The following is a 230,686-nucleotide window of genomic DNA, read 5'->3' as shown; positions in this document are numbered from 1 at the left end:
TAACGTTAGCGCGTGCAGAAAACCGGAATTGCTGGCGGAATGAGCAAACGGACGGCGACGTAGTGAATCTCACGGCCTGTTTGCGCTATACTGCGCGCCGCTGTCCTCTTAGTTAAATGGATATAACGAGCCCCTCCTAAGGGCTAGTTGCAGGTTCGATTCCTGCAGGGGACACCATATGTTAGCCCACCTAAGTATTTCAAAGTCTAGTCAACTCTTTAACTTCAAACACTTACCTCTCGTTAATAGCCCATTGACGTTTACCGCTGTATCTCAAAATCCACTCTGTTTAGTTGGTACATATGTTGGTATGTTAAGTTCGATATTGCAGATACCATCATCTGAGGGTTTTTAGTATGGCGCTCACCGAGTTAAAAGTAAGAAATACAAAGCCTTCTGATAAGCCTGTCAAGATGACCGACGGTAATGGTATGCACCTGTTGATCACCACAAGTGGTTCCAAATACTGGCGTTTTCAGTATCGCTTCGCTGGTAAACAGAAAATTCTCGCGCTGGGTGTTTATCCAGAGGTTTCATTGTCAAAAGCCAGACGAAGAAGAGATGAAGCCCGTCAGCTCGTTGCAAACCATGTAGACCCAAGTGAAAAGCGAAAAGCACAAAAGATTGAGAGCAAAGGCTTGCTAACATTTGAGCAAGTTGCCAGAGAATGGCATACCAGTAACAGAACCTGGTCAGACAGTCATAGAACTACCGTATTGAACAGCCTTGTTTCCCATGTGTTCCCTGTCATCGGCAAACGTAATATCAGCGAGCTAAAAACTCGTGATTTGTTGGTTCCTTTGAAAAAAGCAGAAGCTTCAGGACACCATGAACTGGCTTCCCGCTTACAACAGCGCATTACGGCGGTAATGAGATATGCCGTTCACAATGCTTTGATTGAACAGAATCCTGCAAACGACCTCGCTGGTGCTGTTGTTTCCGCTAAAAGTGTTCATCGCCCTGCCCTTTCTCTGGAACGATTGCCAGAGCTTATGAATCGTTTGGAAGCATATAAAGGAAGAGGCATTACCCAAATTGCAGTGCAGTTAACACTCCTGACTTTTGTCCGTTCGAGTGAACTGCGATTTGCTCGCTGGTCAGAAGTCGATCTCAAAAATTCACTGTGGACTATCCCCGGAAAGCGACAACCTATGGAAGGGGTAAAATATTCTGCAAGAGGGGCAAAGATGAAAATGCCTCATTTGGTTCCATTAAGCTCACAAGCCAAAGCACTTATGGAAGAGCTTCATACGATCAGTGGTAACAATGAACTTATGTTCATTGGTTTTACCGGGGATGACAAACCTATCAGTGAAAATACTGTCAACAAAGCACTTAGGGCGATGGGTTACGATACGAAAGTAGAAGTCTGCGGGCATGGTTTCAGGACTATGGCATGTAGTGCCTTAATCGAATCGGGATTATGGTCGAGAGATGCTGTGGAAAGACAAATGAGCCACCAGGAACGCAACAGTGTCCGGGCTGCTTACATACACAAAGCGGAGCATTTGGAAGAACGGAGACTTATGTTGCAATGGTGGGCTGACTATCTGGAAGCTTGTAAAGAAGAAGCACAGACACCTTTTTCCTACTCTGTTCAACAATCAGAAAAATGAGTAGCAAACTATACGTATTTAATATTTATAATTGATAACTCAATGGGGATGCGAATATCTTTCAAGAATTCAAATCTCCCCTTTGTAAAATAAATAATTACCTTAATACATACATCCATTAAGCATAATCGTGGCAAAAACGATGATGGTTATTAATGACATATTTCAAAATCGATGTTTATAAATCATCCAAATAACCCTGCAAATCAATAAGTTAAACCATCCTTATGTTACAAGATTTTCATTTCATTCTTATCACTCAACCATCCTCTCCCCCTGGTTCATAACAATGAATCTTCAAAAGCGGTTTTGTTTTGTAGCTAAAAAACAAACCTAATAAATTAATGCCAAAAAAGGTTGCAACCAGAACGAAATTGATCAATTTTTATACAGATTGATTTTCCACAGTTGCACTAAGGCACTGCAATGGATAATAAAAATGAGAAAAAACAGAAGGTTAAAGTAGCCCAATATCTACGGATGTCTACAAATCTTCAGGAATTTTCGTTAGATAACCAAGCTCAGTTCATAAAAAAGTATGCTGACGACAACAATATGGAAATCTTGCATACTTATGATGATGCAGGAAAAAGCGGTGTATCCACGTCAGGAAGGCATGATTTTAATAAGTTAATCAACGACATACTCACTAAGGAAATCAATATTGATGCTGTGCTTGTATATGATGTAAGTCGTTTTGGTCGCTTTAAAGATCCACAAGAAGGCATTTACTATAAATATTTATTAAAAATGAATAAGGTAGATGTCATCTACTGTGCTGAAAATCTTCCTGCGAATAGTGATACTGAGACGTTCATACTTTCATCACTTATGTATGCTGCGGGAGCCTTTAGTAAAAACCTTTCAATCAAAGTATTTGCCGGACATGTAAATCTTGTTAAGCGAGGATACTATCAAGGTGGAGTGCCTGGATACGGACTTAAAAGAAAGTTACTTGATAATAATAACAAAGCGAAAATGATACTCAACAATGGTGAGAGAAAGAGTCTGCAAACAGATAGGATAGTCTTAGTGCCAGGAAGTAAAAAAGAAACGGACTTAGTAAAGAAAATATTTAACATGTTTATTTTTGAAGGATTGAATGAGTATCTCATTGCTTCAAAACTAAACCAAGAAGGATATAAATACAGCGACAAATCGGATTGGACACGAAGCCGGATACATTCTGTGCTTATAAATAATCGCTATACTGGTAAGTATACATATAATCGAACATCTCAGAAACTGAAAACTAAAAGAGTTCAAAATCCTGAAGAAGATTGGATTGAGTATAATACCTTTTTTAAACCCATAATTTCAGAAGAAAAATTCAGGTTAGCGAAAGAGATTATTAATAACCGCTCAATAAAAATGAGCAATGAAGAGATTCTTGAATTTTTAAAAAAGATCCTTTCGACTCATGGAAAAATATCAGGTTTTATCATAGATGAAGAGGATAATGGTCCATCAAGCAGTGTAGTAGCAAGCCGCTTTGGAGGACTTCTACCTGCATATAAGCTGATAAATTACACACCCGAACGAGATTACCGTTATTTAGAAATAAACTCATCCCTACGTATTAAACATGACCATATCATAAATAAAATACACCAAGAAATTAATAACAGCGAAATATCTATATTAAATAATAAACTAATCACCATAAACAAAAGCTTAACCTTTACCATAATACTTTCTCGATGTAGAAAAATGGGAACTGGAAAATATAGATGGATTGTTAGATTAGACAGGGGGCTAAATCCTGAAGTTAGTGTGATTGCAAGAATGAACAGTCTTAATACCGAACCTGTAGATTATTACATCCTGCCTTCGCTTGAAAGTTTTGAAAATGAACTGAGTCTAAAAGAGAATAATAACCTTCTATTTGAGATGTATAGATTTGATAACATCAGGACCTTCTTTGATATGCTTTCAACTACGGAAATGGAGGTAGCCTAAATGAACGACGACCAAATTCACATGCTTGAAATATCAAAAATAAAAGTTGTAATTCCTCGTTCCCGGAACAAGTTCAAACATGCTGAGATAACAGATAGTATTGATACAAGTGGATTAAGAAAACCAATAACAGTAAGAAGAATTGCGGATAGAAAATACGAATTTGCCTTAATTTGTGGTCAGGGTAGACTTGAATCACTCTCAGCTTTGGGAGAAGAGCTAATACCTGCTTTCATACTGGACATTGATGAAAACAAAGCATACATAATGAGTTTGGTTGAAAATATGGCTCGTGTAATACCAAGAGCGGGCGAGCAGTTCCAACGAATAAAAGAAATGAATGATCAAGGTTTATCTAACAAAGAAATATCCTATTCTACTGGCCTATCATTGCACTGGATTACCAGCCTGACTATGCTAATTAGCAAAGGAGAAAACAAACTATTATCTGCTGTAGAATCAGGAAGCATTCCAATCTCACTTGCAGTTGAAATTGCCAGAGTAGACTTCGAAGGTGGGCAAGAATTACTAATTAAAGCTTTTGATGAAGGTTTAATAAAGCATAAAGATGTTGGTAAAATAAGAGATATATTGGATTCCCGAGATGAAGGTTTAAAAGGCTTTCTGAACAATAGTTTCGGAGTTGCAAAGAAAAAGAAAAAACTCACTACTGATGAACTTAAACAGTTATACCAAGATAACATTTCACAGCACAGAAAAATAAAAAACAAAGCTGAATATGTCGAGAGAAACTTACTCATAGCCAGTCAAATATTTAAAGAGTTATCTGAAAGCGAAGAGTTTAGTAAAATTTTAAACGAAGAAAATTTAAATGAAGTAGTTAAAGTTATAATGAAGAATACTTCTTGCTGAGGTTAAAATGATTAAATACTGCTTTAATGAAAAAACAGTCAGCTTTAAATTATCTGATCTTATTTATACAAAAAAACCTCCTACCAACTACAAAAGTAGCCAAAAATACATTCAAATAAAGAGCACGATATCTGCACTTGGATTAGTCGAACCTATACTGATTTACATTGATGGGACTGATGGCACTGCAAAAGTCCTTGATGGTCATCTGAGGGTTGAGGCATTAAAAGATATTGGAGAAGAAAGAGTTGCTTGTCTCGTTTCAACTGTTTACGACACTTATACGCCCAACAAAAAAGTTAATAGAATAACAATTATTCAAATTCAAAGAATGTTAAAAGAAGCTGTTCGAGTAGGGGTTCCTGAAGACATGCTCTGTTCAGCCTTGAATATAAGCTCCGATTCATTAAAAAGTAATTTATCAGTTCTTAAAGGCATATGCCCTGAGGTTATAGAATTATTTAATGATAGAGATATACCTAAGAACACATTTATGATCTTAAAAAGAATGATTCCTTTTAGGCAAATTGAATGTGCAAACCTAATGATAAAATTTGATAATTATTCAAAGATTTTTGCTCAATCGCTTTATCACAGTTCATCACCTGAGCTTTTAAACGACAAAGGTAAACCTAACATTGATGAGAGATCCGGTAATAGAAAAGCAATTGAAAGGCTTGAAAAAGAGATGGCTCAGGTCCATTTCGATACGCAAAAGATAAAAGAAAATTACGGTTCCAACAGTCTGAAGCTAACGATTGTTATCTCTCACATAAAAAAAATACTCGAAAACCCTAAGGTTTTCCATTGGCTTCTTAGGAATAAACAAGATTACCTTAGTGAACTTACCAAGATATCTGACATTGAAAAATTAACTTAAAGCTTTTTTTCATAAACAGATTTTAGGATTAGAACTATTCAAGGATGATATCAAACTCGCTTAAGTTAAGAAAACCCAGGCTATTGATTTAAATGACAGCGATGCCGGAGGAGTTAAAAAAAAGCAGAGAAAGAGCATTGAGCTTAGAAGGGATTGCTTATGTTTTTAAAGCGTTCAGAGAGCACTCTGATAGCTTCTCTCGTGATAATTATCTGGCATGTGCACGTCTATTGCTTCTTGCTGTTCGAAAGAGTGAGCTGACGGAAGCTCAGTGGTCGAAATTCAATGTAGAAGATAAAAAATGTTTTTACTCAAGGAAAGGAGCAAGTCTGGTGTTGGCATAGTCATTCCACTTCCTCCACTCGCCATTGAGATTTTGGAAGAACTAAAGGTCAGAGCGTTGGATTCACCCTATGTTTTCCCTAATCGCCGAGTGAGCAGGTCTCAGCACATGGGAAAAAACACTATCAACAGAGCAATAGCGAAGCTATTCGGTATCGAGCCGGGCAGGAAGAAGCAACCACCAAATGTTATGGATGATATGGAATATTTTACCGTTCATGATCTGAGAAGAACGAGCCGAAGCTTACTCGCTTCTCTGTAAGTTCCTCCTCATGTGGTGGAAAGGTCTCTGAATCACAAGCTGAAACGTGTTGAAGGGATCTATGGCAGGTATAACTATTTGACGAAGGGAAAAATGCATTGGAAAGACTATCAATAGCACTGACAACTTCGATAAAATAAAAAACATTATAATACATCAACTTAAATCATAACTAACAGAGTGACTGGTAAAATTTTCTTTACTAAATCAGTAAATTTTATAAACTCAACAGGAGTTACTTCATTTTACCATTTTTGAGCAATTAGTAATTAACTAACAATTGCATATCTGTTTGAATAAACTTTAAAAGGCATAAAAATGGCTGCTAATTCAGGATATATTATCACTAAGATTTATGAAAATATTAACACCGAAGAAGAAAATGTTATTTATTTTATCATTGACATCGCCTCTAATAATGTTCACTCCCGGCATTTAGATGTAAACGTTGCTTACCAATTTTGCTATGAGTTAAATTTCCCTCCAATTACCGAATATAAAATTTCACAAAAAATAAAGGACGGGATAGAGAACCTTGAATTGGAAGAATTGCCCCAAACATATAATTATTCAATTGACCATGCTGAGATACTTAGCAAAGATGATAAGAATAAAATTGAAATTTCTATGCTTGAAAATCTCCAGATCAAAGGAAGAAAATTAAAAGTATGAGCAAAAGCACTCTCATAGCCTAATGAGAGTGTTAAATTTAAAAATTACACACTGAAAACACTGGATAAAAAACATTCAACTTGAATTATTGGCTTTTCACCATTGAACAGAGGTTTTTTTCTGTATTGAAAATCTATATTTGTCGAGCCGACACAATTAAGCTCCTCATCTTTACCAATAAAACCAAAGCTCACGGGGATCTGTTTAGACATTGTAGAAATAAAACTATATAATGCTCTGCAATTCTCTTCAGGAAGTTCTATATAAATAGCCTTTCTATTTTTTATATCTGAAATCTCTATCCACCACATATTATCTCCTTAAAATCTTAAATAATAAAATAGAGGGAGCTATTGCTTCTTGAAGTAGCAATAATATATTTATCCAATAATATTAAGAGGCTCCACCTAAATACCACAACCAAATATTGGCTGTTAATTAAAATCTAAAAGATTGATAAAATAAGTCAAGCGCAAGGAGAATAAAAACCTAAAGCATTTTGATAGATTTAATCTATATGAAATCAATCCTTATTAATTAGAAAATCTTTTCTTTGATAAGCTGAAAATAAGACCATAATTAATTCCGCCATGATATTTATTGAGCAATCATAGTAAGCTTTGTATTCTTCATATTCTACTTTTGCTTTATCAACACCATGTGAAATATCATTTCTTTTATTCTTTAATCTCGTTAAAGGTCCAATTACTTGATCTAAAGAAGTGTGAGATAATCCAACTTGATACAATAGTTTCTGAAGTATTTCTTTACCAACATTACTTTCAGTATTTACGTATCCATCCGCGATGAAGATCTTGCCATCCATAACATCAGATAATTTCTCGAAAAACTCTTCATAACGGAAGATACGATGTAAGTGTGAGTCATCAGGTAATGTCTTTCTGAATATCCTATTCTTAATATCAGGATTATTCATTTTTAAAAAATCTTTATAATACACAGCCGCTGCTAGAATAGGTTTTACCTCATTACACTTAAGCTCCATCTTGTTGATTCCATCAATGTATAGATTGAAAGAAAACTTAACAAAACCTTCTATATGAGCATATAGTAAACATATAACTGCCCTCCGCATCATATAAATGCTCATATCATCAGACTTCTCCATAATATTGTTGAGAGACCTTATTTCTTCCTCTCTCCAAGTTCGCTCTAACTCAACTTGAGTTAAAAATTCTTCTGGGTTCATTTCAGAGCACCCTCAAGATATTTGGTAGCAATTTCAATTCTACTTCTTAGCGGACCAGGAGAGTTTTTACCACCTCCAGTTGTTTGTGCTTTAAAAACACTATCTTTTTTAAGCTGAATTATACTATTTCTGATCTTATCAATAATTGAGTCGTCATTTTCATCAATCTTGTCGATAACAGACTGAATGCCGATGGTAATAGACTCGAAATGATAAATGTTAAAGTTAGACTGTAATCCATCGTCTGAATTTATTCGACCAAACACTTTTTCGCCATGTGCTTTAGAAAGAACTTCAAATACCTTTTTAAAATTACTCTCATTATCTATATAATCAAAACCCGTTGTTCCAGATGAAACATCTTCCATATATTCAGTTAGAAAATCGGCTATGTCATGTTTAAAAGCGGCTCTGTTATTTTTGAAAGTAAAATATCGCAAAACTAATTCTTGATCAAATGCACCAAATTTCTGAGATTCAGATAAAAGGGAAGTACAGGCTTTATAATGATAATCTTGTGATAACCTTATAATAAAATCATTAAATTTCGGGTCCAGCATTCTAATGGTGCAATTTCTAACTTGTTGTTGAGTTAATGCTTCACCACCAGTATTTAGACGTTTAAACATATGATATTTAAACTTATTATCACTTCCCTTCCTAACCACCTCAACGCGAACAAAAGATCTCTTTAATTTAATTTTCAAAGATAAAGGTAATTCATCGTATGTTAAATCATTAAGACTTTTTACTATATCGCAATCAGAGAGAACGAGTTTATCACCTTCCGCTATTTCCATATGCTCAGCCGTAAGTTTTCCCCTTAAATGCAAATAAGAGGAAAATCGCTGAAGTCCATCTATTAATTGATAAACACCATTTTCAGTTTCAACTACATATATAGGTGGAACTGGCATTTCAAGTAATAAGGATTCAATGAATCTTGATCTTGCACCTTCAGTCCATCTGAAAAGTCTTTGATAATCTGGGCTTATATCAAGTTCTTTGTTTTCATACATATCCATTAATTCATTGAAAGATAAATCAAGGCTTTGTGTATGGACTTTAGCCATTTCGGATTCAATTTCGAAAAGAATATCTTCAGTGCTCATTCAATGCTCCTAATTTGCTTGAAAAACCAGAACTGTTTCATTAGCAGTAATCTTATCCCGGTATTTTTTTACTTTACTGTTTATGTTAGCCATTACGAATTTAGACATAAAATCTTGGCGATGAATGAGGCTCAAACCGTTTTCTTCAGCCATTTCTGTAAAGATCAAGGCAAGATCACAATAAATTTCTTTGTAATGAGAATCCTGCACAACACAAGCAAAATACCCATTTCTCTTAAGAACTTTTTTTATTTGCTTAAGAGACTCATTTATGTCTATAAAATACTGAGCGAAATTCTTATAATAATAAGACACAGAAGCATGAGATTGATGGTTAAAAATTTCAATTAGCATTTTTTTTGCAGTCAAGCCTAATGACTCTATTTGAAGAAACCTTTTGTCGATAGTGGTTCTACCGGTCAGAGTTCGTCTAATATTATCAATTTCTGCTGGATGGTTACCAAGCAAAACAGCTAACTCTGGTGATGTAGCAATACCATAATCAATACGGGTGCAATACGGCGGTGAAGTAATAACCGCATCAACACTACGCTCTTTCAACGGCAACTTAGTTGAAGATGCACAATAAAACTCTTCTTTACCAATACTATTTACATTGTCAACAAATGTTGCACTCAGTTTTTCATGGATAATATTTCTAAGGTCTATTTTAATTTTTGTGGCTTCAATGGATATCTTTTCATTACTATCCTTGGCTTTTTTAACCCATGTTGGGTTTGAAGGAATAAACTTCCCAATATATTTCCTAACCAATTTAAATAGGGCTAAGAATATTAAGGAAAAAACCTTTGAGTTTGAGATAACATTGCATTTTTTTTGAAGAAACAAAGAAACATAACGAATGTATGATGCAGTTTTAAAATCAAACCAATTTAGAAGGAAATCAGACTCATCATTGAGTTTGTTAGGGTAGTTATTTACCCTTAAATATTTGACTATATCTAAAGCCATGAGAACATCATCGGTATTAGAAAATTTCGATTTTGCTACTATGTTCATAACTGGATTTAAATCTATACCGATAACATTATATCCAGCGAGTGCACAATTTAAAGTAGTCGTTCCTCCACCGTTCCAAGGATCAAGAATGACGGAATCTTTCGGCAGTTCGAAAGAGTTTAAAATTTCAGAAACAAAGTCATCTGAAAAACCAGCATAATAGTTATACCACTCTTCACCTGTAGTTTTTTTAAAAACCCGTTTCGGATTAATTATTGTTGGTGTGATTGATATACTTTCCATACCATACCTAAACAAGTATTATTTTGGCTATTTTAGCATAGCTACAATAAAATAGCATCTGTATTCAATTAGATAAGAAGCAAGGGCTAACTCAGCGAAGCTGAGTTCCCCTTGTTTTTCTTCCTTGTAGTCAGAAAAAGCAAAATCAAACCAAAATCAATGTCTAAACAATTGACACACTTGTATATTATGATACTTACTATGCATAGCATACGGACTTGCTATTAACTAAATATCAAAGGAGCTGATATGGGAAAATTTAATAATATATTCGATGACGAATTTCCTTCGTCTTTCACCAACAATGCTGAATCAAAGAAACTTCCACCGAATCGCATTCGCAGGCATACAGTTACTGTTCGTCTAAATGACATAGAACTCGCCAAAATAAATGGTTCACGAAATCAGCTCAGCAAAAGCTGTTGGCTGAGATCTTCAGCTCTTCAGCAACTCCCTCCATCAGTTCCTGAACTCAACCAAGAAGCCTGGCACCAACTAACGGCTTCATTGCAGAAGCTCAACGACCTTACTTCTTTCCTCAATCGCAGAGGAACAGAGGCTCAGCCACTCTCACAGGAAGTAACAGCTCTGAAGGTAAAGCTGTCGCATGTAAGAGATGCTCTGCTGACATTCGACAAGTGACCAATGTAGATGAAGGGCATGAACAAAATAAAAAGAGGTAAGAATTTCCGTGGAGTTATCTCGTATGCTCTTGCCCCTGCTCCCCACCATAAAACTGCACCGTTGGTGATTGGTGGCAATCTTGTGGGCATCACAATAGACGAGCTGACGGCAGAGCTATCACAGACTCAAAAGCTAAGAGAAGATGTTGAGAAAGCTGTATGGCATAACTCGCTACGATTACCAAAGAGCGATTCATTGACCAATGAGCAATGGAAGCTCATTGCTGACGACTACATGACTCGCTTGGGTTTCTCAGACACTCACCTTCGCTGTTACGTTCTTCATGACGACGAGGCAGGACAGCACATACACATCATTGCTTCTCGTATAAACGTTTTAGTAGATGGCCAGCTTTACCTGGGTAGGAACGAGAACCTCATTAGCACTCGTATCATTCAGGAGCTTGAAAAAGATCATCAACTCACTCGAACTAAAGGTCCTTTTCCTCAAAAAGCCTCTCAGAAGCAAAGAAAGCTCACTCTTAACGAAAAGATGATGCAAGACAGGACCGGAAAGAAAGCTCCCAAGATAGTGATACAGGAGGCTATAGATGCTGTTCTCGCCTTCTTTGATGAAATCACTGTTGAAGACTTCATCGATGAACTGCAAAAGCAAAATATTTTAGCGATAGCCAATGTTGCATCAACAGGCAAGATGAACGGTTTCTCGTTCGAATATGGTGGTGTCGCATTCAAGGCATCACAGCTTGGAAAAGCATATGGTTGGTCAAACCTGAGTAAGCGAATCATCGTGGCTAAACCAATAGATACCGTTGCTCATGTATCGATTGCCGTCAATGAAAACGTTTCGACTCACATTGCAGTTCATGCCACAGCTACAGCTATACCTCTTACGGCAAGTTTGGAAGCACATAGTCGATTCCGCTGGTTACAGTGGATACCTTACCTTGAGGAGCTTGTTGCCAGTTTAAAAGCTGTTGGCTCAACGATTATCAATCCCCTCAAAAGAAATGTCATCTATACAGCAATACGAACCGGCAACTCTGAAGCACCAGAGATTTCTGAGGTAAATTTTGAAAATTTAGCGTTAAAAAACGTTTTCAAACGACCTTAAAGAGCTAGTTTTCAGTGAGTTAAAACCACTCACTAAGTCAAAATCCATAAATATTTTCATTCTTTTTCAAATCGATAGGCAAAAACGATCGATCGTTATTACTGATCAATGATCATATTATGATAGTCAATAGCTATCAAAAGGAAGCGATCGATCGGTATAAATGATTTGCTAGACCCTGTTTCGAAGCCTTAATGTAACTTCAAATGAAACCACCTAGCACACTGATTTATCAGCAGAATAAGCTGATGCATACGTGCGCCTTCGATTCAGTGAACCTAACCTTGGAAGAACCTATGACAGCAACAACTGAAAGAAAACAGCCAAACTTCCTTATGATGAAACGGGTGTGGATAGCTATTGCACTTCCGATTGTCATTTTATATTTCTCAGGTGTTCAGGGTTTGGTCCAGCTTGCAATCGTATGGGTTTTCGCAAGCATCATGCTCTTGATGTTTGCTTATAAAAAATTCCGCATCAAAAAGTGGAATGCCAGCACCAGGGATGTTTTCGGAGAGTCGGACGGCATGTGGAGCCATGAGTTCGGTCCTACTGCAATGAGGCTTGATGAGAATCGAAAATTGGTCCATCTCAAAGAAGGCGATAAGCAAAAGACCTATCCCTTCTCAGCTATCAAAGAATGGCGATACAACTTGTCTACTACGAGACAAAGAACAGGTCTCGATAAGGAAATGGATCGCACCCACGATTTCAATGAGTCAGGCTTTTATATTGCTGTGGATGATGTTCAGTATCCAGAATGGCGAGTAATGTTCTTTCCCCAAAAGGGTGACTTCAACACACAAGAAGGCATCAGGGACACCGAGCTTCAACTTAAGCGGTGGATGCATATCTTTGACAACTTAATTAACAGATGAATTTTAAGATCTTATTTATCAGCAACTTAATAAAACCAATCGGCTGATTGGTTTTTTTTTACTTCTTAACTGTAAAGATAAACTTAACCATTCCGATAAGTTCTATGTTTTCATAAAATTTCAATAGGGACTTAGAATGGCTGAAGCGTTAAATGAAGGTAAAATCATGCAGGCTCTGAACTGGGCCTACGATAAGGCTCTGGATGGAAGCATACCAGGAACAGACTCTGCTTATGAAATGGCCGAAAGCTATCTAAAAGGCGATGACACTTTAGTTGAAAAAGTAAACTCTCTCATTCGCTGGCAAAATACCAAATCCGCCACAACAGGATTTGTCTCTGGCCTTGGAGGAATCATAACCCTCCCTGTAGCAATCCCCGCAAGCATAGCTACAGTCATTTACGTTCAAATCCGCATGATTACAGCCATCGCTCTGATGGGCGGATATGATGTAAGAGATGATCGCGTAAAAACCATTGTCTATAGCTGCCTTGCAGGGAATGCCGCAAAAGACATACTCAAAAGCACGGGCATCATCATTGGTTCCAAAATGTCCACTCAGTTGATCAAAAGTATTTCAAAAGAAACCATTTTTGCCATTAACAAGCAGGTCGGTTTTAGGCTGCTGACAAAGTTTGGTGAAAAAGGGGCGATAAATTTGGGCAAGATGATACCGGTTGTTGGTGGGATCATCGGTGGAACTTTTGATGGTGTTTCAACCAATATCGTTGGAAATGTTGCCCGTAAAACATTCATTGAAAGTAGCGCATTAATTAAAAACTGAATTAGATATATATTTTTATATCACCCAAATGATTAATTAAAAATCGCAACAATGAGATATTATAATGTTAAAAATTGAAGATGTTTTTGGTGTTAGCGGGAAGCAAGTTGAAAGTTACATAGAAAGAAATCATGTGGATGAAAAATTTAAAGATGCGCTAAGCACTGATAAGCAAATTATTGTTTATGGTGCATCAAAACAGGGAAAAACTGCATTAGTAAAAAAACATGTGAATTATGATGATAACATTTTAATCAGTTTATCGCCAAAAAGCTCTCTTAAAGACATTTATCAAGCAATACTGCGCAAATCTGATGTTTTACTCAAAACATCATATTCAGAAGGTTCAGGTGACAAAACTAAAGTCAGTGGAAAAGCATTTATCCAAAGTGCTGTGGCATTAGTTCTAAAAACCGGTGCTTCCTTAAGTTTGGAGCATGAGCAAAATACTAATATCACTCAGCAGTTCGATGAAATTGAATTCAATTTAGAACTTCCTGACGACGTATCGGATTTAATACATAGAGTCGGGAATAAAAAAATAATAATACTCGAAAACTTTCATTACCTTCCAGAGGATGTCCAGAGATCTTTTGCTTTTGATTTGAGAACATTCCATGACTTAAAGGTAAGATTTATAATCCTTGGCATTTGGAAAGAAGCAAATAGATTGACTCAGTTTAATGGGGAACTACAAGATAGAATTGCAGAAATCCCCGTTGAACCATGGTTAGAAAATGACTTTGAACAAATAGCAAAAAAAGGAGAGAATCTATTAAACATCAAATTTTCATCCGTAATAATTCATGAATGCATAGCGAATTCATTCGGGAGTGTCGGTGTTTTCCAAGAACTACTGAAAGGCACTTGCATTGAAAGCAACATACATGGAGCACAAGAGGGAAATGAATTTGTATCAGACCCTGAAAAACTCAAAAAAGCAATTCTGATAAAAACTCATGAATATTCTGGCCGTCATTTAAGAAACCTAGAAACTATGGCTATCGGCAATAATCCATCGATTGTAAAAGATGGTCCGTTACCTAACTTTCTTCCCTATTATATCGTAATGCATATTTTAAAGTTAGGTTATCCTGGTATAAATGGTGGTGTAAGCAAAGAAAATCTACTTCATGCTATTAAACAAATACATCATAGAAAAGATGCTCTTAAAGGGCATCAGTTAGTATCCGTATTAAATAGCATGACAGAGTTTCAGGCAACAAAAGGTATTAGTCCACCTGTAATTGCTTATGATTCCAACTCTCGACAACTTAAAATTGTGGATTCAACTTTTTATTTTTTCTTAAAGAATGCTGATTTAAATGAAGTTATGAATGAAATCCCATGTCCTATGGACGGCTTAGAGGTGTAGTTTCTATATGCTCACTCATGATTCGTTTTTAATAAAACCCTCATGAGTGAGCAATAAAAATGGAATTTATAATTTTAATATCGCATTTTGTCTTTGTAAGTTCGATATTTATGGCACTGTTATTGATTCAGTGCCATTTATATTTTTCTCAATTGTCATTAATCTTTATTTATTAATATATTTTTTTATCTTCATTGAAAGAGTTAAAGCATAAAAGATCTGATTTTTCAGAGGCATGTTGGTAATTTTTACTCTTATTTGACAATCAGGTGTGCTTTCCAGGCAAGATTCATTAGTATGACAAAGTAAACGATTATGGCACCGATGATAAGGAAGATAGCATAAGAAATCAGGCTTTCTTTATGCCCTTTCGCTATACCATAAATGAAAACGAATAAAATATTGAGCATGGGAATTATACCAGCCCAAAAGCGCTTGCTAATCTCCTGAATGGGATGCTGAAGTGTATATGATTTTTTTCTCATCTCTGGTAAGAATCTCATTAAGCTTGCGGATATGCTTCGCCGAAAACCCATTCTGAAAGAGTTTTTGCTCAAAATCGTTCATTTCATCATCCTGAAAAGCCATAAGATAAAAGAAAATATATCATACATTAAAGCTGAGATGCCATATGATCCATTTGCAAAACACTCGCCCTAAGTTAAGTGTAAAGATCATATGGCATAGTTATTGTATCGCCATACTGAATAAAAAGTATATCCTAAACCCTTTTCTTCATTTTGAAACCATCGGCTTTAGGCTCTGGTGAAGGCGTAAAGCTCTGTTTTTGAGTAGAAAATATTCTTTCAACTTCATACTCATTCCAGATAATGTATTCGATAATAAACTTGTAGAAATACAGCACACGTTCAAGGCTAACAGTTGAAGGTATTGTATAGAAGTTTGGACTGAGCAAAGCCGAACTCAAAATTGCAATAATGTTGCTTGGTCCCTTCAGATAAGGATTCTGATAGTCTTGCTGATACTTCAAAAAGTATCCTACACAGAACAGGTAGGCATCTTTTACGATTTTTTCTTTGTTGCAGTCTGATTCATCGTATCTAAGAATGAAGCGATTGAGGAGTATCAAAAATTTCTGATCTGGCAAATATCTGTTTAATTTATTCATAGTAGCATCCTTGCTGTTGTGAATGTCATCCTGACATTTAAAGAAATATCATAATATTTATTCATGTCAATAGTTAAAACCTATCAATTTCCATTTGAATATCTTTTTTAGGTAACGGACGATTAAGCTCTTCGGCTGTCATTTGTTTTAAATGAGAATTATATAGCCATATCTTAAACTGCTCTAAATATTTGTTGTTCAGTGCTATCAAGGCTTCGTTTTCAGTTTCGAGCCTTTTTATTCTCTGACAAGCAGTTTTTAAATTAGCAGGTCTAACCGCACATGTTTCTTTCACACCAGACTTGAAAAGCTTCTTTTTTGAATTAAAACAATCCGCAATTTTAACATGACTACTCAAAGATTGCCTTGAAGGTCTCTTACCAATAATCTTTATCAACTCGTCACATAAAGCCTCCCAGGTCAGCTTCTCATCGTCATTCCAGGTATTAATAACTTTCATTATCAATTTTTCATCATAACCAGTAATATGTTTAGCCATTTATTCTCCTTTTATTATTTTAGCTTGAAATTCATACCATTTATCAGCATTAACATTCCCATCATTTTTATCATAATTGGTTTTTTTAAGAATTTTAGTGTGTATCATCATTAGTTGGCCATCATCCGTTCCAGAGTCTTGTAAGGGATAATAACTACAAGGCTCAAAAACATATGAGTGCTTGCAGTAACCATGCTTAGTGACGAGCACAGCTCCATCATTCAATAAATCGAAATCAGTTATGTCCATTACAGCTATTTCTTTTTTCCTATGACTGTTACCGGTTCCGATTGAAGTTTTATCTTTCATGAGATTGATCATTTGTAAGTGTGATCGGTGATCATAGGAAACATTTTGTGAGACCAACTTCCTTCCAGACCATCTGGCGATGCTAAACTCGTCCATGCCATTGATTTGAGAAAACGTATTGAGTAGATGTCTTAACTGATGGGTTCTTAGCGAATATGGGCTACCATCTTCGTTAATATAACCGTGTCTTTTAAACAGGTTGGTAGTGCCTTTGATACTTGCAAAAGCATCAATATCCAATCTAAAAAACTGGGAAGTGGGTCTGAACAAAGGTGCCAAATGCTTGTTTGTTTTCTGACATAATTGCCCTTCAAATAACAGACATAAAGCATTCGAATATTTGATTTTCTTTTCTTCATCATACCAGGGAAAATTTTGAGGCTTTTTAGTAAAGAGTTCATGTCTGTATGACTCAGGGACCTTCCCTTCCATCGTTTTTGCAACAAACCTTGGATGGGTGGACAACTTTCTCAACCGGGCTATAGCCTTTTTAGCTACAGGGACCATTACTGAAGGAATCCATTTGATGTCTCCAGCATACCCCTTCGCTGAAAAAAACCTTAAACCATATCGTTCAATGCGGTTCTCATCATGCTCTGTAATCTCACAATCCGCAGGAAGGCTTAATATTTCCGAAATTCGTCCTGGTGCACACATCAGGAGTGCAAGAACAGACGTTGTGAAAATGTCTCTCACAGACAGTTGGCTTTCATCTTTTGAGAAAATCTCCGCAATGGCTATGACAGACTTTATATCTGGTAATTTTGAGTGCCCTTCCAGCGAAGGTTCATAACCTTGCCAACTTTGAGTAATTTTATGCCTTAACGGATTTACCCAAAAAAAGTATGATGAACTTGTCATTCTGTTTTCACTCAAAAATAAACATAGTTTCTCAAGTTCATTACCAATTGCAACTGCTGTTAATTTCGTATATTTAGCCGTTGCTACTCTTATACACTCATCAAAAATGTTGTTATCACACCTGATTAGATTAGCTTCGCTGTGTGATTTTAATAAAATAAACTCCACGATTTTCAACATTGCCAAAGTATTATGATTCAAGTTTGATTTGTTAAACGAGTGAATATGAAACATATAAGCCTTAGCAAAATCAATAAACATGTCATCTAATCTATCTTTGCTATTTCGATTATTGTTGTTATCAAATTTATTGAATCTGTAACATCCCTTCCATACATGGCTTTCCCATGTAATCGCTAACTTTGAGTTGAATATGTTACTCTTACAAAACTCAATAAAACCTTCAACATTTAATGATGGATTATTAGTATTTATTGGCTCGAATAAAATCACATTGGTCATTCAGAACTCCAGGCTCTAAAGTTTTTGCAGGTAAAACACTCTACGTGTTCGTGTTTACAATCAGTGAATCCAAAAGAATTTAAAACATATTCTGTAAAGAGCTTCTTGTTCTGTGTGCTATCGCTATCCTGAAATATCTTCGATAGAGGTTCAAAAAATGAATGAAGTTTCATATCAATATAGTGAACATTATCTGGGCTATTTTTTACGTATATCCCTGATGAGTTAATAGATTTATGGTCTAATGCTTTAGCGATCACTTCAACTGAGGCTCCTTCCTTTGCTAAACGAGAACCAAGGGTATACCTGAATCGTCTGGCATTCAGCCTTATAGGATTATGGGTTCTTGATGACTGGATATTAAATTTAGTGGTGATTTTATCTAATTCTCTAGAGATAAATGAATTCTTCATATGTAAAAAATCAGTTGCCATAATGGTGTCCAAACTTTGACCAGACTGAATTGATATGGATTTTTTGGAGTCCATGAATATAGGTAATTCATTTTTTATATTACCAATGCCCTGATTAATACTATCTTCGATATGTTTTTGATTCACATCAACCAAGGTTGTTAGTTTTTCATAAAGGCAGTCATCGATACTTACCAAGCTAAACTCACTTCTAAAGTCCTTCCTTTGTTTTACTTTCGGTATGTTTAGAAACCAACCTTCTCCCGTTCTGATAAGGTCCTTCGCTTTTAAGGACGTTAACTGTAATGGCCTCCTTCCCGTGGTTGCTAAAAGAATGACATAGCAATAAAGATACATTGGCATTTTGTTTTCTTTCAAAAATTTGCTGATACTTTCAAGTATGATTTTCAGCTCTTCTTCCGTTAGCGGTCCACTATTTGGATCTCTTCGTTTGACGGCTTCTCCTGTCAAATTAGTTTTAATCTTTATTTTTTCCAGCATTGTTAAAGCTGAAGTTTCAACTCCTACATAACCGAGTTTTTTCCACTTCGTTAGAAACTGTTTTATAGAATTTAGCTTGTAGTTTTTCTCAGGGCCTAAACTGACATTAAATTGATAAACAGCATTAGCATCTATAGTCTTAATGTCTATCATCCCTAACCATTGACTAAAAACTTGGTTTATGTTTTTTGTGTAACCTGCACTGTATTCAGCCGAAAAATAAGCCAAGGTCGTAAGGTAACCAATACGCATCGGTTCTGGCATTTTATCGGCAATCTTATATGGGAAAATACAAGTCTCTTTATCTAATTGCCATGTGGTATCAGAAAGCTTGAAGCTATACCCCTGCATCGTTGCAAAAAATAGATTCTCTTTTCTTAGATTACATTTTTCCATTATATTGACCCTCAGTTATCTTTTTCAAAGATTCATAAACTCTTCCAATAAGTTCCTTTTCTTTCTCTGATATATGTTTGAAATTATAGTTTTCAGACATTTTAGAATCTTTTGACCATCCCATGAGATAGCATCTCAATCCTGATTTTCGATTGATATTCAAATTTGAACTATCAATTTCATTTGAATAGAAATAGTTCCATGAATGCCTCAATCTATGCCCCGATAAACTCTTTAATTCCGGGCTTACTTTTTTAATAGTTGAAATTATTTTCTCATATGCTGAAACAGATAATGGTTCTCCTACCGTTTTACCTGCGCTGTGAGTTACAAACAGGAAGTCATGTTTTTTCTTTTTAGTGATTTTACTTCTACAAGTTTGTATGTAGTCGAAGATCTCCATCACTAACTCGTCTGATAATGGGATTATCCTTTCGCCAGTTTTGACTAATGGCTGATTTAGCCTCCGGTCTTCAATGCAGTCATGTCTTCTGAAGATACTTAGTGTGTTATTTCTAAGATTTAGATCATTTACTTTAAGATTTAGTAACTCACCTGCTCTCAACCCGCAATTTAGTAGCAAGGTAAAAATGAGCCTGTTCCTTCCTTGAACCTCCTTCTGAAAGGGGTTTTGGCTCCCTTCGACTTCCAACAGCTTAAACAGAGTTTTTATTTGTTCTTCACTCAATGATTTGTCTTTTCTGTCGTTCATGCTGTGTGATTTATTTCGTGGGAGATGTGCTCTCAAATTTTCTATGAAAGTATCGATTTCATATCTGGCATGGATTCCCTTCATAGAATGAATCAATCCGCACAACCATTTTAGGTAATTTGAAAAAACGTGTATCCTGTAACTAAAAGTTCGTGTAGCAATCTGCTTTCCTTTGAGTAATCTTACATTCGTAATTTTTTGTTGATCGAATCTTTGCTTTGCATACCGTATCAGGTCATCCACTTCGGCTACACTTAGGAACCGCTTGCTTTCAATCCTATCAATGATTTTAATGTTCCTGCTTTTCATAAAATTGCTAAGGATAAGTAGATTCGTTGCGACTATCTCCATCGTTGATGCAGTCGCACTTCTGTTCCTGACATTAGTTGTGAGATAAAGGTTCTGATAGTAAACTGGTAGCAGTGTTTCTTTGTTGAGAATCAAGCAGCCTCGCTCTCCATTACTCATGACAAATTTTTTTATTTTGAATGACATTATAATAACCCTCCGAAAACTTTACATTTAGTAATCACTACGACTTATCATTATTTTATTGATTTAAATTTTGCAATTTTATTTTGTTATTTTTGTGTTTATTTATAATCCATTTAGATACTTAAAAAAATTTCTTTCACGTGAAAGAAACCAGTACGGCTAGTATCTTGTAGTCATACCCGATTCAAGAAGAAAAACTAATAAAGCCTTATTACATAAGTAATACAGCGGCGCCAAAAAATAATTTGGAAAGTATTCTGTTAAGTTTTGATGTTTTTTGATCTTAATACTTTACAAATTTTAAATCATGAGATTCAAAATAAATATTCATCTTACCGTTTTCCCATAGTAAATATCTCCTACCTCATTCCAGTATTCCTCTTGAATAAATTTAGCTTTACTGCGGAGTTCATCTCCCATATGAACTACCAATGCTCCTCTTTCCAACATGTCACCCAGCAAAATTTTTGCTATATCTTCAGTGGTTAGCTTAAGATGGTCAATGTCATCTGTCATGAAGGAATCTTCATCTGGGAAAAGATCCGGCATTGTTTTCACATAATGGTCTAGCATTCCTCTTGACACACTCAAGCTACAGAGCAACACATGGCCTTCGCCCTTTTCAGTCTCTTTTACAGCAATATTAATTTCATTCTTGGTGATTTTCTTCGATAACTTTCTGAGTAGCTCATTACATTTAATCACTGATAGTATGGTTTCATAAATATAGTTTCGGCTCTCTTCATTTAACTCAGGTAAAAACTGAAATGGATTGTATTCGCTATCTTCGAGGTAATAGCTTAAACAGGCCACGGATTTCTTACTCAATGTATTCACAGGTAATAACCTGATAGCTTCAGCATCAAAAATCTTATCAAAATTTTTTTGACTCACAAGCCGTGAAAGGCTCCCAACATTCATGAATTCTTTGATTTCCACATTGTCCTCACTTTGCAGTTGTTGTTGGTCTGGATTCTTACTATCGAGCCATTCTCGAATTGCTAATGGCGTCAGAAATCCACTGATCGATCTCCGCCTCAATAAAGGCCACAGCTCTCGAACCTAACTTGATAGGTTTAGGGAATCTATTTTCAGAAATCAATCGATAAATCCATGCTTTCTTGTAACCTGTTTTATGTAGCACTTCAGGTAAGCGAATGAGTCGAGTGGTTTGTGTAGTAGATGTGTTCATGATTGTATCTCCTCGTCTTGTCGATGAGTTGATACTAAGTAGCCGGGAACAGGCTTTGAAGGGATGTAGTGGACATTGTTTCATAAGAGATGAACTACTTGCGATATGCTTGATGAGACAATTTATTTTGCTTTGTGCATTGACTTTTTACTGTGAAAATGGTGGTTGAGATTTTGCATACATGAATGCCGGTTTTTCCTAAGAGAAATGATATGCACATTCTTCCCAAGCTATTACACAAACTATGGCATTTTTAATATAAACCTGCGGCCAAAAATATAAGAAACCGCTGGCACCTTCTAAAAACTTCATTTATAAATACCTATGAATTAATTTTTCTTTGAATTTTTAGATTTGGAATGATGTATATGGATGTCAACATTAAAAGTATGCCAGCAACAGGCCCCGCAGGTGGAGGTGACTATAATTTGCCATATGACAGATTACCCGTCCCTGAAGTTTTCGAATCTTTTTGTCGCTCCTTAATTCAACTTAAGGAACAAAATCATCATAACGTATTGTCTGTAAGTGTTAAATCTACTGGTGGTAGAGGCTGTGTTCAATTAGGTGGCGATATTATAGTTAAAATCACTGACAATAATAATGAGTCAGTTAATGACTTATATGATTGCAAAGGAGGGGCGACATTATCTGTATCAAAATACATAAAAGCGGTTGATAAATTCATTGGTAACATATCAGAATGGGATTTTAAATTAAGATCTTTTAATATAATTTCAGCAAGTTTCATTTCAGCCAGAGTCTTCAATACTATATCCGAACAACAAGAGCGGTTGCGTAAATTCGGTATCCGCCATGAAGTTTATGGCCGCGAAGATATTGAATCTTGGATGAAGTCAGTTCATTCTGATAATTTGATAGTTGAGTTTTTTAGTAAGGAATATATTGAAAGACTTCGTGGTGAAGAAGGACTTTGGCAAATCAAGAATCAGGGTATCTGGGGGAAACTAAAGCAAAACTCTTGGAGTAATTACCGTGGGGAGAAAGAAAACAAAGAGTCAGAACCCTATAGTTACATTAATGAGTATGTAAACATTGTTTCCTGTTTACCCACACCAGACAGGCAATCAATTTCATGCTTTATTGAACTTAGACATCATGATTACAATCATTTGTTAGTTACTTTAAGCCAAGATTTTCTTTTAAGTTATGCTTTCGAAGGTTCGGTAACACCACCTGAGTCTGAGTGCCGTCCGTGGCTTTTCAAATCCAACGACAATGAATTTATATGTGATCTTGGAAATCTTCGGATCTCTTTACCATACAATAGCGTTAAAGGTATTTGTAAAGCTTTTGATAAACTCTGGTTTGCTTATAAAGAAAAAATTCAACAAATTGGAAGTTTGTTTTGCAGTTATAACTTTGATGATGATGGTTATTGCAAAAATAGTGTTCCCATCATGAAGATTCCTCTATGGATGTGGTATAGGCTGCATAACTTCTGTGCGGATTTCGATTATGTAGAAAACGAAGGCGAATGGGCCATATTTAACGCTTTGCATAATAGAATCATGGTATTTAACCATTTTAATCATAGTACTTTTCCCTGTCGCTATGTTTCTTTTAGAATAGTGCCCCCACAAAGCATCGATAAATTCGATATTCGCGAAGCTGTTGTTCTTTGGGAACCACCTCAATCATTTAGTCTCCTTACTCAAAAACCATCTGATTTAGCTATCAGGGAAAACCTATATGCTGATGCTTTGACCACTCATGATTGGTTAATCGAATTTTTACTACCGACAGCACATGATTGGTATTTAAAGACCAAAGAACTTCCCCTTCTAACTAAGATTAAACCTTCATATTTATTTAGAGATAGGAATCAAGAAAGGTTTCACGTTAAACATATTGTTTCGCTTTACAATAAACCCTCTCCAACTCTTCTTTCATCCGATTATGAGATGAGTGCTTTCTCAAAATTAATAGCTGACTTGCAAAGTTTTTACCACTGCGGTTCTGATAGCGTTGCATTTCCAAGAGACGAAATGCTCTCTCTATTCAATGCACTTTTAATATTAATAAATAATACTGAATTCCGATATTTAGGATATATCTGTGGATGCTTAAACGCATATCCATCAACTTATGAAAATTTACTATCATCGATAGATGATTTGAAAAAAAGAATCAACAATTATGATAAAAGAACAATGTTAATTGATATGGTTTTTCGCTGCTTTATTGCTTGTGAAAGAGATGGAAAGCTCGCTCTTAATAAGCATATAATCTCACAAATTAATAACCTTCTCTCTCCATTTATTGATAAAATGCACGACAGAAATTTATTAATGAAACAAAAATTGAAAAATGGTTCCTACTGAAGATTCAACCTTTTAGTTGAATAATCATTTGCCAACTATAATTTCTTTAACATTGCGAGAGTGACATCCATAAGATGACGATTCTTATTTATGAAACTCTCAACGTTCTTACAGGTCTCACCTGACATAGCTCTCTCAGCTATTGGTCGATCTGTGTCCTTGAGTTGCTCATCTCCTCGAACCTCATCTGTGAGCTTAGGATAAAGAACTCTGGAAAGGATGGTGTTCGAAAGAGAGACATCATTTAACTTAGCCCACATGAGCAGATCAATCATTGGAAGGATACGGTAGTCAACCAACTTCAGAATCTTTCCCAGACCGAAAGCCTCTTGCTTCCTGCCCTTGATTCCATACTCTTTCCTCCACACAGGAAGTAGTGCACGAAGCGAGCCTATGATTTCTTCATCTGATGAGCTTTCGAGGTCTAAGTAGGTGTATACGCGGCTTTCATTGGTTCCCAGAAAAACGGCTCTCATACTTTGAGTGAGTGGCTGCTCTTTGATCTCTTTCTTAAGTTGATCAGTTCCTTTGACAAACGATTCCTGAGAGAACATCCCAAGAGATCTTTTGAGTGCTTCAACATGATTGAAGGTGACTTGTCGTATGTGCGTTTGGCTTTCCGTCAGATGAGTGTTGCTATCAAACGTTTTACTGATTAAGGGCTTACCTGCAAGGATCTGGTTAAAATAAACATCCCCTTCTCCAAAAAACTCAATTGAATCGAGGATGTTCTTTCTGACCTGTAACTCCTTATGTAAGCCTTTCAAAGTGCAAGACTCAACATCAACATAGTTGTCGTAGTCAAACCAAGCCTGTAGCTCTTTGTAGATCTGAACCGTATCCATACCGAGGCCTTACATTTGTGTTTTTATAGCTCAATGTAGAAGTCAGCTCATCATCACCTTGAACCAGCTCTTCAATCAACAAGCTGTGAAACAGTAACAACGGCTGATAAAATTGAGTATAATTAAGACGTTTTTTTCAGTGTCTTACAACGGTTTTTAAGGTTATTTTTGAGTGTTGGTATCTATGATGGTATAAAAACCTTAACTCCAATAAAAACCTTTCAAATCAGCATTTTAATCACAAGTTCGATTTCTGCAGGGACACCAGACCTGCCCTGTACTTAAACCCGCCCTATCAATTAAAACTCTTAATAATCAATATCAAGCCATTACTGACGGCTATCCCCCTTTGCCCTTTTTCTTCTCAGAATCAATAATCATTTGCCGGCCCTGGCTATGTTCTTTAGGCAAATCCATCAACACTAGTGAATGAGTTGTGATTATGACCTGCCAGGTCTGGGTTATCAGCTGGATACCTGTGCTTTAAATATCTTTTTTATTTTAATGCATCCTGTTTTATTTCTGCATAACGGGCTATCAGTTGCTTCAGATGCATCTCCAGCTGAGTTCTGACAGCCGCAGGCAAAGGTTCGCCTGCTGGATTTTGTGATAATACCCTTAGCTGCTCTTCAGCCGGTATGGATTGATTAAAGGACTGCATAGCGGAAAAAACGACTGACTTCAGCTCACTGACCGTCAGGTATTTTCCTTTCTGCCCATCCAGTTCGTTCAGCCTGTCACTCAGTTTTTGTAGTGTCGCCATTCCCTGAGACCAGCCATTCAGCTGTTCTGTTGGCAATGCGGCAGCATTAAGCTGTTGCTGCCACTGCTGGATTAGTGGCTTAGCCTGCTCCGGCCAAAGTACCCGGACCTGTTCCAGCAACTGTCGACTGTATTCAATATTCCAGTCAGGAGGCAATTTACCCAGCCGGGCAAGCTGCTGCTGTGTTTGTGTTATTAAAACCTGTGGTAACGCCCCTGCCCCATAATGGTTGTTCCGTTTTCATTGGCTTCCTGCCTTAGCTTATGACTTGGCTTTCGGCATCTGGGAAACCAGCGACAGATTGACGTCCATCCCTTCCACCTGGAAGTGCGGCACGGCATAGAGCTTCACGCGGAAGAAACCCGGGTTATCCTCAATATCCTCCACCGTCACTTTCGCGTCGCGCAGCGGGTGAGAAGCCTGCAGCTCGTCGCCCGGATCGGTCATTTCAGTCACCAGACTACGAACCCAGGTGTTCAGCTCAAGCTCCAGCAGACGACGGTCCTTAGTGGTACCGATGTTTTCACGCTGAATAAGCTTCAGGTAGTGGGCAATACGCGACAGCAGGAAGATGTACGGCAGACGCGCATTGATGCGGCTGTTGGCTGTCGCATCCGCGGTGTCATACAGGGCTGGTTTCTGGGTCGAGTTCGCCGAGAAGAAGCACGCGTAGTCGCGGTTATTGTAGAAGGAGAGCGGAATAAAGCCGAGATTGGCGAACTCAAATTCGCGGGTTTCCGGGATCATCACTTCAGAGGGGATTTTCACCTGATTGCCGGTGCCGAGGTCATACAGGTGGATAGGCAGATCCTGAACGGCACCACCGGCCTGCGGGCCACGGATTTGCACACACCAGCCGTTATTGATAAAGCTGCGCACCATGTTGGATGCAAAGGCGAAGGATGCGTTGGCCCAGAGGTATTTGTCGTGATCCGGGCCTTTCACTTCTTCAACATAGTTGAAGCTGCGCACGGGTACGGTATCCGGGCCATACGGCAGGCGGCCCAGCACACGCGGCATCACCAGACCGATATAGCGGGAATCATCCGTCTCACGAAACGATTTCCACTTGATGTACTCGGCACGGTCAAAGTAGTTACCGATATCTTTTATAGCCGCCACTTCCTCCATCGAATCCTTGAGGAAAAATTTAGGGCCAGCGGAGCCGATAAACGGCATATGCGCAGCAGCAGAGACTTTAGAGATGTTGCGCAGAAGCGTTACATCCTGAGCGGAAGCATCAAACTCGTAGGCGGAAATCAGCGCGGCAATCGGCTCTCCACCCGGGGTGTCATACTCATCAATATAGGTATGCTTATACAGTCCGCTCTGGATAATTTCCGGGCAGTCTTCGAAGTCCTGTCGCAGGTCTTCTTTGGACATATCCAGCAGTTCAACCTTCACGTTCTGACGGAAATCGGTTTTGTCGACAAGCGATTTCACGCCGCGCCACAGACTTTCTACCGCCTGGAAGTCCTCATGGTGCATGACAGCATCAAGCTGACGACTAATCTGGTAGTCCAGCTCAGCGATATGATGGTCAATCAGGTTTTTGTCGAGTTTTTCAACTTTTGAGCCCGCTTTTGTCAGGCACTCCAGGAACACCTGCATCCCGGCCGTTAAACGTTCATCCGCAGTCGCATCCGACATCGCCTGCGCATCCTGCCAGATATCCAGTGCACTGAGTTCGGAGACCGGGTTCAGATTGATTTTTTTAAACAGAGACGCATAAACCCCACCAGCGGCCGGACGTTCCAGCACCACACTCTCGCCACCCGCGGCATTCTCATTTTTTACAGACATCAACATCTTCCTTATTAATCCGTTAAAACATCCTGACCGTTATGGCTGTTTAGGGGCCAGAGCAGACAATTCAGATCTGAGTTCTGCGCTTAATGCCGGGTCGAGCAGAATTTTTTCAAGCTCTTTCCGGAAAGCCTGATTGTCCAGCAGGTTAGCTTTTAAATCGCGAAGCAGATTACGCATGGAAAGCATCGCCTTCAGCTGAGGGATCTGCCGGGAAACCTGCTCAGGGGTGAAATCCTTCATACTCTGGAATGTCAGATTGATATTGTCTTCGCTACCGTCACCGGCAAGCGTGTTTTTAACGGTGAGATTTACTTTTGGGGAATATTCGGAAAGTACTGAGTCAAAGTTATTTTTGTTCAGATTAACTTTTTTGCGTTCAGAGAGTGGCGCGGACTCCTGACCATTACTGAAGTCGCCCGCCACCAGTAATTTCAGGGGGAGTTCGGTTTTCTTGCTCGCCCCGCCCGTATGCAAATCAAGTTTTAAATTGATACGTGCCTTGGGTATTTCGGACTGAAAGGAAGAGTTAGACATGGCTGTCCCTGTTCTATGGAGTGATAGAAACCGCCACAGCCAGTGTCAAATATTAAGAATGGCTTACCCTGCCATAAAACATTCCTGCTATTAAACATTCAATGAAAAGCAGGACCTGCGGTCAGAAGCGAGTACATTCCATTTACTGGCGATATGACGCGATGAAAGAGCGTAAATCCTGAATTTATTTTTCAGATAAACACCCATGGCGCGAGTTTAGAAATAGTGGGTCAGCTAAAGGAAATGATAATATGTAACCATATGTAACAAAGCAATCTTGCCAGAAAATATCTTATACTGATCTGATATATAAGATTTTTCTTAAGATTTCGGCTGTGAGGCGCATGATAGCTGGGACTAAAAAATGTTTCAGTGAATAGTTCATTGCGGGATTGAGCAGAGAAATTACCCAATGCTAAAAAGTGCGGTTCATGCTTTTTTTACAGGATAGCGGCAGAAAGTGAAAACGAGAACCAGCCCAAACGGGTTAGTTTTTATAATAAGTTATGTTAATGATTTGTGGCACTGTTATACGCTGCTAATGTGCCTGTTGCCGCTAAGAAGTTCATCGACTTTCCCGACGACACGCCGAGGGCGTCATACCATAAACCTGCCGGAAACGATGGCTGAAGTGGGCTGAAGAGTGGTAACCACACTGAAGGGCAATATCGGTCAGCGTAAGATCGGGCCGCTCAAGCAACATCCTTGCACGATCCATACGACGGCGCATCACGAACTGGTGTGGTGCCTCGCCAGTGGTGTGACGGAACATGCGGGCAAAGTGAAACTCACTTAATGCCGCTTCCTGCGCCAGCACAGACAGGGTTAAAGGCTGATCGAGATGGGTTTCAATAAATTCCAGAACCCGCCGTAATACCGCGGGAGCCAGTCCACCCCGCACCTGGGGCAGTTGCCACTTTACTTCACTGTAGTGCTGCAGCAGATGGGTCAGCAAGAGTGTTGATGCGCTGCTCAGCGTCAGCTGGCTGGCGGGCTGTTGCCAGTCGCTGCTCAGCAGAAAGTGTCGATAGAGCTGGGTAATGCGGTCATCAGCAGAAAAGACTTTCTCATGCAGGTTTAACTGCGCCGGACTGCGGTCCCAGACCCGTTCGGCCAGTTGCCGTAGCTGGTTCTCGCTGCAATAGAGATGAACAAAGGCGAGATCCGCACGCAGATCCCAGGTCGATTCCGTGCCAGCCGGCATCAGACAGAAGCGATCGGGTGCGCCACCGTTACGCCAGCCATGCGGGGTTTTATGCCAGGTATCGTAGCCGCCCGCCACGTAAAGGCTCAGCGTGTGATGGTCGCTGAGATTTGTCACGCGATCGCCACTATTAAACCAGGCTGCCAGCTGAATGCCGCTGTGAAGCTGCACCTGATCGCGCAGTTGTGCTTTGTGGCGTTGCAGCATGTCAAAGGTCTGGAAGCGACTCATCGGGGTATCAGTTCAGATAAACAGAGTGCCAGTTTACGGATTGCGCGGGACAGAAAACAGAGCACATCGGGACAGAGAGTAAAAATGCGCAAGATTTTGCAAACCCTGCGCAATCCGCTGCAAGACCAGGGAGCGTTGCGGGTGCAGACTCGGCGTTTTGCGGTGGAGAATCTGGTAATGAACCTGTTTTTGTATCTCTCAGTCGTGCTGATCTGGGGCACGACCTGGATTGCGATTTATGCGCAACAGTCTGCAGGCATCAGCGCCGTAACTGTCGCTGTCTTCTGGCGTTTTTTGCTGGCCTCGCTGGTCATGTTATTGCTGCTTAAGCTGATAAAGCGTCTGCACAGGCTGACGCTGCAGGATCACCTCTTCTGTGTGCTGCAGGGCTGTTGCGTTTTTGGCTTTAACTTTGTCTGCTTTTATTACGCCTCTGGCTATATCAGCAGCGGACTGGAGTCGGTCATTTTCTCTATGGCGGTGATGTATAACGCCATTAATAGCTGGATATTTTTCCGTCAGCGCCCTTCCGCACGTCTGATTCCGGCGATAGTGCTCGGCATGGCGGGCATTATTGCGTTGTTCTGGCACGATCTGCGCAGCACTCAGGCCTCGACCGGCTTGATGTGGGGCATTGGGATAAGTGCGCTGGGCACCCTGGGATTTTCATTCGGCAATATGATCAGTCAGCGGCATCAGCGTCTGCAACGTGACGTGCTGACAACCAACAGTTACGGCATGTTATACGGTGCGCTGATCATGGCACTGGTCTCGCTGCTGCAGGGTGTTTCGCTGCAGCCGACATGGAATACACAGTGGTTTGGGGCATTGATCTATCTGGCTATCGTGGGATCGGTGATGGGATTCGGGGCCTATTTTACGCTGGTGGGACGTATCGGAGCCAGTCGGGCTGCCTATACAACGGTGCTGTTTCCGCTGGTGGCGCTGGCACTCTCTACCCGTTATGAAGGATATGAGTGGCATGCCAGCGCCATCCCTGGCCTTGTCATGATTTTACTGGGCAATGTCGTGATGTTTGCCCGTTGGCCGGCAAGTCGTCGCCGGATAATCATCTGACGCGGAGGCGGGCTGAGGCCCGCGTCCGGATGGGCGTTATGCCCACTGCTGCTGAAGGAGTTTCTGTGGTTTATTGATCGCTTTACGCGCAATCCAGTAGAGCAAAACACGCTCATCGTCACTATCACGATCGGCCATCGACAGCAGTTTTAATGCCAGCGTCGATTTGGTCACAGGCTGTTGTTCTGTACTGAGTTCAATCACCGCCTGACCGATGATGCAGCAAACTTCATCCTCACTGGTGCTGGATTCATATGTCCGGTCTTTCATATTTCCTCCTGATAAGTGAACTCTTAGCCTGGCAAATAATCTGTAAACCTGCTCACAGAATCATCTTAATGAAACATTATCTTACGGCTAATTACGCTTAATCATTAAGCTGCCGTTTTGCTTACTTTTGACGCGACGTCGCTAACCTCTCCCGATGCCATTCATACCGCCTGAATGGCATTTCATTCCCCGATCCGTTCCGTTCATGCCTTTACTGCTCACGCGCGCGAATCACTGCTTTATTCTGACCGCAGTTTCCAGATTCCCGGACGGGAGAGATAAATTATGAACCAGACTCAACAGGCTTCTTACCAGCGTGCTCGCTGGCTTACATTGTTCGGAACGGTAATCACTCAGTTCGCGCTGGGGTCAGTCTACACATGGAGTTTGTTTAACGGCCAGCTGTCACAGAAGCTGGATGCGACGGTCAGTCAGGTCGCTTTTTCGTTTGGTCTGCTGAGCCTGGGGCTGGCTATTGCCTCCTCGCTGGCCGGTAAATTACAGGAACGTTTTGGCGTACGCCGCGTCACTATCGGGGCGGGTGTGCTGATGGCGCTGGGTTTCTGGCTTACCGCGCATGCTAATAACCTGATGATGCTCTATTTCAGCGCCGGACTGCTGGTGGGTCTGGCGGATGGCGCAGGTTACCTGATGACGCTCTCAAACTGCGTGAAGTGGTTTCCGGAGCGCAAAGGGATGATCTCTGCCTGTGCGATTGGCGCTTACGGTCTTGGCAGTCTGGGATTCAAATTTATCTGCGGGGCGCTGCTGGCAACAGTGGGTCTGGAGCAGACCTTTATGATCTGGGGCGTGCTCGCGATGTCGATGATTATCCTCGGTGCACTTCTGATGCGTGATGCCCCCCTTCAGGATACCGGGAGCAGCACGAATGGTCAGCAACATGCGCGGGATTACACGCTGGCACAGTCGGTGCGTCTGCCTCAGTACTGGATGCTGGCGCTGATGTTCCTGACAGCCTGCATGAGCGGTCTCTATGTGATAGGCGTTGCCAAAGATATCGGCGAAGGGCTGGTGCATCTGACTACGCAGACCGCTGCCAGTGCGGTAACGGTGATTGCGATTGCCAACCTGAGTGGCCGTCTGGTGCTGGGCATACTGTCTGACAAAATGATGCGCATTCGGGTTATTTCACTGGCGCAAATCGTGTCGCTGATCGGGATGAGCGTGCTGCTGTTTACCCGAATGAATGAGATCACCTTCTTCCTGTCACTCGCCTGTGTAGCCTTCAGCTTTGGCGGTACCATCACGGTATTCCCGTCGCTGGTCAGTGACTTTTTCGGCCTTAACAACCTGACAAAAAACTATGGTCTGCTCTATCTCGGATTTGGTATCGGAAGCGTGCTGGGCTCACTGGTCGCCTCGCTGTTTGGCGGGTTCACCGTCACCTTCAGCCTGATTATGACGTTGCTGGTCATCTCCCTGTTCCTGTCACTCACCATCCGCTTACCACAGAGTTCTGTTACAGCAACACCTGTATTGCAACGTCATTAACCATCACGACGGGCCGCGCCAGAGCGGCCCGTTCACGTTTAGCCGCGGAATCGCGGCTCTGCCATGCCCGCCACAGAGACGTCCACCGCAAAGATATCGCCTGACTGCGGATAGCGCGCCAGCTCCTCTTCGGTGCGATCTTCCCGTGAACTGGTAATAAACAGCGTTTTAAGATCGGCGCCACCAAAGGCCACCATGGTTGGCCACTTCACCGGCAGCAGGATCTCATCGACGATTTCGCTGCTCTGGGGATCGATGCGTACTACGCGACCGCCATCAAACTGTGCGGACCAGTAAAATCCTTCGCTATCCACTGCGGCACCATCCGGCAATCCACCTTTCGCGTCGAAACGGCGGAACAGGGTGCGTTCGCCCGGTTCGCCCTGCGCGTTTAATGGATAGCGATAGAGCGCTTCATTCGGCGTGTCACTGTGATACATCCAGCGCCGGTCGGGAGAGAAGGCCAGTCCGTTGGAAATTTTAATGTCACGCGCCTTGACCTCCAGCTTCATGTCAGGCGTCACGCGGCACAGCAGCCCGCCATTTTTGTCCTGCGGTTCCCACAGGCTGCCGCACCAGAAATTCCCCCAGGGATCAACGCGGCCATCATTAAAGCGACTTTGCGCAGCCACACCGGGATTCTCTGCGATCTTTCTCTCTGGCTTACCCTGCGCATCCAGCAGCCAGACACCGCCACGCAATGCTGCTATCAGACCGCCCTGCTCACGCAGACCGATGCATCCCACCTCTTCCGCCTGCGGGAAGGTTTGCAGTTCACCGCTGACCGGATCAAAACGGTGAATGGCGGGTGCCAGAATATCGACACAGTACAGCACCTGTTCTTCCACTGACCAGAGCGGGCATTCGCCCAGTTCAGCCTGTAAAGCCAGAATATTTTTAACGTCATGCACCATGTTTCTCTCCCGTTGAACTGACATGCTAATAATGTAGTTGTAAAAACTTTCAAATGAGAATTATTTTCGCTTGATTTTGAGACTATTCTCTTTGATAGTATTTACTATTCAGTTCATTCTTATTTCTTTATTATTCTCCGCTGCAAGACGCAGCACTCTGAAATATTCCGTCATACCTTCTTAAATAACTCTACAAAGCCTGCATCTTCACTCCACTTTTCCAGCGTAGTGTCATAGTCATTGGAAAAGAGGAGAAGCTTCCGATGAAGAGATTAATTAAAGTCGCTTCGGTGGTTGCGCTGATGACCTTATTAAGTGGTTGTATCATCAGCCCCAGACACGACAATGGCTGGCACCGCGGGGGTGGCGGCGGATATCATGGAGGCTACTATGGAGGTTATCACGGTGGGTATCATGGCGGTCACCATCGCCGCTAACGGGCAAAGATGTCACACAGCATAAAATAAAAGCATTAAACTTTAAGGGCGGGATAATTATCCCGCCCGTTTTATTTAGCTTTTCACAGCATAATTACACTGGAACCACGCTTTCTGCAGTCCCGGAATATGACTCTCCTGCGCAGGTAACGCCTCGACTTTATCAAAGCCTTTATTACTGCAGTAATTCGCCAGATCAATATTCATTGCATCACGATTGACCTTTACCGGGTCAAAACGGTACTGCACGGTATTTGAGCCTGGATCTTCATCTACACGTTCAAATGCCCCGGGTTTGCTGGCAGTACATCCACTCAGCAAAATCAGCGCCAGTGCGCCGGTTATTAGTTTTTTCATTAAGTTATCCTCACGTTGCCGCGCAGTTTATGACGCAGCATGCCGCGCATCCATAGGATTAATGCGCGAAAGTTCAAAACTTGAGAAGCTTTTACCGATTAATGTAATACGATTAAACGGCTATCACTATCATGCACGGCGTGACAAGATGCATTCAGACAAAACGAAGACTGCACCACACCAGGAAATGCCAAAAATAAAAATCTGTTCCTCTCTTCCCTGCCCGCGCTTAGCGGGCTTTTTTTCGCCCGCCATTCCGCTGCTCCGCTGCCGCTTACTGGCCAGTCAGTGCAATCATTCTACGTAACAGGTTAGCGGCGCGCTTGTCAGGTAATGCCAGAATCGCGCTGTAGAGATCAATCGACATGGCACACAGCGATGAGCGATCAACCGCCGTGTCGGCAGGCATATTCAGCTGCTGCAGCTTATCCCCCCACTGCTGATAGAGCCGGGCGACAATTTTTTGCAGATCATCCTGCGCCTGCGTCTTATCCAGCGGTTGCTCGGGAAGTGGACTGTTCAGCAGCAGCTGCTCCATGGCATCCGCCTCTTTGCGATTCAGCGACGGCGGCAGCGTGGTCAGCAGATTGATGCCACCACTCACCTGCGGATAGAGATAACGGAAGCAGAGGCCCGGATCGATTTGGTTCAGCGCCCGCATCTCTTCAACCGAGACGCTGATATAGTTGACCACCGCCGCATCAGTTCCGCGCATCAGCCGCTGATTAATCACCTCAATCAGCCAGCCACGTAGCTCGCCCGTCGCCTTCTCAGCTGGTTCCCCCGCCCGGATGCGCCGGGTCAACTCCTGGGTCAGCAACAGCCATAACGCCGGTTCCTGAGTCTGCAGCACCCGATAACCCGGCATCTTTGCCAGTTGATTTACCGCCTGCTCACGCTGACTGGCCTGCAACTGATGCGGCGCAACCCAGCTGAACCAGAGCAGATTCGCCAGTATCAGGGGCAGCAGAAAGATGATCAGCCCCTGCCACAAACGCAGCCGGGTGGTTTTGATCAGTACAATTACAATCAGCGCCAGCAGCGCAAACGCGGCCAGCGTAATAAAAAGCAGAGCATTCATGCGGCGGGATTAATCCTTACGCACATCGATCAGCACAGGACAGTGAGCACGCTCAATAACCGATGCGCTGACCGAGCCTTTTAACAGCCGATTCAAAGAGGAGAGATGGCGACGTCCCATGATAATCATGCTGGCCTTAAGCTGTTGCGACTGGGCAACAATAGTATCTGCCGCGTCACCCGCCAGAATCATGCCCCGCGCATTAATGCCCGCGCGCAGTAACGGAGCCAGTGCATGGCGCACCACCATTTCTGCCGTATTCTGCTCATCCTGCGCAGCCACAAAATCGGCCGGATCTTCACCCGCATCGATTTCCATTGGCTGATTACAGGAGGAGTAAGCGGGATCGACGCAGCACAGCACGACCACCTCGGCGCGATGCGCCAGCGCTTCTTCAATGGTTAAGGCGACCACTTTTTCCGCTACCGGAGAGTGATCAATGGCCATCAGCAGGGTTTTCATCGAATGCTTATCCTTCTATCGCGGCGACTTTGCCGATTTCACGCACCAGTGCCTCTTTACACTTCAGCATCTCGTCACGAAAACGGGCTTCGTGTCGCAGAAAACGTGCAGAAGGCACCAGCAAAGAGACAGAAAAACGACCAAACAGCGTATCCAGCGCAAACGCCATGGTAGAGATACCTTCCAGCGTTTCACCGCGATCCACGGCGATACCGGTTTCGCGCACTTCCCTGATAAGTTGCAGCAACTGAGGCAGCGTTTTCACCGTCATATCGGTTAACTCCTGCCAGGCGTCGCCAACGATCGTCCGTACATCTTTTTCACACTCCAGCGCCAGCAACGCCCGTCCACCGGAGGTGCTGTAGAGCGGCAGATTGAGTCCCATATGCGGAACCACCCGAAGCTCACGCGACGCCACCACGTGGTGAATAATCGCCAGCTGACTGCCGCTGGCGCGCGCCAGCGAGACGGTTTCATTGGTGTCGGAAGAGAGTTTTTCCAGCAGCGGACTGACCAGATCAACCACATCGGTATGTACGCTGGAGATCAGTTTTAACAGCGCCGGCCCCAGACGCAATCCGCCCGCCCCGCTGCTGCGCACCAGCTCTGCGCTGTCGAGCGCGGCAACAATACGCTGCACCGTTGAGCGCGGCAGTTCGACCGCCTGAGCAATCTCACCGAGGCTCATGCCGCCGGGCTGTTCGCCAAGCGCATTAAGAATTTTTGCCGCACGGGCAATGACCTGTATACCGCCCGTTTTTTCATCCTCGCGGCTGGAGGGTTGATGTGCCATAGCGTCGTCCTGTTTGAGCTGCCTTACTGTAGCGCGAATGCCGCACTTTTTACAGCCTGTACCACATTGCAATACAGTATACCGGGATGTAATATTACGACCTGTATCACATCGCAGTACACTGCATCATAATAACGAGATCGCCTGCAATGAACGCTAAGCCTGCCGCCGCGCCGGCCCCTCATCCTTTTACACTGCGACTGGCACTGGGATTAGTCGGCGTGCTCATCGCCGCCCTGACCTCCGGGCTGAACGATCGCGTCAGTGATATCGCGCTGGCCGATATCCGTGCCGCGATTGGCATCAGTTACGATCAGGGTAGCTGGATTATCTCTGGCTATCAGGCGGCAGAAGTAGCCGCCATGATGATTGCGCCCTGGTTTGCCGTCACCCTGTCGCTGCGGCGTTTTACGTTAGGCGTGTCGGCGGGATTTATGCTGACTGGCATTCTGCTGCCGCTGGTGCGGGATCCGACGCTGTTTATCAGCCTGCGCGTATTGCAGGGCCTGTTTGGCGGCGCCTTACCGCCAATGCTGATGACAGTCGCCCTGCGCTTTCTGCCGCCGCCCTTTAAACTTTTTGGCCTGGCGGGCTATGCCCTCACCGCGACGTTTGGCCCCAATATGGCGGCCTCGCTGGCCTCGTTGTGGACCGATCACGTCAGCTGGATGATGGTGTTCTGGCAGGTCGTGCCGTTGATGCTGATCGCTATGCTGCTGACAGGATGGGGATTGCCCCGGGATCCGCTGCGACCGGAACGCTTTCAGCAGATCGATCTGTTCGGCATGGTGACCGGCTGCAGTGGTGTTGCGCTGCTGATTCTGGTGCTGACCCAGGGTGAGCGCCTCGACTGGCTGAACTCGCCACTGATTACCGGTATGTTGCTCACCGCGCTGCCGCTGCTGCTGGTTTTCCTGATTAATGAGTGGTTTCACCCGCTGCCGCTGTTTAAATTGCAGATGCTCCGACGGCCAAATCTGGCGCATGGCTTGCTGGGCCTGGCCTGCGTGCTCATCCTTGGGCTTTCAGGCTCCGCGCTGCCTTCGGCCTATTTTGCTCAGGTCAGCGGCTTTCGCACACTTGAGTTTGCCCCGCTGGCGCTGGCGGTAGGCCTGCCGCAACTGCTGATCGCACCACTGATTGCAGCCCTGCTGAATATCCGCTGGATCGACTGCCGCTGGATGCTGACGGCGGGCGTCGGCTTGCTGGTGACCTCCTGTCTGCTGGGCACACAGATCACCAGTGACTGGGCGAGACAGAATTTCTGGCTGCTGCAGATCCTGCAGGCGTTCGGACAACCGATGATCATTTTGCCGATACTGATGAGCGCCACCAGCGTTGTGGCCCCGCCAGAAGGCCCGTTTGCCTCGGCGATGTTTAATACGGTGCGCGGCTTTTCCAGCATCGCTGCCTCTACGCTGGTTGAGGTTTTCCTTTCGCATCGTGAGCAGTTTCACTCCAGTGTGCTGATTAATCAGGCGGCCAGTCGCAGCTGGCTGATGACAGCGCCGACGGCCAGTCAGGCCAGCAGCAGCTTGCCGCTGTTGCCGGATGGCAGCATCAGCGCCGCCGATAATCTCAGCGGATTCGCTACCCTGGTCAGGCATCAGGCCACGATCCTTGGTCTGAGCGACAGCTGGCTGATGCTGACCGGCTTTGCCGCCTGCCTGTTATTGCTTACCGCCATCCTGCCAAAACGGGTGTGGCCGCCTCAAACTTTGATTCAAAACCCTTCCCGGAATAACTGAATATGCGTGCTTTCGAAATGAAAAGAACCCTGCTGCTGAGTCTGTTGCTGCTGGTGTTACTGGCCATCGCTTTTGTGGTCTGGTCACTGATGACCGGCAATGATCACCGCACCAACGACGCTTACGTCAATGCGGACTACACCCTGGTGGCACCGAAAGTCTCGGGCTACATCAGCCATGTGCAGGTGCAGGATAATCAGCAGGTCAAAGCGGGTCAGCTGCTGGCGACGCTGGACGATCGTGACTATCGTGTGGCGCTTGAGAGTGCGGAGGCTGACCTGCAGGTGAGCCAGGCGAAACTGCTGAGCAGTCAGGCACAGCTGGAGCAGCAGCAGTCGGTGATTGATCAACAGAAAGCCAGCGTCGCGGCCAGCGAAGCCTCTGCGCAGTATGCCGGTCAGAGCGCCGATCGTTATAACCGCCTCTATAAAAGCGGTACCGTGGCAGCCGACGATCAGCAGAAAGCCAGCTCAAACCAGCGCTCGGCGCTGGCAGCCGTGCATCAGAGTCAGGCCGCGCTGGCGTCGGCAGTAAAACAGGTGGGGGTGTTACAGGCGGCGGTGCGTTCTGCGGAAGCGGATGTTGCAGCGGCGAAGGCCAGCGTCGATCAGGCCAGGCTGAATCTCTCCTACACCCGCATTACTGCGCCCGTTGACGGCATGGTAGGTCAGCGCTCGGTGCGGACCGGCGCGTACGTATCAGCCGGCACCCGTCTGCTGGCGGTGGTGCCACTGCAGCAAACCTACATAACCGCTAACTATCTTGAGACGCAGTTAAGCGATGTGCGTCCCGGCCAGCGGGTGCGGATCCGGGTGGACGCCCTGCCGGGCGAGACCTTTACTGGTCATGTGGACAGCATCGCACCGGCCACCGGCGCAACTTTTTCGGCGATCTCTCCCGATAACGCCACCGGCAACTACACTAAAGTCGTTCAGCGTCTGCCGGTGAAAATTGTGCTGGATGGCGACCAACAGCATCTGGCTCAGTTACGTGTAGGCATGTCGGCGATCCCTGAAATCGAAGTGCCGTAAAATTGTGAGCAATATCTCAGAACGGACCTATTTCATTTGGGGAGGATTCCGCGTAAATTAGCGCTCGATCCTGTTCTGAGTTATTCAGATCAACCCGGAAAAGAGCAGACCATGACTGTAAATGGCGATCTCTTTTCCACATCTGTTCGCGTTGCACTGGTTTGGGATCGCCATCATCGTAACCGCTCAGAGGAGTTGCTTTGTGAAATATGCCTTGATGGGAATATCTTTTTTCGCGTTACTTTGGTTCGGAACCTTTGTTCTGCTGCTGAAGTAATGGCGTGACAGTGCCGCCACGGGGCGACCCCTGAGTCGCCCCTGCTGGCTGTCAGCGTTCTTCTTCCATTTTTATGCTGCCTGGCAATATGCCATCGGCACGAAACATCGCTTTAATTCCCCGTACCGCCTGACGAATACGATCGCTGTTCTCTATCAGCGCAAAACGCACGTGCGTGTCACCATAGTCGCCAAACCCGATACCGGGCGAGACACAGACTTTCGCCTCCTGCAGCAGTTTCTTGGCAAACTCCAGCGACCCCAGATGTGCGTAATGGTCCGGTATTTTTGCCCAGACGTACATTGAGGCTTTCGGGTTATCCACCATCCAGCCCGCTTCATGCAATCCTTTGACCAGCACATCACGGCGGCGTTTGTACTGCTCTGCGATGTCGCGCACGCACTGTTGATCCCCTTCCAGCGCCGCAATCGCCGCCACCTGCAGTGGCGTAAAGGTGCCGTAGTCATGATAACTTTTGATTCGCGCCAGCGCGGCGACCAGCTCTTTGTTGCCCACCATGAAACCGATGCGCCAGCCCGCCATGTTGTAGCTTTTTGACAGGGTAAAGAATTCGACGGCGACATCACGCGCGCCCGGCACCTGCATAATCGATGGCGCTTTCCAGCCATCGTAGACGATGTCGGCATAGGCCAGATCGTGGATCACCAGCACGTTGTACTGCTTCGCCAGCGCAATCACCCGTTCGAAAAAGTCGAGCTCCACACACTGTGCGGTAGGGTTGGACGGGAAGCCAAGGATCATCATTTTTGGCTTGGGATAGCTCTCGCGAATGGCGCGTTCCAGCTCATTGAAGAAGTCGACACCCGCCACCAGCGGCACCGAGCGTACCTGCGCCCCGGCAATCACCGCACCGTAGATATGGATCGGATAGCTGGGATTGGGCACCAGCACGGTATCACCGTGATCCAGCGTCGCCAGCATCAGGTGCGCCAGGCCTTCTTTGGAACCGATGGTGACAATCGCCTCTGATTCAGGATCGATCTCAACCTGATAGCGATCGGCGTACCAGCGCGAGATTGCCCGGCGCAGGCGCGGAATACCGCGAGAAGTGGAATAACCGTGGGTATCGTCACGCTGCGCCACCTGGCATAACTTTTCGACGATGTGTGGCGGAGTCGGACCATCCGGGTTGCCCATTGAAAAGTCGATGATATCTTCGCCGCGCCGACGCGCAGCCATCTTCAGTTCAGCGGTGATGTTGAAAACGTAAGGGGGTAAACGTTCGATACGCGAGAAACGACGGGGTGTGCTGTTATCAGCCATGATGTCCTCTGGATTACGTAAGCGCCCGGACCGTCCGAGCGACGCGGGTCACTGTGGTGACCCGTTACGAACATAACGTGGCGAGGATCATTTTGTCGAGGGTGGCGGAAAATATTTTAATTTTTGCGGATTCAGCCGCCCCAGCAGCCAATCGTTCACCCAGCAGCCGTTCAGCAGATAATTATCCCGTAGCGTGCCCTCAAGCTGAAAGCCGTTTTTCTCCAGAATACGGCGTGACGCCCAGTTCCCTTCAATCACCATCGCTTTGAGTTTGTGGAAATCGGCTTCAAGCAAAAACTGACATAGCGCAGCCAGGGCTTCGCTGCCATATCCCTGACCACAGTGGCGATGCAGCAGCATATAGCCCACCTCCGCCTGACGATATGGCTCCCATTCGGGGCTGCAGCCAAACAGGCCAATCGGCTCACCGTTGTCACGACGTCGCGCAACCAGGCAGAGCATATGAAAACTGCTCGCCTGCCAGGGGGCCAGACGCTCGGTGAAGCGCTGGCGGATATCCGCTTCATCGGGGACTTCGCTCACCCAGGTCATGGTGTCGCGATCTTCATGGACGGCACGAAACAGTTGCCAGTCTTCTGGCTGTAATTTACTCAGGGTTAATCTGGCGGTGACAAGTTGCATCTGCTGCTCCCGATGGGCGCGGTTTTCCAGCGGTCACTGGCGCACCTCATCGCGCAACATAGCAAAACGGCACCTTAGCGACCAGCCTCTGCAGGGCGAAAAAACTGTTCCCCTTTAATGCACTCAACCTTTCCTCTTTTTGCCCATATGCCGTAAAAATTGATCTGAAACACTAACTCCCGCCGTGATTGATCGGGACGCTAGCGGTTCGCGATCACATTTTTTATCATAGAGGCACTTTCCATTGCCGACGAGTCGCCTGTGTCCTCCCACTTCACGATGTTACTGGCAGTATTTGACCGCGCCGCCCTGATGCTGATCTGCCTGTTCTTTCTGACACGCACCCGCCCGTTTCGTCAGCTGCTGCAAAAAGATGAACACACCCGTGCGGAGAAAGTGGCGGTTACTGCCATCTTTTCCCTGTTTGCGCTGTTCAGTACCTGGTCGGGTGTCGATGTCGATGGTTCACTGCTGAATGTGCGGGTCATCGCCGTGATGGCGGGTGGCATTCTGTTTGGTCCCTGGGTCGGGATCGCCACCGGGGTTATCGCCGGTCTGCACCGTTTTCTGATCGATATTCACGGCGTGACCTCCGTGCCCTGCCTGATTACCAGCATCATTGCCGGTATCGTCGCGGGCGGTATTAATCGCCGGGTACTGAAAGAGCACCGCTGGCGTGCCGGTATCGTCGGCGGCATGCTCTGTGAAGCCCTGACGATGTTGTTGATTGTTGTGTGGGCGCGCCCCACCTCACTCGGGCTGGCGATTGTGTCGGAAATTGCCCTGCCGATGATCCTCGGTGCCTCCAGTATCGGCATCATTGTACTGCTGGTGCAGAGCGTCGAGGGGGAAAAAGAGGCGATTGCCGCCCGCCAGGCCAAGCTGGCGCTGGAGATCGCCAATAAAACCCTGCCGCTGTTCCGTCAGGTGAACAGCGACTCGCTGCGCAACATCTGTGACATTATCCGACGGGAGATCAAAGCCGATGCGGTGGCGATGACCGATAAAAAACAGATTCTGGCCTACGTCGGCTATGGCGAACATAATTATAAACATGGGGATGATGGCATCAGCCCCACCACGGCGCAGTCGATCGCCAGCGGTAAAATTATCATTAAGAACAACGATGAAGCGCATCGCACCAAAGATATTCACTCCATGATTGTGATCCCGCTGTGGGAGAAAGGCAAAGTCACCGGCACGCTGAAAATCTACTATCGCCGCGCACACCGTATTACCGGCTCGCTGAAGGAGATGGCGATCGGCCTGTCACAAATCATCTCAACCCAGCTTGAAGTATCGCGTGCCGAGCAGTTGCGCGAGATGGCTAATAAAGCGGAACTGCGTGCGCTGCAAAGTAAAATAAATCCTCATTTCCTGTTCAACGCCCTGAATGCTATCTCCTCTTCTATCCGGCTCAATCCCGATACCGCCCGTCAGCTGGTGATAAATCTGTCACGCTATCTGCGCTACAACCTGGAACTGAACGACGATGAGCTAATCGACATCCGTAAAGAGCTGTGGCAGGTGAAAGATTACATCGCCATCGAGCAGGCCCGGTTTGGCGATAAGCTGACGATGATCTATGACGTCGATGAGGATCTCCATTTTCTGCTGCCGAGTCTGCTGATCCAGCCTCTGGTGGAGAATGCCATTGTCCATGGCATCCAGCCCTGTAAAGGCAAAGGCGTGGTGACGCTGAGCGTCCGGGATCTGGGCGATCAGGTGCGGATCTCGGTGCGGGATACCGGCCAGGGCATCAGTGACGAAGTGATAGCACGGGTGGCGCGCAACGAGATGCCCGGTAATAAAATCGGCCTGCTCAATGTGCATCATCGGGTAAAACTTTTGTCGGGTCAGGGATTGAATATCGTGCGGCATCAGCCGGGCACCGAGATTTCCTTTACGCTGAGTAAGAATGGCCAGCGCCTGGCGGAGAATCTGTTATGAAAGCCATTATTGTGGAAGATGAATTCCTGGCGCAGCAGGAGCTGAGCTGGATGATTCAGCATCACAGCAAAATCGAGATTGAAGCCTGTTTTGACGATGGTCTGGACGTGCTGAAGTACCTGCAACAGCATCGGGTTGATGTGATTTTCCTCGATATCAACATCCCCTCACTGGATGGCATGCTGCTGGCACAGAATATCCATCAGTTTGCCCACAAGCCACTGATTGTCTTTATTACCGCGTGGAAAGAACATGCGGTGGAAGCGTTTGAGCTGGAGGCGTTTGACTACATTCTCAAGCCCTATCAGGAGTCGCGGATTGTTACCATGCTGAACAAGCTCGAAGCCACAGCGCAGGCGCAGCAGGCGGTCAGCCATCTCAGCGCCACGCCCGCGCCGCAGACGGTCAACCTGATCAAAGATGAGCGCATTATCGTCACTGACGTGAATGATATTTACTACGTTGAGGCGCATGAGAAGCTGACCTTTGTTTATACCCGGCGCGAATCCTACGTGATGTCGATGAATATTACCGAGTTCTGTTCACGCCTGCCGGAACAGCAATTTTTCCGCTGCCACCGCTCTTTCTGCGTCAGCCTCAGCAAGATTCGTGAAATCGAGCCGTGGTTTAACAACACCTATCTGCTGAAGCTGCGCGATCTGGAGTTTCAGGTGCCGGTCAGCCGCAGTAAGGTGAAGCAGTTTCGACAGCTGATGCGCCTGTAGCGCAGGAGGGTTAAAGGCCTGTTCAGAAAGGGGGGTGGCGAAGCAGGAGAGCAGCAGCAAAAAATCCGGGGGTTTTCCCGATCCTGCCCCGCTGAAGCAGGCGATCGGGAAAATCGCTCGCGCGCAGAATGGCAGTGCGCGCGAGGTAAAGCAGAATCAGATTTCGCGACCCAGCGTCTGGCGCAGATGCGCGCCCGCGCCCAGCAGGCCAGGCTGGTCGTGCGTAATCATATAAACCGGGATGCTGGCAACATAGTCGCGGAAGCGGCCTTTATCTTCAAACGCCGCACGGAAACCCGACGACTTAAAGAACTCCAGGAAGCGTGGCACGATGCCACCGGCAATATAGACACCACCAAAGGTGCCAAGATTCAGCGCCAGGTTGCCGCCGAAACGGCCCATGATGACGCAGAACATTGACAGCGCGCGACGGCAGTCGGTGCAGCTGTCATCCAGCGCACGCTGGCTGACATCTTTCGGCTTCAGGTTTTCCGGCACGCGATTATCCACTTTAACAATCGCACGATAGAGGTTAACCAGACCGGCACCTGACAGCACACGTTCCGCTGAAACATGGCCCAGCTCTTCGCGCAGCACTTCCAGGATCTGATCTTCTTCTTCGCTGTTGGCAGCGAAGTCGACATGACCGCCCTCACCTGGCAGGCTGACCCAGCGCTTGTCCACATGCACCAGATGGCTGACGCCTAATCCGGTGCCGGCACCATAAATCGCGATAGGTTTATCTTTGACTGGCTCTGTACCGCCAAACTGAATCACGTTTTCGGCGGTCAGCATCGGGATCGCCATAGATACCGCAGTGAAGTCGTTAATGATTTCCAGGTGTTCAAAACCGATGTTCTCTTTGAGCTTGCGCGTGGAAAACGCCCAGTCATGGTTGGTCATTTCAACCCAGTCATCGGTAATCGGGCAGGCAATGGCAATACAGCCATCTTTAACGTCCTGCTGTTGTTCATCAAGATAGTGGCGGATGACGGCTTCGAGGCTGTCGTATTCTGATGTTGAGAATGTTTTGGCCTGGGTGATGCTGCCGCTTTCCACCTCACACAGGGCGAGGCGTGCGTTAGTACCGCCGACATCGCCGACCAAGGCATAGGTTGTCATTCTTCTGTTGCTCCGCTTGGGGTCTTAAGAGTTGGAGGACACTATAAAATTCTGCCCATAAAACAACAACGCTCACCGGTGCGATTGGTGAGCGTCTTACTCAGGTGTGCTACAGCCTAACCGCGATAGTCCACCCTGCACAGCGGCAACTATCTGAATCTTAGCCGCCGTTGCGTTGATTCAGGCAGGCGGTGACTTTTCGTAGCAGTGGCGGCAAATCCTCTTTCTGCATGACGACTTCAACCAGAGAGAGCCACTTCGGCTCTGAGAGTCGCGCCATCACTTCCTCTAACTGCACCGTTTCACTAATACGCCAGCTCTGCGCCTGGCCCTGCAGGCTAAGGGCGTGCGGTAAGGCCGTCCAGTTCCACTGGGCAATATCATTGTAACGTTGTGTTGCGCCATGAATCGCCCGTTCGACGGTATAGCCTTCATTATTTAGCAAAAAGAGTATCAGTCGCTGCTGGTCACGCAGCATCGAACCCAGTTCCTGAATTGTCAGCTGCGCCGAACCGTCCCCGATGATCAGGATAACCCGGCGATCAGGATCGGCAGTCTGCGCGCCAAATGCTGCCGGAAGAGTATAGCCGATTGATCCCCATAATGGCTGAACCACCAGCTGCGCCTGCGAGGGCAATCTTAACGCGGCGGCCCCAAAGGCGGCTGTCCCCTGCTCGGCCAGAATAAGGTCGCCGGGTTGCAGGAATGCCTGCATCGCCTGCCAGAACGCCTGCTGGCTGATCACCGCCGCCGGTTCTGCAGGCTGCGCGGCGGGCGGCGTGGCACCGGGTTGCCACTGCTGGCCATAGCGTTCAAACAGCGGCAGCAGTTCGCTCAGCGCATCCGCCATCGACAGTGGCGCAAAATTTTCACCGCCCACGCTGGCGCTGAGGGGCTGCAGATCAATCAGCCGCTCAGGGTTAAACTGCTGCGTGAAGCCTGCAGTAATGGTGTCGGTAAATCGCACCCCGACGCAGATCGCCACATCCACCTGCTCGATCTGTTCGCACACCTGACCTGCGCTGGCCTCACCGGCATAGGTACCGACGTAACCCGGCTGCTGTTCATCCAGAACCCCCTTGCCCATCAGCAGGCTGGCACAGGGAATCGCACACTGTTCACGCAGCGCGGCCAGTGCGGACTGCTGCTGCCAGCGCAGCGCAAGAAAATCGGCCAGGAGTGAAACCCGCTGCGCCGGTGCCAGCAAACGTTCCGCCGCGTCGCTGAAAGCGCGACGCGCAGCGGGCGAAGAGGATTGATGACTGTTCAGGGGCTGCGCGGGTGGCTGCACCTCCATGGCCGCCACGTCGACGGCCATCGACAAATAGCCGGGACGACGGGCCTGCAGCGCACTGACGATCACCCGATCAATCTCAGCCGTGGCGTTGTCGGCGGTAAGCTGTGCCGTTGCCGCACTGACTTCTGTGGCCATGCGAATAAAATGCTGGAAATCGCCATCGCCCAGCGAATGATGAACACAATCCCCCTGCAACTGGGCCTGCGTCGCAGGCGCGCCAACGATATGGATCACCGGCAGATACTCGGCATAACTGCCCGCAATGCCATTAATCGCGCTGAGCTCGCCCACACCAAACGTGGTCAATAGCGCTCCCGCGCCGTTGCAGCGTGCATAACCGTCTGCCGCATAGGCTGCGTTAAGCTCATTAGCGCAGCCTACCCAGCTGATGGCCGGATGGGCGATGACGTGGTCAAGAAATTGCAGGTTATAGTCGCCCGGCACGCCAAACAGATGCTTTACACCAATCTCCTGCAGACGGGTCAGCAGGTAATCTCCAACAGTAAAAGTGGACATTGCGCATTCCTTTCAGGGAAGAGTCGGGTTAAGTATCTGACACAGGATGAAATTAGCGAGGCGTGCCGCTATTTTAGCCAGCCGCAATGGCTGGAAAGGCGACGTTACGCTGGCGGAATATTCTGTAAAAATGCGAATTGCAGCGCGCTGTCACTGAGTGTAACCGTATACACTGATAGACTTTTGGCACATATCCCCGTTTTTACCCAGGAGCGCTGAATGTCCCTTTTCCCTCATCCCGATCGCTATCAACAGATGGAATATCGCCGCAGCGGCCGCAGCGGAATCAAACTGCCCGCCATTTCGCTGGGACTGTGGCATAACTTTGGTGACAGTACCCGGGTCGATAACAGCCGTGAGCTGCTGCGTCATGCGTTTGACCTTGGCATCACGCACTTCGACTTAGCCAACAATTACGGTCCACCCCCTGGCTCAGCCGAAGAGAACTTCGGGCGTATTCTGCGGGAAGATTTTCGTGCCCATCGTGATGAGCTGATCATCTCCACTAAAGCGGGCTATACCATGTGGCAGGGGCCTTATGGGGATTGGGGTTCGCGTAAATATCTGGTCGCCAGTCTGGATCAGAGCCTGAAGCGAATGGGGCTGGAGTATGTGGATATTTTCTATCATCACCGTCCCGATCCGGAAACCCCGCTGGAAGAGACGATGCGCGCGCTGGATCATGTGGTGCGCCAGGGCAAAGCGCTTTACGCTGCCCTTTCTAACTATCCGGCCGATCTCGCCGCCGAAGCGATAGCTATCCTGCGCGATCTCGGCACCCCTTGTCTGATTCACCAGCCGCGCTATTCGATGTTTGAACGCACACCTGAGCAGGGATTGATTCAGACGCTGGGCGATGCGGGCGTCGGCTGTATCGCCTTCTCTCCGCTGGCAGGCGGCGTGCTCACCGATCGCTATCTGCAGGGCATTCCGGAAGATTCGCGCGCGGCCAGCGGCAGCAAGTTCCTGAATGAGAACCAGCTGACGGATGAGAAGATGGAGAAAGTCCGCAAGCTTAATGCTATTGCGCAGCAGCGCGAACAGAAGCTGGCGCAGATGGCGCTGGCGTGGGTGCTGCGCGATGAGCGTGTGACTTCAGTACTGATCGGAGCCAGCAAAACAGCCCAGATCGATGACGCGGTGGCGATGCTCGCTCGCCGTCAGTTTAGCGACAGCGAGTTAGCGGCGATTGACGCGGCGCTGATGTAACGGTTTTAGCGCCCGGCTGAGGCCGGGCGTTTTCTGCGCCAGAATAGTCTCAAACCCCTTTCTCTCCCCAATTTCCTCACAATCTTCCGACACAATGATGCGGTAACAAAAGCAATACGCAGGCATAATCGCTGCGCCGCAACAGCGTCAGACTGTTGATGAGGAGAAGAAAATGAAAAGAGCCCTTATTTTTGCTGCCCTGCTGGCCCTGTTGTCGCCGCTGGCACACCACACAGCCCAGGCCTCTAGTGCCTCTATTACTCTGGCCCCCGGCGTCACCCTGAATCTTGGCGATCGCGATCGCCGAGGCTATTACTGGGATGGTGGTCGCTGGCGTGAACCGCGCTGGTGGAACGACCGCTATTCTTACAACGAACGCCGCTGGTGGCGACACGAAGAGTGGCGTCGTCAGCAGCAGTGGGAGCGCGAACGCCGCTGGCATGAGCGCGACCGTGAGCGTCGCTGGGAACATCAGTATCGCCGCGATCGTGATCGTGGCTGGGATCATCATGACCGTCGTGGTCCTGACCATCGCGGACACGATCGCCATTAATAAAAACGCCCGGCAGAACCGGGCGTTTCAGACAACACAAAGACTTCAATCAGTGTGATTCTGGCCGCAACGCATAAACTCAACGCGCAGGGAACACGGTCAGAAGAGGAAAGCGTCCCGCGCCATGGACAAAAACGCCGGGAGCGTTTTTGAACAACGCAACGCGTTGGCCCGGCTACGGGCGCACCTCAAGGATGAGGTGCGTAATCGCGCGGGCCGAGCATGTCATGGATGACGGATTTTGCGTCTTTCCGATCTGACCGTGTTTCCTGCGCTGGCGCGGTATCACTGCGAACCTGGCCAGACGTTGCCAACAAGAAAATGCCCGGCATAGCCGGGCGTTTTCTTGTTTACCATAACCGCTACAGCCCCAGCGCTTCACCCACCAGCAGGTAAAGATTCAGCGCAATCACCAGCAGCACGATCAGTCGCCCGGTATTCTGCATCAGACGCGAGTTAACCATATCATCGCCCATCAGCTCGCGGTTGCCGGTAAAGGAGAGCAGCGGAATCAACGCCAGCGCAATACCAAAACTCAGCAGCACCTGACTCATCACCAGCACCCTTGTCGGGTCCCAGCCGGCCCAGATGACAATAAAAGAGGGCAGCATGGTGACGGTTCGGCGCACCCACAGGGGAATATGGAAGTGGATAAAGCCCTGCATCACCACCTGCCCCGCCAGCGTACCGACCACCGTTGAAGATAATCCGGCGGCCACCAGGCTCAGACCAAACACCGTCGCCGCTGCCTGACCTAACAGCGGTTGCAACGTCAGATAGGCCTGATCGAGTTCAGCGATTTTACTGTGCCCGCTGAAGTGAAACGCCGCTGCGGCAGTCGCCATCATTGCCAGGTTAACAAATCCGGCGATGGTCATGGCAATCGCCACATCCAGTTTAGTTGAGGAGTACCGCTGACCTTTGCTGTCCTCACTTTTGCCCTGCGTCAGCGCGGAGTGCAGGTAAATCACGTGCGGCATAATGGTCGCACCCAGCACACCCGCCGCCAGGAATACGGCATCCGACGTTGGTAACGCGGGCAGCGCCATACCGATCACCAGCTCTTTGACACTGGGCTGAGAGAAGAAGAGTTCGACGATATAGGCCGCCGCCACAAACAGCAGCAGTCCGCCAATCACCAGCTCCAGCGGCTTTTGCCCCCGGCTCTGTAACATTAATATCAGGAACGTGGCGATGCCGGTCAGCACCGCGCCCTGCATCAAAGAAATGCCGAGCAGCAGTTTGAACCCCAGCGCGGCACCGATAAATTCCGCCAGGTCAGTGGCCATGGCGATAATTTCCGCCTGCACCCAGTAAAACCAGACGGCAGGCCGGGGAAAACGATCGCGGATGTGTTCAGCGAGGTTTTTGCCGGTAGCGATACCCAGCTTGGCTGACATCAGCTGAATAAGCATGGCCATGATGTTGGCCCATACCACCACCCACAGCAATTTGTAGCCGTAAGCAGCGCCCGCCTGAATGTTGGTCGCAAAGTTGCCCGGATCGATATAGCCGATAGCGGCGATAAAAGCGGGCCCCAGTAGTGCGAGTTTGACTTTTCTGACTCCGCGAGCGGCGCGCTCGGCGGTACGACTTTCAAACATATCCGGTACCCTGTCTGAACATTTGCCTGCCCCGGCAGCTTAGGGGTTAGCAGGTGCAAGTGAAATTCGTTTGTTGTTATCGGTGTAATAGATGCTGCTATAAAGTATAGCCATTGCTATACATTACAGTAAAGGATGTGATTGCTAAAAATGTGAGCAATAGTGTCACTTTACGCCCGGTGTAAAATTCAGACAATAATTATGTGGTTATCTGAAGTGAAGTATTTGTAAACAGGACGTGATCTCTGGAACTTTTCTGGAAAATATAACGATAGCGAATACTTATATTGTGGTTCAGATCTCGTTTTTAAGTAACGCGTTACATAGAATACGCAACAAAATACAACTCTCCTCAAATTTGGAGCAACCATGTCCCATATTTTGCAATTTCTTTTAGCACTGGTGGTGGTCGGGATACTCGCCTTGCTGGTTAGTCACGATCGTAAAAGCATTCGCATTCGCTACATTATACAGCTACTGGTGATTGAAATTGTGCTCGCCTGGTTCTTCCTGAACTCAGAAGCGGGACTCGGTTTCGTCAAAGGATTCGCGGGCTTCTTTGACCATCTGCTGAAGTATGCCGCTGAGGGTACCAACTTCGTCTTTGGCAACATGAGCGACAAAGGCCTGGCCTTCTTCTTCCTTAACGTATTGTGCCCTATCGTCTTTATCTCTGCGCTGATCGGTATTCTGCAGCATTTCCGTATCCTGCCATGGGTGATTCGCGGTATTGGTACCGTACTGTCGAAAGTGAATGGCATGGGAAAACTGGAATCTTTCAACGCCGTAAGTTCTCTGATACTGGGACAATCAGAAAACTTCATCGCCTATAAAGATATCCTGGGCCAAATGTCACAGCGCCGCATGTACACCATGGCCGCGACCGCGATGTCGACCGTATCGATGTCGATCGTCGGCGCCTACATGACCATGCTGCAGCCGAAGTATGTGGTCGCCGCGCTGGTGCTCAATATGTTCAGCACCTTTATCGTGCTGTCGCTGATCAACCCTTATCGCGTTGAGAACGAAGAAGATCTGCAGTTGCAGGATCTGCACAAAGGCCAGAGCTTCTTTGAGATGCTGGGCGAGTATATCCTGGCCGGTTTCCGCGTCGCGATTATCGTTGCCGCCATGCTGATTGGTTTTATCGCGCTGATTTCAGGTCTGAATGCGCTGTTTGATCTGATCTTCGGCATCTCCTTCCAGGGCGTTCTCGGCTTTGTCTTCTATCCGTTTGCCTGGGTGATGGGCGTGCCTGCTGGCGAAGCGTTGCAGGTCGGCAGTATTATGGCGACCAAGCTGGTGTCGAATGAGTTTGTTGCCATGATGGATCTGCAGAAAATCGCGGGTCAGCTGTCACCACATTCAGAAGGTATTCTTTCTGTGTTCCTGGTCTCGTTCGCCAACTTCTCTTCTATCGGCATCGTGGCCGGTGCGATTAAAGGTCTGAACGAAGAACAGGGCAACGTGGTTTCCCGCTTTGGTCTGAAGCTGCTGTACGGCTCTACGCTGGTCAGCGTGCTTTCCGCTGCTATCGCCGGTCTGGTTCTGGCGTTCTAAGCACGGTTCTGCGCACTACTCTAAGCATCAAAGGGCGAGCAGGTCTCGCCCTTCTCTTTCTGCTCTATCCTTGCTCTGCTTCCCGCTGATTCCCCTTTCCTGCGTTAACTCTTTCATTGCACATGTCACATCTGCATTCAGATCGTGCACGAGAGGCGGCACAACGTACCGCAAACAGCATCGGATGTTATGGCGGGTCATGCCGGTAATAACGTATTTAAGCGTGCGCAGCAGCGTGAATGGCAAAGCAATAGCGTTGGGATCCGCAGCAACTGGCGAATAAGAGATTAATCAGAAAGGATTTTGACAACGGCGTGTCAGAAAATGGTGGAGATAAGCGGGATCGAACCGCTGACCTCTTGCATGCCATGCAAGCGCTCTCCCAGCTGAGCTATACCCCCACATCTGGAATCGTTTTTCAGTGCCAAACTTTTGGGAAGAAGTTTGGTGGAGCTAAGCGGGATCGAACCGCTGACCTCCTGCATGCCATGCAGGCGCTCTCCCAGCTGAGCTATAGCCCCGAACCGAAAAACTGTCGCGTTAAGCGACGGACGGCATAATATGAAACCCCCTCCGGGGTGTCAACGGCAAAATGACATTCTCTGTTTGATCGCTGAAAAAGGCGGCAACCTGCGAAGTTTCAGCAGCATGCTGCAGGGGAAAATCGTGTCTGTTCACACAGGACCGTTTTTTAACTGTTATTCAGTCTGCCGTCAGGTTAATTCACGGTTAAATATGTTATGGGAATTTTCTTGTCTTCGGCTTTTTCGCATGCAAAACTTAGCCCGCTAATTTAGTGGTACCCGGGACCCTCTCCCGCGCACCACGCGTCCACCAGGCGTTATCGTCCCATTAATCATAAAAAAACTACTGAGATACTATGTCGCTGCATACACCTAAAGAAATCGCACAACTGGCGATCCAGTCAGGCGTGGCTAAAAGCCGTGCACCTGTCAGCATCCTTCTGATTCTCGGCTTTATGGCGGGCGCATTTATTGCGACCGGCTTCCTGCTGGATCTTCACGTGATCAACACCCTTCCCGCTGAATGGGGCTCTTTTGGTGGCCTGTTAGGTGCCGCGGTCTTCCCGGTGGGGATCATCATGACCGTGCTGGCGGGTGGTGAACTGCTGACCGGTAATATGATGACCTTACCGGTGGCCTGGTTCGCCCGTCGCATCAGCTTTATGAGCGTGGCGCGCAACTGGTTCTGGGTTACCCTGGCTAACTTTCTCGGCAGCGTGGCTGTCGCCTGGTTCTTTGGTCACATGCTGGGTATGACCGAGGGCGATTACCTGAAGAAGACCGTTGCTATCGCTTCTGCAAAAGTCCACGCTGATTTCCTGCACGCCTTTATTTCCGGTATCGGCTGTAACTGGCTGGTTTGCCTGGCGGTATGGCTGGCCTTTGCCAGTAAAGATGTGGTCGGCAAGATCTTCGGCATGTGGTTCCCGGTGATGGCATTTGTGGCCATTGGCTTCCAGCACGTTGTCGCTAACATGTTTATTATTCCGGCCGCCATTTTTGCCGGTCAGATGAGCTGGGCAGAGTACTTCCCTAATTTTATTGCCGTCTTCTCAGGCAATGCCGTGGGTGGTGCCGTGTTCGTTGGTCTGGCCTATTTCCTTGCATTCCGCCCTGCCGCTGAACCCGCCAGTAATCCTCAGTAATGATGTTTTGCCTTTTGTCGAGAGACAAAAGGCAATTTCAGCTTCAGTTACTTTCACCCGTTACGTTTTGCTGTAATATGTCCTGCTAATGTATTAATCAGGGACTGCATCGTGAAAAAGGAATGGCTTACCCCCGAAGAGCTGGCTGCAGAGACGGGTTACAGTCGGCAAACGGTGAATAAATGGATCAAGCGGGAAAACTGGACGACCACGCCGAAGCCCGGTGTGCAAGGCGGTAAAGCCCGATTGATTCACATTGATGAGCGCGTGAAAAGTTTTATTCAGTCGACCCGTAACCTTAACGAGCCGACGGCAACTTATGGCACTCCGTCTAATTCATTACCTGCGTTATTAATAAGTTCCGTCCAGCAAATGACTCAGGACGAGCAGGATCAATTCACTGCACTAATCTTACGCGAAGGTATCAAGGGCGTTTTGCAGCGACTGGGAATCAGCGAAGAGTAAGGTGTATTTATCAGGGAAGGTATGATGAAAAAGGAATGGTTAACACCCGAAGAACTCGCCTCAGAGACGGGCCTGAGCCGACAGACAGTGAACAAATGGATTAAGCGCGAAAACTGGACCACCCTGCCCAGACCCGGCATTCAGGGCGGCAAGGCGCGATTGATTCATGTCGATGATCGCGTAGAAAAATTTATCCATTCGACGCGTAGCCTGCACGAACCCGCCGCAATGTATAGGGTTCCGGCAGATTCACTGACGGCACTGTTAGTAAATGCGGTTCCACAAATGAGTCAGGCTGAACAGGAGCAGCTGTCAGCGCTGATATTACGGATAGGTATTAAAGGCATGTTGCAGCGTCTGGATATTACTGAAGAGTAAAAACCGGAAGCGCGAAGCTTCCGGTTCTGTTTATTAAGCCTGCGCTTCCCGCTCACTGATAAAGGCCAGCGCCTGCTCAATACGTGCAACGCTGCGGCTGCGGCCTATCGCTTCCACGGTGACATCCAGTCCGGGTGACTGACCGGCACCGGTTACGGCCACGCGCAGCGGCATGCCCACTTTCCCCATCCCGACTTCCAGCTCATCTGCGGTACTCTGAATAGCCTGATGTACGTTTTCAGCCGTCCACTCTTCGATCGCGGCCAGCTTATCGCGTACCACTTCCAGCGGCTGACGTGCTACCGGACGAAGATGTTTCTTCGCGGCATCGGCATCAAATTCTGCAAAGTCTTCATAGAAGTAGCGGCAGGATGCAGCCATCTCTTTTAACGTTTTGCAGCGCTCGCCTAACAGACCAACCAGCTTCGCCAGTTCCGGACCCGTACGGGTATCAATTTTCTGCTCTTCAATATGCCACTGCAGGTGTGTCGCCACATATTCTGGCGGCAGCGTATTGATGTAGTGATGGTTCAGCCACTGCAGTTTCTCAGTGTTGAACGCACTGGCAGACTTACTGACTGCATCCAGGGTAAAGAGCTCAGCCATTTCGGCCACGCTGAAGATTTCCTGATCGCCATGTGACCAGCCCAGACGAACCAGGTAGTTGAGCAGCGCTTCCGGCAGGTAGCCATCATCACGATACTGCATCACCCCTACCGCGCCATGACGCTTGGAGAGCTTTTTGCCGTCATCGCCCAGGATCATTGAGACGTGGGCATACACCGGAACCTGCGCGCCAATTGCTTTGAGGATGTTGATCTGACGTGGCGTGTTGTTAATGTGGTCTTCACCGCGAATCACATGGGTGATGCCCATATCCCAGTCATCCACGACGACGCAGAAGTTGTAGGTTGGCGAACCATCGGTGCGGCGGATGATCAGATCATCCAGCTCCTGGTTGCTGAACTCAATCGGGCCACGGATCTGGTCGTCAAAGATGACCGACCCTTCCTGCGGATTGCGGAAACGCACAACGCACGGCTCATCATCTGCATGATGTTCATGGCTGTCACGGCAGCGGCCGTCGTAACGCGGCTTTTCGTTGTTGGCCATCTGCTCTTCACGCAGCGCTTCCAGACGTTCTTTAGAGCAGTAGCATTTATAGGCTGTGCCCGCTTCCAGCATTTCATCAATGACCGCGTTGTAACGATCAAAACGTTTTGTCTGGTAGTAAGGGCCTTCATTCCAGTCGAGGCTCAGCCAGTTCATGCCATCCATGATGGCTTCGATAGCTTCCGGCGTGGAGCGCTCCAGATCGGTATCTTCAATGCGCAGCACGAACTCGCCCTGGTTGTGACGGGCAAAGAGCCAGGAGTAAAGTGCGGTACGGGCGCCACCTACATGCAGATAGCCAGTCGGGCTGGGCGCGAAGCGTGTTTTGATTTTCATTGAGTATTGCCTTAGATGCGCGGGTTCTCTGTCTGGATGACAAAAAACAGGTTAGACGCGAAAAAACAGTGGGCACATTCTAGCATCTGACGGTGAATCCTCAATGCATGCCCGCCAGTTGCGGCCCGGGAAAAGGGGCTTTTCTGCCAGTAAAACCAGCACATTGGCTAAAAGCGCGACAGGGTGTTTAAAAATAAACCGAACGCACATTTATGTTTTAAAAAGCGTTGACTCAAAATCAACTATCCCTATAATGCGACTCCACACAGCGGGGGTGATTAGCTCAGTTGGTAGAGCATCTCCCTTACAAGGAGGGGGTCGGCGGTTCGAACCCGTCATCACCCACCACTCTTAACAGCGTGGCCCGCAGTGAACAGGTATGAAGATATGGGTGATTAGCTCAGTTGGTAGAGCATCTCCCTTACAAGGAGGGGGTCGGCGGTTCGAACCCGTCATCACCCACCATATCTTGCCTGTTAGTAGTACTGAAGTACGAAGTGGGTGATTAGCTCAGTTGGTAGAGCATCTCCCTTACAAGGAGGGGGTCGGCGGTTCGAACCCGTCATCACCCACCACTTCGGGTCGTTAGCTCAGTTGGTAGAGCAGTTGACTTTTAATCAATTGGTCGCAGGTTCGAATCCTGCACGACCCACCAATTCAGAAAAAAGCGCCTTTAAGGCGCTTTTTTCGTTTCCGGGGCACGGACTTTACCGTGCAGGATGAGAACCTGCTGCAGGTTCGACTGAATCGCCGGGAGCGATTCAGGCTGATGCGACAGCATCACCCGCAGGGCGAGGCCCACGACGGGCCGAGGCTATCCTGCACGACCCACCAATTCAGAATAAAGCGCCTTTAAGGCGCTTTTTTCGTTTCTGCTATTGAGAGATTTCCTGCGCTTCAGGGTAAAACTGCTTTTTCCAGCTATTTCAGACTTTAAACAAAGTGCTGGCTCAGGGAGCACAGGCCTTTCGCAAAGACGCAAAATCGCCATCCATGGCAGGCTCAGCGCGGGCGATTACGCACCTCATCCCTGAGGTGCGCCCGCAGAAGGGCCAACGCTTTGCGTTGTTCAAAAACGCTCCCGGCGTTTTTGTCCCTGTCCCGCGATGCTTTGCTACAGGCCTGTGCTCCCCTCGCTTTAAGCTTATCTGCTGTCTTTTAGCCCTTTTTGGTGCCTGTTTTTTTTCTGCTGCACTGACATTGGCTTAACAGATAAGCTCTCGCCTTTTCGCAACCTTAACAATTTCAGCTCTCAAGTCGTTTCACAGCGTGCCGATAACGTATCTGACAACTTACAGGGAGAAAAATGATGTCTTCAATTTCCGGAATTCTAAGCAGTGCAGTCAGTGGCGGTGACAGCGGTGGCGGCAGTGTTGCCTCGCAGGTCGCGGCGCTGAATAAACAGATTCAGAACGTCTTAACGCAAGTCAAAGAGCTGGCCGACAACAAAGAACTGACTGACGAACAGAAGTCTGAAATGCAGCAGATGTATCAGTCACAAATCACCATGTTGCAGGCACAGATTGCTCAGCTGGAACAGAAGCAGGCCGAGCAGGATCAGCCAAAGAGTGACAGCTCGTCCGTCAGTGAGAGCAAAGCAGACGGGATTAACCGCCCTACCGACACCAACAAAATTGATGTCTACATCTAAAATGCGGGCCTGGCCTCGCGTTGTTGCGCCAGCAGCGTCGCCTGCTGGCGCACCTCCTGCCAGATCGCTTCGGCAGCAGGCGTAAGCGAGCGGTTTTTACGCTTGATCAGCGTGAGGCTGCGATTGATTTCAGGATATAGACGCCGCACCGTTAATGCGCGATCCGCCGGTAACGGTAACGCCAGCGCGGGCAGAATACTGATGCCGATCCCCACCTGTACCATCGGAAACAGCGTAGCGGGATGACCAATCTCCTGAACGACTTCAGCCCTGATATTCTGCTGCTGCATCGCCGCATCAATGAGGACCCGACTGCCCGAAGCATAGTCCTGAAGCACCATGGTGCGGCCATCCAGCATTGACCATTCTGCCCTTTCCACCTGCGCCAGCGGATCATCATCACGGCATAGCAGCAGGAAAGGCTCATCAAGAATCGCGATGCTGTCAAAATCGCTGTCGCTGAGTGGCCCAATCACAATCCCGAAATCGACTTCGGCGTTACGCACACTTTGCAGCACCCACTGCTGGGCGCGATCGTGCAGTATCACTTTGATGTCAGGAAAGTGTTGCTGGCTGGCAGCCAGACATTGCGGCATCAGATGAGCGGAAATGGTCTGGCTGGCTGCCACCCTGACGGTACCACTGCGCTGTTCGCCAAAACTGCGGATATCCAGCAGCGTGGTATGAATCTCCTCCAGCAGGCGCTCCATGCGTGACGCCAGCTGTTTTCCCGCTTCAGTCAGCATCACCTCCCGGGTGGTTCGATCCAGCAATCGCACGCCGGTTTCCGCTTCCAGCTCTTTAATACTGTGGCTGACCGCCGACTGACTCAGACCTATCGCCTGCCCCGCCTGGCTGAATCCGCCATAGTGAGCCACCGCAATAAAGGTTCGTAGCTGACGCAGGGTGTAATTCATCGATTCCGCTCATAGATTAATTCAATAAATCAATTTTATTTCTAAACAGCTTTCACGCACAATCGCGCTATTGAAAAATTTACCGGAATTTAACAATGGGATTTTTAAAACTTGATCCGATGATGGTTAAACTCATCATCACCGTGCTGCTGGCCTCTTTTCTGCCAGCCAGAGGGATCTACGTCGATATATTCAGTTATCTCGCGACAGCAGCGATAGCACTGCTGTTCTTTATGCATGGTGCCAAGCTGTCGCGTGAAAAGATCATCTCAGGCAGCAGTCACTGGCGGTTGCATCTGTGGATTATGTTCAGCACCTTTGTGCTGTTTCCGGTGCTGGGTCTGTTGCTGGTCTGGTGGCATCCGGTTAATGTCGGCCCGGAAATTTATACCGGCTTTATCTACCTCTGTATCCTGCCTGCGACCGTGCAATCCGCTATCGCGTTTACCTCCATGGCGGGCGGTAACGTTGCGGCAGCGGTATGCAGCGCCTCTGCATCAAGCCTGCTGGGTGTGTTTATTTCGCCGTTGCTGGTGAACCTGGTGATGGATATTCACAGCAGCGCGCCCAGCGATGGACTGGAGCAGATCGGGAAGATTATGCTGCAACTGATGGTGCCTTTCGTACTGGGACACCTCTCACGGCGCTGGATCGGTGGCTGGGTTGAGAAGCACCGCAGCCTGATTGGCAAAACCGACCAGACCTCGATTCTGCTGGTGGTCTACTCCGCCTTCAGTGAAGCGGTGGTTAATGGCATCTGGCATCGCGTTGGGTTGATTACGCTGCTGTGGATTGTGGCAGGCTCAATCATTCTGCTGACCGCCGTGCTGATTATCAACCTGCTGGCCTCGCGTCTGTTCCGCTTTAAACGCGCCGATGAGATTGTGGTGCTGTTTTGTGGTTCGAAGAAGAGTCTGGCGAATGGCGTGCCGATGGCGAATATCCTGTTCCCGGCCAGTACCGTGGGGATTATTGTGCTGCCGCTGATGATTTTCCATCAGGTACAGCTGATGGTCTGCTCATTTATTGCCGGACGTTATAAGAAGACCAATGAGAAGCAGCAGCAGGCTGTGCAGGTCAAGGATTCGGTAATGGAGTCTCAGAAATAGATCGGCTGCCCGCCAGTGCGGGCAGCGTTACTTACGGGTCTGAAGCGGTTTAACTAACCCTTCCAGACCCTCAATTTTTATTGTCAGGGTGAGTTGCATGAGATCACCCAGCAGACCAGACGGAAAGTCCCCACTGCGGGCAAACCACAGCAGATAAGGCTCAGGCAGATCGATCAGCATCCGCCCCTTATATTTGCCAAACGGCATAGGCGTATTGGCTATCGCCACCAGCTGATGTTCATCCATCTGAGGCTCCCAGCAGGCGGATCATTTCCGCTTCATCAATCACTTCAATGCCAAGCTCCGCTGCTTTCGCCAGCTTTGAACCAGCCGCTTCACCGGCAATCAGCAAATCAGTTTTCTTTGAGACACTGCCGCTGACTTTTGCGCCCAGCGCGATCAGCTGCGCTTTGGCATCATCGCGGTTCATCTGCGACAGTGAGCCAGTCAGCACCACCGTTTTACCCGCGAACGGACTGTCGATCTCTTCGGCTCTCACCACCACCACCTGCGGCCAGTGAATACCGATATCCTCGACCAGCTGGCGGATAACCTCACGGTTGCTTTCCTCTTCCATGAAGTTGCGCACGTGTGCCGCAACGACTTTGCCGACATCCGGCACCGCAATCAGCGCCTCAAGATCGGCATCCATGACCTTCTGCAACTCACCAAAATGGTTAGCCAGATTGGCAGCGGTGGCTTCACCCACTTCACGAATGCCCAGTGCATAGAGGAAACGCGCCAGCGTAGTCGATTTCGCTTTCTCCAGCGCGTCGACAACGTTTTGCGCCGATTTCGGCCCCATGCGATCCAGTCCGGTCAGTTTGCCCGCCGTGAGACGGAACAGATCCGCTGGCGTGTTGACGTACTCTTTCTCCACCAGCTGGTCGATAATCTTATCGCCCATGCCATCAACATCCAGTGCCCGGCGCGAGACAAAATGCTTCAGCGCCTCTTTGCGCTGAGCACCGCAGATTAAACCGCCCGTGCAGCGCGTGACCGATTCCCCTTCGACCCGTTCAACCTCGGAACCACAAACCGGACAGTGTGCCGGGAACAGGACTTCACGCGTCTGTTCAGGGCGCTCGGCCATCACCACGTTGACCACCTGCGGGATCACATCACCGGCGCGGCGAATGACCACCCGATCGCCGATGCGTAATCCCAGCCGCTCGATTTCATCCGCGTTATGCAGCGTGGCATTGCTGACGATAACGCCCGCGACCTGCACCGGCTCAAGGCGAGCCACCGGTGTGATAGCCCCGGTGCGGCCAACCTGAAATTCGACGTCCCGCACCCAGGTCAGTTGTTCCTGTGCCGGGAATTTAAAGGCAATCGCCCAGCGCGGCGCGCGCGCCACAAAGCCCAGTTTTTCCTGCAGTTCCTGTGAATCGACTTTGATCACCACGCCATCAATATCAAAACCCAGATTCGGACGCTGTTGCTCAATATCACGATAGAAGGCCAGGGCTTCTTCTGCGTTGTGCACCAGCTTAATGCGGTCGCTGACCGGCAGGCCCCAGGCTTTAAACTGTTGCAGACGCCCCATGTGACTGTGCGGCATCTCACCGCCTTCCAGCAGGCCAAAACCGTAGCAGAAGAAGGTCAGCGGACGTTTGGCGGTAATGCGCGGATCCAGCTGACGCAGAGAACCGGCTGCTGCATTGCGCGGATTAGCAAAGACTTTGCCATCAGTCCGGCGTGCTTCCTCATTCAGCTTTTCAAAGCCGCGCTGCGTCATAAATATTTCGCCACGCACTTCCAGCCGTGCCGGAATGTTGTCGCCTTTAAGCCGCAGCGGGATAGCGCGAATGGTGCGGACATTGGCGGTAATGTTCTCGCCGGTTGTGCCGTCACCGCGCGTTGCGGCCTGGACCAGCAGACCATTTTCATACATCAGGCTGACCGCAGCGCCATCGAGCTTGAGTTCACAGCAGTAGGTTATGTCGTCACTGCTTTTCAGGCGATCCTGCACCCGCTTGTTGAAAGCCATAAACGTGGCTTCATCAAAGGCGTTATCCAGCGACAGCATCGGGACTTCATGGCGCACCTGCTCGAAGACCGTCAGCGGCGCGGCACCCACGCGTTGTGTCGGCGAGTCTGGCGTAATGAGATCCGGGTGCTCCTCCTCCATCTGACGCAGTTCACGCATCAGACGATCGTATTCAGCATCCGGCACTTCCGGAGCATCCATAACGTGATAGAGATATTCATGATGGCGCAACGTGGTGCGCAGTTCGGTGATGTGATCCTGGACGGATTTCATAAAGCCCCATCAGATAAAAAACCCCCGACAGGCGGGGGTTTGTTTTTAACAATTCAGATAGCGTTTAGCGCAGGTCTCAGACGCCAACCACATCGCGGATACGCGCTTTGTAAGTTTCCAGCTTCTGTGGCGTCATCATGCGACGCTCATCATCCAGCACCACGCCACCTACATCATCAGCGATACGCTGAGCCGACTGCAGCATCAGCTTGAAGTTCTGATTCGCATCGCCATAAGAAGGCACCATCATAAAGATAGAGATGCCAGGCGTGCTGAAATCGGTCATCAGGTCAGGATTGAATGAGCCCGGCTTAACCATATTGGCCAGACTGAACAATACAGGGCCGCTGCCAGCCGGACTGAGATGACGATGGAAAATGTTCATTTCACCAAACTGGAAGCCCGCCTGGAGAATACCCTGCAGTAGGGCCTCACCGTTCAGTTCACCGCCCGAGTGTGCGGCAACATGCAGCACCAGTACCGCTTCTTTCGGTTTTTCCGCTGGCGCTTTAGCAGCAGGCTGTGCTGGCGCGGGCGCCGGTGTCACTTCAGGCTGCGGCTCAGGTTCTGCCTGGTACTGCGGTGCTGGCTGTACAGATTCCAGCGGGTCGAGATCCAGCAGTGGGTCGGCCTGAACGGGTGGCGCGACAAAAGTGGGTGCGGGCTGCTGACGAACCGGTTCAGGGCGCGACTGCGGAGCAGGCTGCGGTGCCGTGTTAAAAAGCGGGTCGCTTTCAGGTTCGGGTTGCGGTGCGGGTCGTGGCGCAGGCTGACGCACAGGCTCAGCGGGCGCAGGCTTACGCGGCGCTTCTGGCTGTGGCTCGCGAATCTCATCGAAACGCGGTTCCTGATGTACGTTGCGATCAGAACGAACGCGAACCTCGCCGACGCCATCATCCTCGTCGTCAATCAGGTCCTGCTCATCATTTTCATCACGTTGTTTTAGACGTTTGTGCGGGCGATCGCGGAACACTGACGAACGCTCTTTACGGCTGGTCCACAGCCCGTGAAGAAGGAGCGCTATAATGGCGATCGCGCCAACAACGATTAATATCAGACGCAAATCCTGCATCATTGTATTCTCTGTTGTTCCAATACCTTGCCACCGCGGCAAACTTTATCCTCTAACTGTATTTGCCCTGCTACACAAGTGCAAGTCTGTGCACTATTTTCTGACAAATAAGATAGGCAACCCACGCTTTTTCGCTGTTTTTTTACCCAAACGGCACCTGGCCTGGAGAAAAAGCCAGGTTATAGTGGGCGCGCCTTAACATCTTCAGGAGAACTGGCTTTATGGCCCTTGAGAATTCCGTCTCAAATTTTAACGGCATGCACTACTTTAGCCAGGGCTGGAAACTGGTACGTCTGCCTGGCATTCGCCGCTTTGTGGTGATGCCGTTGCTGATCAATATCGTGATGCTGGGTGGCGCTTTCATCTGGCTTTTCTATCGTCTCGGTGACTGGATCCCGCGGCTGATGGCCCATATTCCGGACTGGCTGCAGTGGCTGAGCTATCTGTTATGGCCGCTGTCAGTGATTGCGATTGTGCTGGTGTTTAGCTACTTCTTTTCGACCCTGGCAAACTTAATTGCCGCTCCGTTTTGCGGCCTGCTGGCCGAGCAGCTGGAAGGCCGCCTGACAGGCAAGCCCCTGCCGGACAGCGGCTGGGCTGGGATGATTAAGGATGTGCCGCGCATCATGAAGCGCGAGCTGCAAAAACTGGGTTATTACCTGCCCCGCGCGCTGGGACTGCTGCTGCTCTACTTTATTCCTGGCTTTGGCCAGACCGTTGCGCCGGTGCTGTGGTTCCTGTTCAGCGCCTGGATGTTGTCCATCCAGTATTGCGACTATCCGTTTGATAACCATAAAGTGCCGTTTCAGCAGATGCGCAACGCCCTGCGTCAGCACAAAACGGCCAATATGCAGTTTGGCGCGCTAATCAGTCTGTTCACCATGATCCCGGTTCTGAACCTGGTAATCATGCCGGTTGCCGTCTGCGGTGCCACCGCCATGTGGGTCGATCGCTACCGGTCAACGCTGGCACGTGATGAGTTGCGTTAAATTCATCAGCGCGCCTTATGCTCTTTTTAGCAGGGCTTATTGCCGGGCGACATATAGATATACGATTTCTTTCCTTCCGCCACCAGGCAGAAAAGGTATGCTCATAGGGTTCCCAATAATTCATACAGTTAAGGACAGGCTATGAGTAAGATCTATGAAGACAACTCTTTGACAATTGGTCATACGCCATTGGTTCGACTGAACCGCATCGGTAACGGCCGCATCCTTGCGAAAGTTGAATCCCGTAACCCGAGCTTCAGCGTAAAATGCCGTATCGGTGCCAATATGATTTGGGACGCAGAAAAACGCGGTATTCTGAAACCGGGTGTTGAACTGGTTGAACCGACCAGCGGCAACACCGGTATTGCTCTGGCCTATGTCGCCGCAGCGCGCGGTTATAAATTAACGCTGACGATGCCAGAAACCATGTCAGTGGAGCGCCGTAAGTTGCTGAAGGCGCTGGGCGCGACGCTGATACTGACCGAAGGCACCAAAGGCATGAAAGGTGCCATCAGCAAAGCTGAAGAGGTTGTTGCCAGCAATCCGGATAAATATGTGCTGCTGCAGCAGTTCAGCAACCCGGCCAACCCGGAAATCCATGAAAAGACCACCGGCCCGGAAATCTGGGAAGACACGGACGGCGAAGTGGATGTCTTTATTGCCGGTGTCGGCACTGGCGGTACGCTGACCGGCGTCAGCCGCTACATCAAAAACACCAAAGGCAAAAAAGATCTGATTACCGTCGCGGTTGAGCCGACCGATTCCCCGGTGATTGCTCAGGCGCTGGCGGGCGATGAGATCAAGCCCGGCCCACACAAAATTCAGGGTATCGGCGCAGGCTTTATCCCGGGCAACCTTGAGCTGAATCTGGTGGACCGCGTCGTGGCCATCACCAATGAAGAGGCGATCAGTACGGCGCGTCGGCTGATGGAAGAGGAAGGTATTCTGGCAGGTATCTCATCCGGTGCTGCCGTTGCCGCGGCGCTGAAGCTGCAGGAAGATGAAGCCTTCGCCAACAAAAATATTGTGGTGATCCTCCCCTCCTCCGGTGAACGCTATCTGAGTACCGCCTTGTTTGCCGATCTCTTCACTGAAAAAGAGCTTCAGTAGCAGAGGCCGATAGTCCGAAAATGGAGAAAAAAGCACCCAATCGGGTGCTTTTTTGTGGTGCAGATCTCACTTTCATCACCCGGCAGATTGATTTCAGTGACGCCGCTCTGGTATTTAGACTGCCAATTATTTCGATGCCTGAAATTAATCCGCGTTTGAAGTGGATCAAGCTGAATCGATTTACGGATTCAGTGAAACGGCGAATCACGGCATAATTAACCGGTGACGTGTAGAATCGGTTTTGAGACGCAACGGACTGTAGATTTGACGCATGCGCGTCTTTGGTCAGCATGAAGCTATACCCGCGCACCTACACAGGCTAAAGTAAAGGCTCCAGGCTAGACTTTAGATCCATAACACTCATCCTGATAACGTTGGGGAAATAGAATGTTCCAGCAAGAAGTTACCATTACTGCACCAAACGGTCTGCACACTCGCCCAGCTGCGCAATTCGTTAAAGAAGCCAAAGCTTTCCAGTCAGAAATTACCGTGACCTCTAACGGTAAATCAGCGAGCGCGAAGAGCCTGTTCAAGCTGCAGACACTGGGTTTAACCCAGGGAACGGTTGTGACCCTTTCCGCGGAAGGTGAAGACGAGCAGAAAGCAGTTGAGCATCTGGTCAAACTGATGGCTGAACTGGAGTAATCTCCGCTCAGCTCTCCAGCAAATCGACTCCTCTGCGCCATTGAGTGCAAACATCTTGATCGCGGACAACCTGTCCGCGTTATTGCTTTCGTAGAGTACGTGTCCCGCGACAATGGCACCGCACAGAGTCCCATCAGCCATCGTGATTAAAAGGTAGCGTTATGATTTCAGGCATTTTAGCATCACCAGGTATCGCTTTCGGCAAAGCACTGCTGCTGAAAGAAGACGAGATCGTCATCAACCGCAAGAAAATTTCTGATGACCAGGTTGAGCAGGAAGTTCAGCGCTTCCTCGATGGCCGCAGCAAAGCGGCATTACAACTGGAAGCGATTCGCGTCAAAGCGGGTGAAACCCTCGGTGAAGAGAAAGCAGCAATCTTCGAAGGCCACATTATGTTGCTGGAAGATGAAGAGCTGGAGCAGGAAATCATCGACCTGATCAAAAAAGATCACGCTTCTGCCGATGCTGCTGCTTACTCGGTCATCGATGGCCAGGCGAAAGCACTGGAGGAGTTAGATGACGAATATCTGAAAGAGCGTGCGGCTGACGTACGTGACATCGGTAAGCGTCTGCTGCAAAACATCCTCGGTCTGCATATCGTTGACCTGAGCGCTATTCCGGACGAATCCATTCTGGTGGCAAAAGATTTAACGCCGTCAGAAACCGCACAGCTGAACCTGAAGAAGGTGCTGGGCTTTATCACCGATCTGGGTGGCCGTACCTCACATACCTCAATCATGGCGCGCTCGCTGGAGATCCCAGCCATTGTCGGTACCGGCAATGTGACCGTCACGGTTAAAAATGGCGATTTCCTGATTCTGGATGGCGTTAACAATGCGATTCACGTCAATCCTTCAGAAGCGATTCAGGAAGAGCTGAAAGCCGTACAGAACCAGTATCTGTCGGAAAAACATGAATTAGCTAAGCTGAAAGATCTGCCAGCCGTTACGCTGGATGGTCATCAGGTTGAAGTCTGCGCCAACATCGGTACTGTGCGCGATATCGCCGGTGCTGAACGTAACGGCGCTGAAGGCGTGGGTCTCTACCGCACCGAATTCCTGTTTATGGATCGTGACTCACTGCCAAGCGAAGAAGAGCAGTTCCAGGCGTACAAAGCCGTCGCTGAAGCCATGGGTTCACAGGCCGTTATCGTGCGTACCATGGACATCGGCGGCGACAAAGATCTGCCTTACATGAACCTGCCAAAAGAAGAGAACCCGTTCCTCGGCTGGCGCGCTATCCGTATCGCCATGGACCGCAAAGAGATTCTGCATGCGCAGCTGCGTGCCATTCTGCGCGCCTCCTCTTTCGGTAAACTGCGCATCATGTTCCCGATGATTATTTCGGTTGAAGAAGTACGCAGCCTGAAAGCGGAGCTGGAACTGCTGAAAGCGCAGTTGCGTGAAGAAGGTAAAGCCTTTGATGAGAGCATCGAAGTCGGCATCATGGTGGAAACCCCGGCTTCAGCCGTGATTGCTCATCATCTGGCGAAGGAAGTCGACTTCTTCAGTATTGGGACAAACGATCTGACGCAGTATACTCTGGCGGTCGATCGTGGTAATGATTTGATCTCGCACCTGTACAACCCAATGGCGCCGTCTGTGCTTAACTTAATCAAGCAAGTCATTGATGCATCTCACGCTGAAGGTAAATGGACCGGCATGTGTGGTGAGCTGGCAGGTGATGAACGTGCTACACTACTGTTACTGGGAATGGGGCTGGACGAGTTCAGCATGAGTGCCATTTCTATCCCTGGCATCAAGAAAATCATTCGTAATACTAATTTTGAAGATGCGAAGGCATTGGCGGAGCAGGCACTGGCTCAACCGACAGCGGAAGATTTAATGAACCTGGTAAACAAGTTCATTAAGGAAAAAACGCTCTGCTAATCCGCATGATGCTGGCCCCAAATTACTGCTTAGGAGAAGATCATGGGTTTGTTTTCTAAACTTTTTGGCGAAAAAACGGATAGCGCTGGGACAATTGACATCGTAGCGCCTCTGTCAGGCGAAATCGTGAACATTGAAGACGTACCAGATGTGGTGTTTGCAGAAAAAATCGTGGGCGACGGTATTGCGATCAAGCCCAGCGGCAACAAAATGGTTGCTCCTGTTGATGGCACTATCGGTAAGATTTTTGAAACCAATCACGCTTTTTCGATCGAATCAGACAATGGCATTGAGCTGTTCGTCCACTTCGGTATCGATACGGTTGAACTGAAAGGTGAAGGCTTCAAACGCATCGCTGAAGAAGGCCAGAAGGTCAAAAAAGGCGACGTGGTTATCGAGTTTGACCTGCCGTTGCTGGAAGAGAAAGCGAAATCAACCCTGACACCGGTTGTCATCTCCAACATGGATGAAATCAAGGAATTGATTAAGCTGACTGGCCAGGTCACCGTCGGCGAAACGCCGGTGATTCGCATCAGAAAGTAAGCATTCGTTCATAACATAACGGCACCCGCGGGTGCCGTTATCGTTTCTGCTGTATGCCTGTTCAGGGCTGCCAGTGCGGCAGACGCAGCGTCAGTTCCAGTCCGCCTTCTGGCCGGTTTCTTGCCTCAACCTCACCATGATGCGCCAGCACCACCTTGCGCACGATAGCCAGTCCCAGACCATAACCTTTGCCCATCAGCGGCGAATTCACCCGCACAAACGGGTCAAAGATGCTGGAGAGTTTATCCTCATCGACACCCGGCCCCTGATCGCGCACCTGAATCACCAGCCACTGCTGTTCTGCGCGCAGATGAACATCAATCCGCTGCCCTGGCAGAGAGAAGCGCAGCGCATTGCGTAATACATTCTCTGCTCCGCGCCGTATCAGCTCTGCATTACCTCGCACGGTGTAATCAGCGCGATCGTCGACCTGCAACTCTACCTGCACGCCTGGGATCTGCGCTTCATAACGGACATCGGTAATAACCGCCTGCAGCAAGCCGGTCAGATCAAAATATTGCTCATCCGGGATGCTTTCATGCTCAGCCCGCGACAGTGTCAGCAGTTCACCGATCATCTTGTCCAGCCGACGCGCCTCTTCATCAATGCGATCAAGCGAACTGTTCACACTTTCTGGCGTCTGTCTGGCCAGCCCGGTCGCCAGCTGCAGTCGGGCCAGCGGTGAACGGAGCTCATGTGAGATATCATGCAACAGTTCTTCACGGGCGCGCACCAGGGTATCGAGCCGCTCGACCATGGCGTCAAAGGCTTCAGCGACGTTTGAGATCTCGTCGTGGCGCTTACGCATGATCGGAAACAGCCGCACGCTTAAATCGCCCTCAGCCACGCGGGAAAATCCTTCCCGCAGCTGACGCATAGGTCGCGTCAGATTCCAGGCCAGAAGCAGACTGAACAGCAATCCCACCGAACCGGCGAAGACAAACATCGGCTCAGGAATATTCAGAAATTTTCGCGGCATCATGTTCAGCGTGCTGTCTTTACGCATGCCATCCAGGTCGTAGCGCAGCTGATAGGCTTTGCCATCCGCGCCGCGAACCCAGCGCACCACCTCTTCAGGAAAACGCCCTCTGATATCCAGGTTGCCGCTGTTTTCTGATTGTGACGGTTTTGTCTGTTGGGTAACGTGGAAGAACTGCCGGTCGCTGTTATCCCAGTCCGAGAGCATCGCATTCAGCGCATCAGGCCCGCCCCGCTCCAGCACTGACGCTGCGGAGGTCATCTGCAGATCCACAATACGGCGGATAGCCACGAGTTCAGGCGGTTCATGCCGTTTACCGGAGAGCGTAAAGCCGAGCCAGATAAGCTGGCTCATAATGACGAAAACGATCCAGAAGCCGATAAAGATCTTCCAGAACATGCGTCCACGGTAACTCTGTTTCATCGAATACGGTAACCGATGCTGCGAACGGTTTCGATGTTGATGCTGTCAGCGGTTAATGCACTGAGCTTCTGACGAATGTTACTGATATGTACATCGACGCTGCGGTCATAGGCTTCACGCGGACGACCGAGTCCCTTTTCAGAGAGCTCATCTTTTGACACCACTCTGTCCGGCGCACGCAGCAGCAGATCCAGCAGATTAAATTCCGACGCTGTGAGATCAAAGGTTTTACCCTGCCATTCGCTTATGCGGGTGGCGGGATTAAGCATCAGTTCCCCCCAGCGCAGCGGCTCTCTGGCGTCTGGCTGTGGCGCCTGCTCTTCGAAACGGCGCAATACGGCGCGCAGTCGTGCCACCAGCTCTCGGGGATAGCAGGGCTTGGGCATATAGTCATCCGCGCCCATCTCCAGACCGATCACGCGATCAATATTATCGCCTTTGGCGGTCAGCATAATCACCGGTATCCGGCTGTTCTGGCGCACCTGACGCAACACATCAATGCCGCTCATGTCGGGCAGCATAATGTCCAGGATCATGGCGGTGAACTCTCCCGATAACGCGCCCTGCACGCCGGCGCTGCCGGTCAGAACCAGCTGAGCATCAAACCCTTCCCCGATCAGGTACTGGCTTAACATCGTGCCTAATTCAACATCATCATCAACAAGCAAAATTTTCATGGTTATCTCTCTGGAGAATTGCCGCTATTTTGTCCTGTGCTGAACATTCGCGCAGCCTGATTTACGCGATCCTTACAGATTCAGTCTGTCTGGCACCGAAAATTGTGGTTAAAAAAAGGCCTGTGGGCAGTAAATGCACGCACAGGCCTGATTCCGCATCAGCAGAGGTTACTGATGGTAGAGTCCGGTAGAGAGATAACGGTCACCACGATCGCAGGCGATCGCCACCACCACGCTGCCAGGATTGGCCTGCGCGATGCGCAGCGCACCCGCCACCGCGCCGCCTGAACTGACGCCACAGAAAATGCCTTCACGGCGTGCCAGCGCGCGCATCGTCTCTTCCGCTTCCTTTTGCGTCATATCCATCACATCATCCACCAGATCGGGACGGTAGATCCCCGGCAGATAGGCCAGCGGCCAGCGACGAATACCCGGAATACTGCTGCCTTCGCTGGGCTGCAAACCGATCACCTGCACGCCCGTGTTGAGCTCTTTCAGATATCGTCCTACGCCGGTAATGGTGCCGGTGGTGCCCATGCTGGAGACAAAATGAGTCATGCGCTGGTTCGACTGCTGCCACAATTCCGGGCCGGTGGTCTGATAGTGACCCAGCGGATTATCGGGATTATTAAACTGGTCCAGCACCCGGCCTTCACCGCGCGCCGCCATCGCCTGGGCCAGATCGCGTGCGCCCTCCATGCCCTGTTCACGTGGCACCAGGATTAACTCTGCGCCATAGGCGCGCATCGCGTCCTGCCGCTCCTGACTCATGTTGTCGGGCATCAGCAGGCGAAGTCGGTAGCCTTTCATCGCCGCGATCATCGCCAGCGCAATCCCGGTGTTGCCGCTGGTAGCTTCAATCAGCTGATCGCCAGGTGCAATATCACCACGCAGCTCTGCCTGATTGATCATCGACCAGGCCGCGCGATCTTTTACCGAACCTGCCGGATTATTGCCTTCCAGCTTGAGCCAGACCTCGCTGCCGTTGGCGGGCGTCAGGCGCTGCAACTTAATCAGCGGGGTATTGCCGATGGTATTTTCGAGAGTCGTCACGGTGCGGTTCCTGGCATCTTACAAACCAGATGCGAAAAAAAGGCGGGAGTGTCACTCCCGCCCGGTGTTGAAGAGAAAATATCAGGCGCTTTGTGCAAAGGCAACTGCGCGCAGTGGCGTATCGCCCTTATAGAGACGCGCCTGCTGCAAGCCAACAAACAGACGCTCGCCGCGAATCGGCGCTGTCTGCTCACCTTCAAACACCACCGAAACCGGCTCGCTTTGCCAGCCGGCAGGCTGGACGACCAGCTGCCAGAAGTGTCCACGCGGGCTCACTTCCAGTACCTGTACCGGCAGCGGGGTTTCCAGACTGCTGCGGCGTGATACGTCGATTTCCCACGGACGCAGGAACAGCTCAACCGCACCCTGATGTGCCGAGGTATAGCCCAGCGGCCAATGGTGCGCGCCGACGTGGAACTGTGATCCCTGAATCTCGCCATCAAAGCGGTTCACTTCACCCAGGAATTCCAGCACAAAACGGGTCGCCGGATCGCGCCACACATCATCTGGCGTGCCGACCTGTTCAATGTTGCCCTGGCTCATCACCACCACGCGATCCGCCACTTCCATCGCCTCTTCCTGGTCGTGGGTGACAAACACGCTGGTGAATTTCAGCTCTTCATGCAGCTGACGCAGCCAGCGGCGCAGCTCTTTACGCACCTGAGCATCCAGCGCGCCAAAGGGTTCATCCAGCAGCAGAATCTGCGGTTCAACCGCTAACGCACGCGCCAGCGCCACACGCTGTTTCTGGCCGCCCGACAGCTGTGCCGGGAAGCGATTCGCCAGATGAGCCAGCTGCACCATCTCCAGCAGACGGGTAACACGCTGTTTGATCTCCGCCGTTGAAGGACGCTCACGACGTGGCAGCACGGTCAGGCCAAAGGCGATGTTGTCGAATACCGTCATATGACGGAACAGTGCGTAGTGCTGGAAGACAAAACCGACCTGACGATCGCGCGCATGCAGGCGGCTGACATCGTTGCCATGAAAACGGATGTGACCGCTGTTCTGATGCTCCAGCCCGGCAATGATGCGCAGCAGCGTGGTTTTACCCGAGCCTGATGGGCCAAGCAGCGCCACCATTTCACCCGAGGCAATATCCAGAGAGATATCGTTCAGCACCGATGTGCGACCAAAGGATTTGTTGATCTTGTTAATCTCAATGCTCATGATTTCCCTCCTGTTGCAGGCGTTTGTGCTGTTGCTCTAAACGCCACTGCACAATGCTTTTCAGAAACAGCGTCACAATTGCCATCAGGGTTAACAGGGCAGCCGCGGTAAACGCGCCAACGGTGTTGTAGTCCTGATGCAATAATTCAACCTGAAGCGGTAACGTGTAGGTCTCACCGCGAATCGATCCCGATACCACCGAGACCGCACCAAATTCACCAATCGCACGGGCGTTGGTCAGCACGATGCCATACAGCAGCGCCCAGCGAATGTTCGGCAGCGTTACGCGGCGGAACATCTGCCAGCCAGAGGCGCCCAGCAGCACCGCCGCTTCATCTTCGTGACTGCCCTGACTCAGCATCACCGGCACCAGTTCGCGCACCACAAACGGACAGGTCACAAACACCGTCGCCAGCACCATGCCAGGCCAGGCAAACATAATCTGGATGTTATGCGCATCCAGCCAGCCGCCTGCCGGGCCATTAACGCCCCAGAACAGCAGATACATCAGACCGGCCACGACCGGCGACACGGCAAAAGGAATATCGAACAGGGTCAGCAGCAACTGACGCCCCGGAAAGGTAAAGCGCGTCACCAGCCAGGCGAGCAGCGTGCCGAACACCAGGTTAACCGGTACGGTGATCAGCGCCACCATTACGGTCAGCCAGATGGCGTGCAGCATGTCCGGATCCGCCAGATTGCTGAGAGCGACAATGAGCCCCTGATTCAGCGCTTCCCAGAAGATGGAGGCCATCGGCACCACCAGCAGCAGAATCGAGATCAGCGCGCCGATACTAATCAGCAGCCACTTGCCCCAGTTCACTGGCTGACGTGCAGCGTGATTAATCTGTGAAACCTCAGCCATTAGTGACCTCCCAGACGACGGCCAAAGCGGCTCTGTAATGTGTTAATCGCAAATAACAGAATCAGCGATGCCGCCAGGATCACCGAGGCGATGGCGCTGGCCGCCGGATAGTCGAACTCCTGCAGCCGGACAAAAATCATCAGCGAGGTGACTTCCGTTTTCCAGGCGATGTTACCGGCAATAAAGATCACCGCACCAAATTCACCCAGGCTGCGGGTAAAGGAGAGCGCCGTTCCGGCCAACAGCGCCGGTGCCACTTCCGGCAACACGACGCGGCGGAAGCTCTGCCACGGCGTGGCACCCAGCGTTTCGGCCGCCTCTTCATACTCCGGGCCTAACTCTTCCAGCACCGGCTGTACGGTACGCACCACAAACGGAATGCTGGTAAAGGCCATGGCGATGGCGATACCAATCCAGGTATAGGAAATTTTGATGTCGAACTGAGCGAACCACTGTCCATACCAGCCGTTGACCGAAAAGAGTCCGGCCAGGGTCAGACCCGCCACCGCCGTAGGCAGTGCAAACGGCAGATCCATCAGGCCATCCAGCAGCGTCCGGCCCGGAAAACGGTAACGGGTCAGGATCCATGCCATCAGCATGCCGAACACCGCATTAAACAGTGAGGCGACGCCTGCAGAGAGCAGCGTTACTTTATAGGCGGCAATCAGCTGCGGATTGGTCACCACATCCCAGTACTGTTGCAGCGTCATCTGCGACAGCTGCATGATCACCGCGCTGATAGGCAGCAGCAGAATCAGACAGGTAAAGAGCAGACTGGTGCCGAGGCTGAGACCAAAGCCGGGCAACACGCGTTTCTGGCTGGCTGCAAACATTATCCGCGCCCCGCCGCTAACAACTTATCAAGCTCACCGCCGCTGACGAAGTGCGTCTTCATTACCTTATCCCAGCCGCCAAACGCCTCTTCCACCCGGAACAGGCTGGTCTGCGGGAAGCGATCTTTCTGCTCCGCCATCAGCTGTGCATTGTTCACGCGATAGTAGTAGTGAGTAATAATATTCTGCGCTTCAGGTGTATAGAGATAGTTCAGATAAGCGCTGGCCGCATCAGCGGTTTTATTGGTGGCGACGTTTTTATCCACCCATGCCACCGGAAACTCCGCCAGAATGTTGGTTTTCGGCACCACCACTTCATACTCATCTTTGCCGTACTGGTTGCGGATGTTATTCACTTCGGACTCAAAGCTAATTAATACGTCGCCCAGACCACGCTCAGCAAAGGTCGTGGTCGCACCGCGACCGCCAGTGTCGAATACTTCAACGTTTTTCAGAAATTGCGTCATAAAGGCACGGGTTTTGGCCTGATCGCCCCCGTCCGCTTTCTCCGCTGCGCCCCAGGCGGCCAGATAGGTATAGCGGCCATTCCCGGAGGTTTTCGGATTCGGGAAAATCAGCTTCACATCACTGCGGGTCAAATCTGACCAGTCGTGAATCTGTTTTGGATTCCCTTTGCGCACCAGAAACGCCATGGTGGAGTAGAAAGGCGAGCTGTTATTCGGCAGACGGCTTTTCCAGTCTGCGGCAATCAGGTTGCCTTTATCGTGCAGCACCTGCACATCCGTAACCTGATTGTACGTGACGACATCCGCGCGCAGTCCCTGCAGGATAGCCAGCGCCTGCTTCGATGAACCGGCGTGCGACATCTTAATGGTCAGTGGATCGCCGGGATGGCTGGCATCCCACTGTTTAACGAAGGGAGCATTCAGGGCGAGAAACAGCTCCCGCGACACATCGTAAGAGCTATTAAGAAGTTCAGTGGCATTGGCTGCGCCGGCCAGGCTTAGCGACAACGCGATACCGCTCACGATTTTTTTCATCGCTTGTAATGTCATTTGGCACCCTGAAAAAGATTGATGCGGATCTCACCCGCTGAGGCACCAGTTTATTTATAACTCAGTGAAAACCAGTAACGGTTTTATATATCGTTTGATGATTTCAAAGTCGAAAAAAGCATAAGACGACGGCACTGTTTATGCAGAAATCAGCAAAAGCCGATGGGGAGGAGGAATCCCGTGCCGTGCGCGCCGGCAAAGGTTTTGAGAGGCTCAGCGGCCGCCTGACGGGCGGCGCGCTGAAGACGAGGGATTAACGCTGCCAGACAATCTTGCTGATTTTCCAGCTTTTCAGCGTATCGTCCGAGGGCATTAATCCCTCTGGTCCATGCCAGTCACCCTGATAAACATAGGTCAGATGCTGACTGCCAGGCGCACGGCACGCCACGTCACGCGCATCGGTGCCGCTGGCTAAGGTGCAGTTGTCGAAGGCTTTGCTGAACTTATTACTGAAGAGATCACCCACTTTGCTGCCATCGCTGCTGGCGATTGCGCTGTCCATGACCTCAATACGTTCGACCTGCGACTGCCCGTAAATCACCAGCTTAACGTTGCCATCATCCAGCGCCTGCCAGAAAGAGACCACCTGACCATTCTGGCTGCGCATGCCCTGACGCAGGCTATAGTCACCGTTCAGTCCGGCATTAATCGCGTCCTCTTTCATGGCGGTCGAGGCAGTTAACCCACCCACACCCTGTTCAGTCGCGGTCAGCGAGGAACCGAACCAGTTCCACGGCAGCGCCGAAGACCAGTGATACGTCAGCGGATTCCACCAGCTTGCCTGCTGGCTGCTGTCAGCGCCGGAACCCGAACTGGCACAGCCGCTCAGTACAACCGCGGCGATCAGTAGCGTGGAACGAACAGCTTTCATGAGAACTCCTGTAAATGCGATGCCGGAAAGGCGGAACTGATTGGAGTCGCAAAGCGACAAAAAGTTTAGTGAAGATGATGTTCGGGCAGAAAGCAGTCGCGACAGCGGCGGCTGGATTGCAGCCAGATCAGCGCCAGCAGGTCAAAGAGCGTCAGCAGCAATGGCAGCGGTGAGGTGAGCAGATCGCCCTGCACAAACTGCATTCCCTGCCAGAGCAGATTCACCAGCAGCGACAGCGCCAGCACGCTGCGCCAGTGCTGCCAGAGTCGCGGCAGGCGGGTGCGATACCCGGTCAGCAGCAGGCCCGCCAGCGCCGGTAAACCCAGCGCAAGACCGATCCAGAACGCCTGACGATCCGGATAAAACAGCGCCAGCAGATCGTTGCCCTGCTGCCGTGACGCCCCGGCCATCACCAGCAGCAGCCAGGTCCGTGCCTGGAGTAACAGGATCAGCCAAAAAAGAAACGGCAGCCGCAGCTGCCCTCTGGCGTCATACTCGTCCGGCAGATAGCCCGGTGACGGCTTAGTATTCACGATCTTCGATCAGACGTTTACCAAACAGCAGCGCATCAACCGGCTCATAATCGAGCTTCTCATAGAACGCCACCACCTGATCATTCTCTTCGCGGATCATCAGATGCAGTTTCGGACAGCCGCGCGCGATAAGCTTCTTCTCCAGACGATTCATCAGCGCATTCGCAAAGCCGCGTCCCTGATAGTCGGGATGCACGGCCAGATAGTAAGCCGCGCCGCGATGGCCATCATAGCCGCCCATCAGTGTGCCCACGACCACGCCGCCCACTTCAGCGACCAGAAAGAGATCGGGGTCGTGATTCATTTTGCGTTCGATATCCAGCTCAGGATCGTTCCATGGCCGTAACAAATCGCAACGTTCCCATAAGGTGATCACTTCTTCAAAATCTTCCTGGCGGAAGGCGCGGATTTCCATCTTCTTTACCTGCAAATAAGCACAATTTGCTGATTATCACGCATTCTCTGCCGCACGCAACCCTCCATGACGGGCGACAAATAAAAAAGCGCAAATTTACTGTTCGCGACCTGCAATACAAAGTAATGCCCTGAAATGGTTCTGTGATCGCAGGCAGCAGTCCCTTAGGCTATAACACCGGCAAGATTCCTGTTACCGGACCCGCACATGCACCTGCTTAAACGTTTGATTCATCGCCGTCAGTTACTGCTTTCCGGGCTGGCTCTGGCCATTTTATCGCCGCGCGCGGTTCAGGCTAAAGAGCAGTCTGCGCTTACTGGTGCAAATCGTCACTCGCGCCCTGCCCCGCCCACTAAGAACGGGAAACGTATCGTGATGATCGACCCCGGTCACGGCGGCATCGACTCTGGTGCCGTTGGCGAAGAGGGTTCCGAAGAGAAACACATCGTGCTGGAGATTGCCGGTAACGTGCAGCGTCAGCTACAGAGCCATCCGCGCATAGAAGTGCGTCTGACCCGCGACAGCGACCACTTTATTCCGCTCTATCAGCGGGTGGAGATCGCCCACCAGCACGGCGCCGATCTCTTTATGTCGATTCATGCCGACGGTTTTACCAGTCCCGATGCCAGCGGTGCCTCGGTGTTTGCGCTCTCTAATCGCGGTGCCAGCAGCTCGATGGCGCGTTATCTGTCACAGCGGGAGAACGATGCGGATAAGCTGGGTGGCGTGAAAGCGCAGCAGCAGGATCACTATCTGCAGCAGATCCTGTTCGATCTGGTGCAGACAGACACCATCAAAAACAGCCTGACGCTGGGCAAGCATGTACTGGATCAGATCCGCCCGGTTCATCATCTTCACAGCCAGCACACCGAGCAGGCTGCCTTTGCGGTACTCAAGTCACCGTCGATCCCCTCGGTGCTGGTCGAGACCTCCTTTATTACTAATCCGCGTGAAGAGCAGCTGCTCGGCACCACCGCGTTTCGCCAGAAAATCGCCTCGGCTATTGCCAGCGGCATCGTCAATTACTTTGATGAGTTTGATCGGCGCAACGCCTGATGCGCGTCGCCGGTTCAGGCCGTGCGACTCGCCGCACTCATGCAAGCGGCGCGGTTTTGCGTATAATCGCGTCAGACTTTGACAAACCATAAGCGAAAAAATGGCTGATATTTCCCGCGTAAAAGCGTTCCTGCTCGCATTGCAGGATGAGATTTGTAACCAGCTGGCGGCTGAAGATGGCGGCGCAGCGTTTGCCGAAGATAGCTGGCAGCGTCCTGGCGGCGGCGGCGGTCAGAGCCGCGTTCTGCGCAACGGCGCGGTGTTTGAGCAGGCGGGCGTCAACTTTTCGCACGTGCATGGCGATCAGATGCCGGCATCCGCCACTGCACACCGGCCGGAGCTGGCGGGTCGCAGTTTTGAAGCGATGGGCGTGTCGCTGGTGATCCACCCGAACAATCCCTATGTGCCCACCAGCCACGCCAACGTGCGCTTTTTTATCGCGGAGAAACCGGGTGCCGATCCGGTCTGGTGGTTTGGTGGCGGATTTGACCTGACCCCTTTTTATGGCTTCGAAGAAGATGCGCTGCACTGGCACCAGACCGCCGCTGACCTCTGCCAGCCTTTTGGCGAGGATGTCTATCCGCGCTATAAAAAGTGGTGTGATGACTATTTCTATCTGAAGCATCGTGATGAGCAGCGCGGCATTGGCGGCCTGTTTTTTGACGATCTCAACACGCCCGACTTTGAGCAGAGCTTCAGCTTTATGCAGGCGGTAGGCCGCGGCTTTATGGATGCCTATCGACCGATTGTGGCGCGCCGTAAAGATCACCCGTGGGGCGATCGTGAGCGTCAGTTCCAGCTCTACCGCCGTGGTCGCTATGTGGAGTTTAATCTGGTGTGGGACCGCGGCACGCTGTTTGGTCTGCAGACCGGCGGTCGCACTGAATCGATCCTGATGTCGATGCCCCCGCTGGTGCGCTGGGAATATGATTATCAACCCGATGCCGACTCACCTGAAGCCGCCCTCTATCGCGATTTCCTGCCGGTGAAGAACTGGCTGAATCTGCCAGTCTGATCACGTCTGCTGCGGCAGTGCGGGCCTCAACCCGCGCTGCGCTTCCCTCCTCCTTCCCGACACGTCCCCTTTCACAGGGCACGGATTGCTACAGTGTGGCCTGCGTCATTCCTCCTGACTGCTATGCTTATGGGTGGAATATGGCGCACCCCACGGTTAACACCGCATGACGGCTCCTTCGCACCGCCTCGCAGCGCAACAATCAGAGAAACCGCATGTTCATCAGAAACTCTCTGTTGCAATGTTATGGGTTCGCGTTCCCGGTAGCAGAACATGCCACAGACCGGCTGCGAGGCCTGAGGTGCCCCCTGTTCGCTTTCATTTTTCTTTTCAAGGAGTTTAGAGATGAACCAGCTAGAAGCCCTAAAACAGTTCACCACCGTGGTGGCGGACAGTGGTGATATCGAATCGATTCGTAATTACCATCCGGAAGACGCCACCACTAATCCCTCACTCATTCTGAAAGCGTCCGGTCTCGAAGGGTATAAGCACCTGATGGATGACGCGATTGAGTACGCCAAAAAACAGGGCGGCAGCAAAGAGACGCAGATTATCAACGCCAGCGACAAAGTGGCGATCAACCTTGGTATGGAAATCCTGAAAAGCATACCGGGCCGTGTTTCGACCGAAGTGGATGCGCGCCTCTCCTTCGATCGTGGCATGTGTGTGACCAAAGCAGAAAAACTGATTCGGATGTATGAAGAGCACGGTATCGATCGCTCACGCGTACTGATTAAGCTGGCCTCAACCTGGGAAGGCATCCGCGCAGCGGAAGAGCTGGAGAAAAACGGCATCCAGTGCAACCTGACACTGCTCTTCTCCTTTGCTCAGGCGCGTGCCTGTGCCGAAGCGGGCGTGTTCCTGATCTCCCCGTTCGTTGGCCGCATCTACGACTGGTATAACTCGCGCAAACCCATGGACCCCTACGTGGCGGATGAAGATCCGGGCGTAAAATCCGTGCGTCGCATCTACGATTACTACAAAAAGCACCGTTACAGCACCATCATCATGGGCGCCAGCTTCCGTAAAGTGGAGCAGATTATCGCACTGGCAGGCTGTGACCGCCTGACCCTGTCACCTAACCTGCTGGAAGAGTTGCAGAACAGTGATGCGCCGCTTGAGCGCAAACTGGAGCCTTCAACTGAAGGTTTCCACCAGCCGTCGCCGCTCTCCGAGGCGGAGTTCCGTTGGGAACATAACCAGGATCCAATGGCAGTTGAAAAACTCTCTGACGGCATCCGCCAGTTCGCGGTTGACCAGCAGAAGCTGGAAGATGTGCTCGCCGCACGCCTGTAGTCTTTATTTTAGTCGGGCGGGACTTTCCCGCCCTGATGCATAACAAGGGAGAACTTTATGTCCTCACGCAGAGAGTTGGCAAACGCGATTCGTGCACTGAGCATGGATGCGGTACAGAAGGCAAATTCAGGCCACCCCGGTGCGCCAATGGGAATGGCCGATATCGCCGAAGTGTTGTGGCGCGACTTCCTCCAGCATAATCCGACCAATCCCGCCTGGCTTGATCGCGACCGCTTTATCCTCTCCAACGGCCACGGCTCGATGCTGCTCTATAGCCTGCTGCACCTGAGCGGTTATGACCTGCCGATTGAAGAATTGAAAAATTTCCGTCAGCTGCACTCTAAAACGCCAGGCCACCCGGAAATCGGCTACACCCCAGGCGTTGAAACTACCACCGGCCCGCTGGGTCAGGGACTGGCTAACGCCGTGGGCTTAGCCATTGCAGAACGCACGCTGGCCGCGCAGTTTAACCGTCCGGATCATGAGATTGTCGATCACCACACCTATGTGTTTATGGGCGATGGCTGTCTGATGGAAGGCATCTCGCATGAAGTCTGTTCACTGGCGGGGACCCTGGGTCTCGGCAAACTGATCGGCTTCTATGACCATAACGGTATCTCGATCGATGGCGAGACCGAAGGCTGGTTTACTGACGACACCCATAAACGTTTTGAGTCCTACAACTGGCATGTGATTGGCGATATCGACGGCCATGACGCTGATGCCATTCGTGAGGCGATCAAAGAAGCGCAGAGCGTCACCGATAAGCCTTCACTGATTATCTGCCGCACCATTATCGGTTTCGGTTCGCCGAACAAAGCCGGTAAAGAGGAGTCGCACGGCGCGGCGCTGGGTGAGGCAGAAGTTGCCCTGACCCGCAAACAGCTCGGCTGGAACTATCCGGCGTTTGAGATCCCGGCTGAAATCTACCAGCAGTGGGATGCCAAAGCGGCGGGTGCTGAACGTGAAAAAGCCTGGGATGCAAAATTTGCGGCTTACAAAGAAGCCCATCCAGAGCTAGCGAAAGAGTATGAGCGCCGGATGAATGGCGAAATGCCCGCCAACTGGGAAACCGAAGCGACCCGGTTCATTCAGGAGTTGCAGGCTAACCCGCAGAAAATCGCCAGCCGTAAAGCGTCACAAAACTCGCTGGAAGCCTACGGCAAAATGCTGCCGGAGTTCCTCGGCGGTTCTGCTGACCTGGCACCGAGTAACCTCACCATCTGGTCTGGTTCTAAATCGATCAAAGAGGATCCGGCCGGTAACTATATTCACTACGGCGTGCGTGAATTTGGTATGACGGCGATTGGTAACGGTGTCGCGCACCATGGCGGTTTCGTTCCCTACACCGCAACCTTCCTGATGTTTGTCGAATATGCGCGTAACGCCGCGCGTATGGCTGCGCTGATGAAGGCACGACAGATTCTGGTCTACACCCATGACTCCATCGGTCTGGGCGAAGATGGCCCGACGCACCAGCCGGTAGAGCAGATCGCCAGCCTGCGTCTGACGCCAAATATGAGCGTATGGCGTCCGTGCGATCAGGTCGAAACGGCCGTAGCGTGGAAAGCCGCCGTCGAACGTCATCACGGCCCGACTGCGCTGATCCTTTCGCGTCAGAATCTGCTGCAGCCGGAACGTACCCCGGAGCAGATCGAAAACATCAAACGCGGCGGCTACGTGCTGAAGGATTGCGACGGCACACCAGAAGTGATTCTGATCGCGACCGGTTCAGAGATTGAGATCACCCTGGGTGCAGCGGATAAGCTCACTTCAGGCGGTCACAAGGTGCGGGTGGTTTCACTGCCTTCTACTGACCTGTTTGATGCGCAGGATGCCGCTTACCGCGAATCCGTACTGCCAAGCGGCGTGAAAGCGCGTGTGGCGGTAGAAGCGGGTATTGCTGACTACTGGTTCAAGTATGTCGGTCTGGACGGTGCGATTGTCGGTATGACCACCTTTGGTGAATCCGCCCCGGCCAGTCAGCTGTTCCCGGAGTTTGGCTTCACGGTTGAGAATATCGTCAGCCACGCTGAAGCATTACTCAAGCCAGTTTAATGCTTATGCCCTTCCCGGCTCACCGGGAAGGGCCATTTCCACTTATAGCCTGATACATAAAAAAAACTCTATTCCCCTCTTCCCGCCCTGCGCAAACTCATTACTATAGAGCCGTCATACTTAATGCTGCCTGTGCGCTGGCTGTCCGTCTGTTCCCGCTGTCGTTCTGCCGGGATAACGCGGTTCTGTCCTGATGCATCCCGATGAGTGAAGGCAGATTTCCTCCGATTTTATAGCGAAGCCACTTCCGTTGAACATGCGCACACCCTATTTACTGGCCCTGATGGTTTCACTGCTTCCATTAAAAAGCATGGCGCAGGTCGCGCCCGATCCGCTGCTGGCCTCTCAGATTGTTGATCGCTATGCGGAACATATCTTTTACGGCAGCGGTGCAACCGGCATGGCACTGGTGGCGATTGATGGCAATCAGCGGGTGTTCGCCAGCTTTGGTGAAACCCGTCCCGGCAACAATGTCCGTCCGCAGAAAGATTCGCTGATTCGCATCGCCTCGCTGAGTAAGCTGATGACCAGTGAAGTGATGGTGAAGCTGGCTGAGCGCGGACAGATCCGCCTTGACGATCCCCTGAGTAAATATGCGCCGCCGGGTTCACGCGTGCCCACCTACAATGGTCAGCCCATTCGCCTGATCAATCTCTCGACCCACACCAGCGGACTGCCGCGCGAACAGCCAGGCGGCAAAGCGCAGCGTCCGGTATTTGTCTGGCCGACCCGTGGTGAACGCTGGGCGTGGCTGTCGCGCGCTAACCTCAAAGCGGCGCCAGGCAGCAGTGCCGCCTACTCTAACCTGGGCTACGATCTGCTGGGTGATGCACTGTCGCGCGCCACCGGCAAACCCTATCCGGCGCTGTTTCAGCAGCTGATTACCCGCCCGCTCGGCATGAAGGACACGACGTTTACGCCTTCGCCAGAGCAGTGCGGACGCCTGATGGTGGCGGAAAAAGGGGCCAGTCCGTGCAATAACACCCTGGCGGCGATTGGCAGCGGCGGCGTTTACTCCACGCCGGATGATATGGGCCGCTGGATGCAGCAGTTCCTTAACTCTTCGGTTAACCACCGCACGCCGCAGATCGATCGACTGCAGACGCTGATCTATCGTCGCGATCAGCTGAGCAAAGTAGAAGGCATGGATGTGCCGGGTAAAGCGGATGCGCTGGGGATGGGCTGGGTCTTTATGGGGCCGAAAAATGGTCGCCCTGGCATTATTCAGAAAACCGGCGGCGGCGGCGGTTTCATCACCTATATGGCGATGGTGCCGCAGCATAACGTGGGGGTATTTGTGGTGGTGACCCGCTCGCCGCTGACCCGCTTTACGCCAATGAGCGACGGCGTGAATAATATGCTGGCCGAACTGGTCGGCAATCAGCTTGGCTCACCGATGATGGTGCAGGCGATTCGTTAACGCTGCTGTACGCCACCGTCAGACTGGCTGACCCACAGGGTTGGCCAGTCATCACTGCTGTGCCAGGCGTCACAGGTCGACTCCTCCGCATACTCCGCTAACACAAAACGCGTGCCATCAAACTGCCAGCGAGTGGCACTGCCGCAGTCACCCAACCCACGTCCTTTACCAAAGGTGTAGAGCTGGCCGCTGGCCGCATCATATTCGGCGTTAATCAGCTCAAGCTGTCGGTCACTGGCACCTGGTGGGGTAAACGGCAGAGTTAAGGTGATGCCGCGCGCGACATACGGCTGGCTGCGCGTCACTTCAAACGCCAGATCGATCACGTTATAAGCCCCCATTTCACAACTCACCAGCAGCAGCGCGCGCTGATCGGTGAGTGGCGCCACGCTGACTTCACGGCGCAGTGGATCGAGTGAGCAGGAGTCGGTATTGACCCGCCAGGTGCCGTAATCAATTAATCCGCTGGTCTCATCGCGCGTCAATGCCGCGGGTGGCTCGACAGCAGGCGGCAATGGCGGCAGCGCAGGCGGTGGTGGAACATCCCAGCTGGCGCGATCGCCACGTTTGACCCATGCGCTCATGCTGTTGACCCGCCCCTGGGTGTCATCCATCAGCAACAGTGCGGCCTTCATACCGCGCAGGGAGATCAGCGCATTGGGATCGAAAGTGAGCTGAAGGGTTTTCGCCTCCATCACCAGATCAAGAAACTCATCAATTGCGATGGCATTGCTGGTGGCAAGATGGTGCGGTTCAACCGTCCAGTGTTTGAGGTCGGGTTTCAGACGGCGCTGATCCAGTAGCAGGTTATCCTGAAGCGAACCGCCAGGCAGCGCGCCACTGTAGGCACTGCCGTAGTCGATTCGCAGCAAGGGGCGATCGTTGACGCCCGCATGCCGCGAAATCGTCATCACTAACCCTTTGTCGCCCGGAATATTGCGCGCCACGCAAAAGGCTTCATTGTTGCAGGTGATTTGCCAGTCGTTGAATGACTTTTGCAACGGTTCCGCCTGAACACAGGCAACCCACAGAGACGGCAACAGCCACAGCGATTTCATCCAATACGACATTAAGAAAATCGATCCCCGAATACCCAGAGTGGAGAGGATAGCGCATCAACGGGCCTGCCAGGGTTCCCATTCTGTGAACCTGTGCAAAAAGCGCAGTTAACTGCTTAAAAAGCGTGCATAAAAAGTGGATTATGCTTCACTTTCCACGCTCAACGCCGTCACGCTGCAACAGGCTAACTGCATGATTTTTTATGGTATCAGCCAGCCAGCAATCTGCGCATGCTGCAACAGCATGACGGTTTTGCCGTCGCGAATGCGGCCATCGGCGACCATTGCCAGTGCATCAGGGAAAGGCACTTCCAGCACGTCGATCGACTCATCTTCAACGCCGCCGCCCGCATTGTCGCGCAGCGATTCATTATATTCCGCTGCGAAAAAGTGGATCAATTCAGTGACGCCGCCCGGCGACATATAGCAGGCATAAAGTTTCTCCACCTCGCCCACCGCATAACCGGTCTCTTCAATCGCCTCTTTGCGAATGCAATCTTCCGGAGAGTCGTCGTCCAGCAAGCCGGCACAGGCTTCAATTAACATGCCGCCCTCGTTACCGTTGACGTAAGTGGCGATACGGAACTGGCGCGTCAGGACCACGCTGTTCTTTTCACGGTTATAGAGCAGGATGGTCGCCCCGTTTCCGCGATCGTAGACTTCACGTTTATGGCGGATAACCTCGCCACGACGATCGGTGATCTCATAGGTGTAGTTACGCAGCACAAACCAGTTTTCGGACAGGAGCTTATCTTTGATGATGTTGATCTTAAACGACATGAGGACTCCGCTACCGCATAAAGGGAGCCTTTCATCATAGGGGCAAGCTTGCGGGAAAACTATCCTAATTCTCGCGGTGAATGAGGCGGTTTACGCCAAAAAAAAGCCAGCCCGAAGGCTGGCCTGATTGCTGCAGCGCTTATCAGCGCGAGGTGTCGTCAGCCAGTCGGGTCGGCTGAGGCTCCTCTTCGTGATGATCCTGTTCGGTCTCAGCTATGGCGTGAACACGCTTACGCACGCCAAACCATCCCAGCACCAGCAATACCGCGATCAGCGGAATGGAGGCGATGGTGTAAGTCCCGTTCGGGTAGTCAAACGCCATCAGCACCAGCACGCTGAACAGGAACAGCAGCGTCAGCCATGAGGTAAACGGCGCGCCTGGCAGCTTGAAGCTGACATCATCCGCCTTGCCCTCTTTAATCGCTTTGCGCAGACGCAGCTGACAAACCACGATAAAGGCCCAGGAGGAGATAATCCCCAGCGAGGCGATGTTCAGGACGATCTCAAACACCTGAGAAGGCACATAGTAGTTAAGCACCACACCAATCACATAGACGGCGATGGTCACCAGAATACCGGCATAAGGCACCTGCTGACCGTTCATCTTAGACATGAATTTCGGTGCAGAGCCACCCATCGACATGGAGCGCAGAATACGCCCGGTTGAGTAGAGGCCCGAGTTCAGGCTGGAGAGCGCCGCACTCAGCACCACGATATTCATGATGCTGCCAACGTAAGGCACGCCCAGCTTCGAGAAGAAGGTAACAAACGGACTCTGACCCGCCTGATAGGCGTTCCACGGCAGCAGCAGCACCAGCAGGACCACAGAGCCGACGTAGAACAGGCCGATACGCCAGATCACGCTGTTGATCGCTTTCGGCAGCATGGTTTTCGGGTCTTTACATTCCCCCGCCGCCGTACCTACCAGTTCGATAGAGGCAAAGGCGAACACCACACCCTGAATCAGCACCAGCGCAGGCAGTAAGCCGTGTGGGAACATGCCACCGTTATCGGTGATCAGATGGAAGCCGGTGCTGTTGCCATCCAGCGGTTTGCCGGTGCCAAGGAACACCACGCCCACCACCAGGAAGATCACAATCGCCAGCACTTTCACCAGCGCAAACCAGAACTCCATCTCGGCAAACCACTTTACGCCGATCATGTTCATGGTGCCGACAATCGCCAGCGCGCCCAGGGCGAACACCCACTGTGGCACATCACCAAACGCGCCCCAGTAGTGCATGTAGAGCGCGACGGCGGTGATATCGACGATGCCGGTCATTGCCCAGTTGACGAAGTACATCCAGCCCGCCACGTAGGAGGCTTTCTCACCCAGAAATTCACGGGCGTAGGAGACGAAGCTGCCGCTGCTGGGACGGTGTAACACCAGTTCGCCCAGCGCACGCAGAATAAAGAAGGAGAAGATGCCACACACCAGATAGATGATGGCTAAGGCGGGGCCAGCAGCCTGCAAACGGCCACCTGCGCCCAGGAACAAACCGGTACCGATGGCACCGCCGATCGCAATCATCTGTACGTGACGGTTACCCATCGCCTTCTGGTAGCCGGCGTCATGAGAGTTGAGCCAGCGTCGTTTCGCAGCGCGCATCTCGCCTGGGGTTTTGTTTTTAGATTTCATAGCATTCCTGTTTGTCCTGACTATCAGTCGTCGCCCCCATTTCAGGCGTAATGCCCTGTGAAATGGGGTATTTTCCTCTGTGCGTTTGCCTGTGAGTGAGTGCCAGACAGCGCGGGAATTTACGGCGATGAATCCTACCCGTTCTGCAAGAACGAAGCAAAATATACCGGGCAGATGCACAGGCTGATTTGTAAGAATCCATCCTGATGCACAAAAACAAAAAAACCGGCCATTTTCAGGCCGGTAAAAGCTACAGGGATGGAAACAGGAGGGTTGGGTTAGCGATAAATCTCTGCGGTGCCGCTCCACAGGCTGGAATCGCCTGGGTTATCGACACCGATAACGCGGTAATGGCTGGCGCCCATCTCTTCCGCTTTTTGCGACAGCTGGCGATTCGCATCGTCCAGCGAGCCGCGAACGCCGGAGACCGAAACGCTACCGATGCTCTGCATACTCTGCGCCTGCGACTGATCGACCGGCGCGGCGGCGAAAGTGGCAAATGAGGCGGTAGCCAGTAATGCGCCCGCCAGGACAGCATTCAGCTTTTTCATTGGATGCTCCTTAATCTGTGATCGGGGTTGAGTTGATGACTGGATGAATTATTAGCGCTGCAATGAAAAGCAACATCGGGACGATGTAAACCTGTTCCTTTTTTAAGCGTTGAACAGCAGCACGTCCTGGGAACTGTCAGTTGCGGTCATTTTATGTGCGATGTGTAACGTCCTGTGCGATAAACAGGGAATGGATCATTTGCGTTACGTTAATGCGCTCTTATAATTCCCGCACTTTCAACAGGGCCATTCATGTGATTGTTAAACGTTCCGTAACTCAAAGCATCGCTCAGGCGCTCAGCGCCATTGTCCTGCTGTCGCTGCTCACCACCGGTCTGGCATTAGTCACGCTCCTGAGCAGCCAGCGCGACGCGGAGGCGATCAATCTGGCGGGTTCACTGCGCATGCAGAGCTATCGCATGGCCTGGGATGCCAGCCGGCAGCCGCAAAATCTGGCTCATCATCTGGCGCGCTATCAGCAAACGCTGGATGCCCCGGTGCTGCAGAAACTTGATCGGCCCTGGGTACCCCGTGAAGTAAGTGTTCGCTATCAACGGCTACGTGCCGCCTGGCCCTCGCTGCAGCAACAGTTGCAACAGGGCGATACCGTGGCTTATCAGCAGCAGGTGCCGATCTACGTCGGTGAAATCGATCGCTTTGTACTGGGTCTGCAACGCTATACCGAGTTGAAAATGCATCTGGTGGCCGCCAGCAGCCTGGTGGGGGTCATTGCGATTGTGGCGCTGGCACTGATGACGATTCGCTTTACCCGACTGCAGGTGGTGCGCCCGCTTAATGCGCTGGTCACCGCCAGTCGCTACGTAGAGAGCGGCAACTTTGCTTTTCCGCCGCTGCACGTTGAGCAGCAGAATGAACTGCGGGTGCTGTCGCATGCCTTCAGCGGCATGGCGGCACGGCTGCATTCGCACTACCAGCTGCTGGAAAGCACGGTGCGCGCCAAAACAGAAGATTTAACCCAGGCGAATCGCACGCTGTCGCTACTCTATGACAGCTCACAAATGCTGACCGCCAGCCCGCTGCATCCGGCACTGTTTGAAGCCGTGTTAACCAATGTACTGACGCGCGAGAAACTGACGGCGATCCGGCTCGACAGCGACCAGTTTCAGTTTCGTGCCGGTGATGATCAGGCAGCCGGTCAGTGGCAACGTCTGCCGTTACAGCAGGACGAGCAGCAGATTGGCGAGCTGCGCTGGCAGACAGCTGGTGCCTCACCTCCGGATGAACTGATGCGCAGCCTGGCGGCGATGCTGGGACGGGCTATCTGGATCTGGCAGGCACAGCAGCAGTATCAGCAGATGCTGCTGATTGAAGAGCGCACGACCATTGCCCGGGAATTACATGACTCGCTGGCGCAGTCGCTCTCGTTTTTACGCATTCAGCTGACCCTGCTGCGCCGCGCCGTTGATAAAGACGATAGCGCCGCCCATACCATTATCGCGGACTTCGATCAGGCGCTGGCCGAGGCCTATCGTCAGCTGCGTGAGCTGCTGACCACTTTCCGTCTGACCATTGAGCAGGCGGATCTGGTGGCGGCCATGCAGGCGATGATCGCCTCGCTGCAGGAGAAGAGCAGTGCAGAGATACACTTTAACTATCAGACCGGCCTGCAGAGTCTGGAAGCACAACAGCAGGTGCATGTGTTGCAGATCGTCCGTGAGGCGCTGCTGAATGCGATTCGTCACGCCAGTGCGCAGGTTATTCGGGTGGATTATCAGCACAGTGAAAAAGGTGAGCACTTACTGACAATTACGGATGATGGCGTGGGGATGAACAGCACTGACGAACCGCCGGGCCATTACGGCCTGACTATTATGGCGGAGCGCGCTCAGCGCCTGAGCGGCCATCTGACCCTCCACGCACAGCCACGGGGTACCAGGGTGGAGTTGCGCTTTCCACCGCAACCGGCGCGCCCGCTGGAATAGCAGGCCAGACCTAATCTTAATTCATTAAAATAATCTATCGGTTTGCGACCGCGGGCTATTCGATACAGAACAGGGTGTTGTCCCTGAACAATACCGTCTGATCTGCCGCAGTCTGAAACCAATGCAACGGAGAAAATATGCAACAGCCCGCATTAACATTGATGATTGTGGATGACCACCCGCTGATGCGCCGCGGTGTCCGTCAGCTGCTGGCGCTGGATCCCCGGCTGGAGGTGATCGCCGAAGCCAGCAACGGCACTGAAGCGCTGGCGGAAGCCCGCCATCAGGAACCGGACATCATTCTGCTCGACCTGAATATGAAAGGCATGTCCGGACTGGATACGCTGAAGGCGCTACGCCATGAAGGGATCAGTTCGCGCATTCTGGTGCTGACCGTCTCTGACGCCCGCAGCGATATTTTTGCCATGGTGGATGCCGGTGCTGACGGCTATCTGCTCAAGGACAGCGAGCCGGAGGTCCTGCTGGGGCATATCCTGCAGGCATCACGGGGCGAAAAGGTCTTCAGCGAGGGCGTCACCCGCTATCTGGCTAATCGCCAGCACAGTGCCGATCCTCTGCGTCAGCTCACCGAGCGCGAACGGGATGTGCTGCAGGAGGTGGCGCGTGGCCTGTCGAATAAAGAGGTTGCCGCTATTCTGCATATCTCTGAAGAGACGGTAAAAGTGCATATTCGTAACCTGCTGCGGAAACTGGATGTCCGCTCACGCGTCGCCGCCACGGTGATGTGGCTTGAAAGCCGCAAATAGCCAACGAATTTACATTTTCTCCTCAATTTCTCCACGATTTCCCCCGCTGCCGCACGTAGAGTAAACGGCGGCGGAGAATCATGGCAAAGACCCGCCGAGTTTCCTGCCAGAGCGCCCGTTGCTGGTGGGCCTGACCAACGATAAAAGTAGTGAGGAGTGTCGATTTAATGTCGAATTTCTTTATCGACCGCCCTATCTTTGCCTGGGTTCTGGCGATTCTGCTGTGCCTGTGTGGCACGCTTTCGATTATTTCGCTGCCTATTGAACAGTACCCCGATCTGGCACCGCCCAACGTGCGCATCACCGCTAACTATCCGGGCGCATCCGCCCAGACGCTGGAAAACACCGTTACCCAGGTGATCGAGCAGAACATGACCGGCATCGATAATCTGATGTACATGTCCTCTAACAGCAGCAACACCGGCCAGGCACAGATCACCCTCACCTTTACCGCCGGGACCAATCCCGATGAAGCCCGTCAGCAGGTACAGAATCAGCTGCAATCCGCACTGCGCAAATTGCCACAGGCGGTGCAGTCGCAGGGTGTGACCGTCAATAAAACCGGTGACAGTAATATTCTGATGGTGGCATTCGTTTCAACCGACGGCAGCATGGATAAGCAGGATATTTCAGACTATGTCGCCAGTAATATTCAGGATCCGCTAAGCCGTATTGATGGCGTCGGCCAGGTTGACGCTTACGGCTCGCAATATGCGATGCGTATCTGGCTCGATCCCAATAAACTGATCGCCTATTCGCTGACCACGGAAGATGTGGTCAGTGCGATCCAGTCGCAGAACACCCAGGTTGCCGTGGGTCAGGTGGGTGGCCTGCCGTCGGTAGAGAAACAGGCGCTTAACGCCACGGTCAACGCCCAGTCGATGCTGCAGACCCCTGAGCAGTTCCGGGCGATTACCCTGAAGAACAATCCCGATGGTTCGGTGGTGACGCTGGGCGATGTCGCCAGCGTGGCGCTGGGCGCTGAGAAGTATGATTATCTGAGTCGTTACAACGGCCAGCCCGCGTCAGGCCTGGGGGTGAAGCTGGCATCCGGTGCCAACGAGATGAACACCGATAAGCTGGTGCGGGCGCGCATTGAGGAGCTATCCCACTACTTCCCGCACGGTCTGGAAGCAAAAATCGCCTATGAAACCTCCCCTTTCGTTAAAGCGTCAATCACCGATGTGGTGAAGACGTTGCTGGAGGCGATTGTGCTGGTATTTGGCGTGATGTACCTGTTTATGCAGAACTTCCGCGCCACCTTAATTCCTACTATTGCAGTGCCGGTGGTGCTGTTCGGCACCTTCAGCGTGCTCTATGCCTGCGGGTTCAGCATCAATACCCTGACCATGTTTGCCATGGTGCTGGCAATCGGGCTGCTGGTGGATGATGCCATCGTGGTGGTGGAAAACGTTGAACGTATCATGCATGAAGAGGGACTCTCGCCGCGTGCCGCCACCCGAAAATCGATGGGCCAGATTCAGGGCGCGCTGGTGGGCATCGCGCTGGTGCTCTCTGCGGTGTTTGTGCCGATGGCGTTTTTCGGCGGCACCGTCGGCGCCATCTACCGTCAGTTCTCAATTACCATTGTGTCGGCGATGGTGCTGTCGGTGCTGGTGGCGATGATCCTGACACCGGCGCTCTGTGCCACGCTGCTCAAACCCGTGGCGCAGGGCGAGCAGCCTGAGCGTCGCGGCTTCTTCGGCTGGTTCAATCGTCACTTTAATCGCAATGCTGACCGCTACGAGCGCGGGGTCGCGGGTATCCTGCGTAAGGGCGGTCGCTGGTTGCTGCTCTATCTCGGCATCATCGGCCTGATGGCCTTTCTGTTTCTGCGTCTGCCGACGTCGTTTCTGCCGCTGGAAGATCGCGGCGTATTCCTGACGCAGGTTCAGCTTCCGGCAGGCGCGACGCTTGAGCAAACTGCCAGCGTCGTCGCCAAAGTTGAAAACTATTATCTCACCGAGGAGAAAGCCAATGTGCTGTCGGTCTTCTCCACCATCGGCGCAGGTCCGGGCGGCAATGGACAAAACGTGGCGCGTCTGTTTGTGCGGCTCAAAGACTGGGAAGCGCGGCCCGGTGCCGATCGCACCTCGTTCGCGATTATCGAGCGCGCGACGAAGGCATTCCAGAAGATCAAAGAGGGTCGGGTGATTGCCAGCAGCCCGCCAGCCATCACCGGCATGGGCAGCAGCTCCGGCTTTGACCTGCAACTGCAGGATCACGCGGGCGTCGGTCATACCCAACTGATGGCGATGCGTGACAAACTGCTGGAGATGGCGGGCAATGACAACGCGCTGTCGCGGGTACGACACAATGGACTGGATGACAGCCCGCAGCTGCAGATCGATGTTGATGCACGTAAAGCGCAGGCGCTGGGCGTGTCGCTGGATACCATCAACGACACCCTGACCACCGCGTGGGGCTCCAGCTACGTGAATGACTTCCTGGATCGTGGCCGGGTGAAGAAGGTCTATGTGCAGGCTGCCGCTGAATTCCGCATGCTGCCAGACGACATCAATAAATGGTACGTGCGCAACAGCAGCGGCAAAATGGTGCCCTTCTCCGCGTTTGCCACCAGCCGCTGGGAGACCGGTTCCCCACGTCTTGAACGCTACAACGGCTATTCGTCGCTGGAGATTGTCGGCGAAGCGGCCAGTGGCGTCAGCAGCGGCACGGCGATGGATGAGATGGAAAAACTGGTTAATGCCCTGCCCCTGGGCGTCGGGTTCCAGTGGACCGGTGCCTCTTATCAGGAGCGGCTCTCCGGTTCGCAGGCGCCGGCACTTTATGCGATTTCGCTGCTGGTGGTCTTTCTCTGCCTGGCCGCGCTGTATGAAAGCTGGTCGATCCCGTTCTCGGTGATGCTGGTGGTGCCGCTGGGCGTGGTCGGCGCGCTAATCGCCACCTGGATGCGTGGGCTGGAAAATGACGTCTATTTCCAGGTTGGCCTGCTGACAGTAGTGGGGCTATCCGCCAAAAACGCCATCCTGATTGTAGAATTTGCTAATGAGATCAACAGCCGTGGACGCGAGCTGGTGGAATCTACGCTGGAGGCATCGCGTCAGCGCCTGCGGCCGATTCTGATGACCTCACTGGCCTTTATCTTTGGTGTACTGCCCATGGCGATCAGCAGCGGAGCGGGCTCCGGCAGCCAGCATGCCGTGGGAACCGGTGTGATGGGCGGAATGATCTCTGCCACACTGCTGGCGATCTTTTTTGTGCCGCTGTTCTTTGTGCTGGTACGCCGCCGCTTCCCGCTCAAAGAGAAGCCGCTCGACTAAGTAGAGGCGCAAATAAAAAGCGGTCACTGATATCAGTGGCCGCCTTATTTCTGTGTGTGGTAAGAATTCCAGCAAGCGGGATTAACCTGCTTTTTTCTTCGCGCGTTACTTGTTGCGTAACATCGCTTCGATAAATTCTTTCCAGGTTCCCATTTCGGTGTCAATCATAATGCCCTCTCTTATTGTGCTGGCAATGTTACGCTCTTTTTTTATACAGGTGAATACGTTTACACCTGTTATATCTATCGGCATACGCCATAAAAACATGAATGTTGCTGGTTTTGCAAGCTGACGCACACTTCAGCAACTCCTTAACCCCGTTGAAAATAATTTATTTTAAACCCAGCGGTAGACTATTTTATCAACATGGCGAAATTCCTAAGCTCTTATTGATAAGCAGGGTAATGGTTAGCTGCGAAATTGATAGCGTTTACCCGATGCCGGACGATGACCTTGCTGCCGTGCTCTGTGGCCCGATTCCCGCGCCTGTGCAGATGCCGCAACGGATCACACTATGGTAAACTCGCACTTTGGCTGCTTTTTTCAGCTTTCACTTCTCACAGGACAATAAGGATCGGGCAATGAGCACGCAGTGGGTGATGTTCGGGATTAAAAATTGCGACACCATAAAAAAAGCCCGGCGCTTTTTAACAGACGCAGGCGTTGACTATCACTTCCACGACTACCGTGCGGATGGCCTGAACGATGCCCTGCTGCAGGAGTTTATCGATGCACTGGGTTATCAGGCTCTGCTTAACACCCGGGGCACCACCTGGCGTAAATTGCCTGAGAGTGATCGCGACGCGGTTACCGATGCCAGCAGCGCCAAAGCGCTGATGCTGGCGCATCCCGCCATGATTAAGCGTCCGCTGTTGCGCGCCCCGGATGGCGCCCTGCTCGCCGGTTTCAGCGAAGCCACCTATCAGAATGCTATCCAGGAGAAGTCATAATATGTTTTGCCCGGTCATTGAGCTGACGCAGCAGCTTATTCGTCGCCCCTCTCTCAGCCCCGATGATGCCGGATGTCAGGCTCTGCTGATCGCCCGTCTTGAAGCCATTGGCTTTAAGATTGAAACGATGAACATCGACGACACCCTGAATTTCTGGGCCACCCGTGGCGAAGGTGAAACGCTGGCGTTTGCCGGTCACACCGATGTGGTGCCGCCTGGCGATGCCAGCCGATGGATTAATCCGCCATTTGAACCCACCATCCGCGACGGCATGCTGTTTGGCCGCGGCGCGGCCGACATGAAAGGATCGCTGGCGGCAATGGTGGTGGCTGCCGAACGTTTTGTTGCGGTGCGTCCCAATCACCGAGGGCGACTCGCCTTTATGATTACCTCTGATGAAGAGGCCAGCGGGGCCAACGGCACGGTTAAAGTGGTTGAGCGGCTGATGGCGCGCCGCGAACGGCTCGACTATTGCCTGGTCGGCGAGCCCTCCAGCACGGAAGTGGTGGGTGATGTGGTGAAAAATGGCCGTCGCGGCTCAATCACCGCTAACCTGATGGTGCATGGCGTGCAGGGCCACGTCGCCTATCCGCATCTGGCGGATAACCCGGTTCACCGGGCGATGCCCGCGCTGAACGAGCTGGTCGCGACCGAGTGGGATCAGGGGAATGAGTTCTTTCCGGCGACCAGCATGCAGATTGCCAACGTCCAGGCGGGCACCGGCAGTAACAATGTGATCCCGGGCGAGCTGTTTGTGCAGTTTAACTTCCGCTTCAGCACCGAACTCACCGATGAGATGATTCGTCAGCGGGTCGCAGAGCTGCTGGATCGTCACCAGTTGCGTTACACCATTGAGTGGAAACTCTCTGGCCAGCCCTTCCTGACCACGCGCGGTAAGCTGGTTGATGCCGTCGTGAAAGCTGTAGCGCACTATAATGAAATTAAGCCGCAGCTGCTGACCACGGGCGGAACCTCCGATGGCCGCTTTATTGCCCGGATGGGTGCACAGGTGGTGGAACTGGGGCCAGTGAATGCCACCATTCATAAAATCAATGAGTGTGTGAAAGCCTCCGACCTGCAGATGCTGAGCCGGATGTACCAACGCATCATGGAACAACTGATCGCCTGACGGCGGTTTTAAGGAGCAGCAAATGGAATTTATTAAAGATTACTGGTGGATCCTGGTGATCCTGCTGATGGTTGGCGTGCTGATGAACGTTTATAAAGATCTGAAACGCATCGATCATAAAAAATTTATGGATAACAAACCTGACCTGCCGCCGCATCGTGATTTCAACGATAAATGGGATGACGACGACAACTGGCCGAAGAAGAAGTAAACGAAAAAGCCCCTGCTATGCAGGGGCTTTTTTATGGTTCTTCACAAAGTCAGCTCTCATCAGCGTTAAGATCGAGCTTGCGCAGGGGCTTTTTTACATCATCACGATAACATCATCGTCACCCGGTTTTGCGCCGCTTAACGCCTCATCAAAGTAGCGTTTTGGCACCGTATAACGCAGATGATTCAGCGCCAGCTCCATGCTGCGGTGATCGATGGCGTGCTCCAGATCGTCAACGATATCCAGGGTAACGTCGCCACCGCAGGCGGTCAGCCGATGCTCCGCCTGCTGCGCATGGTGCAGCGGGACCTGCTCATCATAATCACCGTGGATCAGGTGGATGGTGGTGCGGGTGCTGGCCTTCTCCGGCAGGGTAATAAACCGGCCATTAAACACCACCGCGCGGCCCGCCAGATCCGGATGCGCCTTAACCCCTTCCAGCACCATACTGCCGCCCTGCGAAAAGCCGATTAACGCTGTCGCTTCCGGCCGCACACCGCTCTTTTTTTGCCAGTGACGCACAGACCCAACAAACTGCGGCATGGCCGCATCAACCCGCTGCTGGACGGTCTGATCGTGCAGGTCGGTTTCGCCGAACCACTGACGACTCGCACCAGGCGAGCCGACGGACACCACCAGCGCGTCGGGAAACGTTCGGGCAAACCAGTTGCCAATCTCGCCCATTGAATCCGGGTTATCGCCAACGCCATGGTAGAGCAGAAACAGCTGTGCTGTGGTGGCAGGCTGTTGAACGATTACATATTTCAGTGTCATGTTGACCTCCTGTGTTCACTCTACGCCGCCTGGCATAAAATCATATGAGGATAATTTGAACCAGCTGGTCGAATTATTTCAACGGCAGGTGCAGCAAGGCTGCATCAACGCCCAGTGTCTGGAGGGCCGCTGCCGCCTGCTGACGCAGCGCTGCGACTAGCGCTTTGCGCCCGCTCACTCCCGCCTGCTGGGCCAGTTCGCCCAGGGCTGTGGGTGTGGCCACCGCCGCGGCCAGCAGCGGTAAAGAGGCTGAACTGGCCTGCACCAGACGCTGCAACACCGGCAGGCTCGCTTCCAGTGGCCGCTGCGCCCAGGCAAAACCCGCCGCCAGACGAATATCCTGCGCGGTCAATCCGTCGTCAGTAACCTGATCAAACTGCAGTTCCAGTGCGATATGCTGGCGCAACAGCGGCCAGTCTCGCGCCAGCTGTTCTGCCGCGCGGTGTTGCAATGCCTCACCCGCAGCAGAACAGGGCAACATGGCCATCGCCGCGTAGCAGCCGCTGCTGGCTTCGCGCTGACTGCCAATCCGCACCAGGCTAAAGCCACAGGCGCGCCAGAACGCCCAGAGAGATTCAGTGTAGCCGAAGCTGACGGAGAGGTAGTCATATCCGACGGCCGCACTGGCCGCTGCCGCAACCAGCTGCTGTCCGGTTCCCAGACGACGCCGCTCCGCCGCCACGGCAATACGGCTGATGCGCAGCGAGCGCAATGTCGCCGCCTCAGCCAGACCGGCGTGGGCTGCCAGCGACTGTGCCACCAGATTCCCGCGAGGTCGCCGGGTGCCCGCCCAGACCGCCTGTGCCAGTGCAGGTTCAAGACCGCCCTCTTCCACCAGCCAGAGCGCGCCCTGTAACGCCGACGCGTCGCCGGCCCGCCACAGCTGCATGCCCGGGGCATCCAGCAGGCGGCGCAGATCAAGTGGTGAGGTACGATAGTGTGCACTGGTCAGCAGACGATACGCGGCCTCCAGCGCGCTGAAATCGTGGCGCTCAACACGATGAGGCGTTACAGGAGAATCGGGTGCGGTTGCGGCGGTATCTTCAAACAGCAGCGCCCGGTTCAGCCACTGCTCCAGCGGATCGAAACGCGACCAGCGCAGCGGCTCATCGAGCGTAAAATAGTGTGCATCAGGAAGCCCGGCGCAGAATTTAAGGATAAACCCGCGCCCGCTTCCTTCGTAGCCCTGTACGGTGGTGGTGAGCAATACGCGGGGATATCGACTGACCAGCGCCTGCAGCAGCGGTGCCGGGATCGCCGCCGCTTCATCCACAATCAGCCATTCCGCCTGCGGCGGCGTCTCCAGCGCCAGCAGCGCATCGGGTGCCATAAAGTGAAAAGCGTCAGCGGCGAAGATGCTCAGCACCTCCGTTGAGGCTTTGGCCGGAGCCGTCACCAGACAATGTCCGTTCAATCGTGCCAGTATACCCGCCAGCGCCGATTTACCGCGTCCGCGGGGCGCGGTCAGCACGGCAACCCCCGATGGCAGCCTCATCAGCTGATCGAGTATCGCCTGCTGCTGCTGCGGTGCCTGACAGTGCCACTGCGGCCAGTCCGGCTGCGCCGGAAACCGGCATGGCTGATGCTGCCGCTCCAGCAGCACCTGGTCATCCGCTAATATCAGCTGTTGCAGGTGGTGAACAAAATAAGGGGTGGCGATGGGTTCAGCGACATCGGCCCAGCGCAGGCTGTCGCTGTCAGGCTGCTGCGCCCACTGTTCCCAGGGCGGCACCAGCAGTAACAGCCAGCTACCGGCGGTGAGCGTGCCAGCCAGCGCAGCGAAAGCGTCGGCATGAAAGCCCTGACGAGCGTCAAACAGAGCATGACGAAATTCACGGCCAAGCAGCGTGCGCACCGCAGCAGGCTGTTTGTGCAGGACCGGCGTTTTATACTGACCCGGCCCTTTATCCGAAGCAGAGAACAGCGGTTCCGGGCTCAACGCCAGCCAGTCGCCGGTCAGCGTTTCACGCCACGCCGCAGCCCGTAGTAAACACCAGGCCGGGTCGCCGCTGATCACCGCCAGACGACGCACACCGGCCTGCTGCATAAGCTGCGTAAGAGGCTGCAGACTCATCAGTTGCTGGCGAAGGTGTTGCACTGTCCTGGATTGCCACCATCAAACCCGCGCTTGAACCAGGTGTAGCGCTGCTCAGACGTGCCGTGGGTGAAGCTGTCCGGCACTACGCGGCCCTGACCTTTCTGCTGCAGGCGGTCATCGCCAATTGCCTCGGCGGCATTCAGCGCTTCCTGCAGATCGCCCGCTTCAAGGATATTTTCCTGCTGCATATAGTGTCCCCAGACACCGGCAAAACAGTCCGCCTGCAGTTCCATTTTGACGGAGAGCTGATTAACCTGCGTCTGGCTGGCACCCTGCTGCATTTCACGCACTTTCGGTTCAATACCCAGTAGTTTCTGGACATGGTGGCCAACTTCATGCGCGACGACGTAGCCCTGGGCGAAGTCACCGTCCGCGCCAAGTTTGGTTTTCATCTCGTCATAAAAAGAGAGGTCGATGTAGACGGTCTGATCGGCAGGACAGTAGAACGGCCCCATGACTGACTGTCCGGTACCACAGCCAGTGCGGGTTGCGCCGCGATACATCACCAGCTTCGGTGCCACATACTGTTTGTTCATCTGCTGGAACAGTTTGCCCCAGGTGTCTTCCGTGGTGGCCAGGATCACCTTCGTAAATTTCGCAGCCTCATCATCATTGGCGCTGACGCTGCGCTGTTGCTGCTGGCTGGTCGGTGCAACTTCGCCGCCTGTCAGCAGTGCGGTCAGGTCGTAACCGTAATAACCCGCGATGGCCACGACAATCAGCAGCACAATACCGCCTTTACCGCGCGGCAGACGAATCTGGCGGCCTCCGCCGCCTAAACCGGACGATTGATCGCGACGGTCTTCTACATTGTCGCTTTCGCGACGCCCTTGCCAGCGCATGCTGTATTCCCTCAGTCATTTTTTCAGATGGCATGATTTTAGTTGTGTGAGGCAGCAATCACCAGCTTTACCCTGAAATGAAAAAAGGAGAGCCGGGGCTCTCCTTTTTCTTTCTGCGCGGCAGGCAAACTCAGTCGAGCTTCACGCCCAGCCGCTGTGCAACCGCTTCATAGGCTTCCACCACGCCGCCGAGGCTCTGGCGGAAACGGTCTTTATCCATTTTATCCAGCGTCTCTTTGTCCCACAGGCGCGCACCGTCTGGCGAAAACTCATCGCCCAGCGTCACTTCGCCGTTAAACAGACCAAACTCCAGTTTGAAGTCGACCAGAATCAGACCCGCATCGTCGAACAGTTTGCTCAGCACCTCGTTGGCTTTAAAGGTCAGCTCCTGCATCCGCGCCAGGTTCTGTTTGCTGACCCAGCCAAAGGTTTCGCAGTAGGATTCATTGACCATCGGGTCATGCTTTGCATCATCTTTCAGGAAAAGATCAAACAGCGGCGGATTGAGCACAATGCCCTCTTCCACGCCCAGACGTTTTACCAGCGAGCCTGCGGCGCGGTTACGTACCACGCACTCTACCGGCACCATCTCCAGCTTCTTCACCAGCGCTTCAGTATCTGACAGCAGCGCTTCCATCTGGGTCGGGATACCCGCTTCCTGCAATTTAGTCATGATAAAATGGTTAAACTTGTTGTTAACCATTCCCTTGCGATCAAATTGCTCGATTCGGGCGCCATCACCTGCTGACGTATCGTTGCGGAATTCGAGTATCAGCAGATCCGGATTATCGGTGCTGTATACGGTTTTCGCTTTACCGCGATACAACTCAGCTCGCTTTTGCATCTTGTTCACTCCAGACTTGAAATAACGGGTGTTCAGCGGCCAGTGCCGCTGCGGCGATTGCCTTGACGCAATCGTTTACTTCGCCGCGCGCTATTATGCCAAAAACAAAATAAAAAGGCCGGAGAATCTCCGGCCTGGGGCAACTTTATTTGTTCAGCGCCGCCTGGAACACGGCCACCAGCGCATCGTTCTGCGACTGGGTCAGCACATGCCCTTTCGGGTCGATGAATTGCAGACTGGTGCGGTTGTCGAGATCGCCGACCTGCACTTTGTAATCACCGTTTGGTAATTCCGGATCTTTCGCACCGACTGAATCCCAGTCGCTGCTGCTCAGTGACTTGTAGGTCACCTTCATGCTGCCGGTTGAGCGGGTCGTGTCGGTCACTTCCATCCCGACGCGTTTCATTGCATCAGGCAGACGCTGCCATGCCACGTTGTATGGCGTACGCAGGATCAGCAGTGGCAGGCCGGTATCATCTGCACCGCTCTGCACATCAATGGCCCCATTCACCCGACCAGAGGCCGCGTTTTCACTCGCCGTATCAATCTTGTCCATACCGGTGCTGATGTCATTCAGCATCTGCGCGGTGTAACGCTGGATCTGCACAGGTGAGGTAATGGTTTTACCATCCTGCTGCAGCTCCAGCAGACGAACGGTTAACTGCTGCTGATAGCTCTGCGACTGCACGCTGATCTGGTAGCGACCACGATACTGCTGATCTTCATCAGCACGGTTCCACTGCACCCAGTCCGTCGTCAGCTGCTGGCCTGCGTCATTACGTGAGGCAATCGGGAATTTGTATGACTGCACCACGTTGACGACCTGCGACCAGACTGAGCCGCGGCTGTTATCAATCATCAGCGCGCCGGTATTGTTGCTGAACTGTGCGCGGGTGCCGTTCATCAGCGCCAGCGGCTGGGCTGGCGGACGGATGTCGAGCTGCTTGCCGGTGGGTGCCTGACTGGTCGTGCGCGGCACGTCGAAATCACCACGCTGCACCGGCAGGATCATTCCGGCAGGCGCTTTCAGTTCATTTAACTGACTGGCTTCAAGATAAGATTCGTCACCGCTGACCTGGCGCTTATAACGCTGATCGCTTGAACAGGCCGACAACAGCATCAGGGTAGAAAGCCCCACCACTGTGGCTACTGTTGACCGCTTTACTGAGTAATTCATTCAAACTCCCTAAATTATCGCAAACCCGCTTTCACCAGCGCCTGCTCCACTTTCGGCTGGCCGGCTGCAGTCAGTGGCGTCATTGGCAGACGCAGCGTGTCGTTAGCGATTAATCCTAGCTGTTTCGCAGCCCATTTCACCGGGATAGGATTGGGTTCACAGAAAAGCGTCTGGTGCAGATGCATCAGACGCTGATTCAGGCGGCGTGCCTCGACGAAATTGCCCTGCTGTGCGAGTTGACACAGTTCGACCATTTCGCGCGCAGCCACGTTGGCCGTCACCGAAATAACGCCTTTGCCGCCCAGTTGCATAAAGTCCAGCGCAGTCGCGTCATCGCCACTCACCAGAATGAAATCTTCATTAACCAGCTCTTGGATCTGACTAACCCGCGATAAGTTCCCGGTTGCCTCTTTGATTCCGATAATATTTTTGATTTCGGCCAGGCGGGCAACGGTTTCCGGCAGCATGTCACAACCGGTACGCGAAGGAACGTTATACAGCATCTGTGGCAGGCTGGTGCTATTCGCAATCGCTTTAAAGTGCTGGAACAGCCCTTCCTGCGTCGGACGGTTGTAATATGGGGTCACGGTCAGGCAACCCACAACGCCGGAATTTTCAAAACGCTTAGTCAGAGAGATGCCTTCAGCGGTGGCGTTTGCCCCGGTTCCGGCAATCACCGGAATACGGCCATCGGCCAGCTCCAGGGTCAGCATCACCACATCACCATGTTCTTCATGGCTCAGGGTAGCAGATTCGCCTGTGGTGCCGACGGAAACGATCGCCGCGGTGCCGCTGGCGACGTGATAATCAATCAGTTTTTTCAGACTCGACCGGCAGACATTACCGCTGTCATCCATTGGCGTAACGAGTGCAACAATACTTCCCGTAAACATTGGCGATCCCCTCGACAAACAAGTGCTTCATGGTACGTTTTACACTTAGGGAAAAGCAAGCCAGCCACGCCATTCCCGCGCTTGTCAGCAGTTTTTTTTATGTTTACCTTATGGTTATTAGCGAAAGCAGAGGAAAAGCCATTTTGCCGCAATCTCAGCCCCATCATCTGGTGATCACCGCGCTCGGTGTTGACCGTCCGGGTATCGTCAACACCATTACCCGACACGTCAGCAGCTGCGGTTGCAATATTGAAGATAGCCGTCTTGCCATGCTTGGGGATGAGTTCACCTTTATCATGCTGCTGTCGGGCAGCTGGAACGCGATCACACTGATTGAATCGACCCTGCCACTGAAAGGGGCAGAGCTGGAACTGCTGATCGTCATGAAGCGCACCAATGCCCGGCTCCGTCCGCCGATGCCCGACACCGCGTTCATTCAGGTTGAGGTGGCTGATTCGCCGCATATTATTGAACGCTTTACCGATCTTATCGATAAGCATCAGATGAATGTGGCCGAACTGGTGTCGCGCATTACACCAGCGCAACACAATTTGCCCCCTACGCTCTATATTCAAATGACCGCTCACAGTCCGACGCGAACCAGTGGCACCCCGTTTGAGCAGGCGTTTAATACCCTGTGTCAGGAGCTGAATGCTCAGGGAACGCTGCGCCTTTACAGTGTGTCAGATGCCGACAGCAGCGAATCTGTCAGCGCGGTACGCTAAGCTTTGGTCAATTAACCGGAGTTATTTCTCCACATTACTGCCACTGAAAGGTGACCGGCTATGTGGTGAAATACCCCCTGATGGTAATTTTCCCTCTGGCCGTTTCTGACCGGATGGTGTATTACCCACAGCCTGAATAAGAAAATGGAGAGATGTAATGAATCCACTGAAAGCCGGAGATACTGCACCCGCATTTAGCCTGCCCGATCAGGACGGCGAACACGTGAATCTGACCGACTTCCAGGGACAGCGCGTTCTGGTGTACTTTTACCCGAAAGCGATGACACCAGGCTGCACCGTGCAGGCGTGCGGTCTGCGTGACAACATGGATGAGTTGAAAAAAGCGGGCGTGGAAGTGCTGGGCATCAGCACCGACAAACCGGAAAAACTGTCAAAGTTTGTCGAAAAAGAGCTGCTGAACTTTACCCTGCTCTCCGATGAAAACCATGAAGTCTGCCAGGCGTTTGGCGTCTGGGGTGAAAAAACGTTTATGGGGAAAACCTATGACGGCATTCATCGCATCAGCTTCCTGATAGATGCTGAGGGCAGGATCGAAAAAGTGTTTGATAACTTCAAGACCTCGAATCACCACGACATGGTGCTGGATTACGTCAAGTCAGCCTGATGTTGAGGGGCGCGGTAGCCTTAACGCCGCGCCCTGCTTAACTTCCCCTTCCCCACCCATTTTTATCCTGCCGTTGCGAAACACTGTGAGTTAACGCGATTACGCGGCGGCCACGATAACGCAGTTGCGCCCGGCATTTTTCGCCTCATAGAGTGCCGCATCCGCCTGTTTTAAACTGCCTTCCAGCCCGACATCCTGCGAACCATTCCAGGCCGCGACGCCGATAGACAAGGTAATGCGTCCCACGTCGGTGAGCCAGGCTTCTGCAATACCCAGTCGCACGCGCTCGGCGATAATCTGCGCCTCATCCAGCGCCGTTCCCGGCAGCAGCATCAGAAACTCCTCTCCGCCGTTGCGGCACACCACATCAGACTGACGGGCGCTGGCACGCAGCGTGCTCGCCACCTGCTGAATCACCCGGTCGCCCACATCGTGGCCCCAGCTATCGTTGACGTTTTTAAAGTGATCGATATCCAGCGCCAGCACCGAGAAAGGCTGGCGTAGCGTGCGGTAGTACTCCAGTACCGCATTAAGACCACGGCGATTCAGCAACTGAGTCAGGGGGTCGGTCTGGGCTTCCGAACTCAGACGACCGATTTTGTCCTGCACCAGTCCGATGCCGGTGAGTAGCGCGCGCTTGACCTGCGCCGCCTCAAAATACCAGGCACTGATGCCGCCAATCTCTTTTGATACGCCCTGCGCATCCATACGGCTGGCTTTGCGGGCCAGCTGGAACAGTGGTCGGGCAATCAGCCGTGCCAGCCCTAACGCAACCAGCAGGGTCAGCAGTGCGAACGGCACCGAGTTTTTCAGGACTTTCATTAACAGGCCTGAAAGCGGGTTCAGCGTGACGTTAATCGGCTTCAGCGCTACCACCGTCCAGCCGGTAGTCGGGACGACGGCATAGCCCGCCAGCTGCGTCGACTCACCTGCACCCGCAAGCATCAGCGAGCCATTGGTCTGCTCGTCACGCGGACTGACGATGGCGGGCAGAACTTTACCAATCAGCTGACGATTCTGGTGATACAACACCTCATTATTACTGTCGAGCACATAGACCGTGGTGCCATCACGGTAGAATTGTTCACCCAGTAGCGCATTCAGAATGCTTTTTTTCTTCAGATAGATCGTGCCGCCGATGTAGCCCAGATAGTCGCCATCGGGACTCCAGATTGGCCAGGAGACAAACACCAGCAGATTATTGGCTGCAGAAAGGGTCGGTTTACTGATGATCGGCTGCCGCAGCGTCAGCGCTTCGCGGGAGGCGTCGCTGGTGACACGCATCCCTTTCAGCGTCAGGGATTCGGGCGAGATCGCTTTGATCGCGCCCTGCTCATCCACCACGGCCACCGAGTTGAAACTGGTGGTCTGCTCACGCAGACGATTGACTTCGCTATTCAGCAGTCCTTCATTATTAAAGTCACGGCTTAGCTGATTGGCGCTGTAGTGCAACTGTGACTGCGCCAGCTGAAAAAAGATTTCACTGGTTGAGGCCAGCTTGGCGGCATAGGCCCGGTTAGCCTCAAGCGTGGTGTCAATCAGCACCTGGCGCTGCACCCGCCAGGTGGCGTAGAGCGTATTCGCGAGCGTGATAACAATGCTGACAATCACCAGCAGGGCGATCAGATTGCGCAAGTCGGCCTTGGGCCGAAAGAGCTTTAACATGGCGTCGCCGCCCCGGAGAAGAGTGTCATGTCGTGAATGCCTGATTATTTTTTTAATGTGTGCCAGAAGCCCTGATAGCCGGGCTTAAGTCTACACTGTGTCGGCATTTTTGAGCAGCATTAAGACAAATATCACCCCGCTTAATACAGATTTAGCTGGCACTAATCGATTAACCCCTGACTATCGTAAAATGGCCAGGGTCCCGAAAAGTGGCCAATCGCGCACTGATGCGTGACCATTCCCTGCATTGGCTGCCAGCAATGGAGCAAAAAGCCGGGCGGCTCCAGAATAAAGTGAGCCGGCCCCTCCGGGTGCAGATCCAGAGCCACCTGATGCGACACGCCGGGTGCGACACAGGCCAGGGTTCCGGCAAAGCGGGTCTGCAGGCTGCGATGCAGATGGCCACAGAGCACCCGCTCAACCTGCGGATGGCGGGCAATGATCGCCTCAAGTGCCTCTGGATGGCGTAACCGTTGCCGATCCATATGCGCAATGCCACAGGCAAAAGGGGGATGATGCAGCATCACCAGCGTGGGCTGATCCGCGGCCTCGCGCAGTGCCTGATCCAGCCATTGCAACTGCTGCTCATCCACCTCCCCCCACGGCTGTTGCGGTACGCTGGAGTCCAGGGCCAGCAGCCTGACGCCGCCCACGCTAAGCTGCCAGTTCAGGGTCGGCCCCGCCTGCAGGTAGGTGTGATCCGGGAAGGCAGCACGCAGTGCCTTGCGATCGTCGTGATTGCCCGCCATCAGATAAAAGGGCAACTGGAGGCGCTGCAGGGCTTCGCGCAGCGTCTGATACTCTTCCGGCCTGCCAAAATCCACCAGGTCGCCGGTAATCACCACCACATCGGGGCGCGGCTGCAGCGCGTTAAGGGTATCGATAACCTGCAGTAAAGCGGCATGGGTATCGACCTGTTTATAAGAGAGACGACCAAAGGCCTTGATATGCAGATCGCTGATTTGCGCGATGACTGTGGGTTGAACAGACACAACAGACTCCTTAGCAACTAAATTCCAGCGCGGCCTGGCGGGTCAGCGACCAGCTGATGCGCTGTCCCGCCTGCCAGATTTCGCGGGCATGACGCTCGACCTGAATGGGGTTATCCAGCCCGATATCGATCAGTAAGCGCTGCGAGGCGCCAAGAAACGTACTGCCCACCACCACACCGCGCTGGGCATAGCGGGTGTCGTCGGCCAGCAACACATCTTCCGGGCGGCAAAAACGCAGGGGATGACCGTCGGGATCGTGCGCAATGCAGTTTATGGCGCCCACAAAATCCGCCACAAAGCGGGAGGCCGGGCGCTGATAAATTCCCTGCGGAGTATCCAACTGCACCAGACGGCCCTGCTCCATCACCGCGATGCGATCGCCCAGCGCCATCGCCTCCTGCTGATCGTGGGTGACGTAAACCGCAGTGATCGCCAGCCGCTTGAGCAGCGCGCCGATCTCCAGCCGCAGCCGATCGCGCAGCCTGGCGTCAAGCGCCGCCAGCGGCTCATCGAACAACAGGACTTTAGGCCGGGCGGCCAGCGCACGTGCCAGCGCCACCCGCTGCTTCTGCCCGCCGGACAATTTATCAATCGCCCGGTGGGACAGATGTGTCAGGTCAACCAGTGCCAGCATCTCCGCGACCCGCGCATCACGCTCGGCACGTGGCACGCCCTGCACCTTCAGACCATAGGCGACGTTCTGCGCCACGTTGAGCGTCGGGAACAGCGCGTAGTTCTGAAACACCATGCCAACGTTGCGTTTCTCAATTGGCAGCGCGGTGACGTTACGCTTGTCAAACCAGATCTCTCCCGGGGGATCGCTGCTATCCAGGCCGCTGATAATACGCAGCAGCGTGGTTTTGCCACAGCCTGACGGCCCCAGCAATACCAGTGTTTCACCGGCGTGAACCTGCAGGTCGAGCGGATGCAGCGCGACCTGCTGATTAAAGCGACGCGAGCAGTGGCGCAGCGTCACGTTGACGGCCTCATTCATACGGTTTCCTCTCTCTGCTGCCGCGAAGATTGCCGTTCCAGCCAGTGATTACAGGCGTTGAGCAACAGCAGCAGCGGTAAAATCATCATAATAAAGATCAGGGTATAGGCGGACCCGACTTCCAGCCGCATCGAGGTGTAGCTGTCGGCCAGACCGACCGGCAGGGTTTTGGTCAGTGGCGTGTGCAGCATCCAGGTAATGTTGAACTCCCCCACCGACAGGGTGATCACCATAAATGCGCCCGCCAGAATGCCGTTGCGGCAGTTCGGGACGACCACGGTAAAGAAGCGGCGCCAGAAGCCCGCCCCCAGGCTGGCGGCGGCTTCTTCAAGGCGCGGCAGATCAATGGCCTGCATCACCGACAGCACCGGTCGGATCATAAAGGGCAAGGTAAAGAGCACATGGCCGATCAGGATGAAGAGCCAGCTGTCGCGCAACGCGCTGAACTGACCATAGAGCAGAATGATGCCCAGAGCGGTGGCGAGGCCCGGCAATGCGACTGGCAGCATCAGGCACTCCTCAATGCGGCTGGCCCAGCGTGACGGTGATTTCAGTAAGCCCCAGGCGGCCGGCACGCCAGCGATAACCGTCACCGCCAGACAACTCAGAGCGATCAGCAGCGACAGCCAGAAGGTGTCGGCATACATCTGCCACACCTGTTCCACCCACTTCAGTGTCAGGCCGCTGCGCAGGCCATTGAAATAGTTCTGCGTGACGCCCGCCAGCATCGAGAGCACAACCGGCACAATCATAAACAGCGCGGTGAGGCTGGTGATCACCACCTGCAGCCAGAACAGCCCCCGGCGTTTCATGCCTTCTCCTTACGGCGGGCAGCCAGTCCGTTCGCCAGCATCAGCGCCAGCCAGGCCACCGCCCCCATCACCACCGAAAGCGCCGCCGCAGTTGCAAAGTTGGCGTAATTAGTGAACTCACCATAAATGGTCAGCGGCAGCACCGCGAGCTCTGTGCCAAGGGTAAATGCGGTGCCAAAGGCGCCCATGCTGGTGGCGAAACAGAGCGCACCGCAGGAGAGCAGCGCCGGTTTCAGCCCAGGAATGATGACGTCAATGATGATGCGCCACTGGCTGGCACCCAGCGAACGGGCGGCCTCTTCCAGCGAACGGTCCAGCTTTTCACTGGCCGCCACCAGCGTCACGATGGCGCGCGGCAGCGAAAAATAGAGATAGCCAATAAATAAGCCGCTGAGCGAATAGGCAAGGACCCAGCGCTCATGAAACAGGCTGAGACTGAGTTGCGCCAGAACACCCTGACGCCCCGCCAGCATGACCATCAGAAATCCCACCACCACGCCCGGAAAGGCCAGCGGAAAGGTCAGCAGCGCCAGCAGCGTGCCTCGCCCGGTAAAGCGCTGCCGTGCCAGAAAGCAGCCCACCACCGCAGCAATCAGCAGCGTCACCAGTGTGACCGCTGCCGAGAGCAGCACGGTATTCAGCAGGCTTTGCAGATATTGCGGCTGGCTGATTACCGTCCAGTAGCCGCTGTGGTGAGTCGTGCGATCTTCCGTCATACCGATCTGCAACAGACGAGCAAACGGCAACAGCCAGAAGGCAGCAAAGAACAGCAGCGCAGGCAGCAGCATCCACGGCCAGTTTGCCCCCAGCGGCCGAAGGCGGTGGCGAACTGAGTCGCCAGCAGCAAACGGATTGATCTCTGAGAGTGACATCAGCGGATCTCGCTCAGGTAACGGGCGGAGAAGCTCTTCTGCGCATCGGCCATCTGCTGATAATCAACCGTGTGAGCGCGCGCATAGTCGCTGTCAGGCAGAAAATATTTCTTCGCTTCGGGTGACATCGCGCCCGCCCGGACCGGACGCAGCCAGGCATTAGCCCAGATCGCCTGACCGGCATCTGACAGCACGAAATCGATCACTTTCTTACCGTTGGCCGGATGCGGCGCATTTTTCACCAGGCTGATGACGTAAGGCACCGTGACCGTCCCCTCGCTGGGGATCACAAATTCCACATTGGCGTGATCTTTGTAGCGGGCGCGATAGGCGTTGAAGTCGTAGTCGATCAGAATCGGGATTTCGCCTGAAATCAGCCGGGCATAGGCGGTCTGCTTAGGCACAATCGGCTGGTTGCGTTGCAGCGCTTTGAACCAGTTGATAGCCGGGGTGAAGTCATGCAGGCTGCCGCCTTTCGCCTGATTCACCGCGACGGCTGCAACGTAGCCGACAAAGGCGCTGGCCGGATCAAGATAACCCACCATGCCTTTATATTCCGGCTTCAGCAGATCATCCCAGGAACGCGGCACCGGCGCGCCACCCAGCGCATCAACGTTGACCATAAAACCCATGGTACCGGAGTGCAGCGCCACCCACTTGCCAGCAGGATCTTTCATGCCTGCCGGGATCTGATCCCAGTTTGCCGGTTTGTAAGCGCTGACCACGTCTGCACTGACTGCCTGAATGCCGAAGCTGACGCCGTAATAGACCACGTCGGCGACCGGATTGCTTTTCTCGGCAACCAGCTGCGCCAGCGCCTGACCCGAATTTTTATTGTCCTGCGGCACATGAATGCCCGTCGTTTTTTCGATCGCCTGGAGCTGTGTCGCCCAGTCGGCCCACTCTGGCGGGCAGTTGTAGCAGATAGCATTTTCAGCCGCCTGCGCCCACGATGAGGCAAGCGTGCATCCAGCCAGCAGCGCAGCGCTGGCGATAGGTTTGAAGTTAACGGTGAGTGACATGATGTTCCCCTGAAAAAGAGCCATGAAATGCCGGGGCGACACTCTCCCCGAGACGTAAATGATGTGCCAGCAGATGGGTTTTACCGCCGACGGGATTCAGAAGCAGGTCAATGGCGCGCGCGCCCATTAGCGCAATCGGCTGCACCACACTGGCCAGTGAAGGTGAAAGCTGTTCGCCCAGCTCAATGCCATCGAAGCCGATCACGGAGAGCTGATTCGGAACGCTGACGCCGGCACGCGCAGCGGCGCCCAGCAGGCTGATAGCCAGCAGATCGTTACTGCAAATCACCGCCGTCAGCGGCGAAGGTGAATTAATCAGCGGCAGCAACGGATGGAAATCGGACTGGATATGGCTGGGCATCTCAATCATCGCCTGCGGCGTCAGACCGGCCTGCTGCATGGCATCGCAGTAGCCGAGATAGCGCAGACGGGCGCGGTCAGATTGCTGCATAGGGCCCGCAGCCATCACGATGTGGCGGTGGCCCAGTGACACCAGATGGGCGGTCGCTTCGGCAATGGCTTTGCGGTTATCTACGCACAGCGCGGGCCATTCGTGCTGTTGCGGTACGTTGTGGGTCAGCACGAAGGGCATCTTCGCCGCCGCCAGTGTCGGCAGCAGCGCACTGCTGTCGGCATCTGCCACCGTCAGTACCAGACCGGCGACACGCTGGTGCAGCATATGTTCGACAATGGCCGCTTCCCGCTCAGCCTGATAATCACTGGTTGCTACCAGCAGCCCATATCCCGCCAGACGAGCCTGCTGCTCCATCGCCTGTAACTGCATGGCAAAAACCGGATTGAGCAGCGAAGGCAACAGGACGCCAAGCGTGGTGGAGTGCTGGGTGCGGAGCTGACGGGCAATATGATTCGGGCGGAAACCAATCTGTTCCGAGGCGGCAAGCACCTTTTGCAGCGTGCCCGGTTTTAGCAGATGAGGGTCAGAAAAGGCGCGCGCAGCGGTTGCGCGGGAGACCCCTGCCAGTCTGGCTACGCTGATTAAATCGGTCATGACTGCCTCGTGTATTGTCGATGAGATCGATCTCATTGCGACAACACTAGCGGCGTTCTATGACAGGGGCATCACAGGAATTTGACGGGCAGGTGACAGCGGCAGTGACGCCGCTGTGAGGGAATTAAAGCATCAGGAAGGCGTAACCGCTGTTTTCCAGGGTCGCAACGGTGGTGCCGCTGGAGATAGTGTGAGTGACCATCGGGTCGATCCAGTTGCGCTCAAGCTGATGAAACGCCACTGACTGATCGCAGATAGTGACCTGAACGCCCGCTTTTTTCAGCTCGCTGATCAGCTTCAGGTTCGGGTTATCGACGCCGTAGGCTTTGCTGAACTGGTCATTATTCAGCGCTGATGAAACCGCGTCGCCGTTAATTGACACCACAAATTTCAGCTGGTCGAGTGGCACACCTGCCGCATAATAGAGGTTGGTGACGCGCGCTACGCGCTCCAGACCGAGATTCGGCTTACGAATATCCCCTTCACTGCGGTTGATCTGGAATACTATTTTATTACTCAGGCCCGCTGTCGTGCCGGGTTTAAATGCAGGCGTATCGACATAATGTATTTTTCCGTAGCCTTCAATCGCTGGCGTACTCCAGAAATCAGCAGGTTCGGATTTATTATCCGCCATTTTTCCGCTGACCTTATCGAATAATTCCGGCAACTGTAAAACATTGCCTCCGATAAATCCCGCTACGGCTGCCATCACCACTAAAGCTGCTGGACGCATTAACTCTTCTCCCGATCGTTTAAAACATTAATTACATTGCCAGCCACGCGTATCCCTGGTTTTGCAGGGTTGATACGGTGGTCGGACTGGAAAGCGCATGGACTACAGATTTATCAATCCAGTTATTGGGATAGTGATGGAATGCCACGGACTGATCGCAGACCGAGACTTTCACGCCCGCCTGATTCAGCTCATTAATCAGCTTCAGGTTTGGATTTTCGATGCCATAAAACTTTTTAAAATGGGCATTATCCAGCATGGCGGGCGTCGCATCGCCGGTGACCGAAACGACAAACTTCAGCTGATCGGCCGGAATGCCGGAGGCGATATATAAATTCACCACGCGCGCCACACGCTCCAGTCCCAGATTAGGCGCGGTCATCGCGCCATCGCTTCGGGTAATCTGGAAAACAATTTTATTGCTCAGGCCCGCCACCGGTTTAAACGCGGCGTCGGGCTCATAATGAATTTTGCCGTAACCTTCAATCGCTGGTGTGCTCCAGAATCCCGGGGCTTCCTGTGGCTCGGTTGCAAAATGGCGTGTCACTTTGTCATAAATCTCGCCACTCTGTGTGACAGCCGCGCCAACGACTCCGCCAATAATGGCGATTAACGCGTATGAAACAACTGAACGCATAACACTTCTCTCCGGCAAATAATGGCTGGCAGATTCAGGACTGAATCAGGTCGGCTATCTATATCACAGCGCAGGCATAATTCTCGCCTGCGTAAATTCAGGTCAGCGCGCGGCTGATAACTGCTGAAATTATTCACCTTCCGTATTAATCGAAAAGTTTCATTATGAGGAAAAAAAGGTCTTAATCAGAATGGACCTGACTCTTTGTGCTCTTTTCACTTCCTGTGACATTAACAGCAATAAATAACAGCCAGGCGTAGCTGGAATAAGCAGGATAAAGGCGGGAGCTACGATTTAATTTATCAATGGCGAAGAGGAGATTCACGGCTCAGAGAGGGCTATTTTTTCAGAGTAGACCTGGAAAAACTCATGCCATAGTCAGTTTTTTTGAGTGAATTTACATAACTTTAAAAAAATCCGCTCACAGGCTAAATCTGCGCGGCAGCAGATTCTGCTTTATTCTGCCGAAGCGCATTGGGAATAAATGAATAAGGCATTACTTAACCGCTCACAAACCCGGCGATACTCCGCCGGTTTTTATTCGTTTAACCGCGGTTTAAGTTGGCAGGACGTTCAATTTTTTTCGTCAAAATGGGCGATCTTGCACAAATTACGTTGGTCGTTTGCCAGAAAACGACATTTCATTCTTTTGATGCTCTGGTTAAGATAGTCACGAACCGTCGTTATCTGCGAAAAATGGAACATTCCCGCTGCGCACCTGTCCATTTTCAGGGCCTCTCTACAGGATTAAGGCATGTTGAACCGGTTAAAGAAAACGCTGATCGCCGCGCTCCTTCCGACGCTCATTTTCACTACTCTGTCACCTGCTTACGCCGATGTCAGTGATTCACTTCCCGATATTGGCACTACGGCCGGTTCGACGCTGTCGATTAATCAGGAACTGCAGATGGGCGACTTTTATGTGCGCCAGCTGCGTGCCAGTGCGCCGCTGATCAACGATCCGCTGCTTAATCAGTATATTAATCAGCTGGGTCAGCGACTGGTGTCGCACGCCGACTCAGTGAAAACCCCGTTCCACTTCTTTCTGATTCAGAACGATGAGCTCAACGCCTTTGCCTTTTTTGGTGGCAACGTGGTGCTGCACTCAGCGCTGTTCCGCTATACCGAAAATGAAAGCCAGCTGGCGTCAGTAATGGCGCATGAGATCTCACACGTTACCCAGCGCCATCTGGCGCGCGCAATGGAAGATCAGAAGCGCAATGCGCCACTAACATGGGTCGGTGCGCTGGGCTCTATTCTGCTGGCAATGGCCAATCCGCAGGCGGGCATGGCAGCACTGACCGGCACCCTGGCGGGAACTCAGCAGGGAATTATCAGTTTTACCCAGGGTAATGAGCAGGAAGCCGACCGCATCGGAATTCAGGTACTGCAGCGCGCCGGGTTTGATCCTCAGGCGATGCCGAACTTTTTACAGAAGCTGGCCGATCAGAGCCGCTTCTCTTCGAAGCCTCCTGAAATTCTGCTGACGCATCCCCTGCCTGATAGCCGTCTGGCGGATGCCCGCAACCGCGCTAACCAGATGCGGCCGGTGGTGGTGCAATCTACAGAAGATTTCTATCTGGCAAAGGTGCGTTCACTGGGCATGTACTCCACCGGGCGTAATCAGCTCACCGACGAACTGCTGAGCCAGTATGCCAGCGGCAATTCTCGTGAGCAGCTGGCGTCACAATATGGCAAAGCCATACAGTTTTTGCAGGCGAAAAGCTTTGCCGATGCGAAGCGGATTATGACGCCGCTGCTGGCGAAACAGCCGAATAACGTCTGGTTCCTGGATCTTATGTCGGACATCGATATCGGCCTGAATCAGCCACAACAGGCGATCGCCCTGCTCAGCGCCGCCACCAGTGCAAAAAACAGCCCTGTGGTGCAGCTCAACCTGGCCAATGCCTACGTTGAAGCGAAACAGTATGCCAATGCCAGCCGCATTCTGAATCGCTACACCTGGGCTAATAAAGATGATCCCAACGGCTGGGATTTGCTGGCCCAGGCGTCTGCACAGCAGGGACTGAATGATGAAGAGTTATCGGCGCGGGCAGAGAGTCTGGCGCTGAATGGCCAGCTCGATCAGGCGATCACCGCGCTTGGCAGCGCCAGCGCACAGGTGCCGCTCGGCAGCCTGAAACAGGCGCGCTACGATGCCCGTATCGATCAGCTGCGCCAGTTACAACAGCGCTTTAAGCAATATCAGAAAGGCTGAGCATTCACGCTGCGAATAAAGGAGAGTCTGAGATGGTGACGATTTACCACAACCCGCGCTGCAGCAAGAGCCGCGAGACGCTGGCGCTGCTGAACGCCCACGGGATAGAGCCGGAAGTGGTGCTCTATCTGCAAACGCCGCCCGATCGCGAGACGCTACAAATCCTGTTACAGAAACTGGGAATGCAGAGCGCACAGCAGTTGATGCGGACTAAAGAGGCGATCTATAGCGAACTGGCACTCAGCGACAAAAGCGAAAGTGCGCTGCTGGATGCGCTGGTGGAACATCCGGTGCTGATTGAAAGGCCGATAGTGATCAATGGCGACAAGGCGCGGATCGGGCGTCCGCCCGAAGCGGTGCTCGACCTGTTTTAAAGGCCGAGTGTCTCTTTCACAAACGGAATGGTGAGTTTACGCTGGGCGCTGATCGAGGCGCGATCAAGCCGATCCAGCGTATCAAACAGGGTGCGCATTTCACGATCCAGTCGCTTCAGCAGGAAGCGTCCCACATCTTCCGGCAGCTCAAATCCGCGTAACCCGGCGCGCAGTTGCAGCGCCTGTAATTTATCTTCGTCGGAGAGAGGCTGCAGGCGATAGATCTGTCCCCAGTCAAGCCGCGAGGCGAGATCGGGCAGTTGCAGATTAAGCTGGCGTGGTGGACGATCGCCGGTAATAAACAGCCGCGTATTGCCGGTTTCCAGAATACGGTTATAGAGATCGAAGATCGCCATTTCCCATTCAGGCTCGCCTGCAATGCACTCGATGTTATCGATGCAGACCAGTGACAGCTGCTCCATCCCTTCCAGTACTTCCGGTACAAACCAGGTGCGTTTATCCAGCGGAACGTAACCGACCGCTTCGCTGCGCGCTGACATCTCGGCGCACGCGGCGTGCAGCAAATGGCTCCGCCCTCCGCCTTCGCGTGACCAGAAGTAGAGATAGCTGCCATGTTGTTGGTTGAGAGCGCCTTTCAGCGCGGCAATCAGCGACGGGTTTTCCCCCGGCCAGAAGCTGGAGAAGGTTTCATCGTCAGGTAAATAGAGTGGCAATGACAATTGTGCCGGCGTGTTCAGAAGCACCTCAGCAAGAGAACAAGCAAAAAATCGGGGGAAGTCTAACACAGTTTTCAGAAAGAGATGAATGGGGCGTCCCTGCCCCGATCCTGTCAGGCTTGCTGCGATCACGGCTCGCGCGATTCTTCAGCCTCCAGCACCACTTCTTCCGGACGCAGCAGCGAGATCACACGGAAGATCAGCGCTAATCCAACCCCTACGATTGTCGCCAGCGCCATGCCTTTCAGCTCTGCAGCACCGATATGCACCTTCGCACCGCTGACGCCGATGATCAGGATCACCGAGGTCAGGATCAGATTTTGCGCTTTGTTGTAATCGACCTTGGATTCGATCAACACCCGGATACCGGATGCGCCGATCACGCCATACAGCAGCAGCGACACGCCGCCCATCACCGGTACCGGGATCGCCTGGATCACCGCCGCCAGTTTGCCGACACAGGAGAGCAGGATCGCCAGAATCGCCGCGCCGCCAATGACCCAGGTACTGTAGACGCGGGTAATCGCCATCACACCGATGTTTTCGCCGTAGGTGGTGTTAGGCGTTGAACCAAAGAAGCCGGAGATGACCGTTGATAAGCCGTTGGCGAACATCGAACGATGCAGGCCAGGGTCGCGAATCAGATCTTTCTTTACGATGTTGGCGGTGACCACCAGATGACCGATATGCTCGGCAATCACCACCAGCGCCGCAGGCAGGATCGTCAGCATCGCCACCCACTCAAAGCGCGGGGTATAGAAGGTTGGCAGCGCAAACCAGGGGGCTTTGATCACGCCGCTCCAGTCAACAATGCCCATAAATGCAGAGAGCAGATAACCCGCTACCACCCCGACCAGAATCGGGATGATCGCCAGGAAGCCACGAAACAGCACGGAACCGAATACCGTCACTGCCAGCGTGACCAGCGAAATCAGCACGGTTGTACTGTCGGGCGCACTGCCTTCCGCAGGCAGCAAACCCGCCATATTAGCGGCTACCCCTGCCAGCTCCAGACCGATGACGGCGACAATCGCGCCCATCGCCGCCGGGGGAAACATCACATCGAGCCAGCCGGTGCCCGCGCGTTTGACAATCAGCGCCACCAGACAGAACAGCACGCCGCACAGGATAAATCCGCCCAGCGCGACCTCATAACCCAGCGGCAGCAATAGCAGTACCGGCGAGATAAAGGCAAAACTGGAACCCAGGTAAGCGGGAATTTTGCCTTTACAGATAAAGAGGTAGATCAGCGTGCCTACGCCGTTAAATAACAGCACCGTCGCCGGGTTGATGTGGAACAGAATCGGTACCAGTACCGTGGCACCAAACATGGCGAACAGGTGTTGCAGGCTGAGTGGAATGGTTTGCAGTAACGGCGGTCGTTCACTGACGCCAATGGCGCGACGAGTCATCATTTATCCCCTTGTGTTATTTATCCCCCAGGGCGCGCGCCTCTGGCACAGCAGCAGGCACGCCGGTGAGCCTCGCAGCCACACCGAACCCGTTCGGGGATCTTTTTTTTGCCAAAAAAAAGCCGACTCTCTGGTCGGCTATGCGATTTATTTGGTTCCGAAAATCTTGTCCCCGGCATCGCCGAGCCCGGGAATGATGTAACCCTTCTCATTCAGTCCCTGATCCACTGACGCGGTGTAAAGCTCAACGTCAGGATGCGCTTTCTCCAGCGCGGCAATCCCTTCTGGTGCGGCAACCAGTACCAGCACTTTAATGCTGGTGCAGCCCGCTTTCTTCAGCAGGTCGATGGTGGCGATCATGGAACCGCCAGTCGCCAGCATAGGATCGACAACCAGCGCCAGGCGCTCTTCGATGTTAGAGACCAGCTTCTGGAAATAGGGAACCGGCTCCAGTGTCTCTTCATCACGGTAAACACCCACCACGCTGATACGGGCGCTGGGAACGTGCTCCAGCACCCCTTCCATCATGCCCAGGCCGGCACGCAGAATCGGCACCACCGTGATTTTTTTGCCTTTGATCTGATCGATCTCTACCGGGCCATTCCAGCCCTCAATGGTTACGCGCTCTGTTTCCAGATCGGCGGTCGCTTCGTAGGTCAGCAGGCTGCCCACTTCAGACGCCAGCTCGCGAAAACGCTTTGTACTGATATCATGCTCACGCATCAAGCCCAGTTTATGTTTGACCAGCGGGTGTCTGACTTCCACGATCTTCATTGGTGTTCTCCCGGAATGAGTTGAGCTAAAAAAAAATCGCGGGATTATACCGCCTTTTACGCTCCGCGCCACCTGCTCTTGCGCAAAGCCGCGGGTTTTACCGGGACAAATAGAGGATTAATGAAAATCGCCCGATGCGCAATCCCGGACTCGCAAACGTTTGCCTGCACTGATAGAATTGCCGCGCTTTATTTTAAACCACCAACCGCAACTCGCGTGGGGACCTCGCAGTGACCGACAAAACCTCTCTCAGTTACAAAGACGCCGGTGTTGATATTGATGCTGGTAACGCTCTGGTTGACCGTATTAAAGGCGTAGTGAAAAAGACGCGTCGCCCGGAAGTGATGGGTGGACTGGGCGGTTTTGGTGCGCTTTGCGCGCTGCCGCAAAAATACCGTGAACCGGTGCTGGTCTCCGGCACCGATGGCGTTGGCACCAAGCTGCGTCTGGCGATGGATCTCAAACGTCACGATGCCATTGGTGTTGACCTGGTGGCGATGTGCGTCAACGACCTGGTAGTACAGGGCGCCGAGCCCCTCTTCTTCCTCGACTACTACGCTACCGGCAAACTGGATGTGGATACCGCCTCTGCGGTGATCACCGGCATCGCCGAAGGTTGTCTGCAGTCGGGTTGTGCGCTGGTGGGCGGTGAAACCGCTGAGATGCCAGGCATGTATCACGGTGAAGATTACGATGTGGCCGGTTTCTGTGTTGGCGTGGTGGAAAAGTCAGAGATCATTGATGGCAGCAAGGTGCAGGATGGCGACGTACTTATCGCCCTCGGCTCCAGCGGCCCGCACTCCAACGGCTATTCGCTGGTGCGTAAGATTCTGGAAGTCAGCAACACCGATCCGCTGGCTGAACAGCTGGAAGGCAAACCGCTGGCCGATCATCTGCTGGAACCGACCCGCATCTACGTGAAAAATATCCTGAGCCTGATTGAGCAGGTCGATGTGCACGCTATCGCACACCTGACCGGCGGCGGCTTCTGGGAGAATATTCCGCGCGTGCTGCCCGACAACACTCAGGCCGTCATCGACGAGAAGAGCTGGCAATGGCCGGCCGTCTTCAGCTGGTTACAGCAGGCAGGCAACGTCAGCCGTTTCGAGATGTACCGCACCTTTAACTGCGGCGTCGGCATGATCATCGCCCTGAGTCCGGCAGACGCGGACAACGCGATTGCGCTGATGCAGGCTGCGGGCGAGAAAGCCTGGAAGCTCGGCGTAATTAAAGCGTCTGATGCCGAAGAGCGTGTGGTCATCAACGGATGAAAAAGCTGGTTGTACTGATTTCCGGCAACGGAAGTAACCTTCAGTCCATCCTTGACGCCTGTGCAAGCGGGCGGATTCACGGCAGCGTGGCTGCCGTGTTCAGCAACCGCGCCGCCGCTTATGGCCTTACGCGGGCGCAGGAGGCAGGTATTCCTGCCCACTCGCTTGCCGCCAGCGACTTCACTGACCGCGAAGCCTTCGATCGCCAGCTCATCGCTGAAATCGAAGCCTACAGTCCAGACCTGATCGTGCTGGCCGGTTATATGCGCATTCTCAGCAGCGCGTTCGTGGCCCATTTTCACGATCGCCTGCTGAATATCCACCCTTCCCTGTTGCCGAAATATCCGGGTCTGCATACGCATCGTCAGGCGCTGGAAAATGGCGATAGCGAACATGGCACCTCCGTGCATTTCGTCACTGATGAGCTGGATGGGGGTCCGGTGATCCTGCAGGCAAAAGTCCCGGTTTTTCCCGGCGACAGCGAAGCGGAGATTACGGAGCGGGTGCAGCATCAGGAGCATGCCATCTATCCGATGGTAATCGGCTGGTTTGTTGAGGGTCGTCTGGCGATGCGTGACGGCCAAGCCTGGCTGGATGGCGAACCGCTGCCGCCGCAGGGTTATGCTAACGACTGACGCGACAGGGGAAGCCGGGGCTTCCCCTGAAGTGCTGGCGGTCGGGGTAAAGGCTCAGGGAACCTTTGAGCCGTCTGACATAACAACCTGCTCTGCTCCCGTTACTGACTTAACCGTAGCGCCCCGTAATATAATCTTCGGTCCGTCGCTGTTTTGGCGCGGTAAAGATACGGTCAGTCTCATCAAACTCCACTAACGCGCCCTGATGCATAAACGCGGTGTAATCTGACACGCGAGAAGCCTGCTGCATGTTGTGCGTCACCAGCACCAGCGTGAAATGCTGCTTGAGCGTGGTCATCAGCTCTTCAATCACCAGCGTGGAGATGGGATCCAGCGCGGAGGTCGGCTCATCCAGCAACAGAACTTCCGGTTCAATCGCAATGGCGCGGGCAATCACCAGCCGCTGCTGCTGTCCGGTAGAGAGCGTCAGCGCATTCTGTGACAGCTGATCTTTGACCTCACTCCACAGCGCCGCCGCGCGCAGCGCACGTTCACAGGCTTCGTTCAGCACCCGCCGATCGCGTACACCCTGTAAACGCAGCCCGTAGACCACATTTTCATAGATCGATTTTGGAAAAGGATTGGGGCGCTGAAACACCATGCCGACCCGACGACGCAGCGCCGAGAGATCCTGCTCAGGGCGCAGGATCGGCTGCGATCCCAGCAACACCTCACCCTCGACCCGGCAATGATCAATCACATCATTCATGCGATTAAAGCAACGCAGCAGCGTCGATTTGCCACAGCCGGATGGGCCAATCAGCGCGGTAATCTTGTTTTTCGGCACCTGCAGCGAAATAGCCTGCAGCGCCTGGCGCTCGCCATACCACAGCGACAGCTGGTTAACGGTCAGCGCGATATCCGTGTCGGACGTCATAGTCATAGCCTGTTATTGAGTCATAAGGCGATAGCGTTCACGCAGACGGTGACGCAGGCCCATCGCCAGCAGATTAAGCGACAGAATAATCAGCACCAGCAGCAGCGCGGTGGCGAACACCAGCGGCCGGTCAGCTTCAATATTCGGACTCTGAAACGCCAGATCGTAAATCTGGAAGCCCAGATGCATAAATTTGCGATCCAGATGCAGATAAGGAAACACCGCGTCGACGGGCAGTTCCGGCACCATTTTTACCACGCCAACCAGCATCAGCGGCGCGGTTTCACCAGCGGCACGCGCCACCGCCAGAATCAGGCCGGTCAGCATGGCAGGCACCGCCATCGGCAGCACCACGTTCCACAGGGTTTCCGCCTGAGTCGCGCCCAGCGCCAGCGAACCCTGCCGCAGGCTGTTGGGAATGCGGGATAGTCCCTCTTCGGTCGCCACAATCACCACCGGCAGCGTCAGTAGCGCCAGAGTCAGCGACGCCCACAGCAAACCAGGTGTCCCGAAGGTGGGATTGGGCAGCGCGCTGGCGAAGAAGAGCTGGTCTATCGTGCCGCCCACCAGCCAGACAAAGAAGCCCAGACCAAATACGCCATAGACGATTGAAGGAACGCCTGCCAGATTGACCACCGCGATGCGCACCACTCTGGTCAGCGCATTGCGTCCGGCATATTCATGCAGCCAGATGGCGGCGATGACACCCAGCGGCATCACGACCACCGACATCAGCAGCACCATCAGCACGGTGCCAAAGATCGCCGGGAACGCCCCGGATTCACTCTCGCCTTCAGCGGGTGAATCACTGACGAAACGCCACAGCTGATGCAGAAAATGCAGCGTTTTGCCGGTCAGCGTCATCGCGTTCGGCTTCCAGCTGTCAACGATTTCGGTCAGCGGGATCGCATGTTCGGTGCCATGCACATCCCGCAGGATTAACAGATCGCGCTGACTCTGCTGTTGCAGCGAAGCCAGTGTCTCGCTCAGCTGATTAAAACGGCGCTGCAAAGCGGCCTGATTGGCCTGATATTCTGACTCGGCCTGCAGATCAAAGCGCCCGGCAGCACGGTTTGTGGCCGCCTGCTCATCAAGCTGCTCACGCTGGCTGTTGAGGCGCGCCATATCGACCCGGCGAATCTGATTAGCCTGCCGCACCAGCATCTGCACCTGTCCGAGCCGCTGATGCAGCAGTGCATCGGGATCCTGCGCAGTCAGCTCTTCATTATCCTCACGCAGGCCGACAAACCAGCCGTATGCCTGACCGTGGCTGCGGCGCTGCAGCACCATGATGTCCGCAGGCTGGCTGACCTGCGCTGCCGTGCGACTGTAAACCACCCGGAAATCGGGTGCGTCCCAGTCACGGTTACCGGTTTTAATCAGATAACGATTAACCTGTCCGCCGCTGTTGCCCTGCTCATCTGCCGGGGCCGGAAAGCGCCGCTGATGTTCCAGGGTTTCACCCAGCAGGCGCGTCTCGGCCCCTTCAGGCTGGCTAAAAGTGTAGAGATCGACGCGCTGCGGCCAGAAAGCGCGCACGCCCTGCCAGGCCAGTAACCCAATCAGCAGCGTAAAGGCCAGCAGGCAGACGGCTACGGCACCGGCGGTTAGCCAGCGCCAGCGATCGTTCTGTTGCATCGCTTTCATGCCTGCTCCTCGTGCTGGCTGTAGCGCTGGCGCAGCCGCTGACGGATCAGCTCGGCAACCGTGTTGATCACCAGCGTAAACAGCAGCAGCATCAGGGCGCTAAGAAACAGCACGCGATAATGAGCACTCCCCGCCGCCGCTTCCGGCATCTCAATGGCGATATTGGCGGACAGCGCGCGCAGGCCGCTGAACAGGCCACCTTCACTTTGCGGCGTGTTGCCGGTCGCCATCAGCAAAATCATGGTTTCTCCTACGGCACGCCCCAGACCAATCATCAGAGCGGCAAAAATACCGGCGGAAGCACCCGGCAGCACGACGCGGGTCAGGGTTTGCCACGGCGTCGCGCCCAGTGCCAGCGAGCCCTGCCCCAGTGCAGCCGGCACGCTGAACAGCGCATCCTCAGAGAGGGTAAAGATCAGCGGTACCAGCGCAAAGCCCATCGCCAGTGCGGCTACCAGCAGATTGCGCTGTTCGTAATGCGGCAGCCAGTCGCCCGCATCCGGTATCAACAGCGTGGGCAGCCACAGCGTCAGCAGCGTGACCAGCAGTAACAGCGGCAGCAGAATCAGCACTTCATGACCCGGCTGACGCCAGCGCGGCGGTAAACGCGCGCTGAATACGCCGCACAGCAGCAGCGTGCCCGCCAGCGTCAGCGGCAGCAGCAGCACACCCACCAGCGCCTGACCAATATGCGGCGCGAGCCAGATCCCGGCAATCAGCCCCACCACTACGCTTGGCAGCGCACCCATCATCTCAATGGCCGGTTTGACCCAGCGTCGCAGGCCTGGCGCCATAAACCAGGCGGTGTACATCGCCGCCGCCAGCGCCAGCGGTGTGGCAAACAGCAGCGCTAAACTCGCCGCTTTCAGCGTACCCATCACCATCGGCATCAGGCTGAACTTGGCCTGATAACTGTCACCCGCCGCGGTCGATTGCCAGATCCAGTCCGGTCCGGGGTAATTTTCATACCAGATTTTTTGCCAGAAATTGCGCCAGGTGACGTCCGGCCACGGATTATCAAGCCGCAGGGTCTGCCAGCTTCCCGCCCGTTCAATCAGCAGGCTGTCGCCACGTGGCGAAAACTGCGCCTGCACAATGCCAGGTTCCAGCTGACGCTGCAGTATCGGGCCATCCTGCTTGCTGGCAAACAGCCGCAGCATCCCCTGTTTACTGAGCGTCGCAAACACGCGGCGTTGTGATTCCGTCACCAGAATGGTCTCACCGTCGCTGTTGGCAAAAGTACGAATGCGCTGCAGGCGCGGCCCCTGTTCGCTGGCGATAGCAAACCACTGCGTGACGCCGCTGCCATCCTGGATCAGCAGGCTTGTGCCGCCCACCAGCAGATGCAGACTTTTTGGCCGCTGCGGCAGGGCGTGCGTTTCGCGCAATAGTGCACGGTCATCGTCAAGTTGCCAGACCCGCAGCAGATTGCCTTCGGTGGTGTAGAGCAGATCGCCGGACGGCGAGAGCGCCAGCAGATCCAGCTGGCGTTGCGGCAGCGGGATAACCGAGGCCTGGCGATCGGTGCCGAGCGTCAGCACCCGGAGTCCGGCCTCAGTGAGTGCGGCTATACGCCACTGACCCGCATGGCGCGTCGCCAGCGCCATCTTCGTCACTGCGCCATCGGGCAGATGAAACGGTTTGTCTCCCAGCGGAAAACGCCACTGCTGGTCGGCGGTTGGCTGAATCAGAGTCAGCGCACCCTGCATATTCAGCAGTAACGTCTGCTCATCGGCACTCCGCACTATCTCCCCGGGCGGCGGGGTCAGGGCCAGTGCCGGTTCCGCAGGCTGACCATCCAGCGGAATAAAACGCGCCGCACCGCGCTCGCTGATGCGCCAGCCGACCTTCCCCTGATTGCCAATCGCTAAGGCTGGCGCACGATCCCAGAGTTGCTGGCTGGCCGCAATCTGCAGGCCCGGCGCATTAAACAGCGGTAATACCACGCCAATCAGCCAGCAGAAGAGCAGCAGCATCAATAGCAGGATCGCCACGCCACAGCAGGTGACCAGTCGCCGTGTCAGACGGTCAACGGCACGACGCTTACGATCGCTGAATTGGACAGGAATGTGGTTTGCGCTCATGCGGTTCCGCTAGCAGGCCAAAATAAGCCGCTATGTTGCCCGTAGCCGATTGATAAGACAACTCCTGGCGTTGGACAACGCTGCCATACTCTCGCCATAATGTTGGTGGATACTGGATCTTCAGTCCTGCAACCGCTAAATGGAGTGAGAATGGGTCAGGTAAAGCTTTATATTGAAAAAGAATTAAGCTGGTTATCCTTTAATGAACGGGTTTTGCAGGAAGCAGCAGACAAAAGCAATCCACTGATTGAGCGGATGCGCTTTCTGGGTATCTACTCCAACAATCTCGACGAATTCTATAAAGTGCGTTTCGCCGACCTCAAACGCCGCATTCTGATTGGTGAAGAGCAGGGTTCCGCCAGTACACCACGCCATCTGTTTAAGAAAATTCAGCAGCGGGTAATGAAGTCCGATCAGGAGTTTGATGCGTTATATAACGATCTGCTGCTGGAGATGGCACGTAACCAGATCTTCCTGATCAACGAACGTCAGCTCTCATCCAATCAGCAGGCGTGGCTGCGCCACTACTTCAAGCACGAGCTGCGTCAGCATATCTCGCCGATTCTGATCACCCATGAAACGGATCTGACCGAATTCCTTAAAGATGACTACACCTACCTGGCGGTAGAGATCATTCGCGGTGACAATATTCAGTATGCGCTGCTGGAAATTCCGTCCGACAAAGTCCCGCGTTTCATCAATTTACCGGCAGAGCCACCGCGCCGCCGTAAGCCAATGATCCTGCTGGATAACATTCTGCGCTACTGCCTGGATGACATTTTTAAAGGTTTCTACGACTACGACGCGCTCAACGCCTATTCAATGAAAATGACGCGTGACGCCGAGTACGACCTGGTCACGGAGATGGAGTCGAGCCTGCTGGAGCTGATGTCCTCCAGTCTGAAGCAGCGACTGACGGCGGAACCGGTGCGTTTCGTCTACCAGCGCGATATGCCAGACACGATGGTGTCGCTGCTGTGCCACAAGCTTTCCATCTCAAACCTGGACTCCATCCTGCCAGGCGGCCGCTACCACAACTTCAAAGACTTTATCGGCTTCCCTAACGTCGGCAAAAATAACCTGGTGAACCGCCCGCTGCCGCAGATTCGCCACATCGGCTTTGATGGCTTCCGCAACGGCTTTGATGCGATTCGCAATCGCGACGTGCTGCTCTACTACCCGTACCACACCTTTGAGCATGTGCTGGAGCTGCTGCGTCAGGCGTCGTTCGACCCCAGCGTGCTGGCGATAAAAATCAACATCTACCGCGTTGCTAAACACTCCCGCATCATGGATGCGATGATCCATGCCGCCTACAACGGTAAAAAAGTCACGGTGGTGGTGGAGCTGCAGGCGCGCTTTGATGAAGAAGCCAATATTTACTGGGCGAAACGCCTGACTGAAGCGGGCGTGCATGTCATTTTCTCCGCACCAGGCCTGAAGATCCACGCCAAGCTGTTCCTGATCTCACGCCGCGAAGGCGAAGAGATTGTGCGCTACGCGCATATCGGTACCGGCAACTTTAACGAGAAAACCGCGCGTCTCTATACGGATTACTCGTTGCTGACCGCGGATGCGCGCATCACCAATGAAGTGCGTCGGGTATTCAACTTTATTGAGAATCCCTACCGGCCCGTGACGTTCGATCATCTGATGGTCTCGCCGCAGAACTCGCGCCGGATGCTGTATGAGCTAATCGACACCGAAATTGCTAATGCGCAGCAGAATAAGCCCTGCGGCATTACTCTGAAAATCAACAATCTGGTGGACAAAGGTCTGGTTGATCGGCTTTATACAGCCTCCAGCGTAGGGGTGAAGGTTAATCTTCTGGTGCGCGGAATGTGCTCATTAATCCCTGACTTGCCCGGGATCAGTGAAAATATTCGTGTCATCAGTATTGTTGACCGTTATCTGGAACACGATCGCGTCTATATTTTTGAGAATGGCGGCGATAAGAAGGTGTTCCTCTCCTCCGCTGACTGGATGACACGTAACATTGATTACCGTATCGAAGTGGCAGTGGCGATTCTCGATCCCCACATCCGGCAGCGCATACTCGACATTATTGCTATTCAGTTGAGTGATACGGTGAAAGCCCGCATCGTCGATAAAGAGTTGAGTAACCATTACGTCCAGCGCGGCAATCGTCGTAAAGTGCGATCGCAGCTGGCCATTTATGATTACATCAAGAAACTGGAACAACCTGAATAAATCCTATGCCAATTTCTCATAAAAGTACGCCAAAACCCCAGGAGTTTGCGGCGATTGACCTGGGCTCGAACAGTTTCCATATGGTGATTGCGCGGGTTGTCGATGGTGCGATGCAGGTACTGGGCCGCCTTAAGCAGCGCGTCCATCTGGCTGACGGGCTGGATGCCCGGCACAACCTCAGCGAGGAAGCGATGGAGCGGGGGTTAGCCTGCCTGGCCCTGTTCGCCGAGCGCCTGCAGGGGTTCAGTCCAAGCAACGTGACGATTGTCGGTACCCACACGCTGCGCGAGGCGGTCAACGCCGAAACCTTCCTGCAACGCGCGGCCGAGGTGATCCCCTATCCGATCGAGGTGATTTCGGGCCATGAAGAGGCTCGCCTGATCTTTATGGGCGTTGAACACACCCAGCCGGAGAAAGGCCGCAAGCTGGTGATCGATATCGGCGGCGGCTCCACCGAACTGGTCATTGGTGAGGATTTTGAACCGCAACTGGTTGAGAGCCGACGTATGGGTTGCGTCAGTTTCGCCCAGCTCTATTTCCCGAAAGGTGAAATCAGCCGTGAAAACTTCCGTCGCGCCCGTTTAGCGGCCGCACAGAAGCTGGAAACGCTGGCGTGGCAATATCGTCTGCATGGCTGGCAATATGCGCTGGGCGCGTCCGGCACCATCAAAGCCGCCTGCGAAGTGCTGCTGGCGATGGATGAAAAAGAGAAGCTGATTACGCCTGAGCGCCTCGAAAAGCTTTATGACGAGGTGATGAAACACAAATCCTTTGCTGCACTCAGCCTGCCGGGTCTGTCGGAAGAGCGTAAAGGCGTGTTTGTACCCGGGCTGGCGATTCTGTGCGGCGTATTTGATGCGCTGGCCATTCGCGAATTGCGCCTCTCCGACGGTGCGCTGCGTGAAGGTGTGCTCTATGAGATGGAGGGCCGTTTCCGCCATCAGGATATTCGTAGCCGTACTGCACAGAGTCTGGCGAACCATTACGCTATCGACAGCGATCAGGCACGACGCGTGCTCGACACCACCGAGCAGCTTTATCTGCAGTGGCGCGAGCAGAATCAGAAACTGGCGAATCCACAACTGGCCGCACTGCTGAAATGGGCGGCGATGCTGCACGAAGTGGGCCTGACCATCAATCACAGCGGCCTGCAACGCCATTCAGCCTATATTCTGCAAAACACCAACCTGCCGGGCTTCAATCAGGATCAGCAGATGCTGCTGGCGGCGCTGGTCAGATTCCATCGTAAAGCGATAAAGCTTGATGAGCTGCCGCGCGTGACGCTGTTCAAGAAAAAGCAGTTTGTACCGCTGATCTTCCTGCTTCGCCTGGGTACCCTGTTGAATAATCAGCGACAGGCCACCACGCGTCCGGAGGCGTTAACCCTGAAATGCGATGATGGCCACTGGACGCTGACCTTCCCGGCGGGCTATTTCACGCAGAACAACCTGGTTCAGCTCGATCTTGAACGGGAGCAGGTTTACTGGAATGACGTCACGGGATGGAAACTGATCCTCGAAGAAGAAGTCTGACAACACGGGCGCCTGGCGCCCGTTTAACTGAAATGATGAATATGACACAACCAACCGCACCCCTTTCAGGCGAAAACTATTTTGCCGAAACCTATGGTTTAACGCCGCCCCACTCCGAAGTGGTTGCGGCGCTGCCCCAGCTCAACGTCGGCAAGGCGCTTGACCTTGGCTGTGGCGTGGGACGCAATACGCTGTTTCTGAATCAGCACGGTTTTGACGTCACGGCGTGGGATCATAATCCGCAAAGCCTGGCGCGCCTGCAGGAGATTATTGCGCAGGAAAATCTCAGCGGCATTCATACCGAGCAGCGCGACCTGAACAACACGCGCTTTAATGGCGGCTTCAACTTTGTGCTATCGACTGTGGTGATGATGTTCCTGCAGCCGCAGACTATTCCGCAGCTGATTGCCGACATGCAGGCCTGTACGGTCAGAGACGGTTTTAACCTGATCGTGGCGGCGATGAACACGGACGATATGCCCTGCCCGGCTGATTTCTCCTTTGCGTTTAAATCAGGCGAGCTCAGCCACTACTACCGCAACTGGCACATCGTGAAGTACAACGAGCACCCCGGTCAGTTGCATCGCACAGATGAAAATGGCAACCGCATCACCTGTCGTTTTGCGACGCTGCTGGCGCAAAAAGCGAGTTACTGATTTTTATCTGCTGTTTTTTTCAACAGCGATTGATTTCATCAGGCGACTGTGACTAAATATTGCAGTCGCCCCAGATGGGGTCATTACAGGAACCACCCCGCGTGAACAGCGCTATTTCTCCCCGAAGACGTCAAAAAACCGGCACCATGACCCGCATTGTGCTGCTGATTAGTTTTATCATTCTTTTTAGTCGCCTGATTTTTATCCTGCCTGCTGCCTTCGAGCATCATCAGCAACAGAAAGCTATTCCTGAACCGGTTGCCATAACATCAGGCGATACGCGATAGCGAATAACCAATAACGACATTTCGCCTGAAACGCACCTGAAACTTAAACGTTATCCAGATAACTGGACTCTTTTTTGCATCCCTTTTTCAGGCGAAACGCTACACTTCGTGCTGGTGCTTTCAGACTTAAGGGATCCAATGTGTCTGCCTCTCACTCTCAACGTTTAAGTGAAATACGTCATCGCATTCTGACGCTGCTGCTCAGCGAGCACGATCTGGTTGATGCCCTGCTGGAGAAATCGGGCGATCTCAATCCTGAACAGCAACGTGAAAATGCGGCCCAGCGTGACGCGCTGGAACAGGACATTCTGCAACTGCATGCCGCTGACCTCGCGGATATTCTCGAAGCCCTGCCCGAAGAAGAACGTCAGGCGCTGTGGCGGCTGGTGCCGAACGAGCGGCGCGGCCATGTGCTGGTTGAAGCGTCTGAAACGGTCTGGGCCAGCCTCACCGAAGAGATGAGCGACCGCGATATCCTGCGCGCTATCCAGCCGCTGGATATCGACGATCAGGTCTGGCTGGCGCGTTATCTGCCACGTGACCTGACCGGACGCCTGCTGGCAACGGTGGAGCCCGCCCTGCGCGCCCGCATGCTCGATATGGTGCAGCTTGACCGTGACCGCGTGGGCCGGGTGATGGATTTCAATATCCTGACGGTGCGTGAAGATGTCACGCTTGCAACAGTGCAACGCTTTCTGCGCAAGCGCAAAAGCATGCCGGGCGGTACCGATAAACTCTTTATCACCAATAAAGATAATCAGCTGCTGGGCGAACTGCTGCTGACGGACATCCTGCTTAACAAACCCAAAACCCTGGTGAGCGACGTGATGAACGCGCGCCCTACCACCTTCCAGCTCAATGATAAGGCCGAAGACGCAGCCAGCGCCTTTGAACGTTATAACCTCATTTCTGCCGCCGTCACCGACGCCAAAGGCAAGCTGATTGGCCGCGTGACCATTGAAGACATCATCGACCTGGTGAATGCCGAAAACGAAAGCAACATTCGTAAAATGGGGGGGATCAGTCAGGAAGAGGATGTGTTTGCGCCGGTGCGTAAATCGGTACGTAAACGCTGGGCCTGGCTGGCGATTAACCTCTGTACCGCCTTTGTCGCCTCACGGGTTATCGGGCTGTTTGAAGGGACGATTTCGCAAATCGTGGCGCTGGCCACGCTGATGCCGATCGTCGCGGGTATCGGCGGCAATACCGGTAATCAGACCATCACCATGATTGTGCGGGCGCTGGCCTTACATCAGGTTGAACCGGGCAACTTTTCGTTTTTGATCGTCCGCGAGCTTGGCGTGGCGCTGATCAACGGCCTGTTCTGGGGCGGCATCATGGGCGGTATCACCTGGCTGATGTATGACAATATGGCGCTGGGCGGCGTTATGATGCTGGCCATGGCGCTGAATCTGCTGCTGGCCGCGCTGATGGGCGTGCTGGTGCCGCTGGTCATGACTAAAATGAATCGCGATCCCGCCGTCGGCTCCAGCGTATTGATCACCGCCCTTACTGACACCGGCGGCTTCTTTATTTTCCTGGGACTGGCGACGATCTTCCTGCTGCCGCACTGATCGTCAGGCTTGCAGGCCGTAACGTTGCAGCGACCCGTTAAGATTGCGCTGCCGCGTTACCTGTGCCAGCTCTCGGGTCGCCGCAGGCAGCGTATAGTTACCACGCTGAATCAGCCACTCCAGCACATCCGCTAAGTGCCAGATGGCGGTTTTACCGTCATGCACCGGCAGCGGAAACGGCGGGCGGTGGCTGAGCATCAGCTTACGCATATTCTGACGCGTCATGCCGATGATCTCCGCAACATCCGTCAATCCCACAAAATCGGGTGCGGCTTCCACCAGCGTGGCCCCCGGTATCGCACGCAACACATCCTCTTCTGCCTGCTTCAATACATCCGTTGCAGAGTCGGACTCCCGGGTGAACTCCAGTGCAATTCTGCCCGGCATGCCCAGGCCGATTAGCGCATCATCACAGCCTGCTGCTGCCAGCGTTTCCAGCAGTTCATCCACCGGCGCATGCCCTTCCGGCAGGCTGAACCGTAATGTGAAACAATATTCCATATGCTTCTCCTTGTGCTGCATCAGGACTTCAGATAGTGACAGTTGTCGACCACGCGTCGCAGCGCGCGGGCATGCTGATGTGCGTTTTTTGGTGTGCTCCAGATACAGGTCAGACAAAACTCCCCGCATCGGCACATCAACAGATTTTTCGGACAGTACATTTTTCCCCAGGCGTGATGGCCTCCCGTGACGACCAGCCAGCCCTGGGATTCGGCGTAATGTAACGCCGTTTCGATCTCTTTGTTGGGATGCCGCTTCCTTGCCATGTTTTTCCCTATCCTGACGCCGAATTGATAAGTTGTCAACTGACAACCTGATGAAATTATCTTAGTGCGGCTCAGCATGCGCAGACTTTTTCTCGCAGTAAAACAGTCAGGGTATAAACTGGAAAACGTCACACAAAAAACGATCAGCGCCAGAAGTCATCTGGCAGCAGAAACGATTAACAACGGAGGCAATATGTTTAAAGCAGAGGATTTTGTTCAGTCGAAAACCGGCGGCCCGAAAATGCAGGTGCTGCGCGTCGAAGGTGACACCTTATGGTGTGCACGCGTTGATGATGCAGCGAGAAAAGAGATCGAAGTGAAAGCAGAGAGCGTCAATCACTATCACGAAGAGGGTGACTTTGGCGTGTGCTGAGGTGAAACGGCCCCTGACGGGGCCAGACTGTCAGGGCTTATCCTGCTGAAGGTTGTCATTTCCCAGGCCGCCAATAAACGGCAGACGCAGCCGGAACGGTGTGAAATCGACTCCCATGTTCAGACCCAGCAGATTCACTTCAAATCCCTCTTCTGCACCCAGCGTCACTCCCGCCACACCCAGAATCGACACCTGCACACCGCGCCCGGATGGCGGCAGCCCGACCGGACGCCACAGTGGCCGGTAATCTTTACCCAGCGCGTTAGCGGGCAGATCAAGCCTTAAAGCGGGTACTTCGCGGCCAATATGCGCCAGGAAGGTGTTGCTGTTCGGTCCTGGCCAGGCGCGGTAGGTTGTCGGCCACGGATAGGATTTAATGGCGGCTTCAATCTGCGGGATCATCGCTTCTGCTTCCGGTCCGCGATGTTCCACCAGCAGCCGCGGTTTTGCGCCATACCAGTAGCCATCAGGCAGGTTGGTGTTGCGCCGAACTTTATCGCCGCTGCCCCAGCTAATCACTTCGTAGCGGGTGAAGCGCGTTTCACCTGCGCGCTTGAAGATGATCCACGGATGCACCGCCACCGCCCCTTTCCAGCCGTAAGTCGGCGCGGCATAAACCTGCACAATAGCCAGGCTATATAAAGCGCGCGGGTCGGGCGCTATCCCGGACGAATCACGTCGGGCGGTCGCCCAGCCGCCCGGCTCTGCGGTTTCGCTGTGACGCGTCGCCTGCGCAATGCTGGCTCCCAGCGATAGCAGCAGTACGGCAACAAAAAACAGGCTGAACACTTTAAGTGAGAGCATGACAACATTCCTGGTGACGTAAGAATCGCGAAACGCCTGTTCAGCAGGCGGTTTCAGTAAGCGGCGGCTTTGGGATACGGACGATCGATGAAAGCGGCGGATAAAAGCGGGACACAAATGACGTCAGTTGCGGGCTTTTACTGCATGGAGGATAGCGTAATTTCCGGCAAAGTGAATAATAAAACGCCAGCGGCGAGGTGGGATGCGCTGAAAAGTTAAAACAGCGAGTCTGCGCACGGTCAGAGCAATAAAAAAGCCCGCTGGTTAGCGGGCTTCAGAATTATCAGGGCTTAACTGGCTAAGGCCAGGTTATTCCCACTCAATGACAAATAAACATAAATAACACTTACACAACAACAGGTTAAAAACAATCTACTATCAAATACCATTAAAAATACCATAAAAAGAAAAAGCACATCAGAGCATGAGCAGCATCGTAGCGGACTGTCAAAGAACCCCGAGCCTTAAGGGCTGCGTTGTACTGTTTCCAGTTGGTAGCTCGATAGCGGGACTTGCGGGGCTGACTCATGCTGCAAGCCTACCGCTTAAAGGGCAACGATTTATGCAATAATGCCTTTTTAAGAAAGATCTAATTGCCAAGGCCCTATGCTACATTTGATTCAAATTGTAAAATAATGGAATAGGTGCAGCATGAGTTTCTTCGATAAATTCAGCGCGGACAAGTTGAAAGATGCGGCTGCAGTTGCCAAAAAGAAGCTTGGTGACGCAGCGGGCAAAGGCGCAGAGGCGGCAACCGCCGCGTCACAAATGGTCAAAGACTTCGATTATCAAGAAGCGCAAGCAACTGCTAAGCGTACTGCGTCAAACATAGCGGACCAGGCGGGCAAAGCTACAACGAAGGCTATCGATACAGTCATGGAACATGACTATGCGGGCACCCGTGACTATCTTGCAGATCAGGCCGTCAAGGCGAGCGATGGCGTTGTGAACATGAAAGACAGTGCCGTCGATGCCGTACAGAGTTTCGACCTGAACGAAACAACAGAAGCCGCTATAAAATTTTCCAAGCAATCAGCAAGCAAGCTCAACCGCATGTTCCGCGATACGCTAGAACTGGATAAGACCACGTTCGACATGGTCAACGACGTTAAAAAGCGTCTACCTACCCCAGCAAGCTCCGTGGACGACATCTACGAGCAATGCCGCAAAGAATCAATTCGACGCGCGATTGCTGCTTTTATGCCAGGAGGCATCCTAGATGAAAAAAGTGCTGCTAAATATGGCAAGCTGACTGACGACTACGATACTTATCGACACGATAAACATGGCACGTTTGGTGACTACTCCCATGCAAAGCCCTCTGATAAAACGCCGAACGGCACAGTTTTCCGGAATGACTACAACCCGGATGAACCTTTGGTCTATGAACGAGATAAGGCTACTATTGTCTCGGTCGATCACATCACCTCAAGAAAAGAAATCTTCTCTTCTCAGCTGTTGAAAATGGGCCTGACCGATGAACAGTTGGGTAAGGTCGTGAACGACCCCGGCAATCTGAAGTACATTCACCGAAGCATCAACAGCCAAAAGGGTGAGGCTGACCTGTATGACTGGCTGTCCACGAATTCCAAGCCACATCCTACCGATGACGGTAAGTTGATCGTGACGATCAAGGGATCAGGTAAAGAGCATGTCATCGACAAAAAGGCGGTCGATAAAATTTATGCAGAGAGTAAGCAGGTTATCCGCTCTGCAAAAATCCAAGCAGTTAAAGAGATCGGTACCACTGTTGCCCTCACTGGCGCGACCATGGCCGCACAACAGGTCGTGGGCCTGATTGTGGTGGAGACCATTGACGTGTTCCTGGACGAACTGAAACGCATGAAGTTTGTCTCCGAAGAAGGAATTGTTGAGGAGATGAAGCTCAGCAAGAATCGCCTGAGCGCTGAACTCGCCAAGCGTTTTGAAGAACGTCAAATTTGGTCGCGTGCGAAATCGCTGGGTATCGAGGCTGGCGTAGCAGGCGCCTTGAGCGTGATACCTCAGATTCTCATTTCTTTGGTATTGAAGATGCCTTCATTTGTCTATGCGCTGATTCGTGAGAGCACCCTCAGCGTCGTGCGTGCAATCCGTATCGTTACCAGCAATGAGCCAGAAAAACTGGTGGCCTTGCAAGTCGTGATTATGGGTGCGGCATCGGCTGTTGTCGGCATTTACGCCCAACGGGTTATTAGCCAAGGCATTGCCGCAGTGCCATTACTGAATAAATTCAACTCACAAGTCTCCTCGGTCCTGTCAGGGGTGATTGTCACCGCTGTCCCCTTGGCCGCGATTTACACGTTCGAGCAAAACAAATCAAAGTTGGTGCTAAAATTGGTCGGTCCCAAATAGCAGAGAGCCACTATGCAAAACAAAAAGGCCCGCCAAAACAACTGGCGGGCCTTTTTGTAATCTGAGAGCTCTATGCTGCGGGCATGATGAGTTTGAATATGCCAGCCTCAAGCTGCGCAGCTTCGGATTGGACCATTCGCAGACATTCGTCTGCGAATGGTCCAATCCGATAGAGTTAGAGAGATGTATTCCTGTGTCGTCCAGGAAAACCGACCGTACTAACTGACGATTGTGTCTAATACTAGAGACAGATCAATCAGTCTCACAACGATCCCCTAAAGGATTTTTACCATTCTAATCTTTTGAACAATTCCCTTGATGCAGAAATGTTCAACAAAGTATAATTACTGGACGTGTAAAAATAATTGATATGCTATGGATAAAAATGAATATTGGATTAACTGAAATATTATCATTTGGTGCATTAATTGTATCGGCATTCAGTATGCTGTATGCAAAAAAGCAAAGTGATTTTGCAAAGAGAAATCATTTTAATGACTATCGTTCTCATTTATCTCAATCTCATTTGACATATAGAAAAGCACTACTTAAAACACAAAACAAACATAAAAATGATCTTCTTGAATTGAGTAGAGTAGCTGGGGAAACATTAGTAAAAATAGTTAACCATTTCGACCGATATGACACCAATCAACATGCAGAGAGATATCTAAGGCATTTACTGCATGAAAGTTCAGAAATGGTTTTCCGTACATTCCAAGGGCAACTTGCCTGGCAAACTTCAGAAAACATATCACATAGATTTTACCAAATATCTTTTATTGAGGATCATCTCAATCCAGTTAAAAATATATTTGGAGATTGTTCTTTCAGAGAAAAAATAAATTTAAAGTATCATTTAGAACCAAATACATACCTAGAGGCGGATTTAGTGAATGATACTTATTTTTGCAATCTGGTTTTAGAGATGAAAGCAAGACTTGATCAATCTAAACTACAAGAGTTGATGAGCAACGTTCAAAAAGAAATGATTAACTTCAATACGTTGTACAACAATCTAAAAGCCAACCTTACCATAAGCGCTAATTACCTTGACGATTTAATCTTTCAGGGAAATAAAGAGCACTTCCAACTGAGAGAATCCCCAAAACTTTACTCTGAAATGAAAAGAACAAAAACACAATTGAGAACATTAGGTTATGTAGACATGCCTGAGGTGTTAGATAAGTCTTTTAGTGGGAAGCTTAATTTCTCAATATCCAAAAGTATCCATTTATGTGCTCTCCTTCATGCAATACAATGTTTATATTCATGGGGCTGGGACTATGAATAATAAAGTACTCCTAATTTGATACGGGAATTTAAATCTTTCATATTATTAAAAAGAACACCAATAGATAAAATTTATTGGTATTCTTTTATCAAGTCAGGCAATTAAAAAATCACCCCCTTATTCCCACTCGATGATCAATGCCACCTTAAAACACTATAAAATCAATAGGTTCGAATTTTCTTTGCATGTCGATACCACACAAAATACCATGGTAAGAAAACCTGGGAGCTGTACTGTTCGCGTCGCCCGACGCAAAACGCTTTTAGACTGACTACTTGCACTCCACAAGGGGTATTCGTCCAAAAGCGGTTATTCAAAGAAGTCAACGCCCCGGGTAGGATCTTCCGCTTGCTTCCACCAGACTTACATCATCACGAAGCAATGTCACCATCTCTTCATGATGTGCTGTTATCTGCTGATCGTCCCAGCTTGTATTTCGAGTGATTTCCGCCATTCTTTTGAGCTTGGGACTTTGAAGTTCAATCGTATCCATGAAGTTTTCGGCCTTCGCTCTGGGAAGGCTATTGCTGAATTTTGAATTCGCGCTGACGCTTACGAGCGCGAGGTTGCCAAGCAGGTTAAGGCTAGAACCTGAAACAACCGCGCCCGACTGTTCTCTATCCGGATGCTGTGGATAAAAGTGCTCAATGGAATTTCTGAACTGAAATTTGAAATCTCGTTTTGAGGAATCGCTCAACAGAAGATAGTCGAGATACGAAAAGACGATACGGCTGATACCTAACCCTTGTGGTTGCTGATCTTCCTCAAAGGGGAATGTCTCTTTGACCTTGCTGCGGGCATACCCCTTCAACAAATCGGCAAGATCCGCATGTTTCGCGTCTTGAGGGGCTTTAACGGATAGCCAGCGAAGAACTTTGGTAATCCAGTGCATCGTTCGCGGAGAAGTGTAGGTAATCCGAAGCATGGACTGAAGCAGCAACACATCTCGTGTATGTGGGTCAGCACCGCCGTCCTCCTCTAAGTTTCCATTGCTGGCCGAGAAAACATGGATGTACGTCGGGGTTGGCTTCTTGTCCGCGCCGCCTTTCTTCAATCGCTGGAGAGACCAATCGCCATCGTCACCGATGTTCGCCGTGAATTGACGCTTCAAGATGAAGCCATCGAAAAGGTTGCGGCACTTGAGAAGCATGAATGCAAAGCTACGCACCCAATCGGCTTTAGCATCGGGTATATTATTTACGGCGTCGTCAAATGACTTGATGAGGCGCTTGTCGTCAAGCTGGCCTTCGTCTTCGACCTCATCGCCTTTCATGATTCTTAGCACGTGTAGCAGAAAGGCCGGAAACTCAATAGTCGAACGAAACCGCTCGTTGCCTTCGTCTTCAGTGGAATTTGACTCGATCTCTTTAGCGTATTTTGACAACGCCTCATCCAAGGACAACGATACCCCTTCGGAGGATTGCCTTGATGTATTGATGCCGGATTGCGGACGACTTTCCATTAGCGACGCGAAGCTGGTCACCTCCAACCAGGACCATTCATCGCCAAATACTTTGTTTCGCAAACTGGTGTCACCACGGGTCAGAGACATCTGGACATAAGAATCCATGTCAGCACAGGCATTCCAAACCCACGCGAAGCATTCGCGTTCATATTGATTGGGCAGCTTGCTCATCAGGCGAGCCTTAACAATATCAACCTGCTTGAGTTGCTGCCCACGAGTGTTCATGATCTCGAAGTAGCGATTGAGGTCGGTATTGGGTGGCAGCGAGGCACGGACGACAGTCACCTTCGTTAGCAAGAAATCGGAGAATTTTTCGCGTGAGCGATTAAGAGCTTCATTTTGTTTGAAGAACTGATTGATGATGCTGTAGCCTTCATGGATGCCAGCATCTGCATTACTCGTGGAGCCCTGCGGTCGGACGTGCTCCTTAGCCGCCTCCTGTGCTACTCGCCGCAGGGCTTCCGTTGCCCGTGCTCGCGACTCATATTGCAAGTGGCCTGCATGGCCAACCGACGGCTTCTCACCCTCACCATCTTGCTCCAGGAATGTCAGAAGCAGATAGAGAGTTGTCAGTCGTTGTTGTCCATCTATGACCTCGAACTCGTCCTCTCTACCCCGCTTGATTACAACAAGGTTCCCAAGAAAATAGTCGTCCTGACCCCCAACCACCGAGTCTTGAATATCGCTGATAAGTTGCTCAATCTGTTCGGCCCGCCAAGCATAGTTCCGTTGATAAACAGGAATCAGATAATTGTCCGTGAATAGCGTGCCTACTGTTAGCAGTTCGGGTTTCAACTCCTTCTTGCTCATTGCAGCCCCTTGATAAAAGCAACGAGTTCCTTTTCGTGGTTATCGTTGTATGGCTGACTTGCTATTGGAAGTTTGCGGACAACACTTCCAGTCATCGCGTTGCGTAGCAAAACAAAAGGCGATTTATTTGCATCGTTTTTACCTCGCGCTCGGTTGTCAGCAGATACAAATTGCACACGAAGTAACTCGACCCGTAAGGCATATGCCCATGCGAATAACCTATTTCGCACTTCATCTAAATCTTCATCGCCAAACTTGTTTGTATAGCAAAGCAGCGCGGCAATGAACAATTCGTACACGTAGCGGTAGCGACTTTGAGATGGGCCAAAGTTTTTGAAACCTCTGTCGATAACCTCTTTCTCCAGTATCTTCAATTCGTCAAGCATGAATGTCACCATCTCGAAAAATGAGCGCCCAGCGATTATCGGGGCATCAAGCTGAAAGCGGCTGCGCCCGGCATTTCGTGCATCATGTGTAGAGGACACCGCCCATGCACTTAGAAGTGGCATAGCGGCTTGTGCTGCAAGGTGATATCGCAGATTTGGCGAAAATGATCTGTTGGATCGTGATGAAATTCCCTTGAACATGCCGATGTCCCGAATAGCAAATTCGAGCGAGTTTTCGCCTCGTGACCACTTGGATATCCGGTATAAAAAAGTAGAAAAAAGCCTGTCCAGATCCTCATCTTTTACGGCTTCCCAAGCCTCAACGACAGCCATTTTCATAGCAGCGGACTCATCGTGCATTTCGCGCAGGTGGTGTGCTTTGAGCAAGTCGTGAGGGGCAAGCGGTTTGCCGCGATAGTTCTGGGAATCAAAGACACGAAATGCCTCATCAATATCGTCCGTCACAATACGCACCAACTGACATTTGTGACAGATAAAATCCAAAAATTCTTTTTTATCTTCCAACTGCGACAGGCGCCTTTGAAGCTCCATCCAAACCAGGGAGACAGGGGTTTCGCTGTTACCAGACACCGAAATCTGATGATTTATCGGATCTAAGGCCGCAAGAATCATTCGCAAAGTCAGCAGACGTTGCTGTCCGTCGACTACATTGAGATACTCACCATCATCGTGAAGAATGATTGCACCCAAAACATAGGGAATATCTTTTCGTTCGGTATCTTGAAGAGCTTCGCTGAGATCATCCACCAGTTGTAGAGCGGTCGATACTTCCCAACTGTATGGGCGTTGATAGTTCGGTATCCGAAGGCCTTGCTTGAGTAGTTCATCCACAGTGACTGCACTAACACCGTCCTCTCCGTTAATCGCCATTGCTATGTCCCGTCATTGAACATTTTCTATTTTCTCAGCGTGTTTTCCGCAAACTTTATTCACTCATATGGAGACTTCGATTCCGAGCGGCGGCTGTCTTGTTCACAATTTCGATCACGAGGTGCTCCTCTGGCGCATATTTAACGATCTGGAGGCTTGGGTCGAGAGAGCGGTTCTGAGACCAAAAGCGGGCATCGATGACATCAGCACAGCGCTGCAATGCACCCGGTTGTCGATACCATGGCATTTGCTGATACGGTAACATGGTATTTGCTATATCTTTGATTCAGCGTCGGCCTTATACCTTGAAAAATGCCATTGATAATGCAGTCAATATCATCAATGGCACTCACTAAATCAAATAAAAAAATAGGTTAAATAATAGCCTCACTCCCACTCAATCGTCGCTGGTGGCTTACCGCTGATGTCATACACCACGCGGGAGATGCCGTCGACTTCATTGATGATGCGGTTAGAGACACGGCCCAGGAAATCATACGGCAGGTGTGCCCAGTGTGCGGTCATAAAGTCGATGGTTTCCACCGCACGCAGCGAGACAACCCAGTCATATTTACGGCCATCGCCCATCACGCCGACTGAACGTACCGGCAGGAAGACGGTGAAAGCCTGGCTGACTTTGTTATAGAGATCCGCTTTATGCAGCTCTTCAATGAAGATGGCATCGGCACGGCGCAGCAGGTCGCAATACTCTTTCTTCACTTCGCCCAGCACGCGCACGCCCAGACCTGGACCCGGGAACGGATGGCGATAGAGCATGTCGTAAGGCAGGCCCAGCTCCAGACCAATCTTACGCACTTCATCTTTGAACAGCTCACGCAGCGGCTCAACCAAGCCCATCTTCATCTCTTTCGGCAGGCCGCCGACGTTGTGATGCGATTTGATGACGTGCGCCTTACCGGTTGCAGAGGCCGCAGACTCAATAACATCCGGATAGATGGTGCCCTGTGCCAGCCACTTAACGTCCTGCAGCTTCAGCGCTTCTTCGTCGAAGACTTCCACAAAGACGCGACCGATAATTTTACGTTTCGCTTCCGGCTCATTCTCACCTGCCAGCGCGTCGAGGAAGCGCGCTTCGCCTTCAACGTGAATAATGTTGAGGCCGAAGTGGTCGCCAAACATATCCATAACCTGTTGTGCTTCGTTCAGGCGCAGCAGGCCGTTATCTACGAACACACAGGTCAGACGGTCGCCAATGGCGCGATGCAGCAGCATTGCCGTCACGGAGGAGTCAACACCACCAGACAGGCCGAGGATCACTTTGTCGTTGCCGACCTGCACACGCAGGCGTTCAACCGCATCTTCAATGATTTTGGCTGGCGTCCACAGGGCTTCACATTCACAGATGTCGATAACGAAGCGCTCAAGCATCCGCAGGCCCTGGCGGGTATGGGTCACTTCCGGGTGGAACTGCACGCCGTAGAAACGCTTCTCTTCGTTAGCCATGATGGCGAACGGACAGGTTTCTGTGCTGGCAACGGTCACGAAGTCAGCCGGGATCGCCGTGACTTTGTCGCCGTGGCTCATCCAGACATCCAGCAGCGGTTTGCCAGCGGCGCTGATCGCATCTTCAATATCGCGAACCAGGGCGCTTGGCGTCGTCACTTCGACCTGCGCATAACCAAACTCGCGCTCGGTTGAGCCAGCAACGGTGCCGCCCAGCTGCATCGCCATCGTCTGCATACCGTAGCAGACACCCAGCACCGGCACGCCAGCGCTGAAGACATATTCAGGCGCACGCGGGCTGTTCAGTTCGGTGGTGCTCTCCGGGCCACCGGAAAGGATGATGCCGCTTGGATTGAACTGCCGAATCTGCTCTTCGGTGACATCCCATGCCCAGAGTTCACAGTAAACGCCCAGCTCGCGCACGCGACGTGCAACCAGCTGAGTATATTGTGAGCCGAAATCGAGAATCAGAATGCGATGCTTATGGATATTTTCCGTCGTCATTGAGGGTTTTCCAGAACGGTGACTTAATCAATAAAAGCGCCCGGCTTAAGCCGGGCGGGAAATCGGGATTATGAACCCATGCGATAGTTCGGTGACTCTTTGGTGATGGTCACATCATGCACGTGGCTCTCATTGATGCCGGCGCCGCTGATGCGTACAAACTCCGCCTTGGTGCGCAGGTCATCAATGGTCGGGCAACCTGTCAGGCCCATGCACGAGCGCAGGCCGCCCATCTGCTGATGCACGATCTCTTTCAGACGGCCTTTATAGGCCACGCGACCTTCGATACCTTCCGGCACCAGTTTGTCAGCGGCGTTATCGGTCTGGAAGTAGCGGTCAGAAGAGCCTTTAGACATCGCGCCCAGTGAACCCATACCGCGATAGGATTTGAACGAACGGCCCTGATAAAGTTCGATCTCGCCCGGTGACTCTTCGGTCCCCGCCAGCATCGAACCGACCATGACACAGGACGCACCGGCGGCGATCGCTTTCGCGATGTCACCGGAGAAACGGATACCGCCATCGGCAATCACCGGAATACCGGTGCCTTCCAGCGCGGTGACTGCGTCAGAGACGGCAGTGATCTGCGGAACGCCCACGCCGGTCACGATACGGGTAGTACAGATAGAGCCCGGGCCGATACCCACTTTAACGGCGCTGACGCCTGCCGCAACCAGCGCCAGTGCGCCGGCACCGGTGGCTACGTTGCCGCCGACGATTTCAAGGTCCGGGTATTTGGCACGGGTTTCACGGATACGTGACAGCACGCCTTCAGAATGGCCGTGTGAAGAGTCAATCAGCAGCACGTCAACGCCCGCTGCAACCAGCGCATCGATACGCTCTTCGTTACCTGCACCTGCGCCAACTGCCGCACCGACACGCAGACGGCCCTGCTCATCTTTACAGGCGTTAGGTTTACGTTCAGCTTTCTGGAAATCTTTAACGGTGATCATGCCCAGCAGATGGAAGCTGTCATCCACCACCAGCGCTTTCTCAACGCGCTTTTCATGCATCCTGTGCAGCACCACATCGCGCGCTTCGCCCTCTTTCACCGTCACCAGACGATCTTTCGGGGTCATGACTGCAGAGACAGGCTGTGAAAGGTCAGTGACAAAGCGCACGTCACGACCGGTGATGATACCCACCAGTTCGTTGTCGCGGTTAACCACCGGATAGCCCGCAAAGCCGTTGCGCTCGGTCAGCGCTTTAACGTCAGCCAGTGGAGTGGTTGGCAGGACGGTCTGTGGTTCAGTCACCACGCCGCTTTCATGTTTCTTCACCTTGCGCACTTCGTCCGCCTGGCGTTCGATTGACATATTTTTATGGATGAAGCCAAGGCCGCCTTCCTGTGCCAGCGCAATCGCCAGACCCGACTCGGTCACGGTGTCCATGGCAGCGGAGAGCATAGGAATATTTAAACGGATATTTTTGGTCAGCTGAGTGCTGAGATCGGCCGTATTCGGCAGGACGGTGGAGTGTGCAGGGACGAGCAGAACGTCGTCAAAAGTGAGTGCTTCTTTAGCGATTCTTAACATGGCAATACTCCACCTCGGGTGATTGAGAATAGATAAAATATTGCCGCGGCATTATACAGGCCGTAATCGATTGCCTCCAGCATTATTTACGAAAAACTCTTGATCCGCACTGGCAGCCCTGTAGTATCGATGAATTAACCTGCTGATTTGGAATTTGATCTTCGTCACATGTCGCTGCCACCCATCGCCAATATTTTTACCGTCAGCCGTCTCAATACGACAGTGCGTCAGCTGCTGGAGAAAGAGATGGGCCTGGTCTGGATCAGCGCCGAGATCTCCAACTTCACGCAACCGGCATCCGGTCACTGGTACTTCACGCTGAAAGATGATGGCGCTCAGGTTCGCTGTGCTATGTTCCGCAACAGTAACCGACGCGTCACCTTCCGTCCGCAGCATGGTCAGCAGGTGCTGGTGCGCGCCAACATCACTCTCTATGAGCCACGCGGTGACTATCAGCTGATTGCCGAAAGTATGCATCCGGCGGGTGAAGGCTTGCTGCAGCAGCAGTTTGAACTGCTGAAAGCAAAACTGGCCACCGAAGGACTGTTTGATCCGCAGCATAAGCAACCGCTGCCGGAACCAGCGCGTCAGGTCGGGGTAATCACCTCTTCCACCGGCGCGGCGCTGCACGATGTGTTACGCGTGCTGCATCGCCGTGATCCCTCCCTGCCCGTAGTCATCTACCCGACCGTGGTTCAGGGCGTCGATGCGCCAGCGGCTATCGTCCGCGCAATTGAAATCGCCAACCTGCGCAACGAGTGCGACGTCTTAATTGTCGGACGCGGCGGCGGTTCGCTGGAAGATTTGTGGGGCTTTAACGATGAACGCGTGGCGCGCGCCATTTTTGCCAGCCGCATTCCCATCGTCAGCGCGGTGGGTCATGAAACCGATGTCACCATTGCCGACTTCGTTGCCGATTTACGTGCACCCACCCCTTCCGCCGCGGCTGAAATTGTCAGCCGTAACCAGCTGGAGTTACTGCGTCAGTTGCAGTCACAGCAACAGCGGCTGGAGATGGCGATGGATTACTACCTGGCACGTCAGCAGCGGCTTTACTCCCGCCTTGAACATCGTCTGCAACAGCAGCATCCGCAGCTGCGTCTGGCACGTCAGCAGACCGCCCTGTTCCGCCTGCAGCAGCGACTGGGAGAAGCGATGGAAACCCGCCTGCGTCAGGCCACGCGTCAGCAGGATCGCCTGTCGCATCGGCTCAATGCCCAGCAGCCTCAGCAGCGGCTGTTCGATGCGCAAAAACAGCTGCAAAGCTGGCACTACCGCCTGCAGCAGAGCATGACAAAACAGCTGAGCACCAGCAAACAGCACTTTGGTCAGTTGGTGGCGCAGCTGGAAGGCGTCAGCCCGCTGGCGACGCTGGCGCGCGGTTTTAGCGTGACCACCGACACTGCCGGACAGGTGGTGAAGAAAACCGCACAGCTCCAGAGCGGCGACCTGCTCCGTACCCGTCTTGATGATGGCTGGGTTGAAAGCCAGGTGACGCAGTTACTGCCTGAGAAAAAGCGCCGCCGCAAAACCGCCTCCTGACTCTGCCCGTCAGCTCACATTTTTACACTTAACGCTGGCCTCACTAATGAGGTCTAACCCGCCTGACGGGTCTATACTTTCTGGCACATTCCCTGTCGCCAGGGCGTTTCAGATGGCTTGCCAACGTTGTTGCCTCAGAAAAGCGCCGCCGCAAAACCGCCTCCTGACTCTGCCCGTCAGCTCACACTTTTACACTTAACGCTGGCCTCACTAATGAGGGCTAACCAGCCTGACGGGTCTATACTTTCTGGCACATTCCCTGTCGCCAGGGCGTTTCAGATGGCTGGCCAACGTTGTTGCCTCAGAAAAGCGCCGCCGCAAAACCGTCTCCTGACTCTGCCCGTCAGCTCACACTTTTACACTTAACGCTGGCCTCACTAATGAGGTCTAACCCGCCTGACGGGTCTATACTTTCTGGCACATTCCCTGTCGCCAAGGAGTTTCAGATGGCTTATTGCGTTATTCCTCCCTATATCCTTCGCAAAATCATCGCGCACGGTTCCGGCCACCAGCAGGAGCAGGCGCGTCGCACCCTGACACACGTCCAGCACCTGATGGCGGAACACTGGCAAAAGCAGCCGGTGGCAAAAACCGCGGCAGGCGGCAACGTGGATCGTGAAATTTATGATGCGCAAAGTCAGCAGACCCTGCCAGGTAAGCTGATTCGTCAGGAGGGCCAGCCCGGCAATGACGACGTGGCGGCTGAGGAAGCCTGGAACTATCTTGGCGTAACCTATGACTTCTTCTGGCAGGCTTATCAGCGTAATTCGCTGGATAATCAGGGGCTGAAATTGCTCGGTACCGTGCACTACGGTGACAAATACCAGAACGCCTTCTGGAACGGTCAGCAAATGGTATTTGGTGATGGTGACGGCGAAATCTTTAATCGCTTCACCATTGCGATTGACGTTGTGGCGCATGAACTGGCGCATGGCGTGACGGAAAATGAAGCCGGCTTGATCTACTTCGAGCAGGCTGGTGCACTGAACGAGTCACTGTCAGATGTGTTTGGCTCGCTGGTGAAACAGTTCAGTAAAAAACAGCGCGCCGATGAGGCGGACTGGATTATCGGCGAAGGCCTGCTGGCAAGCGGCATCAATGGGCGTGGTCTGCGATCGATGTCTGAACCTGGCTCGGCCTATGATGACCCGATGCTGGGCAAAGATCCGCAACCGGCACACATGGATCACTACGTGAAGACACGTGAAGATAATGGCGGGGTTCATATCAACTCCGGCATCCCTAACCGGGCTTTTTATCTGGCAGCAACAGCGCTGGGTGGTTATGCGTGGGAACAGGCGGGATATGCCTGGTACGATACGGTGTGTGACGACGAACTGCCACAGGATGCTGACTTTAAGACCTTTGCCCGCTTCACCGTTCAGCATGGTAAAAAACGGTTCAACGAATCGGTCGGCAGTGCCATTGAACAGGCGTGGAAGGAGGTTGGCGTGCTATGAGTGACCTGCCCGAACTCACTGATGACGCCACCATCATCGTCGCGCGTGAAGGCGGCATGGCCTTTATTCCGGGGCTACGCGCCGAACGACGCTTTATGCTGGGCGATCTGCCGCCGCCAGAAAGAGAGCGCGTCTGCCATGCGCTGCAGCAGGCGATGCCGCTGGGCGAACCTGAGGAGAAAGCCGCGCAGGTGGGCAGTGGCGACCAGCGCTATTTTCGCATCCAGATTCAGTATGCAACCCACCGCGAGGTCGGGACGATAGTGCTGTTGATTCCGGAACAGGTGGCGCCACCTGAGTTGCAGGCGCTGTGGCGCGACGGTAAATAAGCAAAAAAAAGGCCGACAATGTCGGCCCTCAGACTGCTGATAATCCGATGTACATCTGTTAGCGACAAATGAGCTTAAAGCGAAGGTAACACGTTCAGAAGAGGAAAGCGTCCCGCGCCATGGACGGCGCGGGCCGAGCAGTCATGGATGACGATTTTGCGACTTTCCGATCTGACCGTGTTCCCTGAGCATGCTCGGTCTTACAGCGAACCAGGCAAGACTTTTCCGTAAAAAAGGGCCGACAATGTCGGCCCTTTTCATTAAGTGTTGTTACTTGCTGTCTGGCAGCGCGTAAGCAATCACATAATCACCACGGTCCGGTGACTGACGTGCGCCACCTGCCGAGATCAGGATGTACTGCTTTCCATCTTTCGGTGAGACGTAGCTCATCGGGCCACCCTGACTGCCCACCGGCAGACGTGCTTTCCACACCTCTTTACCGGTTGAAGAATCAAAGGCGCGCAGATAGTAATCCTGCGTACCCGCGATGAACACCAGGCCGCCCTGCGTGGCCAGCGTACCGCCCAGCGTTGGCATGCCAACCGGCATTTTCACGCGCATCTTGATACCGAATGGTCCGGTATCCTGCACCGTGCCGACCGGCACCTGCCAGACGATTTTCTGCGTTTTCATGTCAATCGCCGACAGCGTACCAAATGGCGGTTTCTGACATGGGATGCCCAGCGGTGACATAAAGCGATTTTTATTCACAGCATATGGCGTGCCTTTCAGCGGAACGGCACCCATACCGGTGTTGATCGCTTCGCCGCCGTTGCTGCCACGCGCAATATTGCTGGTATCAGCCGGGATCATCTGAACCCACAAACCCAGACGCATATCATTGACGAACAACAGGTGGTTGTTCGGATCGACCGACATGCTGCCCCAGTTCATACCGCCCAGCGAACCCGGGAAGCTCAGAGACTTGTCGGTGTCCGGCACGGTGAACAGGCCATCATAGCGCATGGATTTGAAGCCAATGCGGCAAGCCAGCTGATCAAACGGCGTGGCACCCCACATGTCAGACTCTTTCAGCGTCTGATTGCCAATCTGCGGCATCCCGGTCGAGTGTGGCTGCGTTTTGGTGTACTGCTCGTTCGGGATATGACCCTGCGGCATCGGCAGTTCTTCGACTTTGGTCAGCGGCTTGCCGGTCATACGGTCAAGCACGAAGATCATGCCGGTTTTGCCGCCAATCACTACCGCAGGTGTGGTAGTGCCATCTTTTTGCGGGAAGTCGATCAGGCTTGGCTGCATCGGCAGGTCAAAGTCCCACAGATCGTTATGCACGGTCTGATAAACCCACTTCTCTTTACCGGTCGTAGCATCCAGCGCCAGAACCGATGCGCCATATTTGTGATCCAGTTCAGTACGGTTCGCACCCCAGAGGTCAACCGACGAACTGCCCATTGGAATGAACACGGTGTTCATTGCCGGGTCGTAAGACATCGGTGCCCATGAGTTCGGCGTACTGCGGGTATAATCTTTACCCGGCATCAATATCGCATTCGGGTCAACATTGCCTGGGTCAAACGCCCAGCGCATCTGGCCGGTGATAACGTCAAAGCCACGCAACACGCCACCCGGCATATCCGTCTGCACGTTATCCGCTACGCGACCGCCGACCACCACAGTGGTGCCAGCCAGGGTTGGCGCTGAGGTCAGCTGATATTGCGGATCCGGTGCCTTGCCCATGCCCGCTTTGAGATCAACGATGCCGTGATCGCCAAAGTTTTCACAGAACTCACCGTTGTCAGCATTGATCGCAATCAGACGCGCGTCGATGGTGTTCATCAGAATACGACGCTGACAGCTGTCACCGGCTGGCAACACTGCGGCAGTCACAGGTGAAGACCCCGGCTTATCTGGCTGCTGCAGCGGTTTCGTGGCGTCAAAGTAAGCCAGACCACGGCAGCGCGGCCAGACTTCCGCTTTGGCATTGATTTCACGTTTCCAGATCTGCTTACCGCTGTTGGCTTCAACGGCGATGACGTTGTTGTGCGGTGTGCAGAGATAAAGGGTATTGCCAATCTGCAACGGTGTCTGCTGATCTTCTGCGCCGTTGCCGGTCGGGCTGACAGGGGTATCACCGGTGCGGAAGGTCCAGGCCACCTGCAGATCTTTCACGTTGTCGCGGGTGATTTGATCCAGCGCCACAAAGCGGCTGCCCTGCGGAGTATTACCGTAGTTATCCCAGTCTTTCTGCTGTTTCGCTTTATCTACCGGGATCAGCGGCAGCTCTTCGCCCGTGCCTGCAACGGTAGGATGTGGCTGGAACATCTGCACCAGCGTAACAACCATGCCTGCCGCCAGCAGCGCAGAGAACGCATAAGAGGGTTTTGCCAGTGAGGGCTTACCTTCATGCTTACGCAGTGAAGGCCAGATCAGGAAGGCAAGCAGCATCAGTCCGGCAGGCACCATCAGGCGTGATACCAGCGGCCAGAACTCCAGGCCCGCGTCGAACAGCGACCAGATCAGGGTGCCGACAAAGACCAGCAGGAACAGAACCACTGCCGAGGATTTGCGACGGAAGAACTGAATTGCGGAGAGTACAGTGACGATACCCGCAATTAAAAAGTACCCGCTGCCACCAAGTGCAACCAGTTTGCCGCCGCCAATTGCAAAAAACAGACCGGTGGCAAGCAGCACCAGTCCGAGCAGCACGGATGCTATTCCCAGCCCCTTTCCGGAGCGGGAGGATGTTTCAGCCATAATACTTACTCTCCTGAATAAACAGAGCGCCCGGACAGATGCCATCCGGACTCCGGCGCGTTAAGTCAGTCCGCGCCAGGCACCGCTCGGTTTCAAATCGAATATAAACAGACCCGCGTCCGTGAGATCGAGGGGCCGGAAGAACACGGATGTGGCTGGCCCCTCCCACGACGCGGCAGGATTGTACCACCTGGTACATTACAGAGTGAACATCCACAACTCATTTGTTACGGCGCAATAGCATTTTTGCTACAAAATGAGCCAGTCGTCGCTCTGAATTCTCAGACGTTTTAAGCGTAGCTGAAAGCGGCGTCAGTGACCTGGCGGCTGGAAAAGGACGCGCTTGCGGGAGATAAGGCCATGTCCGTTCCGGCAAAAATAGTCCACCGCGCCGCAGGCTTTGAGCACCTCAAGCGGCTGATGACACGCCGGACAGCAGGGTTGTGCGGGGTAATGCGTACCGCAGGTATTACAGATAAATTCACCGTCACTGAGCGACAGCGGTTGCTGACATTTTTCGCAAATAATAGTCACTATTTTCTCCCTGCTCCGGTTTATTCAGGGTAAAAAAAAGAGGGCCAGATGGCCCTCTATTCTTAACGCTTGTTCTTTTTCATATGCGCCAGCAGACGCTTACGTTTACGCTGCTGCGTTGGCGTCAGCAGGTTACGTTTGCCTTCATAAGGGTTATCACCCTCTTTGAACTGAATACGAATTGGCGTTCCCATCACGTTGAGTGATTTACGGAAATAGTTCATCAGGTAGCGTTTGTAAGAATCTGGCAGATCCTTAACCTGATTACCGTGGATTACCACGATAGGCGGGTTATATCCCCCCGCGTGCGCGTATTTGAGCTTAACGCGACGACTGCGTACCAGCGGTGGCTGGTGATCGTCTGCCGCCATGTTCATGATACGGGTCAGCAGCGAGGTGTTTACACGCTTCGTCGAACAGTCATAGGCTTCAGTGATCGACTCAAACAGATTGCCGACGCCGCTGCCGTGCAGCGCAGAGATAAAGTGGATGCGGGCGAAATCGATAAAGCCCAGACGGTAGTCCAGTGTCTCTTTCACTTCATCACGCACTTCCTGCGACAGGCCATCCCATTTGTTGACCACAATCACCAGCGAACGACCACTGTTGAGAATGAAGCCAAGCAGCGACAGATCCTGATCGGAAATACCGGCATGGGCATCAATCACCAGCATCACCACGTTGGCATCTTCAATCGCCTGCAGCGTCTTGATCACCGAAAATTTCTCTACGGTGTCAGAGATTTTGGCACGCTTACGCACACCCGCCGTGTCGATCAGAACGTATTCACGTCCATCACGCTCCATCGGAATATAGATGCTGTCGCGGGTGGTGCCCGGCATATCGTAGACCACCACGCGGTCTTCACCGAGAATGCGGTTGGTAAGCGTTGACTTACCTACGTTAGGACGGCCAACAATCGCCAGTTTGATCGGCAGGCCCGTCGGGTCGAAGTTTTCTTCTTCCTCGGCGGCTTCCTGCTCAGCAATCTCGTCAGCTTCAAGCGCAGCCCAGTACGCCTGGTTCTCTTCTTCTTCCGTGAGCTCGACCGTCTCAACTTTGTCCATCCATGGCAGCAGTGCCTCTTCTATCAGGCTGCTCACACCACGACCATGCGATGCCGCAATGGCGTGTATCTCGCCCAGGCCCAGTGAATAGAAGTCCACAACCGCCTGATCAGGATCCATCCCGTCAGTTTTGTTAGCCACCAGAAAAGTCGCTTTCTGGCGGGAACGGAGATGCTTAGCGATTTGCTGATCGGCGGCCATCATGCCCGCACGCGCATCGACCATAAACAGCACGACATCCGCTTCTTCAATCGCCAGCAGTGACTGCTCGGCCATCCGCGTTTCAACACCCTCTTCGGTGCCGTCGATACCACCGGTATCAATAACAATAAATTCGCGCCCTTCCACTTCGGCGCGACCATATTTGCGATCGCGAGTCAGTCCAGGAAAATCCGCTACCAGCGCATCACGTGTGCGGGTTAAGCGGTTAAATAGCGTAGATTTTCCCACATTGGGACGCCCAACCAGCGCGACCACAGGTACCATAACAAAATGCCTCAATAAATAATTAATCGCCCGAATGGCGTGATTATAACGGCTCTGGCCGTCAAGTTCAGGCTTAAGGCGCAAAGAATACCATGCCTGACTAAAAACGAAACGGCCCCTGATTAAATCAGGAGCCGTCGGAACGGAGGATTTCACCTGCCAGACGTGTACCCGTTAACGGGTAATCGCATAAACCTCACCATCTTTCGACTGGATCAGCAGCTTATCGCTGGCGACCACCGGCTCGGTCTGGAAGCCTGAGCTATCCAGTTTCTGCTGCGCAACAAAACGACCATCCGTGGTGTTCAGCCAGTGCAGATAACCTTCACTGTCGCCGACAACCAGATAGCCGTTGTAGAGCACCGGCGAAGTCAGGTTGCGATGCAGCAGATCGCTTTGACGCCAGATGGCGACGCCGCCGTCAGCGTTAAGCGCAATCACACGATCGTCCTGATCGACCAGATAGATGCGGCCGGCATCAACAATCAGATCTTTCACACCGCCAATTTCGCGTTTCCACAAAATCTGGCCGGAACGCAGATCCAGTGCTGTCAGATTGCCGTTATACGCCAGCGCGTAAACCACGCCGTTGACGATAACCGGTGTGGTATCGACATCGTTAAGACGATCGATCTCAGTGGCACCGCTGACCTGGGAAATACGCTGCTGCCAGACCAGTTGTCCCTGGTTCAGCACCACGGCACTGACACGACCATTGTCGCCACCGACAATCGCGCCACCAAAAGCGACAGCCGGAGCAGATTCACCGCGCAGAGACAACGCTGGCATATCCAGGTTGACGCTCCACTTCACGGCACCGCTGCTCTGATCCAGGCCCTGCAACATGCCGTTGCTGGTATGAACCAGCACCAGACCATCGCTGACTACCGGACGTGACAGTGCTTCGCCGGCGACTTTCGTCTGCCACGCCAGGCTACCATCACTGCTGTTGAGGGCATAAACCTGGCCGCGCTCGCTGCCAACATAGACCCGATCGCCATCAGCCGTCAGGCCACCTGATAACATGGCTGAGCGATTTTTAGAGAAGAAGCCGGTTTTCTCAGAGAGATCGACTTTCCATTTTTCTTTACCGTCTGCGGCATCGAGCGCTTTGACGATACCAAAGCGGTCGGCAGCATAAACCGTATTATCCTGCCAGGCAGGATGCAGATTTGAGTAGAAATCACCGACACCATCGCCTACCGAGGTGCTCCACACTTTCTGTGGCGTGAACTGATTTTCCACCTTCGGTAACGGGGCCATTTTTACTACATCTTCTTCGCCGCTAAACAGCGAACAACCGCTGAGCAAAGTGACTGAAATCAGTCCCGGCAGCAGGTATTTACGTAATTCCATGCGCTCTCTCTTGACTGGCTTAGCTTAAGTTATTCATCTTCATCTGCATCATTTGCTTCAATGCCGGAGAGGCGTCAGATTCAACCCCTTTACTCCAGGCATCGCGCGCGCCCTGCTTGTCGCCTTTGGTCAGCAGCGCTTCGCCGCGAATATCGGCCACAATGGCTGTCCAGCCATCACCCTTCACACCGTCAAGGGTTTTAAGCGCCGCATCCGCTTGATTCTGTTGCAGTTGAATGCGTGCCAGGCGCAGGTTAATCACCGCCTGCAGATTGGCATCTTTGGTATCTTTCAGTCCGTTTTGCAGCAGCGTCGCGGCTTTATCAAGCTGACCGGCGTCAACATACTGCTTCGCCAGATCCATCGCAGCCAGCGCACCGTAGGTGTTGCTGTTTTCACTGGCAAAACGGTTTACCGCTTCCAGCGTCTCCGGTTTGCCCGCCTGCATGGCGCTGGTGAGCTGCTGATACTGCGCTGATACTGTCTTCGCCGTATCGTCCTGATGACTGCTCCAGTAACGCCAGCCGCCCAGCGCAGCAATGCCGATCACCACGCCAATAGCTAACGCTTTGCCATTGTTGGCAAAAAAGTTGCGCAGCGCGTCGGTCTGCTCGTTCTCATTGCTATACACTTCCACGCAATCCCTCTCCTTTCTATGGTTGGTGCTGTGTCACGCTTACTGTAACAGCGAGCGCAAGACAGCAGCAGCCTCTGCCTGATCCAGCGTTTGCTGCTCGCCACGGCGCAGATCTTTAATCACGACCTGACCGGCTTTGACCTCGTCCTCGCCTAACACCAGTGCGACGCGAGCGCCCCACTTGTCAGCACGGGCAAACTGTTTCTTGAAGTTGCCGCCGCCAAAGTTGGTCATCAGCCTCAGTTCTGGCGCTTCATCACGCAATTTCTCAGCCAGCTGCATTGCTGCAGACTGCACGCCCTGACCTGAAGCGATAACATAGACATCCACATTGCTCGTCGGTTCAAATTCAGGATTAACCGCCTGAACCAGCAGCACCAGACGCTCCATGCCCATGGCAAAGCCAACGGCAGGTGTTGCGCGCCCACCGAGCTGCTCAACCAGGCCATCATAGCGACCGCCACCACATACCGTGCCCTGTGAACCCAGGCTATCGGTGACCCACTCAATCACGGTGCGATTGTAATAATCAAGACCGCGTACCAGACGCTGATTGACGGTGTAGCTGATCCCGGCGTCATCCAGCAGGGCACACAGGCCGCTGAAATGTTCACGTGATTCGTCGTCAAGATAGTCGCCAAGCTGTGGCGCATCATTCAGTAACTGCTGGATATCAGGATTTTTAGTGTCGAGAACGCGCATCGGATTGGTGTACATGCGGCGTTTACAATCCTCATCCAGCACCTCTTTATGCTGTTCAAGGAAGGCGACCAGCGCGTCGCGGTAATGCGCGCGTGCTTCCAGCGAACCGATAGAGTTGAGTTCCAGACGAACGTGCTCAGAGATACCCAGGGCTTTCCACCAGCGGGCATTCAGCATGATCAGTTCAGCATCGATGTCCGGACCCTGCAGACCAAACACTTCCACGCCAATCTGGTAGAACTGACGATAGCGGCCTTTCTGCGGACGCTCATAGCGGAACATCGGGCCCATATACCACAGGCGCTGCTCCTGGTTGTAGAGTAAACCGTGTTCAATACCGGCTCGCACGCAACCTGCAGTGCCTTCCGGACGCAGCGTCAGGCTTTCACCGTTGCGGTCTTCGAAGGTATACATCTCTTTTTCAACCACGTCGGTGACTTCACCGATGGCGCGTTTAAACAGTGGGGTTTGCTCCACCAGCGGTAAGCGAATTTCGCTGTAACCGTAGCTCGCCAGCGTCTGCTTGAGAACGCCTTCAATCCGTTGCCAGAGGGCGGTATCCGCAGGCAGGTAGTCGTTCATCCCGCGAATCGCCTGAATATTCTTCGCCACGTTAGAATCTCTTAATGCAAAAAAACCTGTCCGGCATCATACCTTATGAGGATGAAACCGCACAGGTTCAGTCAAAAAAGTCACGCACGCAAACCGCGTACGCCATTATTTTTCCAGATGCTGCACATCAATACGGCGACTGGCATCCAGCATCGACGCTTTAGCACGAATGCGCGCTTCCAGCTGATCGATCATGTCATTGTTGTCGAGACGATCGCGCTGACGCACACCATCTTCGTAGAAACCACTCTTCTTGCTGCCGCCGGTCACGCCCAGCGTAGAGAGAGTCGCCTCGCCGGGTCCGTTGACCACGCAGCCGATAATGGAGACATCCATCGGGGTGATGAGGTCTTCCAGACGCTGCTCCAGCGCGTTGACCGTGCCGATAACGTCGAACTCCTGACGTGAGCAGGTCGGACAGGCGATGAAGTTGATGCCACGAGAACGGATGCGCAGTGACTTGAGGATATCGAAACCGACTTTGACTTCTTCTACCGGATCGGCGGCCAGCGAGATACGCAGCGTATCGCCGATCCCTTCTGACAGCAGCAGACCCAGTCCAATCGCCGATTTCACTGCGCCAGCCCGCGCGCCGCCCGCTTCGGTGATACCGAGATGCAGTGGCTGTTCAATCTGTTTCGCCAGCAGACGATAAGATTCAACCGCGAGGAAGACGTCAGAGGCTTTGACGCTGACTTTGAATTGATCGAAGTTAAGACGGTCGAGATGATCGACATGGCGCATGGCAGATTCCAGCAGCGCCTGCGGCGTCGGCTCGCCATACTTTTCCTGCAGATCTTTCTCCAGCGAACCGGCGTTCACGCCGATTCGAATCGGAATATTGTTGTCGCGCGCGCAGTCGACCACCATACGGATGCGCTCATTGTTCCCGATATTACCGGGATTGATGCGCAGGCAGTCGACGCCATACTCGGCGACTTTCAGGGCGATGCGGTAGTCAAAATGAATATCTGCAACCAGCGGGACGTTTACCTGCTGTTTGATCAGCCTGAATGCTTCTGCGGCATCCATGGTAGGCACCGAGATACGAACGATGTCGACACCGACTCGCTCAAGGGCTTTGATCTGATTTACCGTCGCCTCCACGTCAGTGGTGCGGGTGTTGGTCATCGACTGGACAGCGATGGGTGCGCCGTCACCGACCGGCACCTTGCCGACGTAAATGCGTTTGGATTTACGACGGATAATGGGTGCTTCGTTATGCATATTTCTTCTCCACAATTGCCCGGTACGCGATACGCTGTTATTGCGCACCCAACGTCAGGCGAGCAACCTGGTTATTACGGATAAAACGACTTAAATCAACGGGCTGATTCTGATATTGCACCTGAACAGCGGAAGGCGCGCCAATTTTCAGACGATACGGAGGCGTTCCTGCGAGGCTGAGTTTACCACCACTGCGCTGAATGCCGCTGAACAGTTTTTTGCCGGTGGCATCGCTCACTTCCAGCCAGCAGTCGGCGTTAAAGGTCATCACCACCGCATTAGGGTCAGCAGCCGGTTCACTGACCGCCGCTGCACCTACTGGCATCTGAGGTGCCGTGCTGTTATTGGTATTCGTGTTAGCGGCCGCAGGTGCAGCCGCTGAGTTGTCCACGGGCGCCTGGCTCGGTGAAACCACGGCATTGCTGGTGGTATCCGGCTGTGCGGTGGTCGCGCTATTGCTGCCAGTGGCGGCCGGAGCCGCACTCGCTGGCGCACTGGCTGCGCTGTTGTCACTTGTGGTATTGCTTTCGTCAGGTGCGGCAGGTGCCGCGCTGTCACCGCTGGATTCACCCAGCGGAATGGACTGGCCGCTATCACCGCTGCTGCTGTTCTGATCGGTCATCGGCACCAGATCATCCTGCGACTCTTTATGATTCTGCCACCACCATGCACCGGTCAGACCCACCACCACAAACACCACCAGCCAGGTGAAAATCATCAACCAGCCGTCACGTTTCTTGCGGCGTTTGCCCAGTGAGAAACTTTGCATCGGCTCGATCTTTGAAGCCCGAATCGGTGTCTGTTTCGCCATCATCGGCAGCAGTTCCTCTTCAGGAATGTGCACCAGACGCGCGTAGGAGCGAATGTATCCGCGCAGGAACGTGGAGGCCAGATCGGCAGGCGATTTGTCTTCCTCGATATCACGCACGGTAGAAAGTTTCAGGCACAGGCGTTCAGCGACGTTCTGCTGCGTCAGCCCCATCTGCTCACGGGCCAGACGCAGGCGTTCACCTGTTGAATGTAATGCAGAGTTTTCTTGAGTGGCTTCAGTATTCATTAGCTAAATAACGCTGGTACTGTATCGATTGCGGAAAACGTCGCGCTAACTGGTCGCCATAACGTGAAACGTCAGCGGCATCTCCCTGTAGCGCGGCGAAACGTAAGTGTAACGCCAGACTTCGTGCCGTTGCGGGCAGCTGTTGCTGGTAAATATCAAGCAAAACCTGCACCTTCGCCAGATGGTTATCTGCCAACTGCTTTTCAGCTTCCGACAGCAGCGAATCAGCTTTGCGTCTGTCAGCCTCAATGGCCTGGCGTAGTGTCCTGCGGGCAGCGGCAATATCGCCAGCCTGCAGATAACAAAACCCTGCCAGTTCAAGCGCGTCATTGCGTGCATCAAACTGCGGTGCTGCGCTTGCCCGACTAAACTGTTGATGCGCTTCGCCATACTGCCTTAAAGCGCAGAGAAACGCACCGTAATTGTTAGCAACAAAACCATTATCCGGGGCCTGCTGCTGTGCCAGTATAAACCGTGCCTGCGCCGCTGTCTGATTACCCTGCTTCTGCGCCAGTCGAGCCAGCGCAAGCGAGACCCGGTAATCCTCTGGCGCGGCGGCCTGTGCCCGCAGAAAGTTTCGCTCAGCTGCGGCATAGTCGCCACCCGCCAGATAGTGCATCCCTAACTGCAGACGCACCTCTTCTGCTCCGGGTTCGTGATGCTGGCTGACACACCCGCTTACAACAAACAGCGCCAGTAAAACTGCCGGTAATCCGTTACGCATAATCGTTTCCATCCGCTTGACGTTGACAGGCTGCAGCCTGCCACGCGTCATCACTTCAGGAAACGCTCTGAGTCACTCTTCTAGAGAGCCTTCACAGAGATGGCTTCACCCGCCATTTTTTTACGCATCGTACGCTTGGTACGGTCGATCACCTCACCGGCTAACTGACCACAGGCGGCATCGATATCGTCGCCACGGGTTTTACGCACGATGGTCGTAAAACCATAGTCCATCAGGACTTTGGAGAAACGATCGATGCGGCTATTGGAGCTACGGCCATAAGGCGCGCCCGGGAAGGGGTTCCAGGGGATCAGGTTGATTTTACACGGTGTTTCTTTCAGTAATGCGGCGAGTTCATGCGCATCATCTGTGCTGTCATTGACGTGATCCAGCAACACGTACTCGATGGTCACGCGTCCCTGATTGGCGTTAGATTTGCCAATGTAGCGTTTCACCGCCGCCAGGAAGGTTTCGATATTGTACTTTTTGTTGATCGGGACAATATCATCACGCAGCTTATCGTTAGGCGCGTGCAGGGAAATCGCCAGCGCGACGTCGATCATATCGCCCAGTTTATCCAGCGCGGGCACCACACCCGAAGTGGAGAGGGTCACGCGACGCTTCGACAGACCAAAACCGAAGTCATCCAGCATGATCTCCATCGCCGGGACCACGTTATTGAGGTTGAGCAGCGGCTCGCCCATGCCCATCATCACCACGTTGGTGATAGGACGCTGGCCGGTGATTTTCGCTGCGCCGACAATTTTTGCCGCGCGCCACACCTGACCAATAATTTCTGACACCCGCAGGTTACGGTTAAAGCCCTGCTGTGCGGTCGAACAGAATTTACACTCCAGCGCACAACCCACCTGTGAAGAGACACAGAGCGTGGCGCGGTCCCCTTCCGGGATATAGACCGTTTCCACCAGCTGGTCGCCCACGCGAATGGCCCATTTGATGGTGCCGTCGGTAGAGCGCATCTCTTCTGCCACTTCTGGCGCACGGATCTCCGTCAGCTCCATCAGCCGGTTACGCAGCTTTTTGTTGATGTCGGTCATCTGCTCGAAGTCATCGCAGCAGTAGTGATAAATCCACTTCATGACCTGATCGGCGCGGAAAGGCTTTTCGCCCAGCGACAGGAAGAATTCGCGCATCTGCTGACGGTTGAGATCCAGCAGGTTTATTTTCTGGCTTTTGGGGGAGACGACAATAGGGGATGCTGACGCGGACGTCACAATCTGTTCGGACATAATATTCTCTGGCCTCGTTGTTACACGTTATGGCGCTGTTCAGTGATAGGTGAAAAAAATTGCGCCTTCATTAAGCTGAGTCAATGAAGGCGCAATATTGTACAACATCTGCAGCCTGATAACAGGCGGGAGTGACCTCCCCTACGCAGATTTTTGTAAAGCCGACGTAACGTTTATCGCCAGGCGATTAACGGGTACGTGGGCAGATTTCGTTTTCGCCAAAGAAATAAGCGATTTCGCGGGCAGCGGATTCAGCAGAATCTGAACCGTGCGTGGCGTTTTCGGTGAAGCTGTCAGCGTAGTCAGCACGCAGTGTGCCAGCCAGTGCGTTTGCCGGGTTAGTCGCACCCATCAGGTCACGGTGACGCTGAACGGCATTTTCACCTTCCAGCACGGAAACAACAACCGGGCCAGAGGTCATGAATTCAACCAGACCATCGAAGAATGGCTTGCCCTGGTGCTCAGCGTAAAAACCTTCAGCCTGCTCTTTGCTCAGCTGCAGCATTTTTGCGCCAACGATTTTGAAGCCAGCGCTTTCAAAACGGTTGTAGATAGCACCAATCACATTTTTAGCGACGGCGTTTGGCTTGATGATAGAAAAAGTACGTTCGATTGCCATGATGACCTCTGTCTTAACGTTCTGAAGAAACCGGTGGCGTCCGCCCCGGTTAAGAAACGGCGCCGATTATAGGGGCTGAGTCCGGCATTGCCTATCAGAGATCCCTAATTTGATGAAAATTCTTGATCTGAGTCGAAGCAGACGCGCCATAGTTATGATTTAGCGCAAAAAATCGTCAGCCCCGGCTGAAGGTGACGGAGACAAGTTGCCCCTCTTCATCCATCACCACCAGCTGATACTCGCCCGGATGATCGAGCTGCAGCGACAGGCTGTCTGCGGCGTTCTGCGTCATCAGAGGCTCACCATTCAGGAACCACCAGCGCTGTGTGCCCTGCCCTCCCTGCACCGCGACCGGCATTGTCAGCGCGCTCCTGCCCGGCAGCGGTCTGACAATTTGCCCCTCAATCACGCCGGTAACGATCAGCGGTGCGCTGCTGCCCTGCTGTAACGGCGGACACCGGGCATCGACAGGGGGCAGACGTTGCGCCCGCCGCTCCTGAGGCGGCAGCCAGGCCTCCAGCGGCAGCGGCCAGACCAGCCGTTCATGGCGGGTGGCGCCGGGGCAGTCTGCTGCGACGCGCAGTCCCTGCGCATTCTGCCAGTAGGCCAGGCGTAATCCGCTGAGGCTCTCCTGGCCGGGAGCCAGCAGTGTAGGCGGCAGCGTGTCGGCGGCGACCCAGCTTTGCCGCCGCTGGCGACAGTTTTCGTCTCCGGCGGGCAACGGCTGACCGCCAGGCCAGCAAATGCTCGCCACCGTCACCGAGGCCGGGCGCGGATCGCCCGGAACGTCACGTCTGCCGAGGCGACTCATCAGCAGGCTGTTGATCTGATTCATGACGGGCACGGCAGAGGCAAAACCAAACTGCCCGGCAACCGGCGTCGCATCCGGTCTTCCGACCCAGACGCCAATCAGATAACGGGGATTGATCCCCACCGACCAGGCATCGCGGTAGCCATAACTGGTGCCGGTTTTCCAGGCCAGTGGCACCACATCGGGTACGCTGCCATTGCCCGCGGGCTGCGCTTCCCCGGCCAGGATACGCCGGATGATCCACGCCGACTCAGGCGAAAGCAGCGGCCGCTGCTGTAAGGGTTGATCGGGCATCCAGCGCAGCTGGCCGGCGTTGCCGTGGCGAGCAAAGGCGCTGTAGGCAGCCACGATCTCATCCATGCGCGCTCCGGTGCCGCCGAGAATCAGGGAAAGATTAGGTTCAGCGCCGGGGGGAAAACGCAAGTTCAGACCGACATTGCGCAGGCGCGCTGCAACGTTTTTCGGCCCCAGCGCCTCCAGAAGCTGCACCGCAGGCAGATTCAGCGACCGCACCAGTGCGTCACTGGCGCTGACCGGCCCGTGAAATCCGGTATCGAAGTTGCCTGGCCGGTAATCACCAAAGCGACGCGGCACATCCTGCAGCAGTGATTCAGCATGAATCAGCCCCTCATCCAGCGCCATGCCGTAAATAAAGGGTTTTAACACCGAGCCTGGTGAACGCACGCTGGCGATCATATCCACATGGCCAAAACGGCTGTCATCGGTAAAGTCAGCCGAGCCGACATAGCCGCGAACCGCCATGGTGGTGTGATCCACCACCAGCATCGCCAGCGAGGTGCGTGGAGGAAGCTGATTTTTAACATTCAGCGCCAGGCTTTCCAGTTCGCGCTGCAGTGAGGGGTCAAGCGTAGAGACAATCTTATCGCTGTGGCTGATCGACAGCAGTCGCCGGGCCAGCAGCGGCGCCATCTGTGGCATCTGGCGCGGCGGCAGCCACACCGGCTCCTGACGGATTTCCGCCACCTGTTCAGCGGACCAGATGCGGTATTCCGCCAGCCGATCCAGCACTTTGTTGCGTGCGGCTTCTGCCCGCTCCGGCCAGCGATCGGGCCGCAGACGGCTGGGTGCCTGCGGCAAAACGGCCAGCAGCGCCGCCTCGCCCGGCGTCAGCTGTGACGGGGCTTTTCCCAGCCAGCTCCAGCTGGCCGCGCCCACCCCTTCCAGCGTGCCGCCAAAGGGCGCACGGTTAAGGTAGAGCGTCAGGATGTCTCGTTTGGAAAGATGCCACTCCAGCTGCAGCGCCCGCCACGCCTGAATCAGCTTGCCGCGCAGCGTTCGGGGTTGCGGGTCGATAAGGCGTGCCACCTGCATGGTCAGCGTGCTGCCTCCGGAAATCACGCTCTGATGGCGCAGATCCTGCCAGGCGGCGCGCAGCAGAGCCAGGGGATTGATGCCGGGGTGATACCAGAACCAGCGATCTTCATAGGTCAGCAGCGCCTGCAGATAGGCCGGAGCCACCTCCTCTGGCGTGACCGGATAGCGCCAGATCCCCTTGCTGTCTGCAAAGCGCCACAATGGTGTACCGTCGCTGGCAACAATCACCCGCGCAGGTTGCACCTGTTTAAGCGGCAATGGGAAAAGCCGATCCAGCCCCCATGTCGCCAGCCACAGCGCCAGAAAAAAAAGCGGCAGCGCGAGCCACCACTTTTTGATGCTGCTGACGTTTACCACGCGTCGCGTCACTTACTGAATATGCAGCTGCGACGGCGTGCTGCCGGTGGCGCGCCACTCCGGCACATACATCGACTCGACCTGCGGTGGTGGCATCAGATAGCGCCCCGGTGTGACCGCCCGCGCCAGGTAGACCAGCGTCGCGGGACGATAAGTATCCACCGACAGTGCCGCCACAAAGCGATCGTCACGGAACTCAATGTGTCTGATGTCAGCCTGCTGCATGTCACCCATGCTCTCCTTCAGCGCATCCGCACTGTCGCCGAGGCTGGCGCTGCTGTCTGCCAGGTTCTGGTTTTCCAGCTCCAGACCGGCAGGCAGCAGATCCACCACCAGCGCATCGGTGATGCTGCGCTTCGACGAAACGGTCAGACGCACCACCAGCAACTCGCCGCTGCGCAGATTACTGAGATCGGCGGCTTTGCCATCCAGCGTAAAGTATTCACGTTTTATCCCGAGCACATTGCTCTCCGGCTGTGGCGCGGCCAGCGGATAACCGGTGACATCCAGACGACCATACAGCGGCGCACTGCCCGGATTACTGATGGCTAAGCCCTGCAACAGTCGTTCAGCCCCCAGCCCTTTATTCAGTGGCGCATCGCCCTGCAGAGGCTGTGCATTGCCCGACAGTTGCGCCTGCCAGCTTCCGCCCTGCGCACGCTGCAGAGTATGCGCTGCTAAATAGAGCGCGTTATTCTCCTGAGTCGAGAACCAGCGCTTGCCGTTGACCTCTTTTGACAGCGACAGCAGCAGACTATTCTGCAAATCAGGCTGCAGCTTATTCTCTGCTAACAGGGCTATCATCATCCCCTCATCGCGCACCGTGCTGCCATAGTCGCCATACCACTCTTTATCTGAGCGCGTCAGACTGGCACCCTGCATGATCGCAAGCGATGCGCGCTGCCCGTCACCCATCAGCTTCAGCGCCATGCCAAGCTGCATCAGCGCCAGGCCGGAGCGGGCCTTCTCACGCTTTTCATACAAGGCGCGCAGCGCACCCAGCGGCGCACGCTGCTGACGCGCCAGCACCAGTCCGGCGTAAGCCTGCACGCTGAACTGCAGCGCGGCGTTGTTATCACTGCCGCCGCCGCTGATCTGCGCGGGATCCTGCAGATAGCGCAGCAGCCGTGCGTTAGCGCGGTCAACTACATTATCCGGCAGCGCATAGCCCGCCTCGCTGGCGCGAAGCAGGAAATCGGTCACGTAAGGCGTCAGCCAGAACTCCTCCTCACTCTGTTTGTCCCACAGCCCGAAGCTACCGTTGGCCCGCTGCATGCCTGCCAGACGGGCAACGCCGGTGTCGACGGCGGCCCGGCGCGCCTCATCACTGCTGGTTTTTATCCCCATCGCGGTCAGCTCGGCATGGCTGGTGTAGAGCGACGGCCAGAGGCCGCTGGTGGTCTGTTCCAGACAGCCGTAGGGATAGGCGTAAAGCGCACTGATATAACTGGCGATATTGAGCGGCGGACGATTGCTCAGCGTCAGCTGTCCACTCAGGGTCTGAGCATCAAGGCCGGTAAACGCGGTTGCCGCGACCTGCCAGGGCTGATCGGGATTGATGACGGCATCGAAATTCAGCGTCCGGGCCGGATAAGGTGGTCTGACGCCGATTTTCCACTGCTGTTTGCTGGGCTTCACCTGCTCGCCCGGCAGGTTCAGACCTGAAATCTGCACGGCAACCTCGCCATCACCAAAGCCGGTTTTCGCCATGACCGGAATCTGAAGTGTGGTACGCGCGCCTTTGGCCAGCGTCACACTCTGGCTGGCAGCCCCGGCCAGATCCACTAAGCCACTGCTGCTCAGATCCACCTTCAGAGTTTGCGGCAGATCGGTCAGGTTAGTGAGATCCAGCGCCAGTGAGGCTGTATCGCCGCTGGCAAGGAAGCGCGGGGTGGCCAGTTCGCTGATCAGCGGCGCCGCGACCACCAGTTTACGTTCGGCCGCGCCGAAGCTGTCGTCGCTCCATGCCTGGGTCATCAGCCGCAGTTCACCGTTAAAGGCCGGGATCGGCAGCGTAATCGATCCGTTGCCCTCTTTATCCAGCGTCACCGCCTGTAACTGCTGCGCCACGATATTGACGTGCGTCACTGGCTTTTTGCCGCCGCGCGTCATCGATTCATCTTCGCCATCACCACCAAAACGCAGCGCCGCGAGCCGGCCACCGCCTTCGATCAGCTGGCCAAAGACGTCATACTGATCGACGTTGTAGCGTTTACGGCCAAAGAAAGCCTGCCACGGATCGGGCGTTTTAAAATCCGTCACGCTCAGAACGCCGCTGTCCACCGCTGACAGCAGTACATTCACTTTTTCAGGCAGCGGGCCGCCATCACGACTGGCGTGGACTTTTACCGTCAGGCGTTGCTCAGGACGGATTTTATCGGGCGCATCCAGCGTCAGATTTAAGCGGCGCGCCTCCGTCGCCATCGGCAGATGCAACAGCCCCACCGCGCGTTTTGGCGTTGCGCCACTGACCTTATCGCCGTCACGCACCACGATGGCGCTGAAGTAGAGATCGTGACGCTGCCAGCTCTCAGCAACAGGGACATCCACCGTTGTGCCGCCCTTTGGTACGGTCAGTGGCTGCCACCAGAGCGTGCCGCTGCTCGACTCCACCATCAGGTAACCTTTACCGGCCGCCGGTGACTCAACCTGCAGATGCACGGTATCGCCCGGCTGGTAAGCCGCTTTATCCAGCTTCAGTCTGACCTGATCCGGGCGCAATGCACCCGTGCCGTTGGTGTTATCCTGCCAGTCATAACCCGCCTGGAACCGGACGCTGCTGACGATCTTCTCGCCCGCCTGCACTTCCAGCCGGTAGTGGCCCCACTCGACCGGGAAGCTGACTTTGGTGCTGCCATCAGCCGGGACAGAGATGGCGCGTTCATCTTCCTGCAGATCCTTGTCGCTATACTGCGACTGCCAGCCTTCGCTGTCAGAGAAGCTCCAGTAGTAATCATGGCGTTCACGGATCAGGCGAACATCCAGCTTCTCTGCCGCCAGTTTTTTGCCCTGACTGTTGGCATAGACAATGTCGAATTCGGCCAGGCTCTGTTCCGGCACGGTCGGCTCATCGTGATAGCTGTCACTGCGGTAGTCATAAACCGCCTTGTTACCAAACAGCGGCCGGATACCCGGCAGCGCTTCAGCGGGCCAGATGGCCTGGGTGGCACGACGGGTGACCGGACGTCCGCCGGTTTCCAGCAGGCTGGCCTGCAGGATCAGATTGAGCGGGGAGTGGAGCTGATGCCACTGATTTTCTACCGTGAGTTGTGCTTTACCGCTGGCGTCGAGCTTGAGATCCACCTCATCCAGCGTCCGCTTTAACCCCTCTTCGGTGATGTCACCAAACTGATAGCCTGGCAGTGCAGTCACCGCCTCGCGTGCCGGTCGCAGATAGAGTTGCCCCTGTAGCGTGTTACCTGCTGCTGGGGCGCCATAGAGATAGCGCCCCTCAATACCGAACTCAACACTGGCATCAGCGGCCTGTGGCTGAGGGTCATTTTTCAGGGTTAACGCCATACGCTCTGGCAGAAAATCTTCGACGTGAAACTTCCACTCTCGCTTGAGGTTATCGCCGGTATTCAGTCGCAACATCCAGTCGCCGGTCATGGCCGACGCGGACAGCGCCAGTCGCTGCTGGTAGAATCCCGCTTCAGGCTGCCAGACAAAAGTCCGCATCACCTGGCCATCGGGCTGCACCAGCTCCGCTTTGATCGGCTGCGCGGGCAAGGGGTGTCCGTCGGCATCGCGAAGCAGCGCATTCACGATGACCGTTTCGCCAGGACGATAGATATCGCGCGGACCAAAAACAAACAGCTGTTTGTCATAGCCCTGCGGCCCCGCGACCGGGAATTCAGCGAGATCCAGCGCCGGACGCGCCAGGTCGATCATTGAGGTCTGTTCTCCCTGAATTGCCAGCAGGAGCTTGCCTTTTTCATCCGCCTTGAGGCTCAGATGACCGGTGCTGTCACTGGTACCGCTTTGCAGCACCTGCCCCTTCTCATCCAGTAACCTGACGCTGACCCCGGAAAGCGGCTGACCGTCTGCCAGACTCTGGGCGAACAGTTCGAACCGGGTCGGGAAGCGATGCAGTGACAGGCCAATATCGCTGAGGGTGAAAAGCGTGGCGGGCTGGCTGTAGCGATAAGTACCGGCCTGCTTCATCACCGCCAGATAGACGCCCGGCTGCTGAAGTGCGGTAATGTCACGCATCGGCAGCTGCAATTTTTCACGCGTGTTACGCGCCGGGTTGAGCTCAAAGCGTCCGCTATAAACCAGCTGGCTGCTTTTCAGCAGCTCCTGCGACTGCCAGCTTGAGAGGTTGTTGCCGTAATTCCACTGCGAGAGAAATTCCGCCAGGCCGGCATTCTTTATCCGGAAGAAATCGACATCGACCTGGTCAACATTCAGCGCCAGCACCGGCAGTCCCTGGGTGATACGCAGCGGCAGCAGTGAACCGCGACTGGCAAAGCCCACCATCGGCTGGATATCACGGGTGGCGATTTTCTGACTGTAATCGGCGGGAAGCGTCTCTCCGCTGGCCGCGCGCAGTCCCGCATCCACCGTGACGGTGAAGTGACGCGACGGCTCGGGATGGCGGAAGCGCAACGTTTTGCGGTTAGCAGAAAGTTCCCAGCCGCCATCCACCCGGCCCTGTTTATCGTCGGTCAGCCTGACTTTTTGCGCGATATCCTGTTTATCATCAAGCGGCTGACTGAAGGTTAAGACCAGCGCAGCGGCATTATCAATCTGCAGTTCCGAGAGATCGATAATCGTCAGCGGTTTGCTGACCTGGGAGGTTGCGGGTGCTTCTGCCGCCTGGAGAGGCAAAACAGGTAACAGGGTCGCTGACAGCAGCGAGCCACCGATCAGCATGCTGAGCAGCAGCCGGGTATTGCGTTTCTTCATGGTAGTTCCTTCACCGGGACGCAGGGAGTGTCGTTTGATTACGCAGCGCAATTTCATATCAATGCTCGCATTTAATCAACGCTTCTCTTGAGATGGTGCGCACATTCCCTGACACTGGTATGACAGATTGCTGAGATGAGGTTGTTATGACGACGCCACTGTTTGTGTCCGCCGACTGGTTACAAGAGCACTACAACGATGAGCGGCTTCAGGTGCTGGATGCACGGTTGTTGCCACCCGGTATGGAAGCGGTTCGCGATATCCAGGCCGAATATCTGGCGGGTCATTTACCCGACGCCCCTTACTTCGATATTGAAGCGCTTTCCGATCACACCAGCCCTTACCCCCATATGCTGCCCCGCGCCGAAAGTTTTGCCGTCGCGATGCGTGAACTGGGTGTCAGCAGTGATAAGCACCTGGTGGTGTATGACGAGGGTAATCTCTTTTCTGCGCCACGCGCCTGGTGGATGCTGAAAACCTTTGGTGTGGCTCAGGTGTCGATTCTGGCCGGGGGCTTGCAGGGCTGGAAAGAAGCTGGTTTTGCGCTGGCAACCGGCGAAGTGAATCTGCCGGAAGGTGAGTTTGAGGCCCACGCAGATGAAAGCCGGGTGAAACGCCTGACGGACGTACTGCTGATCAGCCATGAAGGCGGCGCACAGATTATTGATGCGCGTCCTGCCAATCGCTTTAACGCCGAAGTGGATGAGCCGCGTCCCGGATTGCATCGCGGACACATTCCCAACAGCCTGAACGTGCCGTGGAACAGCCTGGTTGAACAGGGAAAACTCAAGCCGGAGGCGGAACTTCAGACGCTGTTTGCCGATGCGGGCGTCGATATTACCCAACCGGTGGTCGCCAGCTGTGGCTCAGGCGTGACGGCGGTGGTGGTGATTCTGGCGCTGACGGCGCTGGGCGCACGGGATGTCACACTGTATGACGGATCCTGGGGCGAATGGGGCAGTCGCGACGACTTACCTATCGCGAAATAAAAAACAGGCGGCCCATGAGCCGCCTGTTTACTTTGTTGTCTCAGATAATCCGCTCACTGCCCCTGAAGTCGCGCAGGAAACTGCCCCAGCGACGCTCATAGAATGGCGTGATGTGGGCGGTAAAGAAGTGGCTGATGCCGCGATCGTTCAGCGTCACCTCACAGATATCAACCGGCGCATCGTCCGGCAGCGTATCGGTTGCCACGCTGCCCGCCGCCTGAATGATCGTCTCAATATTGCTGTCCGCTTCAATGCCAATCAGCAGATTGGGCGCTTCGTCAGCCCGCTCACGGATACTGGCGATAAACGCGCGACGCACCTGCTTATGCTTGCTGAAGAGCTGAGTCAGTGAGTCGATCATCTGCGCAGGGGGTTCAGCCACCTCAGACAGCAATAATGACTGTCCGCCTTCCAGCACGGTTTGCTGGCTTAGTGCACTGCCCTCTTCAGCCAGCAGATGGGTGATCTCGGCCGCAGTAAACTCTTTACCGGAAGGCAGTTTGGGATTGAGAAACAGCGTCTCGCCACGTGTAATCTCAAACAGCGTCCGTACCGGCAGACGCAGCCAGGACTGCTCACCGCTCACCGCTTCACTCATCGCCTCTTCTGACGTGAAAAAAGGAATGATGCTGCTGCCATCCTCTTTTTCCCAGTGCTGCAGATCAACGGGCGTGCTGGCATCAAGCTGTTGCGTGGTGCTTTCACCTGGCACCCACGCATCAGATTCCAGCAGCAGCTGAAAAAATTCGGGCCGATGGGCAGGCTCAGTGGCCGCCAGCTTCAGCACCTCTTCAAGACGATTCATAGTTTCCCTCTGAACAGCGGCGGCATCAGCCACCGCTGAGATCGGCTTATTTCAGTAACAGATTGGCGAGGGTACGCACGCCAAGACCTGTTGCACCCGCCGCCCACTGGTCAACTGCGCCTTTGCGATAGGTCGCGGAGCAGTCGATGTGCAGCCAGCCCTGCTGATAGTTACTGACGAAGTGTGACAGGAACGCTGCCGCGCTACTGGCACCCGCCGCATGTGACGGGCTGGCGATGTTATTGAGATCGGCGAAGTTAGACGGCAGATGGCTGCGATGGAATTCGGCCAGCGGCAGACGCCAGAAAGGTTCGTTCTCACTCACCGCGCTGCCCATCAGCGACTGTGCCATCACATCATCAAAGGTAAACAGCGCATGGTAATCGTTGCCCAGCGCCGTCTTGGCCGCACCGGTCAGCGTCGCAGCATCGATGATCATCGTCGGGTTCTGCTCGCTGGCGTCGATTAAACCGTCGGCCAGGACCAGACGCCCTTCCGCATCGGTGTTCATCACTTCCACCGATTTACCGTTGCGATAGCGAATGATATCGCCCAGTTTAAAGGCGTTGCTGCTGACCATGTTATCGGCACAGCAGAGGTAGAGTTTGACGCGCTTGTTAAGACCGCGCGAAATCGCCATGGCCAGCGCGCCGGTGACGGTCGCCGCGCCGCCCATGTCAGATTTCATTGAGTCCATGAAGCTGCTCTGCTTCAGGCTGTAGCCACCGGTATCAAAGGTAATGCCTTTACCGACCAGACAGGCGTAGACCGGGGCATTGTCGTCGCCGGTCGGGTTGTAATCGAGCGCCAGAAATACCGGCGGACGATTTGAACCGCGTCCAACGGTGTGCAGGCCCATATACCCCTGTACCCGCAGATCGTCGCCTTTGGTGATGCGATAGCTGACGGCGCTACCGCCCACTTCACTAATCAGATCGACTGCATTGTGTGCCAGCTGTTCCGGCCCCAGATCTTCCGCAGGCAGGTTAATAACGTTGCGAACCCAGTCGATAATTTTCAGACGGCGATCAAACTCCGCCTGCTCATGTTCGCCCAGCGCCGGCCACTCAACCTGGCGCTGGCCTTTCGGACCACGGAAGCCCTGCCAGAATGCCCAGCACTGCTCAAGGTGCCAGCCTTCGCCGGTCAGCGCTACATGGCGGATCCCCTGGCTGTCGATTTTGTGAGCCGCACGCTGAATGATATTCAGCGCATCCGCGCCGGTCAGATGCAGTGTCATGCCGCTGTCGTTGCTGCTGAGAATCGCTTTTTCGCCCCAGCGCGCATCGGCGGGCTGGCTGCTAAGCGTAATATTCATGGGTTGTGTGGTCATCGAAAAGCTCCATAATCGTTATCTGTTTCATCCAGCCTGATTGTTATAACGGCTTTAATAAGATGTTAAATATAATTCGCAGAGAGACCTGATAACAGATTCCGTCAGGTGTTGCCAGCGAAGTGCAAATATAGGCGCAATTTCCGGACTATGACCGGATATCAGGATTTCATTAAGGCCCGCAGACGGGTCACTGATTTCTGCACCAGGGCAATGGCGTAGTCGATCTCTTCCTCGGTAGTGAAGCGTCCCAGCGAGAAGCGCAGCGAACTGTGCGCCAGCTCTTCACTCAGGCCCAGCGCCCGCAATACATAGGAAGGCTCCAGGCTGGCGGAGGTGCAGGCCGAGCCGGAAGAGAGCGCCAGATCTTTCAGCGCCATGATCAGTGATTCACCCTCAACGTCAGCAAAACTGAGGTTAAGAATGTTCGGTGCGCTCTGCTGCAGATCGCCATTGAGGGTGACGTCGGGCAGTGTGCTGATGCCCTGCCACAGACGATCGCGCAGAGTCTGCAGGCGCGCCATCTCGGTTTCGCGCTCTTCTGCTGCGATACGATACGCCTCGCCCATGCCAACAATCTGATGCACCGGCAATGTCCCGGATCGCATACCGCGTTCATGTCCGCCGCCGTGGATCTGCGCAGCAATCTGCACACGCGGTTTACGCCGTACATAGAGTGCGCCGATGCCTTTCGGGCCATAGAGTTTGTGGGCAGAAAAGGACATCAAATCAACCGGTAACTGGCTGAGATCGATAGGCAGCTTGCCGACGCTCTGGGTCGCATCCACATGAAACAGAATCTCACGTTCGCGGCAGAGTTCGCCAAAGGCGGCGATATCCTGAATCACTCCGGTTTCATTATTAACGTGCATCAGGGTGACTAAAATCGTGTCGTCGCGCAGCGCCGCACGCAACTGGTCAGGCGAGATAATGCCGTTAGCCGCCGGGGTGAGATAAGTGACAGCAAAGCCTTCACGCTCAAGCTGCTGGCAGCTATCAAGCACCGCTTTATGTTCTGTCTGGCTGGTGATGATATGTTTGCCGCGCGCCTGATGGGCGTGAGCTGCACCTTTAATCGCGAGGTTATCGGATTCGGTGGCGCCAGAGGTAAAGATGATTTCACGCGGATCGGCATTGACCAGTTCGGCGATCTGATTACGCGCAACATCAACCGCTTCTTCAGACTGCCAGCCAAAACGGTGCGATCGCGAGGCCGGATTACCGAACGTGCCATCCAGCGTCAGAAACTGCATCATTTTGCTGGCCACACGCGGATCGGCCGGCGTGGTGGCGGCGTAATCCAGGTAAATCGGTAATTTCATTGCGCTACAGCTCCGTATAAAAAATCATACGTCTTTATAGCAGATTCGGCCCTGACCGCGTTAGCAGTAAGGGCCGCAACAGCGGGGATTACGAGGCGCGTTGGTTGACGTTAATTTCCTGCGTGCGCGGGCTCTGGAAGCGACGATTATCAATCGCATTCTGACGATCGGCTACATCCAGGATCTCCTGATTATTCACCAGCTCAGCCAGTGTAATATTGTTCAGGAAGTCACTGATACGCACGCTCAGATCGCGCCACAGCACGTGAGTCAGGCAACGCTCGCCGCCCTGGCAGCCTTCTTTACCCTGACATTTGGTGGCATCAACAGACTCATCAACGGCGGTGATCACTTCACCGACAGAGATGGTATTAGACGCTTTACCCAACAGATAACCGCCGCCCGGACCACGTACGCTGGACACCAGCTCATTTTTACGCAATCGGGAGAATAACTGCTCCAGATAGGAGAGCGAAATGCCCTGACGCTCTGAAATATCAGCCAGCGGGACCGGACCTTCATGGGAGTGAAGGGCAACGTCCAGCATTGCAGTAACGGCATAACGTCCTTTGGATGTCAGTCTCATAGCGTACGACCTCAATAGCGTCCGGTTATCGGAGGATTAGCAACAGATGCTCTGAAGTCTGCCATTCCCGAGTAAATTGGTCAACTATTTAACCTGGTAAATTAGTCAGGTATTTAACCTGGTAATTCACTCAACTATTATCTGCTTCTTTTTTATCGTTTTTTCGCTTTTCAAACGACGAAAGCATGCCGCGCAGGATGTTCAGTTCATCGCGTTCCGGGCGGGCGCGGGTGTAAAGGCGACGCAGTTTGCTCATCACCTGGCCAGGATTGGCTTCACGGATAAAGCCGCTATTCAGCATCATCTGTTCCATATGCTGATAGAAACGCTCCAGGTCATCCACCAGTGGATAAGGTGACTCTTCATACTGCGGCGGCGGGCTGGCCTGCTCCTGCGCCTGTAACCATGCCATGCGCACTTCATAGGCGATAATCTGTACGGCCATCGCCAGGTTCAGCGAGCTGTATTCCGGGTTTGCCTGAATCGCGACGTGATAGTGGCACTTCTGCAACTCGTCATTGGTCAGGCCGACACGTTCACGACCAAATACCAGCGCAACCGGTGCCTGCTGGCCCTCTTCCACGCTTTTCACGCCACATTCGCGCGCATCCAGCATCGGCCAGGGCAGCGAGCGGGAACGTGCGCTGGTGCCGACCACCAGACTGCATCCGGCAATGGCCTCATCCAGCGAGTCGACAATTTTTGCGTCGCCGATAACGTCGCTGGCACCGGCCGCGAGTGAGATAGCCTGTGAGTCAGGCTTGACCAGTGGGTTAACCAGATAGAGGTTGGTTAAGCCCATGGTTTTCATGGCGCGCGCAACGGAGCCCATGTTACCGGTGTGAGAAGTCTCGACCAGCACGATACGAATATTTTGCAACATGATTAGGGATACTCAGAAACGGGTCAGTAAAATCAGTAGAGAGAATATTAACATAAAGCAGGACATTTACCGAACACGCTGCTATACTCCGCGCCGTTTTCCCCGTTCTTTAACATCCAGCGAGAGATACCGATGCATCCAATGCTCAACATTGCCGTGCGCGCAGCGCGCAAGGCCGGAAATTTAATTGCCAAATATTATGAAACCCCGGACGCCGTCGAAGCCAGCCAGAAAGGCAGCAACGACTTCGTAACGAATGTTGACCGCGAAGCAGAACGCCTGATTATCGAAATTATTCGTAAATCTTACCCGAAACATACCATCATCACCGAAGAAAGCGGTGAACTGGCGGGCGAAGATCAGGATGTTCAATGGGTTATCGATCCGCTGGATGGCACCTCAAACTTCATCAAACGTTTACCCCACTTTGCTGTTTCTATCGCTGTGCGCATTAAAGGCCGCACTGAAGTCGCCGTCGTTTACGATCCAATGCGCAATGAACTCTTCACCTCTTCACGCGGTCAGGGCGCTCAGCTGAATGGCTATCGTCTGCGTGGCAGCACGGCCCGCGATCTGGATGGCACCGTTCTGGCGACCGGCTTCCCGTTCAAAATGAAGCAGCACGCGCCTGCTTACATGAATATCATGACCAAACTCTTTACCCAGTGTGCTGACTTCCGCCGCACCGGTTCTGCTGCGCTGGATCTGGCCTATGTGGCTGCCGGTCGCGTAGATGGCTATTTTGAGATTGGCCTGAAGCCGTGGGATTTTGCGGCGGGTGAACTGCTGGTCCGTGAAGCGGGCGGTCTGGTGACTGATTTCACCGGCAACCACGGCTATCTGCTGTCAGGTAACCTGGTCGCGGGTAACCCACGTGTGGTGAAATCGATGCTGTCGAACATGCGTGATGAACTGAGCGAAGCGTTAAAACGCTAAGTTTCAGTACAGAAAAAGGCGGCTTCTCAGCCGCCTTTTTTATTGCCTGTTACTCAGTGATGATTAACGACGTTCGTGTGACAGCACCTGACGAGGCTGAGTACGACGACCTACCATACCCATCACGCCTGCCAGCACCGCTTCGATGATCAGCAGAATCAGGGCATACCAGCTCGCTTTCGCAGTCGCGGCAGCGGCTTTTTCACCAGCTTCACGCGCTTTCTGTTCAGCCTGCTGTTTCAGTTCCTGATACTTCTGAACGGCCTGCTGATAGCTCTGTTCAGTTTTGGCCACGATCTGATCCACTTCCTGATCGCTTTTGCCGGTGCGCGCTTTGATAATATTTTTCAGCGCATCACGATCTGCTGCCTGCAGGGTATCGGAATGACGATCCATCACCCCTTTTAACCAGTTAGCCAGATCAGTATCCGCTGTCTGTGGATGGTTTGCGGTGTTGTTAGCCTGGTTTTCAGCATTCTGCGCTTCTTTATTTGCATCCTGCTTTAAGTTCTCTGGCTGTAATTCCGGTTTCCCGGTCTGGCGTAAAGTCGTTTCCAGTTCGTTCTGCAGGTTATCTAAATTAATATTACTCTCCTGCAGTTTGTCTTTTGCCATTTGGGTAACGGATGGCGCAGCGGCGGAAATACCACTCCCCAGCGCCTGGAAGCCTGAGCCCACAATATTCATCGCGCCGCCTAATACACTGGTCGCCAGCGCAATAGCCAGGTAAATAGTGAAAATTGTGCTAAGGCCAAACATCAGTAAACCGTGCAGTGCGCCTTCGCGCTGAGCCAGTCGGCCTGCAACATAACTACCTGCAGCCATCGCGACCAGCATTTCAATGGCAGTCCAGACCAGCGCGCCTGTGCCCAGGCCGTCGAGTGGATTCTGTTCTTTCATCGGATCAATGGTTGTTGCACCAATGGCGGTTCCCAGCAGCGTCAGAATAATGTGAACGATCAACGCACAAATGACACCGGCAAACACGGCGCTCCAGGAAATACGTTTTAACGGCAATCCAGCCGGCCCGGTCGCCAGCGTTTCGGTGTAGCCATTATTAATACGGGTATCAGCCATGAAATATACTCCTCGCAATAAACAGAAAGCGGTCTTGATCTTTTATCATCCCGACGGCGGAATGCCGTTTTGGTATTATCAGCGTAGACAGGGAATAGTCATTTCACCACTAAACCAGCCAGAGAAAAAAATAAAGAGATGAATTCAGAGATAATTAACGAAGAGAAGAGCGCAGCGGCAATTTTATTTCCGCTGCGCTTTTATTCAGAAAGGTCGAATTCCGCCACCCAGCGTCATCTGCGCTGACTGCCATAGCGCGATACCCGCTACGATTAAAATCAGGCTGCCGGTTAAGGCCAGCGCGGGGATCAGCAGTCGCGTCATGCCTGCGGCAACGCCAGGTTGAGCCAGCCGTTGCGCCACCGTGCGCGCCTGCTGAACCAGCAGGCCAATCGCCGAAATGGTCAGTGCCGTGCCCAGCGCCATCACCGCAGCAGAGATAACCCCCCAGCCATAGACACCAATCACTTTGGCAAACAGCAGCATCATAATCGCGCCGGAACAGGGACGTAATCCCATCGACACCACCACCAGCAGCTGGGTTTTCACGCTGAGATTGCCGCTCATCTGCTGCGGTGTCGGAAGATGCGCGTGTCCACATCCGCACTGATCGTCATGCTGATGGTGAGGTTTGAAGGCGCGAAATACCGGGGCCGGACGCGGACGCAATGTCCGCCACAGCGAACGCAGCGCCCGATAACCGATCATCACGCCCAGCCCGATCACCAACAGATAACTGCCCTTCTCCAGCAAGAAACTGCTGAGATGCAGCTGTCGCGATGACGTTTTCAGCAGCAACAGCATCACCGTCACCAGGACAATCGCCACCGAACCCTGCAGCAGTGAGGCGAGCAGCGTCAGCCTGATACTGGTTTTCACTCTGGTGGGATGGGTCGCCAGAAAAGTCGCGATCACCACTTTGCCATGGCCCGGCCCCAGCGCGTGCAGTACGCCATACAGCAGGCTGAATATCACCAGCGAAATGCCTGCCTGGTGGGGCTGCTCCGCAACCTGCTGTAGCAGCTGAGTCATCTGCCGATGCAGATCTTTTTGCCACAGTACGCTCTGCATCAGAATCTGCGGCCAGTAGAGCCAGACCAGCAATGCGCTGCTCAGCAGCACGCCCGCCATCAGCCACAGCGGCCAGAGGCGGGAAGCCCGTAACGGAGTGGAGATTACTGACATGTCAGTATCACCGTCTGGGCAAACTGGCGGCCTAAATCCATCTCCTCTGCAGGCGCGTCGGCTTTATCCAGCGACAGCGCATACTGCTTCAGTGAATCATTGGGCTTTGGCGTGTTCAGCGCGAACTTGCAGCGCGCCTGCAGCGCCGTCGGCAGCGTTAACGCACCGGGATTGTCATAGAACATATCGACGAAATAGGTGGGATCAAAAGTCAGGATCTCGAAGCGCTGCCCGGTCAGCTTCGGGGGTTCCGCCAGCGGCAGAATAAATTCCAGCACCGCTTTATGGCCGTTACGTGACAGGTTGTATTCGGTTGGCAGATTCAAAAACTTTACCCGCTGTTGGTTGTGCCAGATTTCAGAAAAGTAGTGCTGGCCCAGCACGTTCGCCATCACGCCTGCCGCCAGCTTCTTCCACACCACGCTGCCTGGTTTCGCCTCGCCCGCGTCATAAAGCAGATCGGCGGAGGTAATCTCATCCATGGTCCAGGTCATCTTTAATCCCGTAAAGGTGTCATCCTGCGCCACCAGTTCGGTTTTCATATCGATGAAGCTGTGAGGATGTGCCATTACAGCCGGACTTAATACCATCAAGAGGGCAAAGAGTGTGCGTTTCATAATGTTATAAAGTAACGTTCCCGATGAAAAGAATCTATAAGTAACAAAATTTTGTGACCCGCCTTAAACCTCCGGCAAATAAACCGCGTAAACCGCGCAGGCGCTGACGGGGTTGACTATTCTTAGCTCAAAATAGCCTGCTGGAAACCTGATTGATGAGTTCTGCTACCCCTTTGGCACCACTCTTCACCCGCTCACAGCGTCAGTGCCATCTTTTATTGCTGCTGTTTCTGCCGACACCCGTGCTTACGCTTGAAAAAGTCTGCCAGCTGAATGGCGTCGATCCTGCTGTTGCCCGACAGGATATCGCGGATGTGGGCCTTGAGATACAGCGATATCACCAGCTGGAATTGCATCAGATGGTGGATGGCAGCTTTCGTCTTCATGGCACAGAGTTGGATCGGCGCCTCTGTCTGCTGCACAACCTGCGACGCAGTTTGCGTTTATCGCAGGATTTCGTCTGCGATCATTTTGCAGCCCCCCTGCGTCAGCGCCTGAAGGTGATGAAGATTGAGAAGGCGCTGTGGGATGAGACCAATTTACAGGCGCTGATCCAGCACTGTAGCCTGCGTCTGAAGCGCGATTTCAGCGAACGCGACCGGCTTTTTCTGCAGATTTTCATGAAGTATGGATTGTGCCAGCGCCAGCCGGTGCTGTTCAGTGAAGCGCAGTGTCACTGGCTGCAGCAGAAGGCTGAGCGGCAGGCCGCCGAGGATGTGATTCACCACTGGCGCAAACGCTGCCACCTTGCGCCGCCCGTCAGTGAAACCGACTTCTGGACACTGCTGTTCAGCCAGATACATACGCCTGTCGTGGATGCGATTGCACATCCTGCTGAGCAGCAGTTAATGGCTGCGACCCAACAGTTGATTAATGACTTTGAACGGTGTGCCGACATTACTTTTGCTGATCGCGACGAGCTGCTTAACCAGCTCTATCCTCATCTGGCGCAGGCGCTGGATCGCACCCACTTCACTATCGGCATCGACAACAGCGTGGCGCTGGATGTCAGCCGCCTCTATCCCCGCTTGTTGCGCACCACTCAGCAGGCGCTGCAGGCGTTTGAGCAGCAATACGGGATTGCGTTCAGCCCGGAAGAGGTGAGCTTAATTACCGTTATTTTTGGTGCATGGCTGATGCAGGAGAATGCGTTGCAGGAGAAGCAGGTGCTGATTCTGACGGGTGACGATACCGATCTGGAGCAGGATGTGGAGCAGCAGATCCGGGAGATCACGCTGCTGCCGATCAATATTACCTATCAGGACGTGAAACAGTTTCAGCGGGATGGCGCACCGCGGGATGTGGACATCATCATTTCGCCCTACCCCACCTCGCTGCCACTCTTCTCCCCGCCGCTGGTGCATGCGGAACTGCCGCTGACGTTACACCATCAGCAGCGGATTCGTTATTTACTGGAGTCGTAGCCGGGACGCAGAAATAGCGCGGGCAGCGCCACCAGTGCCATCACCCAGAACAGATGCCCCTGCAGATGAGCGAACAGCACGCCGCAGATCATGGTCATTATCGCAATGCCCCCCCCCATCGCCAACGCGGAATAGAGCGACTGCAGACGGATCACTTCCGCTCCCTGACGCGCCGCAATAAAACGCATCGCCGCCAGATGACAGACGGTGAAGCTGCCACAGTGGAGGATTTGCGCCACAATCAGCAGCGGCAGCGCGGTAGTAGCACCCATCAGACTCCAGCGGATCAACGCACAAATGCCCGAAAGCAGCAGCAGATCGCGCGCGCTCCAGCGGCGGAACAACCGGTTGCTCAGGGCAAACACGACGATTTCGGCCACCACGCCCAGCGACCAGAGATAACCCACCGTGGAGGCGGAGTAGCCACTCTCCTGCCACCAGATAGCACTGAAGCCGTAATAGGCGGCGTGCGCACCCTGCAGCAGCGTTACGCAGAGCATAAATCGCCATACCGCATTCTCACGCAGCAATTCACGCCACACCTGCCAGCCACCGCCCGCCGCGCCCTGCCGTTCATTACCCTGTGGCTGGGTGGCGGGTGACAGCATCATGCCTGCCAGCATAGAGATGACGCCGACGGAAAGCAGCAGCAGAATGGCGTTTGAAGAGTAAGCACTGACCAGCACGCCGGTTAATGCCGAGCTGATCACAAAGGCTAGCGAACCCCACAGCCTGACCGGCCCATACGCCAGCCCTATCTGCTGTGTCCAGGTGGCGGCCAGCGCATCGCTAAGCGGGACCAGCGGCGAGAAAAAGAGGTTAAAGCCGATCATGACCGTCAGCAGCCACATCCACTGCTCACCCCCCCAGAAACCGGCAGCGAACAGGCAGGTCATCAGCGCCAGCAGACGCAGCGCCGTAATCAACCGTGAAGGATTTTTGACCTGAGAAGCGATAAGCAGACTGCCGACAAAGCGTGCCACCATGCCACAGCCGAGCAGCAGGCCAATCTTTTCAGCATCAAGACCGGTGCCTTTCAGCCACACGCCCCAGAATGGCAGATAGATGCCGTAACAGAAGAAGTAAGTGAAGTAGCCCAATCCGAGCCATCTGGCGGAGCCGATTGCCATATTCCCTCCAGCAAGAGTGCTGCCTGGCAGCATGAGTGGGCGCTACTCTGGCAGAGCGCCGCAGGACAGGCAATAAAAAAGGATGGCTGATGCCATCCTTTGTATGCTGTCTCACAACAGGTTAACGATTAAGCGTAGACCGGCAGACGGCTGCAGATTTCCAGCACTTTCTTTTTGGTGCGCTCAATGGTCGCTTCGTCATTGACGTTATCCAGCACATCCGCGATCCAGCCAGCCAGCTCACGCACGTCCGCTTCGTTGAAGCCACGACGGGTAACAGCTGGCGTACCGATACGGATACCGGAAGTGACAAACGGGCTTTTCGGATCGTTAGGCACGCTGTTTTTATTAACCGTGATGTTGGCACGGCCCAGCGCCGCATCCGCTTCTTTACCAGTCAGGTTTTTGCTCACCAGATCGATCAGGAACAGATGGTTATACGTGCCGCCAGAAACGATGTCATAGCCACGCTCAATCAGCACCTCAACCATCGCTTTGGCGTTTTTTGCCACCTGCTGCTGGTAGGTTTTGAATTCCGGCTCCATCGCCTCTTTGAACGCAACCGCTTTACCAGCGATAACGTGCATCAGAGGACCGCCCTGACCGCCAGGGAAGACAGCAGAGTTCAGTTTCTTATAGAAATCTTCGTCGCCGTTTTTCGCCAGAATGATACCACCGCGCGGACCCGCCAGCGTTTTGTGAGTGGTAGAGGTCACGATGTGCGCATGCGGGATCGGACTCGGGTAAACGTCTGCAGCAATCAGGCCGGCAACGTGTGCCATGTCCACAAACAGCCATGCACCTACGCTATCCGCGATTTCGCGCATTTTCGCCCAGTCGCAAACGCCGGAGTAAGCTGAGAATCCGCCAACGATCATTTTTGGCTTGTGGGTTTTCGCCAGTTCAGCCAGTTCGTCGTAGTCAATTTTACCGGTCTCATCGATACCGTAAGCCACAACATTATAGAGTTTGCCCGACAGGTTAACCGGTGAGCCGTGAGTCAGGTGTCCACCGTGCGCCAGGTTCATCCCCAGAATAGTATCGCCCGGCTGCAGCAGCGCGGTGTAAACCGCAAAGTTAGCCTGTGAACCTGAGTGTGGCTGCACGTTAGCGTAATCGGCACCAAACAGTTCTTTTGCGCGATCGATCGCCAGTTGCTCAACGATATCAACGTACTCACAGCCGCCGTAGTAGCGTTTGCCCGGATAGCCTTCAGCGTATTTATTGGTGAGCTGAGAACCTTGTGCCTGCATAACACGCGGGCTGGTGTAGTTTTCAGAAGCAATCAGTTCAATGTGCTCTTCCTGACGCACTGTCTCCTGCTCCATCGCCTGCCACAACTCGGCATCGTAATCGGCAATGTTCATATCACGCTTTAACATCCGGATCTCCTGACTCAGCTAACTTTCTGACGGTATTTACCCCCCTTCAGGGGCGAAGGCCCACAGTGTAAACCGTTTTAACAGGTGAAGGTAGGGTGAACCTCCTCTTTTTACGCAAACGATTGGCTGGCTACTGGCAGGGCTTTTTTACACCTTTTCACCCTGTTCAGACGCCACAATTTTTCTTCAGGATGTGACGGCGGTTTCTCAGGATGCACCAAAAAGTTGCCACTTTGACAACCGGGAAATTTATCGGGTTATTTACACCACAGGCGAGACGGCTATAAGATGCATTTAAAATACATCTTTAAATGAGAGGCCGCTTTTATGCTTGATGCACACACTATCGCCACGGTTAAATCGACCCTGCCTGCCATCGCCGCCTGTGGTCCTGCGCTTACCGCACACTTCTATGACCGTATGCTGTCGCACCATCCTGAACTCAAAAATGTTTTCAATATGAACAACCAGCGCAATGGCGATCAGCGTGAAGCGCTGTTCAACGCCATTTGCGCCTATGGCGCGAATCTGGAGAACCTGGCCGTGCTGCTGCCTGCGGTGGAAAAGATTGCACAGAAACATACCAGCCTGAATATTCAGCCTGCGCAATACGCCATCGTCGGTGAAAATCTGCTGGCAACCATTAAAGAGCTGCTGAATCCGGGTGAAGAGGCGCTGGCAGCCTGGGGCCGGGCCTATGGCGTACTGGCAGATGTGTTCATTAATCGCGAAGAGGAGATTTATCAGGCGACGGAGCAGCAAACCGGTGGCTGGCGCGGCACTCGTGCGTTTCGCATCAGTGCTGTTGAGCAGCAGAGCGAGGTGATTAAAAGCTTTACCTTCAGTCCGGTAGATGGCGGCCCGGTAGCGGCCTTTAAACCGGGTCAGTATCTGACGGTGCATTTGCAGCCCGCCAGTTTCGAACATCACCAGATTCGCCAGTACTCGCTTACTCACCTCAGTAATGGCAAAGATTACCGGATTGCGGTGAAACGTGAAGCGCAGGGCACCGTCTCCGGCTGGCTGCATCAGAATGGCAAAGTGGGTGATGAGCTGATGCTGGCCGCACCGCATGGCGACTTCTTCCTTGAGGTCGATGCTGCAACCCCGGTGGCGCTGATATCCGCGGGCGTGGGTCAGACGCCGATGCTGGCCATGCTGCATGCCCTGGCGGCCCGCCAGCACCGCGCGCCGGTCAGCTGGCTGCACGCAGCAGAGAACGGCAAACAGCACGCATTTGGCCCGGAAGTGATAGCTACGGGCGCACAGCTCACCGATTTCGTCAGTCAGGTCTGGTATCGCGATCCCGCCGCTGAAGATGCCGGTCGCTATGACGCGCAGGGTCTGATGGATATCACCGCGATCTCCGCACGTCTCGCCTCACCCGACACCCACTTCTACCTCTGCGGTCCGCTGCCCTTTATGCAGCATGTGGTGACGCAACTGCGTGATGCCAGCGTGGCAGATACACGCATTCATTACGAACTTTTTGGACCGCACAAAGGGATGTAATTGAGCAATAAAAAAAGCCCGCAGCGCGGGCTTCTTTATGCTGATAAAGAGCTGATAAAGATATAATCAGATCGCCTCTTCATCCTCTTCGCCAGTACGGATGCGCACCACGCGCGCCACGTCGAAGACAAAGATTTTACCATCACCGATTTTGCCGGTCTGCGCAGTAAGCATAATGGTCTCGACGCAGGTATCAACGATATCGTCGCCCACCACCATCTCGATTTTCACTTTAGGCAAAAAGTCGACCATATACTCTGCGCCGCGGTAAAGCTCGGTGTGCCCTTTCTGGCGGCCAAAACCTTTTACTTCACTCACGGTCATCCCGGTGATGCCGACTTCCGCTAAGGCTTCACGGACATCATCGAGTTTGAATGGTTTGATAATCGCATCAATCTTTTTCATGTCAGACCCTTTTTCACTCCCTCCATGGTCAGAGGGTTTATCAAGTATAAATGTTGCTGGCGCTGTCGGGCGGTAATATCCGGGATTCTTCAGGTTGCCGCAAGCGCTGCCAGATTATGCTGACCGCACCCATTCTGATTCGGGCCTGAGCAGGCAACCTGCCGGTATCACTCCGCAGCCTCCGCTACTCTTTGAAATCACTGGCATCCAGCTCATGACGAGACAGCAGCTTATAGAACTCCGTGCGGTTGCGTCCAGCCAGACGTGCGGCATTGGTTACATTGCCTTTGGTCATCTGCAACAGCTTCCGCAGATAGTTCAGCTCAAACTGATTGCGCGCCTCAGCAAAGGTCGGCAAAGCACTATTCTCACCGCTTAACGCCTGCTCCACCAGCGCATCGCTGATGACCGGCGATGAGCTCAGCGCTACACATTGTTCAATCACGTTAACCAGCTGACGCACATTGCCCGGCCAGCTGGCCGCCATCAACCGCTTCATCGCATCAACGGAAAAACTGCGGATCTGCGGTTTATGCCGTTCCGCCGCCTGTCGCAGCAGATGATTAGCCAGCAGCGGAATATCTTCAGTGCGCTGATGCAGCGCCGGAATCTTCAGGTTCACCACATTAAGACGATAGAAGAGATCCTCGCGAAACTCCTTTTTCTCCATCGCCTTCGGCAGATCGCGATGCGTGGCTGAAATAATGCGCACGTCAATCTCAATATCATGATCGCTGCCCAGCGGCCTGACCTTACGCTCCTGCAACACCCGCAGCAACTTAACCTGTAGCGGTTGCGGCATATCGCCAATCTCATCCAGGAACAGCGTCCCGCCACCTGCAGTTTTAAACAGACCATCACGGGCACTGACTGCGCCGGTAAAGGCCCCTTTGGCATGCCCGAACAGCTCTGACTCCAGTAGCTGTTCCGGCAGTGCGCCGCAGTTAATGGCGACAAAGGGCTTGCCGTTTCGCGGGCTGGCGGCGTGAATCGCCTGTGCCAGCATCTCTTTACCAGTACCGCTCTGCCCGTTAATCAGCACGCTGACGTCCGACTGCGCCACCATGTGCGCCTGCTCCAGCAGCCGCAACATCAGCGGGCTGCGGGTGACGATCGCTTCCCGCCAGCGGTCATCGCTGACCGGCGCCTGCTGAGCCAGTGCTTCATCGATCGCTTTGTAAAGCGCATCTTTATCCACCGGTTTAGTCAGGAAGCTGAAGACGCCCTGCTGCGTGGCGGAAACTGCGTCCGGGATAGAACCGTGCGCCGTCAGGATAATCACTGGCAGACCGGTGTGGCGTTTCTGGATCTCGCCAAACAGCGCAAGACCATCCATCTCATCCATCCGCAGATCGCTGATCACCAGCTCGATTTTTTCTTTCTGCAGCAGACGCAACGCTTCGGGTCCGCTGGCCGCGGTGGTGACCTGATAACCTTCGCTGCGAAGACGCATGCCCAGCAGCTTCAGCAGGCTGGGATCGTCATCCACCAGCAGCAGTTTTGCCGCTTGTCTGACCATTATTGCTCCTCATCCTGCGGCAGCGCAGTGCCGTGGCCGCTGTCAGAAACATCCGGGGCTTTCCGCGATGAAAGCTGGCGCTCAATATCAGTAAGTCGCTCCAGCTTATGCTGCGTGTCGCTGAGCTGCTGCTGCTGTTTAACCATCTGCTGGCGTATCGCCTCCAGCTGCGTATCGCTGCTCTGTTGCAGATGAACATAACGGGTGCGCGCTTCACTCAGGTCGAGCTGCGCGGCCTGATTACTGCGCCACAACTGGAGCAGCGGACGCACAGACTGCGGGAAATCGCTGCTGTAGCGATCCAGGGTTTCAACATAACGACGACGCTCCACTGGCGTCACGTTGCCGTTCGACATCAGCACGCCCTGCTTGAAAGCGCGCGACCAGCTCTCAACCGGCCAACGGTGGGCTTCGGCTCGGGCCTCGGCGGGGGAAAGGCGTTCAGCGCAATCGATGGCCCGCATCCAGTAGAGAGGATTACTCAGTGCCGCACTATTCTCTATCGTCCACAGGTCATTGCAGCGGGTCGCCAGGTAATCAGCCACGCTGACCTCGGGTTCCGCTACCTGATGGCCTGACGGCAGGGATGAGGTGGCCGGGGAGGTCGTACATCCGCTGAGCAGCAGCGTGGTCAGTGTGCTCAACAGCAAAGCGGGTAAATATTTCATCAGTCAGACTTTCCCGGCTGTGGTGTTCAGTTCAATTCGAAAACAGACGTCAGCCTGCTCGCAGGAGACCAGCGTCAGGTCGCCATGCATCCGGCGCAGGCAATCTTTGGCAATACTCAATCCCAGCCCACTGCCTTTTACCGGCCCTTTGCGCTGCTGGCTACCCTGGAAAAAAGGTTCGAAAATCATTGCCTGCTCTTCCGGCGGGATCGGCGTGCCGCTGTTCGCGACATCAATCCAGACCCGATCGCCCTGCTGCTGACTGCGCAGCCAGATGGTACCGGATTCGCTGCCGTAGTTCACGGCGTTCGAATAGAGATTATCGATGACCCGCATCAGTAACATCGGTTCGGCAAGGCAGTGACTGACCGCCAGATCGACAACCGTCTGCATGAGTTTGGCGCGCGCCGAGAGTGCATGTGCATTCACCACCCCCTCCACAATTTCCGCCACGCTGACCGGTTCCAGCTGGATCGGGCCATCTGCCAGTTTACGGTTGTAATCAAGCAGCTGTTCAATCAGCCGCTGCAGATGACGGCTGCTGCCGTCGAGGATAGTGACCACCTCTTTTTGATCGGCGTTCAGCGACCCGGCTACCTCGTCCGCCAGCAGTTCGGTGCCTTCACGCAGGCTGGCCAGCGGCGTTTTCAGTTCGTGAGAAAGATGGCGCAGGAATTCATGGCGCTGCGATTCCAGCCACTGAAGCCGTTCGCTGAGCCAGACGATGCGCTGTCCCAGCGAGCGTAACTCGCGCGGGCCGCGAAATGTCACGCTGTTACCCAGTTCCCGGCCTTCGCCAAGCCGGTTGATCATCCGCTCAATGCGCTTGACCGGCCCGATAATCATGCCGGTAAACAGCGTCATCAACGCCAGACTGATGATAAACAGAATCAGCGCCTGCCAGCCAAAAAACTGGCCGCGATCGGCAATTTCGCGCTGCAGCTGAAGGCCGCGCGAAAACACCACTTCGCGCGTGTCCTGCACCATCTGCGCATTGGTGGCAGAAAAACGATCCAGCGCCTCTGCGGCAGGCGTAACCGGATTGCCGTTATCGCACTTTAACGGTGTCAGCAGCGGCAACGTCGCCTGTAAAGTCTGGAATGCGGGCAGTTCGGGCAGGCTGGCGCTGTGCGAACTCAGCATCTGGCTGTAGCGGGTGTGCTGGGTCTGATAAAGGCGCGCCAGCGAGGCATCATCCAGCACGCAGTACTGGCGATAGCTGCGCTCCAGCTCAACCGCCGTTCGTGCCATCGCCTCACTTCTGCGAACGTCGGTGAAGGTATTGCGGTTGGTATCCGCTGCCTGTTCGCTTAACGCAGAGAGACTTTCCCACGCCTGCCAGGCCAGCACCAGCAACGGCAGCAGCACCAGTACAAACGCCATCAGCACCAGCTGACGCAGAGAACGGGGAAATAAACGCCATTTTTTCACGCAGCCGCTTCCTTAAGATTTGCTGTCTGGATGCTAACGGACTCTGTCAGCGGAAGAAAGGTGTCGGCGGAAGAAAGGGGAACAAAAGAAAACGGCAGGCTCGATGGCCTGCCGCTGGCACGACGCGTGATGCATCGCGTAAAAATGGGTGGAGCCTTACTCAACGTTACGTCCGGTGTTTGATAACGCAAGCGATTATCGGTCAGTTGGACGGCAGGCTCCGTTTGGTGCGTCATTCGGGCTTTATGAGCTCTTCTCCGCTAAGCGGGGCAATCATAAACAGGTGAATGAGCAGCTGCATGAGTATAGCAAGTTCCATGCCAGGAAATAAATCATTATATTTTTCAGCAAATTGAATAAGCTTACCGGACAACTGCTGCGCAAAATCTGATTACAGCAAGGGAAAACTGTCTCCGCTGAGCGACATGAAATCGCGCCGGATGAGCGTTCATTTAAAATCAACGAGATAGATGTCGCCAAAAAGAGACAGTGCGACATACTCATTGTCGCCGTTTGCCAACAGAGCCACAAAAAAGAACAGGAGGCACACTGGCCTCCTGCTCTTTTCAGCGGATTACATTAACTCAGCTGTTTGCGCGCATTGCGGAAAATACGCATCCACGGGCTGTCTTCACCCCACTCTGCCGGATGCCAGGAGTTGCTGACGGTGCGGAACACCCGCTCCGGATGCGGCATCATGATAGTGACGCGACCACTTTCGTTGGTCACGGCAGTGATGCCGTTTGGTGAGCCATTCGGGTTAGCCGGATAGGTTTCTGTTACCTTGCCGAAGTTATCGACAAAGCGCAGTGCCACCAGCCCTTTCGACTCCAGCGCCGCCAGATGCGAAGCATCACGCACTTCAACAAAGCCTTCACCGTGCGAAACGGCGATGGGCATATGCGAACCGGCCATGCCGTCCAGCAACAGCGATGGACTGTCGGCCACTTCTACCAGACTGAAACGCGCTTCAAAGCGCTCAGACTGGTTACGCACAAAGCGCGGCCAGAGATCGCTGCCTGGGATCAGTTCACGCAGATTAGACATCATCTGGCAGCCGTTGCAGACGCCCAGCGCCAGGGTTTGCGGACGGTGGAAGAAGGTTTCGAACTCGTCACGCACGCGCGGATTAAACAGAATCGATTTCGCCCAGCCCTCACCGGCACCCAGCACATCGCCGTAGGAGAAGCCGCCACAGGCGACCAGCGCCTGGAACTCTTCCAGACCGCGACGTCCGGCCAGCAGATCGCTCATGTGAACGTCAATGGCGGTGAAACCTGCCCGATCAAAGGCGGCGGCCATCTCTACATGGGAGTTCACGCCCTGCTCACGCAGCACCGCGACCCTTGGACGTGCGCCAGTGGCGATCATCGGGGCAGCAACATCTTCCTGCGGATTAAAGGTCAGATTAACGTTCAGGCCAGGATCGCTGTCGTTTTTCTTCGCTTCATGTTCCTGATCGGCACACGCCGGGTTGTCGCGCAGACGCTGCATCTGCCAGGTGGTTTCCGCCCACCAGGTACGCAATGTGTTGCGGCTTTCACTGTAGACCGCGCTGTCACCAGAACGGATCACAAAGCGATCGCCCGGCTGCGCGCTGCCCAGCAGATGCGTCGAGTCGGCAAGGCCGTGATCCGCCAGGATCTGCTCAACCACGGCGCGATCGGCGGCGTTGATCTGAATCACCGCGCCCAGCTCCTCGGTAAACAGGGCAGCCAGCGCATCGTTACCCAGCGAGGCGATGTCAACGTCGATGCCGCAGTGACCAGCAAACGCCATCTCGGCCAGCGTCACCAGCAGACCACCGTCGGAGCGATCGTGATAAGCCAGCAGTTTCTGCTCAGCCACCAGCGCCTGGATGGCATTGAAGAAGCCCGCCAGCTGAGCGGCATCGCGCACGTCGGCAGGTTTGTCGCCAAGCTGACGGTAAACCTGCGACAGCGCGGTTGCGCCCAGCGTATTCGCGCCGTTGCCCAGATCGATCAGCAGCAGCAGATTATCCTGATCGGCCTGCAGCTGTGGCGTGACGGTGCGACGGACATCTTCGACGCGGGCAAAAGCGGTAATCACCAGCGACAGCGGTGAGGTCATTTCGCGCTGTTCGCTGCCTTCCTGCCAGCGTGTTTTCATCGACATCGAATCTTTACCGACCGGGATAGTGATCCCCAGCGCCGGGCAAAGCTCCTCGCCGACTGCCTTCACCGCCGCATATAAACCGGCATCTTCACCCGGATGACCGGCTGCGGACATCCAGTTTGCGGAAAGCTTCACACGCTTCAGCGAACCAATATGGGTAGCCGCCAGGTTGGTCAGTGCTTCACCGACGGCCAGACGACCCGATGCCGCGAAGTCCAGCAGCGCAACCGGTGAACGTTCGCCCAGGGCAAACGCTTCGCCGTGATAGCTGTCGAGGCTGGCGGTAGTCACCGCACAGTTGGCAACCGGGATCTGCCACGGTCCCACCATCTGGTCGCGCGCAACCATGCCGGTCACGCTGCGGTCACCGATGGTGATCAGGAAGGTTTTTTCCGCCACGGCAGGCAGATGCAGCACGCGGTTCACCGCATCGACCAGCGTAATGCCGTCACGCTGCAGGGCAGTGCCCTGTGTCTGCTGCGTCACCACATCCCGCGTCATCTTCGGCGTTTTGCCCAGCAGGACATCAAGCGGCATGTCGATCGGCTTGTTACCGAAATGACTATCTTCCAGGCTCAGGTGCAGCTCTTCGGTGGCTTCACCAATGACCGCGAACGGTGCGCGTTCGCGCTGGCAAATTGCCTCAAACTGCGCCAGCTGATCGGGTGCCACTGCCATCACATAACGTTCCTGTGATTCGTTACACCAGACCTCCAGCGGACTCATGCCAGGCTCATCACTCAGGATGTCACGCAGGTTAAACCGGCCGCCACGACCGCCATCGCTGACCAGCTCCGGCATCGCATTGGAGAGACCGCCAGCGCCCACGTCGTGGATAAACAGAATCGGGTTCTCATCACCCAGTTGCCAGCAGCGGTCGATCACTTCCTGACAACGGCGCTCCATCTCCGGGTTATCACGCTGTACCGAGGCAAAGTCGAGATCGGCATCAGACTGACCCGAGGCCATCGATGACGCCGCGCCGCCGCCCAGGCCGATGTTCATTGCCGGACCGCCCAGCACCACCAGCTTCGCGCCTACGGTGATTTCACCTTTCTGCACGTGATCGGCACGGATATTCCCGATGCCGCCCGCCAGCATAATGGGCTTATGGTAGCCACGCAGCTCAGTGCCGTTGTGGCTGGTGACCTGCTCTTCATAGGTACGGAAGTAACCATTCAGAGCCGGACGACCAAATTCATTGTTAAATGCAGCGCCGCCCAGCGGGCCATCGGTCATAATTTCCAGCGCGCTGACGATGCGGGCCGGTTTGCCGAAGTCCTCTTCCCACGGCTGTTCAAAGCCAGGGATACGCAGGTTCGATACAGAGAAACCGACGAGGCCCGCTTTTGGCTTCGAACCCCTTCCGGTTGCGCCTTCATCACGGATTTCACCACCGGAACCGGTCGCAGCACCAGGCCACGGCGAGATGGCCGTCGGGTGGTTATGAGTTTCCACCTTCATCAGGATGTGTGCGGCTTCCTGATGCCAGCGGTATTCGCTCTCTCCGGCGTCAGCAAAGAAGCGGCCAACCTCTGAGCCTTCCATCACGGCGGCGTTATCTTTGTAAGCAGAGAGCACGTAGTCCGGCGTCTGCTCCATGGTGTTTTTGATCATCTTAAACAGCGACTTTGGCTGTTTCTCGCCGTCAATAATCCAGTCGGCGTTGAAGATCTTGTGACGACAGTGCTCAGAGTTCGCCTGCGCAAACATGTAGAGTTCAATGTCGTTGGGATTGCGGCCCAGTGCGGTAAACGCCGCCACCAGATAGTCGATTTCATCGTCGGCCAGCGCCAGACCCAGTGAGATATTCGCCTGAACCAGCGCCTGACGGCCCTCACCCAGCAGATCGACACTTTTCACCGGCTGTGGCGTGTGATGCGCGAACAGCTGTTCAGCCTGCGCCAGATCGCCGAAGACCGTTTCCATCATCCGATCGTGCAGCAGTGTGCCCAGCGTTTGCCACTGCGCTTCCGTCAGTTGTGGGGCCTGTACATAAAAGGCCAGGCCGCGCTCCAGACGACGTACCTGCGGCAGGCCGCAGTTGTGGGCAATGTCAGTGGCTTTGGATGACCAGGGCGAAATGGTGCCGGGACGAGGCGTCACCAGCAGCAGACGCCCCTGTGGGGCATGTTCAGCGAGAGAGGGACCATATTTCAGCAGGCGCTGCAGACGGCTCTGTTCGTCAGCGCTTAAGGGCGTGCTGACATCAGCAAAATGGATGTACTCAGCGTAAATATCACTCACCGGCAGATGAGCGTCCTGAAAGCGGGTCAGCAGTTTGTTTACACGAAATGCCGACAGGGCGGGCGAACCACGCAGAATTTCCATTAATAAATCTCTCGTCAGGGCGCCGGGCGACGCTTCATTGGGCGCAACAGGGAAAACGGGGCGTATTATAGAGAAAGCGACCTCGCGACGAAACCGTTTGCGCACAATTTTTGGCGACCCGGATTTGCCTGAATTTTGCGCAAAAGCTGCTATAAAAGTTGCTCAGCGTGATTTTGTTGCGCAAAATGCCCCTCGCTCTGGGAGTTCAAAGAAGACAAATACTGCCTTTAAAAGACAGAGGCCTTAGAGCCAGCGAGAGATAACTATTTGAAACGCCTAAAATTTAATTATCTGTTTATCGGTCTGGTTGCCGTGCTGTTAGCGTTAGCGCTATGGCCATCCATTCCCTGGTATGGGGGTGGGCAGGACCAGATTTCACAGATTAAATCACGGGGAGTACTGCGTGTCAGTACCATCAATTCCCCGTTGACTTACTACACAGTGAACCAATCTCCGGCCGGTATGGATTATGAGCTGGCAAAACGCTTCGCCGATTATCTGGGCGTCAAACTCAAGGTGACAGTACGTCCCAACCTGAGCGATCTGTTTGACGATTTAGATGATGGCAAAGCCGATTTGCTGGCCGCGGGTCTGAACTACAACAGCGAACGCCTGACCCGCTATCAGACCGGGCCAGGCTACTACAACGTTTCGCAGCAGCTGGTCTATCGCGTGGATAAGCCGCGCCCTAAAAACCTCGGTGACTTAAAGGGGCGGCTGACTGTTGCGTCTGGATCGGCTTATCTGTCAACGCTGAAGAGCGCGCGGTCAAATCAGTACCCCGATCTGGACTGGGCGATCTCCACCGATCAAAGTCCTAAAGCCCTGCTGGAAGCGGTGGCAGACGGCAAGCTCGACTATACGATTGGCGACTCCGTGACCATCGCTCTGCTGCAGCGCATCTATCCGCAGCTGGCGGTGGCGTTTGACGTCACTGATGAAGAGCCGGTCACCTGGTATGTGCGGCACAGCGATGACGACAGCCTGAATGCCGCGATGCTCGACTTCTTTAACGGTATGGGTGAAGAAGGGGCGATGGCGCGGCTGGAGGAGAAATATCTCGGCCACGTCGGCACCTTTGATTATGTCGATACACGCACTTTCCTGCGCGCCATCGACAACACACTGCCTGACATCAAACCGCTGTTTGAGAAGTACGCCACCAGCATTGACTGGCGACTGCTGGCGGCGATCTCCTATCAGGAGTCGCACTGGAACCCGCAGGCCACCTCCCCTACCGGCGTGCGCGGCATGATGATGCTGACCCGTAACACCGCTGAGAGCCTGGATGTGGGCGACCGGACCGATCCCGAACAGAGCATTCGCGGCGGCAGTCAGTATCTGCAGGATATGATGGCGAAGGTGCCGCAGACCATCCCGGAAGATGAGCGCATCTGGTTTGCGCTGGCGGCCTATAACATGGGCTATGCCCATATGCTGGATGTCCGTAAACTCACTGCCCGCCAGGGAGGTAATCCGGATAGCTGGGCGGATGTGAAGCTGCGTCTGCCCATGCTGAGTCAGAAGCGTTACTACACCCAGACGGCTTATGGCTATGCCCGTGGGCATGAAGCCTATAACTATGTGGAGAACATCCGCAAATATCAGTTAAGCCTGGTGGGTTATCTGCAGGAGCAGGAAAAACGCCTGGCGCAGCAGGCTGAAGCACAACAAGCACAGGCCGAACTGGCCAAAGGCTATCCGGCGGTCGAACCGAAGATCGCCATGAATTAATTCTGGCGTTGCGCCTGACGCAGCGCTTTTTTCTGCTCGCGACGCATACGGAAGAAGTCGCTCAGCATTGCGGCACACTCTTCAGCCAGCACGCCGCTCTGTAATTCAACCTGATGATTCATGCCGGGGTGCCCCAGCACATCGAGCAGCGATCCTGCCGCTCCACTTTTGATATCGTGCGCACCGTAGACCAGCCGGCTGATGCGGCTGTGTACCATGGCGCCGGCGCACATCACGCACGGCTCCAGCGTCACATAGAGCGTGGTGTCCAGCAGACGATAATTTTCCAGTACTTTACCGCCCTGCCGCAACGCCATAATCTCCGCATGCGCCGTCGGATCGTGCTGGCCGATGGGCCGGTTCCAGCCTTCACCGATCACCCGGTCATTCTGAACCAGCACCGCACCCACCGGCACTTCGCCCTGCTCCCACGCCCGGCGCGCCAGGTCAAGCGCATGGCGCATCCAGTATTCATCTTGTTGTTTCATGCTGACCACTCCGGGCGACAGAAAAGCGGCGCATTATAGCGGTCTCACCGATCCTTTAGAAACTTATTCCAGCTGTTGCAGCTCACCTGCGGGTGTTACGCGCCAGCGATGCTGACAGAAAAACAGCAGCGGGTTGTCCTGTTTGCTGTCGCTATAGCCACTGTAGAGCTGTAGCGGCGTGCCGATTTTCTCTTCCAGCTGTGCCACTTTCTCATGACCGAGGCAGCGCATTGCCAGTACCCGCCCGCCCCAGCCGCGCTGCATCTGACTGGCAATCAGCTTCACGCGTGGCAGAAACGCGGAGTCGTAATAGACCTGCTCCACCAGAGACTGTGGCGATCCGGTGATGAGCCAGACGTCAGCATCATCACTGCCGAGGTAATCGGTCAGGCGCTGCTGAACCACCGGAAAGGCTTTAACGCGCAGGCGGAACCACTGCGCAAATTCGGCTTCGAGTTGCAGCAGCGTCCGCTCAGAACGGCCAAAAGTAATAGACCAGAGCAGCAGGCTCATGGGCCAGCGTGCCGCCCGGCCTTTAAACAGCAAGCCGATACCCACTACCGGCAATAACGGCACCACCAGCAGCAGATTAAGCGGTCGGCGACGCAGCAGATAGCGCATAAAAGTGCCGAACATGTCCTGCTGGTGCAAAGTGCCATCCAGGTCAAAAAATACGACGCGACGTTGTGTTCCCCTGGTCAAACAACTCTCCTTCAGGCTGATTCTGGAATGATAAAGAGTAGTGTAGCCATCATCAGGCGCTACGGCGATGACTGTCATTTTTAATTCCGATGACTACAATGCCTGATGAATAGTTTATTCTTCACAGATTATCCCTGAATTACGAGGATTGGGCATGAGTTCATTGCTGCGCATTCGCCAGCTTTATCCACGTCTGGCATTGAACGAGCGTCGGCTGGCTGATTTTCTACTGTCGCAACCCGATCGGGCGCGCCACCTGAGTTCGCAAAAGCTGGCGGAAGAGTCTGGCGTCAGCCAGTCGAGCGTGGTGAAGTTTGCTCAGAAACTGGGATACAAAGGTTTTCCGGCGCTTAAGCTGGCCCTGAGTGAGTCACTGGCGGACAAAGATGCCATTACCGTACATAACCATATCCTCAGCGACGATCCCCTTAAAATGGTGGGTGAGAAGCTGCTGACGGAGAAACTCTCGGCAATCCGCGCCACGCTGGATATCAACAGCGAAGAGAAACTCAACGATGTGTTACAGCTGCTGAAAAATGCCCGGCGTATTTTACTGGTGGGCATCGGCGCTTCGGGTCTGGTGGCGAAGGACTTCTCCTGGAAGCTGATGAAGATTGGCATTAATGCGGTGGCGGAGCAGGATATGCACGCCCTGCTGGCCAGCGTGCAGGCGATGGGGCCCGGCGATGTGCTGCTCGCCATCTCTTACACCGGTGAACGGCGGGAGATCAATCTGGCCGCGCAGGAGGCGGTTCAGGTAGGCGCCGATGTGGTGGCGTTTACCGGTTTTACGCCGAATACGCTGCAGCAGAGCGCCAGTTACTGTCTCTATACGGTGGCGGAAGAGCAGAGTACCCGCAGCGCGGCCATCTCCTCGACCACGGCGCAGCTGGCACTGACCGATCTGCTGTTTATGGCACTGGTGCAAAACGATCCGGAACGCGCGTCCAGTCATATTCGCCACAGCGAAGCGCTGGTGAAAAAGCTGGTCTGATCAGCGGCAGCGCGTATAATACCCGCGCTTTTTCTGTTGTTATCAGGTGGGTAAAATGGCGCTGTTGATTACGTCCAGATGCATTAACTGCGATATGTGTGAACCGGAGTGCCCGAACCAGGCCATTTCACTGGGCGATGCGATCTATGAGATTGATGTCAGCCGCTGCACGGAATGCGTCGGGCATTATGAGACGCCAACCTGTCAGCAGGTATGCCCCATCGACAACACCATCATCATTGACCCACAGCACACCGAATCACGTGATGCGCTGTGGGAGAAGTTCGTGCTGCTGCACGGCTAGCTTTCAATGATCACCGTGGCGCAGGCGTAGTGACGCTCATCGGCCAGCGTCACGTGAACGTGTTTAACGCCCAGCCTCTCTGCCACTTCAGCGGCATGCTGAAAGAAGCGTAATCCCGGTTTCCCCAGCGCATCGTTATAAACTTCAAACTGATTAAACGCCAGACCACCGCGAATGCCGGTGCCAAAGGCTTTTGCTGCCGCCTCTTTTACCGCAAAGCGTTTAGAGAGAAAGCGCACCGGCTGCTTGTGCGCCTGATATTGCTGCCATTCGGCTTCGCTCAGCACCCGCCGTGCCAGCCGGTCGCCGGAGCGTTCAATCACCCCGGCGATGCGTTCAATCTCAACGATGTCCGTACCCAGTCCCAGAATAGCCATCAGCGACGGGCTTCACGCAGCAGCTGCTTCATCTCTTTCACCGCATCCGGCAGGCCACTCATCACCGCACGACCAATAATCGCATGGCCGATATTCAGCTCATGCATTTCCGGCAGCGCCGCAATCGGCAGCACGTTGTGGTAGGTCAGACCGTGACCGGCATTGACCTTCAGTCCCAGGCTGGCGGCAAAGGTCGCGGCGTGGCGGATACGCGCCAGCTCAGCGTCACGCGCCAGTCCCTCTGGTGCTTCGGCGTAAGCGCCGGTATGAATTTCGATGTAAGGCGCGCCGCTGGCCACGGCCGCTTCAATCTGACGGTGATCGGCATCGATAAACAGCGAAACCAGAATGCCTGCGTCACTCAGCAGTCGTACGGCCGCGTTCATCTTCTCCTGCTGCCCCGCCACATCCAGCCCGCCTTCAGTGGTCACTTCCTGACGCTTTTCCGGCACCAGGCAGCAGAAATGGGGCTGGATATCACAGGCGATGCCGATCATTTCATCGGTGACCGCCATCTCCAGATTCATCCGCGTCTGGATGGTGTCACGCAGGATACGCACGTCGCGGTCAGTGATGTGACGGCGATCTTCGCGCAGGTGCACGGTAATGCCGTCTGCGCCCGCCTGCTCGGCGATAAACGCCGCCTGCACCGGATCGGGATAGTTTGTCCCACGGGCGTTACGCACCGTGGCAATGTGATCGATATTGACGCCTAACAGCAACTCAGCCATGACCGTCCTCACTTGTTTTTCATCGTGATGTTGAGTGTACCGCGCAAAGTGAAACAGGCGGTACGACCCGCGCTATTCTTCTGCCTGTTCAGGCTTTTTCTTCGGGATAAACTGGCGGAACAGCTCCTGACTCTTCAGCGGCTTGCCACCAAGATAGGGCTTCAGGGCGATGCGGGTAAAACGCTTCGCGGCGCGCAGGGTGTCGGCATCGGGAAACTCTCGCTCGCACAGGGCGCGCAACTCGCGGCCGGTAAAGCTGCGCTGATTGACCACCAGGCTGGCAATAAAGCCGCGCTCTTCGCGGTAGCTGTACGTCATGTTATCGCTGACCGGCTCGCCGCTGCCGGCGCAGTGAAGGAAATCGACGCCATAACCCAGGTGACCGAGCAGCGCCAGTTCAAAACGCCGCAGTGCCGGTTCGGGCTTGCCGTGCGTTGAGGCTAATGCCTGAAGGCAGTTGAGATAGTCGAAGAAGAGTTCTGAGAAGGGGAATTCCTGCTGCAATACGCGAGAGACCAGCTCATTGACGTAGAGACCGCAGTAGAGCGTGATGCCGCTGAGCGGTAAAGCCAGCGACACCGCCTCGGCATTGCGCAGGGTTTTGACTTCCCCGCGCCCGCTCCAGCGAACCAGCAGCGGGGTAAAAGGCTGTAACGCCCCCTTCAGCTGCGAGCGCCGCGAACGTGCGCCCTTGGCCAGAACCCGCACCCGCCCTTCACTTTCGCTGAACAGGTCGAGCAGCAGACTGGTTTCGCTGAAGGGGCGACTATGCAGCACAAAGGCGCGTTGCCAGCCTTCCATTGAATCAGAGATCGTCTGTATAACCCAGGCTGCGCAGCGCACGTTCGTCATCTGCCCAGCCGGATTTCACTTTCACCCACAGTTCGAGATGCACTTTCGCTTCGAACATCTCTTCCATGTCTCTGCGCGCCTCTGTTCCGATGACTTTGATTTTGGCGCCTTTGTTGCCAATCACCATCTTCTTCTGCCCTTCGCGCTCAACCAGAATCAGACCGTGAATGTCGTAACCGCCACGTTCGTTGGTCACGAAGCGCTCGATCTCAACCGTAACGGAGTAAGGCAGTTCAGCACCCAGGAAGCGCATCAGTTTTTCACGGATCATCTCTGACGCCATGAAACGCTGTGAGCGGTCGGTGATGTAATCTTCCGGGAAGTGATGATCGGCCTGCGGCAGATGCTTGCGGGTAATCGCCGCAATGGTATCGACATTTTTGCCGCTCTCAGCAGAAATAGGCACGATATCGAGGAAGTTCATCTGCTGGCTCAGGAACTGCAGATGCGGCAGCAGAATGCTTTTATCCTGGATGTTATCGACCTTATTGATCGCCAGTACCACCGGCACTTTATTGTCGCGCAGTTTGCCCAATACCATCTCATCATCGGGCGTCCAGCGGGTGCCTTCAACCACGAAAATCACCAGTTCAACGTCGCCAATAGAACTGCTGGCTGCGCGGTTCATCAGACGGTTAATGGCGCGCTTCTCTTCCATGTGCAGACCTGGGGTATCGACGTAGATCGCCTGATATTCGCCTTCGGTATGAATGCCCATGATGCGGTGGCGCGTGGTTTGCGGCTTACGCGAGGTGATCGACACCTTCTGCCCCAGCAACTGGTTCAGTAAGGTGGATTTACCGACGTTTGGTCGGCCAACAATCGCGACAAAGCCGCAATAAGTAACGTTTTCGCTCATTCGAGTCCTGAATTGTTCAGCGCCTGATGCGGCGCCGAAAGAGTGCTATTTGAGTCATGTGTCATTCAGCGTCTTCTGACGCCGGGATAGAGTGTCAGGTTAATGGTTCAGTGCCGGTTCCGGCACTGTCATCCCGACAGATCTATTCAAGACCTAATTTTATCAGTGCCTGTTCAGCCGCTGCCTGCTCAGCTTTACGACGGCTGGAGCCGACGCCGACAACCGGCTCGGCCATGCCACTCACCTGACAGTGAATGGTGAATTCCTGATCGTGGGCTTCGCCACGTACCTGTACCACCAGATAGCTTGGCAGTGGCAGATGACGTCCCTGCAGATACTCCTGCAGGCGCGTTTTCGGATCTTTTTGTTTGTCGCCAGGACTGATTTCGTCGAGGCGGGTCTGATACCAGTCGAGGATCAGCTGCTCTACCCGCTCAATACTGCTGTCGAGGAAGATACCGCCAATCAGCGCTTCCACCGTATCCGCCAGGATCGATTCACGACGGAAACCGCCGCTTTTCAGCTCACCGGGTCCCAGGCGCAGGCACTCGCCAAGATCAAATTCGCGAGCCATTTCAGCCAGCGTGTTGCCCCGCACCAGCGTGGCGCGCATGCGGCTCATGTCACCTTCATCAACCCGCGGGAAGCGGTGATAAAGGGCATTAGCAATCACATAGCTAAGAATAGAATCGCCAAGAAATTCCAGGCGTTCGTTGTGCTTACTGCTGGCGCTGCGGTGAGTCAGGGCCTGCTGTAACAGTTCCGAATGAGTAAAAGTGTAGCCCAGTTTGCGCTGAAGCTTGTTAATCAGGATGGGGTTCATGCGATTCCAGTTCTTTGTTGCGTCTGTGACTCTGCATACCAAACGGGGCTGGTAATCCAACACGTTCCGTTTGGTGTGCAGTGGCCTCCCTGAGGAGGCCACCCGATTTGCCTGTTAATCAGACAATAATGTTAGTGGATACCACCGATGCGACTGAATCGCACGCCGGTTGGCCACTGGCCTTCTTGTTTCTCAAAGCTCATCCAGATAGCGACCGCTTTACCGACCAGATTACGCTCCGGGACAAAGCCCCAGTAGCGGCTGTCGGCGCTGTTATCACGGTTGTCGCCCATCATGAAGTATTGCCCTTTCGGCACGACCCAGCTCGCCTGCGGCTGACCCGGCTGCTGATAATACATGCCTGCCTGACTCTGCGCTTCGTTTACCAGCAGAATGTCATGCGTCACGTTACCGATTGTCTCTTTGCGGGTTCCCAGGCGCAAACCACCGCGCAGGGTATCGCCCTGTGGCACCTGATAGAAACCGTTGCCGGTTTCGTTGCCATCAAAGCCGCTAAAGGTCTGAACAAAGTTGCTTGGCTCAACGTCGGTGTAAGTTACCGCTAACGCTGTGTCACAGGCTTTATCATCGGAGCAGGTCGGTTTCACCGTCAGCGTTTTGCTGTAAGGATCATAAATGACTTTGTCGCCCGGCAGGCCGATAACGCGCTTAATATAATCCAGGCTCGGATCTTTCGGGTATTTAAATACCGCGATATCGCCGCGCTTCGGCTGACCGGTTGGGATCAGCGTCGTCTGGGTGATCGGATCCTTGATGCCGTAAGCAAACTTCTCCACCAGGATAAAGTCACCAATCAGCAGCGTCGGCATCATCGAGCCAGAGGGAATCTGGAATGGTTCGTAGATAAACGAACGCACGATGAAAACCACGGCCAGCACCGGGAACACGGATGCGGTCGTTTCAACCCAGCCTGGCTTTGCAGCGACCTTCGCCAGCGTTTTGCTGTCGAGCGCGTTACCGGTCTGTGCCTGAGCCTCAGCCTGTTTCGCGCGACGCGCGGGTGCCCATTTAAAACGATCAATTACCCATACGATGCCAGTAATCAGCGTCGCTATCGCCAGAATCAGGGCGAACATATTAGCCATTGGAAATCCTTATTTGCTGTCCTTACCGACATGCAGAATGGCGAGGAACGCTTCCTGTGGCAGCTCAACGTTACCAACCTGCTTCATTCGCTTCTTACCATCTTTCTGCTTCTGCAACAGTTTCTTCTTACGGCTGACGTCACCGCCATAACACTTGGCGAGAACGTTTTTGCGCAGCTGTTTCACCGTTGAACGCGCGATAATGTGGTTGCCGATGGCAGCCTGAATCGCAATATCAAACTGCTGACGCGGGATGAGCTCTTTCATTTTCTCAACCAGATCGCGTCCGCGATAAGGCGCGTTGTCACGGTGGGTAATCAGCGCCAGCGCATCCACACGCTCAGAGTTAATCAGTACGTCAACACGTACCATGTCTGAAGGCTGGAAACGTTTAAAGTTGTAATCCAGCGAGGCATAACCGCGCGAGGTTGATTTCAGACGGTCAAAGAAGTCGAGTACCACTTCAGCCATCGGAATTTCGTAAGTCAGTGCCACCTGATTGCCGTGGTAAACCATGTTGGTCTGCACGCCACGCTTCTCAATACAGAGCGTGATGACGTTGCCCAGATACTCCTGCGGCAGCAGCATGTGACATTCGGCAATCGGTTCACGCAGCTCTTCGATATTGTTCAGTGCCGGCAGCTTGGATGGGCTGTCGACATGAACGATTTCACCGCTGGTGGTCACGACTTCATACACCACCGTCGGTGCGGTAGTGATCAGATCGAGATCGTATTCGCGCTCCAGACGCTCCTGGATGATCTCCATGTGCAGCAGACCGAGGAAGCCGCAGCGGAAACCAAAGCCCAGCGCCGTTGAGCTTTCTGGCTCATAGAACAGCGAGGCGTCGTTCAGGCTCAGCTTACCGAGCGCATCACGGAACGCTTCATAGTCGTCAGAGCTGATTGGGAACAGACCGGCGTAAACCTGCGGCTTCACTTTTTTAAAGCCTGGCAGCGCTTTGTCTGCCGGGTTACGTGCGGTAGTCAGCGTATCGCCCACGGGTGCGCCGAGGATATCTTTAATGGCGCAGACCAGCCAGCCTACTTCACCGCAGTTCAGCTCATTACGATCAACCCGTTTCGGGGTAAAGATACCCAGGCGGTCAGCGTTATAAACCTGGCCGGTGCTCAGGACTTTGATCTTGTCGCCTTTGCGCATGGTGCCGTTTTTCACGCGCACCAGGGAAACAACACCCAGGTAGTTATCGAACCAGGAGTCGATAATCAGTGCCTGCAGCGGCGCTTCCGGATCGCCTTCTGGCGGCGGAATGTCGCGCACTAAGCGTTCCAGCACTTCCGGAACGCCGACGCCGGTTTTGGCTGAGCAGCGCACCGCGTCAGTTGCATCAATGCCGACGATATCTTCAATTTCCTGCGCGGCGCGATCGGGATCGGCAGCGGGCAGGTCAATTTTGTTCAGAACCGGCACCACTTCCAGATCCATCTCCATCGCGGTGTAGCAGTTCGCCAGTGTCTGCGCTTCAACACCCTGACCGGCATCCACCACCAGCAGCGCGCCTTCGCAGGCGGCCAGTGAGCGGGAAACTTCATAGGAGAAGTCTACGTGGCCTGGGGTATCGATGAAATTGAGCTGGTAAGTTTGGCCGTCTTTCGCGTGGTAATCGAGTGTGACGCTCTGTGCTTTGATGGTGATGCCACGCTCCCGCTCCAGATCCATAGAGTCAAGAACCTGCGCAGCCATTTCACGAGCGGTGAGGCCGCCGCAAATCTGAATCAGGCGGTCAGAGAGCGTAGATTTGCCATGGTCGATATGAGCGATGATGGAGAAATTTCTTATGTGCTTCATTTATTGGGATATCTTCGCTTAAAATTCAGTTGAAAACCTGAGCACAGACACATTCAGGAAGATCGCTCTTTACCCACAATCCTGTCAGCCTCATTAATGACGACGCATATTACACTGTTAACGCCGCGCATAAAAGAATGGAACGTGGTGGAAGCGAAACAGATATCTGCGCGAGGCAGAACAGACAAAGGCCGCGGGATGCGCGGCCTGGACGTGCGTTACGCTTCGCTTTCAACACGCAGCGCATCGGGAGGCAAGGCGATGTTCAGAATGACCGGCTGAAAGGCTTCCCGATCGCCGAATTTCATTGAAACGCCTTTGGCGACAATAAAACCCCCGATGCCGCCCAGCAGCGCACCGCAGGCGGCGGCCAGGTCGCTGCTGAACAGCGCCTGAAACAGCCCGGAAACCAGGAACAGGCCAAACAGCGGCGTCATGTAGACCAGCAGCGCAGAACCCAGCAGGCTGCTCTCTTTGATACCAAGTTCGATCCGCTGCCCCGGCTGCAGCGGCTTGCTGCTGGCGATTTGCATCACGTGGGCATTCTTCGGACCGAGCTTATTCAGCATATGGCTGCCACAGCCTTTACGCGCCTGACAGCTGTTGCAGGAGGTTTTAGCTTCGGTGTGCAGCGTGGCGATGCCATCCTGCCATGCCACCACGGTGGCCCATTCTCTCATCATTTTTGTGACCCCAGGTCGATGCTGTCCGCAATACGTTTTGCGGTCGAGGGCGGTAATTCGCCGATCACCGCTATTTCGTTATTATTGCGCACAACGGTCTGGACCGTACGACGCCCAGTGCGCAATGTCTGCGTTGTGCTGGTTTTATCGGCCGGCGTCACGTTGATCGCGAAACTAAACAGGCCATCGCTGTAGAGCTTCGATTCCATATTTTTATTCAGACCGGGTAGCGTGCGGCGATTCTGCGACACCAGCGACATACCGGCAGGTATCCAGCCAGGCTGCCAGGTGAGCGTAACCGCATCCCCTTTCGGCACCGAAAGCGACGGAGGCAGATTGGCTTTCTCCAGCCCCTGCATCAGATTACGCACCCCTTCGTCCACCGCAAAGCTGATGACGCGGAACTGCTCCAGCGTTTCGCCATCACGATCGAGCAGGTCGATGCGCAGCGGCAGCTTGGTGTCCACATCCAGCCAGACCACATAGCTGTAACGGGTGCCATCGCGTGAAACGATGCGCAACACATCACACATCTGATCGGCAATGCGCGAGCGGCCTACGGTAATAAAATCATAGGCTGTGGCGAGCTTGGTGAAGTCAGCAAAAATTACCGACGGTAAAGCATCGATAATGTGATTGCCGGGGAGCGAAAAGGGATCGAGGCCGGGTTCGAAGTAACTGATATCGTTGCCGCGCTGGATCACTTCCCGACGTGGCCCGTCCATCTGCAACAGCTGAGCGAATATCCGGTTATCGATTACAGCATGACGATAACGCAGCGATTCGATGCCGATGCGGGAAACGTTGATATAGGCGAATTCGTAGTTGAGGTTCTGACTTGCCTGCTCCATCTGCTGCAATAGCGCCCCGGACGCAGAAGGTTGCGCCGGGGCGGCAGATGACCACAACAGGCTGCCTGTCAGCAGGCTAACAGCATACCAAAGCGGCTTCATTACTGCTGTTGCTGTCCTAATGATTGATTTCCGGGAACATCAACCTGCGCCTGTTTTGGCGCAGTGGTTTCAAACTGCAGCTGGTCAGCGTGCAGGCGACGTTGCAGTTCGTAATCCTGCAGCATGGCATTTACGCGACGACGCTGGTCCTGAACCTGCTGGTTAGAACTGTTGGTGTCAAATGCATCAGACGGCACGCCCAGGCTCACCGGAGACGCTTTGCCCATCATCGGCATCGTATTGAACACCGGAGAGTCAGAGGTCTGCGTGGCGCTGCCCTCTGGCTGGTTATAGTGCTGAACGCCTACGATCACGGCCAGTGAAACACAGGCAGCGACACCGACCTGGGTCAGTTGCGCAGCCCACGGGCGCGCTTTTTTCCAGAACGGCATTTTTTCCCAGCGGGAAGGTTCTGGCTGAGCTTCAGGGATCAGCGTTGTAACCGTACGCAACGGTTCTTTTTCGATGGCAGCAGCGACGCGCGCAGAAATATCAAAATGCAGGACATCGCCCACATCACCGCGCATGGTATCGCGAATGAGATGATAGCTTGCCCAGCTTTTCTGTAATTCTGCGTCCTTAGACAAGGCGGAAAACAGCTCGTTATCTAAGGTCTCACCATCCATTAAAGCGGAAAGTTTTTCTTTCTGCATGCCTATGTACCCTTCCAGTAGCCGTTATCACTGACGTTGGATAAGCGGTTGAACTTTGTTATCAATGGCCTCTCGCGCACGAAAGATACGTGATCGAACAGTGCCTACCGGGCAATCCATAATGACGGCGATCTCTTCATAACTCAGACCGTCCAGTTCCCTGAGGGTGATTGCCATACGCAAGTCCTCGGGTAGCGCCTCGATGGTACGAAAGACAATTTGTTTCAATTCTTCTGACAACATTAAGTTCTCAGGGTTCGAAATTTCTTTTAATGCACCCGCACTTTCGAAATTTTCTGCGTCAATAGCATCCACATCGCTGGATGGCGGACGACGCCCCTGAGCAACCAGGTAATTTTTCGCTGTATTTACCGCAATGCGGTACAGCCAGGTATAAAACGCGCTATCGCCCCGGAATGAATCCAGTGCGCGATACGCTTTAATAAACGATTCCTGTACTACATCAGGTACGTCGCCCGAGGGAACATAGCGTGAAACCAGGCTCGCCACTTTATGCTGGTAACGAATCACCAGTAAGTTGAAAGCTTTTTGATCTCCCTTCTGTACGCGCTCGACAAGGACCTGGTCCGTCAACTGCTCGCTCATCCGAGGTAATGTCTCCCCAAATTTTTCATACGCATAAAGTAACTGCCAGCACATCTCATGGTTCTGAGCAAGCATGCGCTTAGAGTTGTGATGTGGTGCGAAGTTCACTTCTCGCCCTGATATTTACCGCTCCGATGGACATTACACAGGTTCTTCGTTTTCGTTCAGTGTAAGGAGCGTAAATCGCAGGCAGAGTAACCTATGACAACAGCTTTTTCATCATTAAATCCTTTAGGTTTAATAAGTTTGCTATAAAAAACCGCGCCAAAAGCAGCCCGGTTTTAACTCACTGATATTAAGTAACTTTGGGAAATCATCAGACAAAAACCTGCGCCAGATGTTTAAAATACTTCACAGTAACCCCCATTGCGCTTATGCTCAGCCCTATTCTTGTTTAGTAAATTAAACATTATGATGAATGCGAACCCGGATTATCAGTGTGATGTACTCATTGTGGGCAGCGGTGCTGCTGGCCTGTCGCTGGCGTTACGGCTGGCAAAACAGTACCAGGTGACAGTTCTCAGTAAAGCGCAGGTCAATGAGGGGTCAACCCTTTACGCCCAGGGCGGTATTGCTGCGGTATTTGATGAGACTGACAGCATCGAGTCACACATCGAAGATACGCTGATTGCCGGAGCAGGATTATGCGACCGTGAAGCCGTCTCGTTTATCGCCAGTAATGCCCGGCATTGCGTGCAGTGGCTGATCGACAACGGTGTCGCCTTTGATCTCGATCCGCAGGCGGCCGGCGACATGCGTTATCACCTGACGCGGGAAGGCGGCCACAGTCATCGCCGTATCCTGCACAGCGCTGACGCCACCGGCCATGCGGTTGAAACGACGCTGGTAAGCCAGGCGTTGAGCCATCCCAACATCCGGATTCTGGAACGCACCAACGCAGTCGATCTGATTCTTTCAGATAAAATCGGCCTGCCAGGCCCACGCCGCGTGGTGGGAGCATGGATCTGGAACCGTAATCGCGAACAGGTGGAAACCTGTCGGGCACGGGCCGTGGTGGTTGCAACTGGCGGTGCCGCCAAAGTTTATCAATATACGACTAACCCCGACATCGCCTCCGGTGACGGCATCGCGATGGCCTGGCGTGCCGGCTGCCGGGTTGCCAATCTGGAATTTAACCAGTTCCACCCGACCTGCCTGTTTCATCCGCAGGCGCAGAATTTCCTGTTAACCGAAGCGTTACGCGGAGAAGGTGCCTGGCTGTTGCGTCCCGATGGCAGCCGTTTCATGCCCGATTTCGATGAGCGTGCCGAACTCGCCCCGCGCGATATCGTCGCCCGGGCCATCGATCATGAGATGAAGCGGCTGGGCGTTGACTGTATGTATCTGGACATCAGCCACCAGCCTGAGGAGTTTGTTCGCGCGCACTTCCCGATGATCTATGAGAAGTTGCTGACCTTTGGCTTTGACCTCACTAAAGAACCCATCCCGATTGTGCCTGCCGCGCACTATACCTGTGGCGGCGTGGTCGTTGATCAGCACGGCCAGACCGATGTCAGTGGCCTCTATGCCATCGGTGAGGTGAGTTATACCGGCCTGCACGGCGCTAACCGCATGGCATCCAATTCGCTGCTGGAGTGTCTGGTTTATGGCTGGTCCGCCGCAGAGGAGCTGATTCGCACCCTGCCCGCCATCGAAGCCGTTACTGCGCTACCCGTATGGGATGAAAGCCAGGTCGATGACGCCGATGAGCGCGTGGTGATCCAGCATAACTGGCACGAGCTGCGGTTATTCATGTGGGATTACATGGGAATCGTCCGCACGACCCGGCGGCTGGAGCGGGCGCTGCGTCGCATCAACCTGCTTCAGCAGGAGATCGATGAATATTATCGTCATTTCCGCCTCTCCAATAACCTGCTGGAGCTACGGAATCTGGTGCAGGTCGCTGACCTGATGGTGCGCTGTGCGCTGGAGCGAAAAGAGAGTCGCGGCCTGCACTATATCCGCGACTACCCGGATTTACTGCCCGAGGCGCGGCCAACCATCCTGACGCCGCCGGACTACATAAAAAGGTAGAACTCCCGCGTCAGACTACACCACTCATCAGAATAGCGGGTGTCCGGCGTGCGGATAGCAAGGCGCTCCAGCAGGGTTTCCCCGGCCTGCGGCGACAGCCCCAGCAGGACGCGGTGCGGCGGACGATGGGCATATTCCGCCACGTCCAGCCGGAAACGCAGATGCCAGCCATCCGCCTGCGCCAGGGCGATGAATTCCTGGCCGGTCGCGGTGGGCAGCACCACGCAGAACATCCCCTCTTCTTCAATCAGTAATGCAGCGCTGCGCAACAGTGTCTGATGATCGAGCGAGGCAGTCGCACGGGCGCTGTCCCGTGCCGCAGTAGAACAGGCCACGCCAGGTGCAAAATAAGGCGGATTGCTGACGATTAGCGAGTAACGTTTATCGCACTGTTCAGCCCAGTCGGCGATATCACGCTGATGAACCTGAATACGTTCAGGCCACGGCGACTGCTGCACATTCTCCTGCGCCTGAAGCGCGGCTTGCGGTTCTAACTCAACCGCATCGATGTTGACCGGCGACGGCGTACGCTGCGCCAGCATCAGCGCGATAAGCCCGCTGCCGCTGCCAATATCCAGAATACGTTTTACCCCGGCAACCGGCGCCCAAGCCCCAAGCAGAATGGCATCGGTGCCCACTTTCATCGCACAGCGATCGTGCGCGACAAAAAATTGTTTAAAGGTAAAACCGTTCTTGTTTAACTGTGGCCGTTCACGCGGCTTATCCTGCATCATTCGTCACTACCATCGTTTTTTTCCTGCCGTACGGCAGCGCATGAGTGTAACGTGACAACAGAGGGAATTCACGCGGCAGACAACCCCAGGCGCAGCCGAAACGGATTAACAGATGAAGATTCAGTCTGATCTGTCTATAATCAGCGCCCCAAACTGAGGTAGACCATGACAGTAACCACATTTTCCGAACTCGAACTCGACGAAAGCCTGCTACAAGCGTTGCAGGAAAAAGGCTTTACGCGCCCAACAGTGATCCAGGCTGCTGCAATTCCGCCCGCGCTGGAGGGCCGTGACGTTCTGGGTTCGGCACCTACAGGGACCGGGAAAACCGCCGCGTATCTGTTACCGGCGTTGCAGCACCTCCTTGATTTTCCGCGTAAGAAATCTGGCCCGCCACGCATCCTGATTGTGACCCCGACCCGCGAACTGGCGATGCAGGTCGCCGATCATGCGCGTGAGCTGGCGAAACATACCCATCTGGACATCGCCACCATCACTGGCGGCGTGGCTTATATGAACCATGCCGAAGTGTTCAGCGAAAACCAGGACATCGTGGTCGCCACCACCGGCCGTCTGCTGCAGTACATCAAAGAAGAGAACTTTGACTGCCGCGCAGTAGAAACCCTGGTGCTGGATGAAGCGGACCGCATGCTCGATATGGGCTTTGCCCAGGATATCGAAACCATCGCGGCTGAAACGCGCTGGCGCAAGCAAACTCTGCTGTTCTCTGCCACGCTGGAAGGCGACAATATCCGTGACTTCGCCGAGCGTCTGCTGAACGATCCGGTTGAGCTGGAAGCGGACCCAAGCCGCCGTGAGCGCAAAAAGATTCAGCAGTGGTACTACCGCGCTGACGATCTGCAGCATAAGACCAAATTACTGATCCATCTGCTGAAACAGCCGGATGTGACGCGCAGCATCGTCTTCGTGCGTAAGCGTGAACGTCTGCATGAGCTGGTGAGCTGGTTGCACGAAGCGGGGATTCGTAGCAGCTATCTTGAAGGCGAAATGGTGCAGGCAAAGCGTAACGAAGCGATTAAACGTCTGAGTGAAGGCCGCGTTAACGTGCTGGTTGCGACGGATATCGCCGCGCGCGGCATTGACGTTGAAGATGTCAGTCACGTCTTCAACTATGACATGACGCGCACCGCTGATACCTATCTGCACCGCATCGGGCGTACCGGTCGTGCGGGCCGTAAAGGCATCGCCATCTCACTGGTTGAAGCGCACGATTTTGTGCTGCTGGGCAAAATCACCCGCTATGTTAACGAGCCGATCAAAGCGCGCGTGATTGATGAGCTGCGTCCTGAGACGCGGGCGCCAAGTGCCAAAACGACCGGCAAACCGTCGAAAAAGGTTCTGGCGAAGCGTGCAGAGCAGAAAGCCAGTGAAACAGAAAAACCGCGTGTGAAAAAACGCCATCGTGATGCCAAAAATGTCGGCAAGCGCCGCAAGGCAAGCGGCAGTACGCCAGCTAACGAGAATGCGGAATAAATCATCGCAGCTATAAAAAAATCGCCTCACAGGAGGCGATTTTTTTTATCTGATAATCAGTAACAGCCCTTTCACAATCTTTTGTCTGCCAGAGCGCTTTCTTCATGACACTGGCATCAGCGTGCCGGGAAGTTAACTGTTTATCTTATTCATAATATTAATAAAAATTGCTGTGTGCGCTTTGCGCTAATTTTCAGCAGCCGATAACTCAGGCTGCTTAAAGACTTTCAGTAAAGGTACGGGTAATCACGTCGCGCTGCTGCTCAGGTGTCAGTGAGTTAAAACGCACGGCATAGCCTGAAACGCGGATAGTCAGCTGCGGATAGTTTTCAGGATGTTTAACTGCATCTTCCAGCGTTTCGCGGCGCAGAACGTTGACGTTCAGATGCTGTCCACCTTCAACACGTACCTGAGGTTTGATTTCAACCGGCACTTCACGGTAAGCGAATTCGCCCAGCTCGCTGATGGCGACAACCTGATCTTCTTCGTAGCCCGCTTTTGCACACAGGCAACGCGCTTCGGCTTTCTCTTCGTCCAGCAGCCAGAAGGAGTTCAGTAGTTGTGAATTGTTTGATTGAGTGATCTGGATACCAGTGATCATGATTGCGTCTCCCGGGTAATACGTGGATAAATCAAATTTGAGGCCCCGGTATATCACCTATGATCTCGGACAGTTTTGACCTGTATCAATATTAATCAGGCATTCCGGCCGCTTTTAAGCTAACCCGTTGATCTCAATACCCCTGCCATCTAAACTTAATTTGTATTATTCAAATTATTTTTGCCTTCAGGTCAGCGGCAGGAACCGCTAAGCTTATGGCACTAACGTTAAGGGAGTTAAACATGGCTGAAAAGCTGACCTGGCACGACGTGCTGTCTGAAGAGAAAGAGAAACCCTATTTTATCGAGACGCTGAAGCAGGTCGCCGATCAACGCGCCGCAGGTGTCACGGTCTATCCGCCGCAGAAAGATGTGTTCAACGCCTTTCGCCTGACGGAGCTGGGCGACGTCAACGTCGTGATACTCGGTCAGGATCCCTATCACGGGCCTCATCAGGCGCACGGCCTGGCCTTCTCGGTACTGCCCGGCGTCCAGGTGCCGCCCTCTCTGCAGAATATCTATAAAGAGCTGATGCAGGATATTCCTGGCTTTCAGAAGCCCAGTCACGGCTTTCTTGAGAGCTGGGCAAAACAGGGCGTGATGTTGCTGAACACCGTGTTGACAGTTGAGGCGGGCAAAGCGCATTCCCATGCGCGATTTGGCTGGGAGACCTTTACGGATAATGTGATTGCGGCGATTAACCAGCACTGTGAAGGGGTGATTTTTCTGCTGTGGGGTTCACATGCGCAGAAGAAAGGCAGCATTATCGATCGCCAGCGCCATCACGTGTTGCAGGCACCGCATCCCTCGCCGCTCTCCGCGCACCGTGGCTTTTTCGGCTGCAAACACTTTTCAACAACCAATGAGCTGCTGAGCGCTGCCGGTAAAAAGCCGGTGGACTGGACGCCGGTTTTACCGGACTAACGCCAGAAAGCACACGGCCGCGTCAGAGCGCGGCCGTGTAACGGGATTCAGGCGTTGAATCAGCTTTTAGCTTTGGAAACCGCAACCATCGCCGGGCGCAGCAGGCGGCCATTCAGCGTATAGCCACGCTGCATCACCAGCATGACATGGTTTGGCTCAAACTCTTCAGACTCCATCATCGACATCGCCTGATGCACTTCCGGGTTAAACGGCACGCCGGTTTCGCCGACCACTTCAACACCGAATTTACGCACGGCGCCCAGCAGGCCTTTCAGGGTCAGTTCAATCCCTTCAATCATCGAAGCCAGCTGTGGATCCTCTTTGTTCGCCACTTCCAGCGCACGTTCCAGACTGTCGATCACCGGCAGCAGTTCGTTGGCAAACTTCTCAAGCGCAAATTTGTGCGCCTTCTCAACGTCCATCTCGGCACGACGACGAATGTTCTCAATCTCTGCCTGCGCACGCAGCTGGGCATCGCGCACACCGGTCTGCGACTGCGCTAATTCAGCTTCGAGCTGAGCAATACGCTCATCACGCGGATCCACCTCTGCCGCTGTCTCCGCTTCCTGAGGTTGCTGCTGATCCTGCTGAATTTCGTCTGAGACTTGCTCGTTTGGGGTGTTCTGTTCTTTACTACTCATGAATTTCTCCGCGTTTTGCACATTCATTTCGCTGGTTGGCTTATTATGGGGATTGGTATGACGGATTCAAGGGAACCTATCACATTGCCTTACCGTTTTGGCTTATAAGGAACACCGACCAGATGAACAAACACTTTAACTGCATTGGTATTGTGGGTCATCCGCGCCATCCCACCGCGTTAACCACGCATGAGATGCTCTGGCGCTGGCTGACAGCCAAAGGTTATCAAGTGATCGTTGAGAAGCAAATTGCGCAGGAGCTGTCGCTTCACGACGTGCAGACGGGCACGCTGGCGGAGATTGGTCAGCAGGCCGATTTAGCGGTCGTGGTGGGCGGTGATGGCAATATGCTGGGCGCAGCACGAGTGCTGGCGCGCTACGACATTAAAGTGATTGGGATTAACCGCGGTAATCTCGGCTTTCTCACCGACCTTGACCCGGACAATGCGCAGCAGCAGCTGGATGAGGTGCTACAGGGCAACTATTTCGTCGAGAGCCGCTTTCTGCTGGAAGCGCAGGTGTGCAAATCTGACTGCTCGCCGCGCATTGGCTCCGCTATCAACGAAGTGGTGCTGCATCCCGGCAAAGTCGCGCACATGATCGAATTTGAAGTCTACATTGATGAAGTGTTCGCCTTCTCCCAGCGCTCGGATGGGCTGATTATTTCGACACCCACCGGCTCGACCGCCTATTCACTCTCTGCGGGCGGCCCGATTCTGACGCCGTCACTCGAAGCAATCGTGCTGGTGCCGATGTTCCCGCATACGCTGTCAGCGCGGCCACTGGTCATCAACAGCAGCAGTACCATCCGTTTGCGCTTTTCCTCGCGTCGCAGCGATCTGGAAATCAGCTGTGACAGCCAGATTGCGCTGCCAATTCAGGAAGGCGAGGATGTACTGATACGACGCAGCGCCAACCACCTGAACCTGATTCATCCTAAAAACTACAGCTATTTCAATACGCTGAGTTCAAAACTGGGCTGGTCAAAAAAATTGTTCTGAAATGCGGCATCACCTCTTTACTGGATAAAAAACCAGTTTATACTGTATGAAAAACCATATGTGTTTATTCATACAGGTGAACCTATGCTGGCCCAACTGACCATCAGTAATTTCGCTATCGTTCGTGAGCTCGACATTGATTTTCAACGCGGCATGACAGCAATCACTGGTGAGACCGGTGCCGGTAAGTCTATCGCGATTGATGCACTGGGATTATGCCTGGGCGGTCGTGCTGATGCCGACATGGTGCGTCAGGGTGCCAGCCGGGCCGACCTCTGCGCACGCTTCCAGCTTAAGTCCTCCCCTTCTGCTCAGCGCTGGCTGATTGATAATCATCTGGACGATGGCAACGAATGTCTGCTGCGCCGGGTTATCAGCGCTGACGGACGTTCCCGCGGCTTTATCAACGGCACCGCGGTGCCGCTCTCTCAGCTGCGCGATCTCGGCCAGTTACTGATTCAGATCCACGGCCAGCATGCCCATCAGCTTCTGCTCAAACCAGACCACCAGAAACATCTGCTGGATGCCTATGCCGGTCACGACGATCTGCTGCAGCAAATGCGCGCCAGCTATCAGACCTGGCATCAGAGCTGCCGCACCCTGGCGCTGCATCAGCAGCAGGCGCAGGAGCGCGAATCCCGTCGCGAGCTGTTGCAGTATCAGTTGAAAGAGCTGAACGACTTCGCTCCGCAGCAGGGTGAATATGAGCAGATCGACGAAGAGTACAAGCGTCTGGCCAACAGCGGACAGCTGCTGTCGACCAGCCAGCAAGCACTGCAACTGTTAGCAGACAGCGATGACAATAATCTCAACAGCCTGCTCTACAGCGCGCGTGAGATGATTTCAGAACTGACCTCGCTGGATGAGAAACTGAATGGCGTTCACAACCTGCTGGAAGAGGCGGCGATTCAGCTGAGCGAAGCCAGTGATGAGCTGCGCCACTACTGCGACAGCCTCGATCTGGACCCTAACCGCCTGTACGAACTGGAACAGCGCATTTCGCGCCAGATCGCCTTAGCCCGTAAACATCACGTCACTCCTGAAGGGCTGCCTGAACTGCATCAGCAACTGCTGGCAGAAGCGGAACTGCTGTCTCAGCATGAGAGCGATCAGGAGAGCCTGCAATCACTGGTGGGTGAACACTATCAGGCAGCGCTGCAAAGCGCAGAGCAGCTGCACCAGCAGCGCAGCCACTATGCCGATGAGTTGCAGCTGCTGATTACCCAGAGTATGCATCTGCTCTCGATGCCGCATGGCCAGTTTAAAATCGCGCTGACCTTTAACCCGGATCAGCTGACCGCAGACGGTGCGAGCCGCGTCGATTTCCAGGTGACCACTAACCCAGGCCAGCCGCTGCAGCCGCTGGGCAAAGTTGCTTCGGGCGGTGAGCTGTCACGTATCGCCCTGGCAATTCAGGTCATCACCGCGAAGAAAATGGAAACGCCAGCGATGATTTTCGATGAAGTGGATGTCGGCATCAGCGGCCCGACCGCCGCCGTGGTAGGTAAGCTGTTGCGTCAGCTGGGCGAATCAACCCAGGTAATGTGCGTAACCCACCTGCCGCAGGTTGCCGGTTGTGGTCATCAGCACTTTTATGTCAGCAAAGAGACCGATGGTGCGATGACCGAGACCCATATGCAGCCGCTGGACAAGCGTGCACGTCTGCAGGAACTGGCGCGACTGCTGGGTGGCAGCGAGGTCACACGTAACACCCTGGCCAACGCAAAAGAACTTTTAGCCGCATAGCAGCGCACTTTTTTAACCGGCTGGGGTCATAAGCTTGCTCTGTAGAGGTTTCCAATAGCGAAAAGGTTTATTATCATCGGCACTTATGTCGCCAAAGTAATAAAGCCTGCCGCAGGCAGAGTTCAGATTTTGATGGCAAGAAAACCGCCTGTAAAAGGCGTTTGGCCCCGGAAAAGGAATGTATAGATGCGCTGTAAAACGCTGACTGCCGCGGCAGTAGTAATGTTGATGATGACCGCCGGATGTTCCACCTTAGAGCGCGTGGTCTATCGTCCTGATATCAACCAGGGTAACTATCTGGTAGCTAACGACGTAGCCAAGATCCATACCGGTATGACACAGCAACAGGTGGCTTACACCCTCGGTACGCCGATGATGAAAGACCCGTTTGGCAGCAACGTATGGTATTACGTGTTCCGTCAGGAGCCAGGCCATGAGCGCGTGAAGCAGCAGACGCTGACACTGAACTTTGATGGTAACGGTGTTCTGACTAACATCGACAATAAGCAGAATCTGACCAGAAACAGCGACTGATTAAACGTAAGAGCGTTTAAACGACAGACAGCAAAAAGGCGCACTGAGCGCCTTTTTTTATGCCCGCTATCCACTGAGCCTGAAGGGATAGCGACTTATTTTTTGCTTTCTGCCGCTCGCTCTGCGCGCTGACGGCGCAGCTCTTTGGGATCGGCAATCAGCGGACGATAGATCTCAATACGATCGCCCTCATTAACCTCATCACCCAGCTTCACTGGCCGACTGTAGATGCCGACTTTGTTACTGGTGAGGTCAATCTCCCGACGCAGTTCCAGTAGCCCTGACTTTTGGATGGCCTGCTCTACCGTACTGCCCTGCTCCACTTTCACGTAAAGCTGATACTGTTTTTCAGGTAAGGCGTAGACCACCTCAACGGAGATCTCAGGCACTGTAGACCTCTTTGGCTCGCTGAGTGAAAGCCTGCACCATGCTGTTGGCAAGCTCTTTGAAGATACGGCCAAAGGCCATCTCTACCAGCATGTTGGTGAATTCAAACTCCAGGCTTAATTCAACCTTGCAGGCGTCATCGCCCAGCGAGACGAACTTCCAGCCGCCGGTCAGCTTGCGGAACGGTCCATCAACCAGTTGCATATGAATGCTCTGGTTATCTGTCAGGGTATTGCGGGTGGTAAATGTCTTGCTGATGCCCGCTTTCGACACATCCACGGACGCAGTCATCTGATTATCTGACGCATCCAGCACGCGGCTTCCGGTGCAACCCGGCAGGAATTGCGGATAGGCATCCACATCATTTACAAGTTTGTACATCTGCCCGGCACTAAACGGGACCAGCGCCGAACGACTAATCTGAGCCATAATGGTTCCTGTTCATCACGAAACCGCTGAATAATAGCATTTTCAGCGATTAAACAAAAATGTCCCCGAGTGAGGGTGTGCTAGAATATCCCGTTTCCTGCCGCCCCGCTGGACTGGGGATGCGATAACCGACTAAGTGATGTAAAATACGCCGCACTATGACAAAGAAAAAAGCACACAAACCCGGTTCTGCCACTGTTGCCATGAACAAACGCGCCCGTCACGAGTACTTCATTGAAGAGGAGTACGAAGCGGGATTGTCGTTACAAGGATGGGAAGTTAAGTCACTTCGTGCTGGTAAAGCCAACATCAGCGACAGCTATATTCTGCTGCGCGATGGCGAAGCCTTTCTGTTCGGTTCAACCTTTCAACCCTTAGCCGTTGCCTCCAGTCACGTGGTCTGTGACCCAACGCGCAGCCGTAAGCTGCTGCTGAAGCAACGTGAACTCGACTCCCTGTATGGCCGCGTCAACCGCGAAGGCTACACCATTGTGGCGCTGTCGCTGTACTGGAAGAACGCCTGGTGCAAACTGAAGATTGGTGTTGCACGCGGTAAAAAAGAGCACGACAAGCGCGATGATATTAAAGACCGCGAATGGCAATTAGACAAAGCACGTATCATGAAGAATTCAAAGCGTTAAGCACTGGATTTTGAGTTGTTTTGTTGTTAGTATTTGAAGTTCTGGGGCTGATTCTGGACTCGACGGGATTGTGAAGCCTTAGGAGCATGCCGAGGGGCGGTTTGCCTCGTAAAAAGCCGCAAAAAAATAGTCGCAAACGACGAAAACTACGCACTAGCAGCTTAATAACCTGCTTAGAGCCTTCTCTCCCTAGCTTCCGCTCTTAAGACGGGGATCAAGAGAAGTCAAACCCAAAAGAGATCGCGTGGATGCCTTGCCTGGGGTTGAAGCGTTAAATCCAATCAGGCTAGTCTGTTAGTGGCGTGTCTGTTCGCAGCTAACCGGCGAATGTAAAAACTGACTAAGCATGTAGTGCCGACGGTGTAGTAATTTCGGACGCGGGTTCAACTCCCGCCAGCTCCACCAAAATTCTTCAAAGATGGTTCCAGTGCCATCCGCAGAAGTCCTAAGAGCCCGTATGGCACAAGCCCTGCGGGCTTTTTTGTGTCTGTAACCTTCCGATACGATCCGCCTGAATCCAGTGATTATTGGTATACGAATTGGTATACGCTAAAATGTATGCCAATTCCGTATACCAATTTTCGTAGGAAAGCCCCGTATGGCAAGGACAACGCGCCCTCTAACCAACACTGAAGTGCTTCGCTCAAAAGCCACTGACAAAGATATAACCCTGCATGATGGCGACGGGCTTTTTATGGTTGTAAAAACCACCGGCAAGAAGCTCTGGCGTTTTCGCTACCAGCGGCCAGCAACAAAGCAGCGCACCATGATTGGAATCGGTGCGTTCCCTGCTTTCTCGTTGGCAGATGCTAGGCGTCTACGCGCTAACTACCTCTCCTTACTCGCTAATGGTATTGATCCACAGACGCAGGCTGAACAGATCACAGAACAGCAGCAGATCGCGTTAGACAGCATTTTCTCAACCGTAGCCGCTAATTGGTTTACCTTGAAGCAGGCAAGCGTTACGCCAGACTATGCTAAAGATATCTGGCGTTCTCTTGAGAAAGATGTTTTTCCTGCTATTGGTGAGCTCCCTGTTCAGGAAATAAAAGCACGTAAGCTTGTAGAAGCACTTGAGCCGATTAAGGCGCGTGGTGCTCTTGAAACTGTTCGTCGTCTTGTACAGCGCATTAACGAGATTATGATTTATGCAGTTAATACCGGGCTGATTGATGCTAACCCTGCGTCAGGGATTGGGATGGCTTTTGAAAAGCCTAAGAAACAGAATATGCCAACGCTCCGACCGGAGGAGTTGCCGAAACTTATGCATTCCCTAGTGATGTCGAATTTGACCGTTCCGACTCGCTGCCTGATTGAATGGCAGCTATTAACTCTTGTAAGGCCCTCAGAAGCTTCTGGCTCTCGATGGGCAGAGATCGATCTCGATGCGAAGCTCTGGACAATTCCAGCAGAACGGATGAAGGCAAAGCGTGAGCACATTGTTCCTTTGTCACCTCAAGCGTTAAGTATTCTTGAAGTGATGAAGCCTATCAGCGCCCATCGTGAACATATTTTTCCGAGTAGAAATGATCCAAAACAACCAATGAATAGTCAAACAGCGAATGCTGCTTTAAAGCGAATTGGTTATGGCGGGAAACTTGTTGCACATGGATTACGTTCTATTGCTAGTACAGCTTTAAATGAACAAGGCTTCAATGCTGACGTAATTGAATCAGCATTAGCACATACAGATAAGAATGAAGTTAGACGAGCTTATAATCGCTCTACTTATTTGAAAAAAAGAATTGATTTAATGGATTGGTGGGGAAAGAAAGTATACAGCAATTTTCCAAATTAAATAATTAATAGTGATAGATGACATCATAACTTTTAACAAGATAAATTATGCGCCTCATAACGTTGTTTGAAGGCGCACCATTTAAAAAAACTAATCCTCAATTTTTTCTCTGGCTAATGATAAAAGTAAAATAACGTGTAAAAGCCTATCAGCGGTCATATAGTTGAAAGAATCTGCTGGACTGATACCATGGCATACATCATTGCGCAGATTCCATCCTCTTTGATCAGTAAGTAGTATTCGAAGGTAGAATGAGGCATTTATACCAAAGCAATTTTCAACTATTGGATCTCTTAGCAACTCATCAAATGTTTTTAAATGCAGACCTCCCATTCTGTTTTTTTTCAATGTCTCACCCCCCATGACTTCCACCAAACTTCTAATTGCAGCTTCTGCTTGCGGAATCAATATGTGTAGTGCTGTTACATATTCCATTTTTAAATAAGCATCAACACCTTTAAATAAGACATCCTTTTTTGAAACTTCAAATAAAGGTGACAACATTAAAAAGTCAATTAAATGCTGGGGTGTAATATTATATAACTCAATAGCTTTCTGTATTGCATGATTGAGAAAAAACGAATCAACATTCATATCTTGAGATAGCTGATGAATTATATTACCTTCCAAGTCGTTTTCTACATCTCCTATTTTTGCTACAGGCCTACCCTTATGATCCTGTAAAACCTTGCCAAAAAGGTAAGTCAAAGGGTATTCTTTTGCCATTTTTAAAACCTGATCTTCAATCAATTCTCTATTTGGAATAAATTTAACAGCAATTCTTGTCAATGCCAACTCATAACCACCACTCACAATTTCATTTAAGTAAGCTTCAAGTTCATCTTTAGGAATTGTCATTTCATGGGAAATACTATGCATATCATCAACAACATCTTTTCCGATTTGTGCAATTTTCTTTGCTATTCTTTCAGCATCATCTTTCATGTTGAATCTTATATAAACTTCATGCATGTGCTGTAACCACGAAGATATTTGTATAGCAGCTAGTCCATCACATGCATTTTCGAAACTACTGCCAACACTTTTTATAACACGAATAACTTCATCGTTCTTCCCTTTGCTGCGATAGTAGTTTGCCAAGGGAATACCAGCTGACTCACATGTCCATGGAGAACCGGATACTCGCGCTAAGCGCAATTCTAGATCACTAAGTAGTTTTGATTCTTGAGCCTGAGTTAAATGTTTGCACTTATTGATGACAAAAAGATCAAAACAAAACCCCCAAGTACCAGCCTTATCATCTACAGCTATGCTCTCCTCAAGTTTTATAGCGCTTTCTATTGTTTTTATTGTAAGTTCTGAGTTGTTAATTTTGGAAGCTACTTTGTATGCCCTAGTAATTTTTGTTATCGCCTCAGTTGGATATTTTAGAATTTCAGCGTCAACAACATCAATTAAACACTCAATATAATTTATAGCTACTTTATAATCCGGCTTGACGTCAATAGCCATTTCAGACAAATCCCAAACCAATCCATAGTAACGTGATTTTAACAAAGGATTTTTAGCTTTTTCTGCTCTTGAATTCCAGTAATCAATGATACCAGAATCTATCATTTTTATACTTGGGCTTTCATAAAAATTCCCGTCTTCACCTCTCCATACCATCATGGGTCCATAATATGTCCCCCAACCATTTTTTTTATCTAAATAATCCTCACAGAAGCCAAAGGCTAACCTTTCCGCTAAAGCTTGAAAACTGTTGTCGCCGTTTGTTTCACTATTTATTTTTGAAGATATTTCAAACTCACTTAATTGACAATCATGTTCGTCAAAGCTACTCATTAGCTCATTAAGATCTAAGCTCATTGTTCATCCCTCTTATGAAATGTAATTACTTATGTTTATCAATATCATTATATGTACTAATTAGCTCATATGAACTTAAATTTATGAGTATCAACACTACTTTAATGCGCGCGCGCAATCGTAGCCCCGCCACGCCTGCCCGCTTTATGGAGCGGTTTTCATGCACCTGCATGATTAGCTATTAGCCGCGCCGCTGCTGGCCTTATCTGCCGTTCCGGGGTGCCGGAGACTCATGCGTTTTCATGCAACATAGACATGCACTCACGCAACGGACGTAAAAAAAAAGCCCGGCACGGGCCGGGCTTCGGTGAATTTCTGTGTCTGTGGCTCAGAAAAGTTTGCGCTTGCGGCGGTCGGTTCTGGCTCCCCGAAAAGGATGCGCACCGCTGACGCTCAGCACGTCATCACGGAACATCAGCGGCTGATTTACGCTCGTCCATCGCTTAATCAGGTTCTGGACATATACGCGGTACAGCGTGTCCGCATCGTTCGCTCCTTCGATAACGCCCGGTGCATGGGTTGAGCCATTTCGTTCAAACTGGCTGTACTTCATCCTGAGCAGGCTGCCCAGTTCGGTGCCATGAATGATAAAGAAGTCATCAATAAGCGTATCAATGCGCTCATCCGTGATGCCCTCATGACAGAATACGTAAGCGTTAGCCTTGCGCCCGGTCACGTCGGCCAGCACCGGCAGCTGCTTTTCCTTTTCGGCAATCAGCCCGGCAAGGTCAGATGCCGTTTCCTGCTGCTCCAGATACTCCGCGCGCAGCGTCTTCATCTCCGGCGTGACGCTGCCGCCATTCTGTCCCAGCAGTTCACGAAAGCGTGCCCGGTTGTCCCGGCTTGCCTGCTCCATTTCGGCCTTACGCTGGCGCAGCTCGCTGAGGTTCTCAGCGGCGGCGTTCTCGGCCCGTCTTGCCTCCAGCCAGGCCAGCATCTTTGTATTGAGGTCTTCGATACGCAGCCGCCATTCAGAGGACAGCCCCTTTACCAGCTCGGTTGTGTGGCTGATAACGTCGGCCTCGGGTAACCGCAGGAGCCAACCAGCCTCCTTAAGTGGCCGCTGTGCTCTGGCCTGCGCCGTACCGATACGGTTGCCGGCGGCCTGAATCTGTTCGTCGGTCATCTGCTGCTGTGTCATGCTGTTTTTCCTCTCTGTCAGGGCTGTGCGTGGCGGTCTTTGCGGGCGCTGGCTGAACCATAGCGGCCCAGCGTCTGCGGCTGACGAACCGGCATGTTATTCTGCGGTTCCGGCTCTGCCGCTGCGGGCCTGTGCGGCTTCATGATGATTTTCTCAACGCTCTCCAGCGCGGTGAACGTGCAGGAGCAGTCGAGGTTCTGGCACTGGTACCAGGTACGCTTTACGGAGGGCGCTTCATAAGCGCTGGTGCGGGTGTAGGCCACCTGACCACATTCGGGACATTTCAGTGCCATCTCGTTTCCTGTCGGCTGGTTTCATTAAGTCAATTGTGCCGGGTCTGGCACAGTGGCTTCTACCGGAGGGCGTTGTATGACGGACCAGACAAAAGCATTACTTCTGGCGAGCCAGGAAAAGGTCTCACTGAAGCCTGTTATCAGCTTTCAGTTTTATATAAATCCTTCACTATTCTTCACCAGAGAGAAAAAAATAATAAATACAGTTAATTAAGAGGTGAAGAGTGAAAAAGTAATGCTTCACCCTCTGTTCACCATCGTTCATCAGCAGGATTTTGGCCTTATCAACTATTTAGAACGATTGGTTTTAAAAGCCGCCTACTAATGGAGCTAAAGTTATTGGATAAAACCTTATCAGTACTTTTTGGTGCTATCTGGTACTGTTCACGTACACACACATTTTTTGTGGTTTTTATGTGGTCGTTCAGGCAGATTTCTGTTGTTGTCACCGGCAAAAATATTCGCAAAATAAAGAGCTACCCGATGCCGTACACACCTGTGCGGCGCTTCACGGACACGTAAGAGGTAGCTCATGCACACGAATTTAAACGCTCATTCATCCGCCCCGGCGGTCCCTGCCATGCCGGTATCATTCCCGGTCCAGGAACGCTTTATGCGCCTGCCGGAAGTGATCCACGTCTGCGGCCTGTCCCGCTCAACCATCTATGACCTCATCAGCCGCAATGCTTTTCCGGCGCAGGTATCGCTTGGCGGCAAGAACGTCGCGTGGCTTGCCAGCGAGGTCAGCGCCTGGATGAATGCACGCATCGCCGCACGCGGTCAGGAACGTGCAGCATGATCTCCACCAACTCTTGAGATTTTCCGCCATGCTGCATTTTCCTTTGTTCCCCGGCTTGCACGCCGGGGCCATTCCCTGGTACAGTCTTTCTGCTGTCGCAAAATCGGCAGCCGGGATTGGCGTCCTGAATACAACGTTGGCGACACCAGACGCGCCTTGCGTCTTTTTTTGTGTCTGTGCCCTGATGCACCCATTTTTCGGGCGACGGTTCTGTATCTGTCGTACCTACCGCGTAATGGTGGCTCAGGCGGGGGCTTCTCACGAAGCGCCGGTTTCCAATGTTGCCGGTTACGCCAACCCCGTCTGGGCTACCACCAGTGAAATTGGCGTTTCCGGTGGTGGCTGTAAGCTACTAACATTGGAGACTGCTATCATGGCTACGGTCCTTAATTCCCCATACCCTCAGTTTGTTTTCGTCTTTGCCGCCGTGCGCCGTACTGAGCGCCAGCAGCGTATTCACATTCTCCGCACCGTTGCCGCTGACGAACGTGCCGCCCGCCTGACGCTTGCCCGCGATTACGTGCTATCCCTTGCTGCCCGCCTGCCGGTCCGGGAGGTGCGCGCATGACTCACGCCACCATTTCCCACGCAGACCTGTTACGCCTTGAACACCTGCGCAACGCCGGGCGCTTTATCAGCGACATGACCCTGCTTCAGGAGTGCCACGAACAGCCACCGGCCACACAGCAGGCGCAGCTGAATTCGCTGATTTTCCTCATCACCGAGCAGCTGGACGGAGTAGTAAACCGCTGTCAGGACGGCTGGATGAACGGGGAGGTTGAGCCATGAGCACACGTACCCTTTCCCCCGAACTGCATTCCGCGCTTTCACGCCGCGCGGTGGCCTGCGCCTGGCTGAGCGTCTGCCGCGAACAGAAGCGCTATCCCGGCCTGACACTGGCGCGCCTTGAACACGCCATTGAAACCGAGCTGGAAGGCTTCTATCTGCGCCAGCACGGACGCCAGCGCGGTCAGGAAATTGCCTGCGCGCTGCTCGACGACCTGCTGGCCGCCGGACCGCTCAAGTCGGCCCCGTGCCTGAGCTTTCTGGGGCAGGTGGTGATGGATGAACTCTGCGGGCGTCTCAAAGACACGCCGGTGCTGCACTGAGGGAGAAAAGAACAATGAAAATGACCGTATCAGACGCGGCAAAGGCCGCACAGGGCCAGTGGCCCCGTATCCTGCCCGCACTGGGCGTGAAGGTGGTGAAGAACCGCCATACCTCCTGCCCGGTATGCGGCGGAACCGACCGCTTCCGCTTTGACGACCAGGAGGGGCGCGGCACGTGGATTTGTAATCAGTGCGGTGCCGGTGACGGCATGGACCTGGTGAAAAAGGCCCTCTCACTGAGCCTGACCGAAGCCGCTGCGCAGGTGAACGGCCTGACCGGCAACCTGCCACCGGCCGACAACACGGCAGCTACCAGCGCGGGCGAAGATAACGAAGCCGCCCGTGCCGCCGCCGTGAAGCAGGCGCAGCAGCTGGTCAGCACCGCGCAGCAGGCAACCGGCAACACCTACCTGTCCCGCAAGGGCTGGCCGGAGCAGTCCTGCCTGACGCTGGCCAGGCCGCAGAAAGTCGCGCTCACGGCGTATCGTGCCGGTGACCTGCTCGTTCCCCTGCACGATACGGGCGGGCAGCTGGTGAACGTGCAGCTGATTAACGCCACGGGTGAAAAGCGCACGCTGAAGGGGGGACAGGTAAAAGGCGCGTGCCACATTCTCAGCACCAGTAAACCGGCAGCGCGCATCTGGCTGACGGAAGGCTACGCCACCGGCCTGACGGTGCACAATCTGACCGGGGATGAGGTGTGGATTGCCCTGTCGTCCGTGAACCTCCTTTCTCTGGCTGGCCTTGCCCGTGAAAAGCACGCCACGCTGCCGCTGCTGATTGCCGCCGACCGCGACCTGAACGGCGACGGCCAGGCTAAAGCAAAGCAGGCCGCAGAAGCCAGCCGCGCCGCCGTGGCCCTGCCTCCGGTGTTCGGCGACTGGAATGACGCCTTTATGCAGCACGGTGAGGAAAGCACCCGGCGGGCGCTGGCCGGAGCCGCCACGCCACCCGCCGCCAGTCCGTTCGACGTGATGAGCGAGGCGGAGTTTTCGGCCATGAGCGCCAGCGAAAAGGCGGAGCGCGTGGCGGAACACTACCGCAGCGCGCTGGCCGTGGACGCCAGCGGGGAAATTCTTTCCCGCTACCGCTCCGGCGCGTGGAAGGTGATTTCCGGGAAGCAGTTTGAGCGCGACGTGGCGAAGCTGTTTCAGCGCCTGCGCGCGCCGTTTTCGGCGGGCAAGATTTCGGGCGTGGTGGACACGCTGAAGCTGATGCTGCCGCAGCAGGCCGACCCGGCGCGCCGCCTGATTGGCTTCCGTAATGGCGTGCTGGACACCCGCACCGGCGGCTTCAGCCCGCACAGTAAAGACTTCTGGCTGCGCACGGTCAGCGAGGTGGACTACACAAAGCCCGTTCAGGGTGAAACGCTGGCAGAGCATGCGCCGCACTTCTGGCAGTGGCTCGACCGCGCTGCCGGACGGGACCCGGCCAAACGCGACATTATTCTGGCCGCGCTGTTTATGGTGCTGGCGAACCGCTATGACTGGCAGCTGTTTCTGGAAGTCACCGGCCCCGGCGGCAGCGGTAAAAGCATCATGGCGGAAATCGCCACCATGCTGGCCGGAACGGACAACACCACCTCCGCCACCATCGAAACGCTGGAGTCGTCCCGCGAACGCGCGGCTTTGATTGGGTATTCGCTGATTATCCTGCCCGACCAGGAAAAGTGGAGCGGCGACGGCGCGGGCATCAAGGCCATCACCGGCGGCGATGCGGTTTCCGTGGATCCGAAGTACCGCGACGCCTACTCTACTCACATTCCGGCTGTGATTCTGGCTGTCAATAACAACCCGATGCGCTTCACCGACCGCAGCGGGGGCGTGTCGCGCCGCCGGGTTATTCTGCACTTCCCGGAAATCATCCCGGCAGACGAGCGCGACCCGCAGCTGAAGGAGAAAATCAGCGGTGAGCTGGCCGTTATCGTGCGCCAGTTGATGCAGCAGTTCAGCCAGCCGCAGCAGGCCCGGTCGCTGCTTCAGTCGCAGCAGAACTCCGACGAGGCGATGCGCATCAAGCGCGATGCGGATCCGATGGTGGACTTCTGCGGCTACCTGTTCACGACGCCGGAGCCAAACGCGCTTTACATGGGGAACGCCAGCATCAGGCCGCTTCAGCCAAGACGTTATCTCTATCATGCCTACCTGGCCTACATGGAGGCCAACGGTTACAAGAATCCGCTCAGCATGAAGATGTTCGGCCTTTCGCTTGAGAGCATCATGCGGGAATACGGACAGCACTACATGAAGCGGCGGACAAAGCTGGGTATGCAGACCAATCTGGACCTGACGGAAGAAAGCAGCACCGACTGGCTGCCGAAGTGCGACGATCCGGCAGCATGACTATCAGAACCGGCGAAAGCCGGTTTTTTTATACCTGAACTTCACCGTTGATGAATGATATCCTTCACCCTACACCTATCATTCATCAGGTAATTTACTGATATATAACAATAAAAATAAAAAATGAACAGTGTGAATGATTTTCCACAAAATCTTTTTTTACTCTTTACCATTCTCAATGAACGAATGATATATTTGTTCCGCAAAGTGCCAAAAGCTGACATACCATACATAGTTCTCAGAGTGCATAGCTCATGAGTTATGTTTCAAACTGAAAGAATTAAAATTTGATGTTGAAATTCAATTTTACTATGGTTAAATTGAAAAACATGTCTAAATTAAAGTTAGCAGGGTTAGCAAAAAACCCGAATACCGTAGAGAATACGGTAAGATAAATTATCCTTTTGAGGTAGTAGAATGGAACTACTGAACTTATCTCCAACAAAGTTTGAAAATTTAACTTTTGATGTCGTCAAGGCCTTGGGATTAAGAAATCCAGTTTGGAGAACACCTGGTAGTGATTTAGGTCGTGATATAGAAGGTGATTATTTTATATCTGATTTATCTGGTCTTTATCAAAAACAAAAATGGTACATAGAGTGCAAACGTTACACATCCTCAGTTGATTGGCCCACTATTTGGAATAAAATTGCTTATGCTGAGACTCATGTTGCAGATGTACTGTTATTTGTAACAACCTCTTCACTGTCACCGCAAGCAATAGATCAAGTAAGAATCTGGAATAAAAAAAATAAAAAACCCACCATTAGATTTTGGGGTGCAGTAGATGTTTGTGCAAAATTGAATTTATACCCACAAATTGCAAAAAAATATGGTCTAAAACCTGACACAGATTCTAACATTGAATTTTTTGCCCCATCAATAGATCTTCTTCTTAGAATAACAAACTCATTATCTCCGGAAATTGGTGAAGTTTCACAGGCGAGACTATGGCTATTACACTCATTTAGTGAGCTAGTTTCTCAAAGAATGTTGGATGCAAATACAGGCCATGGATTCTTTTTTAAAGAACATACTGCAATTGATTACTTTGATTGGATTGATGTAGCCAAAGTAAACTTAAAGCCTTTCGATAAATACTCTACTAGGGTGCTTCTTGCATACCTGTTCTTCGTTCTAAAAGAAGCCCCATCAATCTTTGAAAAATCGCCATATTCGATCCATCTTCTACTACCTAGAGAACTAATAGAGTCAGAGGTAAACCATATCAATATAATTTCTGATTTATCAAACTTTACGATAAGCACAATGCAAAAAGAAATTGTTTTAGAATTAATTTAAAAGGTCAATAAATGGACAACAAAGAAACTTTGTTTTTAATCCAAAATATTACTCATCAAGCGATTAACCCGATGAGTGGGGTTATTGGTGCGCTTGATAATCTAATTGATGGCATTGTCCCAGAACATAAAAGAGAACAGCGTTTGCGCAGAGCTAGATCACAATTAGAATATACAGTTTCACTCATACGAAATCTTTCTTATTTTGCAGAATATGCTTCTGGAAATACAGCATCAATATCACATTCGTCTATCAAAACCACAGTTATACCTCAAGCAATCATTGAGTCTGCACAATTTTTCCAAGATCAGGGTCAGCATGAACATATTAGAATTGAATTAGAAAACAGAACAGTTCAAAACTGTGTTAGTGGTGACCCTAATCTATTAAAGCAAGTGTTCATGAACTTAATTGATAACGGTGTAAAATATGGCAAACCAAACACCACATTAGTAATAAAAAACAACATACAAAAAAAATCAAATGATCTTATTATCACTTTCGAAGGCTACAGCGAGCCTTTCTCCAATGATGAGGACTTATTTGAAATTGGATATAGAGCTAAAAGCGCAAAACAAAGAACATCATCTGGTTCAGGCCTTGGCCTTCATATATGTAAGTTAATTGTAGAAAATGCATTTAGAGGGTCAATCTCAGCTCATCATTCATTAGCAGGGATGACAAAGTTTGAAATTAGAATACCAAATGGGTTTTTAAAATGAAAAAAATTCTTGTGCTTGATGATGAACCAATGTTCCTTGATTGGATAGAGGATTTCAGCGAGTCATTAGGCTTTTCAGTAAAATTTATAACATCAGTTAATGATGCCTATGAAGAACTCAATAATACTAAAATTGATGAATATTCAGCCTTAGTTTTAGACTTAAACGTACCTGTTTCAACAGAACTTGAAGCTTCGATAAAACAAAAAGAAAAGGTCTTTCAGGAATTCAGAGGTTTGTTTATAGCTCAACAAGCTAGAACAAAAGGCATTAGTGGAAGGAAAATTATAGTTTATTCAGTGCATGATAACGCTGAGGTTGAAGAAATATGTAAGCGACTAAATGTTTCATATATACCTAAAGGTAGAGCTAAAGTTCTAAAAGACAAACTTCAGTCAATACTATCTTCTTCTTGATTTTTTAAGCAAAAAACACAAGCTATATTACCTCAGCTTGTGTTTTTAAAAAATCTTTAATAGCACTCATCTAGTATAATAATGATGCATTACTTCTTCTTACATCACAAATTCAAAACGGGCGTTTTGAGCCCCGCTTATAGATTAACTTTAAATGCACTGATTTGCACAATGAAAGAAATTATTTAAGATGAACATTCAAATTTCAGCTCTGCAAATCACTTCAGTTAACATCAAATGCGCTTGTTTTAGAAATTTTGATGTTAGGATGTAGGTTATGCACTCCTCCATAACAAGCATAAATAAAAGCAATTGGTATACGTTTTGGTATATGCTCACAATTTTAATTAGTAAATATCCTTTATATACAGATAGATAAATTTGCAATTCAGACTCCGCCAGCTCATGAGAACCTACAAGATGCAAATCTTGCTGGCTTTTGTGTCTGCGTTCCTACTTAAAACATACCCTTCGACTGACGCAATGGCCGCTTCATCGTCTGACTAACTCCATAAACTAACGAAACTGGCTAGCGCCCTGCTGTGTGAGTTAATCCCTATAGTTAGTGACCTAAGTATATTATTTTAAAAATAAATAATGAATAATTCAGATAACGAAGCTTTAAAGAAACAGTATTTATTTAAGGCAGATCTGAGCAAGGCACTTACCTGCCTGATTTAAAAAGGATGTCATTCACACAGATGGAGTTGAATCATGGATGATGGGTTAAAAATAGTATTGTCTCCTGTCCAGCTTGCTGCTGTCCTTTCTGACAAATCAGTCACCGAATCAGAGACAATGTCTAACCGTCTTATGGGCGGGCTGGGGCTGGTAATGGGAACGCTGGAACTGGCCGGGGCAACTGCACTTTGTATCGCTCCCGAGCCTACAGGCTTAACAAAGGCGGCCTGCATCATTGTTGGCGCGCACAGCATGGACAGTATTAATACCGCAGCAAATCAGGTTCTGAGCGGCAAGAATGTTCGTAGTGCAACATATCACGCCGCCATTGAGATGGCGAAACAGTTTGGCGCCGATGAAGATACAGCGTGGAAAGTAGGCCTGACCGTAGATGTGGGCGTGCCGATAGCTTTTTCTCTTGGACTTGGCGCGGCGAGAATTGCTGCCGTTCGTGTTGGCCGAATCAAATTAATTGAGCATGAATCTGTCTCTGGATCAAAACCGGGCGGGCATACGCTTTTAAAGCATATTGGAAAATCACCCCATGAACTTCATGAAAGAATTATCCAATCCAATGGGGTATTGGATCTATCTGGTTCGTTCTCGTCGCTGGAGATTGCCGAAGCAGCCATATCAAAGGCACTTCATAACAATCGGGAGTGGATAAAACTATGGGCTGCAAGTAAACCACGACATAACATGACGATAAGTTACGATGTGGGTAAAACCGTTGGTTATGTTGTTCAGAAAGGGAGCAACACTACGTATAAAGCAACTAAAATCAGAGTTGCGCTGAAGTATCAGACTTACAATAACAAACCTTATTATATAATTACTTCTTTTCCAGATAAGTGAGTTGATCATGAGCCGCGCACCTCTTGCCCCAAACTTAGATTTATGCATTGTGGGAACACTTAATCAGGACTTCGACGTTATCACTGGCGCTGATACGATGGATGGTGCCATTGATGTAGTCGTTGACGAAGCTTCTCCAGAAGAAAGATGTGATTTACGTAAAGAAATTACTGAGTTTCTCAAGCTGTCAGAAGAAGAGATAAAGGAAGAGTTTTCTCAGCGCTGGCAAGATATTTCACCTGATTACGCCAGCAGTTTTTTGCTCTATTTCCTTGAAAGCATCAAAAGATACGATGAAAGATGATGTTGCGTGCGCGCCCATTCGTGAACTGATTGGTAGGTTTGACCTTCGATGTTGCTGTACCTGTTGCTCTTTCTCTGGGGGCTGGAGCAGTTAGAGTTGCAGCCATTCGCACAGGACGCATCAAACTTATTCAACATGAATCAGTAACTGGTCACACGCCCGGAGGCCATGCAATTTTAAAGCATATTGGTAAAACCCAGCATGAATTAGCAGCCCGGTTAAAAAGCACAGAAAATATGGCTCGCCCGCCAAATGCCATTAGTTCTTTCACCAATATAGATCTGGCCGAAAAATCAGTATCCGATGCCATAAAGGTTAATAAAGAGTGGATAAAGATTTGGGCGGCAAGCAGACCAGGATATAATTTAAATATCAAATATGACACCGGGAAAGCAATTGGCTATTCCCTGTTCAGGGGTGTTCAAAAACTGACTCCGGCAACGAGAGTCAAAGTTGTTCTTAAATATGAATTGTACAACGGCAAGCCTTACTATATTCTGACTGCATTCCCGGAGGTTTAAATTATGTTACTAACTACTAATATAGATATTCTGATTGAAGGGACATTAAATCAGGACTTTGACTTTATTACAGGTGCTGACACCATTGATGAAGCTATTGATATTTATACAGCTGAATTAACACTCCAGGATCGTGAAGATCTAAAAAAAGAAGTGATGAACTTTCTGACATATGACGATGAAATGATAAAATCAGAGTTCAGAGACAGGTATATTAACGCCTTTGCACCGGAAGATGGTAAAGGGTTGCTTCTGCGAATACTCGAAAGCATCAACAAGCATAGTGACCATGGCAATCCCTTATAAACGAGCATTGGTGTTCGATGGAGGGTTACCAGAACTTCGTCGAACTCCTCAAAGCCCGCGAGATAAACGTACTGCGGGCTTTTTGTGTCTGTGCAGCCCTGCGGCCTTCCGTGCGAATGCGCTTCAGGCATGTCTATCAACATTTTCTGCAACGTCATTACCATACTCCCTTCCCCCTCCCCACTCCCCCTTTAC

210 protein-coding genes, 7 tRNA genes, 2 other RNA genes and 2 pseudogenes are annotated in these 230,686 nt (G+C 52.8%); 94 read left to right on the top strand and 127 right to left on the bottom strand.

Annotated features, from left to right (window positions below; all coding sequences use genetic code 11):
• The first annotated feature begins 102 nt into the window (after positions 1-102).
• The 7 genes from GVJ63_RS15195 to GVJ63_RS15165 all read left to right on the top strand — a co-directional run bounded on the left by GVJ63_RS15195 (position 103) and on the right by GVJ63_RS15165 (position 6,604).
• A tRNA-Arg gene (locus GVJ63_RS15195) sits at positions 103-177 on the top strand.
• 179 nt (positions 178-356) lie between these two features.
• Positions 357-1,616, top strand: a complete 1,260-nt coding sequence (locus tag GVJ63_RS15190; protein ID WP_159227089.1) for an integrase arm-type DNA-binding domain-containing protein — start codon at positions 357-359, stop codon at positions 1,614-1,616.
• A 426-nt stretch (positions 1,617-2,042) separates the two neighbouring features.
• Positions 2,043-3,575 (top strand): recombinase family protein, encoded by a 1,533-nt coding sequence (locus GVJ63_RS15185; RefSeq protein WP_159227088.1) that lies wholly within the window; start codon positions 2,043-2,045, stop codon positions 3,573-3,575.
• Positions 3,576-4,448, top strand: a complete 873-nt coding sequence (locus GVJ63_RS15180) for a ParB/RepB/Spo0J family partition protein (RefSeq protein ID WP_159227087.1) — start codon at positions 3,576-3,578, stop codon at positions 4,446-4,448. It abuts the gene before it with no gap.
• A 7-nt stretch (positions 4,449-4,455) separates the two neighbouring features.
• Positions 4,456-5,328: a plasmid partitioning protein RepB C-terminal domain-containing protein gene (locus GVJ63_RS15175; protein WP_159227086.1), complete on the top strand. Its 873-nt coding sequence runs from the start codon at positions 4,456-4,458 to the stop codon at positions 5,326-5,328.
• Between the two features lie 92 nt (positions 5,329-5,420).
• Positions 5,421-5,672, top strand: a complete 252-nt coding sequence (locus GVJ63_RS15170; protein ID WP_159227085.1) for a hypothetical protein — start codon at positions 5,421-5,423, stop codon at positions 5,670-5,672.
• A 578-nt stretch (positions 5,673-6,250) separates the two neighbouring features.
• On the top strand, positions 6,251-6,604 hold the full coding sequence (locus GVJ63_RS15165) for a hypothetical protein (RefSeq protein ID WP_159227084.1): 354 nt from the start codon (positions 6,251-6,253) through the stop codon (positions 6,602-6,604).
• A gap of 44 nt (positions 6,605-6,648) precedes the next feature.
• On the opposite strand, the gene GVJ63_RS15160 is transcribed toward GVJ63_RS15165, so the two are convergent.
• The 4 genes from GVJ63_RS15160 to GVJ63_RS15145 all read right to left on the bottom strand — a co-directional run bounded on the left by GVJ63_RS15160 (position 6,649) and on the right by GVJ63_RS15145 (position 10,189).
• Entirely contained in the window at positions 6,649-6,915 is a 267-nt protein-coding gene (locus GVJ63_RS15160; protein WP_159227083.1) for a hypothetical protein, read from the bottom strand.
• A 212-nt stretch (positions 6,916-7,127) separates the two neighbouring features.
• A complete protein-coding gene (locus tag GVJ63_RS15155; protein ID WP_159227082.1) occupies positions 7,128-7,814 on the bottom strand; it encodes an MAE_28990/MAE_18760 family HEPN-like nuclease in 687 nt (228 codons plus the stop codon).
• Positions 7,811-8,926 carry a DUF262 domain-containing protein gene (locus tag GVJ63_RS15150; protein ID WP_159227081.1) on the bottom strand — a complete coding sequence of 372 codons (1,116 nt, stop codon included), beginning with the start codon at positions 8,924-8,926 and terminating at the stop codon, positions 7,811-7,813. Before GVJ63_RS15150 ends, GVJ63_RS15155 begins: the two co-directional genes overlap by 4 nt.
• Positions 8,927-8,935: 9 nt before the next feature.
• Positions 8,936-10,189 (bottom strand): hypothetical protein, encoded by a 1,254-nt coding sequence (locus tag GVJ63_RS15145; protein ID WP_159227080.1) that lies wholly within the window; start codon positions 10,187-10,189, stop codon positions 8,936-8,938.
• 249 nt (positions 10,190-10,438) lie between these two features.
• Between GVJ63_RS15145 and GVJ63_RS15140 the strand changes: the two genes are divergently transcribed.
• The 5 genes from GVJ63_RS15140 to GVJ63_RS15120 all read left to right on the top strand — a co-directional run bounded on the left by GVJ63_RS15140 (position 10,439) and on the right by GVJ63_RS15120 (position 14,984).
• Positions 10,439-10,831 (top strand): hypothetical protein, encoded by a 393-nt coding sequence (locus tag GVJ63_RS15140; RefSeq protein ID WP_159227079.1) that lies wholly within the window; start codon positions 10,439-10,441, stop codon positions 10,829-10,831.
• Between the two features lie 18 nt (positions 10,832-10,849).
• A complete protein-coding gene (locus GVJ63_RS15135) occupies positions 10,850-11,947 on the top strand; it encodes a relaxase/mobilization nuclease domain-containing protein (protein WP_159227078.1) in 1,098 nt (365 codons plus the stop codon).
• A gap of 296 nt (positions 11,948-12,243) precedes the next feature.
• On the top strand, positions 12,244-12,825 hold the full coding sequence (locus GVJ63_RS15130; protein WP_235038362.1) for a DUF4755 domain-containing protein: 582 nt from the start codon (positions 12,244-12,246) through the stop codon (positions 12,823-12,825).
• A 136-nt stretch (positions 12,826-12,961) separates the two neighbouring features.
• A complete protein-coding gene (locus GVJ63_RS15125) occupies positions 12,962-13,609 on the top strand; it encodes an EcsC family protein (protein ID WP_159227077.1) in 648 nt (215 codons plus the stop codon).
• Positions 13,610-13,673: 64 nt separating this feature from the next.
• The gene (locus tag GVJ63_RS15120; RefSeq protein WP_159227076.1) at positions 13,674-14,984 is read left to right on the top strand and encodes a hypothetical protein; all 1,311 of its coding nucleotides are present in this window, start codon (positions 13,674-13,676) and stop codon (positions 14,982-14,984) included.
• Positions 14,985-15,705: 721 nt separating this feature from the next.
• On the opposite strand, the gene GVJ63_RS15115 is transcribed toward GVJ63_RS15120, so the two are convergent.
• From GVJ63_RS15115 to GVJ63_RS15085, 7 genes are all read right to left on the bottom strand, one after another.
• A complete protein-coding gene (locus GVJ63_RS15115) occupies positions 15,706-16,113 on the bottom strand; it encodes a hypothetical protein (protein WP_159227075.1) in 408 nt (135 codons plus the stop codon).
• Positions 16,114-16,186: 73 nt separating this feature from the next.
• Positions 16,187-16,612 (bottom strand): hypothetical protein, encoded by a 426-nt coding sequence (locus GVJ63_RS15110; protein WP_159227074.1) that lies wholly within the window; start codon positions 16,610-16,612, stop codon positions 16,187-16,189.
• Complete coding sequence (locus tag GVJ63_RS15105) at positions 16,613-18,244, bottom strand: DNA-binding protein (RefSeq protein ID WP_159227073.1); 1,632 nt, start codon at positions 18,242-18,244, stop codon at positions 16,613-16,615.
• Entirely contained in the window at positions 18,241-19,554 is a 1,314-nt protein-coding gene (locus GVJ63_RS15100; RefSeq protein WP_159227072.1) for a tyrosine-type recombinase/integrase, read from the bottom strand. The genes GVJ63_RS15105 and GVJ63_RS15100 overlap by 4 nt, the downstream gene beginning before the upstream one ends.
• On the bottom strand, positions 19,541-20,761 hold the full coding sequence (locus tag GVJ63_RS15095; protein WP_159227071.1) for a site-specific integrase: 1,221 nt from the start codon (positions 20,759-20,761) through the stop codon (positions 19,541-19,543). Before GVJ63_RS15095 ends, GVJ63_RS15100 begins: the two co-directional genes overlap by 14 nt.
• 327 nt (positions 20,762-21,088) lie before the next feature.
• Positions 21,089-21,700: a hypothetical protein gene (locus tag GVJ63_RS15090; protein ID WP_159227070.1), complete on the bottom strand. Its 612-nt coding sequence runs from the start codon at positions 21,698-21,700 to the stop codon at positions 21,089-21,091.
• A 40-nt stretch (positions 21,701-21,740) separates the two neighbouring features.
• Entirely contained in the window at positions 21,741-21,953 is a 213-nt protein-coding gene (locus GVJ63_RS15085) for an AlpA family transcriptional regulator (RefSeq protein WP_074399304.1), read from the bottom strand.
• A 368-nt stretch (positions 21,954-22,321) separates the two neighbouring features.
• Between GVJ63_RS15085 and GVJ63_RS15080 the strand changes: the two genes are divergently transcribed.
• Positions 22,322-24,298: a hypothetical protein gene (locus tag GVJ63_RS15080; protein WP_159227069.1), complete on the top strand. Its 1,977-nt coding sequence runs from the start codon at positions 22,322-22,324 to the stop codon at positions 24,296-24,298.
• 35 nt (positions 24,299-24,333) lie between these two features.
• Here the strand turns inward: GVJ63_RS15080 and GVJ63_RS15075 are convergent, their stop codons facing one another.
• The 5 genes and pseudogenes from GVJ63_RS15075 to GVJ63_RS15055 form a co-directional block, all read right to left on the bottom strand.
• Positions 24,334-25,143: a DUF6387 family protein gene (locus GVJ63_RS15075; RefSeq protein ID WP_139568782.1), complete on the bottom strand. Its 810-nt coding sequence runs from the start codon at positions 25,141-25,143 to the stop codon at positions 24,334-24,336.
• Between the two features lie 496 nt (positions 25,144-25,639).
• Positions 25,640-26,116: pseudogene (locus GVJ63_RS15070) on the bottom strand (VasL domain-containing protein); the annotation flags it as partial.
• 51 nt (positions 26,117-26,167) lie between these two features.
• Positions 26,168-27,715: a type VI secretion system contractile sheath large subunit gene (tssC, locus tag GVJ63_RS15065; RefSeq protein ID WP_159227068.1), complete on the bottom strand. Its 1,548-nt coding sequence runs from the start codon at positions 27,713-27,715 to the stop codon at positions 26,168-26,170.
• Between the two features lie 33 nt (positions 27,716-27,748).
• On the bottom strand, positions 27,749-28,249 hold the full coding sequence (gene tssB / locus GVJ63_RS15060) for a type VI secretion system contractile sheath small subunit (protein WP_010671384.1): 501 nt from the start codon (positions 28,247-28,249) through the stop codon (positions 27,749-27,751).
• Positions 28,250-28,814: 565 nt separating this feature from the next.
• On the bottom strand, positions 28,815-29,684 hold the full coding sequence (locus tag GVJ63_RS15055) for a helix-turn-helix domain-containing protein (protein ID WP_124890181.1): 870 nt from the start codon (positions 29,682-29,684) through the stop codon (positions 28,815-28,817).
• A 177-nt stretch (positions 29,685-29,861) separates the two neighbouring features.
• On the opposite strand from GVJ63_RS15055, the gene GVJ63_RS15050 reads away from it, so the two are divergent.
• Complete coding sequence (locus tag GVJ63_RS15050) at positions 29,862-30,761, top strand: DMT family transporter (protein ID WP_159227104.1); 900 nt, start codon at positions 29,862-29,864, stop codon at positions 30,759-30,761.
• A 36-nt stretch (positions 30,762-30,797) separates the two neighbouring features.
• Here the strand turns inward: GVJ63_RS15050 and GVJ63_RS15045 are convergent, their stop codons facing one another.
• Positions 30,798-31,031: a hypothetical protein gene (locus GVJ63_RS15045; RefSeq protein WP_010257893.1), complete on the bottom strand. Its 234-nt coding sequence runs from the start codon at positions 31,029-31,031 to the stop codon at positions 30,798-30,800.
• A gap of 285 nt (positions 31,032-31,316) precedes the next feature.
• Here GVJ63_RS15045 and GVJ63_RS15040 point away from each other — a divergent pair, with 285 nt between their 5' ends.
• Positions 31,317-32,543: an OFA family MFS transporter gene (locus tag GVJ63_RS15040; RefSeq protein WP_022624176.1), complete on the top strand. Its 1,227-nt coding sequence runs from the start codon at positions 31,317-31,319 to the stop codon at positions 32,541-32,543.
• A 38-nt stretch (positions 32,544-32,581) separates the two neighbouring features.
• Here the strand turns inward: GVJ63_RS15040 and GVJ63_RS15035 are convergent, their stop codons facing one another.
• The 5 genes from GVJ63_RS15035 to GVJ63_RS15015 form a co-directional block, all read right to left on the bottom strand.
• Entirely contained in the window at positions 32,582-33,457 is an 876-nt protein-coding gene (locus tag GVJ63_RS15035) for an SMP-30/gluconolactonase/LRE family protein (RefSeq protein ID WP_050679710.1), read from the bottom strand.
• A gap of 512 nt (positions 33,458-33,969) precedes the next feature.
• The gene (locus GVJ63_RS15030; RefSeq protein WP_033758553.1) at positions 33,970-34,251 is read right to left on the bottom strand and encodes a lipoprotein; all 282 of its coding nucleotides are present in this window, start codon (positions 34,249-34,251) and stop codon (positions 33,970-33,972) included.
• Between the two features lie 274 nt (positions 34,252-34,525).
• Positions 34,526-35,332 (bottom strand): hypothetical protein, encoded by an 807-nt coding sequence (locus tag GVJ63_RS15025; RefSeq protein ID WP_052272199.1) that lies wholly within the window; start codon positions 35,330-35,332, stop codon positions 34,526-34,528.
• 9 nt (positions 35,333-35,341) lie between these two features.
• Positions 35,342-35,794 carry a universal stress protein gene (locus tag GVJ63_RS15020; RefSeq protein WP_010257878.1) on the bottom strand — a complete coding sequence of 151 codons (453 nt, stop codon included), beginning with the start codon at positions 35,792-35,794 and terminating at the stop codon, positions 35,342-35,344.
• Positions 35,795-35,801: 7 nt separating this feature from the next.
• Complete coding sequence (locus tag GVJ63_RS15015; RefSeq protein WP_010257875.1) at positions 35,802-36,587, bottom strand: IclR family transcriptional regulator; 786 nt, start codon at positions 36,585-36,587, stop codon at positions 35,802-35,804.
• 149 nt (positions 36,588-36,736) lie between these two features.
• Here GVJ63_RS15015 and GVJ63_RS15010 point away from each other — a divergent pair, with 149 nt between their 5' ends.
• From GVJ63_RS15010 to ypdK, 3 genes are all read left to right on the top strand, one after another.
• Positions 36,737-38,335, top strand: a complete 1,599-nt coding sequence (locus tag GVJ63_RS15010) for an MFS transporter (RefSeq protein ID WP_159227067.1) — start codon at positions 36,737-36,739, stop codon at positions 38,333-38,335.
• A gap of 2 nt (positions 38,336-38,337) precedes the next feature.
• Positions 38,338-39,366 carry an HlyD family secretion protein gene (locus tag GVJ63_RS15005; protein WP_010257869.1) on the top strand — a complete coding sequence of 343 codons (1,029 nt, stop codon included), beginning with the start codon at positions 38,338-38,340 and terminating at the stop codon, positions 39,364-39,366.
• Between the two features lie 202 nt (positions 39,367-39,568).
• Positions 39,569-39,643 (top strand): membrane protein YpdK, encoded by a 75-nt coding sequence (ypdK, locus tag GVJ63_RS15000; RefSeq protein ID WP_099257831.1) that lies wholly within the window; start codon positions 39,569-39,571, stop codon positions 39,641-39,643.
• 51 nt (positions 39,644-39,694) lie between these two features.
• Here ypdK and alaC read toward each other — a convergent pair whose 3' ends face one another.
• Positions 39,695-40,927, bottom strand: a complete 1,233-nt coding sequence (gene alaC, locus GVJ63_RS14995; protein ID WP_033744233.1) for an alanine transaminase — start codon at positions 40,925-40,927, stop codon at positions 39,695-39,697.
• Between the two features lie 87 nt (positions 40,928-41,014).
• Positions 41,015-41,569 (bottom strand): GNAT family N-acetyltransferase, encoded by a 555-nt coding sequence (locus tag GVJ63_RS14990; protein WP_159227066.1) that lies wholly within the window; start codon positions 41,567-41,569, stop codon positions 41,015-41,017.
• A gap of 279 nt (positions 41,570-41,848) precedes the next feature.
• Here GVJ63_RS14990 and GVJ63_RS14985 point away from each other — a divergent pair, with 279 nt between their 5' ends.
• Positions 41,849-43,519 (top strand): sensor histidine kinase, encoded by a 1,671-nt coding sequence (locus GVJ63_RS14985; RefSeq protein ID WP_010257859.1) that lies wholly within the window; start codon positions 41,849-41,851, stop codon positions 43,517-43,519.
• On the top strand, positions 43,516-44,244 hold the full coding sequence (locus GVJ63_RS14980; protein ID WP_033769736.1) for a LytTR family DNA-binding domain-containing protein: 729 nt from the start codon (positions 43,516-43,518) through the stop codon (positions 44,242-44,244). Before GVJ63_RS14985 ends, GVJ63_RS14980 begins: the two co-directional genes overlap by 4 nt.
• A 156-nt stretch (positions 44,245-44,400) precedes the next feature.
• Here the strand turns inward: GVJ63_RS14980 and glk are convergent, their stop codons facing one another.
• On the bottom strand, positions 44,401-45,366 hold the full coding sequence (gene glk, locus GVJ63_RS14975; protein ID WP_010257856.1) for a glucokinase: 966 nt from the start codon (positions 45,364-45,366) through the stop codon (positions 44,401-44,403).
• A 160-nt stretch (positions 45,367-45,526) separates the two neighbouring features.
• Entirely contained in the window at positions 45,527-47,179 is a 1,653-nt protein-coding gene (gene ipdC, locus GVJ63_RS14970; protein WP_159227065.1) for an indolepyruvate decarboxylase, read from the bottom strand.
• A gap of 219 nt (positions 47,180-47,398) precedes the next feature.
• Between ipdC and mgrA the strand changes: the two genes are divergently transcribed.
• On the top strand, positions 47,399-48,388 hold the full coding sequence (mgrA, locus tag GVJ63_RS14965) for an L-glyceraldehyde 3-phosphate reductase (RefSeq protein WP_033788118.1): 990 nt from the start codon (positions 47,399-47,401) through the stop codon (positions 48,386-48,388).
• 172 nt (positions 48,389-48,560) lie between these two features.
• Complete coding sequence (locus tag GVJ63_RS14960; protein WP_033758570.1) at positions 48,561-48,941, top strand: DUF2502 domain-containing protein; 381 nt, start codon at positions 48,561-48,563, stop codon at positions 48,939-48,941.
• Between the two features lie 362 nt (positions 48,942-49,303).
• Here GVJ63_RS14960 and GVJ63_RS14955 read toward each other — a convergent pair whose 3' ends face one another.
• The gene (locus tag GVJ63_RS14955; RefSeq protein ID WP_033758572.1) at positions 49,304-50,545 is read right to left on the bottom strand and encodes an Nramp family divalent metal transporter; all 1,242 of its coding nucleotides are present in this window, start codon (positions 50,543-50,545) and stop codon (positions 49,304-49,306) included.
• A 369-nt stretch (positions 50,546-50,914) separates the two neighbouring features.
• Between GVJ63_RS14955 and GVJ63_RS14950 the strand changes: the two genes are divergently transcribed.
• Positions 50,915-52,105, top strand: coding sequence for a NupC/NupG family nucleoside CNT transporter (locus GVJ63_RS14950; RefSeq protein WP_010671371.1), 1,191 nt, complete (start codon positions 50,915-50,917; stop codon positions 52,103-52,105).
• A gap of 325 nt (positions 52,106-52,430) precedes the next feature.
• Here GVJ63_RS14950 and GVJ63_RS14945 read toward each other — a convergent pair.
• Positions 52,431-52,506: transfer RNA gene (locus GVJ63_RS14945), tRNA-Ala, on the bottom strand.
• A 44-nt stretch (positions 52,507-52,550) separates the two neighbouring features.
• Positions 52,551-52,626 (bottom strand) — tRNA-Ala (locus GVJ63_RS14940).
• 359 nt (positions 52,627-52,985) lie between these two features.
• On the opposite strand from GVJ63_RS14940, the gene GVJ63_RS14935 reads away from it, so the two are divergent.
• From GVJ63_RS14935 to GVJ63_RS14925, 3 genes are all read left to right on the top strand, one after another.
• Complete coding sequence (locus GVJ63_RS14935; protein ID WP_010257841.1) at positions 52,986-53,774, top strand: formate/nitrite transporter family protein; 789 nt, start codon at positions 52,986-52,988, stop codon at positions 53,772-53,774.
• Positions 53,775-53,885: 111 nt separating this feature from the next.
• Positions 53,886-54,239: a YfeC-like transcriptional regulator gene (locus GVJ63_RS14930; RefSeq protein WP_010257838.1), complete on the top strand. Its 354-nt coding sequence runs from the start codon at positions 53,886-53,888 to the stop codon at positions 54,237-54,239.
• Positions 54,240-54,263: 24 nt separating this feature from the next.
• Entirely contained in the window at positions 54,264-54,617 is a 354-nt protein-coding gene (locus tag GVJ63_RS14925; protein WP_010257835.1) for a YfeC-like transcriptional regulator, read from the top strand.
• A gap of 33 nt (positions 54,618-54,650) precedes the next feature.
• Here the strand turns inward: GVJ63_RS14925 and gltX are convergent, their stop codons facing one another.
• Positions 54,651-56,066 (bottom strand): glutamate--tRNA ligase, encoded by a 1,416-nt coding sequence (gene gltX, locus GVJ63_RS14920; RefSeq protein ID WP_010257834.1) that lies wholly within the window; start codon positions 56,064-56,066, stop codon positions 54,651-54,653.
• 272 nt (positions 56,067-56,338) lie between these two features.
• On the opposite strand from gltX, the gene GVJ63_RS14915 reads away from it, so the two are divergent.
• From GVJ63_RS14915 to GVJ63_RS14890, 6 genes are all read left to right on the top strand, one after another.
• Positions 56,339-56,414: transfer RNA gene (locus GVJ63_RS14915), tRNA-Val, on the top strand.
• A 41-nt stretch (positions 56,415-56,455) separates the two neighbouring features.
• Positions 56,456-56,531: transfer RNA gene (locus tag GVJ63_RS14910), tRNA-Val, on the top strand.
• 34 nt (positions 56,532-56,565) lie between these two features.
• Positions 56,566-56,641 (top strand) — tRNA-Val (locus GVJ63_RS14905).
• A 4-nt stretch (positions 56,642-56,645) separates the two neighbouring features.
• A tRNA-Lys gene (locus tag GVJ63_RS14900) sits at positions 56,646-56,721 on the top strand.
• A 43-nt stretch (positions 56,722-56,764) separates the two neighbouring features.
• Positions 56,765-56,900: non-coding RNA, RtT sRNA (locus GVJ63_RS14895), on the top strand.
• A gap of 475 nt (positions 56,901-57,375) precedes the next feature.
• Positions 57,376-57,717, top strand: coding sequence for a FlxA-like family protein (locus GVJ63_RS14890; RefSeq protein WP_010259880.1), 342 nt, complete (start codon positions 57,376-57,378; stop codon positions 57,715-57,717).
• On the opposite strand, the gene GVJ63_RS14885 is transcribed toward GVJ63_RS14890, so the two are convergent.
• A complete protein-coding gene (locus tag GVJ63_RS14885) occupies positions 57,714-58,634 on the bottom strand; it encodes a LysR family transcriptional regulator (protein ID WP_010259882.1) in 921 nt (306 codons plus the stop codon). The two genes, GVJ63_RS14890 and GVJ63_RS14885, sit on opposite strands and share 4 nt — an antisense overlap.
• 95 nt (positions 58,635-58,729) lie before the next feature.
• Here GVJ63_RS14885 and GVJ63_RS14880 point away from each other — a divergent pair, with 95 nt between their 5' ends.
• Entirely contained in the window at positions 58,730-59,743 is a 1,014-nt protein-coding gene (locus tag GVJ63_RS14880; protein WP_010671370.1) for a bile acid:sodium symporter family protein, read from the top strand.
• Positions 59,744-59,770: 27 nt separating this feature from the next.
• Here GVJ63_RS14880 and GVJ63_RS14875 read toward each other — a convergent pair whose 3' ends face one another.
• The 3 genes from GVJ63_RS14875 to zipA form a co-directional block, all read right to left on the bottom strand.
• On the bottom strand, positions 59,771-59,989 hold the full coding sequence (locus GVJ63_RS14875) for a DUF3820 family protein (RefSeq protein WP_003848878.1): 219 nt from the start codon (positions 59,987-59,989) through the stop codon (positions 59,771-59,773).
• Positions 59,982-62,009 (bottom strand): NAD-dependent DNA ligase LigA, encoded by a 2,028-nt coding sequence (gene ligA, locus GVJ63_RS14870; RefSeq protein ID WP_061901217.1) that lies wholly within the window; start codon positions 62,007-62,009, stop codon positions 59,982-59,984. The genes GVJ63_RS14875 and ligA overlap by 8 nt, the downstream gene beginning before the upstream one ends.
• A 76-nt stretch (positions 62,010-62,085) precedes the next feature.
• A complete protein-coding gene (zipA, locus tag GVJ63_RS14865; protein WP_022624162.1) occupies positions 62,086-63,084 on the bottom strand; it encodes a cell division protein ZipA in 999 nt (332 codons plus the stop codon).
• 218 nt (positions 63,085-63,302) lie between these two features.
• Here zipA and cysZ point away from each other — a divergent pair, with 218 nt between their 5' ends.
• The 5 genes from cysZ (at position 63,303) to crr (ending at position 68,257) form a co-directional block, all read left to right on the top strand.
• Positions 63,303-64,070, top strand: a complete 768-nt coding sequence (cysZ, locus tag GVJ63_RS14860; protein ID WP_010259893.1) for a sulfate transporter CysZ — start codon at positions 63,303-63,305, stop codon at positions 64,068-64,070.
• Between the two features lie 141 nt (positions 64,071-64,211).
• A complete protein-coding gene (cysK, locus tag GVJ63_RS14855) occupies positions 64,212-65,180 on the top strand; it encodes a cysteine synthase A (RefSeq protein WP_010671366.1) in 969 nt (322 codons plus the stop codon).
• 387 nt (positions 65,181-65,567) lie between these two features.
• Positions 65,568-65,825, top strand: coding sequence for a phosphocarrier protein Hpr (gene ptsH, locus GVJ63_RS14850; protein ID WP_003848868.1), 258 nt, complete (start codon positions 65,568-65,570; stop codon positions 65,823-65,825).
• Positions 65,826-65,986: 161 nt separating this feature from the next.
• On the top strand, positions 65,987-67,714 hold the full coding sequence (gene ptsI / locus GVJ63_RS14845; RefSeq protein WP_010259908.1) for a phosphoenolpyruvate-protein phosphotransferase PtsI: 1,728 nt from the start codon (positions 65,987-65,989) through the stop codon (positions 67,712-67,714).
• Positions 67,715-67,756: 42 nt separating this feature from the next.
• Positions 67,757-68,257: a PTS glucose transporter subunit IIA gene (gene crr / locus GVJ63_RS14840; RefSeq protein ID WP_010259911.1), complete on the top strand. Its 501-nt coding sequence runs from the start codon at positions 67,757-67,759 to the stop codon at positions 68,255-68,257.
• A 61-nt stretch (positions 68,258-68,318) separates the two neighbouring features.
• On the opposite strand, the gene GVJ63_RS14835 is transcribed toward crr, so the two are convergent.
• The 10 genes from GVJ63_RS14835 to GVJ63_RS14790 form a co-directional block, all read right to left on the bottom strand.
• Complete coding sequence (locus GVJ63_RS14835) at positions 68,319-69,659, bottom strand: ATP-binding protein (RefSeq protein ID WP_064690299.1); 1,341 nt, start codon at positions 69,657-69,659, stop codon at positions 68,319-68,321.
• Positions 69,656-70,336, bottom strand: coding sequence for a response regulator transcription factor (locus GVJ63_RS14830; protein ID WP_010671364.1), 681 nt, complete (start codon positions 70,334-70,336; stop codon positions 69,656-69,658). Before GVJ63_RS14830 ends, GVJ63_RS14835 begins: the two co-directional genes overlap by 4 nt.
• Positions 70,337-70,504: 168 nt before the next feature.
• Entirely contained in the window at positions 70,505-71,389 is an 885-nt protein-coding gene (gene cysM, locus GVJ63_RS14825) for a cysteine synthase CysM (RefSeq protein ID WP_010259921.1), read from the bottom strand.
• Between the two features lie 81 nt (positions 71,390-71,470).
• A complete protein-coding gene (cysA, locus tag GVJ63_RS14820; protein WP_010259925.1) occupies positions 71,471-72,559 on the bottom strand; it encodes a sulfate/thiosulfate ABC transporter ATP-binding protein CysA in 1,089 nt (362 codons plus the stop codon).
• The gene (gene cysW, locus GVJ63_RS14815; RefSeq protein ID WP_010259929.1) at positions 72,549-73,424 is read right to left on the bottom strand and encodes a sulfate/thiosulfate ABC transporter permease CysW; all 876 of its coding nucleotides are present in this window, start codon (positions 73,422-73,424) and stop codon (positions 72,549-72,551) included. The genes cysA and cysW overlap by 11 nt, the downstream gene beginning before the upstream one ends.
• Entirely contained in the window at positions 73,424-74,257 is an 834-nt protein-coding gene (gene cysT, locus GVJ63_RS14810) for a sulfate/thiosulfate ABC transporter permease CysT (RefSeq protein ID WP_010259932.1), read from the bottom strand. The genes cysW and cysT overlap by 1 nt, the downstream gene beginning before the upstream one ends.
• Complete coding sequence (locus GVJ63_RS14805; protein ID WP_159227064.1) at positions 74,257-75,273, bottom strand: sulfate ABC transporter substrate-binding protein; 1,017 nt, start codon at positions 75,271-75,273, stop codon at positions 74,257-74,259. Before GVJ63_RS14805 ends, cysT begins: the two co-directional genes overlap by 1 nt.
• A 253-nt stretch (positions 75,274-75,526) precedes the next feature.
• The gene (locus tag GVJ63_RS14800; RefSeq protein ID WP_022624157.1) at positions 75,527-76,144 is read right to left on the bottom strand and encodes an RpoE-regulated lipoprotein; all 618 of its coding nucleotides are present in this window, start codon (positions 76,142-76,144) and stop codon (positions 75,527-75,529) included.
• Between the two features lie 65 nt (positions 76,145-76,209).
• Positions 76,210-76,677 (bottom strand): DUF2919 family protein, encoded by a 468-nt coding sequence (locus GVJ63_RS14795; RefSeq protein ID WP_010259942.1) that lies wholly within the window; start codon positions 76,675-76,677, stop codon positions 76,210-76,212.
• On the bottom strand, positions 76,667-77,092 hold the full coding sequence (locus tag GVJ63_RS14790) for a GNAT family acetyltransferase (RefSeq protein WP_003848834.1): 426 nt from the start codon (positions 77,090-77,092) through the stop codon (positions 76,667-76,669). Before GVJ63_RS14790 ends, GVJ63_RS14795 begins: the two co-directional genes overlap by 11 nt.
• Positions 77,093-77,299: 207 nt before the next feature.
• On the opposite strand from GVJ63_RS14790, the gene amiA reads away from it, so the two are divergent.
• The 5 genes from amiA (at position 77,300) to ampH (ending at position 83,937) form a co-directional block, all read left to right on the top strand.
• A complete protein-coding gene (gene amiA, locus GVJ63_RS14785; protein ID WP_061703712.1) occupies positions 77,300-78,148 on the top strand; it encodes an N-acetylmuramoyl-L-alanine amidase AmiA in 849 nt (282 codons plus the stop codon).
• 100 nt (positions 78,149-78,248) lie between these two features.
• Entirely contained in the window at positions 78,249-79,163 is a 915-nt protein-coding gene (hemF, locus tag GVJ63_RS14780) for an oxygen-dependent coproporphyrinogen oxidase (protein WP_010671360.1), read from the top strand.
• Positions 79,164-79,508: 345 nt separating this feature from the next.
• Positions 79,509-80,459 (top strand): transaldolase, encoded by a 951-nt coding sequence (gene tal, locus GVJ63_RS14775; RefSeq protein WP_010259954.1) that lies wholly within the window; start codon positions 79,509-79,511, stop codon positions 80,457-80,459.
• A 57-nt stretch (positions 80,460-80,516) separates the two neighbouring features.
• On the top strand, positions 80,517-82,517 hold the full coding sequence (gene tkt, locus GVJ63_RS14770; RefSeq protein ID WP_159227063.1) for a transketolase: 2,001 nt from the start codon (positions 80,517-80,519) through the stop codon (positions 82,515-82,517).
• A gap of 256 nt (positions 82,518-82,773) precedes the next feature.
• Positions 82,774-83,937 carry a D-alanyl-D-alanine-carboxypeptidase/endopeptidase AmpH gene (gene ampH, locus GVJ63_RS14765; protein WP_010259962.1) on the top strand — a complete coding sequence of 388 codons (1,164 nt, stop codon included), beginning with the start codon at positions 82,774-82,776 and terminating at the stop codon, positions 83,935-83,937.
• Here ampH and GVJ63_RS14760 read toward each other — a convergent pair.
• The 4 genes from GVJ63_RS14760 to GVJ63_RS14745 form a co-directional block, all read right to left on the bottom strand.
• Positions 83,934-85,007, bottom strand: coding sequence for a DUF1176 domain-containing protein (locus tag GVJ63_RS14760; RefSeq protein ID WP_010259965.1), 1,074 nt, complete (start codon positions 85,005-85,007; stop codon positions 83,934-83,936). The genes ampH and GVJ63_RS14760 overlap by 4 nt on opposite strands.
• Positions 85,008-85,196: 189 nt before the next feature.
• Complete coding sequence (gene nudK, locus GVJ63_RS14755; protein ID WP_159227062.1) at positions 85,197-85,775, bottom strand: GDP-mannose pyrophosphatase NudK; 579 nt, start codon at positions 85,773-85,775, stop codon at positions 85,197-85,199.
• 142 nt (positions 85,776-85,917) lie between these two features.
• On the bottom strand, positions 85,918-87,414 hold the full coding sequence (ansP, locus tag GVJ63_RS14750) for an L-asparagine permease (RefSeq protein ID WP_010671357.1): 1,497 nt from the start codon (positions 87,412-87,414) through the stop codon (positions 85,918-85,920).
• A gap of 278 nt (positions 87,415-87,692) precedes the next feature.
• Entirely contained in the window at positions 87,693-87,965 is a 273-nt protein-coding gene (locus GVJ63_RS14745; protein ID WP_010671356.1) for a DUF1471 domain-containing protein, read from the bottom strand.
• Between the two features lie 254 nt (positions 87,966-88,219).
• On the opposite strand from GVJ63_RS14745, the gene narQ reads away from it, so the two are divergent.
• From narQ to acrD, 3 genes are all read left to right on the top strand, one after another.
• Positions 88,220-89,908 (top strand): nitrate/nitrite two-component system sensor histidine kinase NarQ, encoded by a 1,689-nt coding sequence (narQ, locus tag GVJ63_RS14740; protein WP_029519734.1) that lies wholly within the window; start codon positions 88,220-88,222, stop codon positions 89,906-89,908.
• Positions 89,909-90,045: 137 nt separating this feature from the next.
• Positions 90,046-90,675, top strand: coding sequence for a response regulator (locus GVJ63_RS14735; protein ID WP_033758590.1), 630 nt, complete (start codon positions 90,046-90,048; stop codon positions 90,673-90,675).
• 167 nt (positions 90,676-90,842) lie between these two features.
• Positions 90,843-93,959, top strand: a complete 3,117-nt coding sequence (acrD, locus tag GVJ63_RS14730) for a multidrug efflux RND transporter permease AcrD (protein ID WP_010259979.1) — start codon at positions 90,843-90,845, stop codon at positions 93,957-93,959.
• Between the two features lie 105 nt (positions 93,960-94,064).
• Here the strand turns inward: acrD and GVJ63_RS14725 are convergent, their stop codons facing one another.
• Positions 94,065-94,256, bottom strand: coding sequence for a hypothetical protein (locus GVJ63_RS14725; RefSeq protein ID WP_010259981.1), 192 nt, complete (start codon positions 94,254-94,256; stop codon positions 94,065-94,067).
• Between the two features lie 284 nt (positions 94,257-94,540).
• On the opposite strand from GVJ63_RS14725, the gene GVJ63_RS14720 reads away from it, so the two are divergent.
• Genes GVJ63_RS14720 through GVJ63_RS14710 form a run of 3 tightly spaced genes read left to right on the top strand, consistent with a single transcriptional unit; the run spans position 94,541 to position 96,249 of the window.
• Positions 94,541-94,909, top strand: a complete 369-nt coding sequence (locus GVJ63_RS14720; RefSeq protein WP_033788105.1) for an ArsC family reductase — start codon at positions 94,541-94,543, stop codon at positions 94,907-94,909.
• A gap of 1 nt (position 94,910) precedes the next feature.
• Positions 94,911-96,038: a succinyl-diaminopimelate desuccinylase gene (dapE, locus tag GVJ63_RS14715; protein ID WP_010671351.1), complete on the top strand. Its 1,128-nt coding sequence runs from the start codon at positions 94,911-94,913 to the stop codon at positions 96,036-96,038.
• A gap of 22 nt (positions 96,039-96,060) precedes the next feature.
• A complete protein-coding gene (locus GVJ63_RS14710; RefSeq protein WP_003848800.1) occupies positions 96,061-96,249 on the top strand; it encodes a YpfN family protein in 189 nt (62 codons plus the stop codon).
• A gap of 93 nt (positions 96,250-96,342) precedes the next feature.
• On the opposite strand, the gene ypfH is transcribed toward GVJ63_RS14710, so the two are convergent.
• The 6 genes from ypfH to dapA form a co-directional block, all read right to left on the bottom strand.
• A complete protein-coding gene (ypfH, locus tag GVJ63_RS14705; protein ID WP_010671350.1) occupies positions 96,343-97,023 on the bottom strand; it encodes an esterase in 681 nt (226 codons plus the stop codon).
• 73 nt (positions 97,024-97,096) lie between these two features.
• Positions 97,097-99,097 carry a tRNA(Met) cytidine acetyltransferase TmcA gene (locus GVJ63_RS14700; protein ID WP_159227061.1) on the bottom strand — a complete coding sequence of 667 codons (2,001 nt, stop codon included), beginning with the start codon at positions 99,095-99,097 and terminating at the stop codon, positions 97,097-97,099.
• Positions 99,097-99,963, bottom strand: a complete 867-nt coding sequence (locus GVJ63_RS14695) for a neutral zinc metallopeptidase (protein ID WP_010259999.1) — start codon at positions 99,961-99,963, stop codon at positions 99,097-99,099. Before GVJ63_RS14695 ends, GVJ63_RS14700 begins: the two co-directional genes overlap by 1 nt.
• A 130-nt stretch (positions 99,964-100,093) precedes the next feature.
• Entirely contained in the window at positions 100,094-100,807 is a 714-nt protein-coding gene (purC, locus tag GVJ63_RS14690; protein WP_010260002.1) for a phosphoribosylaminoimidazolesuccinocarboxamide synthase, read from the bottom strand.
• 145 nt (positions 100,808-100,952) lie between these two features.
• Positions 100,953-101,984: an outer membrane protein assembly factor BamC gene (gene bamC, locus GVJ63_RS14685; RefSeq protein ID WP_010260005.1), complete on the bottom strand. Its 1,032-nt coding sequence runs from the start codon at positions 101,982-101,984 to the stop codon at positions 100,953-100,955.
• Positions 101,985-101,998: 14 nt separating this feature from the next.
• Entirely contained in the window at positions 101,999-102,877 is an 879-nt protein-coding gene (dapA, locus tag GVJ63_RS14680) for a 4-hydroxy-tetrahydrodipicolinate synthase (RefSeq protein WP_010260008.1), read from the bottom strand.
• Positions 102,878-103,020: 143 nt separating this feature from the next.
• Here dapA and GVJ63_RS14675 point away from each other — a divergent pair, with 143 nt between their 5' ends.
• A complete protein-coding gene (locus GVJ63_RS14675; RefSeq protein WP_010260011.1) occupies positions 103,021-103,602 on the top strand; it encodes a glycine cleavage system transcriptional repressor in 582 nt (193 codons plus the stop codon).
• 157 nt (positions 103,603-103,759) lie between these two features.
• On the top strand, positions 103,760-104,227 hold the full coding sequence (gene bcp / locus GVJ63_RS14670) for a thioredoxin-dependent thiol peroxidase (protein ID WP_010260016.1): 468 nt from the start codon (positions 103,760-103,762) through the stop codon (positions 104,225-104,227).
• A gap of 99 nt (positions 104,228-104,326) precedes the next feature.
• Here bcp and GVJ63_RS14665 read toward each other — a convergent pair whose 3' ends face one another.
• The 9 genes from GVJ63_RS14665 to GVJ63_RS14625 form a co-directional block, all read right to left on the bottom strand.
• Positions 104,327-105,892, bottom strand: a complete 1,566-nt coding sequence (locus GVJ63_RS14665; RefSeq protein ID WP_010260020.1) for a sensor domain-containing diguanylate cyclase — start codon at positions 105,890-105,892, stop codon at positions 104,327-104,329.
• Between the two features lie 161 nt (positions 105,893-106,053).
• Positions 106,054-106,884, bottom strand: a complete 831-nt coding sequence (locus tag GVJ63_RS14660; RefSeq protein WP_159227060.1) for a phosphodiesterase — start codon at positions 106,882-106,884, stop codon at positions 106,054-106,056.
• 10 nt (positions 106,885-106,894) lie between these two features.
• Positions 106,895-107,878 carry an ABC transporter ATP-binding protein gene (locus tag GVJ63_RS14655; RefSeq protein WP_010260026.1) on the bottom strand — a complete coding sequence of 328 codons (984 nt, stop codon included), beginning with the start codon at positions 107,876-107,878 and terminating at the stop codon, positions 106,895-106,897.
• Entirely contained in the window at positions 107,875-108,690 is an 816-nt protein-coding gene (locus GVJ63_RS14650) for an ABC transporter permease (RefSeq protein ID WP_159227059.1), read from the bottom strand. Before GVJ63_RS14650 ends, GVJ63_RS14655 begins: the two co-directional genes overlap by 4 nt.
• Positions 108,687-109,562: an ABC transporter permease gene (locus GVJ63_RS14645; protein WP_050482729.1), complete on the bottom strand. Its 876-nt coding sequence runs from the start codon at positions 109,560-109,562 to the stop codon at positions 108,687-108,689. Before GVJ63_RS14645 ends, GVJ63_RS14650 begins: the two co-directional genes overlap by 4 nt.
• On the bottom strand, positions 109,562-110,584 hold the full coding sequence (locus GVJ63_RS14640; RefSeq protein ID WP_033769710.1) for an ABC transporter substrate-binding protein: 1,023 nt from the start codon (positions 110,582-110,584) through the stop codon (positions 109,562-109,564). Before GVJ63_RS14640 ends, GVJ63_RS14645 begins: the two co-directional genes overlap by 1 nt.
• Positions 110,568-111,593: a LacI family DNA-binding transcriptional regulator gene (locus tag GVJ63_RS14635; protein WP_159227058.1), complete on the bottom strand. Its 1,026-nt coding sequence runs from the start codon at positions 111,591-111,593 to the stop codon at positions 110,568-110,570. The genes GVJ63_RS14640 and GVJ63_RS14635 overlap by 17 nt, the downstream gene beginning before the upstream one ends.
• 124 nt (positions 111,594-111,717) lie before the next feature.
• Complete coding sequence (locus tag GVJ63_RS14630; RefSeq protein ID WP_010671341.1) at positions 111,718-112,326, bottom strand: DsrE family protein; 609 nt, start codon at positions 112,324-112,326, stop codon at positions 111,718-111,720.
• A gap of 31 nt (positions 112,327-112,357) precedes the next feature.
• Positions 112,358-112,963: a DsrE family protein gene (locus GVJ63_RS14625; protein WP_010671340.1), complete on the bottom strand. Its 606-nt coding sequence runs from the start codon at positions 112,961-112,963 to the stop codon at positions 112,358-112,360.
• A gap of 754 nt (positions 112,964-113,717) precedes the next feature.
• Between GVJ63_RS14625 and GVJ63_RS14620 the strand changes: the two genes are divergently transcribed.
• Together GVJ63_RS14620 and arsC are read left to right on the top strand one after the other, a co-directional pair.
• Entirely contained in the window at positions 113,718-115,181 is a 1,464-nt protein-coding gene (locus tag GVJ63_RS14620; protein WP_010260049.1) for a M48 family metallopeptidase, read from the top strand.
• Between the two features lie 32 nt (positions 115,182-115,213).
• Positions 115,214-115,555 (top strand): arsenate reductase (glutaredoxin), encoded by a 342-nt coding sequence (gene arsC, locus GVJ63_RS14615; RefSeq protein ID WP_159227057.1) that lies wholly within the window; start codon positions 115,214-115,216, stop codon positions 115,553-115,555.
• Here the strand turns inward: arsC and hda are convergent.
• The 3 genes from hda to upp form a co-directional block, all read right to left on the bottom strand.
• Entirely contained in the window at positions 115,552-116,253 is a 702-nt protein-coding gene (hda, locus tag GVJ63_RS14610; protein ID WP_195719715.1) for a DnaA inactivator Hda, read from the bottom strand. The genes arsC and hda overlap by 4 nt on opposite strands.
• 107 nt (positions 116,254-116,360) lie before the next feature.
• Positions 116,361-117,644, bottom strand: coding sequence for a uracil permease (gene uraA / locus GVJ63_RS14605; protein ID WP_010260058.1), 1,284 nt, complete (start codon positions 117,642-117,644; stop codon positions 116,361-116,363).
• 147 nt (positions 117,645-117,791) lie between these two features.
• The gene (gene upp, locus GVJ63_RS14600) at positions 117,792-118,418 is read right to left on the bottom strand and encodes a uracil phosphoribosyltransferase (protein ID WP_009088774.1); all 627 of its coding nucleotides are present in this window, start codon (positions 118,416-118,418) and stop codon (positions 117,792-117,794) included.
• 230 nt (positions 118,419-118,648) lie between these two features.
• On the opposite strand from upp, the gene purM reads away from it, so the two are divergent.
• Positions 118,649-119,689, top strand: coding sequence for a phosphoribosylformylglycinamidine cyclo-ligase (gene purM / locus GVJ63_RS14595; protein WP_010671337.1), 1,041 nt, complete (start codon positions 118,649-118,651; stop codon positions 119,687-119,689).
• Positions 119,686-120,324: a phosphoribosylglycinamide formyltransferase gene (gene purN, locus GVJ63_RS14590; RefSeq protein ID WP_010671336.1), complete on the top strand. Its 639-nt coding sequence runs from the start codon at positions 119,686-119,688 to the stop codon at positions 120,322-120,324. The genes purM and purN overlap by 4 nt, the downstream gene beginning before the upstream one ends.
• A gap of 109 nt (positions 120,325-120,433) precedes the next feature.
• On the opposite strand, the gene pstB is transcribed toward purN, so the two are convergent.
• From pstB to GVJ63_RS14575, 3 genes are read right to left on the bottom strand one after another with little or no spacing between them, the layout of a single operon-like run.
• Positions 120,434-121,201 (bottom strand): phosphate ABC transporter ATP-binding protein PstB, encoded by a 768-nt coding sequence (gene pstB / locus GVJ63_RS14585; protein ID WP_010260068.1) that lies wholly within the window; start codon positions 121,199-121,201, stop codon positions 120,434-120,436.
• A 12-nt stretch (positions 121,202-121,213) separates the two neighbouring features.
• On the bottom strand, positions 121,214-122,848 hold the full coding sequence (gene pstA, locus GVJ63_RS14580; RefSeq protein ID WP_124890198.1) for a phosphate ABC transporter permease PstA: 1,635 nt from the start codon (positions 122,846-122,848) through the stop codon (positions 121,214-121,216).
• Entirely contained in the window at positions 122,845-124,932 is a 2,088-nt protein-coding gene (locus GVJ63_RS14575) for an ABC transporter permease subunit (RefSeq protein WP_124890199.1), read from the bottom strand. Before GVJ63_RS14575 ends, pstA begins: the two co-directional genes overlap by 4 nt.
• A 150-nt stretch (positions 124,933-125,082) precedes the next feature.
• On the opposite strand from GVJ63_RS14575, the gene ppk1 reads away from it, so the two are divergent.
• The 5 genes from ppk1 to mgtE all read left to right on the top strand — a co-directional run bounded on the left by ppk1 (position 125,083) and on the right by mgtE (position 131,192).
• Positions 125,083-127,143 (top strand): polyphosphate kinase 1, encoded by a 2,061-nt coding sequence (gene ppk1, locus GVJ63_RS14570; protein ID WP_010260075.1) that lies wholly within the window; start codon positions 125,083-125,085, stop codon positions 127,141-127,143.
• 5 nt (positions 127,144-127,148) lie between these two features.
• Positions 127,149-128,675 carry an exopolyphosphatase gene (gene ppx / locus GVJ63_RS14565; RefSeq protein ID WP_010260078.1) on the top strand — a complete coding sequence of 509 codons (1,527 nt, stop codon included), beginning with the start codon at positions 127,149-127,151 and terminating at the stop codon, positions 128,673-128,675.
• Between the two features lie 41 nt (positions 128,676-128,716).
• Positions 128,717-129,331 (top strand): tellurite resistance methyltransferase TehB, encoded by a 615-nt coding sequence (gene tehB / locus GVJ63_RS14560; RefSeq protein WP_010671332.1) that lies wholly within the window; start codon positions 128,717-128,719, stop codon positions 129,329-129,331.
• A gap of 101 nt (positions 129,332-129,432) precedes the next feature.
• On the top strand, positions 129,433-129,618 hold the full coding sequence (locus GVJ63_RS14555; protein WP_010671331.1) for a YfgG family protein: 186 nt from the start codon (positions 129,433-129,435) through the stop codon (positions 129,616-129,618).
• Between the two features lie 140 nt (positions 129,619-129,758).
• A complete protein-coding gene (mgtE, locus tag GVJ63_RS14550; RefSeq protein ID WP_010671330.1) occupies positions 129,759-131,192 on the top strand; it encodes a magnesium transporter in 1,434 nt (477 codons plus the stop codon).
• Between the two features lie 3 nt (positions 131,193-131,195).
• On the opposite strand, the gene GVJ63_RS14545 is transcribed toward mgtE, so the two are convergent.
• Both GVJ63_RS14545 and GVJ63_RS14540 read right to left on the bottom strand, forming a co-directional pair.
• The gene (locus tag GVJ63_RS14545) at positions 131,196-131,693 is read right to left on the bottom strand and encodes an AlpA family transcriptional regulator (RefSeq protein WP_010671329.1); all 498 of its coding nucleotides are present in this window, start codon (positions 131,691-131,693) and stop codon (positions 131,196-131,198) included.
• A 20-nt stretch (positions 131,694-131,713) separates the two neighbouring features.
• Positions 131,714-131,959, bottom strand: coding sequence for a hypothetical protein (locus GVJ63_RS14540; protein ID WP_159227056.1), 246 nt, complete (start codon positions 131,957-131,959; stop codon positions 131,714-131,716).
• A 193-nt stretch (positions 131,960-132,152) separates the two neighbouring features.
• Between GVJ63_RS14540 and GVJ63_RS14535 the strand changes: the two genes are divergently transcribed.
• A complete protein-coding gene (locus GVJ63_RS14535) occupies positions 132,153-132,332 on the top strand; it encodes a DUF2158 domain-containing protein (RefSeq protein ID WP_159227055.1) in 180 nt (59 codons plus the stop codon).
• 30 nt (positions 132,333-132,362) lie between these two features.
• Here GVJ63_RS14535 and GVJ63_RS14530 read toward each other — a convergent pair whose 3' ends face one another.
• On the bottom strand, positions 132,363-133,136 hold the full coding sequence (locus GVJ63_RS14530; protein ID WP_010260100.1) for a DUF3750 domain-containing protein: 774 nt from the start codon (positions 133,134-133,136) through the stop codon (positions 132,363-132,365).
• Positions 133,137-133,569: 433 nt separating this feature from the next.
• Positions 133,570-133,665: pseudogene (locus tag GVJ63_RS22560) on the bottom strand (IS5/IS1182 family transposase); the annotation flags it as partial.
• Between the two features lie 122 nt (positions 133,666-133,787).
• Here GVJ63_RS22560 and GVJ63_RS14520 point away from each other — a divergent pair.
• Both GVJ63_RS14520 and GVJ63_RS14515 read left to right on the top strand, forming a co-directional pair.
• On the top strand, positions 133,788-135,488 hold the full coding sequence (locus GVJ63_RS14520; protein ID WP_159227053.1) for a hypothetical protein: 1,701 nt from the start codon (positions 133,788-133,790) through the stop codon (positions 135,486-135,488).
• Between the two features lie 385 nt (positions 135,489-135,873).
• Positions 135,874-136,782: a hypothetical protein gene (locus GVJ63_RS14515; RefSeq protein ID WP_159227052.1), complete on the top strand. Its 909-nt coding sequence runs from the start codon at positions 135,874-135,876 to the stop codon at positions 136,780-136,782.
• Positions 136,783-137,104: 322 nt separating this feature from the next.
• Here the strand turns inward: GVJ63_RS14515 and GVJ63_RS14510 are convergent, their stop codons facing one another.
• The 4 genes from GVJ63_RS14510 to guaB form a co-directional block, all read right to left on the bottom strand.
• Entirely contained in the window at positions 137,105-139,057 is a 1,953-nt protein-coding gene (locus tag GVJ63_RS14510; RefSeq protein ID WP_159227051.1) for a DUF262 domain-containing protein, read from the bottom strand.
• The gene (locus tag GVJ63_RS14505; RefSeq protein WP_159227050.1) at positions 139,054-140,334 is read right to left on the bottom strand and encodes a DUF262 domain-containing protein; all 1,281 of its coding nucleotides are present in this window, start codon (positions 140,332-140,334) and stop codon (positions 139,054-139,056) included. The genes GVJ63_RS14510 and GVJ63_RS14505 overlap by 4 nt, the downstream gene beginning before the upstream one ends.
• A 387-nt stretch (positions 140,335-140,721) precedes the next feature.
• Complete coding sequence (gene guaA / locus GVJ63_RS14500) at positions 140,722-142,302, bottom strand: glutamine-hydrolyzing GMP synthase (RefSeq protein WP_010671325.1); 1,581 nt, start codon at positions 142,300-142,302, stop codon at positions 140,722-140,724.
• Between the two features lie 68 nt (positions 142,303-142,370).
• Positions 142,371-143,837, bottom strand: a complete 1,467-nt coding sequence (gene guaB / locus GVJ63_RS14495) for an IMP dehydrogenase (RefSeq protein ID WP_010671324.1) — start codon at positions 143,835-143,837, stop codon at positions 142,371-142,373.
• Between the two features lie 168 nt (positions 143,838-144,005).
• Between guaB and xseA the strand changes: the two genes are divergently transcribed.
• The 3 genes from xseA (at position 144,006) to GVJ63_RS14480 (ending at position 147,168) form a co-directional block, all read left to right on the top strand.
• Positions 144,006-145,379 (top strand): exodeoxyribonuclease VII large subunit, encoded by a 1,374-nt coding sequence (xseA, locus tag GVJ63_RS14490; protein WP_033758621.1) that lies wholly within the window; start codon positions 144,006-144,008, stop codon positions 145,377-145,379.
• 446 nt (positions 145,380-145,825) lie between these two features.
• Positions 145,826-146,839, top strand: a complete 1,014-nt coding sequence (locus tag GVJ63_RS14485; RefSeq protein ID WP_159227049.1) for a M4 family metallopeptidase — start codon at positions 145,826-145,828, stop codon at positions 146,837-146,839.
• Positions 146,836-147,168, top strand: a complete 333-nt coding sequence (locus GVJ63_RS14480; protein WP_010671321.1) for a protealysin inhibitor emfourin — start codon at positions 146,836-146,838, stop codon at positions 147,166-147,168. Before GVJ63_RS14485 ends, GVJ63_RS14480 begins: the two co-directional genes overlap by 4 nt.
• A gap of 270 nt (positions 147,169-147,438) precedes the next feature.
• On the opposite strand, the gene GVJ63_RS14475 is transcribed toward GVJ63_RS14480, so the two are convergent.
• The 13 genes from GVJ63_RS14475 to GVJ63_RS14415 form a co-directional block, all read right to left on the bottom strand.
• Positions 147,439-149,880 carry a glucose/quinate/shikimate family membrane-bound PQQ-dependent dehydrogenase gene (locus GVJ63_RS14475; protein ID WP_033778664.1) on the bottom strand — a complete coding sequence of 814 codons (2,442 nt, stop codon included), beginning with the start codon at positions 149,878-149,880 and terminating at the stop codon, positions 147,439-147,441.
• 312 nt (positions 149,881-150,192) lie between these two features.
• Positions 150,193-150,414, bottom strand: a complete 222-nt coding sequence (locus GVJ63_RS14470; protein WP_010257531.1) for a zinc ribbon domain-containing protein — start codon at positions 150,412-150,414, stop codon at positions 150,193-150,195.
• Positions 150,415-150,476: 62 nt separating this feature from the next.
• Positions 150,477-151,967, bottom strand: a complete 1,491-nt coding sequence (gene der / locus GVJ63_RS14465; protein WP_010257536.1) for a ribosome biogenesis GTPase Der — start codon at positions 151,965-151,967, stop codon at positions 150,477-150,479.
• Positions 151,968-152,141: 174 nt separating this feature from the next.
• Positions 152,142-153,323, bottom strand: a complete 1,182-nt coding sequence (bamB, locus tag GVJ63_RS14460; RefSeq protein ID WP_033769690.1) for an outer membrane protein assembly factor BamB — start codon at positions 153,321-153,323, stop codon at positions 152,142-152,144.
• Positions 153,324-153,342: 19 nt separating this feature from the next.
• Entirely contained in the window at positions 153,343-153,960 is a 618-nt protein-coding gene (locus GVJ63_RS14455) for a YfgM family protein (protein WP_010257542.1), read from the bottom strand.
• Between the two features lie 39 nt (positions 153,961-153,999).
• Positions 154,000-155,274, bottom strand: coding sequence for a histidine--tRNA ligase (hisS, locus tag GVJ63_RS14450; RefSeq protein WP_010257545.1), 1,275 nt, complete (start codon positions 155,272-155,274; stop codon positions 154,000-154,002).
• A 105-nt stretch (positions 155,275-155,379) separates the two neighbouring features.
• On the bottom strand, positions 155,380-156,501 hold the full coding sequence (gene ispG / locus GVJ63_RS14445; protein ID WP_003848692.1) for a flavodoxin-dependent (E)-4-hydroxy-3-methylbut-2-enyl-diphosphate synthase: 1,122 nt from the start codon (positions 156,499-156,501) through the stop codon (positions 155,380-155,382).
• A gap of 37 nt (positions 156,502-156,538) precedes the next feature.
• The gene (rodZ, locus tag GVJ63_RS14440; RefSeq protein WP_033758630.1) at positions 156,539-157,558 is read right to left on the bottom strand and encodes a cytoskeleton protein RodZ; all 1,020 of its coding nucleotides are present in this window, start codon (positions 157,556-157,558) and stop codon (positions 156,539-156,541) included.
• Positions 157,548-158,282, bottom strand: a complete 735-nt coding sequence (gene pilW / locus GVJ63_RS14435) for a type IV pilus biogenesis/stability protein PilW (protein WP_031292207.1) — start codon at positions 158,280-158,282, stop codon at positions 157,548-157,550. Before pilW ends, rodZ begins: the two co-directional genes overlap by 11 nt.
• An 80-nt stretch (positions 158,283-158,362) precedes the next feature.
• Positions 158,363-159,532: a bifunctional tRNA (adenosine(37)-C2)-methyltransferase TrmG/ribosomal RNA large subunit methyltransferase RlmN gene (locus GVJ63_RS14430; RefSeq protein WP_010257560.1), complete on the bottom strand. Its 1,170-nt coding sequence runs from the start codon at positions 159,530-159,532 to the stop codon at positions 158,363-158,365.
• A gap of 187 nt (positions 159,533-159,719) precedes the next feature.
• Positions 159,720-160,151 (bottom strand): nucleoside-diphosphate kinase, encoded by a 432-nt coding sequence (gene ndk / locus GVJ63_RS14425; RefSeq protein WP_003848684.1) that lies wholly within the window; start codon positions 160,149-160,151, stop codon positions 159,720-159,722.
• Positions 160,152-160,326: 175 nt separating this feature from the next.
• The gene (gene pbpC, locus GVJ63_RS14420; RefSeq protein ID WP_159227048.1) at positions 160,327-162,666 is read right to left on the bottom strand and encodes a peptidoglycan glycosyltransferase PbpC; all 2,340 of its coding nucleotides are present in this window, start codon (positions 162,664-162,666) and stop codon (positions 160,327-160,329) included.
• Entirely contained in the window at positions 162,667-167,562 is a 4,896-nt protein-coding gene (locus tag GVJ63_RS14415) for an alpha-2-macroglobulin (protein WP_159227047.1), read from the bottom strand.
• 146 nt (positions 167,563-167,708) lie between these two features.
• On the opposite strand from GVJ63_RS14415, the gene sseA reads away from it, so the two are divergent.
• Positions 167,709-168,551 carry a 3-mercaptopyruvate sulfurtransferase gene (gene sseA, locus GVJ63_RS14410; protein WP_010257579.1) on the top strand — a complete coding sequence of 281 codons (843 nt, stop codon included), beginning with the start codon at positions 167,709-167,711 and terminating at the stop codon, positions 168,549-168,551.
• Between the two features lie 40 nt (positions 168,552-168,591).
• Here sseA and sseB read toward each other — a convergent pair whose 3' ends face one another.
• The 5 genes from sseB to trmJ form a co-directional block, all read right to left on the bottom strand.
• The gene (sseB, locus tag GVJ63_RS14405; protein WP_159227046.1) at positions 168,592-169,356 is read right to left on the bottom strand and encodes an enhanced serine sensitivity protein SseB; all 765 of its coding nucleotides are present in this window, start codon (positions 169,354-169,356) and stop codon (positions 168,592-168,594) included.
• Positions 169,357-169,402: 46 nt separating this feature from the next.
• Complete coding sequence (pepB, locus tag GVJ63_RS14400; RefSeq protein WP_033758640.1) at positions 169,403-170,689, bottom strand: aminopeptidase PepB; 1,287 nt, start codon at positions 170,687-170,689, stop codon at positions 169,403-169,405.
• 161 nt (positions 170,690-170,850) lie between these two features.
• Complete coding sequence (locus GVJ63_RS14395) at positions 170,851-172,011, bottom strand: IscS subfamily cysteine desulfurase (RefSeq protein WP_010257588.1); 1,161 nt, start codon at positions 172,009-172,011, stop codon at positions 170,851-170,853.
• 88 nt (positions 172,012-172,099) lie between these two features.
• Positions 172,100-172,597: a Fe-S cluster assembly transcriptional regulator IscR gene (gene iscR / locus GVJ63_RS14390; RefSeq protein ID WP_010257591.1), complete on the bottom strand. Its 498-nt coding sequence runs from the start codon at positions 172,595-172,597 to the stop codon at positions 172,100-172,102.
• Between the two features lie 130 nt (positions 172,598-172,727).
• Entirely contained in the window at positions 172,728-173,480 is a 753-nt protein-coding gene (trmJ, locus tag GVJ63_RS14385) for a tRNA (cytosine(32)/uridine(32)-2'-O)-methyltransferase TrmJ (protein WP_010257594.1), read from the bottom strand.
• A gap of 132 nt (positions 173,481-173,612) precedes the next feature.
• Here trmJ and suhB point away from each other — a divergent pair, with 132 nt between their 5' ends.
• The gene (gene suhB / locus GVJ63_RS14380; RefSeq protein WP_008926709.1) at positions 173,613-174,416 is read left to right on the top strand and encodes an inositol-1-monophosphatase; all 804 of its coding nucleotides are present in this window, start codon (positions 173,613-173,615) and stop codon (positions 174,414-174,416) included.
• 63 nt (positions 174,417-174,479) lie between these two features.
• Here suhB and GVJ63_RS14375 read toward each other — a convergent pair whose 3' ends face one another.
• The 3 genes from GVJ63_RS14375 to GVJ63_RS14365 all read right to left on the bottom strand — a co-directional run bounded on the left by GVJ63_RS14375 (position 174,480) and on the right by GVJ63_RS14365 (position 177,295).
• A complete protein-coding gene (locus GVJ63_RS14375) occupies positions 174,480-175,493 on the bottom strand; it encodes a TIGR04086 family membrane protein (protein ID WP_010257601.1) in 1,014 nt (337 codons plus the stop codon).
• Positions 175,494-175,697: 204 nt separating this feature from the next.
• Entirely contained in the window at positions 175,698-176,678 is a 981-nt protein-coding gene (locus tag GVJ63_RS14370; protein WP_159227045.1) for a nickel/cobalt transporter, read from the bottom strand.
• On the bottom strand, positions 176,669-177,295 hold the full coding sequence (locus GVJ63_RS14365; protein ID WP_010257608.1) for a DUF1007 family protein: 627 nt from the start codon (positions 177,293-177,295) through the stop codon (positions 176,669-176,671). Before GVJ63_RS14365 ends, GVJ63_RS14370 begins: the two co-directional genes overlap by 10 nt.
• 155 nt (positions 177,296-177,450) lie before the next feature.
• On the opposite strand from GVJ63_RS14365, the gene csiE reads away from it, so the two are divergent.
• The gene (gene csiE, locus GVJ63_RS14360; RefSeq protein WP_010671313.1) at positions 177,451-178,719 is read left to right on the top strand and encodes a stationary phase inducible protein CsiE; all 1,269 of its coding nucleotides are present in this window, start codon (positions 177,451-177,453) and stop codon (positions 178,717-178,719) included.
• Here the strand turns inward: csiE and GVJ63_RS14355 are convergent.
• Both GVJ63_RS14355 and glyA read right to left on the bottom strand, forming a co-directional pair.
• Positions 178,701-179,849, bottom strand: a complete 1,149-nt coding sequence (locus GVJ63_RS14355) for a 3-phenylpropionate MFS transporter (protein ID WP_159227044.1) — start codon at positions 179,847-179,849, stop codon at positions 178,701-178,703. The two genes, csiE and GVJ63_RS14355, sit on opposite strands and share 19 nt — an antisense overlap.
• Before the next feature lie 128 nt (positions 179,850-179,977).
• A complete protein-coding gene (gene glyA, locus GVJ63_RS14350) occupies positions 179,978-181,231 on the bottom strand; it encodes a serine hydroxymethyltransferase (protein ID WP_010257616.1) in 1,254 nt (417 codons plus the stop codon).
• A 327-nt stretch (positions 181,232-181,558) separates the two neighbouring features.
• Between glyA and hmpA the strand changes: the two genes are divergently transcribed.
• On the top strand, positions 181,559-182,743 hold the full coding sequence (gene hmpA, locus GVJ63_RS14345; RefSeq protein WP_159227043.1) for an NO-inducible flavohemoprotein: 1,185 nt from the start codon (positions 181,559-181,561) through the stop codon (positions 182,741-182,743).
• A gap of 66 nt (positions 182,744-182,809) precedes the next feature.
• Here hmpA and glnB read toward each other — a convergent pair whose 3' ends face one another.
• The 5 genes from glnB to purL form a co-directional block, all read right to left on the bottom strand.
• Positions 182,810-183,148 (bottom strand): nitrogen regulatory protein P-II, encoded by a 339-nt coding sequence (glnB, locus tag GVJ63_RS14340; protein ID WP_159227042.1) that lies wholly within the window; start codon positions 183,146-183,148, stop codon positions 182,810-182,812.
• A gap of 184 nt (positions 183,149-183,332) precedes the next feature.
• Positions 183,333-184,667, bottom strand: a complete 1,335-nt coding sequence (glrR, locus tag GVJ63_RS14335) for a two-component system response regulator GlrR (protein ID WP_010257627.1) — start codon at positions 184,665-184,667, stop codon at positions 183,333-183,335.
• Complete coding sequence (gene qseG / locus GVJ63_RS14330; RefSeq protein ID WP_033772428.1) at positions 184,667-185,335, bottom strand: two-component system QseEF-associated lipoprotein QseG; 669 nt, start codon at positions 185,333-185,335, stop codon at positions 184,667-184,669. Before qseG ends, glrR begins: the two co-directional genes overlap by 1 nt.
• Before the next feature lie 3 nt (positions 185,336-185,338).
• A complete protein-coding gene (locus GVJ63_RS14325; protein WP_052271651.1) occupies positions 185,339-186,766 on the bottom strand; it encodes a HAMP domain-containing sensor histidine kinase in 1,428 nt (475 codons plus the stop codon).
• A 579-nt stretch (positions 186,767-187,345) separates the two neighbouring features.
• Complete coding sequence (gene purL / locus GVJ63_RS14320) at positions 187,346-191,233, bottom strand: phosphoribosylformylglycinamidine synthase (protein ID WP_159227041.1); 3,888 nt, start codon at positions 191,231-191,233, stop codon at positions 187,346-187,348.
• Between the two features lie 267 nt (positions 191,234-191,500).
• Between purL and mltF the strand changes: the two genes are divergently transcribed.
• Positions 191,501-192,967, top strand: coding sequence for a membrane-bound lytic murein transglycosylase MltF (mltF, locus tag GVJ63_RS14315; RefSeq protein WP_033758659.1), 1,467 nt, complete (start codon positions 191,501-191,503; stop codon positions 192,965-192,967).
• On the opposite strand, the gene tadA is transcribed toward mltF, so the two are convergent.
• Positions 192,964-193,455, bottom strand: a complete 492-nt coding sequence (gene tadA / locus GVJ63_RS14310) for a tRNA adenosine(34) deaminase TadA (RefSeq protein ID WP_072123926.1) — start codon at positions 193,453-193,455, stop codon at positions 192,964-192,966. The genes mltF and tadA overlap by 4 nt on opposite strands.
• Before the next feature lie 63 nt (positions 193,456-193,518).
• Positions 193,519-194,157, bottom strand: coding sequence for a phosphatidylglycerophosphatase C (gene yfhb / locus GVJ63_RS14305; RefSeq protein ID WP_010257641.1), 639 nt, complete (start codon positions 194,155-194,157; stop codon positions 193,519-193,521).
• Positions 194,158-194,311: 154 nt separating this feature from the next.
• Here yfhb and GVJ63_RS14300 point away from each other — a divergent pair, with 154 nt between their 5' ends.
• Together GVJ63_RS14300 and GVJ63_RS14295 are read left to right on the top strand one after the other, a co-directional pair.
• Positions 194,312-195,151: a MurR/RpiR family transcriptional regulator gene (locus GVJ63_RS14300; protein WP_010257643.1), complete on the top strand. Its 840-nt coding sequence runs from the start codon at positions 194,312-194,314 to the stop codon at positions 195,149-195,151.
• A 55-nt stretch (positions 195,152-195,206) separates the two neighbouring features.
• Positions 195,207-195,455 carry a YfhL family 4Fe-4S dicluster ferredoxin gene (locus tag GVJ63_RS14295; RefSeq protein ID WP_010671305.1) on the top strand — a complete coding sequence of 83 codons (249 nt, stop codon included), beginning with the start codon at positions 195,207-195,209 and terminating at the stop codon, positions 195,453-195,455.
• On the opposite strand, the gene acpS is transcribed toward GVJ63_RS14295, so the two are convergent.
• From acpS to rpoE, 11 genes are all read right to left on the bottom strand, one after another.
• Positions 195,452-195,832 carry a holo-ACP synthase gene (gene acpS, locus GVJ63_RS14290; protein ID WP_010257645.1) on the bottom strand — a complete coding sequence of 127 codons (381 nt, stop codon included), beginning with the start codon at positions 195,830-195,832 and terminating at the stop codon, positions 195,452-195,454. The genes GVJ63_RS14295 and acpS overlap by 4 nt on opposite strands.
• Complete coding sequence (gene pdxJ, locus GVJ63_RS14285; RefSeq protein WP_010257647.1) at positions 195,832-196,563, bottom strand: pyridoxine 5'-phosphate synthase; 732 nt, start codon at positions 196,561-196,563, stop codon at positions 195,832-195,834. The genes acpS and pdxJ overlap by 1 nt, the downstream gene beginning before the upstream one ends.
• A gap of 72 nt (positions 196,564-196,635) precedes the next feature.
• Positions 196,636-197,364: a DNA repair protein RecO gene (gene recO, locus GVJ63_RS14280; protein WP_010257651.1), complete on the bottom strand. Its 729-nt coding sequence runs from the start codon at positions 197,362-197,364 to the stop codon at positions 196,636-196,638.
• A gap of 4 nt (positions 197,365-197,368) precedes the next feature.
• Positions 197,369-198,274 carry a GTPase Era gene (gene era / locus GVJ63_RS14275; protein ID WP_010257653.1) on the bottom strand — a complete coding sequence of 302 codons (906 nt, stop codon included), beginning with the start codon at positions 198,272-198,274 and terminating at the stop codon, positions 197,369-197,371.
• A gap of 142 nt (positions 198,275-198,416) precedes the next feature.
• Positions 198,417-199,097: a ribonuclease III gene (gene rnc, locus GVJ63_RS14270; protein ID WP_010257656.1), complete on the bottom strand. Its 681-nt coding sequence runs from the start codon at positions 199,095-199,097 to the stop codon at positions 198,417-198,419.
• Between the two features lie 131 nt (positions 199,098-199,228).
• Complete coding sequence (gene lepB / locus GVJ63_RS14265; RefSeq protein WP_010257658.1) at positions 199,229-200,203, bottom strand: signal peptidase I; 975 nt, start codon at positions 200,201-200,203, stop codon at positions 199,229-199,231.
• 9 nt (positions 200,204-200,212) lie between these two features.
• Entirely contained in the window at positions 200,213-202,012 is a 1,800-nt protein-coding gene (lepA, locus tag GVJ63_RS14260; RefSeq protein WP_010257661.1) for a translation elongation factor 4, read from the bottom strand.
• Positions 202,013-202,230: 218 nt separating this feature from the next.
• Positions 202,231-202,695 (bottom strand): SoxR-reducing system protein RseC, encoded by a 465-nt coding sequence (rseC, locus tag GVJ63_RS14255; protein WP_010257664.1) that lies wholly within the window; start codon positions 202,693-202,695, stop codon positions 202,231-202,233.
• Positions 202,692-203,648: a sigma-E factor regulatory protein RseB gene (rseB, locus tag GVJ63_RS14250; RefSeq protein WP_010257666.1), complete on the bottom strand. Its 957-nt coding sequence runs from the start codon at positions 203,646-203,648 to the stop codon at positions 202,692-202,694. The genes rseC and rseB overlap by 4 nt, the downstream gene beginning before the upstream one ends.
• Positions 203,648-204,301 (bottom strand): anti-sigma-E factor RseA, encoded by a 654-nt coding sequence (gene rseA / locus GVJ63_RS14245; protein ID WP_010257667.1) that lies wholly within the window; start codon positions 204,299-204,301, stop codon positions 203,648-203,650. The genes rseB and rseA overlap by 1 nt, the downstream gene beginning before the upstream one ends.
• Positions 204,302-204,328: 27 nt before the next feature.
• Positions 204,329-204,907: an RNA polymerase sigma factor RpoE gene (rpoE, locus tag GVJ63_RS14240; RefSeq protein ID WP_010257669.1), complete on the bottom strand. Its 579-nt coding sequence runs from the start codon at positions 204,905-204,907 to the stop codon at positions 204,329-204,331.
• A gap of 414 nt (positions 204,908-205,321) precedes the next feature.
• On the opposite strand from rpoE, the gene nadB reads away from it, so the two are divergent.
• On the top strand, positions 205,322-206,941 hold the full coding sequence (nadB, locus tag GVJ63_RS14235; RefSeq protein ID WP_010257671.1) for an L-aspartate oxidase: 1,620 nt from the start codon (positions 205,322-205,324) through the stop codon (positions 206,939-206,941).
• On the opposite strand, the gene GVJ63_RS14230 is transcribed toward nadB, so the two are convergent.
• A complete protein-coding gene (locus GVJ63_RS14230; protein WP_010257673.1) occupies positions 206,926-207,675 on the bottom strand; it encodes a tRNA1(Val) (adenine(37)-N6)-methyltransferase in 750 nt (249 codons plus the stop codon). The two genes, nadB and GVJ63_RS14230, sit on opposite strands and share 16 nt — an antisense overlap.
• 165 nt (positions 207,676-207,840) lie before the next feature.
• On the opposite strand from GVJ63_RS14230, the gene srmB reads away from it, so the two are divergent.
• On the top strand, positions 207,841-209,169 hold the full coding sequence (srmB, locus tag GVJ63_RS14225) for an ATP-dependent RNA helicase SrmB (RefSeq protein ID WP_010257676.1): 1,329 nt from the start codon (positions 207,841-207,843) through the stop codon (positions 209,167-209,169).
• 217 nt (positions 209,170-209,386) lie between these two features.
• On the opposite strand, the gene grcA is transcribed toward srmB, so the two are convergent.
• Positions 209,387-209,770, bottom strand: coding sequence for an autonomous glycyl radical cofactor GrcA (gene grcA, locus GVJ63_RS14220; protein WP_010672180.1), 384 nt, complete (start codon positions 209,768-209,770; stop codon positions 209,387-209,389).
• Between the two features lie 242 nt (positions 209,771-210,012).
• On the opposite strand from grcA, the gene ung reads away from it, so the two are divergent.
• Complete coding sequence (gene ung / locus GVJ63_RS14215) at positions 210,013-210,693, top strand: uracil-DNA glycosylase (protein ID WP_062758831.1); 681 nt, start codon at positions 210,013-210,015, stop codon at positions 210,691-210,693.
• Positions 210,694-210,752: 59 nt separating this feature from the next.
• On the opposite strand, the gene grpE is transcribed toward ung, so the two are convergent.
• Positions 210,753-211,334, bottom strand: a complete 582-nt coding sequence (gene grpE, locus GVJ63_RS14210; protein WP_010257683.1) for a nucleotide exchange factor GrpE — start codon at positions 211,332-211,334, stop codon at positions 210,753-210,755.
• A gap of 122 nt (positions 211,335-211,456) precedes the next feature.
• Here grpE and nadK point away from each other — a divergent pair, with 122 nt between their 5' ends.
• The 3 genes from nadK (at position 211,457) to bamE (ending at position 214,615) form a co-directional block, all read left to right on the top strand.
• Positions 211,457-212,335 carry an NAD(+) kinase gene (gene nadK / locus GVJ63_RS14205; RefSeq protein ID WP_010257685.1) on the top strand — a complete coding sequence of 293 codons (879 nt, stop codon included), beginning with the start codon at positions 211,457-211,459 and terminating at the stop codon, positions 212,333-212,335.
• 84 nt (positions 212,336-212,419) lie between these two features.
• Positions 212,420-214,081: a DNA repair protein RecN gene (gene recN, locus GVJ63_RS14200; protein WP_039389657.1), complete on the top strand. Its 1,662-nt coding sequence runs from the start codon at positions 212,420-212,422 to the stop codon at positions 214,079-214,081.
• Between the two features lie 186 nt (positions 214,082-214,267).
• A complete protein-coding gene (bamE, locus tag GVJ63_RS14195) occupies positions 214,268-214,615 on the top strand; it encodes an outer membrane protein assembly factor BamE (protein ID WP_010257688.1) in 348 nt (115 codons plus the stop codon).
• A gap of 95 nt (positions 214,616-214,710) precedes the next feature.
• Here bamE and GVJ63_RS14190 read toward each other — a convergent pair whose 3' ends face one another.
• Together GVJ63_RS14190 and GVJ63_RS14185 are read right to left on the bottom strand one after the other, a co-directional pair.
• The gene (locus GVJ63_RS14190; RefSeq protein WP_010257690.1) at positions 214,711-215,004 is read right to left on the bottom strand and encodes an RnfH family protein; all 294 of its coding nucleotides are present in this window, start codon (positions 215,002-215,004) and stop codon (positions 214,711-214,713) included.
• On the bottom strand, positions 214,997-215,431 hold the full coding sequence (locus GVJ63_RS14185) for a type II toxin-antitoxin system RatA family toxin (RefSeq protein ID WP_010257692.1): 435 nt from the start codon (positions 215,429-215,431) through the stop codon (positions 214,997-214,999). The genes GVJ63_RS14190 and GVJ63_RS14185 overlap by 8 nt, the downstream gene beginning before the upstream one ends.
• A 158-nt stretch (positions 215,432-215,589) precedes the next feature.
• Here GVJ63_RS14185 and smpB point away from each other — a divergent pair, with 158 nt between their 5' ends.
• The 3 genes from smpB to GVJ63_RS14170 all read left to right on the top strand — a co-directional run bounded on the left by smpB (position 215,590) and on the right by GVJ63_RS14170 (position 217,870).
• Positions 215,590-216,072 (top strand): SsrA-binding protein SmpB, encoded by a 483-nt coding sequence (gene smpB / locus GVJ63_RS14180; protein WP_010257694.1) that lies wholly within the window; start codon positions 215,590-215,592, stop codon positions 216,070-216,072.
• A gap of 43 nt (positions 216,073-216,115) precedes the next feature.
• Positions 216,116-216,477: a transfer-messenger RNA gene (gene ssrA / locus GVJ63_RS14175) on the top strand.
• A gap of 193 nt (positions 216,478-216,670) precedes the next feature.
• On the top strand, positions 216,671-217,870 hold the full coding sequence (locus GVJ63_RS14170; protein ID WP_159227040.1) for an integrase domain-containing protein: 1,200 nt from the start codon (positions 216,671-216,673) through the stop codon (positions 217,868-217,870).
• 90 nt (positions 217,871-217,960) lie between these two features.
• On the opposite strand, the gene GVJ63_RS14165 is transcribed toward GVJ63_RS14170, so the two are convergent.
• The 3 genes from GVJ63_RS14165 to GVJ63_RS14155 form a co-directional block, all read right to left on the bottom strand.
• Positions 217,961-219,700 carry a DUF4209 domain-containing protein gene (locus GVJ63_RS14165; protein ID WP_159227039.1) on the bottom strand — a complete coding sequence of 580 codons (1,740 nt, stop codon included), beginning with the start codon at positions 219,698-219,700 and terminating at the stop codon, positions 217,961-217,963.
• A gap of 328 nt (positions 219,701-220,028) precedes the next feature.
• The gene (locus GVJ63_RS14160) at positions 220,029-220,841 is read right to left on the bottom strand and encodes a hypothetical protein (protein WP_159227038.1); all 813 of its coding nucleotides are present in this window, start codon (positions 220,839-220,841) and stop codon (positions 220,029-220,031) included.
• Positions 220,842-220,858: 17 nt separating this feature from the next.
• A complete protein-coding gene (locus GVJ63_RS14155) occupies positions 220,859-221,134 on the bottom strand; it encodes an ogr/Delta-like zinc finger family protein (RefSeq protein ID WP_159227037.1) in 276 nt (91 codons plus the stop codon).
• 532 nt (positions 221,135-221,666) lie between these two features.
• On the opposite strand from GVJ63_RS14155, the gene GVJ63_RS14150 reads away from it, so the two are divergent.
• The 12 genes from GVJ63_RS14150 (at position 221,667) to GVJ63_RS14095 (ending at position 230,491) form a co-directional block, all read left to right on the top strand.
• Entirely contained in the window at positions 221,667-221,933 is a 267-nt protein-coding gene (locus tag GVJ63_RS14150; RefSeq protein ID WP_159227036.1) for an AlpA family transcriptional regulator, read from the top strand.
• 28 nt (positions 221,934-221,961) lie between these two features.
• Entirely contained in the window at positions 221,962-222,501 is a 540-nt protein-coding gene (locus GVJ63_RS14145; protein ID WP_159227103.1) for a host cell division inhibitor Icd-like protein, read from the top strand.
• Positions 222,498-222,722, top strand: a complete 225-nt coding sequence (locus GVJ63_RS14140) for a hypothetical protein (RefSeq protein WP_010257714.1) — start codon at positions 222,498-222,500, stop codon at positions 222,720-222,722. Before GVJ63_RS14145 ends, GVJ63_RS14140 begins: the two co-directional genes overlap by 4 nt.
• A complete protein-coding gene (locus GVJ63_RS14135) occupies positions 222,719-223,042 on the top strand; it encodes a DUF5375 domain-containing protein (protein ID WP_159227035.1) in 324 nt (107 codons plus the stop codon). Before GVJ63_RS14140 ends, GVJ63_RS14135 begins: the two co-directional genes overlap by 4 nt.
• Positions 223,043-223,056: 14 nt before the next feature.
• Positions 223,057-225,384 carry a phage/plasmid primase, P4 family gene (locus GVJ63_RS14130; protein ID WP_159227034.1) on the top strand — a complete coding sequence of 776 codons (2,328 nt, stop codon included), beginning with the start codon at positions 223,057-223,059 and terminating at the stop codon, positions 225,382-225,384.
• Between the two features lie 417 nt (positions 225,385-225,801).
• Positions 225,802-226,686 carry a restriction endonuclease gene (locus GVJ63_RS14125; protein WP_159227033.1) on the top strand — a complete coding sequence of 295 codons (885 nt, stop codon included), beginning with the start codon at positions 225,802-225,804 and terminating at the stop codon, positions 226,684-226,686.
• Positions 226,687-226,697: 11 nt separating this feature from the next.
• A complete protein-coding gene (locus tag GVJ63_RS14120; protein WP_159227032.1) occupies positions 226,698-227,408 on the top strand; it encodes a sensor histidine kinase KdpD in 711 nt (236 codons plus the stop codon).
• Positions 227,405-227,824 carry a response regulator gene (locus GVJ63_RS14115; protein WP_159227031.1) on the top strand — a complete coding sequence of 140 codons (420 nt, stop codon included), beginning with the start codon at positions 227,405-227,407 and terminating at the stop codon, positions 227,822-227,824. The genes GVJ63_RS14120 and GVJ63_RS14115 overlap by 4 nt, the downstream gene beginning before the upstream one ends.
• Positions 227,825-228,538: 714 nt before the next feature.
• Complete coding sequence (locus GVJ63_RS14110; protein ID WP_010672167.1) at positions 228,539-229,360, top strand: RNase A-like domain-containing protein; 822 nt, start codon at positions 228,539-228,541, stop codon at positions 229,358-229,360.
• Positions 229,361-229,367: 7 nt separating this feature from the next.
• Positions 229,368-229,664: a contact-dependent growth inhibition system immunity protein gene (locus GVJ63_RS14105; RefSeq protein ID WP_010672166.1), complete on the top strand. Its 297-nt coding sequence runs from the start codon at positions 229,368-229,370 to the stop codon at positions 229,662-229,664.
• Positions 229,665-229,693: 29 nt separating this feature from the next.
• Positions 229,694-230,185, top strand: coding sequence for an RNase A-like domain-containing protein (locus tag GVJ63_RS14100; RefSeq protein ID WP_235038361.1), 492 nt, complete (start codon positions 229,694-229,696; stop codon positions 230,183-230,185).
• 3 nt (positions 230,186-230,188) lie between these two features.
• Positions 230,189-230,491, top strand: a complete 303-nt coding sequence (locus GVJ63_RS14095) for a contact-dependent growth inhibition system immunity protein (RefSeq protein ID WP_010672164.1) — start codon at positions 230,189-230,191, stop codon at positions 230,489-230,491.
• Positions 230,492-230,686: the final 195 nt, after the last annotated feature.

The organism is Pantoea sp. 18059 (genome assembly GCF_902706165.1).
GTDB lineage: Bacteria > Pseudomonadota > Gammaproteobacteria > Enterobacterales > Enterobacteriaceae > Pantoea > Pantoea agglomerans.
Note: the sequence above shows the minus strand (reverse complement) of the source record. Positions and strands in the feature narration are given on the sequence as shown.

What these genes read in the sequence shown, in the direction of transcription:
- GVJ63_RS15190 (WP_159227089.1), top strand. Translation starts at nt 357, where the DNA reads ATGGCGCTCACCGAGTTAAAAGTAAGAAATACAAAGCCTTCTGATAAG.
- GVJ63_RS15185 (WP_159227088.1), top strand. Translation starts at nt 2,043, where the DNA reads ATGGATAATAAAAATGAGAAAAAACAGAAGGTTAAAGTAGCCCAATAT.
- GVJ63_RS15180 (WP_159227087.1), top strand. Translation starts at nt 3,576, where the DNA reads ATGAACGACGACCAAATTCACATGCTTGAAATATCAAAAATAAAAGTT.
- GVJ63_RS15175 (WP_159227086.1), top strand. Translation starts at nt 4,456, where the DNA reads ATGATTAAATACTGCTTTAATGAAAAAACAGTCAGCTTTAAATTATCT.
- GVJ63_RS15170 (WP_159227085.1), top strand. Translation starts at nt 5,421, where the DNA reads ATGACAGCGATGCCGGAGGAGTTAAAAAAAAGCAGAGAAAGAGCATTG.
- GVJ63_RS15165 (WP_159227084.1), top strand. Translation starts at nt 6,251, where the DNA reads ATGGCTGCTAATTCAGGATATATTATCACTAAGATTTATGAAAATATT.
- GVJ63_RS15160 (WP_159227083.1), bottom strand. Translation starts at nt 6,915, where the DNA reads ATGTGGTGGATAGAGATTTCAGATATAAAAAATAGAAAGGCTATTTAT.
- GVJ63_RS15155 (WP_159227082.1), bottom strand. Translation starts at nt 7,814, where the DNA reads ATGAACCCAGAAGAATTTTTAACTCAAGTTGAGTTAGAGCGAACTTGG.
- GVJ63_RS15150 (WP_159227081.1), bottom strand. Translation starts at nt 8,926, where the DNA reads ATGAGCACTGAAGATATTCTTTTCGAAATTGAATCCGAAATGGCTAAA.
- GVJ63_RS15145 (WP_159227080.1), bottom strand. Translation starts at nt 10,189, where the DNA reads ATGGAAAGTATATCAATCACACCAACAATAATTAATCCGAAACGGGTT.
- GVJ63_RS15140 (WP_159227079.1), top strand. Translation starts at nt 10,439, where the DNA reads ATGGGAAAATTTAATAATATATTCGATGACGAATTTCCTTCGTCTTTC.
- GVJ63_RS15135 (WP_159227078.1), top strand. Translation starts at nt 10,850, where the DNA reads ATGAACAAAATAAAAAGAGGTAAGAATTTCCGTGGAGTTATCTCGTAT.
- GVJ63_RS15130 (WP_235038362.1), top strand. Translation starts at nt 12,244, where the DNA reads ATGACAGCAACAACTGAAAGAAAACAGCCAAACTTCCTTATGATGAAA.
- GVJ63_RS15125 (WP_159227077.1), top strand. Translation starts at nt 12,962, where the DNA reads ATGGCTGAAGCGTTAAATGAAGGTAAAATCATGCAGGCTCTGAACTGG.
- GVJ63_RS15120 (WP_159227076.1), top strand. Translation starts at nt 13,674, where the DNA reads ATGTTAAAAATTGAAGATGTTTTTGGTGTTAGCGGGAAGCAAGTTGAA.
- GVJ63_RS15115 (WP_159227075.1), bottom strand. Translation starts at nt 16,113, where the DNA reads ATGAATAAATTAAACAGATATTTGCCAGATCAGAAATTTTTGATACTC.
- GVJ63_RS15110 (WP_159227074.1), bottom strand. Translation starts at nt 16,612, where the DNA reads ATGGCTAAACATATTACTGGTTATGATGAAAAATTGATAATGAAAGTT.
- GVJ63_RS15105 (WP_159227073.1), bottom strand. Translation starts at nt 18,244, where the DNA reads ATGACCAATGTGATTTTATTCGAGCCAATAAATACTAATAATCCATCA.
- GVJ63_RS15100 (WP_159227072.1), bottom strand. Translation starts at nt 19,554, where the DNA reads ATGGAAAAATGTAATCTAAGAAAAGAGAATCTATTTTTTGCAACGATG.
- GVJ63_RS15095 (WP_159227071.1), bottom strand. Translation starts at nt 20,761, where the DNA reads ATGTCATTCAAAATAAAAAAATTTGTCATGAGTAATGGAGAGCGAGGC.
- GVJ63_RS15085 (WP_074399304.1), bottom strand. Translation starts at nt 21,953, where the DNA reads ATGAACACATCTACTACACAAACCACTCGACTCATTCGCTTACCTGAA.
- GVJ63_RS15080 (WP_159227069.1), top strand. Translation starts at nt 22,322, where the DNA reads ATGGATGTCAACATTAAAAGTATGCCAGCAACAGGCCCCGCAGGTGGA.
- GVJ63_RS15075 (WP_139568782.1), bottom strand. Translation starts at nt 25,143, where the DNA reads ATGGATACGGTTCAGATCTACAAAGAGCTACAGGCTTGGTTTGACTAC.
- tssC (WP_159227068.1), bottom strand. Translation starts at nt 27,715, where the DNA reads ATGTTGATGTCTGTAAAAAATGAGAATGCCGCGGGTGGCGAGAGTGTG.
- tssB (WP_010671384.1), bottom strand. Translation starts at nt 28,249, where the DNA reads ATGTCTAACTCTTCCTTTCAGTCCGAAATACCCAAGGCACGTATCAAT.
- GVJ63_RS15055 (WP_124890181.1), bottom strand. Translation starts at nt 29,684, where the DNA reads ATGAGTCGCTTCCAGACCTTTGACATGCTGCAACGCCACAAAGCACAA.
- GVJ63_RS15050 (WP_159227104.1), top strand. Translation starts at nt 29,862, where the DNA reads ATGAACCTGTTTTTGTATCTCTCAGTCGTGCTGATCTGGGGCACGACC.
- GVJ63_RS15045 (WP_010257893.1), bottom strand. Translation starts at nt 31,031, where the DNA reads ATGAAAGACCGGACATATGAATCCAGCACCAGTGAGGATGAAGTTTGC.
- GVJ63_RS15040 (WP_022624176.1), top strand. Translation starts at nt 31,317, where the DNA reads ATGAACCAGACTCAACAGGCTTCTTACCAGCGTGCTCGCTGGCTTACA.
- GVJ63_RS15035 (WP_050679710.1), bottom strand. Translation starts at nt 33,457, where the DNA reads ATGGTGCATGACGTTAAAAATATTCTGGCTTTACAGGCTGAACTGGGC.
- GVJ63_RS15030 (WP_033758553.1), bottom strand. Translation starts at nt 34,251, where the DNA reads ATGAAAAAACTAATAACCGGCGCACTGGCGCTGATTTTGCTGAGTGGA.
- GVJ63_RS15025 (WP_052272199.1), bottom strand. Translation starts at nt 35,332, where the DNA reads ATGAATGCTCTGCTTTTTATTACGCTGGCCGCGTTTGCGCTGCTGGCG.
- GVJ63_RS15020 (WP_010257878.1), bottom strand. Translation starts at nt 35,794, where the DNA reads ATGAAAACCCTGCTGATGGCCATTGATCACTCTCCGGTAGCGGAAAAA.
- GVJ63_RS15015 (WP_010257875.1), bottom strand. Translation starts at nt 36,587, where the DNA reads ATGGCACATCAACCCTCCAGCCGCGAGGATGAAAAAACGGGCGGTATA.
- GVJ63_RS15010 (WP_159227067.1), top strand. Translation starts at nt 36,737, where the DNA reads ATGAACGCTAAGCCTGCCGCCGCGCCGGCCCCTCATCCTTTTACACTG.
- GVJ63_RS15005 (WP_010257869.1), top strand. Translation starts at nt 38,338, where the DNA reads ATGCGTGCTTTCGAAATGAAAAGAACCCTGCTGCTGAGTCTGTTGCTG.
- alaC (WP_033744233.1), bottom strand. Translation starts at nt 40,927, where the DNA reads ATGGCTGATAACAGCACACCCCGTCGTTTCTCGCGTATCGAACGTTTA.
- GVJ63_RS14990 (WP_159227066.1), bottom strand. Translation starts at nt 41,569, where the DNA reads ATGCAACTTGTCACCGCCAGATTAACCCTGAGTAAATTACAGCCAGAA.
- GVJ63_RS14985 (WP_010257859.1), top strand. Translation starts at nt 41,849, where the DNA reads ATGTTACTGGCAGTATTTGACCGCGCCGCCCTGATGCTGATCTGCCTG.
- GVJ63_RS14980 (WP_033769736.1), top strand. Translation starts at nt 43,516, where the DNA reads ATGAAAGCCATTATTGTGGAAGATGAATTCCTGGCGCAGCAGGAGCTG.
- glk (WP_010257856.1), bottom strand. Translation starts at nt 45,366, where the DNA reads ATGACAACCTATGCCTTGGTCGGCGATGTCGGCGGTACTAACGCACGC.
- ipdC (WP_159227065.1), bottom strand. Translation starts at nt 47,179, where the DNA reads ATGTCCACTTTTACTGTTGGAGATTACCTGCTGACCCGTCTGCAGGAG.
- mgrA (WP_033788118.1), top strand. Translation starts at nt 47,399, where the DNA reads ATGTCCCTTTTCCCTCATCCCGATCGCTATCAACAGATGGAATATCGC.
- GVJ63_RS14960 (WP_033758570.1), top strand. Translation starts at nt 48,561, where the DNA reads ATGAAAAGAGCCCTTATTTTTGCTGCCCTGCTGGCCCTGTTGTCGCCG.
- GVJ63_RS14955 (WP_033758572.1), bottom strand. Translation starts at nt 50,545, where the DNA reads ATGTTTGAAAGTCGTACCGCCGAGCGCGCCGCTCGCGGAGTCAGAAAA.
- GVJ63_RS14950 (WP_010671371.1), top strand. Translation starts at nt 50,915, where the DNA reads ATGTCCCATATTTTGCAATTTCTTTTAGCACTGGTGGTGGTCGGGATA.
- GVJ63_RS14935 (WP_010257841.1), top strand. Translation starts at nt 52,986, where the DNA reads ATGTCGCTGCATACACCTAAAGAAATCGCACAACTGGCGATCCAGTCA.
- GVJ63_RS14925 (WP_010257835.1), top strand. Translation starts at nt 54,264, where the DNA reads ATGAAAAAGGAATGGTTAACACCCGAAGAACTCGCCTCAGAGACGGGC.
- gltX (WP_010257834.1), bottom strand. Translation starts at nt 56,066, where the DNA reads ATGAAAATCAAAACACGCTTCGCGCCCAGCCCGACTGGCTATCTGCAT.
- GVJ63_RS14890 (WP_010259880.1), top strand. Translation starts at nt 57,376, where the DNA reads ATGTCTTCAATTTCCGGAATTCTAAGCAGTGCAGTCAGTGGCGGTGAC.
- GVJ63_RS14885 (WP_010259882.1), bottom strand. Translation starts at nt 58,634, where the DNA reads ATGAATTACACCCTGCGTCAGCTACGAACCTTTATTGCGGTGGCTCAC.
- GVJ63_RS14880 (WP_010671370.1), top strand. Translation starts at nt 58,730, where the DNA reads ATGGGATTTTTAAAACTTGATCCGATGATGGTTAAACTCATCATCACC.
- GVJ63_RS14875 (WP_003848878.1), bottom strand. Translation starts at nt 59,989, where the DNA reads ATGGATGAACATCAGCTGGTGGCGATAGCCAATACGCCTATGCCGTTT.
- ligA (WP_061901217.1), bottom strand. Translation starts at nt 62,009, where the DNA reads ATGAAATCCGTCCAGGATCACATCACCGAACTGCGCACCACGTTGCGC.
- zipA (WP_022624162.1), bottom strand. Translation starts at nt 63,084, where the DNA reads ATGATGCAGGATTTGCGTCTGATATTAATCGTTGTTGGCGCGATCGCC.
- cysZ (WP_010259893.1), top strand. Translation starts at nt 63,303, where the DNA reads ATGGCCCTTGAGAATTCCGTCTCAAATTTTAACGGCATGCACTACTTT.
- cysK (WP_010671366.1), top strand. Translation starts at nt 64,212, where the DNA reads ATGAGTAAGATCTATGAAGACAACTCTTTGACAATTGGTCATACGCCA.
- ptsH (WP_003848868.1), top strand. Translation starts at nt 65,568, where the DNA reads ATGTTCCAGCAAGAAGTTACCATTACTGCACCAAACGGTCTGCACACT.
- ptsI (WP_010259908.1), top strand. Translation starts at nt 65,987, where the DNA reads ATGATTTCAGGCATTTTAGCATCACCAGGTATCGCTTTCGGCAAAGCA.
- crr (WP_010259911.1), top strand. Translation starts at nt 67,757, where the DNA reads ATGGGTTTGTTTTCTAAACTTTTTGGCGAAAAAACGGATAGCGCTGGG.
- GVJ63_RS14835 (WP_064690299.1), bottom strand. Translation starts at nt 69,659, where the DNA reads ATGAAACAGAGTTACCGTGGACGCATGTTCTGGAAGATCTTTATCGGC.
- GVJ63_RS14830 (WP_010671364.1), bottom strand. Translation starts at nt 70,336, where the DNA reads ATGAAAATTTTGCTTGTTGATGATGATGTTGAATTAGGCACGATGTTA.
- cysA (WP_010259925.1), bottom strand. Translation starts at nt 72,559, where the DNA reads ATGAGCATTGAGATTAACAAGATCAACAAATCCTTTGGTCGCACATCG.
- cysW (WP_010259929.1), bottom strand. Translation starts at nt 73,424, where the DNA reads ATGGCTGAGGTTTCACAGATTAATCACGCTGCACGTCAGCCAGTGAAC.
- cysT (WP_010259932.1), bottom strand. Translation starts at nt 74,257, where the DNA reads ATGTTTGCAGCCAGCCAGAAACGCGTGTTGCCCGGCTTTGGTCTCAGC.
- GVJ63_RS14805 (WP_159227064.1), bottom strand. Translation starts at nt 75,273, where the DNA reads ATGACATTACAAGCGATGAAAAAAATCGTGAGCGGTATCGCGTTGTCG.
- GVJ63_RS14800 (WP_022624157.1), bottom strand. Translation starts at nt 76,144, where the DNA reads ATGAAAGCTGTTCGTTCCACGCTACTGATCGCCGCGGTTGTACTGAGC.
- GVJ63_RS14790 (WP_003848834.1), bottom strand. Translation starts at nt 77,092, where the DNA reads ATGGAAATCCGCGCCTTCCGCCAGGAAGATTTTGAAGAAGTGATCACC.
- amiA (WP_061703712.1), top strand. Translation starts at nt 77,300, where the DNA reads ATGCACCTGCTTAAACGTTTGATTCATCGCCGTCAGTTACTGCTTTCC.
- hemF (WP_010671360.1), top strand. Translation starts at nt 78,249, where the DNA reads ATGGCTGATATTTCCCGCGTAAAAGCGTTCCTGCTCGCATTGCAGGAT.
- tal (WP_010259954.1), top strand. Translation starts at nt 79,509, where the DNA reads ATGAACCAGCTAGAAGCCCTAAAACAGTTCACCACCGTGGTGGCGGAC.
- tkt (WP_159227063.1), top strand. Translation starts at nt 80,517, where the DNA reads ATGTCCTCACGCAGAGAGTTGGCAAACGCGATTCGTGCACTGAGCATG.
- ampH (WP_010259962.1), top strand. Translation starts at nt 82,774, where the DNA reads ATGCGCACACCCTATTTACTGGCCCTGATGGTTTCACTGCTTCCATTA.
- GVJ63_RS14760 (WP_010259965.1), bottom strand. Translation starts at nt 85,007, where the DNA reads ATGTCGTATTGGATGAAATCGCTGTGGCTGTTGCCGTCTCTGTGGGTT.
- nudK (WP_159227062.1), bottom strand. Translation starts at nt 85,775, where the DNA reads ATGTCGTTTAAGATCAACATCATCAAAGATAAGCTCCTGTCCGAAAAC.
- ansP (WP_010671357.1), bottom strand. Translation starts at nt 87,414, where the DNA reads ATGAAATCTAAAAACAAAACCCCAGGCGAGATGCGCGCTGCGAAACGA.
- GVJ63_RS14745 (WP_010671356.1), bottom strand. Translation starts at nt 87,965, where the DNA reads ATGAAAAAGCTGAATGCTGTCCTGGCGGGCGCATTACTGGCTACCGCC.
- GVJ63_RS14735 (WP_033758590.1), top strand. Translation starts at nt 90,046, where the DNA reads ATGCAACAGCCCGCATTAACATTGATGATTGTGGATGACCACCCGCTG.
- acrD (WP_010259979.1), top strand. Translation starts at nt 90,843, where the DNA reads ATGTCGAATTTCTTTATCGACCGCCCTATCTTTGCCTGGGTTCTGGCG.
- GVJ63_RS14720 (WP_033788105.1), top strand. Translation starts at nt 94,541, where the DNA reads ATGAGCACGCAGTGGGTGATGTTCGGGATTAAAAATTGCGACACCATA.
- dapE (WP_010671351.1), top strand. Translation starts at nt 94,911, where the DNA reads ATGTTTTGCCCGGTCATTGAGCTGACGCAGCAGCTTATTCGTCGCCCC.
- GVJ63_RS14710 (WP_003848800.1), top strand. Translation starts at nt 96,061, where the DNA reads ATGGAATTTATTAAAGATTACTGGTGGATCCTGGTGATCCTGCTGATG.
- ypfH (WP_010671350.1), bottom strand. Translation starts at nt 97,023, where the DNA reads ATGACACTGAAATATGTAATCGTTCAACAGCCTGCCACCACAGCACAG.
- GVJ63_RS14700 (WP_159227061.1), bottom strand. Translation starts at nt 99,097, where the DNA reads ATGAGTCTGCAGCCTCTTACGCAGCTTATGCAGCAGGCCGGTGTGCGT.
- GVJ63_RS14695 (WP_010259999.1), bottom strand. Translation starts at nt 99,963, where the DNA reads ATGCGCTGGCAAGGGCGTCGCGAAAGCGACAATGTAGAAGACCGTCGC.
- purC (WP_010260002.1), bottom strand. Translation starts at nt 100,807, where the DNA reads ATGCAAAAGCGAGCTGAGTTGTATCGCGGTAAAGCGAAAACCGTATAC.
- bamC (WP_010260005.1), bottom strand. Translation starts at nt 101,984, where the DNA reads ATGAATTACTCAGTAAAGCGGTCAACAGTAGCCACAGTGGTGGGGCTT.
- dapA (WP_010260008.1), bottom strand. Translation starts at nt 102,877, where the DNA reads ATGTTTACGGGAAGTATTGTTGCACTCGTTACGCCAATGGATGACAGC.
- bcp (WP_010260016.1), top strand. Translation starts at nt 103,760, where the DNA reads ATGAATCCACTGAAAGCCGGAGATACTGCACCCGCATTTAGCCTGCCC.
- GVJ63_RS14665 (WP_010260020.1), bottom strand. Translation starts at nt 105,892, where the DNA reads ATGTTAAAGCTCTTTCGGCCCAAGGCCGACTTGCGCAATCTGATCGCC.
- GVJ63_RS14655 (WP_010260026.1), bottom strand. Translation starts at nt 107,878, where the DNA reads ATGAATGAGGCCGTCAACGTGACGCTGCGCCACTGCTCGCGTCGCTTT.
- GVJ63_RS14650 (WP_159227059.1), bottom strand. Translation starts at nt 108,690, where the DNA reads ATGAAACGCCGGGGGCTGTTCTGGCTGCAGGTGGTGATCACCAGCCTC.
- GVJ63_RS14645 (WP_050482729.1), bottom strand. Translation starts at nt 109,562, where the DNA reads ATGTCACTCTCAGAGATCAATCCGTTTGCTGCTGGCGACTCAGTTCGC.
- GVJ63_RS14640 (WP_033769710.1), bottom strand. Translation starts at nt 110,584, where the DNA reads ATGTCACTCACCGTTAACTTCAAACCTATCGCCAGCGCTGCGCTGCTG.
- GVJ63_RS14635 (WP_159227058.1), bottom strand. Translation starts at nt 111,593, where the DNA reads ATGACCGATTTAATCAGCGTAGCCAGACTGGCAGGGGTCTCCCGCGCA.
- GVJ63_RS14630 (WP_010671341.1), bottom strand. Translation starts at nt 112,326, where the DNA reads ATGCGTCCAGCAGCTTTAGTGGTGATGGCAGCCGTAGCGGGATTTATC.
- GVJ63_RS14625 (WP_010671340.1), bottom strand. Translation starts at nt 112,963, where the DNA reads ATGCGTTCAGTTGTTTCATACGCGTTAATCGCCATTATTGGCGGAGTC.
- GVJ63_RS14620 (WP_010260049.1), top strand. Translation starts at nt 113,718, where the DNA reads ATGTTGAACCGGTTAAAGAAAACGCTGATCGCCGCGCTCCTTCCGACG.
- arsC (WP_159227057.1), top strand. Translation starts at nt 115,214, where the DNA reads ATGGTGACGATTTACCACAACCCGCGCTGCAGCAAGAGCCGCGAGACG.
- uraA (WP_010260058.1), bottom strand. Translation starts at nt 117,644, where the DNA reads ATGACTCGTCGCGCCATTGGCGTCAGTGAACGACCGCCGTTACTGCAA.
- upp (WP_009088774.1), bottom strand. Translation starts at nt 118,418, where the DNA reads ATGAAGATCGTGGAAGTCAGACACCCGCTGGTCAAACATAAACTGGGC.
- purN (WP_010671336.1), top strand. Translation starts at nt 119,686, where the DNA reads ATGAAAAAGCTGGTTGTACTGATTTCCGGCAACGGAAGTAACCTTCAG.
- pstB (WP_010260068.1), bottom strand. Translation starts at nt 121,201, where the DNA reads ATGACGTCCGACACGGATATCGCGCTGACCGTTAACCAGCTGTCGCTG.
- pstA (WP_124890198.1), bottom strand. Translation starts at nt 122,848, where the DNA reads ATGAAAGCGATGCAACAGAACGATCGCTGGCGCTGGCTAACCGCCGGT.
- GVJ63_RS14575 (WP_124890199.1), bottom strand. Translation starts at nt 124,932, where the DNA reads ATGAGCGCAAACCACATTCCTGTCCAATTCAGCGATCGTAAGCGTCGT.
- ppk1 (WP_010260075.1), top strand. Translation starts at nt 125,083, where the DNA reads ATGGGTCAGGTAAAGCTTTATATTGAAAAAGAATTAAGCTGGTTATCC.
- ppx (WP_010260078.1), top strand. Translation starts at nt 127,149, where the DNA reads ATGCCAATTTCTCATAAAAGTACGCCAAAACCCCAGGAGTTTGCGGCG.
- tehB (WP_010671332.1), top strand. Translation starts at nt 128,717, where the DNA reads ATGACACAACCAACCGCACCCCTTTCAGGCGAAAACTATTTTGCCGAA.
- GVJ63_RS14545 (WP_010671329.1), bottom strand. Translation starts at nt 131,693, where the DNA reads ATGGAATATTGTTTCACATTACGGTTCAGCCTGCCGGAAGGGCATGCG.
- GVJ63_RS14540 (WP_159227056.1), bottom strand. Translation starts at nt 131,959, where the DNA reads ATGGCAAGGAAGCGGCATCCCAACAAAGAGATCGAAACGGCGTTACAT.
- GVJ63_RS14535 (WP_159227055.1), top strand. Translation starts at nt 132,153, where the DNA reads ATGTTTAAAGCAGAGGATTTTGTTCAGTCGAAAACCGGCGGCCCGAAA.
- GVJ63_RS14530 (WP_010260100.1), bottom strand. Translation starts at nt 133,136, where the DNA reads ATGCTCTCACTTAAAGTGTTCAGCCTGTTTTTTGTTGCCGTACTGCTG.
- GVJ63_RS14520 (WP_159227053.1), top strand. Translation starts at nt 133,788, where the DNA reads ATGAGTTTCTTCGATAAATTCAGCGCGGACAAGTTGAAAGATGCGGCT.
- GVJ63_RS14515 (WP_159227052.1), top strand. Translation starts at nt 135,874, where the DNA reads ATGAATATTGGATTAACTGAAATATTATCATTTGGTGCATTAATTGTA.
- GVJ63_RS14510 (WP_159227051.1), bottom strand. Translation starts at nt 139,057, where the DNA reads ATGAGCAAGAAGGAGTTGAAACCCGAACTGCTAACAGTAGGCACGCTA.
- GVJ63_RS14505 (WP_159227050.1), bottom strand. Translation starts at nt 140,334, where the DNA reads ATGGCGATTAACGGAGAGGACGGTGTTAGTGCAGTCACTGTGGATGAA.
- guaA (WP_010671325.1), bottom strand. Translation starts at nt 142,302, where the DNA reads ATGACGACGGAAAATATCCATAAGCATCGCATTCTGATTCTCGATTTC.
- guaB (WP_010671324.1), bottom strand. Translation starts at nt 143,837, where the DNA reads ATGTTAAGAATCGCTAAAGAAGCACTCACTTTTGACGACGTTCTGCTC.
- xseA (WP_033758621.1), top strand. Translation starts at nt 144,006, where the DNA reads ATGTCGCTGCCACCCATCGCCAATATTTTTACCGTCAGCCGTCTCAAT.
- GVJ63_RS14485 (WP_159227049.1), top strand. Translation starts at nt 145,826, where the DNA reads ATGGCTTATTGCGTTATTCCTCCCTATATCCTTCGCAAAATCATCGCG.
- GVJ63_RS14480 (WP_010671321.1), top strand. Translation starts at nt 146,836, where the DNA reads ATGAGTGACCTGCCCGAACTCACTGATGACGCCACCATCATCGTCGCG.
- GVJ63_RS14475 (WP_033778664.1), bottom strand. Translation starts at nt 149,880, where the DNA reads ATGGCTGAAACATCCTCCCGCTCCGGAAAGGGGCTGGGAATAGCATCC.
- der (WP_010257536.1), bottom strand. Translation starts at nt 151,967, where the DNA reads ATGGTACCTGTGGTCGCGCTGGTTGGGCGTCCCAATGTGGGAAAATCT.
- bamB (WP_033769690.1), bottom strand. Translation starts at nt 153,323, where the DNA reads ATGGAATTACGTAAATACCTGCTGCCGGGACTGATTTCAGTCACTTTG.
- ispG (WP_003848692.1), bottom strand. Translation starts at nt 156,501, where the DNA reads ATGCATAACGAAGCACCCATTATCCGTCGTAAATCCAAACGCATTTAC.
- rodZ (WP_033758630.1), bottom strand. Translation starts at nt 157,558, where the DNA reads ATGAATACTGAAGCCACTCAAGAAAACTCTGCATTACATTCAACAGGT.
- pilW (WP_031292207.1), bottom strand. Translation starts at nt 158,282, where the DNA reads ATGCGTAACGGATTACCGGCAGTTTTACTGGCGCTGTTTGTTGTAAGC.
- GVJ63_RS14430 (WP_010257560.1), bottom strand. Translation starts at nt 159,532, where the DNA reads ATGTCCGAACAGATTGTGACGTCCGCGTCAGCATCCCCTATTGTCGTC.
- ndk (WP_003848684.1), bottom strand. Translation starts at nt 160,151, where the DNA reads ATGGCAATCGAACGTACTTTTTCTATCATCAAGCCAAACGCCGTCGCT.
- GVJ63_RS14415 (WP_159227047.1), bottom strand. Translation starts at nt 167,562, where the DNA reads ATGAAGAAACGCAATACCCGGCTGCTGCTCAGCATGCTGATCGGTGGC.
- sseA (WP_010257579.1), top strand. Translation starts at nt 167,709, where the DNA reads ATGACGACGCCACTGTTTGTGTCCGCCGACTGGTTACAAGAGCACTAC.
- sseB (WP_159227046.1), bottom strand. Translation starts at nt 169,356, where the DNA reads ATGAATCGTCTTGAAGAGGTGCTGAAGCTGGCGGCCACTGAGCCTGCC.
- pepB (WP_033758640.1), bottom strand. Translation starts at nt 170,689, where the DNA reads ATGACCACACAACCCATGAATATTACGCTTAGCAGCCAGCCCGCCGAT.
- GVJ63_RS14395 (WP_010257588.1), bottom strand. Translation starts at nt 172,011, where the DNA reads ATGAAATTACCGATTTACCTGGATTACGCCGCCACCACGCCGGCCGAT.
- iscR (WP_010257591.1), bottom strand. Translation starts at nt 172,597, where the DNA reads ATGAGACTGACATCCAAAGGACGTTATGCCGTTACTGCAATGCTGGAC.
- trmJ (WP_010257594.1), bottom strand. Translation starts at nt 173,480, where the DNA reads ATGTTGCAAAATATTCGTATCGTGCTGGTCGAGACTTCTCACACCGGT.
- suhB (WP_008926709.1), top strand. Translation starts at nt 173,613, where the DNA reads ATGCATCCAATGCTCAACATTGCCGTGCGCGCAGCGCGCAAGGCCGGA.
- GVJ63_RS14375 (WP_010257601.1), bottom strand. Translation starts at nt 175,493, where the DNA reads ATGGCTGATACCCGTATTAATAATGGCTACACCGAAACGCTGGCGACC.
- GVJ63_RS14370 (WP_159227045.1), bottom strand. Translation starts at nt 176,678, where the DNA reads ATGTCAGTAATCTCCACTCCGTTACGGGCTTCCCGCCTCTGGCCGCTG.
- GVJ63_RS14365 (WP_010257608.1), bottom strand. Translation starts at nt 177,295, where the DNA reads ATGAAACGCACACTCTTTGCCCTCTTGATGGTATTAAGTCCGGCTGTA.
- csiE (WP_010671313.1), top strand. Translation starts at nt 177,451, where the DNA reads ATGAGTTCTGCTACCCCTTTGGCACCACTCTTCACCCGCTCACAGCGT.
- GVJ63_RS14355 (WP_159227044.1), bottom strand. Translation starts at nt 179,849, where the DNA reads ATGGCAATCGGCTCCGCCAGATGGCTCGGATTGGGCTACTTCACTTAC.
- glyA (WP_010257616.1), bottom strand. Translation starts at nt 181,231, where the DNA reads ATGTTAAAGCGTGATATGAACATTGCCGATTACGATGCCGAGTTGTGG.
- hmpA (WP_159227043.1), top strand. Translation starts at nt 181,559, where the DNA reads ATGCTTGATGCACACACTATCGCCACGGTTAAATCGACCCTGCCTGCC.
- glnB (WP_159227042.1), bottom strand. Translation starts at nt 183,148, where the DNA reads ATGAAAAAGATTGATGCGATTATCAAACCATTCAAACTCGATGATGTC.
- glrR (WP_010257627.1), bottom strand. Translation starts at nt 184,667, where the DNA reads ATGGTCAGACAAGCGGCAAAACTGCTGCTGGTGGATGACGATCCCAGC.
- qseG (WP_033772428.1), bottom strand. Translation starts at nt 185,335, where the DNA reads ATGAAATATTTACCCGCTTTGCTGTTGAGCACACTGACCACGCTGCTG.
- purL (WP_159227041.1), bottom strand. Translation starts at nt 191,233, where the DNA reads ATGGAAATTCTGCGTGGTTCGCCCGCCCTGTCGGCATTTCGTGTAAAC.
- tadA (WP_072123926.1), bottom strand. Translation starts at nt 193,455, where the DNA reads ATGAAACAACAAGATGAATACTGGATGCGCCATGCGCTTGACCTGGCG.
- GVJ63_RS14300 (WP_010257643.1), top strand. Translation starts at nt 194,312, where the DNA reads ATGAGTTCATTGCTGCGCATTCGCCAGCTTTATCCACGTCTGGCATTG.
- GVJ63_RS14295 (WP_010671305.1), top strand. Translation starts at nt 195,207, where the DNA reads ATGGCGCTGTTGATTACGTCCAGATGCATTAACTGCGATATGTGTGAA.
- acpS (WP_010257645.1), bottom strand. Translation starts at nt 195,832, where the DNA reads ATGGCTATTCTGGGACTGGGTACGGACATCGTTGAGATTGAACGCATC.
- pdxJ (WP_010257647.1), bottom strand. Translation starts at nt 196,563, where the DNA reads ATGGCTGAGTTGCTGTTAGGCGTCAATATCGATCACATTGCCACGGTG.
- recO (WP_010257651.1), bottom strand. Translation starts at nt 197,364, where the DNA reads ATGGAAGGCTGGCAACGCGCCTTTGTGCTGCATAGTCGCCCCTTCAGC.
- era (WP_010257653.1), bottom strand. Translation starts at nt 198,274, where the DNA reads ATGAGCGAAAACGTTACTTATTGCGGCTTTGTCGCGATTGTTGGCCGA.
- rnc (WP_010257656.1), bottom strand. Translation starts at nt 199,097, where the DNA reads ATGAACCCCATCCTGATTAACAAGCTTCAGCGCAAACTGGGCTACACT.
- lepB (WP_010257658.1), bottom strand. Translation starts at nt 200,203, where the DNA reads ATGGCTAATATGTTCGCCCTGATTCTGGCGATAGCGACGCTGATTACT.
- lepA (WP_010257661.1), bottom strand. Translation starts at nt 202,012, where the DNA reads ATGAAGCACATAAGAAATTTCTCCATCATCGCTCATATCGACCATGGC.
- rseC (WP_010257664.1), bottom strand. Translation starts at nt 202,695, where the DNA reads ATGATGAGAGAATGGGCCACCGTGGTGGCATGGCAGGATGGCATCGCC.
- rseB (WP_010257666.1), bottom strand. Translation starts at nt 203,648, where the DNA reads ATGAAGCCGCTTTGGTATGCTGTTAGCCTGCTGACAGGCAGCCTGTTG.
- rseA (WP_010257667.1), bottom strand. Translation starts at nt 204,301, where the DNA reads ATGCAGAAAGAAAAACTTTCCGCTTTAATGGATGGTGAGACCTTAGAT.
- rpoE (WP_010257669.1), bottom strand. Translation starts at nt 204,907, where the DNA reads ATGAGCGAGCAGTTGACGGACCAGGTCCTTGTCGAGCGCGTACAGAAG.
- nadB (WP_010257671.1), top strand. Translation starts at nt 205,322, where the DNA reads ATGAATGCGAACCCGGATTATCAGTGTGATGTACTCATTGTGGGCAGC.
- GVJ63_RS14230 (WP_010257673.1), bottom strand. Translation starts at nt 207,675, where the DNA reads ATGATGCAGGATAAGCCGCGTGAACGGCCACAGTTAAACAAGAACGGT.
- srmB (WP_010257676.1), top strand. Translation starts at nt 207,841, where the DNA reads ATGACAGTAACCACATTTTCCGAACTCGAACTCGACGAAAGCCTGCTA.
- grcA (WP_010672180.1), bottom strand. Translation starts at nt 209,770, where the DNA reads ATGATCACTGGTATCCAGATCACTCAATCAAACAATTCACAACTACTG.
- ung (WP_062758831.1), top strand. Translation starts at nt 210,013, where the DNA reads ATGGCTGAAAAGCTGACCTGGCACGACGTGCTGTCTGAAGAGAAAGAG.
- grpE (WP_010257683.1), bottom strand. Translation starts at nt 211,334, where the DNA reads ATGAGTAGTAAAGAACAGAACACCCCAAACGAGCAAGTCTCAGACGAA.
- nadK (WP_010257685.1), top strand. Translation starts at nt 211,457, where the DNA reads ATGAACAAACACTTTAACTGCATTGGTATTGTGGGTCATCCGCGCCAT.
- recN (WP_039389657.1), top strand. Translation starts at nt 212,420, where the DNA reads ATGCTGGCCCAACTGACCATCAGTAATTTCGCTATCGTTCGTGAGCTC.
- bamE (WP_010257688.1), top strand. Translation starts at nt 214,268, where the DNA reads ATGCGCTGTAAAACGCTGACTGCCGCGGCAGTAGTAATGTTGATGATG.
- GVJ63_RS14185 (WP_010257692.1), bottom strand. Translation starts at nt 215,431, where the DNA reads ATGGCTCAGATTAGTCGTTCGGCGCTGGTCCCGTTTAGTGCCGGGCAG.
- smpB (WP_010257694.1), top strand. Translation starts at nt 215,590, where the DNA reads ATGACAAAGAAAAAAGCACACAAACCCGGTTCTGCCACTGTTGCCATG.
- GVJ63_RS14170 (WP_159227040.1), top strand. Translation starts at nt 216,671, where the DNA reads ATGGCAAGGACAACGCGCCCTCTAACCAACACTGAAGTGCTTCGCTCA.
- GVJ63_RS14165 (WP_159227039.1), bottom strand. Translation starts at nt 219,700, where the DNA reads ATGAGCTTAGATCTTAATGAGCTAATGAGTAGCTTTGACGAACATGAT.
- GVJ63_RS14160 (WP_159227038.1), bottom strand. Translation starts at nt 220,841, where the DNA reads ATGACACAGCAGCAGATGACCGACGAACAGATTCAGGCCGCCGGCAAC.
- GVJ63_RS14155 (WP_159227037.1), bottom strand. Translation starts at nt 221,134, where the DNA reads ATGGCACTGAAATGTCCCGAATGTGGTCAGGTGGCCTACACCCGCACC.
- GVJ63_RS14150 (WP_159227036.1), top strand. Translation starts at nt 221,667, where the DNA reads ATGCACACGAATTTAAACGCTCATTCATCCGCCCCGGCGGTCCCTGCC.
- GVJ63_RS14145 (WP_159227103.1), top strand. Translation starts at nt 221,962, where the DNA reads ATGCTGCATTTTCCTTTGTTCCCCGGCTTGCACGCCGGGGCCATTCCC.
- GVJ63_RS14140 (WP_010257714.1), top strand. Translation starts at nt 222,498, where the DNA reads ATGACTCACGCCACCATTTCCCACGCAGACCTGTTACGCCTTGAACAC.
- GVJ63_RS14135 (WP_159227035.1), top strand. Translation starts at nt 222,719, where the DNA reads ATGAGCACACGTACCCTTTCCCCCGAACTGCATTCCGCGCTTTCACGC.
- GVJ63_RS14130 (WP_159227034.1), top strand. Translation starts at nt 223,057, where the DNA reads ATGAAAATGACCGTATCAGACGCGGCAAAGGCCGCACAGGGCCAGTGG.
- GVJ63_RS14125 (WP_159227033.1), top strand. Translation starts at nt 225,802, where the DNA reads ATGGAACTACTGAACTTATCTCCAACAAAGTTTGAAAATTTAACTTTT.
- GVJ63_RS14120 (WP_159227032.1), top strand. Translation starts at nt 226,698, where the DNA reads ATGGACAACAAAGAAACTTTGTTTTTAATCCAAAATATTACTCATCAA.
- GVJ63_RS14115 (WP_159227031.1), top strand. Translation starts at nt 227,405, where the DNA reads ATGAAAAAAATTCTTGTGCTTGATGATGAACCAATGTTCCTTGATTGG.
- GVJ63_RS14110 (WP_010672167.1), top strand. Translation starts at nt 228,539, where the DNA reads ATGGATGATGGGTTAAAAATAGTATTGTCTCCTGTCCAGCTTGCTGCT.
- GVJ63_RS14105 (WP_010672166.1), top strand. Translation starts at nt 229,368, where the DNA reads ATGAGCCGCGCACCTCTTGCCCCAAACTTAGATTTATGCATTGTGGGA.
- GVJ63_RS14095 (WP_010672164.1), top strand. Translation starts at nt 230,189, where the DNA reads ATGTTACTAACTACTAATATAGATATTCTGATTGAAGGGACATTAAAT.